General features: G+C 61.8%; 172 protein-coding genes, 1 tRNA gene and 9 pseudogenes. 85 read left to right on the top strand and 97 right to left on the bottom strand.

All coding sequences use genetic code 11. From position 1 onward, the window contains the following. The first annotated feature begins 49 nt into the window (after positions 1-49). A tRNA-Met gene (locus tag C5L14_RS24585) sits at positions 50-126 on the top strand. Between the two features lie 421 nt (positions 127-547). On the opposite strand, the pseudogene C5L14_RS24590 reads toward C5L14_RS24585, so the two are convergent. The 3 genes and pseudogenes from C5L14_RS24590 to C5L14_RS24600 form a co-directional block, all read right to left on the bottom strand. Beyond that, a pseudogene (locus C5L14_RS24590) lies at positions 548-1,073 on the bottom strand (crotonase/enoyl-CoA hydratase family protein); the annotation flags it as partial. Positions 1,074-1,124: 51 nt separating this feature from the next. Further along, a complete protein-coding gene (locus C5L14_RS24595; RefSeq protein WP_181161317.1) occupies positions 1,125-1,823 on the bottom strand; it encodes a class II aldolase/adducin family protein in 699 nt (232 codons plus the stop codon). Between the two features lie 49 nt (positions 1,824-1,872). Then, complete coding sequence (locus C5L14_RS24600) at positions 1,873-3,258, bottom strand: MFS transporter (protein ID WP_210203289.1); 1,386 nt, start codon at positions 3,256-3,258, stop codon at positions 1,873-1,875. A gap of 260 nt (positions 3,259-3,518) precedes the next feature. Between C5L14_RS24600 and C5L14_RS24605 the strand changes: the two genes are divergently transcribed. Then, positions 3,519-4,403 carry a LysR family transcriptional regulator gene (locus C5L14_RS24605; RefSeq protein WP_105864724.1) on the top strand — a complete coding sequence of 295 codons (885 nt, stop codon included), beginning with the start codon at positions 3,519-3,521 and terminating at the stop codon, positions 4,401-4,403. Positions 4,404-4,690: 287 nt separating this feature from the next. Here the strand turns inward: C5L14_RS24605 and C5L14_RS24610 are convergent, their stop codons facing one another. Then, a complete protein-coding gene (locus tag C5L14_RS24610; protein WP_245443560.1) occupies positions 4,691-5,461 on the bottom strand; it encodes a FadR/GntR family transcriptional regulator in 771 nt (256 codons plus the stop codon). Positions 5,462-5,730: 269 nt separating this feature from the next. Here C5L14_RS24610 and C5L14_RS24615 point away from each other — a divergent pair, with 269 nt between their 5' ends. From C5L14_RS24615 to C5L14_RS24645, 7 genes are all read left to right on the top strand, one after another. Beyond that, positions 5,731-6,711: a substrate-binding domain-containing protein gene (locus C5L14_RS24615; protein ID WP_105864725.1), complete on the top strand. Its 981-nt coding sequence runs from the start codon at positions 5,731-5,733 to the stop codon at positions 6,709-6,711. Between the two features lie 44 nt (positions 6,712-6,755). Next, positions 6,756-8,285, top strand: coding sequence for a sugar ABC transporter ATP-binding protein (locus tag C5L14_RS24620; protein ID WP_105864726.1), 1,530 nt, complete (start codon positions 6,756-6,758; stop codon positions 8,283-8,285). 12 nt (positions 8,286-8,297) lie between these two features. Continuing rightward, positions 8,298-9,305: an ABC transporter permease gene (locus C5L14_RS24625; RefSeq protein WP_105864727.1), complete on the top strand. Its 1,008-nt coding sequence runs from the start codon at positions 8,298-8,300 to the stop codon at positions 9,303-9,305. A gap of 3 nt (positions 9,306-9,308) precedes the next feature. After that, positions 9,309-10,244 carry an aldose 1-epimerase gene (locus C5L14_RS24630; RefSeq protein WP_105864728.1) on the top strand — a complete coding sequence of 312 codons (936 nt, stop codon included), beginning with the start codon at positions 9,309-9,311 and terminating at the stop codon, positions 10,242-10,244. Positions 10,245-10,259: 15 nt separating this feature from the next. Continuing rightward, positions 10,260-11,891 (top strand): GMC family oxidoreductase, encoded by a 1,632-nt coding sequence (locus tag C5L14_RS24635; RefSeq protein WP_105864729.1) that lies wholly within the window; start codon positions 10,260-10,262, stop codon positions 11,889-11,891. A 62-nt stretch (positions 11,892-11,953) separates the two neighbouring features. Next, positions 11,954-13,102, top strand: coding sequence for a galactonate dehydratase (dgoD, locus tag C5L14_RS24640; protein WP_105864730.1), 1,149 nt, complete (start codon positions 11,954-11,956; stop codon positions 13,100-13,102). Positions 13,103-13,115: 13 nt separating this feature from the next. Further along, positions 13,116-13,892: an SDR family oxidoreductase gene (locus C5L14_RS24645; RefSeq protein WP_105864731.1), complete on the top strand. Its 777-nt coding sequence runs from the start codon at positions 13,116-13,118 to the stop codon at positions 13,890-13,892. 85 nt (positions 13,893-13,977) lie between these two features. Here C5L14_RS24645 and C5L14_RS24650 read toward each other — a convergent pair. Next, positions 13,978-14,196 (bottom strand): annotated as a pseudogene (locus C5L14_RS24650) (IS630 family transposase); the annotation flags it as partial. Between the two features lie 490 nt (positions 14,197-14,686). Here C5L14_RS24650 and C5L14_RS24655 point away from each other — a divergent pair. From C5L14_RS24655 to C5L14_RS24695, 9 genes are all read left to right on the top strand, one after another. Next, entirely contained in the window at positions 14,687-15,703 is a 1,017-nt protein-coding gene (locus tag C5L14_RS24655; protein WP_428832658.1) for a substrate-binding domain-containing protein, read from the top strand. A gap of 279 nt (positions 15,704-15,982) precedes the next feature. After that, a complete protein-coding gene (locus C5L14_RS24660; RefSeq protein WP_105864733.1) occupies positions 15,983-17,503 on the top strand; it encodes a sugar ABC transporter ATP-binding protein in 1,521 nt (506 codons plus the stop codon). Positions 17,504-17,589: 86 nt separating this feature from the next. Further along, positions 17,590-18,531 (top strand): ABC transporter permease, encoded by a 942-nt coding sequence (locus tag C5L14_RS24665; RefSeq protein WP_210203292.1) that lies wholly within the window; start codon positions 17,590-17,592, stop codon positions 18,529-18,531. Between the two features lie 10 nt (positions 18,532-18,541). Next, the gene (locus C5L14_RS24670) at positions 18,542-19,513 is read left to right on the top strand and encodes a sugar-binding transcriptional regulator (RefSeq protein ID WP_245443572.1); all 972 of its coding nucleotides are present in this window, start codon (positions 18,542-18,544) and stop codon (positions 19,511-19,513) included. Then, entirely contained in the window at positions 19,510-20,505 is a 996-nt protein-coding gene (locus C5L14_RS24675) for an aldo/keto reductase (RefSeq protein WP_105864734.1), read from the top strand. Before C5L14_RS24670 ends, C5L14_RS24675 begins: the two co-directional genes overlap by 4 nt. Positions 20,506-20,523: 18 nt before the next feature. Next, entirely contained in the window at positions 20,524-22,296 is a 1,773-nt protein-coding gene (locus C5L14_RS24680) for a glycerol-3-phosphate dehydrogenase/oxidase (RefSeq protein WP_105864735.1), read from the top strand. A 117-nt stretch (positions 22,297-22,413) separates the two neighbouring features. Further along, entirely contained in the window at positions 22,414-23,259 is an 846-nt protein-coding gene (locus C5L14_RS24685) for a class I fructose-bisphosphate aldolase (protein WP_105864736.1), read from the top strand. After that, positions 23,256-24,752, top strand: a complete 1,497-nt coding sequence (locus C5L14_RS24690) for an FGGY-family carbohydrate kinase (RefSeq protein ID WP_105864737.1) — start codon at positions 23,256-23,258, stop codon at positions 24,750-24,752. The genes C5L14_RS24685 and C5L14_RS24690 overlap by 4 nt, the downstream gene beginning before the upstream one ends. Next, the gene (locus C5L14_RS24695) at positions 24,749-26,380 is read left to right on the top strand and encodes a GMC family oxidoreductase (protein ID WP_105864738.1); all 1,632 of its coding nucleotides are present in this window, start codon (positions 24,749-24,751) and stop codon (positions 26,378-26,380) included. Before C5L14_RS24690 ends, C5L14_RS24695 begins: the two co-directional genes overlap by 4 nt. A gap of 106 nt (positions 26,381-26,486) precedes the next feature. On the opposite strand, the gene C5L14_RS24700 is transcribed toward C5L14_RS24695, so the two are convergent. From C5L14_RS24700 to C5L14_RS24725, 6 genes are all read right to left on the bottom strand, one after another. Next, complete coding sequence (locus tag C5L14_RS24700) at positions 26,487-27,722, bottom strand: CapA family protein (RefSeq protein ID WP_105864739.1); 1,236 nt, start codon at positions 27,720-27,722, stop codon at positions 26,487-26,489. A 63-nt stretch (positions 27,723-27,785) separates the two neighbouring features. Then, positions 27,786-28,631, bottom strand: a complete 846-nt coding sequence (locus C5L14_RS24705; protein WP_105864874.1) for a transporter substrate-binding domain-containing protein — start codon at positions 28,629-28,631, stop codon at positions 27,786-27,788. Between the two features lie 32 nt (positions 28,632-28,663). Next, positions 28,664-29,800 (bottom strand): alanine racemase, encoded by a 1,137-nt coding sequence (gene alr, locus C5L14_RS24710; RefSeq protein ID WP_181161318.1) that lies wholly within the window; start codon positions 29,798-29,800, stop codon positions 28,664-28,666. Next, positions 29,790-30,521 (bottom strand): ABC transporter permease, encoded by a 732-nt coding sequence (locus C5L14_RS24715; protein ID WP_105864741.1) that lies wholly within the window; start codon positions 30,519-30,521, stop codon positions 29,790-29,792. Before C5L14_RS24715 ends, alr begins: the two co-directional genes overlap by 11 nt. Before the next feature lie 11 nt (positions 30,522-30,532). After that, a complete protein-coding gene (locus C5L14_RS24720) occupies positions 30,533-31,192 on the bottom strand; it encodes an ABC transporter permease (protein WP_105864742.1) in 660 nt (219 codons plus the stop codon). 13 nt (positions 31,193-31,205) lie between these two features. Then, positions 31,206-31,991: an amino acid ABC transporter ATP-binding protein gene (locus tag C5L14_RS24725; RefSeq protein ID WP_105864875.1), complete on the bottom strand. Its 786-nt coding sequence runs from the start codon at positions 31,989-31,991 to the stop codon at positions 31,206-31,208. Between the two features lie 398 nt (positions 31,992-32,389). Here C5L14_RS24725 and C5L14_RS24730 point away from each other — a divergent pair, with 398 nt between their 5' ends. Beyond that, positions 32,390-33,340: a LysR family transcriptional regulator gene (locus tag C5L14_RS24730; protein WP_105864743.1), complete on the top strand. Its 951-nt coding sequence runs from the start codon at positions 32,390-32,392 to the stop codon at positions 33,338-33,340. A 200-nt stretch (positions 33,341-33,540) separates the two neighbouring features. On the opposite strand, the gene C5L14_RS24735 is transcribed toward C5L14_RS24730, so the two are convergent. The 7 genes from C5L14_RS24735 to C5L14_RS24765 all read right to left on the bottom strand — a co-directional run bounded on the left by C5L14_RS24735 (position 33,541) and on the right by C5L14_RS24765 (position 41,109). Further along, positions 33,541-33,921 carry a hypothetical protein gene (locus tag C5L14_RS24735; protein ID WP_105864744.1) on the bottom strand — a complete coding sequence of 127 codons (381 nt, stop codon included), beginning with the start codon at positions 33,919-33,921 and terminating at the stop codon, positions 33,541-33,543. Positions 33,922-34,166: 245 nt separating this feature from the next. After that, positions 34,167-34,928, bottom strand: coding sequence for an ABC transporter ATP-binding protein (locus C5L14_RS24740; protein WP_105864745.1), 762 nt, complete (start codon positions 34,926-34,928; stop codon positions 34,167-34,169). Further along, positions 34,925-35,932 (bottom strand): FecCD family ABC transporter permease, encoded by a 1,008-nt coding sequence (locus tag C5L14_RS24745; protein ID WP_428832655.1) that lies wholly within the window; start codon positions 35,930-35,932, stop codon positions 34,925-34,927. The genes C5L14_RS24740 and C5L14_RS24745 overlap by 4 nt, the downstream gene beginning before the upstream one ends. 29 nt (positions 35,933-35,961) lie before the next feature. Beyond that, complete coding sequence (locus tag C5L14_RS24750) at positions 35,962-36,984, bottom strand: ABC transporter substrate-binding protein (protein ID WP_105864747.1); 1,023 nt, start codon at positions 36,982-36,984, stop codon at positions 35,962-35,964. 567 nt (positions 36,985-37,551) lie between these two features. Further along, entirely contained in the window at positions 37,552-38,379 is an 828-nt protein-coding gene (locus tag C5L14_RS24755) for an alpha/beta hydrolase (protein ID WP_105864748.1), read from the bottom strand. After that, positions 38,376-39,863, bottom strand: a complete 1,488-nt coding sequence (locus C5L14_RS24760; RefSeq protein WP_105864749.1) for an NAD-dependent succinate-semialdehyde dehydrogenase — start codon at positions 39,861-39,863, stop codon at positions 38,376-38,378. Before C5L14_RS24760 ends, C5L14_RS24755 begins: the two co-directional genes overlap by 4 nt. 19 nt (positions 39,864-39,882) lie before the next feature. Beyond that, on the bottom strand, positions 39,883-41,109 hold the full coding sequence (locus tag C5L14_RS24765; RefSeq protein WP_105864750.1) for an iron-containing alcohol dehydrogenase: 1,227 nt from the start codon (positions 41,107-41,109) through the stop codon (positions 39,883-39,885). 325 nt (positions 41,110-41,434) lie between these two features. Between C5L14_RS24765 and C5L14_RS24770 the strand changes: the two genes are divergently transcribed. The 5 genes from C5L14_RS24770 to C5L14_RS24790 all read left to right on the top strand — a co-directional run bounded on the left by C5L14_RS24770 (position 41,435) and on the right by C5L14_RS24790 (position 46,383). Then, the gene (locus C5L14_RS24770; RefSeq protein ID WP_105864876.1) at positions 41,435-42,136 is read left to right on the top strand and encodes a GntR family transcriptional regulator; all 702 of its coding nucleotides are present in this window, start codon (positions 41,435-41,437) and stop codon (positions 42,134-42,136) included. Positions 42,137-42,144: 8 nt separating this feature from the next. After that, positions 42,145-43,707 (top strand): sugar ABC transporter ATP-binding protein, encoded by a 1,563-nt coding sequence (locus C5L14_RS24775; RefSeq protein WP_105864877.1) that lies wholly within the window; start codon positions 42,145-42,147, stop codon positions 43,705-43,707. An 18-nt stretch (positions 43,708-43,725) separates the two neighbouring features. Next, complete coding sequence (locus tag C5L14_RS24780) at positions 43,726-44,718, top strand: ABC transporter permease (protein ID WP_105864751.1); 993 nt, start codon at positions 43,726-43,728, stop codon at positions 44,716-44,718. A gap of 58 nt (positions 44,719-44,776) precedes the next feature. After that, entirely contained in the window at positions 44,777-45,727 is a 951-nt protein-coding gene (locus C5L14_RS24785) for a substrate-binding domain-containing protein (protein WP_105864752.1), read from the top strand. Positions 45,728-45,789: 62 nt separating this feature from the next. Continuing rightward, a complete protein-coding gene (locus C5L14_RS24790; protein WP_105864753.1) occupies positions 45,790-46,383 on the top strand; it encodes a DJ-1/PfpI family protein in 594 nt (197 codons plus the stop codon). Positions 46,384-46,684: 301 nt separating this feature from the next. Here the strand turns inward: C5L14_RS24790 and C5L14_RS24795 are convergent. From C5L14_RS24795 to ispH, 4 genes and pseudogenes are all read right to left on the bottom strand, one after another. Next, positions 46,685-46,870 (bottom strand): annotated as a pseudogene (locus C5L14_RS24795) (IS481 family transposase); the annotation flags it as partial. Between the two features lie 176 nt (positions 46,871-47,046). Continuing rightward, positions 47,047-48,093 (bottom strand): terpene synthase family protein, encoded by a 1,047-nt coding sequence (locus C5L14_RS24800; RefSeq protein WP_105864754.1) that lies wholly within the window; start codon positions 48,091-48,093, stop codon positions 47,047-47,049. Positions 48,094-48,144: 51 nt separating this feature from the next. Then, complete coding sequence (uppS, locus tag C5L14_RS24805) at positions 48,145-48,912, bottom strand: polyprenyl diphosphate synthase (protein ID WP_105864755.1); 768 nt, start codon at positions 48,910-48,912, stop codon at positions 48,145-48,147. A gap of 177 nt (positions 48,913-49,089) precedes the next feature. Beyond that, complete coding sequence (ispH, locus tag C5L14_RS24810; RefSeq protein WP_105864756.1) at positions 49,090-50,013, bottom strand: 4-hydroxy-3-methylbut-2-enyl diphosphate reductase; 924 nt, start codon at positions 50,011-50,013, stop codon at positions 49,090-49,092. A 664-nt stretch (positions 50,014-50,677) separates the two neighbouring features. On the opposite strand from ispH, the pseudogene C5L14_RS24815 reads away from it, so the two are divergent. The 4 genes and pseudogenes from C5L14_RS24815 to C5L14_RS24830 all read left to right on the top strand — a co-directional run. Then, positions 50,678-51,568 (top strand): annotated as a pseudogene (locus tag C5L14_RS24815) (flavodoxin-dependent (E)-4-hydroxy-3-methylbut-2-enyl-diphosphate synthase); the annotation flags it as partial. A gap of 123 nt (positions 51,569-51,691) precedes the next feature. After that, complete coding sequence (gene ispC, locus C5L14_RS24820; RefSeq protein WP_105864758.1) at positions 51,692-52,879, top strand: 1-deoxy-D-xylulose-5-phosphate reductoisomerase; 1,188 nt, start codon at positions 51,692-51,694, stop codon at positions 52,877-52,879. Between the two features lie 560 nt (positions 52,880-53,439). Further along, positions 53,440-54,201, top strand: coding sequence for a helix-turn-helix transcriptional regulator (locus C5L14_RS24825; RefSeq protein WP_105864759.1), 762 nt, complete (start codon positions 53,440-53,442; stop codon positions 54,199-54,201). A gap of 256 nt (positions 54,202-54,457) precedes the next feature. Next, complete coding sequence (locus C5L14_RS24830) at positions 54,458-54,673, top strand: hypothetical protein (protein WP_105864760.1); 216 nt, start codon at positions 54,458-54,460, stop codon at positions 54,671-54,673. Positions 54,674-54,694: 21 nt separating this feature from the next. Here the strand turns inward: C5L14_RS24830 and C5L14_RS24835 are convergent, their stop codons facing one another. From C5L14_RS24835 to C5L14_RS24880, 10 genes are all read right to left on the bottom strand, one after another. Further along, positions 54,695-56,413 (bottom strand): nitrilase-related carbon-nitrogen hydrolase, encoded by a 1,719-nt coding sequence (locus C5L14_RS24835; protein WP_105864761.1) that lies wholly within the window; start codon positions 56,411-56,413, stop codon positions 54,695-54,697. An 84-nt stretch (positions 56,414-56,497) separates the two neighbouring features. Next, on the bottom strand, positions 56,498-57,502 hold the full coding sequence (locus tag C5L14_RS24840) for an acetamidase/formamidase family protein (RefSeq protein ID WP_105864762.1): 1,005 nt from the start codon (positions 57,500-57,502) through the stop codon (positions 56,498-56,500). Between the two features lie 24 nt (positions 57,503-57,526). After that, positions 57,527-58,234 carry an ABC transporter ATP-binding protein gene (locus C5L14_RS24845; RefSeq protein WP_105864763.1) on the bottom strand — a complete coding sequence of 236 codons (708 nt, stop codon included), beginning with the start codon at positions 58,232-58,234 and terminating at the stop codon, positions 57,527-57,529. Continuing rightward, positions 58,227-58,943, bottom strand: coding sequence for an ABC transporter ATP-binding protein (locus tag C5L14_RS24850; RefSeq protein WP_105864878.1), 717 nt, complete (start codon positions 58,941-58,943; stop codon positions 58,227-58,229). The genes C5L14_RS24845 and C5L14_RS24850 overlap by 8 nt, the downstream gene beginning before the upstream one ends. Beyond that, a complete protein-coding gene (locus tag C5L14_RS24855) occupies positions 58,943-60,007 on the bottom strand; it encodes a branched-chain amino acid ABC transporter permease (protein WP_105864764.1) in 1,065 nt (354 codons plus the stop codon). The genes C5L14_RS24850 and C5L14_RS24855 overlap by 1 nt, the downstream gene beginning before the upstream one ends. 18 nt (positions 60,008-60,025) lie before the next feature. Next, entirely contained in the window at positions 60,026-60,898 is an 873-nt protein-coding gene (locus C5L14_RS24860) for an ABC transporter permease subunit (protein WP_105864765.1), read from the bottom strand. Positions 60,899-61,015: 117 nt separating this feature from the next. Beyond that, positions 61,016-62,257, bottom strand: coding sequence for an urea ABC transporter substrate-binding protein (locus C5L14_RS24865; RefSeq protein WP_105864766.1), 1,242 nt, complete (start codon positions 62,255-62,257; stop codon positions 61,016-61,018). A 21-nt stretch (positions 62,258-62,278) separates the two neighbouring features. After that, complete coding sequence (locus tag C5L14_RS24870; RefSeq protein WP_105864767.1) at positions 62,279-62,935, bottom strand: ANTAR domain-containing response regulator; 657 nt, start codon at positions 62,933-62,935, stop codon at positions 62,279-62,281. After that, positions 62,935-64,092 (bottom strand): transporter substrate-binding domain-containing protein, encoded by a 1,158-nt coding sequence (locus tag C5L14_RS24875; RefSeq protein ID WP_245443574.1) that lies wholly within the window; start codon positions 64,090-64,092, stop codon positions 62,935-62,937. The genes C5L14_RS24870 and C5L14_RS24875 overlap by 1 nt, the downstream gene beginning before the upstream one ends. 632 nt (positions 64,093-64,724) lie before the next feature. Further along, entirely contained in the window at positions 64,725-65,642 is a 918-nt protein-coding gene (locus C5L14_RS24880; RefSeq protein ID WP_245443576.1) for an AraC family transcriptional regulator, read from the bottom strand. 167 nt (positions 65,643-65,809) lie between these two features. Here C5L14_RS24880 and C5L14_RS24885 point away from each other — a divergent pair, with 167 nt between their 5' ends. From C5L14_RS24885 to C5L14_RS24900, 4 genes are all read left to right on the top strand, one after another. Further along, a complete protein-coding gene (locus C5L14_RS24885) occupies positions 65,810-67,303 on the top strand; it encodes an alpha-glucosidase/alpha-galactosidase (RefSeq protein WP_105864769.1) in 1,494 nt (497 codons plus the stop codon). Positions 67,304-67,368: 65 nt separating this feature from the next. Further along, on the top strand, positions 67,369-68,628 hold the full coding sequence (locus C5L14_RS24890) for an ABC transporter substrate-binding protein (protein WP_105864770.1): 1,260 nt from the start codon (positions 67,369-67,371) through the stop codon (positions 68,626-68,628). Positions 68,629-68,728: 100 nt separating this feature from the next. Continuing rightward, positions 68,729-69,667 carry a carbohydrate ABC transporter permease gene (locus tag C5L14_RS24895; RefSeq protein WP_210203290.1) on the top strand — a complete coding sequence of 313 codons (939 nt, stop codon included), beginning with the start codon at positions 68,729-68,731 and terminating at the stop codon, positions 69,665-69,667. 3 nt (positions 69,668-69,670) lie between these two features. Next, positions 69,671-70,516, top strand: coding sequence for a carbohydrate ABC transporter permease (locus tag C5L14_RS24900; protein ID WP_105864771.1), 846 nt, complete (start codon positions 69,671-69,673; stop codon positions 70,514-70,516). Positions 70,517-70,698: 182 nt separating this feature from the next. Here C5L14_RS24900 and C5L14_RS24905 read toward each other — a convergent pair whose 3' ends face one another. The 6 genes from C5L14_RS24905 to C5L14_RS24930 all read right to left on the bottom strand — a co-directional run bounded on the left by C5L14_RS24905 (position 70,699) and on the right by C5L14_RS24930 (position 76,826). Then, positions 70,699-71,766 (bottom strand): ABC transporter ATP-binding protein, encoded by a 1,068-nt coding sequence (locus C5L14_RS24905; protein ID WP_105864772.1) that lies wholly within the window; start codon positions 71,764-71,766, stop codon positions 70,699-70,701. Beyond that, positions 71,763-72,590, bottom strand: a complete 828-nt coding sequence (locus C5L14_RS24910) for a carbohydrate ABC transporter permease (protein ID WP_105864773.1) — start codon at positions 72,588-72,590, stop codon at positions 71,763-71,765. The genes C5L14_RS24905 and C5L14_RS24910 overlap by 4 nt, the downstream gene beginning before the upstream one ends. Further along, on the bottom strand, positions 72,587-73,489 hold the full coding sequence (locus C5L14_RS24915; protein WP_105864774.1) for a carbohydrate ABC transporter permease: 903 nt from the start codon (positions 73,487-73,489) through the stop codon (positions 72,587-72,589). The genes C5L14_RS24910 and C5L14_RS24915 overlap by 4 nt, the downstream gene beginning before the upstream one ends. A 92-nt stretch (positions 73,490-73,581) precedes the next feature. After that, positions 73,582-74,814, bottom strand: coding sequence for an ABC transporter substrate-binding protein (locus C5L14_RS24920; RefSeq protein WP_105864775.1), 1,233 nt, complete (start codon positions 74,812-74,814; stop codon positions 73,582-73,584). A gap of 65 nt (positions 74,815-74,879) precedes the next feature. Then, positions 74,880-75,782, bottom strand: a complete 903-nt coding sequence (locus tag C5L14_RS24925; RefSeq protein ID WP_105864776.1) for a sugar phosphate isomerase/epimerase family protein — start codon at positions 75,780-75,782, stop codon at positions 74,880-74,882. Between the two features lie 9 nt (positions 75,783-75,791). Further along, positions 75,792-76,826, bottom strand: coding sequence for a Gfo/Idh/MocA family protein (locus C5L14_RS24930; RefSeq protein WP_105864777.1), 1,035 nt, complete (start codon positions 76,824-76,826; stop codon positions 75,792-75,794). Positions 76,827-76,961: 135 nt separating this feature from the next. Here C5L14_RS24930 and C5L14_RS24935 point away from each other — a divergent pair, with 135 nt between their 5' ends. Then, positions 76,962-78,005 carry a LacI family DNA-binding transcriptional regulator gene (locus C5L14_RS24935; protein ID WP_105864778.1) on the top strand — a complete coding sequence of 348 codons (1,044 nt, stop codon included), beginning with the start codon at positions 76,962-76,964 and terminating at the stop codon, positions 78,003-78,005. Positions 78,006-78,106: 101 nt separating this feature from the next. Here the strand turns inward: C5L14_RS24935 and C5L14_RS24940 are convergent, their stop codons facing one another. The 5 genes and pseudogenes from C5L14_RS24940 to C5L14_RS30720 all read right to left on the bottom strand — a co-directional run. Continuing rightward, positions 78,107-78,403, bottom strand: a complete 297-nt coding sequence (locus C5L14_RS24940; RefSeq protein WP_146127017.1) for a hypothetical protein — start codon at positions 78,401-78,403, stop codon at positions 78,107-78,109. A gap of 125 nt (positions 78,404-78,528) precedes the next feature. Beyond that, positions 78,529-79,074, bottom strand: coding sequence for a carboxymuconolactone decarboxylase family protein (locus C5L14_RS24945; protein WP_105864780.1), 546 nt, complete (start codon positions 79,072-79,074; stop codon positions 78,529-78,531). An 82-nt stretch (positions 79,075-79,156) separates the two neighbouring features. Beyond that, positions 79,157-79,714 carry a hypothetical protein gene (locus tag C5L14_RS24950; RefSeq protein WP_245197466.1) on the bottom strand — a complete coding sequence of 186 codons (558 nt, stop codon included), beginning with the start codon at positions 79,712-79,714 and terminating at the stop codon, positions 79,157-79,159. Between the two features lie 177 nt (positions 79,715-79,891). Continuing rightward, on the bottom strand, positions 79,892-80,566 hold the full coding sequence (locus tag C5L14_RS31000) for a MarR family winged helix-turn-helix transcriptional regulator (RefSeq protein WP_105864782.1): 675 nt from the start codon (positions 80,564-80,566) through the stop codon (positions 79,892-79,894). A 243-nt stretch (positions 80,567-80,809) separates the two neighbouring features. After that, positions 80,810-81,063, bottom strand: a pseudogene (locus tag C5L14_RS30720) (IS630 family transposase); the annotation flags it as partial. 519 nt (positions 81,064-81,582) lie between these two features. On the opposite strand from C5L14_RS30720, the gene C5L14_RS31005 reads away from it, so the two are divergent. Together C5L14_RS31005 and C5L14_RS24965 are read left to right on the top strand one after the other, a co-directional pair. Continuing rightward, positions 81,583-81,822: a helix-turn-helix domain-containing protein gene (locus C5L14_RS31005; protein ID WP_428832656.1), complete on the top strand. Its 240-nt coding sequence runs from the start codon at positions 81,583-81,585 to the stop codon at positions 81,820-81,822. A gap of 359 nt (positions 81,823-82,181) precedes the next feature. Further along, a complete protein-coding gene (locus tag C5L14_RS24965; RefSeq protein ID WP_105864783.1) occupies positions 82,182-83,525 on the top strand; it encodes a porin in 1,344 nt (447 codons plus the stop codon). A gap of 939 nt (positions 83,526-84,464) precedes the next feature. Here the strand turns inward: C5L14_RS24965 and C5L14_RS30110 are convergent. Further along, positions 84,465-85,922, bottom strand: a complete 1,458-nt coding sequence (locus C5L14_RS30110) for a hypothetical protein (RefSeq protein WP_146127018.1) — start codon at positions 85,920-85,922, stop codon at positions 84,465-84,467. Positions 85,923-86,228: 306 nt separating this feature from the next. Between C5L14_RS30110 and C5L14_RS30725 the strand changes: the two are divergent. Further along, positions 86,229-86,433, top strand: a pseudogene (locus C5L14_RS30725) (transposase); the annotation flags it as partial. After that, positions 86,430-86,591 (top strand): annotated as a pseudogene (locus C5L14_RS30730) (IS5/IS1182 family transposase); the annotation flags it as partial. The pseudogenes C5L14_RS30725 and C5L14_RS30730, both read left to right, overlap by 4 nt. 207 nt (positions 86,592-86,798) lie before the next feature. On the opposite strand, the gene C5L14_RS24975 reads toward C5L14_RS30730, so the two are convergent. Then, on the bottom strand, positions 86,799-87,638 hold the full coding sequence (locus C5L14_RS24975; protein ID WP_181161319.1) for a universal stress protein: 840 nt from the start codon (positions 87,636-87,638) through the stop codon (positions 86,799-86,801). A 99-nt stretch (positions 87,639-87,737) separates the two neighbouring features. On the opposite strand from C5L14_RS24975, the gene C5L14_RS24980 reads away from it, so the two are divergent. After that, positions 87,738-88,223, top strand: coding sequence for an NUDIX domain-containing protein (locus C5L14_RS24980; protein ID WP_105864785.1), 486 nt, complete (start codon positions 87,738-87,740; stop codon positions 88,221-88,223). Positions 88,224-88,289: 66 nt separating this feature from the next. Here the strand turns inward: C5L14_RS24980 and C5L14_RS24985 are convergent, their stop codons facing one another. After that, the gene (locus C5L14_RS24985; protein ID WP_210203291.1) at positions 88,290-90,203 is read right to left on the bottom strand and encodes a heavy metal translocating P-type ATPase; all 1,914 of its coding nucleotides are present in this window, start codon (positions 90,201-90,203) and stop codon (positions 88,290-88,292) included. Between the two features lie 108 nt (positions 90,204-90,311). Continuing rightward, entirely contained in the window at positions 90,312-91,208 is an 897-nt protein-coding gene (locus C5L14_RS24990; RefSeq protein WP_105864786.1) for a universal stress protein, read from the bottom strand. 438 nt (positions 91,209-91,646) lie between these two features. On the opposite strand from C5L14_RS24990, the gene C5L14_RS24995 reads away from it, so the two are divergent. The 3 genes from C5L14_RS24995 to C5L14_RS25005 all read left to right on the top strand — a co-directional run bounded on the left by C5L14_RS24995 (position 91,647) and on the right by C5L14_RS25005 (position 94,430). Next, on the top strand, positions 91,647-92,582 hold the full coding sequence (locus tag C5L14_RS24995) for an IS110 family transposase (RefSeq protein ID WP_146126830.1): 936 nt from the start codon (positions 91,647-91,649) through the stop codon (positions 92,580-92,582). A gap of 56 nt (positions 92,583-92,638) precedes the next feature. Continuing rightward, positions 92,639-93,415: an ABC transporter ATP-binding protein gene (locus C5L14_RS25000; RefSeq protein WP_105864787.1), complete on the top strand. Its 777-nt coding sequence runs from the start codon at positions 92,639-92,641 to the stop codon at positions 93,413-93,415. 73 nt (positions 93,416-93,488) lie between these two features. After that, positions 93,489-94,430 (top strand): ABC transporter ATP-binding protein, encoded by a 942-nt coding sequence (locus C5L14_RS25005; protein WP_105864788.1) that lies wholly within the window; start codon positions 93,489-93,491, stop codon positions 94,428-94,430. A gap of 183 nt (positions 94,431-94,613) precedes the next feature. Here C5L14_RS25005 and C5L14_RS25010 read toward each other — a convergent pair whose 3' ends face one another. The 6 genes from C5L14_RS25010 to C5L14_RS25035 all read right to left on the bottom strand — a co-directional run bounded on the left by C5L14_RS25010 (position 94,614) and on the right by C5L14_RS25035 (position 101,288). Further along, the gene (locus tag C5L14_RS25010) at positions 94,614-95,732 is read right to left on the bottom strand and encodes an ABC transporter permease (RefSeq protein WP_105864789.1); all 1,119 of its coding nucleotides are present in this window, start codon (positions 95,730-95,732) and stop codon (positions 94,614-94,616) included. Between the two features lies 1 nt (position 95,733). After that, on the bottom strand, positions 95,734-98,451 hold the full coding sequence (gene rbbA / locus C5L14_RS25015) for a ribosome-associated ATPase/putative transporter RbbA (protein ID WP_105864790.1): 2,718 nt from the start codon (positions 98,449-98,451) through the stop codon (positions 95,734-95,736). Then, positions 98,448-99,416 carry an HlyD family secretion protein gene (locus tag C5L14_RS25020; RefSeq protein WP_105864791.1) on the bottom strand — a complete coding sequence of 323 codons (969 nt, stop codon included), beginning with the start codon at positions 99,414-99,416 and terminating at the stop codon, positions 98,448-98,450. Before C5L14_RS25020 ends, rbbA begins: the two co-directional genes overlap by 4 nt. 235 nt (positions 99,417-99,651) lie before the next feature. Further along, entirely contained in the window at positions 99,652-100,635 is a 984-nt protein-coding gene (locus C5L14_RS25025) for a zinc-dependent alcohol dehydrogenase family protein (protein WP_105864882.1), read from the bottom strand. Between the two features lie 141 nt (positions 100,636-100,776). Continuing rightward, on the bottom strand, positions 100,777-101,016 hold the full coding sequence (locus C5L14_RS25030; RefSeq protein WP_105864792.1) for a hypothetical protein: 240 nt from the start codon (positions 101,014-101,016) through the stop codon (positions 100,777-100,779). Between the two features lie 44 nt (positions 101,017-101,060). Further along, on the bottom strand, positions 101,061-101,288 hold the full coding sequence (locus C5L14_RS25035) for a hypothetical protein (RefSeq protein WP_105864793.1): 228 nt from the start codon (positions 101,286-101,288) through the stop codon (positions 101,061-101,063). Positions 101,289-101,551: 263 nt separating this feature from the next. On the opposite strand from C5L14_RS25035, the gene C5L14_RS25040 reads away from it, so the two are divergent. Next, complete coding sequence (locus tag C5L14_RS25040; RefSeq protein ID WP_105864794.1) at positions 101,552-103,180, top strand: MBL fold metallo-hydrolase; 1,629 nt, start codon at positions 101,552-101,554, stop codon at positions 103,178-103,180. A gap of 30 nt (positions 103,181-103,210) precedes the next feature. Here the strand turns inward: C5L14_RS25040 and C5L14_RS25045 are convergent, their stop codons facing one another. The 3 genes from C5L14_RS25045 to C5L14_RS25055 all read right to left on the bottom strand — a co-directional run bounded on the left by C5L14_RS25045 (position 103,211) and on the right by C5L14_RS25055 (position 107,852). After that, positions 103,211-103,729, bottom strand: coding sequence for a GNAT family N-acetyltransferase (locus tag C5L14_RS25045; protein ID WP_105864795.1), 519 nt, complete (start codon positions 103,727-103,729; stop codon positions 103,211-103,213). A gap of 116 nt (positions 103,730-103,845) precedes the next feature. Continuing rightward, positions 103,846-106,455 (bottom strand): magnesium-translocating P-type ATPase, encoded by a 2,610-nt coding sequence (gene mgtA / locus C5L14_RS25050; protein WP_105864796.1) that lies wholly within the window; start codon positions 106,453-106,455, stop codon positions 103,846-103,848. Then, positions 106,452-107,852: a bifunctional enoyl-CoA hydratase/phosphate acetyltransferase gene (locus C5L14_RS25055; protein ID WP_105864883.1), complete on the bottom strand. Its 1,401-nt coding sequence runs from the start codon at positions 107,850-107,852 to the stop codon at positions 106,452-106,454. The genes mgtA and C5L14_RS25055 overlap by 4 nt, the downstream gene beginning before the upstream one ends. 262 nt (positions 107,853-108,114) lie before the next feature. Here C5L14_RS25055 and C5L14_RS25060 point away from each other — a divergent pair, with 262 nt between their 5' ends. The 3 genes from C5L14_RS25060 to C5L14_RS25070 all read left to right on the top strand — a co-directional run bounded on the left by C5L14_RS25060 (position 108,115) and on the right by C5L14_RS25070 (position 109,963). Continuing rightward, positions 108,115-108,972: a universal stress protein gene (locus C5L14_RS25060; protein ID WP_105864797.1), complete on the top strand. Its 858-nt coding sequence runs from the start codon at positions 108,115-108,117 to the stop codon at positions 108,970-108,972. Between the two features lie 146 nt (positions 108,973-109,118). Then, positions 109,119-109,526, top strand: a complete 408-nt coding sequence (locus C5L14_RS25065) for a YeeE/YedE family protein (RefSeq protein WP_105864798.1) — start codon at positions 109,119-109,121, stop codon at positions 109,524-109,526. Further along, positions 109,523-109,963, top strand: a complete 441-nt coding sequence (locus tag C5L14_RS25070; protein ID WP_105864799.1) for a YeeE/YedE family protein — start codon at positions 109,523-109,525, stop codon at positions 109,961-109,963. Before C5L14_RS25065 ends, C5L14_RS25070 begins: the two co-directional genes overlap by 4 nt. Before the next feature lie 82 nt (positions 109,964-110,045). Here C5L14_RS25070 and C5L14_RS25075 read toward each other — a convergent pair whose 3' ends face one another. From C5L14_RS25075 to C5L14_RS25110, 8 genes are all read right to left on the bottom strand, one after another. Further along, the gene (locus C5L14_RS25075) at positions 110,046-110,261 is read right to left on the bottom strand and encodes a ChaB family protein (protein ID WP_105864800.1); all 216 of its coding nucleotides are present in this window, start codon (positions 110,259-110,261) and stop codon (positions 110,046-110,048) included. A 347-nt stretch (positions 110,262-110,608) separates the two neighbouring features. Next, on the bottom strand, positions 110,609-112,387 hold the full coding sequence (locus C5L14_RS25080) for an ABC transporter ATP-binding protein/permease (protein ID WP_105864801.1): 1,779 nt from the start codon (positions 112,385-112,387) through the stop codon (positions 110,609-110,611). 362 nt (positions 112,388-112,749) lie between these two features. After that, the gene (locus C5L14_RS25085; RefSeq protein ID WP_105864802.1) at positions 112,750-113,100 is read right to left on the bottom strand and encodes a slr1659 superfamily regulator; all 351 of its coding nucleotides are present in this window, start codon (positions 113,098-113,100) and stop codon (positions 112,750-112,752) included. 3 nt (positions 113,101-113,103) lie between these two features. Further along, a complete protein-coding gene (locus tag C5L14_RS25090; protein ID WP_105864803.1) occupies positions 113,104-113,664 on the bottom strand; it encodes a slr1658 superfamily regulator in 561 nt (186 codons plus the stop codon). 4 nt (positions 113,665-113,668) lie between these two features. Further along, entirely contained in the window at positions 113,669-116,017 is a 2,349-nt protein-coding gene (locus C5L14_RS25095) for a SpoIIE family protein phosphatase (RefSeq protein WP_105864804.1), read from the bottom strand. Further along, positions 116,014-117,189, bottom strand: a complete 1,176-nt coding sequence (locus tag C5L14_RS25100) for a methyltransferase domain-containing protein (RefSeq protein WP_428832659.1) — start codon at positions 117,187-117,189, stop codon at positions 116,014-116,016. Before C5L14_RS25100 ends, C5L14_RS25095 begins: the two co-directional genes overlap by 4 nt. A 5-nt stretch (positions 117,190-117,194) precedes the next feature. After that, positions 117,195-117,719, bottom strand: a complete 525-nt coding sequence (locus tag C5L14_RS25105; protein ID WP_105864806.1) for a ubiquinone biosynthesis methyltransferase UbiE — start codon at positions 117,717-117,719, stop codon at positions 117,195-117,197. 41 nt (positions 117,720-117,760) lie between these two features. Then, the gene (locus C5L14_RS25110) at positions 117,761-119,419 is read right to left on the bottom strand and encodes a putative bifunctional diguanylate cyclase/phosphodiesterase (RefSeq protein WP_105864884.1); all 1,659 of its coding nucleotides are present in this window, start codon (positions 119,417-119,419) and stop codon (positions 117,761-117,763) included. Positions 119,420-119,905: 486 nt separating this feature from the next. Between C5L14_RS25110 and C5L14_RS25115 the strand changes: the two genes are divergently transcribed. From C5L14_RS25115 to C5L14_RS25135, 5 genes are all read left to right on the top strand, one after another. Continuing rightward, positions 119,906-120,118 (top strand): hypothetical protein, encoded by a 213-nt coding sequence (locus C5L14_RS25115; RefSeq protein ID WP_105864807.1) that lies wholly within the window; start codon positions 119,906-119,908, stop codon positions 120,116-120,118. Positions 120,119-120,494: 376 nt separating this feature from the next. Continuing rightward, the gene (locus tag C5L14_RS25120) at positions 120,495-121,526 is read left to right on the top strand and encodes a sugar ABC transporter substrate-binding protein (RefSeq protein WP_105864808.1); all 1,032 of its coding nucleotides are present in this window, start codon (positions 120,495-120,497) and stop codon (positions 121,524-121,526) included. A gap of 175 nt (positions 121,527-121,701) precedes the next feature. Then, a complete protein-coding gene (locus C5L14_RS25125) occupies positions 121,702-123,231 on the top strand; it encodes a sugar ABC transporter ATP-binding protein (RefSeq protein WP_105864809.1) in 1,530 nt (509 codons plus the stop codon). After that, positions 123,221-124,279, top strand: a complete 1,059-nt coding sequence (locus C5L14_RS25130; RefSeq protein ID WP_105864810.1) for an ABC transporter permease — start codon at positions 123,221-123,223, stop codon at positions 124,277-124,279. The genes C5L14_RS25125 and C5L14_RS25130 overlap by 11 nt, the downstream gene beginning before the upstream one ends. Further along, complete coding sequence (locus C5L14_RS25135) at positions 124,276-125,256, top strand: ABC transporter permease (RefSeq protein WP_105864811.1); 981 nt, start codon at positions 124,276-124,278, stop codon at positions 125,254-125,256. The genes C5L14_RS25130 and C5L14_RS25135 overlap by 4 nt, the downstream gene beginning before the upstream one ends. 71 nt (positions 125,257-125,327) lie before the next feature. Here the strand turns inward: C5L14_RS25135 and C5L14_RS25140 are convergent, their stop codons facing one another. The 5 genes and pseudogenes from C5L14_RS25140 to C5L14_RS25160 form a co-directional block, all read right to left on the bottom strand. Then, positions 125,328-125,567, bottom strand: coding sequence for a hypothetical protein (locus C5L14_RS25140; RefSeq protein WP_105864812.1), 240 nt, complete (start codon positions 125,565-125,567; stop codon positions 125,328-125,330). Positions 125,568-125,658: 91 nt separating this feature from the next. After that, a complete protein-coding gene (locus tag C5L14_RS25145) occupies positions 125,659-126,009 on the bottom strand; it encodes a DUF3088 domain-containing protein (RefSeq protein ID WP_105864813.1) in 351 nt (116 codons plus the stop codon). 14 nt (positions 126,010-126,023) lie between these two features. Beyond that, positions 126,024-127,628 (bottom strand): ABC transporter substrate-binding protein, encoded by a 1,605-nt coding sequence (locus C5L14_RS25150; protein ID WP_105864814.1) that lies wholly within the window; start codon positions 127,626-127,628, stop codon positions 126,024-126,026. Positions 127,629-127,663: 35 nt separating this feature from the next. Further along, positions 127,664-128,149, bottom strand: a pseudogene (locus tag C5L14_RS25155) (hypothetical protein); the annotation flags it as partial. Between the two features lie 164 nt (positions 128,150-128,313). Further along, positions 128,314-128,718 (bottom strand): hypothetical protein, encoded by a 405-nt coding sequence (locus tag C5L14_RS25160; protein WP_105864815.1) that lies wholly within the window; start codon positions 128,716-128,718, stop codon positions 128,314-128,316. Between the two features lie 266 nt (positions 128,719-128,984). Between C5L14_RS25160 and epsC the strand changes: the two genes are divergently transcribed. After that, positions 128,985-129,947, top strand: a complete 963-nt coding sequence (gene epsC / locus C5L14_RS25165) for a serine O-acetyltransferase EpsC (RefSeq protein WP_105864816.1) — start codon at positions 128,985-128,987, stop codon at positions 129,945-129,947. Positions 129,948-130,061: 114 nt separating this feature from the next. On the opposite strand, the gene C5L14_RS25170 is transcribed toward epsC, so the two are convergent. The 8 genes from C5L14_RS25170 to C5L14_RS25205 form a co-directional block, all read right to left on the bottom strand. Continuing rightward, a complete protein-coding gene (locus tag C5L14_RS25170; protein ID WP_105864817.1) occupies positions 130,062-131,093 on the bottom strand; it encodes a PLP-dependent cysteine synthase family protein in 1,032 nt (343 codons plus the stop codon). Positions 131,094-131,153: 60 nt separating this feature from the next. Further along, complete coding sequence (locus tag C5L14_RS25175; protein WP_105864818.1) at positions 131,154-132,233, bottom strand: LLM class flavin-dependent oxidoreductase; 1,080 nt, start codon at positions 132,231-132,233, stop codon at positions 131,154-131,156. Between the two features lie 392 nt (positions 132,234-132,625). Continuing rightward, a complete protein-coding gene (locus tag C5L14_RS25180; protein ID WP_105864819.1) occupies positions 132,626-133,561 on the bottom strand; it encodes an ABC transporter substrate-binding protein in 936 nt (311 codons plus the stop codon). A gap of 96 nt (positions 133,562-133,657) precedes the next feature. Further along, positions 133,658-135,457 (bottom strand): amino acid ABC transporter permease/ATP-binding protein, encoded by a 1,800-nt coding sequence (locus C5L14_RS30870; RefSeq protein ID WP_105864820.1) that lies wholly within the window; start codon positions 135,455-135,457, stop codon positions 133,658-133,660. A gap of 83 nt (positions 135,458-135,540) precedes the next feature. Then, a complete protein-coding gene (locus C5L14_RS25190; RefSeq protein WP_105864821.1) occupies positions 135,541-136,149 on the bottom strand; it encodes a GNAT family N-acetyltransferase in 609 nt (202 codons plus the stop codon). After that, positions 136,146-137,345 carry a M20 aminoacylase family protein gene (locus tag C5L14_RS25195; RefSeq protein ID WP_105864822.1) on the bottom strand — a complete coding sequence of 400 codons (1,200 nt, stop codon included), beginning with the start codon at positions 137,343-137,345 and terminating at the stop codon, positions 136,146-136,148. The genes C5L14_RS25190 and C5L14_RS25195 overlap by 4 nt, the downstream gene beginning before the upstream one ends. Then, positions 137,345-138,658, bottom strand: coding sequence for an LLM class flavin-dependent oxidoreductase (locus tag C5L14_RS25200; protein ID WP_428832660.1), 1,314 nt, complete (start codon positions 138,656-138,658; stop codon positions 137,345-137,347). The genes C5L14_RS25195 and C5L14_RS25200 overlap by 1 nt, the downstream gene beginning before the upstream one ends. A gap of 56 nt (positions 138,659-138,714) precedes the next feature. Continuing rightward, entirely contained in the window at positions 138,715-139,761 is a 1,047-nt protein-coding gene (locus C5L14_RS25205) for an MsnO8 family LLM class oxidoreductase (protein ID WP_105864824.1), read from the bottom strand. A gap of 153 nt (positions 139,762-139,914) precedes the next feature. Here C5L14_RS25205 and C5L14_RS30115 point away from each other — a divergent pair, with 153 nt between their 5' ends. The 5 genes from C5L14_RS30115 to C5L14_RS25225 all read left to right on the top strand — a co-directional run bounded on the left by C5L14_RS30115 (position 139,915) and on the right by C5L14_RS25225 (position 143,719). After that, positions 139,915-140,097 (top strand): hypothetical protein, encoded by a 183-nt coding sequence (locus tag C5L14_RS30115; protein WP_146127020.1) that lies wholly within the window; start codon positions 139,915-139,917, stop codon positions 140,095-140,097. A gap of 139 nt (positions 140,098-140,236) precedes the next feature. Further along, positions 140,237-141,676: an ATPase domain-containing protein gene (locus C5L14_RS25210; RefSeq protein WP_105864825.1), complete on the top strand. Its 1,440-nt coding sequence runs from the start codon at positions 140,237-140,239 to the stop codon at positions 141,674-141,676. 7 nt (positions 141,677-141,683) lie between these two features. Beyond that, entirely contained in the window at positions 141,684-142,712 is a 1,029-nt protein-coding gene (locus C5L14_RS25215; RefSeq protein ID WP_105864826.1) for a sensor histidine kinase, read from the top strand. Between the two features lie 30 nt (positions 142,713-142,742). Then, a complete protein-coding gene (locus C5L14_RS25220; protein WP_105864827.1) occupies positions 142,743-143,120 on the top strand; it encodes a response regulator in 378 nt (125 codons plus the stop codon). A 389-nt stretch (positions 143,121-143,509) separates the two neighbouring features. After that, the gene (locus C5L14_RS25225) at positions 143,510-143,719 is read left to right on the top strand and encodes a cold-shock protein (protein WP_105864885.1); all 210 of its coding nucleotides are present in this window, start codon (positions 143,510-143,512) and stop codon (positions 143,717-143,719) included. Between the two features lie 161 nt (positions 143,720-143,880). Here C5L14_RS25225 and C5L14_RS31010 read toward each other — a convergent pair whose 3' ends face one another. Together C5L14_RS31010 and C5L14_RS25240 are read right to left on the bottom strand one after the other, a co-directional pair. Then, the gene (locus C5L14_RS31010) at positions 143,881-144,384 is read right to left on the bottom strand and encodes a hypothetical protein (protein WP_181161320.1); all 504 of its coding nucleotides are present in this window, start codon (positions 144,382-144,384) and stop codon (positions 143,881-143,883) included. 269 nt (positions 144,385-144,653) lie between these two features. Further along, entirely contained in the window at positions 144,654-145,544 is an 891-nt protein-coding gene (locus tag C5L14_RS25240) for a LysR family transcriptional regulator (protein ID WP_105864886.1), read from the bottom strand. A gap of 187 nt (positions 145,545-145,731) precedes the next feature. Between C5L14_RS25240 and C5L14_RS25245 the strand changes: the two genes are divergently transcribed. Beyond that, a complete protein-coding gene (locus C5L14_RS25245) occupies positions 145,732-146,466 on the top strand; it encodes an SDR family NAD(P)-dependent oxidoreductase (RefSeq protein ID WP_105864828.1) in 735 nt (244 codons plus the stop codon). A gap of 16 nt (positions 146,467-146,482) precedes the next feature. Continuing rightward, positions 146,483-147,091: pseudogene (locus tag C5L14_RS25250) on the top strand (NADPH-dependent F420 reductase); the annotation flags it as partial. A 214-nt stretch (positions 147,092-147,305) separates the two neighbouring features. On the opposite strand, the gene C5L14_RS25255 reads toward C5L14_RS25250, so the two are convergent. Further along, entirely contained in the window at positions 147,306-147,506 is a 201-nt protein-coding gene (locus tag C5L14_RS25255) for a hypothetical protein (RefSeq protein WP_105864830.1), read from the bottom strand. Between the two features lie 433 nt (positions 147,507-147,939). On the opposite strand from C5L14_RS25255, the gene C5L14_RS25260 reads away from it, so the two are divergent. Further along, positions 147,940-148,368 carry a hypothetical protein gene (locus C5L14_RS25260; RefSeq protein WP_105864831.1) on the top strand — a complete coding sequence of 143 codons (429 nt, stop codon included), beginning with the start codon at positions 147,940-147,942 and terminating at the stop codon, positions 148,366-148,368. 236 nt (positions 148,369-148,604) lie between these two features. On the opposite strand, the gene dhaL (C5L14_RS25265) is transcribed toward C5L14_RS25260, so the two are convergent. From dhaL (C5L14_RS25265) to C5L14_RS25300, 8 genes are all read right to left on the bottom strand, one after another. Next, positions 148,605-149,252 carry a dihydroxyacetone kinase subunit DhaL gene (gene dhaL / locus C5L14_RS25265; RefSeq protein WP_105864832.1) on the bottom strand — a complete coding sequence of 216 codons (648 nt, stop codon included), beginning with the start codon at positions 149,250-149,252 and terminating at the stop codon, positions 148,605-148,607. A 30-nt stretch (positions 149,253-149,282) separates the two neighbouring features. Continuing rightward, positions 149,283-151,385, bottom strand: a complete 2,103-nt coding sequence (locus tag C5L14_RS25270) for a bifunctional sugar-binding transcriptional regulator/dihydroxyacetone kinase subunit DhaK (protein WP_245443582.1) — start codon at positions 151,383-151,385, stop codon at positions 149,283-149,285. Between the two features lie 166 nt (positions 151,386-151,551). Beyond that, positions 151,552-152,193, bottom strand: a complete 642-nt coding sequence (gene dhaL, locus C5L14_RS25275; RefSeq protein WP_105864834.1) for a dihydroxyacetone kinase subunit DhaL — start codon at positions 152,191-152,193, stop codon at positions 151,552-151,554. A 12-nt stretch (positions 152,194-152,205) separates the two neighbouring features. Further along, positions 152,206-153,198: a dihydroxyacetone kinase subunit DhaK gene (locus C5L14_RS25280; protein ID WP_105864835.1), complete on the bottom strand. Its 993-nt coding sequence runs from the start codon at positions 153,196-153,198 to the stop codon at positions 152,206-152,208. Between the two features lie 33 nt (positions 153,199-153,231). Beyond that, positions 153,232-154,005 carry a GolD/DthD family dehydrogenase gene (locus C5L14_RS25285; protein WP_105864836.1) on the bottom strand — a complete coding sequence of 258 codons (774 nt, stop codon included), beginning with the start codon at positions 154,003-154,005 and terminating at the stop codon, positions 153,232-153,234. Positions 154,006-154,062: 57 nt separating this feature from the next. After that, positions 154,063-155,055 carry a substrate-binding domain-containing protein gene (locus tag C5L14_RS25290; protein ID WP_105864837.1) on the bottom strand — a complete coding sequence of 331 codons (993 nt, stop codon included), beginning with the start codon at positions 155,053-155,055 and terminating at the stop codon, positions 154,063-154,065. Between the two features lie 84 nt (positions 155,056-155,139). Further along, complete coding sequence (locus C5L14_RS25295; RefSeq protein ID WP_105864838.1) at positions 155,140-156,144, bottom strand: ABC transporter permease; 1,005 nt, start codon at positions 156,142-156,144, stop codon at positions 155,140-155,142. 44 nt (positions 156,145-156,188) lie between these two features. Further along, complete coding sequence (locus tag C5L14_RS25300) at positions 156,189-157,667, bottom strand: sugar ABC transporter ATP-binding protein (RefSeq protein ID WP_105864839.1); 1,479 nt, start codon at positions 157,665-157,667, stop codon at positions 156,189-156,191. A gap of 179 nt (positions 157,668-157,846) precedes the next feature. Between C5L14_RS25300 and C5L14_RS25305 the strand changes: the two genes are divergently transcribed. From C5L14_RS25305 to dhaL (C5L14_RS25350), 10 genes are all read left to right on the top strand, one after another. Continuing rightward, a complete protein-coding gene (locus tag C5L14_RS25305) occupies positions 157,847-158,062 on the top strand; it encodes a hypothetical protein (protein ID WP_105864840.1) in 216 nt (71 codons plus the stop codon). Beyond that, a complete protein-coding gene (locus tag C5L14_RS25310; RefSeq protein WP_105864841.1) occupies positions 158,049-159,038 on the top strand; it encodes an ABC transporter permease in 990 nt (329 codons plus the stop codon). The genes C5L14_RS25305 and C5L14_RS25310 overlap by 14 nt, the downstream gene beginning before the upstream one ends. Before the next feature lie 91 nt (positions 159,039-159,129). Beyond that, positions 159,130-160,128, top strand: a complete 999-nt coding sequence (locus C5L14_RS25315) for an autoinducer 2 ABC transporter substrate-binding protein (RefSeq protein WP_105864842.1) — start codon at positions 159,130-159,132, stop codon at positions 160,126-160,128. A gap of 184 nt (positions 160,129-160,312) precedes the next feature. Then, complete coding sequence (locus C5L14_RS25320) at positions 160,313-161,881, top strand: sugar ABC transporter ATP-binding protein (protein WP_105864843.1); 1,569 nt, start codon at positions 160,313-160,315, stop codon at positions 161,879-161,881. Further along, positions 161,878-162,909 carry an ABC transporter permease gene (locus C5L14_RS25325; RefSeq protein WP_105864844.1) on the top strand — a complete coding sequence of 344 codons (1,032 nt, stop codon included), beginning with the start codon at positions 161,878-161,880 and terminating at the stop codon, positions 162,907-162,909. The genes C5L14_RS25320 and C5L14_RS25325 overlap by 4 nt, the downstream gene beginning before the upstream one ends. Before the next feature lie 50 nt (positions 162,910-162,959). Then, on the top strand, positions 162,960-163,904 hold the full coding sequence (locus C5L14_RS25330; protein WP_105864845.1) for a carbohydrate kinase family protein: 945 nt from the start codon (positions 162,960-162,962) through the stop codon (positions 163,902-163,904). A 434-nt stretch (positions 163,905-164,338) separates the two neighbouring features. Further along, positions 164,339-165,283 (top strand): substrate-binding domain-containing protein, encoded by a 945-nt coding sequence (locus tag C5L14_RS25335; RefSeq protein WP_105864846.1) that lies wholly within the window; start codon positions 164,339-164,341, stop codon positions 165,281-165,283. A 75-nt stretch (positions 165,284-165,358) separates the two neighbouring features. Then, positions 165,359-166,858: a sugar ABC transporter ATP-binding protein gene (locus tag C5L14_RS25340; protein WP_105864847.1), complete on the top strand. Its 1,500-nt coding sequence runs from the start codon at positions 165,359-165,361 to the stop codon at positions 166,856-166,858. Further along, complete coding sequence (locus tag C5L14_RS25345) at positions 166,848-167,813, top strand: ABC transporter permease (RefSeq protein WP_105864848.1); 966 nt, start codon at positions 166,848-166,850, stop codon at positions 167,811-167,813. Before C5L14_RS25340 ends, C5L14_RS25345 begins: the two co-directional genes overlap by 11 nt. A gap of 36 nt (positions 167,814-167,849) precedes the next feature. After that, positions 167,850-169,616 carry a dihydroxyacetone kinase subunit DhaL gene (dhaL, locus tag C5L14_RS25350; protein ID WP_105864887.1) on the top strand — a complete coding sequence of 589 codons (1,767 nt, stop codon included), beginning with the start codon at positions 167,850-167,852 and terminating at the stop codon, positions 169,614-169,616. Between the two features lie 226 nt (positions 169,617-169,842). Here dhaL (C5L14_RS25350) and C5L14_RS25355 read toward each other — a convergent pair whose 3' ends face one another. After that, a complete protein-coding gene (locus C5L14_RS25355) occupies positions 169,843-170,823 on the bottom strand; it encodes a sugar-binding transcriptional regulator (protein WP_245443584.1) in 981 nt (326 codons plus the stop codon). A 629-nt stretch (positions 170,824-171,452) separates the two neighbouring features. Between C5L14_RS25355 and C5L14_RS25360 the strand changes: the two genes are divergently transcribed. From C5L14_RS25360 to C5L14_RS25395, 8 genes are all read left to right on the top strand, one after another. Next, the gene (locus C5L14_RS25360) at positions 171,453-172,160 is read left to right on the top strand and encodes a transporter substrate-binding domain-containing protein (protein ID WP_181161321.1); all 708 of its coding nucleotides are present in this window, start codon (positions 171,453-171,455) and stop codon (positions 172,158-172,160) included. A 205-nt stretch (positions 172,161-172,365) separates the two neighbouring features. Continuing rightward, a complete protein-coding gene (locus tag C5L14_RS25365; protein ID WP_181161322.1) occupies positions 172,366-173,049 on the top strand; it encodes an ABC transporter permease subunit in 684 nt (227 codons plus the stop codon). Then, positions 173,049-173,741: an ABC transporter permease subunit gene (locus C5L14_RS25370; RefSeq protein WP_105864851.1), complete on the top strand. Its 693-nt coding sequence runs from the start codon at positions 173,049-173,051 to the stop codon at positions 173,739-173,741. Before C5L14_RS25365 ends, C5L14_RS25370 begins: the two co-directional genes overlap by 1 nt. A gap of 41 nt (positions 173,742-173,782) precedes the next feature. Further along, positions 173,783-174,532: an amino acid ABC transporter ATP-binding protein gene (locus C5L14_RS25375; protein WP_245443589.1), complete on the top strand. Its 750-nt coding sequence runs from the start codon at positions 173,783-173,785 to the stop codon at positions 174,530-174,532. A 66-nt stretch (positions 174,533-174,598) separates the two neighbouring features. Next, positions 174,599-175,846, top strand: a complete 1,248-nt coding sequence (locus C5L14_RS25380) for a threonine synthase (RefSeq protein ID WP_105864853.1) — start codon at positions 174,599-174,601, stop codon at positions 175,844-175,846. Positions 175,847-175,913: 67 nt separating this feature from the next. Beyond that, entirely contained in the window at positions 175,914-177,302 is a 1,389-nt protein-coding gene (locus C5L14_RS25385) for a M20/M25/M40 family metallo-hydrolase (RefSeq protein ID WP_105864854.1), read from the top strand. A gap of 77 nt (positions 177,303-177,379) precedes the next feature. After that, a complete protein-coding gene (locus C5L14_RS25390; protein ID WP_105864855.1) occupies positions 177,380-178,585 on the top strand; it encodes an MFS transporter in 1,206 nt (401 codons plus the stop codon). A gap of 56 nt (positions 178,586-178,641) precedes the next feature. Next, complete coding sequence (locus C5L14_RS25395) at positions 178,642-179,646, top strand: succinylglutamate desuccinylase/aspartoacylase family protein (RefSeq protein WP_105864856.1); 1,005 nt, start codon at positions 178,642-178,644, stop codon at positions 179,644-179,646. Between the two features lie 7 nt (positions 179,647-179,653). On the opposite strand, the gene C5L14_RS25400 is transcribed toward C5L14_RS25395, so the two are convergent. Next, positions 179,654-180,841: a M24 family metallopeptidase gene (locus C5L14_RS25400; protein ID WP_181161323.1), complete on the bottom strand. Its 1,188-nt coding sequence runs from the start codon at positions 180,839-180,841 to the stop codon at positions 179,654-179,656. A gap of 28 nt (positions 180,842-180,869) precedes the next feature. Continuing rightward, positions 180,870-181,643 carry a GntR family transcriptional regulator gene (locus C5L14_RS25405; protein WP_105864858.1) on the bottom strand — a complete coding sequence of 258 codons (774 nt, stop codon included), beginning with the start codon at positions 181,641-181,643 and terminating at the stop codon, positions 180,870-180,872. Positions 181,644-181,768: 125 nt separating this feature from the next. Here C5L14_RS25405 and C5L14_RS31015 point away from each other — a divergent pair, with 125 nt between their 5' ends. Beyond that, positions 181,769-181,978 carry a hypothetical protein gene (locus C5L14_RS31015; protein ID WP_428832657.1) on the top strand — a complete coding sequence of 70 codons (210 nt, stop codon included), beginning with the start codon at positions 181,769-181,771 and terminating at the stop codon, positions 181,976-181,978. Here C5L14_RS31015 and C5L14_RS25410 read toward each other — a convergent pair. Both C5L14_RS25410 and C5L14_RS25415 read right to left on the bottom strand, forming a co-directional pair. Then, the gene (locus tag C5L14_RS25410; protein WP_105864859.1) at positions 181,936-182,823 is read right to left on the bottom strand and encodes a PfkB family carbohydrate kinase; all 888 of its coding nucleotides are present in this window, start codon (positions 182,821-182,823) and stop codon (positions 181,936-181,938) included. The genes C5L14_RS31015 and C5L14_RS25410 overlap by 43 nt on opposite strands. A 212-nt stretch (positions 182,824-183,035) precedes the next feature. Next, positions 183,036-184,172: a LacI family DNA-binding transcriptional regulator gene (locus C5L14_RS25415; protein WP_245443586.1), complete on the bottom strand. Its 1,137-nt coding sequence runs from the start codon at positions 184,170-184,172 to the stop codon at positions 183,036-183,038. A gap of 310 nt (positions 184,173-184,482) precedes the next feature. Between C5L14_RS25415 and C5L14_RS25420 the strand changes: the two genes are divergently transcribed. From C5L14_RS25420 to C5L14_RS25430, 3 genes are all read left to right on the top strand, one after another. Continuing rightward, entirely contained in the window at positions 184,483-185,280 is a 798-nt protein-coding gene (locus C5L14_RS25420) for a transporter substrate-binding domain-containing protein (protein ID WP_245443587.1), read from the top strand. Between the two features lie 65 nt (positions 185,281-185,345). Next, on the top strand, positions 185,346-186,269 hold the full coding sequence (locus C5L14_RS25425; protein ID WP_105864862.1) for an amino acid ABC transporter permease: 924 nt from the start codon (positions 185,346-185,348) through the stop codon (positions 186,267-186,269). Further along, on the top strand, positions 186,269-187,057 hold the full coding sequence (locus C5L14_RS25430; protein ID WP_181161324.1) for an amino acid ABC transporter ATP-binding protein: 789 nt from the start codon (positions 186,269-186,271) through the stop codon (positions 187,055-187,057). Before C5L14_RS25425 ends, C5L14_RS25430 begins: the two co-directional genes overlap by 1 nt. Positions 187,058-187,061: 4 nt before the next feature. Here C5L14_RS25430 and C5L14_RS25435 read toward each other — a convergent pair whose 3' ends face one another. From C5L14_RS25435 to C5L14_RS25445, 3 genes are read right to left on the bottom strand one after another with little or no spacing between them, the layout of a single operon-like run. Further along, complete coding sequence (locus C5L14_RS25435) at positions 187,062-188,000, bottom strand: ornithine cyclodeaminase (RefSeq protein WP_105864864.1); 939 nt, start codon at positions 187,998-188,000, stop codon at positions 187,062-187,064. Between the two features lie 10 nt (positions 188,001-188,010). Beyond that, the gene (locus tag C5L14_RS25440) at positions 188,011-188,718 is read right to left on the bottom strand and encodes a GntR family transcriptional regulator (RefSeq protein ID WP_105864865.1); all 708 of its coding nucleotides are present in this window, start codon (positions 188,716-188,718) and stop codon (positions 188,011-188,013) included. An 18-nt stretch (positions 188,719-188,736) separates the two neighbouring features. After that, entirely contained in the window at positions 188,737-189,738 is a 1,002-nt protein-coding gene (locus C5L14_RS25445) for an SIS domain-containing protein (RefSeq protein ID WP_105864866.1), read from the bottom strand. A gap of 151 nt (positions 189,739-189,889) precedes the next feature. Here C5L14_RS25445 and C5L14_RS25450 point away from each other — a divergent pair, with 151 nt between their 5' ends. From C5L14_RS25450 to C5L14_RS25470, 4 genes are all read left to right on the top strand, one after another. Next, the gene (locus C5L14_RS25450; RefSeq protein ID WP_105864889.1) at positions 189,890-191,380 is read left to right on the top strand and encodes an FAD-dependent oxidoreductase; all 1,491 of its coding nucleotides are present in this window, start codon (positions 189,890-189,892) and stop codon (positions 191,378-191,380) included. Positions 191,381-191,498: 118 nt separating this feature from the next. Beyond that, a complete protein-coding gene (locus C5L14_RS25455) occupies positions 191,499-192,338 on the top strand; it encodes a sugar phosphate isomerase/epimerase family protein (RefSeq protein ID WP_105864867.1) in 840 nt (279 codons plus the stop codon). A gap of 339 nt (positions 192,339-192,677) precedes the next feature. Continuing rightward, positions 192,678-193,151: a hypothetical protein gene (locus tag C5L14_RS25465; protein WP_105864869.1), complete on the top strand. Its 474-nt coding sequence runs from the start codon at positions 192,678-192,680 to the stop codon at positions 193,149-193,151. Positions 193,152-193,323: 172 nt separating this feature from the next. Continuing rightward, the gene (locus tag C5L14_RS25470) at positions 193,324-195,381 is read left to right on the top strand and encodes a sigma-54-dependent Fis family transcriptional regulator (RefSeq protein WP_105864870.1); all 2,058 of its coding nucleotides are present in this window, start codon (positions 193,324-193,326) and stop codon (positions 195,379-195,381) included. 130 nt (positions 195,382-195,511) lie between these two features. Here C5L14_RS25470 and katG read toward each other — a convergent pair. Next, a partial coding sequence (gene katG, locus C5L14_RS25475; RefSeq protein WP_105864890.1) for a catalase/peroxidase HPI occupies positions 195,512-197,689 on the bottom strand: 2,178 nt, incomplete at its 5' end.

Here is a 197,689-nt window from a genome sequence, read left to right on the forward strand (position 1 = left end):
TGCAAAGCAAACTTCTCAATAAACCATGACAAACAACTCTAATACCTGCCGCGGGGTGGAGCAGCCCGGTAGCTCGTCAGGCTCATAACCTGAAGGCCGCAGGTTCAAATCCTGCCCCCGCAACCAACGTTCAATACAAAAACCCCGCTCGAGTTCATGACTCAGCGGGGTTTTTGTTTGGGCAACACATCGCCCCAGCAGACGAAACAGGAGGCCCTGCCTGGTGTCCGGGCTGTGAGCGAGGGCAAGCGTCCAGCGACAATCTTGGAGGGGGATGACGCTCCTGGACTTGAAATCAGGCTCGCCCCTCCAGTATGGACTGCTCTGGAGCTGAATTGGGGGTGCCATGAGTCTTGGCCTGATCGCCCTTCTCGACGATGTCGCCGCTCTGGCGCGCGGGCTCCGGCCATAGGCCTGGTATCAGCGCACGCAAAATAGAATCACCGAGCGGCGAAATGGTGGCCCTTGAACATGAAATGCACTCCATCGATGGGTGGCGCCCTCATGCCGCGGCACTGTTTGCTGGAAAGTTTGCAACACAACCATCTCAATGGTTGGCCCGCACACGTGCCGCGCTTTTGTCGGCGAGGGCGGCGAGTCGAGCACGCGCCTCCGGCCGGGTGTTCACCACACCCGTGACGACAGCCTCGGCGTAAGCGGCATCCAAAGCAGACATATTTGCATGTGGCTCACGGCTGAGCAGATTGCGAAGTCAGACGGCGGCAGGTTCTGCGCTGCCTTGTGAGCGAGTTCCAGCGCCTTCTTGAAGCTTGACCCTTCCGACAATGTACTGCGCAAGCGCTAGATCGACCACTTCCTGGCCTTGATACACCCGGCCCGTCGGCATCATGTCGAGCATGCGCGACTTGCCCACCAGATCGGCGACGGGGATAGTCGGGCCGCGGCCGGTGAAGAGTCCACGTTGGCCCTCAGGCAGCGCAAAATAAGTCGTCTTATGCATGACCCAGATATGGGGGCGGGCTGGCCAACTCCAGTCCACCGCCCACAACCGCGCAGGTAAGGGCCGCTATAATCGGCACGCCACCATATTCCACCTTGTTGAATGCCACGTGCCCGGAAGCTCAGGATAGCGACGCGAGAGTCGTTCGCAGCAACAGAACCGATTATCCTGCCACTTTGCGCTTGTAAAAGCTCCAGAAAGTGTCGATCAGCATGGGATCGAAGATTTGGTCTTTCTTTGCCTTCAGCTCCGATGCAGGCGTTGTTTTGTAAGGCAACCGGGTGGCGAGCAGTTGCATCTGCGCGCGGCAAGCTCCTTCGAGAAAAATGCCCATCAACGCTGCCTCCGCAATCGAGCCGCCCACGAACAGGACGCCATGGTTGCGCATGAGCACTGTCGATTGTGAGCCGAGTGAGCGTGCCAGACTCTCACCAAGCGCCGGCGTGTCGATCAAGCCGGTTGTCTCCTCGAAACGTCCAACCGGCAGGCCAAGATTGGCCGCCTCATTCGTGACTGCCTGCAGTTCGACATCGAGTGCGGAGAAAGACGTCGCAAAGAACGGGTGGCTGTGCCCAACGCAGCGAACATCCGACCGTGCGCGTAAGACTTCGGTGTGGATCGGCCATTCCTTGTGGATACGCCCCTCTCCTGCGAGCCTGTGTCCCTCGAAATCAATCAGCACGAAATCCTCCGGCCCCACGACCTCACCGAGCCCGATGCCGGAGCGTTTGATCCAGACGCCGCGCCCGGAAGGGTCACGGAGCGACAGGTGGCCGAGTGTCATGTCGGCATGCCCTTCCATGTGCAGAATACGGCAAGCGGTCGCGACCTCCAGCAGGTCGTCATGGGGAATGTCGGTCATTGGTGTTCTCCGGGGTTTGTAATAGTGAAGCTGAGGGCGAGGCTGCTGCCTATCTGGACGCATGATCCGTGATGCGGCGCCTGAAACCGACCAGGGCAAGGATCAGGGCGCACCCTGCCATCGCGGCCGCGACCCGGAACGTGCTCTCCATGCCTCGTGCAATTGCGGCTTGTGTGGCTGCGGCAGTGCCGCCGCTCGCTGGACCGGTCTGGCCGGCGGCGGCGCCGAAGATGGCTCCCATCAAGGATGCGCCGGTGATCAGGCCAAGGTTGCGGCCAAGGGCGAGGAGTGCCGACACCAGGCCGCGCTGCTCAGATCGGGCAGCGCTCATCACGGCCGTATTATTGGGCGTCTGGAAGAAGGCCAGGCCCAGGCTGATGAGAATGATCGAGGTGACATACTCCTGAACCCCGTGCTCTATCGTGATCAACGACATGAGGGCTGAGCCGATGGTCATCAAGGTGAGCCCGCCTAGCAGTGTGAGCCTTGGCCCGATACGGTCGGACATCCAACCGGCTGGAATGCTCATCATGGCGGAAGTCAACGGGCCAACCGTCATGACGAGGCCGGTTGCACGGGTATCGAGGTCGACGCCCCGTGTCAGGAAGATCGGTCCCAGAACCAGCGTCGCCATCATGACTGCGTAGGCGAGGACGCTGATCATCATGCTTGTCGAGAGCAATCGGTCTCGGAACAGGCCCAGCGATAGCAGCGGCTGCCGGGCCTTGGTCTCGATTGCGAGAAAAAGGACCAGTCCGAGAACTGCACCGGCCAAGTACTGAAGGACCAGGGAGTGATTGATGCCATGACTTCCCGACAGGGTCATGGCGACGCAATAGGCAAGAAGAGTAAGGCTCAGGACGATCGTACCCGACCAGTCGAAATTGCTCAGCGATCGCACGCTGTGCGACGTGTCGATGGTCCGAGGCAAGTAGCGGCTCAACAGAACATAAGCGAGCAACCCCAACGGCAAATTTACCCAGAACATCGCCCTCCAACCGAAGGTGACGAGCGCGAGGGAACCGAGCGAAGGGCCAAGTGCAATGCCGAGCGCGACCATCATCGAGAGGACGCCCATGGCCAGGCCGATGCGATCCTTTGGCATGATCTCGCCGACAAGGGCGAAGCTCAAAGCCATGATGATAGCGCCGCCCAGGCCCTGGAGCCCTCGGCCGGCGATCAGCACGATCAAGTTCGGCGCCAAGGCACAGATCACGGATGCCGCCAGGAAGCTGATGAGCCCAGCAAGGTAAAGCTTCTTCTTGCCGAGTTGATCGGCGAAGCGACCGACACCGACGATCAAGGCGGTGACGGTCAGAAGATAGGCGACGACTACCCATTGGACTTCAGCAAAGGTCGCGCCGAACTCCCGCATGAATGTCGGCAGGCCGATGCCGACGACGTTCGTGCCCAACTGTGACAGCAGGATGCCCACAGACAACCCCGTCAACGCGTATCCGAAATGAGCGGGCCGATGATGCAGCGCAGGATGACTGTGCTGATGAACTGTCTGAGCCATTGCTATGCCGAAGTTGTCATCCTGCTACGCGGTCAGGTGGGGCCGGCCGCCACACATTCCGCATGGGGCCCGAAGGAAGTAGCAGCACGGCATTGATGTGAAAATTGCATGCTTGTAACTCTATTGATGCGTCAAACGCACTTCAGGAAGCATGCTTATCCCGGAAAGCGCAGCCGATGATTTTGCCCGATCTGAACCTGCTGATCGCGCTCGATGTCCTACTGACAGAAGGGAGTGTCGCCGCCGCAGCGAAGAAGATGAATCTGTCTCCCCCCGCCATGAGCCGGACACTCGGCCGTATTCGGGATCTGCTCGGCGATCCGGTGCTTGTTCGCTCGGGACGTGGTCTCACACCAACAGTGCGGGTCGAGGCTCTGCGTGAGCGTTTGCGCGCGGTCGCGGAAGATGCGCAGGCCATCATCCGCACCGAAAGGCGGCTCGATCTGGCGCGATTGGAGAGAACGTTCACCATTCATGCCAATGATGGCTTTGTGGAAACCTTTGGCGCAGCCCTGATCGCAAGGGTCATGGAGGTGGCGCCGGGGGTGCGGCTACGCTTCGCCCAGAAGCCGGAAGGCGATGATATGGCATTGCGCGCGGGGCGCGCAGACCTGGAAACCGGCGCGACAAGCCGACCTTTGCCCGAGTTACGGGTTCAAGCTCTCTTCAAGGATCGTTTCGTGGGTGCTGTTCGCGTAGGGCACCCCTTGCTCGAAGGCAGGATGACGCCGAAACGCTTTGCGGCTTTCGGGCATATTTCCGCGTCAAGACGTGGCCTCGACCATGGACCGATCGACGATGAACTGGCAGCCAAGGGGCTTCGGCGCCGGGTCGCCGCAGTCGTTCCGGGCTTTTCTGCAGCACTGGCGCTTGCTCGGGATTCGGATCTCGTCGCGAGCGTACCGGAAAAGGAGACGAGCCGTGACCGCTACGGTTTGGCGATGTTCCCATTGCCTGTTAGCACGGCGACCATCACCGTCTCTCAATTCTGGCACCCGCGCCTCGACGCTGATCCGGCTCATCGATGGCTGCGATCATGCGTGAAGGATATCTGCAGATGAGGTGTCACCCACCGAACCGCACCAGCGACCTCTCGGAAGGGTTCTGTCGCGAATGTAATGACAATCTCTGTCCTGCAATGAAGCCCTCCGATTTCGGGGGGAGTTCGTGTCTCAACAACCGGATCGAACAGGATCACCGACGCATCAAGCGCCGCGCTGGACCCATGCCCGGCTTCATGTCGATGGCATGTGCCGAGGTCATCTTCACCGCATCGAATTGGTCCATGTGATGCGCAAACACCAATCCCGCCGCAGTTTCAGCGGAGAGCGTCAGGACCTAAACCTTCTTATGTAGGTGTCTTGGACTTACGTAGCGCTTCGGTGATCTCGTCACGGGCAACGTCGATCAGCCGCATCATCGCCTGCCGGGCCGTCTCGGGTTCGCGCAACCGGATGGCATCGAACACGGCCCGGTGCTTCGTGATGGCATTTTCGTGGGACTGGCTCGCCCGGTTCGTCAGGCGGAAGCTCGCCAGCAGGGCGGCGCGAATGGCAGTAGCGAACTGGCGGTAGACCCAGTTGCCGCTGGCGTTGATGATGGCGGTGTGGAAATCGAGATCGGCCCGGCTCCAGGCTTCGTTGTCGCGGGAATTGGCCTCGACCATCTCCTCCAGGGCGTTGGAAATATGCAGCAGTTCCCGGGCGCCCGCATGAGCGGCGGCGAGCGCTGCGGCCGCCGGCTCCAGCAATTGCCGCGCCTCGATCAGGGAGACGTAGAACCGCTCGTCCGTGCCGAATTTCAGCACGGCATCCAGCACGAGCGGATCGAGATAGTTCCAGTTCTCGCGCGGCAGCACCGTGGTGCCGGCCCGGGTCCGCGAACGGATCATGCCCAGGGCGGACAGATACTGCATGGTCTCGCGTAAGCTCGTGCGGCTCACGCCCAGCTGCTGTGTCAATTCGGCTTCGTTGGGCAGGGTCGCGTTCTCGGGAAACTCGCCTGAAACGATCTTCTCGACAAATTGCCGCAGCAGGGCTTCCCGGACGCTGCGCTTGCCGTGGGCGGCGATCGGGTTGCCATTCTCGGTCAGTGCCGAGCCGATCCTGATGTCAGTCACTTCCAGTTCCCCCACGCCGCGACTTCGGCACCGGCAAGGCTATGCGAGGCGAGCTGGAAACCAAAATCACGCCAGACGCAACGCGGTTCGCCTCATCAAGGCCATCCAGCCACACATTTCTACGCGTCCGGATGCGAGTCGAAAATAAATAGTATTTATCTTGACAATAATATGATTATTTTTATGGTGCCGCAACCAGGCGCGCCATAACTCGCAGGCTCGATCCAGCGCGCAGGGCTGGTCAACGATCAAAAGACGGGGAGGAACCGATGAAGCTCTCGAAATTCGCCGCGATGACGACCATTGCCGCCTCCATCTGCGCTGCGGCGGGAAGCGCGATGGCTGAGGGCAAGGATCTGAAGGTCGGCGCCATCTACATGGATGCACAGGGTTTTTACGCCGGCGTGCGCAAGGGTATTCAGACTGGTGGCGCCGACGCCGGGCGCAAGCTCGACATCATCGAGACCAATGCCCAGGGGGACGTGACCAAGGAAGCCTCCTTCATCGACTCGCTGATTTCGGCTGGCGTCCAGGCCATCATCGTCTCCCCGGTGTCGGCCGATGGTTCCTATCGCGCGATCCGCCGGGCGCATGACGCCGGCGTTCCCGTGGTCTGCTACAACACCTGTCTGAACGAGGCCGACATGAAGGAGTATGTTTCGGCCTATGCCGTTGGCGACCCCTATGATTTCGGTCACAAGCTGGGCGAGGTCGCGGGCGACTATTTCGTGGCGCAGAAGAAGGATGCCCCCAAGATAGCTGTGCTCAACTGCGAATTCGTCGAGGTCTGCGTCACCCGCCGCAAAGGCTTTGAGGAAGCCCTCAAGGCCAAGGTGCCCGGTGCCCAGATCGTCGCCAACCAGGAAGGCGCGATCCTCGACAAGGCCGTCTCGGTCGCGAGCACCATGCTGTCCTCCCATCCGGACCTCGACGCCTTCTTCGGCGAGGCAGGTGGGGCTACGCTCGGGGCCGCGCGCGCGGTCAAGAGCCAGGGGCGTGTCGGCAAGACCGTGGTCTTCGGGGGCGACATGACCACCGAGATCGCCCAGGAATTGGCCGACAACTCCGTCATCAAGGGTGTCGTCGACATTTCCGGCCAAGGGCTGGGCAAACTTGCCTTGGCCCAGGCGATCAAGTCGATCGACGGCCAGCCGCCGGCAGGCATCAAGGTCGCCTACGATATCGATGTCTACAAGAGCGCAGCGGACGGGCAGGCCTGGCTCAAGGCGCATGCCGACGGCATCCCCTGAGGGTTGCCGGAGGTTCCCCATTGCGGCCAGGCAAGGATATCGACATGACGCCAGCCATTTCCCCAGGCCGGGCGGCGGAGACCGAACGGGTCGCCTCCATCAGCAATTGCACCAAGCGCTATCCCGGCGTGCTGGCGCTCGACGACGTCACCTTCGAGGTGGCTGCCGGTGAGGTGAGGGCTCTGCTGGGCAAGAATGGTGCGGGCAAGTCGACCCTGATCCGCCTGCTCACCGGTGCCGAACTGCCTGATAGCGGTACGGTGGAGATCGCCGGCCAGGCCCTCGGCCAGACCGGCTCTGCCCGCGCACAGGCCGCCTTCGCCAGCGGCGTGCGCGTGGTCTATCAGGAGCTCAGCCTGGTGCCCGGCATGTCGCTGGCCGAGAATTTGTTCCTCGGCCACTGGCCGCGCCAAGGCGGCGTCATCCAATCGGCGCGGATGGAGGCCGAGGCTGCCGAGGCCATGGCGAGGCTGGGGCTGGACCTGTCGCCCAGGCGACTCGTCGCCAGCCTTTCGCCGGCCGAAAGGCAATTGCTGGAAATCGCACGCGTGCTGATCGGCAAGCCCCGGCTGGTGATCCTGGACGAACCGACCAGCTCGCTTGCGGCCGCCGAGGCTGAGCGGGTGATGGCAGCGGTGACACGCATCGCGGCGGAAGGCATCGCCGTGATCTATGTCAGCCACCGCATGAACGAAATCCGCCGGGTCGCGCACAGCGCCACCGTGATGCGCGATGGACGGGTGATCGATACCGTCGACGTGAAGGGGGCGGACACGCGCCTGATCGTCCGCCTCATGCTCGGCTCGGAAAGCGGGCCGGCCGCACAGCTGGAGAACCGGGTCGCCGACACCACCCTGCTCGAGGTGAGGGATCTCGCTTTGGCGCCGAAACTGTCATCCGTGTCCTTTCGCCTGCGGCAGGGCGAGGTCCTCGGCATTGCCGGGCTCCTGGGATCGGGGCGTACTGAATTGCTGCAGGCCATCATGGGCGTGCGCGCGGCCGACCGTGGCGAGATCCATGTGGATGGCAAGCCGGTGACGGGCGCATGCTATCGTCACATGGTCGAGCGCGGTTTCGGCTACACCCCCGAGAGCCGCAAGGAAGAAGGCATCGTTCCTCTGCTCGGTGTCGATGAAAATACGCTGGTGACGGATCTTGCCGCTGTCAGCCGCCGCGGCGTGCTCTCCGCCAGCCTGATGGCCGCCGCTACGCGCCGGATCGTCGAGCATCTCCACGTCAAGACCTCCCGCACCGACACGCCGATCGGCACTCTGTCGGGCGGAAACCAGCAGAAGGTGGTGATCGGCCGCTGGGTCCATGCGCGGAGCCGGGTGCTGCTGCTCGACGAACCCACCCGCGGTGTCGACGTGGAAGCCAAGTCCCAGATCTACGCCATCATAAGGCAGCTCGCCGCCGAGGGGCGCGGCATCGTCTTCGTCTCCAGCGAGATCGAGGAATTGCCGCTGGTCTGCGATCGCGTACTCGTGCTGCGCGAGGGCCGGTTCGCCGGAGAATTCACTGCGCCCGACATTGATCAGGATGCCGTCATGGCCGCCTGCATCGCCGGACACTGACGAGGATACCCGATGTCACAGGACAGAACCGCAGGGGGGGCCGTTTCGGATCGAGGCGCCCGTGCAGGCTTCGATTTCTCTCGCCACATGAACGAATTGAGCCTGTTCGCAGCAATCATCGTGCTCTACGTGGTGTTCACGGCCAGCGCCACCGGCTTCCTTTCGTTCAACAACCAGATCAACATCCTGCGCGATGCCGCCACGATCGGCATCGCCGCCTGGGCGGCGACACTGATCATCATCGCCGGCGAGATCGACGTGAGCGTCGGCCCGATGGTGGCCTTCGTCTCGGTGGCGCTGGCCTATTTCCTGCAGTGGGGCGTGCCGACAGTGCCGGCCTTCGCCCTGGCTGTCGTGGTCGGCGGCCTCTTGGGCTCGATCGCCGGCGTGTTGAGGGCGTTTTTCGACGTGCCCTCCTTCGTGGCCACGCTCGGCCTGTGGAGCGCGCTGCGCGGCATTGCCCTGTTCATCACCGATGCCCTGCCGGTGTCGATCGGGCGCAATGATATCGTTGACGCGCTCGACCGGCCGGTCCTGGGGGTTCCGCCTGCTGCGATCATCATGCTGGTGCTCTTCGGCGTCTTTGCCTTCGTCAGCCGCAAGACCGCCTTCGGCCGCAGCGTCTTCGCCATTGGCGGCAATGCGCAGGCCGCCTTCCTGAGCGGTATCAATGTCGGCCGCATCCGGGTCATGCTGTTCGCCATCGGCGGTGCCATGGCCGCTGTCACCGGTATCCTTCTGGTCTCGCGGCTCGGCTCGGGCAATGCCACCGCCGCGAGCGGCCTGGAGTTCGACGTCATCGCCGCCGTCGTCGTCGGCGGTACCTCGCTCTCGGGTGGGCGAGGCTCGATGCTCGGCACGCTGCTCGGCGTTCTCGTCATCACCCTGATCGGCAACGGCCTGGTGTTGCTGGGCATCAACCCCTTCTTCCAGCAGGTCGTGCGCGGCTTGATCATCGTCATCGCCGTGCTGGCCAACATCCAGGCCATCAAGCGCTCCATGGCGCGAAACAAGGGCTAGGACATGCCGGTTGTCGATCTCCAGCACGGCTGCCTGCGGGCGCAATTGTCGACGGCAGGGGGGCTCGTCCTCGGCCTATGGTGGGAGGACGAGGGCGTAGCCGTTCCTCTCCTGCGGCCGGCGCCCTCGTCGGACGCCGACGCCCTATCCTCGGCCTGCTACCCGCTGGTGCCGTTCGGCAATCGCGTCAGGGATAACCGGTTCCGTTTCGAGGGGCGGGACCATGTCCTGGAACCGAACACGGATTGGGACAGGCACTATCTGCACGGGGAGGGCTGGCAGGCTGGTTGGCGCATCACCGCACAGGACCCGGCGGGCCTTGCGATGGTGTTCTCGCATACAGGAGGCGGCACACCCTACGTCTACGAGGCCGAGCAGCGTTTCGCCCTCGCCGGCGGGGCCTTTGAAATGCAATTGTCCGTGACCAACCGCGGCAGCGCGCCGCTGCCGTACGGATTGGGATGGCATCCCTATTTCCCGCTGACGCCGGCCACGACGCTGATGGCGAGGACGACCGCGCTGTGGACGGAAGTGGAGGAATGGCTCCCCGGCGAGCCCATCGCCATTCCCGAGGAGCTCGACTTTTCCGCCCCTCGTTCCATTCCGGATCGATGGATCAATAATGGTTTGCAGGATTGGGATGGCCTTGCTGTGATCACCTGGCCGGAACGGAACATGCAGCTTCGCTTCGAGGCCGATCCCGTATTCAGGCATGCCTTCCTCTTTGTTTCCACTACCGAATTCGATCCTTCCTTCCGGCGGAACTATTTCTGCTTCGAGCCGATGTCGCACTTGGCCAATGGCCATAACCTGCCGGACCTGGGAGATCTCACGATTCTCAAGCCTGGGGAGACATTGGCCGGCAGCGTTCGGTTTCGACCGCAACATCTTTCCGGCCGGCCGCTTCAGGGCGGTGACCATCTCCGCCAAAGCGCCTGAGCCCTGGAGGCCGCGATGTCCGACAGGGGGCAGTTCGATTTCATCATCGTCGGAGGTGGCAGCGCGGCCTGTGTCGTCGCCTCCCATCTCGTCGGGCGGGCCAAGGCGCGGGTGCTGCTGATCGAGCGCGGGCCGGCGAAGGCCAGCCCGATCATCGACATTCCGGCCGGCTATATGAAGTTCCTGGCCAAGGATACCTATCTGGCCATGCACAAGACCGCGCCACAGCCCCAGCTCGACGGGCGCGGGCCGATCGTGCCGCAGGGGCGCGTGCTCGGCGGCGGCAGCACCGTCAATGCCATGGTGTATATGCGCGGCCAGCCCGGCGACTATGCGCGCTGGAATGCAGCCGTGACCGCGCCCGGCGCCGCCAATGACGGCGCCTGGTCCTATGAGGACATGCTGACTTATTTCAGGGCGCAGGAGGACAATGATCACCTGGCCGACACCTTCCATGGCGTCGGCGGTCCGCTCAAGGTCTCGCATCTCGGCCATACCAGCCCGATGACGCGGACCTATGTGAAGACGCTGCAAGGCATGGGTATCCCTTATAATCCCGATTTCAACGGCGCTTCCCAATTCGGCGCCGGCTTCATGCAGCACACCATCGACTGGGCCACCCGCCGGCGCTGCAGCGCCGTCACGGCCTTTCTCGCCCCGGTGATGCGTGATCCCCGCCTGACCATCGTGACCGATGCGACGGTGACGGGGATCCGCATCGAGCAGGGCCGTGCGGTCGGCGTCGGCTATCTGCAGGGCGGGAGCCGCCATAAAGCGGAGGCCGGCACTGAAGTGATCCTGGCAGCCGGGGCCTACCAGACGCCGAAGCTTCTGATGCTGTCGGGCGTCGGCCCCGAGGACGAGCTCTCCCGTCACGGTATCGCCGCCAAGGTTGTACTGCCCGGCGTCGGGCGCAACCTCCAGGACCACTACGAGTGTCCCGTCGTCGCCACGACGCGGGGAAGCTTCGGCTACTATCGCCAGGACCGCGGTTGGCCGATGATCAAGGCCGGCCTGCAATATCTGCTGTTCGGCACGGGGCCGGCCTCGACCACCGGCGTGGAAACCTGCGCCTTCTTCGATCCGACCGGGAGCAGTGCCGAACCGACCATCCAGATGTTCTGCGTGCCGACAGTCTATCTCGACAGGGACGTGATGGGCACCGACCCTGGCGATGGCGTCACCATCAATTCGCTGCTGCTGCGGCCCAAGGCGCGCGGCCGCGTGACGCTCGCCAGCACTGATCCTCTCGCCGACCCCATCATCGACACCCAGATCTTCGGCCATCCCGACGACCTTGCCACGACGATGGCCGGATTCCGCTTTGCGCGGCAGGTGCTGGCTGCCGCGCCCCTGCGCGACCTGATCGACAAGGAGATCTTCCCAGGTCCCGCCGTGACGAACGACCAGGCGATCGCCGCCCATTGCCGGCGTACGGTCAAGACGGGATATCATCCCGTCGGGACCTGCAGGATGGGCCACGATGCCGATCCCGAGGCGGTTCTCACGCCCGATCTGCGGGTGCGTGGGATCGAGGGCCTCAGGGTCGTTGACGCCTCGATCATGCCGGCCATCGTCAGCGGCAACACCAATGCCGCCGTGCTCGCTGCGGCGGGGAAGGCCGCGGACCTCATCCTTCATTCATGAATTGCGGCGGGCGGCCGGGCCAGGGCCCGGGGCCGATCCCATAGAAACCATTGGATAGTGCCATGAAGATCACCAAGCTGACCACCTTCATCGTCCCGCCGCGCTGGATGTTCGTGAAGGTCGAGACCGATGAGGGCCTGTCCGGCTGGGGGGAGGCCGTCGTGGAGGGGCGTGCCCTGACGGTCGAGGCGGCCGTGCACGAATTGGCCGACTATATCGTCGGCAAGGATCCCATGCTGATCGAAGACCACTGGAACGTACTTTACCGCGGCGGTTTCTATCGCGGCGGCGCAGTGCACATGAGCGCGCTCGCCGGCATCGACCAGGCCTTGTGGGACATCAAGGGCAGGGCGCTGGGACAGCCGATCCACGCCTTGTTGGGCGGCCAGTGCCGCGACAAGATCAAGGTCTATTCCTGGATCGGCGGCGACCGCCCGGCCGACATCGCCAGCAATGCCAAGGAAGCGGTGGCGCGCGGCTTCAAGGCGATCAAGCTCAACGGTTCGGAGGAGATGCAGATCGTCGACACGCACGACAAGATCGACAGGGCGGTCGCGACCATTGCCACCGTGCGCGAGGCGATCGGACCCCATGTCGGCATCGGCGTGGATTTCCACGGCCGGGTCCACCGCCCGATGGCCAAGGTGCTGGCCAAGGAGCTTGATCCCTACAAGCTCCTGTTCATCGAGGAGCCCGTCCTTTCCGAACACAAGGAGGCGCTCAAGGAGATCGCCAATCATTGTTCCACGCCGATCGCGCTCGGCGAACGGCTCTATTCGCGCTGGGACTTCAAGGGCGTGCTGGCGGATGGCTATGTCGACATCCTCCAGCCCGATCTGTCGCATGCCGGGGGCATCAGTGAGTGCCGCAAGATCGCCACCATGGCCGAGGCCTATGACGTGGCGCTTGCGCCGCATTGCCCGCTGGGTCCGATCGCGCTCGCGGCCTGCCTTCAGGTCGATGCTGTCAGCTACAATGCCTTCATCCAGGAGCAGAGCCTCGGCATCCATTACAACGAGGGCAACGACATTCTCGACTACATCTCCAACAAGGGGGTGTTCCACTATGAGGATGGCTTCGTCTCCATCCCGCAGGGGCCCGGCCTGGGGGTCGAGGTCAACGAGGACTATGTGACGGAGCGCGCCCGGCAGGGCCATCGCTGGCGCAATCCGGTCTGGCGCCACGAGGATGGCAGCGTGGCTGAATGGTAGGGGTGAAACGGCGATGGCGGGTCGACTGACAGGCAAGCGTATTCTGGTGACGGGTGCCGCCCAGGGCATCGGATTGGCGATGGTGCGGGCGTTCCTGGACGAAGGGGCAGCCGTTTTCCTGATCGATCGGGACGAAGCGCTTCTTGCCGATGTGAGCAACGAATTGGCGGGTCAGGGCGCGCCGATCGCTCACCGGGCCGTTGATATCACCGACGAGCAGGGCATTGCGCGTGCCGTTTCACAGGCTGCCTCGACGATCGGTGAGATCAACGCCCTCGTCAACAATGCCGGCATCAATGTTTTCGCCGAGCCGTTGCAAACGACGGACGAAGAGTGGCAGCGATGCTTCGACGTCAATCTCAAGGGGGCCTGGAACTGCTGCAAGGCGGTCCTGCCGGGGATGATTGCGGGCGATGGCGGCGTCATTCTGAACATCGCTTCGACGCATGCCTTCACCATTATCCCCCACACCTTCCCCTATCCCCTGGCCAAGCACGCCTTGCTCGGCATGACCAAGTCGCTGGCGCTGGAATATGCCGGCCGCAACGTGCGGGTGAACGCGCTTGCGCCTGGCTATGTCTCGACACAGAAGGTGGTCGATTACTGGAACAGCTTCCCTGATCCCGAGGCCGCCAGGGCGCAGACGTTGAAGCTGCATCCGGGGGGCCGCATCGCCACGCCCAGGGAAATCGCGCTTGCCGCGGTGTTCATGATCTCGGACGAATGTCCCTTCATGAACGCAGCCTGCCTGACTGTCGATGGCGGCCTCAGCGTCCAGCAGCATCCCTGACCGTCGAGCTTCCCGCCATCGCCATAGCGAGCGCTGGCCAGCTGAACCTGAGAAGTGGCGGGAAATTATATATCGGCCTTATCAAACCTCTGGCGACGTTGAGGGCGATCTCGTCGACATGACGCTGCATGGTGTCGGTATTGGCGAAGGGCAACGCCAGCGCGGCTCCTGTTCCGAGCGCGGGGCAGATGGCGCCGAACAGGGAGGCGCTCTCATAGCGCTGATCGGCGGGTTGGATCGGTCGCGTGCCCCGCCGCGCCCACTGCCGGACGAGGCCGTTCTTCTGCCCGATACGGGCTTCGTCTTGATCCGAAGGACGCGCAGCGAAACCAGATCTCGGTCTTCTTCTTGCGGATCAAGTCCGCGAGGTGGGCCGCGAGCGTACGCAGGAGGTTTTTTGAACGCCTGGATGACCTTGCTGTTTTGCTTGGGATGTCGTGGCCTGGCTTTCCACGAGCTGGACCGGTTCCACCTGCTGCGCAGCCGAAGATGATCGTCGCGGATCTGACACTGGACGAGACGATTCTGGCAGCGGTCGTCATGGGGCTCAAAGGACTGCGTCAGCAAACCTTTTAAGTCCGCACGCGGTGGTGCCTGTGTCGAGCATGTGAAATCGGAACCTGGGCTGTCCCTCCCAAATGCCAGCACACATCGGCGACAAAAGGCCATTGCGTCCCGCCCCGATCTCCTTTATATCCGTATTGAAATGAATATCACATAGTGAAATTTATTTCAATTTTAAAAACAACACCGGGAGACAGCCCGGCGAACACCATCGGGAGGTGAGGATGGCCATCAGGAATTGGCTCATCGGAGTGGCCGCGAGCGCGGCTTTCGTGTCTGGCGCGAGCGCGCAGGCAGACAGCAAGTTCCGTTGCAAGGAAGGCGAGACCTATGTGATGAACGTCATGGTCTCGGGGGTGGAATATTGGTTCCCGGTCTATGAAGCCTTCAAGCAGGCCGCCCAGTCGATGGGCTGCAAGACCGCCTATACCGGCACGCCGGAATATGACGTCACCAAGCAGATCGCGAGCTTCGACCAGGCTCTGGCCAAGAACCCGGCCGGCATCCTGGTGCATCCGATGAATTCGGATCCTTTCATCGAGCCGATCAACCGCGCGGTGGATTCCGGCGTCTCCGTGGTGACCTTCGCGGCCGACTCACCCAACTCCAAGCGCGCTTCCTATGTCACCTCCGACAACAACCGGGAGGGCAGCGCCGCCGCCGACATGGTCGCCAAGGCGCTGGACGGCAAGGGCGACTATGCCGTCCTGGAAAACCCGGGGCAGGACAATCATGACAAGCGCGTCGCCGCCTTCATCGCCCGCATGGGCGAGAAATATCCCGGCATGAAGCTGGTCGGCCGCGCAGCCACCAACCAGGACCCGACCAAGGCCTATCAGGCGGTGCAGTCCCTGGCCCAGGCCAATCCCAATCTCGCCGCCTTGTTCATGCCCGAGGCCAATTCGGCCCTGGGAGCAGCCCAGGCCTCCCAGGAGCTCGGCGGCAAGATCAAGGTGATGACCGCCGACGTGAACGCCAAGATCCTCGACATGATCAAGGCCGGCCAGGTCTTCGGCTCGGTCAACCCCAACCAGGGCATCCAGGGCTATATGGGCTTCATGCTGCTGTTCATGGCCAAGCACCCTGACCTGATCGACCCGATGAACGACTGGAAGCGTGCCGGCTACAACCCGATGGGCGTGCCCTTCGTCGACAACGGCTTTGCCATCGTGTCCAAGGACAATGCCGACGACTTCTACTGGGACGCTTATCTCAAGCGCCGCGGCACCAAGGGCATCGAGGAATAATCGGGGCGCTCTTCGGACCCGCCTGTAAGCGCAACGTTCTCAGGCGGCGCTGAAGTCCGGAAAGCGCAGTGCGACCCCTCATTCGGCGCTTCGCGCCACCTCTAGTCAACTCAAGAGAGTTGACGACACCCGCAAGGGGAGAAGGTGATTGGCGAGCGTTGCGCCATCCAAAAGATTGCCTTCTCCCCTTGCGGGAGAAGGTGCCGGCAGGCGGATGAGGGGTTGCGTTGCCCTATCCGGACATCAGCCCCCACCCCTCTTCCAAGACGAAGACCGGCCATGACCCATGATTTCGCCCTCGAAGTGACAGGCATCAGCAAGGCCTATGGAGCGATCCAGGCCCTGCGCGATGTCAGCCTCGGCGTCCGCAAGGGCGAGATCCATGCCCTCGCTGGCGAGAACGGCGCCGGCAAGTCCACCCTGATGAACATCATCGACGGCATCGTCAGGCCCGATGCCGGCGAGATCCGCATCCGCGGCGAAAAGGTCGAGATCGGCTCGCCGGCGCGGGCGCAGGAACTCGGCATCGGGCTGGTGCACCAGGAGATCGCCCTGTGCGGCGGCATCTCGGTGGCCGAGAACATCTTCATGGCCGCAACAAACCGCCGCCGCAGCTTCTTCATGAATTACGGCGAGCTGCGTGAAAAGGCCCGCGCCATCCTGGCCGAACTCGGCAGCATCGACCCCGACAGCCTGGTCGGCGAGCTCACCATTTCCGAGCAGCAGATCGTCGAGATCGCCAAGGCGCTCACCCTCGACTGCTCGATCCTCATTCTCGACGAGCCGACCGCCGCGCTGACCGAGCGTGAAGCCGGCAAGCTCTTCGCCATCATGGCCGGCCTCAAGGCGCGCGGCATCTCCATCATCTATATCAGCCACCGCATGGCGGAGATCTTCGCCCATTGCGACCGCATCACCGTGCTGCGCGACGGCCAGCACGTCTCCACCGACGATATCGCCGCCATGACGCCCGAAAGCGTCGTCGGCAAGATGGTCGGCCGGGCGCTGGGCACGCTCTATCCGCCGAAGAACCCGCAAAGCGCCCAAGCGCCCGCCTTGATGGCGGTGGAGGGCCTCAGCGATGGTGTGCGCTTCAAGGACATTTCCTTCGAACTCCGGCGTGGCGAGGTGCTGGGCGTCGCCGGGCTGATCGGCGCCGGGCGCACGGAAATGGCGCTCGGCATTTGCGGCCTGATGCCTCGCAGCGGCGGCAGGATCCGGCTCGAGGGACGCGAGGTGACGCCCGCGACCTATGCCGACAGCATCGCCAACGGCATCGTCTATCTCTCGGAAGATCGCAAGGGATCGGGCGTTTTCCTCGACCTGCCGATCGCCGCGAATGTCTCGGCCCTCGATCTCGGCCGCGTCTCCACCCGCCTGGGCTTCGTCGACCGCGCGGCCGAGCGGGAGCAGGCCCGGTGCCTCGGCGATCTCCTGCGCCTGCGCCGCGGCTCGCTCAACGATGCGGTCGCCACGCTGTCGGGCGGCAACCAGCAGAAGGTCGCCATCGCCAAGATGCTGTCGGTGTCCCCCAAGGTCATCCTGCTCGACGAGCCGACCCGCGGCGTCGATGTCGGCGCCAAGGCGGAGATCCATCGCATCCTGCGCGAGCTGGCGGATCAGGGCACCGGCATAGTGGTGATCTCCTCCGAACTGCCCGAACTGATCGGCCTCGCCGACCGCGTCATCGTCATCCACGAGGGCGGGATCGCCGGCGAGGTCACGGGAACCGACATGACCGAGGACAGGCTGATCCGCCTCGCCTCCGGATTGAGCAAAGACGCCGGGAGGGCGGCATGAGCGTGATGGGTGAGACCTCAGTGAACCAGAAGCATCCTGAAGCGCCGTCGCATGCGCGTCTGAACTGGCTGCGCGGCCTCGGCAATATGCGCGAGCTCGGCCTTGTGCTGATCATCCTGGCGCTGTGCGTGGTGATGTCCTTCGCCACGCCCTATTTCCTGACCTGGACCAATCTGCGCGCCATGACGATGTCCTTTGCCGTCGAAGGCATCGTGGTGGTCGGCATGACCGTGCTGCTGATCGTCGGCGCCATCGATCTTTCTGTCGGTTCCGTCGTCTGCTTCGCCATGGTGATCGGCGGCTGGCTCTTCCTGGCCGGCATCGATCCCTGGCTCGCCAGCGCCATGGCCATCCTCGCCTGCTCGGCCATCGGCGCCTCCATGGCGCTGGCGGTCACGCGCATCGGCCTGCATTCCTTCATCGTCTCGCTCGCCTTCATGGTGATCGTGCGGGGGCTCTGCCTGGCGATCACCGGCGGCACGCCGCTGTCGCTGTTTTCCCTGCCGCCGAGCTTCAAATTCATCGGGCAGGGCTCGGTCTACGGCGTACCGGTCGTCATCCTGATCTTCCTCGCCGTGGTCGTCACTTTCGACATCCTGCTGCGCAAGGCCACTTTGTTCCGCCGCGTGTTCTATACCGGCTCCAACGAACGGGCCGCCGCCTATTCGGGCATCCGCACCGCCCGGGTGAAGTTCTTCTGCATCGTGCTGTGCTCGAGCCTGGCCGGTGTCGCCGGCATCATCTACATGGCCCGCTTCGGGGCGGCGACGCCGACCTTCGGTGTCGGCATGGAGCTCAACATCATCGCCGCCGCCGTGATCGGCGGGGCCAGCCTCAATGGCGGCTCGGGCACCATCCTCGGCGCCATCCTCGGCATGGCGCTGCTGTCGGTGGTGTCGAGCTCGCTGATCCTGCTCGATGTCTCGCCCTACTGGCAAGACACCATCCGCGGCCTGATCCTGTTTGCCGCCGTCGCCTTCGATCACCTGCTACATAAGCGCAAGCAGGCTCTGACTCGGAAGGCATAGGACAAGCACCGTGGCAAAAGACAACGAAGGCGACCAGCGGCTCCGCCGCATCCATCGGGTATTGGTCATGCATTACATCGAAGGCCTTTCGCAGGCCGAGATAGCCAAGCGCACCGGCCTGTCCCATCCGATGGTCAACCGTCTCGTCAAGGAGGGGCATGAGCGCGGCTATGTCAGGATCGAGGTGAAGTCGCCGCGCCAGGACCTGTTCGAGCTCGAACAAGCCCTGGCTGAGGCGAGCGGCCTCACGGAGGCAATGGTGGTGCCCACCGCCTCCGACCAGGACAGCGTCAACCTCCAGGCTGCCGGGCGGTCGGTCGCCGACCATATCCTCACCGTGCTCCGGGACGGCGACACCATCTGCGTCTCGGGCGGGGTCGGCGTCAGCGCGGTCATCCAGGCCATGGAGCCCACCCGCGCCTATGACGTAACCGTGGTGCCGGCGACCGGCGGTGTGCAGGGCAAGCATTTCGTCGACGTCAACCATCTTGCCGCCCAGCTCGCTTCCAAGCTGCAGGGACGCGCCTTCCAGATCCATGCGCCGATCTTCGCCGCCTCGCGCGCCGAACGGGACGTGCTGATGTCGCTGCAATCGGTCGGCGAGGTGCTGGACCGCGCACGCGCTGCCCGCATCGCTTTGGTCGGCATCGGCTCGGTGCTGTCGGAGAGCTCGACCTATTTCAGCCTGCACGCTCCGGGCGCCGGCGGGCTTGACGGGCTCCGGCAGAGCCGGGCGGCCGGGGAGCTGATCGCCCATCTGATCGACGCCGACGGGCATCTCTGCGACTACCCGCTCAATGAACGCGTCGTCGCGCTCAGCCCCGAGGAGCTCCGGACCATCCCAATGACCATCGGCATCGCCGCCGGCGCCCACAAGGCAGAGCCGATCGCCGGCATCCTGCGCGGCGGCTATCTCGACATTCTTGCCACCGACGAGGCGACCGGTACCCACGTTCTCGACATTCTCAAGAGGCCGACATGACCCCTCCAATTCCCTTGCGCAAACTGGGCCATTCCGACATCGCGGCGACCGCCATCGCGCTCGGCACCTGGGCCATGGGCGGCTGGATGTGGGGCGGCCATGACGACGAGGCCTCGATCGCCGCGATCCGCGCCTCCATCGACCAGGGCGTCACGCTGATCGACACCGCCCCCGCCTATGGCCTCGGACGCGCCGAGGCGCTGGTGGGGCAAGCCGTCAAGGGCCGCCGCCAGGAGGTGGTGATCGCCACCAAATGCGGGCTCAACTGGCATCACGGCAAGGGCAATCACTTCTTCGACGAGATGGACCAGAAGGTGCATCGCTATCTCGGGCGCGATGGCATCCTGCACGAGCTCGAGCAGAGCCTCGAACGCCTGCAGACCGATTATGTCGACCTCTACATCACCCATTGGCAGGACCCGACCACATCGGTGGCCGAGACCATGGAGACGCTGTTGGAGCTCAAGCAAGCCGGCCGGATCCGGGCCATCGGCGTCAGCAACGTCACCGCCGATGACCTCGACGCCTATCTTGCCGTCGGGCAGGTGGATGCCATCCAAGAGCGCTATTCCATGCTCGACCGCGCGATCGAGACCAGCCTCCTGCCGATCTGCGCCGCTAACGGCGTCTCCACGCTCAGCTATTCCTCGCTGGCGCTGGGTCTGCTCACCGGCAAGATCGGGCCGGAGCGTGATTTCGCCGGCGACGACCTGCGCAAGGACAACCCCCGCTTCTTGCGCGACAACCGCACTCGCGTCGCCGATTTCGCTGCGGCGGTGAGCCCGCTCGCCTCCGCCCATGGCGCGACGATCGCCCAACTCGTGATCGCCTGGACCATCGCGCAGCCAGGGATCACTTATGCCCTGTGCGGCGCGCGCGACGACAAGCAGGCCAGCGAGAATGCCGCCGCCGGGCGCCTCGTTCTGTCGGCCGACGACCTCGCCGCCATCGACCGCGCCATCGCGGACCATCTTGCCGCCATCACGGCCTGACAGCGTGGAGTTGCAGGCATGACGCTCACCCGGGCGGAACGGCTCGACAGGTTGCGCGCGAAGGACCGTGCCACGGTCCTCGTCGTCGGCGGCGGCATCAACGGCATCAGCACCTTTCGCGAGCTCGCTTTGCAGGGGATCGACGTCGTGCTCGTTGAGCGCGGGGATTTCATGAGCGGGGCCAGCGCGGCGCCATCCCGCATGATCCATGGCGGGCTGCGCTATCTGGAGAATGGCGAATTCGGGCTGGTGAAGGAGTCCCTGCTGGAGCGCAACCGCCTGCTGCGCAACGCGCCGCATTATGTCAGCGCCCTGCCGACCCTTGTCCCGCTGGGCGATCGTTTCTCCGGCATGGTGTCGGCGGCGCGCCGGTTTTTCGGCGGGCGGCCGAAGCCGGGACCGCGCGGCGCCCTGATCGTGAGGCTGGGACTCGCCCTCTATGATTTCTATGCGCGCCGCGAGCGCCAATTGCCGCAGAGCCGTTTTTTCGGCCGCCGTGCCACCCGCCTGAACTGGCCCGACTTCCATCCCGACATCAACTATGCCGCGCTTTATCACGACGCCAAGATCAGCCGGCCGGAGCAGCTCGGCCTCGAACTGATCGCTGATGCCGAGGCGGCCTCATCCGAGGCGTTCGCGCTCAACCATCTCGGCCTCACCAGCCTGGATGGCACGATCGCAGAGCTCACCGACAGCCTGACCGGCGAGCGCATCCCCTTGGCCGCCGATGTCGTCGTCAATGCCAGCGGAGCCTGGATCGACCAGACCAACGCCCTGCTCTCGGGGCGGCAGACCACGCTGATCGGCGGCACTAAGGGGTCGCATCTCGTCCTCGACAGCCCCGCCCTCCTCGAGGCCATCGGCGAGCGCATGGTCTATTTCGCCAACCGCGAAGGTCGCGTGTGCATCCTGTTCGCCCATTTCGGCCATATCCTCGCCGGATCGACCGACATCCGTGTCGACACACCCGACGGCGTACGCTGCGAGGCGAGCGAAACCGCCTATATCCTGGACTCGATCCGCGAGGTCTTTCCCGGCATCGCCCTGTCGGAAGCCGATATCCTGTTCCGCTTCGCGGGCGTGCGTCCTCTGCCCCGGGCCGATGCGAATGTGAATGCCGAGATCTCGCGCGACCACAGCTGCGAATGGTCGACGCCTCCGGGGGCAGTCCCCGTCCTCAACCTCGTCGGCGGCAAGTGGACGACATTCCGTGCCTTCGGTGCCCAGGCCGCCGATACGGTGCTGGCCCGCCTCGGGATCGATCGCACACGCTCGAGCGAGGCACTGGCGATCGGCGGCGGCAAGGACTTTCCGCGAGGCGAAGCCGAACGCCGGGACTGGATGCGCCGCGCCGCCGCCTCGACGGGGGTGTCGGAAGAGCGCTGTGCCACGCTGCTCGAACGCTACGGCACGCGGATGCTCGATTTCACGCCGGACGTCGACGATATCAGCCTCGCCGGCTTGCCTGAATACAGCCGCGACGAGGTCCGCTGGCTTCTCTCGAACAGCCAGGTCGCCACTTTGGCCGACCTGGTGCTCCGGCGCATGACCATCGCCTTCAGCGGCGGGCTCTCGCTCGACGCCATCCACGAACTCGCCGCGCTGGCGGCATCAGCCCTCGGCTGGAGCGAGGCCCGCACACAAGACGAGATCGACCGGCTCCTCGCTCATCTCGATCACATTCACGGCCTCACGGCGGCAACGCTGGCGGCCCGCAACCTCTCGTCTCCGGTCTCTCTATTACCCTCCCCTGGAGGGGGAGGGTCGACGCAAAGCGTCGGGGTGGGGTGACTTCTTGGCGAGAAAGTTTCGTTCTCCCCGCCAACCCTGCCTATTCCCACCCCACCCCGGCCCTATGGGCCGACCCTCCCCCTCCAGGGGAGGGTAAAAAAGCCACAGGGAAGACTCATGTATCTAACCAAGAAAGTTCGGATGAACCGCCTGTTCGGCGCCGGCAAATGTCTTGACGTCGCCATCGATCATGGCGTGTGCAACGAGCCTTCCTTCCTCGAGGGGCTGGAGGACATGGGCAAGGTCGTGCGCATGCTGGCCGATGCCGGCCCCGATGCCATCCAGATGAATTACGGCCAGGCCGACCTGCTGCAGGAGATGCCGGGCAAGCACAAGCCGGCCCTAGTGATGCGCATCGACATGGGCAATCCCTACAACCGCCAGCGTCATCGCGAGATGTGGGCCCTCTTACAGAACGCGCAGGATCCCATTGCTCCGGCGCTGCGCATGGATGCGGCCTGCGTAGTGGTCAATCTCTTCATGCTGCCGGACGAGCCGGGCCTGTTCCGCCAATGCATCGAGAACATCTCGCGGGTGGCGCAGGACTGCGAAAAATACGGCATGCCGCTGATGATCGAGCCGCTGGTGATGCAACCGGCCAGCGAGCGCGGCGGTTATCTCGTCGATGGCGACGCGGAAAAGATCGTGACGCTGGTGCGCCTTGCCCGCGAGCTCGGCGCCGATATCGTCAAGGCCGACCCGACCAGCGACCCAGCCGATTTCCATCGCGTGGTCGAGGCCGCCCGCTGCCCCGTGCTGGTGCGCGGCGGCGGCAAGGCGGATCTGCGCCAGGTCTTCGCCAATTCTCATGCTTTGATGTGCCAGGGCGCCCATGGCATGGTCTATGGCCGCAACATCTACCAGCACGACAACCCCGCCCGCGTGGTCAAGGCACTGATGGCGATGATCCATCAGGGTGCCGACGACGGCGAGGCCTGGGCCATCTACGAGGCCGCAGCGTGAGCCGCTATCTCCTCGGCATCGATGCCGGCAATACCGTGGTCAAAGCCGTCCTGTTCGATCTCGACGGACGTGTCCTGGCGCGGGCCGCGCTAGACGGCCAGTCGCGCCAGCCCCAGCCCGGCTATGTCGAGCGCGACATAGCCGAACTCTGGGCCAATGCCGCCGCGGTGATCCGGCGCTGCCTGGACGGGGCCGGCGTCGAAGGCAGGCACGTCATCGGCATCGGCACGGCCGGTCACGGCAACGGCCTCTATATGCTCGACCGGCACGACCAGCCGCTGATCGGCATCCAGTCGATCGACAACCGGGCGGCCGAGCTCGCTGCCGGGCTGCGCGCCTCGCCGGTCGCCGACGCCCTCTATCCGCTCTGCCTGCAGCGGCCCTGGCCAGCCCAAACGGCGACGCTGCTGCTCTGGCTCAAGCAGAACCGGCCCGACCTCTATGCCCAGGCCGGCACCGCCTTCCTGTGCAAGGACGCGATGACGCTGCTGCTCACCGGCAGGCGCGTCTCCGATTTTTCGGACATGAGCGGCGCGGGCCTGCTGCGCCTGCCCGAGCGGCGCTATGACGAAGCCCTGCTCGCGGCCTATGGCCTCGGCGATGCCGCCGAGCTGCTGCCGGAGCTTGTTGAATCCGAAGCCTCGGCCGGCGGCGTCACCGCCAGCGCCGCGGCGGCCACTGGCCTCACCGAGGGAACGCCGGTCGCCGCCGGCTTCTTCGACATCATCGCCTCGATGATCGGCTCGGGCGTCAACACGCCCGGCGAAGCGGCCATCGTGGCGGGCACCTGGAGCATCAACCAGGTGGTGCGCGAGATGCCGCTGGCGGACGATACGGTGTTCCATGCCTCGACTTGGCGCCCGGATCGTTATGTCGCCGTCGAGTCGAGCGCCACCTCGGCGGTCAATCTCGAATGGTTCGTGCGCGAATTCGGGGGCGGGCATGGCGCCGCCGGCTTCGAGGCCTGCAATGCCCTGGTGGCCTCGGTTGCGCCCCACCCGGAGCTGCCGCTGTTCCTGCCCTTTCTGTTCGGCGCGTCCACCCATCCCGACGCGCGGGGCGCCTTCATCGGCCTCGCCGGCTGGCACGGCAAGGCGGAGATGCTGCGCGCGCTCTACGAAGGCGTGGTGTTCGAACATCGCCGCCATATCGAGCGCCTCCGCCGCGCCGGCGCCGAGATCACCCGCGCCTCGTTATCGGGCGGCGGCTCGCGCAGCCCGGTCTGGTGCCAGATGTTCGCCGACATCCTCGATCTGCCCGTCACCGTGGCCGAGTGCCAGGAAACCGGTGCGCTGGGCGCGGCGATCGCGGCGGGCGTCGCGGCCGCCGCCTTTGCGACGCTCGATGACGGCATCGCCGCCATGGTGCGCCAGGCTGCGCAATACCAGCCCAGTACTCCGGACAGGGCGCTTTTGGAGGCGCGCTATCGCCTCTATTGCGGCCTGGCTGAGGCCATGCCCGATCACTGGAAACGCTATCGCGAGGGCGCATGAACGAACGTCACGATAGCGAACGCACCGATCTCGGGGCCTACGACTACGTCGTCGTCGGCGCCGGATCCGGCGGCTGCGTGCTGGCCAACCGGCTCAGTGCGGATCCCAACGCCAGGGTGCTGCTGCTCGAAGCCGGCGGCTCAGACCGCTATCACTGGATCCATATCCCGGTCGGCTATCTCTATTGCATGGGCAATCCCCGTACCGACTGGGGCTACCGGACCGTGGCCGAGCCGGGCCTGAACGGGCGCTCGCTCGCCTATCCGCGCGGACGGGTGATGGGCGGCTGCTCCTCGATCAACGGCATGATCTATATGCGCGGCCAGGCCGCCGACTATGACCATTGGCAGCAGCTCGGCAATGCCGGCTGGGGCTGGGACGACGTGCTGCCGCTGTTCCGGCGCTCGGAAGACCACCATGCCGGGAGCACGCCCCTCCATGGCGCGGAGGGCGAACTGCGTGTCGAGCGCCAGCGCCTGTCCTGGCCCGTTCTCGACGCGGTGCGCGAGGCGGCCGAGGAACTCGGCGTGCCCCAGATCGACGACTTTAATGCCGGCGACAACACCGGCTCGGCCTATTTCGAGGTCAACCAGAAGGCCGGCTTTCGCTTCAACGCCGTGCGTGCCTTCATCAATCCCGTCAGGCAGCGCAAGAACCTCACCATTCTCACCCATGCCATGGCAGAGCGCATCCGCGTCGCCGATGGACGGGCCGAAGGCGTCGAATTGAGCCTGCACGGCAAGCCCTCTTGTGTCGCGGTCAAGCGTGAGGTGGTGCTGACGGCCGGCGCCATCGGCACGCCCCAGCTCCTCCAGCTGTCAGGCATCGGCCCGACGGCGCTCCTGGCCAGGTACGGCATCCCGCTCGTGCTGGACGCGCCAGGGGTCGGCGAGAACTTGCAGGACCATTTGCAGATCCGCACCATCTTCAAGATCAGCGGCGCGCGCACCCTCAACGAGTGGCAGGCTTCACTACTCGGCAAGGCTCAGATCGCCCTCACTTATGCCCTCAAGCGTTCGGGACCGATGGCAATGGCGCCGAGTCAGCTCGGCATCTTCATGAAATCGGATCCGCGCTTTGCCGATGCCAATATCGAGTTCCACGTTCAGCCCCTGTCGCTCGACGCCTTCGGGTCGCCGCTGCATCCCTTTCCGGCCATCACCGTCTCCGACTGCAATCTCCGGCCGGAGGCGCGCGGCCATGTCCGCATCGTCTCGCCGGACATCCAAACCCATCCGGAAATCGCGCCGAACTATCTCTCGACGGAAGGCGACCGTGCGGTCGCGGCCGATTCGATCCGTGCGGCCCGCCGCCTGATGGCGACCAGGCGCATGCAGGCCTTCCGACCGGAGGAGCTGAAGCCCGGGCCGGCGATCCAGTCAGCCGACGATCTCGCCAAGGCTGCCGGCGACATCGCCACCACGATCTTCCACCCCGTCGGCACGGCCCGGATGGGCAGCGACGCGGCAGCCGTGGTCGACCCCCAGCTGCGCCTGCGCGGCATTTCAGGCCTGCGCATCGCCGACGCCTCTGTTATGCCGACCATCGTCTCCGGCAACACCCATGCGCCCGTGGTGATGATCGCCGAAAAGGCCTCGGACATGATCGCCATGGCTTGGCGGGGGTGAGCTGCAGCAATAGCCTACCACCAGAACCGGCCAGCTTGACAGCGACATGGGCGACGCAAGGAGGAGAGAGGACGGCGCGGCGGACGTTCCCAGCCCATAAGGAGGGTCAGCACTGATTAATGATCCCATGATTGTCGTCGAGCGAAATCGAGACCCCGTATTTGCATGAGCGCGCCGCCAGATCCTCGATCATATCGCATGCCAGAGTCGCAGGTGCGGGAACAGGCACGATGCGCTCGTGATAATTCAGGGCCTCCAGCCTCTCGCCGCCGATCACGATGGGATGGAGATCGATCGACTGGAGACGGGCGTCGGCATCGAAGCGGCATGTCGCGACGAGGCTCTTCCAGACCTCCGGCGCACTCCAGACCGCCTCGCCCTCATCGAGGTGGAACAGAAAATTGCCGAGCCCGTAGAAGATCGGCGCACCCCGATGAATTTCGACGGGCTGCAGGACGGGAGCGCCGTGACTGACGAACACGCCCGCACCTGCGTCGATGCAGGCACGCGCAAATGCCTGGACCCATTCCGGGACGTCGCGCCAGCTCGGTTCCCAATGATGATGATGAAGGTAGGCGATGACGAAGGCTCCTTCAGTGGCTGCCTTACGGATCGCCGACAGATGGATCTCTGAGCTGACCTCGTCCACCAGGATCCTGCGCTTGTTCCCGTTCGCCCTGCGAAAGATCGTGCCATAGAAATCGATGTCGTCGACGGAGTGCAGCTGAGGCGGATCGTGGGGCTGGGCATAGTTGCTCCTTTCCATGCGACTGCTTTGAAACGCCTCCTGAATGCCACTCAAAGCATCAAAGTTCGATGGTTCCACCTCGAATACCCTTGAAACCTCGAGTCCGTTGACGCCGGGGCGTGCCGGTCGCCGGTCCGTTGCGTCGGCGGCATACATCGTCGCGGGCCCAGGCCCGGCATCCACTGCCACGAGCGCCACGGACCTCTTGCCGAAGGTCTTGATACCCGGCCGCTGTGCTTTGGATAAATCAGTGCCGATACCGGCATGAAGGAAGTCCCTGGCCGCAACCTCCTCGAGCGTCGACAGGATGCCCGGCGGGCCCAGGTCGAAAGCATGGTTGTTGGAGAGTGCCAGGGCATTGAAGCCGATGTCCTTCAACGCATCCAGAACCACGGGCGCCGAGCAACCAAAATAACTCCCCTTCAGCGGCCAGCCACCGTGTCGGCCGAACACCGTGGTCTCGAAGTTCGTGAAAGCGATATCGGCCTTCTGGATCAACGATTTGATCGTGGCAAACCTCTCGTCGGAAACCTGGCGAACATCATGATGAATCAGGGATTGCCCGGTCAGGACAAGCGTGAACGGCGAAGGCATGGCTGAGGCTCTTGGAGATGAATTCAGAAAATGGGACAGGCGGGTCGGGGACGGGGGGAGCAATCACTTCTCGGTCTGCGGAGAAATATCGACACCGAACCATTTCAGGCTGATCCTGCCGAGCGACCCGTCCTTGGCGCTCGCCTCAATGGCTTTGTTGAAGGCTTGTGCGAGATCGGCGTCCTCCTTGCGAAGGCCGATCCCGACACCGGGACCCCATGTGCCCCCGGAAAGCTGGGGGCCGAAGAAATCGACGGCCTTTCCCTCCGGCGTTTCGAGAAACTGCTTCCAGACGAGATAGTCTCCCAATCCGCCGTCGATGCGCTCGGATGTAAGATCGAGCTTCAGATTTTCCTGGCTGTCATAGCTGCGCACCTGGGCAATATCGCCGAAGAGCTCCCGGACGACAGCCTCCGAATTCGAGGACCGCAGCACGCCGAGCGTCTTGCCCGTCAGGCTCTCCCTCAGCTTGTCGATGAGCGCCTTCTTCTCCGCGTCGATGTCCGTCAGGTTCAGCTTGGCCTTGGTATCACCGGGCGGCAGGCCGAGGTTGCGGCGCATGACGATCTGGTTCGGCCCCACGGCATAGGGCACTGAGAATGCGATCGATTTCTTGCGCTTTTCCGTGATCGACATGCCGGCGATGATCGCGTCGTACTTCTTGACCAGAAGGCCGGGGATGATGCCGTCCCAGTCCTGGGCGACGAAGGTGCATTGCAGCTTCATCCGGGCGCAGAGTTCATTGCCCACATCGATGTCGAACCCGACAAGCGCACCGTTCGCGTCAATGTAGTCCCAGGGCGGCGAAGCCCCTTCCGATGCGATGGTGATCGCCTTGCGCTCCTCGGCACGGGTAACGCTGCTGGCGAGCAGGGTTGCCAGAACGGCCAAAGCCAGATGTCGTTTCATGGTATTCCCCTTCTTCTTGGTTCGGTTCCTGATCATTCGCCGAGATGTATCCGCCGCAGGTTCTCGCGGAGGCCGCAGGCAACGCCCGTTTCGTCCGTGTCCCAGGCATCTGCGAGATCCTGCAACGTGATGCGCTCAGCGCCTGAAGCGCCGAGCAGGATCGCTTCATCCCCGAGCTTTGCTTCGGGAATATCGCTGACATCGACGCGAAGATGTTCGAGATGGACGGGGGGTACGATGGCAGCGCGCCGCCCCCTGATCAGCACGGCGGTCTTGGACCGGGGATATCGCGGCATCCCCTGTCCCCAGCCGATTCCGAGAACAGCCAGGCGCATGGCCGCACGATATCCCGGAAGGTCCGGTGGCGCGCCCATACTGTCGTCGCTCGCCTTGAGTGCGACGATGCGGGCTTTGATTGCTGACAGGGCAGGGCGGACGATCAACCCCCGGCGATCCGCATGGGCACCCGTCAATCCAAAAAGGAGCGCGCCGGGATCCACCGCATCCATGTCGAACTCCGGATGGCGAAGCAGGCTTTCACTGCTCGACACCATGATCGTTGCGGGACGGTGGCCTGTCGCCTCGAGTTCCTTGAGAAGAGGCAGCAGGCGTGTAACCTGCTCTGGCGCCGAAGCGCCAGCCTGGCCGAATTCGCTGAGATGGGCATAGAGGCCGTCGACCACGATATTAGCCTGCGACGCGCATAGATCGATCAGATGCCGAAGACCCGAGGGAGCCACGCCGGCGCGCCAAAAACCGAGATCCACCTTTACGAAGATCTTCAGCGGAATGCCGGTCGATAGCCAGCTCCGCAGATCCTCTTCACCGGAAATCGTGATCGTCAGATCGAGCTTCCGGACAAGCTCGACGGCGTTCGGACCAATGCCCGGATACATCAGGATAGGCTTTCGCGGCGCCGCCTTTCGCACCGCCAGGGCGTCGGCGATCGAGACCACACCGAAGGCATCGACATCGGCCGCGCACAGGAGGGCGGCTACCTGTTCTGCTCCGCATCCATAGGCGTCCTGCTTGAGGCAGGCGATGAACTTCGTGGTCGAGCCGATCGCCATTCGAATGGCGCGGTAGTTGGAGGCGATCGCCGACAGATCGATCTCGCGCCAGGCGGCTTCGCCGAGCTGAAGCGGACCGTGATGGTGATTACTGTTCATGGGCCACCTGCGAGAGGGCGACCCGGCCGGGTTTGGATTTGGCGCGCGGTGCGCCATTCAACTGCGCCTCCAGCATGTGAAAGGCGCCGGTCAACAGGAATGTCAGGCCGAGATAGAGCAAGCCGGCCGCAATGAAGATCTCGTAGGGGGCGAAGGTCTCCGAAACCAGCTTGCGCGATAGGCCGGTGATTTCGAGCAGCGTCACGGTGCTGGCGAGGGACGTCGCCTTGACGAGGCTGATGACTTCATTGGCATAGGAGGGAAGCACGCTTCGGAAGGCGATCGGGAAGATGATCCGGCGCTTGATCTGCAAGGGCGACATGCCCACGGCCTGCGCCGCCTCGATCATGCCAGGGGCGACGCTCTGGATCCCGCCGCGAAAGATCTCCGTCGTGTAGGCGGCGCCATTGAGCGAGAAGGCAATGAGGCAGCACCAGAATGGTTCGCGTAGCGCAACCCATAGGACGCTCGACCGAATGAAGCCGATCTGACCGAGGCCGTAATAGATGATGAAGAGCTGCACGAGCAGCGGGGTACCGCGCAAAACATAAGTGTAGGCCAGCACGGGCAGGGACAGCCAGCGCCGCGACGATGCGCGCATGAAGGCCAGGGGAACCGAGATCACGAGGCCTGCCAGGAGCGACGCGAAAGTCAGCAGCAGCGTCAGTGGAATGCCGCCGGCAAGCGTTACGGTGCTGGTAAGAAGGAGTGCGATATCCATGGCGGAACGCCTCACCGCCCGCGAACGGCGAAACGCCGTTCGAGCAGGTTGAAGATCACCAGCGCCAGGCTGGTTAGCGCGAGATAGAGGGCCGACGCGGCCAGATAGAAGGTCAGCGGAGCCCGCAACGAACCTGCGCCGATGGCGGCGATCCGCATGATGTCGGTCAGCCCGACGATCGAGATCAGCGAGGTCTCCTTAACCAGGGAGATCCACTGGTTCGCGAGCGCGGGCAGGGCAATGCGCAACATTTGCGGAAGGGTGACCAGCAGCCAGGTCTGCCAGGGATGCAGCCCGAGCGAGCGGGCCGCCTCGATCTGCCCCGTGGGTATGCTGAGCACGGCGCCTCGAAAGATCTCAGCGGTGTAGGCGCCGAAGACGACGGTGAGGGAAACGACGCCCGCCAGAAATGCATTGACCTCGACATAGCGCCCGAAGAAGGCGCTGATGGCGACCGTGCCCCCGAAATAGATCAACAGGATGATGATCAGTTCGGGCACGCCGCGAATAATGGTGGTGTAGAAGCCGACGGCCACACTCATGGCCTTCCACCGGGACAAGCGCCCGGCTGCGGCGAGCAAACCGAGGGCCATGCCGAGCACGCCGCTGACAAGCGCCAGCATCACCGTCGTCTTCAGCCCGTTGGCGAATTGCACGGCAAAGCCGTCCATGCAGGAAACCCTTCTATCGATGTGAGGCAAGAAAGCTGCGAAGCCAGCTGGAGGTCGGCGCGGAGAAGAACTTCGAGGGAACGCCTTCTTCCTCGATCAGCCCTTGGTGCATGAAGGCAGCTCGTGTCGACACCTGTCTTGCGAAGGCAAGTTCGTGAGTGACGATCACCATCGTGCGCCCTTCCTCCGCCAGCGCCGCCATGACACGAAGCACCTCGCCTACCAGCTCCGGATCGAGCGCGGAGGTCGGTTCGTCGAAGAGCAGCGTGCGTGGTTCCATGGCGAGCGCGCGGGCGATCGCCACGCGTTGCTGCTGTCCGCCGGAGAGATGGCGAGGATAGGCATCCGTCTTGTCGGAAAGCCCGACCTTGGTCAGGTAGTGACGGCCGCGATCGGCGGCCTCATCGCGCCGGATCCCTTTGACGAGGACCGGACCCTCCGTAACGTTTTCAAGCACGGTCTTGTGCGGCCAGAGATTGAAGTTCTGGAACACCATGCCCATCGAGGCCCGAATGCGCCGGGCCTGCCGATGGTCGATGACGTTGGCTTGCCCGCCCTGCTGCGATGCAGCTCGTATGGCCAGCTTCTCGCCGTCGACCCAGATATCGCCCCGGTCGGGAATCGTCAGGAGGTTGAGGCAGCGCAGAAGCGTGCTCTTGCCCGAACCGCTGCTGCCAAGGATCGAGAGAATTTCGCCTGGCCGGATATCGAGATTGACACCACACAGGACGGCATTGCCGCCCAGCCTTTTCTCGATCCGCTCAGCGCGTATGCCGTGCTGGACGGCCTGTCGGAACATCGGACCGCTCTTCATCAGCCCCTCCGCGCCGGTGAACGCTGCTTGGCGCCGATACGGGCAATGGGAACTATTGGACACGGCAAGGCCTTTGCTGCGCGCATGGGAGCGGCACCACTTTTTGATGTGTGTTGTCGTTGCGAAGGACGCTGCTTTGGTCCGATGGCGCCGAGTGGCGTTCTGACCTGTCCCCGACCCCAGAATTGCCCGCGCGCTCGCCGAGATCAATTTATAAGCGAGATTATTTTTCGATAAGTTCAGCTAATAAGGTTTGCTACCACTTCAATTCGAACGACCAATTATGGCCTTCGGCAGGCGATTGGCCTGGCGCGATCTGTGCGACGGTATAAGTTGAGCTTTGTCCTGAAAGGCGGCAATCGGCAGCTGCACGGAAGCCCATCATGGTGGAAATCTCAAAGACGGGCATCACGCTCCGCCAGCTTCAGATCCTGCGCGAGGTCGTCAGATCGGGCTCGGAGCGCAGTGCCGCCAAGGCACTCGGAATCACCCAGCCTGCCGTCAGCCAGCAAGTTCGGATCTTGGAAGGCTTGCTTGGCGTGCAATTATTCGTGCGGGACAAGGGGCGGCTGGTTCCGACGGCCCATACGATGACCCTTTTTCGCGACACCGACGCCACCTTCCTCCAGATCGAAAGGGTTGCCAAAACGGTTGCATCCCTGAAGGGCGTCGATAGCGACACGATCAGCATCGCGGCACCGCATATCTTCTCGCTCCGGCTTCTTCCCGAGGCTTTTTGCAAATTGCGTTCGCGCCAGTCGTTTGCGGGAATGGTGCTCAAATCGGGCACCTATCCTGAGGTGGCCGAGCATGTCCTGGAGGGACGTGCCGATCTTGGAATTGCTCGGTTACCTTTGGACGGGAATGTTTTCGACTGGTGCCCGGCAACGACTGCGACCAATGTCTATGTCTGCCCCCGCGGTCACCGCTTCACCCAAAAGGACATCATCAGGCCGGAGGACCTTGTGGGAGAGGCGCTGGCGGATGTCGAACCGGGAATGCAATCCCATCTCATGAACGAGAATGCCATGAGGTATATGGGAGCAGAACCTCATCTGGCGATACAGGTCGATGTCATCGGCCAGGAGGTGAGTTTCGTTGCTGCGGGTCTCGGCATCTCCAGCAGCAACACCTTCGCCGCGAGCCAGTTCGCGTCCTTCCCGGTTGAAGTCCGTCCTTTCGAGCCGAGTGCCCTCTACCATTATGTCATATTCTGGCAAAAGGGACGGAAACTTGGAGCCTTACTCCAAGAAACGATTAAAGTTTTGGTTGAATGCGCGCAGGTCGATGCGGGAGTTCCAGAGGGGGGCAACAGAGCGCAAGGCGTCCAATGATTACTGGATCTGTCATGGTCAGTGCCTGTCCCGCCTTCGCGGCAAGCTTATCTCTCGGCTCTACGCCGCAGCGTCACTATTCAGCCACAGGAGCTTGCTGCTTTTACTGCGCCAACCTTACCGCCTGGCTGCGCATCAACCCACCGGGCGAGGCCTTGCCGGAGACTGGCGCATGTCGGTCAGCGATGTAACCGCTGGTATTACGGATTGTCGACGCAGGCGTCGGCCAAGCACTCCTCGATCTTCCTGAGAAATCTGATGCCCGGTGTGTCATCCTCGGTGATTCTCTTCATCGTGAGCCCGTCGGCGTGGCAGGCCGTGGCCTTGTGTAAGCTCGCCAGGGCTCGAGACAATGTTTGGGCGTCGGTTGCGTTGAGTGTCAGCACGCCCGAGGGCTCGGAAAAAAGCGCGGCGACAGGCGAGCCGTTCAGCAGTTCTTGCACATTGATGGCCTCCCCCAGCGATATCAAGACCGCCTGGTCTTTCGGGTCGAGTTTCACATTTGCCTGAGGACCGATACCGCAAGCGAGCGCCGAAGTGATCGAGAGCACGATCGTTGCAAAAACCACAAGGGAACGCATCCGATCTCCCCCGCAAAGATCACCGCCTGCTGCGCTACTTTGCTGTAAGCGGTCCCAGAATTCAACTTGGGCGCAAGGCAGGGCGCGGTGGTACTTTGAGTGCAAATTGCCATGATGGTGTGCACGGTTCCTTGCGAAGGCTTCAACCCGTCGCGAGCTCGAAAATACCCCGGACAAGCACCCAGGGGGACAATCCGGGCTCGAAGTCCATTTCGCAAGAGAATGGATCGCAGACCGCGCGACGTTCAACGCAAGTAATGGATATGTGGTCTTCGATGGTGGGGAGATGTCTCGACACGTGCCTCGACTGCAAAGACCTCTCGCATAAGCTCTTCCGTGATGACGGCTTCTGGAGGTCCAGAAGTTACGATCTTCCCCTTTTGCAAGACGATGAGCCGATCGCAGAACATGGCGGCATGATTGAGATCGTGCAAGGCGACCACACTGGTGATTGGCAGGCTGGCGACGAGCTTCAACACACCGATCTGGTGCTGAATATCGAGATGGTTGGTGGGCTCATCGAGAATGAGTTCCGTCGGAGCTTGCGCGAGGGCTCTGGCGATCTGCGTGCGCTGCTTCTCGCCGCCTGACAGGCTTTGCCACCGGTCGTTCCGCCGACCTTCCATGCCGGTGCGCTCAAGCGCTTCGTTCACAGTCCTGTCGTCGGCATGCGTCCAGCGTGATAGCCATGACCGATGCGGGAACCGCCCGAGCCTGACCACATCTACAACGCTGAGGTTGGCACCGGTCGTGGCATGCTGCTCGACGAAGGCGACCCGGCGCGCGACCGCCCGAGCGCCGAGCGTTTTCAATTCGTTTCCTTCTAGCAGGACACGGCCGGATTGCGGGCTTTTTAGCCCAGCCAGCAGTCGTAGAAGCGAGGTCTTGCCGGAGCCGTTGGGGCCGAGCAGCCCGAGCATTCGTCCAGGCTCGGCTTCAAAGGACACACCGTCGACGATCGTCTTGCTTCCAATCCGCCAGATCAAATTCTCTGCAGTGATGCTCATGTCGCACGCTGCAGCCGGTATAGAATAACTGAGAAGCAGGGCACGCCAACGAGCGCTGTCACAACGCCGATTGGCAGAACCTGTTGGGGGATCAAGGCGCGCGAAGCGACATCCGCCAATACCATGAAGATGGCGCCGATAAGTGCGCAGGCCGGCAATAGTCGGATGTGGAGCGGACCGATCAAGGATCGGGCCGCATGTGGCACGACCAGGCCCACGAAACCGATCGATCCGACCATGCTGACGATCGCAGCCGTCATTAAAGCAGTAAGGGCAAAGAGGACGATCCGGGCCCGGTCGACATTGACTCCGAGCGAGGCTGCAGTCTCGTCGCCGAAGGCGAAGGTATCGAGCGTCCTCGCATAGGAGAGGCAAGCCACGAACCCAAGGCTGACGACCCCGGAAACCAGCATGAATTCCGGCCAGCGCACACCCCCAAAGCTGCCGAGAAGCCAGAACATGACGTCGCGCGCCTGTTGGGCGTTTCCGGCGGTGGTTACGATATAAGAGGTCGCGGCATTAAAGAGCTGCGAGGCTGCCACGCCCGCCAGAATGGTGCGATCGGCACCGCCGCGCGTGCCGTTGGACAGGAGTGCCACGAAGCAGAAGGCGGCAAAGGCGCCGAGGAAGGCCCCGGCTGACAGAGACACGGCGCCGGCACCGATTCCCAAAATAATGATGGCGACGGCCCCCGTCGACGCACCGGCGGAAATACCGAGCACATAAGGCTCCGCGAGCGGGTTGCGCAGCAAGGATTGCATGATGGCGCCGGACAGGGCAAGACCCGCTCCGCAGAAGGCTGCCACCAGGGCGCGGCTCAAGCGGTAATCCCAGATCACCGTCTCGTAGACGCGGTCGATCTCTCCGACCGACCAGCCGAGACGGTTAGCGACGGCCGCGAAGGTGATGTCGAGCGGAATTGGCAGGTCACCGATGCCGACGCTGAGACCGACAACCAAGCAGATCACCACCAGCGATCCCAGCAGCAGGCCGGGAAAGATCACCTTGCCTCGAACGGCGCCGTATTCCGTGTTCACTTCAGCAGGCCGAGTGTTTTCAATTGCTGGGCCACCTGCTCGGCGCCGTAAATCGTACGGACGGTCGGATTCATCGCTTGACCGTCCATCACCACGATGGCCTTGTTCTTGACGGCTGGAAGCTGGCTCACCGCCGTATCGGTGGTGAGGAAGCGCATCTTGGCTTCCGGCTTGTCGAGCTCCCAGCGGTTCCGATCGAGGCTGGCTATGACGATGACATCCGGCTTGGCAGCAATGATGCCTTCCCAGCCCAGCGTCGGCCATTCGGCGTCGGCCTCAATGGCGTTGCGTCCGCCAAGAACGTTGGCAATGAAGCCCGAGGCGCCGTTCTTGCCGCCGAGATAGGCATCGGCGGTAGGAGAGGGGCTGGAGAACCAGAAGAGGTAGGCGAGTTCCTTATCACTTGGCCTGATGCTGGCGCGCAAAGCCTTCTCACGCGCTTTGAAGTCGGCGATCAGGCCCTGCCCGCGATCGGAGACGTCAAAGATCTGTGAAAGCTCATCGATCTCTCGATAGAGCGCCTCCATGCTCCAGAGCTCGGCCCGCCTGCCATAGGCGTCCTTGCTGCCTGTGGTTTCGAGGCAGGTGCCGGGCGAGAGATAGCTCGGAACACCGACGCGCTCGAAATCCTCCCGTTTTGCAACCTTGCAGTTGGGCCCGAGCAGGGTCGGGAGCGCGGCAGCGACGAAGTCCGGTCTTTCAGCGAGGATTGTCTCGAATGTCGGAAACTCGACGGTTAGAAGCTTCACCTTCGCATTGGCTTCGGCAAGCTGCGGCATGACCTTGCTGGGCCAGAAGGCGGTGCCCGCCATCCTGTCCTGAAGCCCAAGCAGCAACAGAATCTCCGCGCTGTTCTGGCCGAGCCCAATGGCACGCTCCGGAGCCTTCGGAAAAGTGACTTTCACGCCGCAGTTGTCGAGTGTCAGGGGGTAACGGGTGGGAGCCGCGGCAAGCGGGCTCACAAGACTTCCGGCGATGCAAAAGCCGAGTGCAATCAGAAGTGATTTGAGGCTGCCCACAAAACTATTCCCAAGGAACACCGTCATCGGGCGGGGTCTTAGCGGGCTGGCATAGAAAAAGCTAGTTAGCGTTACAAAATTATAGGTATTCTAAATTATAGAGATTCTAATAACGCTCATGAGATTTTAGGCCTGCTGTTGCCATAATCAGTGTTTGAGGCGGGATACATGAAAGAGGCGGCAAATGTATCAAACTGTTCGAGGGGCAGCTGCCGTCCGCTCGACCATTGCATTCGGCGGAATTCGGTATGACAACGCCACGAGTCGTCCCGTCTCCTTGATTTGCTTTTATCCTCAGCGGAAGAATGAGAAACGCTTAGGTGATCGGGGAAGAAGCTGTCTTTTCTTTTGTCGCCGCTTTCCCCCCAAGCTCTTACGTCGCAAGAACTTGTCGACGCTCTCGCGCCCCATCGAGCCCGGCGCCTGAGCACCAGCGAAATCATGCGAAAGGCATCTGTTTCACCGGTCAGTTGAAGCAAATGGCTCTGGCACCCGTTTGTGCAGCCTCGATAGGGAACACTGTTCTTCAGGTTACCGTGGAGCGTGTGGCAGCAATCCATTATCGGATCAGCGCCGCCGGGTCTCGATCAAGCTGCGCAGGCGTTCGTACGCTGCGCTGCCTGCTGTGCCGAGATCGCTGACGCTGCTCATGTGATTGCGCTTCGGCAACTGGCATCTCGATACGGACAGCCCTTGATGTCTCAACTCCATGGCGAAATTGTCAGCCTGCCCATGGAAAGGTGGTGTCTCCTCCTCTCCCACCAAGATATCGACGCAAGTATCCGGGTCGTGGCGATGTCCGAGTGGCGAGAACTCCGCAACTTCGGTGTCGGTAAGTCCGATCTCGGCCTGCAGGAACGAGGACTGCAGGGGTTTCAGATCGTAGATACCGCCAAGAAGCAAGGCAGCGGAAATCTCGGACGATACCTGAGCCTGGTTGAACAGGAACGTAGATAGATGAGCTCCGGCCGAATGGCCACTGACGGTCAGTTGCGACGGATCTCCGCCGCAGCCTGCAATGTTCTCGATCACCCAGCGCTTTGCCCGACCTATCTGATCGACGATGACCGCCATTCCGACAGCCGGCATGAGAGCATAATCGACGATGACGGCGATGGCACCGGCCTTCGTGACGGTATCGGCGACATAGGAATAGTCTCGCTTCGAGAACATCCGCCAATAGCCGCCGTGGACGAACATATGCACTGGCAATCCATGCCGGCGACCGGGTGGAAAGAAAAGGTCGATTGTCTCATTCGGCCCATGCCCATAGGCGATATCGGGCAACAGTGGAATTGCGGCCCGTGTCGCTTCGCTGCGACTGACCATATCGGAGACGATGTCGTCGAAATCGGCTACGTGGTCGCGAATGCGGAAGGGATCGCCCGCCTTCATAGGGCAACGGCGATATATTTCGCCTCCATGAACTCCGCTATTCCGTGGTGCTGGCCGCCTTCACGGCCGAGGCCGCTTTGCTTGACGCCACCGAAGGGAGCGGCGGGATCCGAGACCAGCCCACGGTTGAGGCCGATCATGCCTGCCTCGATCTTCGAGGCGACCCGCATGCCGCGCGCGAGGTCCCTGGTAAAGATGTAGGCAGCCAGCCCATATTCTGTTTCATTGGCCCGGGCGATTACCTCGTTTTCATCCTCGAAGCACATGATCGGTGCCACCGGGCCAAAGATTTCCTCTTGAAGCATGGCGGCGCCCGTGGGGACATCGCAGAGGACGGTCGGCGGATAAAAGAAGCCCTTCCCGAGCGGGAGCGAGCCGCCGCATAGCAGCTTCGCACCGCCTTTGACAGCGTCGTCGACCAAGCGTGCGATGTTCCTGACGGCCTTGCTGGTGATCATCGGCCCGCATTCGGTCGAAGCATCGGCACCGGCACCTGTCTTGAGGGCCTCCATCCGCTTGCAAAGGCCCTCGGCAAACGCGTGATATAGGCCCGATTGTACATAAATCCGGTTCGCCGCGGTGCAGGCTTCTCCGGCGTTGCGCATCTTGGCGATCATGGCACCATCGAGCGCCGCTTCGAGATCGGCGTCATCGAAGACGATGAAGGGAGCATTGCCTCCGAGTTCCATCGAACTCGAGATCACATGCTTGGCTGCTTCCGCGAGCAATGAGCGCCCTACATTCGTCGAACCGGTGAAGGACAGCTTCCTCACCCGCGCATCAGCCAGCATCGCCGAGGTGATTTCACCAGGCCTGGCGGTCGTCAGCACGTTCACGACACCAGGGGGAACCCCGGCCTCTTCATAGATCGCCGCAAGCGCATAGGCCGTCAGCGGCGTCTCGCTTGCAGGCTTGAGGATCACAGTGCAGCCGGCGGCAAGGGCAGGGGCGATCTTTCGGGTCGCCATGGCAGCCGGAAAGTTCCAGGGCGTGATGAGGACGCAGATGCCGATTGGCTGATAATCCACCACGATGCGATTGGCGCCGGCTGGCGCCGTGCCGAATTCGCCAGTGATACGGACGGCTTCTTCGGCGTTCCAGCGGAAGAATTCGGCGGCGTAGGCGACCTCGCCCCGTGCATCGCGCAAAGCCTTGCCGTTCTCCGCCGAAATCAGTGTTGCAAGCATTTCGGAGCGCTCGATCATCAGTTCGAAGCAACGGCGCAGAATCTCCGAGCGCTGGCGCGGTTGGGTTTCCCGCCAGTCCCGGGCCGCGGCAGCGGCGGCTTGGACGGCCAAGGCTGCATCCTCCAAACCTGCATCGGGCACGGCCGCCAATACGTCCTCCGTCGAAGGGTCGACGACATCGATCAGCTTGCTGCTCGAGGCTTGTCGCCAGGTGCCATTGATATAGAGGCCTTGTGAGAAGGCTCGAAAATCAAGTGTGCGATAATCGGGCCGAGTGGCCTGGTCGACGGCATTCATGGTGCTACTTCCTGAATCTTCAAAGGGCGGAGGCCGCGAGATCGCCGTCATAGGCTGCCTGGAGAAGGCGGCGCATGGCGGCAAGGTCGAGGGGTCTGGGATTGTTCTTGATCAGCCGTTCTATGCTCACCGCCTGCTCGGCGGTCCAGTCGAGCTTGTCGGCAGCAAGGCCGAGCGCAGCCAGCGTCGGCGTGATGCCGATGGCCGCAAACAATCGCCTGATTTCCAGAATGGCGGCATCGGCTCTCTGCTCGATGCTCAGGCCGGCACTCGGCAGGCCGAGCGCAAGGCCGATCTCGGCCATCTCGCACCCGGCAGCCGAGCGATTATAGCTCATGACATATGGCAGCATCGTCGCCACCCCAAGGCCATGGGCGGTGTGTGTCAAGGCGCCGGCTGGATATTGGATTGCATGGGCAGCAGCCGTTCCGGCGGTGCCGAAGGCACAACCGGCGGCGAGCGCGCCCATCATCACGTCGGCGCGTGCGTCCTCGTTGAAGCCGTCGAAGCAGGCCTTCTCCAAGCTGCGGCCCAGCAACCCGATAGCCAGCAGGGCGAAATGATCGGTCAGGGCACTCTTGCCGATGAAGACGTGCTGTTGAGGAAGATCTGGATTTCCGCCGCGTTTGACTGCCGTGAAGGCCTCGATGGCGTGGGTCAATGCATCGGCGCCTGCGATGGCGGTCAGCCCTGGCGGACAGGTCATCGTCAGCTCAGGATCGCAGATCGCGGCCGTGGCGATGAGGTAGGGACTGGAGATGCCGACCTTCAAAGTTCGGTCCGGATCGGAGATGACGGCGACCGGGGTCACTTCGGAGCCGGTGCCGGCAGTGGTCGGCACTGCGATCAGCGGCAGCATGGGGCCGGGTACTTTGAACTCCCCGTAATAGTCCTGGAGCCTGCCGCCGTGGCTGAGCAGCAGCGCCGCGCATTTTGCCATGTCCAGGCAACTGCCGCCGCCGATGCCGATGACGAAGTCGGGCCCGAACGTCCCGGCTTGCGCGACACAAGCCGCTACGCTTTCCCGCGGTACGTCGGGCAATACACGATCATGGATGACCATATCGATCGAGGCAGTCCTGAGCGCCGCTACGATTTCGGCGAAAAGGCTCGTCGCGGCGAAACGCTCATCCGTGCAGATCAGCGCCCTCCGGCCAAGTCTCGCCGCAACGACGGGCAAAGCATGGCGCTGCCCTCTACCGAACAGGATTTCTCGCGGCAGCCTGATGGCGGCGAACTGCATCATGCATTCTGTCCCCTGATGACGGATGGGTCCGGTTCGCCGGCAGTAGAGAGGAGGGCGTGCCGGAGACCGAGCAAAAGGCGTCGAGCCGCTGGCGGAGCCTCGGCTTCTTCAAAGTCGCTACCGGTATCGTCAGGCGCCACTTCGATGTGAGGCGAAGCAAAATCCTGCAATATCAATGGTTTAGATTTTGCCATGCGTCTTCTTCTTGCTTTTCAAGGCTGCCTCCATAAATGCTCAAGCTGCTTTCTATATAAAATCCTATAGGATATAGGATTGAATTGCAGGGAGCATCATGGTAGCGATGGGGCGTGTCAAGAGGCAAAGCATGCAGAATACGAGTTTGACCAAACCGGGCGAAACGGGCACCGCGGGCAACCAGATTCAGCGCGCCAACAGTCTGGTGGAGGATGTCTACGAGGCGATCTATGCGCAGTTGATGGCGCTGAAGATTGCTCCCGGATCCCGGATAACCGTGGATAGCCTGGTCAAGGAATTCAACGTCTCGCAGACCCCCATTCGCGAAGCGCTCGGCCGGCTCGAGGGCGAAGGACTGGTGGTGAAGACCCATCTCATCGGCTATCGCGCCGCGCCTCAGATCACGCGTCGCCGCTTCGACGAACTCTACGAACTCCGTCTGCTACTCGAACCGCCCGGGGCGGCCAGGGCCGCCGCCTCGATGGACGCCGGCAGGTTGAAGATTCTGCAAGAGGCCGCTGGCGTCATGGCACGCCGCGAGGGCAAGGATGAGCGCCTGCGCTATTCCAATTTCGCGCGGCAAGACGCTGTCTTTCACGACAAGATCCTGGAATTCGCCGGCAATGAGCTGATCCGCCAGACTCTCGGTTTCCAGCACACCCATTTCCACATCTTCCGCCTGATGTTCCACTCGCGCGTCACCGAGGAGGCACTCGACGAGCACGAGGCGATCCTTGCGGCCTTCGCGGATCAGGATCCGGTGGCTGCCGAAGAGGCGATGCGCATGCACATCGAACATTCGCGCGATCGCCTGTTGCCTGCATTCGAATGAGCCGCGCCATGGCCGTCGCAGTCGGCATCGACAGGGAGAGGGAAGATCCGTTGCGTCAGGAGGATGAGCCGGTCGCTCGCGAGCCGGTGCTGCGTGCGGAAGGCCTTCGCAAGCAATATGGCCCTGTGACCGTGCTGTCGGACGTCACGCTCGACATCATGCCTGGCGAGGTCCACGCAATCATTGGCGAGAATGGTGCGGGCAAGTCCACCTTCATGAGGCTGCTCTCCGGCTATGCCGAGCCGACTGCCGGGACATTGTCGATGGGCGGCAATACTGTAAGGTTTGTTACGCCGGATCGGGCACAGGACGCGGGAATCGTACTTGTGCATCAGGAGATCCTGCTGGCCGATGGCTTGACGGTCACCGAAAATCTCTTCCTTGGCCGCGAACGTATCCGCCGCGGAATCCTGGACGACCGGACAATGCGGCGGCTTGCGGCAGAGAAGCTTGCCGAGATCGGCTGCATGGTCTCGCCTAATGCTCTCATAGGCAAGATCTCTCTCGCCGATCGGCAACTCGTACAGATCGCCCGGGCGCTGCTCGATCACCACAAGCTCGTGATCTTCGACGAGCCGACGGCCGTCCTGACAGGCGAGGAAGTCGAGCGGCTGCTTGGCATCGTCGCCAGGCTCAAATCGCAGGGCACTGCGGTGCTCTATATCAGCCATAGGCTGGATGAGGTGCAGCGACTGGCTGACAAGGTCACGATCCTGCGCGACGGCAAGATGGTCGGCACTTTTCCCGGCCGGACACTGAGCCAGATGGACATGGCACGACTGATGGTGGGCCGGGAATTGGCGTCTCTCTATCCGGAGAGGACCCGCGCCGCCACAGCCGAGCCAATGCTGAGCGTGGCGAATGCATGCGTGCCGGGCTTTGCGCGTGAGGTTTCCTTCACCCTGCACAAAGGCGAGATCCTCGGTTTTGCCGGCATGATCGGGGCGGGGCGTACCGAACTTTTCGAAGGCATTGTCGGGCTCAGGCCCGCGGCGGCGAGCGTCGAACTCGCTGGCAAGCCGATCCATATCCGTTCGCCACGCGAGGCGATCGATGCCGGCATCGGCTATCTGACCGAAGATCGCAAGGGCAAGGGCTTGTTGCTACAGGAGCGGCTGGCGCCGAACCTCACTCTCTCGGCCCTGGCTCGGTTCCATCCCGGTCTCCTCATGCGCAGCCGGCGCGAGACCGGTGCCCTCGACGAGGCGGTCCAGGATTATGACATCAGGCTGAAAAGCCTGAGGGTCGCAGCTGGCCAGCTTTCGGGTGGCAACCAGCAGAAGCTGCTGCTCGCCAAGGTGCTTCTCAGCGATCCGTCCGTCGTCATCATCGATGAGCCGACACGCGGTATCGACATCGCCAACAAGGCGCAGATCTACGTCTTCATCCAGCAACTCGCGGCTGCCGGCAAAGCTTGCATCGTCATCTCGTCGGAAATGCAGGAACTGATCGGTATTTGCGACCGCATCCTGGTGATGAAGGAGGGACGCATCAACGGCGAGGTCTCGGGCGAGGCGATGACGGAAAGCAATATCGCGCTCCTGGCGACCACCAACTTGGGCGCCCAATAAAAGCGAGGGGGAAACACAATGACCGCGACCATGACGTCAGCCTCGATCCGGCGCGAAGGGAGTTTCGACTTCAACTGGACGGATGTCGGGCCGTTCCTGGCTCTGGCCGCTCTGATGATCATCGGTTTCGCCGTCAATCCGGACTTCCTGTCCGCGACCAATCTCAGCAATGTCATCACCCGCAGCGCTTTCATCGCCATTATCGCCGTGGGAGCAACCTTCGTGATCTCCTCGGGCGGGCTCGACCTCTCCGTTGGATCGATGGCGGCTTTCATCACCGGCATCACCATCATGGCGATGAACATGATGGCGCCTCATCTCGGGGGCTGGGCCATACCAGCGGGCATGGCGATGGCCTTGGCCGTCGGCCTGTTCTGCGGCCTGGTCAACGGCCTGGTCGTCACTGTCGGCAAGATCGAACCCTTCATCGCTACCCTCGGGACCATGGGCATCTTCCGTGCGCTGATCACCTATATGTCGGATGGCGGCACGATCCCGATCGATCGCTCTTTGCGGGACCTTTATCGTCCCGTCTATTTCGGTTCGGTCGCCGGCATATCCGTTCCGATCCTGGTCTCCGTCGTAGTCGCCGCGGTTGCCTCCTTCGTTCTTTACAAGATGAAGTTTGGCCGCAAATGCGCGGCAGTCGGTGCCAATGAGGATGTCGCCCGCTATTCCGGCATTTCCATCGTCCAGACGCGCACGATCGCCTATGTCATCCAGGGCGGATGCGTCGCCATCGCAGCGCTCTGCTACGTACCTCGCCTCGGTGCCGCAACGCCCACGACCGGCCTGCTCTGGGAGTTGCAGGTCATCACCGCGGTCGTCATCGGCGGCACGGCCTTGCGCGGTGGCAAGGGGCATATCTGGGGTACCGTTGCCGGCGCCGTCATTCTCGAGCTCATCGCCAATCTGATGGTGCTGTCGGATTTCGTCTCTGAATATCTCGTGGCGGGTGTCCAGGGTGTCATCATCATCATCGCCATGCTCGTCCAAAGATTCTCGAAATAGTCCCGCGCCCGGACCACGCGGGACATACGAAACAGGTCCAAACTCCGGGGAGGAAGCCATGTTCAACAAAAAATGGATTGTAGCCGCCGCGGTGGGCTCGCTGCTGATTGCGGGCCCTGCGCTGGGGGCGGACAAGAAGGTGATTGCGGTATCGATCCCGGCTGCCGATCACGGCTGGACCGCGGGGGTCGTCTACCACGCTCAGGCTGCTGCCAAGGAGATCAACGCGGCATTCCCTGATGTCGAAGTTATCGTCAAGACTTCGCCGTCCGCGGCGGCCCAGGTAAGTGCGCTCGAAGATCTCCAGGCAACCCGCAAACTCGATGCGTTGGTGATCCTGCCCTATTCTTCCGAGGAACTGACGACGCCCGTCAAGGCGGTCAAGGATACTGGTTCCTTCATCACCGTGGTTGACCGCGGGCTCAACGATCCCACTATTCAGGATCTCTATGTCGCCGGCGACAACATCGCGGTCGGAAAGACCACGGCCAAGTTCTTGGTCGACAAGCTTGGCGGCAAGGGGAACCTCGTTGTGTTGCGTGGCATTCCAACCGTGATCGATGACGAGCGCATCCAGGGCTTCAAGGACGGCATCAAGGATAGCCAGCTCAAGATCCTCGACATCCAATACGCCAATTGGAACAGCGACGATGCCTTCAAGCTGATGCAGGACTACCTGTCCAAATATCCTCAGATCGATGCCGTCTGGGCCAATGACGACGACATGTTGCTCGGCGTGCTCGAGGCCGTGAAACAGGCTGGCCGCAAGGACATCAAATATGCGCTCGGCGGTAACGGCATGAAGGACATCGTCAAGAAGGTTATCGATGGCGATGCCATGACGCCGATCGAGACCCCTTATCCACCTTCCATGATCAAGACCGCGATCTACATGTCCGTGGCCCAGTTCGTTGGCCAGGCCCCGGTCCGCGGTTCGGTCAAGCTCGACGCCCCGCTGATCACGCAGGCCAATGCCAAGGAATATTATTTCCCCGATTCACCGTTCTAGCCGCGATCTGACCAAGGGGCTGCAGAAGTCGCCCCACATCCCGTACGCGAAGAGGAAGAGCCATGCCAGGCAAGAAGATATTGATGCTCACCGGTGAATTCACCGAGGAGTATGAGATTTATGTCTACCAACAGGCGATGGAAGCGATGGGGCACACCGTTCATGTCATCTGCCCTGACAAGAAAGCCGGCGAACTGATCAAGACCTCGCTCCATGATTTCGAGGGCGACCAGACTTATACTGAGAAGCTTGGTCATTTCTTCACGATCAACAAGACATTCTCGGAGGCCGAAAAGCAGCTCGACGAGTATCACGCAGTCTATTGCGCGGGCGGTCGCGGCCCGGAATATATCCGCACGGACAAACGTGTGCAGGCAATCGTTCGCCATTTCCACGAGACGAAGAAGCCGATCTTTACCATCTGCCACGGCGTCCAGATCCTGGTGGCCGTCGACGGCGTGGTGCGTGGCAAGAAAGTCGGTGCGCTCGGTGCGTGCGAGCCGGAAGTGACCCTGGCAGGCGGTACCTATGTCGACTTGTCGCCAACCGAAGCTTACGTCGACGGCACCATGGTTTCCGCAAAGGGGTGGACGGCGCTTGCGGCTTTCATTCGCGAATGCCTCAAGGTGCTGGGCACCGAAATTCGCCATAGCTGAAAGAAAGGAGCCAGCGCAAGGCTTGGCGTTGGCTCCTCCTGGTCCCGGTATCCTTGCCGACCAGGAGGCCGCTGGCGGGATCGTCTTCGATTGGGAGCGGGACGAGGTGTTTTTCTGCCAGGAGCGGTGTCAACATTTTCGGCCGCGGCTTCGGCAATCACAACCGGGACATCAAGTTGCGGCTACACTTGCAAGGCAAGAACACTGTGCCACATGTCGCGCCCCTGAGCTTTGCCTCGAGCGAGATGTTTCGTCCCGGCAGTTGCTGGATCGGATTGAGACTGAAGCGTTCAGGTTGCACTGTCGATCGCGGCTCCTTCGGGCCGGTCGGCAGATCAGCGACCGAGGTCCGATTCTTCCATTTGCTGGCGGACTTCTGATTGATGCCGTAGCGCTTGGCCAGCGTCCTCAGGCTCTCTTGACTATGCTGTATCGCTCGACGGACCGCCTTTGTCGTCGTGGTGCCCCCAAGCAGAACCTGGCCCATAGCGCATCCCTTGATTCGGAAAACAAGGTTGCTCCGTCAAAGCGTGGGATCAACCATCCAGTCGTAACGATCGCGCATTTGGGTTCCGCGATATGGTTTTCGCGGACGAGGAAGGTTGGGAGGATGCGTGACGCGCAGATGGCCGCGAGCGGGATCGCTTCTACGAGCCTGGCTGCTCAGCTTCGGGCGCTGTCCACCGCAATAGCCCGATTGGAGGCCAGCGGGAGAACTTGTTCAAGATAGTTTAAGCCTTCAAAGTCATTGCCGCAGTAACGCTCGCGCAATTCGAACATGAAGAGGTGCCAGTCGTAATTGCCGCGCATGATATCGTGCCACATGCCGATGTAGTGCTCCAATTGCTCCCATTCTTTCTCGCCGCAATATCCGGGCATGACGGCGATCTGCCGCAAACTCGACCGAAGCCGGTGGAATTCTCGATATGCTTCCCGAACCAAGCGCTGGCATTCTCCAACAGCCTGATCGAGAGACCAATTTCTCTCTCGCTCCAGCACCATGAGGAAGTTGTTGGCCTCCTGGAAATGTTTTTCGCGCTCGTAGGAGAAGGTGTCGTTGACCAAGAAAACGACGTCAACGCTGAGATCGCATAGCCGCCGAATGGTGAGGTGGTTGATGACACGAGGATCGATTTCGTAGCCACAGGCTGCTTCCAGATAGTCGAGCATGACACGCACGCCCAGTACTTGCCTGCGCGCTTCCCAGAAGGTGTAGAGGTTCGGTCGGGTCCCCGACTCGCGCCAATCCGCTTGAATGATCCAGCCGTTCAAAAACTCACGCCAATGGCCTTGGGCGCGCCGGCGCCAATGGTCCGATCTACCTGACGATGCTCGGGACCAGAGATCAACGAAGGTACGAGCCAGCGGATTCTCGTGATCCGCGGTTGAATCGTCCGGATCCCATGTCAATGCGAAAACGGGAGCGAGATAATCGCGAATTTGTTGGGGGCCGATGATCACCTGATCGCAGATGTCATCGAAGATACCCATGCTGGTCAGTAGGTCGACGCCGATGCGTGAGGCACGCTCCGGCAAATTCGACCAGGTCAGTGAGACATATGTCGAGCCGCCGATGAGCCAACCTGATCCGCGCGGATCACTCGTCTGCAGCCCCATTCTTTTCAGCCAGGCCTCGTCGGTCGCGCTCACGGCTTTCGGATCAAAGGGCGTGTTCGACAGGCGAGGGATGGCAAACTCTGCGTAGGGCATGATGGTATGGCTCTCAGCGGTTCCGTCCGAAGGTGAATTGCTTCAGAGGGATCAAATGCCATAGCGCCGGTGCCGCCGTTGGAACGCGGCGATGGCGCTTTCGAAATCGCCGCGACCGAAAGCAGGCCAGTACACCGGCGTGAAGTAGAACTCGGAATAGGCGGTCTGCCAAAGCATGAAGTTCGACAAGCGTTGTTCACCGGACGTCCGGATAATCAGATCCGGATCGGGCTGTCCGGCCGTGTATAGTCTTCTCGCGATAAGTTCTGGGCTCAAATTTACCAGCAATTCCTGCAAGGAGCCTCTTGCAACGTGCTCTTCGATCAAAGCTCTGATCGCCTGCAGCAATTCGTGTCGCCCGCTATAGGCAATGGCGATATTGACGTCGATTCCCTCGACCTGCGCCGTGCTCTGCTCGGCAGTGCGGATGCGCGCCGCGAGTGGCCTTGGAAGCTTGTTCAATTCACCAATGATATGGAGGCGCCAAAGCCCGCTCGCGGCCAGCTCGTCGACTATGTCGACGATGACAGCCAGCAAGCCGCTCAGTTCGTGAGCATCTCGATTAAGATTGTCCAGGGACAGCGGCCACAACGTCACCATCGGGATTCCCGCGTCCACGCACCACGGCAACAGGGCATGCACGTTTCTCCCACCTGCCCGATAACCCTCGGTCGTCGGCAAGCCTAGACGGCGGGCCCATCGCCTATTGCCGTCCAGGATGACGGCCAGATGTCGGATCGAGCGGCCCTGATCGGAGCGCGGTGGATCAAGCCCGGGGAAGGTATTAATTGCAGTGGTGTCGAGGACCTGCAATGCCATGGCTATCTCTCGCCGTCAGATTTGGAAGTAGGGCACCGAAAAGCGCGATCACGCCGTAATGGCCGAATGAAATCGCCGGCCACATCGATGCGTCGACGGGGCGCCATGCACAATGGTCACTTGTTACCATACCCGAGCGACGGATCCCGTGCTGTTCGTGGCCTTCACTCTACGGTGTCAAACGAGTTCCTGCGGTAGACGAAACGAAACCCGCTCCTGTTTGCCGGGCAGAACGTCGATCGAGACGTTCCCGGTCAGGCGTTTGAGCGTCGCAATCACGTCCTGCACCATCGCTTCGGGAGTCGATGCGCCGGCGGTGATGCCGATCGTTTCTGCGCCGTTCACCCATTCGGTACGGAACTCGCTCCCGTCTTCGAGCTGATGGCTGCGGACGCCGACTTCTGTCGCAATTTCCCACAGGCGCCGCGTGTTCGAGCTGTTTTTGGAGCCGACGATCAGCATCACGTCGACGTGCCGGCAAAGCTCACGCACGGCGGTCTGACGGTTCTGTGTTGCGTAGCAGATGTCGCGGGTGTCTGGACCGACGATTTGTGGATAGCGTTGCTTCAGCGCCTCGATGATGCCGCGCGTGTCGTCCACGCCCAGGGTGGTCTGGGTGATATAGGCGAGCGGGGCATCCCCCGCAAATGGCAGCTTCGCGACGTCGGCCAGGGTCTGTACGAGTGTCACGGGTGCTGGAACCTGACCAAGCGTTCCGATGACCTCCGGGTGTCCCGCGTGACCGATCAGGATGACCGAGTAGCCTTTCGCGGCATAGCGGCGGCCCTGCTCGTGAACTTTGGCGACGAGAGGACAGGTCGCGTCGAGTATCTGCAAGCCGCGCTCGCGCGCTTCGTTTTCGACCGCACGGCTGACGCCATGTGCACTAAATACTGTGACGGCACCCTCTGGGACATCATCGAGTTCGTCGACGAAGATGGCTCCTCGGGCGCCAAGGTCTTCGACCACATGCCTGTTGTGAACGATCTCATGTCGAACGTAGACTGGCGCGCGATGAAATTCGAGTGCGCGCTCGACCGTGTCGATTGCGCGCACGACACCCGCGCAGAAACTTCGGGGTTGAGCAAGGATGACGCGCATGATGAGCCCCTTCGAGGAAAAAGAGGTCGGACAAGCTGGCCGGACGCGCTACGCAATGTTGAACATCGCCCTGAGCGGTTGGAACGGTTAGGTGGCTGCAGGAGCGCGGGTAGGGGCGCGGATCAGCACAAAAGCTCTCGATTCCTGCGCAACCTCAGGCAATCGTCGGCACTTCAATCCACATAATTGATCGATCTATCAAAAATGTTCGCTTGTTGCTCCGACGGATTCACCCATGTCTCGGGGGGATCCGGTCCTCGCGCGTCGCGTGAGGGCCATGTGTCGTCTTCAAGGGCGATAAACGGTGTTTCGTGCACCGATATGTCGACCTCTTGGTGATGTGAGCGGTTGATGTCAACGCCACGTCGTCTCGATGAAGGGTTGCGATAGAACAACCATGGGCGACCTTGGGATGTCTATGTGCGCAAATATAACGGAAATCACTCGCGCGAATATGGGTACAAATGACCATTGTAAATGTGCGGCAAGGAACGAAATTCCGATTTTGGCTCTTGTTTGGCTTGCCGGGAGTATGGCTGAGCGTTTCGAATCGCAGATAAAGATAACGCTCGATATCAATGGGTATTTGTTCCCATACCACGCCTGGCTACAACATGGATTACTCGCCCTGGCATGAAGATCAGGGAGTTTTCCATGCTTATGGTCGTCATATCGTATCAATCCAGGCAATGTCGGCCGAGGTGCCAAGCGCGACGAGCAGTTCTGCCGGATGATCGAGGTCGCTTGCCGTTTCGACAAGCCTGTGCGCATCGGAGTCAATTGGGGCAGCCTCGACCCGGCGCTGCTTTCACGCATGATGGATGCCAATGGCCGCAGTGTTCAGCCGCGCGAGGCGGGTGCGGTGATGCGCGAGGCTCTCATTGTCTCGGCCCTGGAAAACGCTGCACGCGCGGAGGAGGTCGGCCTGCCGGCGAACCGCATCGTGCTGTCTGCCAAAGTCAGCCAGGTGCAGGATCTCGTCGACGTATATGGCGAGCTTGCGGCGCGCTGCGACTATCCGCTGCATCTGGGCTTGACGGAAGCCGGCATGGGCCACAAGGGCATCGTCGCCTCCTCGGTCGCGCTCGGCATTTTGCTGCAGCAGGGTATCGGTGACACCATCCGGGTCTCGCTCACGCCCGAGCCCAAGGGAGACCGGGCGGTCGAAGTCCGCATAGCCCAACAGATCTTGCAGACCATGGGTTTGCGCTCCTTCACCCCCATGGTGACCTCCTGTCCCGGCTGCGGGCGCACCACCAGCACATACTTCCAGGAACTGGCCGGCCAGATCGAAGCCTGGCTGCGGTTGCAGGCGCCGGCTTGGCGCTCGCGCTTCCCGGGCGTCGAGGACATGCATGTCGCGGTGATGGGCTGCGTCGTCAACGGGCCAGGCGAGAGCCGGATGGCGGAAATCGGCATTTCGCTCCCCGGCTCGGATGAACGGCCCGCCGCGCCGGTCTATATGGATGGCGAGCGTGTTCTGACGCTCAAGGGGGACACCATCGCCAGCGAATTTACGCAACTGGTGGAAATCTACGTTGCCGCCCGTTACGGCCGCGATGGCAACGCCCAGGCCCGCCTGGCCGGCCTTCGCCAACGGCGTGATCAGGTCGAAGCCCCGGCGTCTTCTGGCGCGGGTCGGCTCATGCCGATTTCAGCCCCGTAGCGGAGACCTGCCGTGCCTGCGCAGCGTATCGCCATCCTGGGTGCAACCGGCTCTATCGGCGCCAGCACACTCGACATCGTCGCGCGCCATCCCGAGCGCTTTTCGGTTTTCGCGCTCACGGCTCACAACAACCTCGAGCGGTTATTCGCCCAATGCGTGGCATTTCGCCCCGAGGTCGTGGTTGTCGCGGACGGCCAGCGCGCCAGCCGGATGCAAGCCCGTTTGCGTGATGCTGGGCTGCCGATCCGAGTAAGCCATGGCCCGACAGCCCTGTGCGAGGTGGCGCGCGACGCGGCCTGCGATACCGTGGTCGCCGCCATCGTCGGAGCCGCCGGATTGAAGCCGACCCTGGCGGCTGCTCGCGCCGGCAAGAAAATCTTGTTCGCCAACAAGGAGGCGCTGGTGATGTCCGGCGCACTCTTGATGCAGACGGCGGCGAGGGCGGGCGCGCGGCTGCTGCCGGTCGATAGCGAGCACAATGCGATCTTCCAATGCTATCCGGAACAGGCCAGGTTGCGCGGTGGCGCCATTCGGCTGATCCTCACCGCCTCCGGCGGCCCCTTCCTCAACCGGCCCCTGGAAACCTTCGATACCATCACGCCAGACGAGGCCTGCGCCCATCCGCGCTGGTCAATGGGACGAAAAATCTCTGTTGACTCGGCGACAATGATGAACAAGGGGCTGGAGGTCATCGAAGCGCATTGGCTATTCGCCATGCCGGCGGAACGTATCGATGTGGTGATGCATCCGCAGAGCATCGTCCATTCGATGGTCGCCTATGCCGACCAGTCCGTCCTGGCGCAGATGGGTAACCCCGATATGCGCATCCCGATCGCTCACGCCCTGGCTTATCCCGAGCGCATCGATTCCGGCGTCGCCCCGTTGGACCTGACGATAAGCGGCGGCTTGACGTTCATGCCACCCGACCTTGCACGCTTCCCTTGCCTGAAGCTAGTGCTCGAGGTGGTGCGGGGAGGCCGCGGCGCGGTCGCCCTCAATGCTGCCAACGAGGTGGCGGTTGCCGCCTTTCTCAATGGCCGTCTCGGCTTTCGCGGGATCCCTGAGGTGGTGGAGGCCGTGTTGGAGCGCCTGCCCGAGCCAGAGTTCTCGGACCTGGACCATATTCTGGAGGCGGATCGGCGCGCGCGCAAAGCCGCGGAAGAGGCAGTTGAAGGGCACCCGCCGCGGCGTGCTGCCTGAGGGAGGACGCGCTGGTTGATCATGGAGCATTGGTCGACACACCACACAAATTCTTCATGGCTTCATTTGCGGATTTTGGAAGCGGCTCCTACGCCGACGCCGTTGGACTGCTTTCGGCAATCTGCCTCGACCTGGCGGCCGATCAGATGGGGCGAGCGCAAGCGGCCTAGGGCCACCTTTCTGAAACTTCGGACGCAGGTGGAGGCACTCTGTATAATATACGAGGTATATAGATACTTGGACGGCCAGAATACAACACTATGGCTCGTCAGTGAAGTTCATCATGAAAGTCTTCAATTCCGCGTTCGTTGTCTAGATAGGGAAGTGATAAAGCGATTTATCTGTAGGAGATATGCATATATATCAGAATGGAATAATGAGGGCACACGTTTGCGCATGTCTACATCGAGGATCCCGATTTGAATTGGAGAAATGAGTTTTAATTCGAACCCAACCCAATTCTGTGCTATGTTACTACTAAATCGTTTATTTGCTATGGGCTCGTGCGCTTTCAATCGGACTGGCCCTGTCGACGTCGCTATTTTGCGAGGTGCGGCCGTATGCGTGTACTCAACACACCCGAGACTTGGCGTTTTGTGGAAGCAATCGAGCGGGCCGACGACAGCAACGCCGTTCTGGCTGTGCTCCTTGAGTTTGCGTTCCGGTTCGGTATCAGTTCGGTTTTTGGAGGCTTCGTGCCGCCGCCGGAACCCGTGCTGCCGCAGAGCGATATCGCCGAAAGGACACTGCTCTTTAAGTTTCCGCAAGCTTGGGCCATGCGTTATGCCGAGCGGCGGTACTTATTCCGCGACCCCATCGTTCGCGGCCTGCGCACTGTCACCGGGGCATTTACATGGGCGCAGGCCTATGAGCGCTATGCGGCCGAACCGGCGTCGAAGCGCGTGAGGGATGAAGCCGCGGAGTTTCGGCTCCGTGAAGGTTATGTGATCCCCGTGACCACGCTCGAGGGGCAGCTATGTGGCGTTTCGCTCGGTGGGGAACGCTTCGAGGCCAATGAGAGAGAAAGAGCGGCTTTGAACTTTCTGGTGAGCTTTGCCGTTGGCCATCTCATTGGGCTGAGACGCGGATGTGAGCCGATTGAACGGAAACACGATCCCGATTTCGACTTTCATCTCACACATCGCGAGCATGACTGCATCCTATGGGCAGGGGAGGGGAAGACGGACTGGGAAATCGCCCGGATCATGGGCATCTCACGCTCGACCGTGATCAAGCACATTTTATCCGCCCGCGAGAAGCTAGGAGCCATCAACCGGTCGCAACTGCTCGTTCTGGCAATGCGTGCCAGGTTGTTGCAATAGTTTTACGGACGATGAGCGTAGCGTGCCAGATCTTGGAAATATTTTGCACCGGAGCATAGGAAGCCGAATTACGGTGCTGCATCAAATAACCTGCCTCTGCACTCTGCAGAAATCTGTTCCAACAAGCAGCGATAATTTGAGAAAGAGCGTAATTTAAGAACAACCCTGCCTCGCAACCAAGTCCAGCATAAATCAATTGCCGTTCTGATCTGATCATCAGGGTGGTTATTATGTTTGAAGCCTTGAGCACAGAAGAATGCCTGACAAGATCTGCGTCGCCGCCGTCCACGCGGAAGCCGCTGCTCGTGAGAAGTTGGCATCGCAATTCTTCGTGCCGGGCACCTATCTCTCCGATCCCCTGAGGTTCAACATTTGGTTGTCGCTGCGCAATGGCTGGACGCGATCGGCGTTTGCCGGCAATGTCCGCCGCACCGGCGCCGGTGGTAGGCAATGTTTTTACCGCCGCGGGTGAGCCAAGCGAGTGGTCGCGGCGCTATATGAGGTCGAGATAGTGATGTGGAAGGCGCATTGCCATCATATCCTTGCGCCGTACGACATTGGTCGGGTAACGGGTGTCGAGATTGCTGGTGTCGATATTCACAGAGGCGAGCGAGGTGCCGGGACCCGCATGCGCTTCGCGTCGGGGAAACTCGAATGTGTCAGGACCAAATATGCCGCTTCTGCCGGGGAAGCCGTTGAGTTCGTCGGCAATGTTGGCAAAGGCGAAGAAGACATTGTTCTCGCCGGCCCGCACCCGGAAATGGTGCCAATGGTCGGGAGTTGCTCCGGTCGGGATCGGATAGTTCTGATGTATCGCCGAGCCTGGGTGACTGGCGTAGAAGCGCTCTCGCATGGCCGCTGGACATGCGATCAGGTCGCAGCCGCGCAGTGACAGAATGCGGGCTGCCTCGGGGAACATCGCGTCGTGGCCGATCAAGAGGCCCAGGCGTCCAAGCGGGGTATCAAAGACCCGCCAGTCCTCCCCTGGCGTTGCCCAATTGCGATCTTCGGAAGTCGGATGGATCTGGCGATAGCTGCCGATGAGCCCTTCGGGACCGGCGAGCACTGCCGTATTGTGGACGCGCCCGTCCGCGCTCTCCGCCATGCCCGCTACGATATAGATGTTCTCCCGCGCGGCTATCGAGAGCAGCCGCTCCACAGCAGGCCCGGAAAGGCTTTCGGCCAGACCTTGCCCCAGCCCGGTGATCGAGCGCTCCGGAAAAACGATGAGGTCTGCATCCCTGTCGCGCGTGGCGGCGACAACCATTTCCTCGATGCGTGCCAGATTTTCTCCCACGTCGTCGGTGGGAGAGAATTGCGCAACCGCGACGCGGGATTTGCGTCCCGGCGGCAGAGGGCGGTGTGCATAGAGACCGAAGAAATCCAGCGGATTCCAGGCATAGGTTGTGGTCGGCAGTTCCTTGTAGAGGTCAGGCCGGCGCTGTTCGAGCACTCTGCGCCCCAGCACGCTGGGATCGCGCGCCAGTTCGAGGTCGATCGTCGCATAGGCGATACCGTCGCCCGCATCGATGACGGCAGCTATCGAGCCGTCTGGCTCGATCACGCAACTCCCTCCGCTGAACTGGACGGTACGCTCCAGTCCCCAACGGTTCGACTCGATCAGATAGCATCCGTTCTCGAAGGCGCGGCTGATCCAATAAGGTGCAGGCGTGCGTTCGGCCAGCCAGTTGGAGACATGACAGATGACGTCGGCACCCTTCAGTGCGACGATGCGCGCGGTCTCGATGAAATGGATATCCATGCAGATCAGAAGCGCAATGCGCCCGATCGGCGTTTCGAAGACCTGATGCCCGAGATTGCCGGGCGCGGACCATTTGGGCTCCGCGATGTAAGGATGCGTCTTACGATGCTTGCCGATCACACCTTCTGGTCCGATCAGTACTGCAGTGTTGTAATAGAGCCCGCTCGATGGTTCGACTTCCGGCATGCCGATCACGATGTAGCAGTCATGCGTCCGGGCAACGGTCTCGAAGCACGCGGTGGTGGCGCCGGGAACGGTTTCGACGAAGGGGGCGACCTCGGCCCGGTCGAACCAGCAATATCCTGTGGTGCCCATCTCGGGCGTGACGATCAGGCGGGCCCCCGCCTTGGCCGCCTCCGTTACCAAGCCGATCAGGCCGGTGATATTGCGGTCCTTCTCGAACATCGTCGGCTCGAACTGGACGGCGGCAACCTTGTGGAGGATCGGCATCTGGCACCTTCAGGCAAGACTATGGCATCCGGCGCGCCGGTGCGCGCCGTTTAGCCGGTTGGATCGGGCATGGTGGGAGGGGCGTCAGCCCAGGAAGGATTTCTTGATGGAAGCACCCAGCGTATATTTGGGATCGACCATGTTGCCGAGACGGACGCGCCCAGCCTGGGTCAGCAGCATATAGGCATCGATATCTTCGAAGCCGTAGTCGGCCGCCATCCAGCGAACCAACTCGCGGTAGGCGATGCGCGCGGCATCTTCCATGGGCCGGGAAGAGCCGATGGTCATGATGAAGTCCCGGGTTTCGAGGCGCGGCCACTTGATCGTCCAGTTCTTGATCAGGTCGACCTGCACGGTGGTGACGGTCGGATGCTCGATCGCAACGCCGCAGAGCTCGCCGTCGCCCTGCGCCGCATGGCAGTCGCCGAGATAAAGAAGGGCACCCTTTGTGTTGACCGGCAGGTAGATCACCGCATCCACGCCGACATCGGGCAGATCCATGTTGCCGCCGTAATAGTCGGGTTGCAGGGCCGATATCGCTTCAATCTCCGGCGATGTACCAATCGTGCCGATGAAAGGCTCATAGGGCAGGGTGATCTTGTCGTTCCACCTCGTGCCCATATCGGCATCGACATGGAGCTTCTTGACCCGCTCGGGTAGAGGGGGGTTGAGCAGCGCGGTGTCACCCGTCCCCACCAGCCCGCCGAATTCGGGCATGATCAGCGTCGTGCCGCGCGGCTGGGGGCCTCGGGGGACGATGCTCTTGATGTAGACTGCGAGCGTATCGCCCTTTTCTGCGCCGTTCACGAAAATCGGCCCATTCTGCGGATTGAGATAGGGGAAATTGAGGATCTGCGTCGGCTTGTCGGTCTCATGCCGGATGCGTCCCTCGAAAGCGTCATGTGTCTCGGCGGAAATGACGGCGCCGGGATCAACCGAAAGGACGGGTTCGACATAGGGCCCGTAGACGTAATGGTACTTGCCCTGTTCGGCTTCGGTGATGGTGTGGGACGTTCCCGCCTTGCCTCTGGCGACGCCCTTGCGCGCCATGATGGATTGGTCGAGCCACGGCGTCTGGGTCGATGACATAGTCTTCTCCTTTTGAAGGTGGGATCACACGGCAAGATGGCGGCGCATGGCCTCGCCGTCCGCGAGGTCTTCCCGATCGAGCGCCGCGACGATGCGGCCTTTGTCCATGACGTAGCAGCGCTGTGCCATGGCTCGGATCATGTCGATGTTCTGTTCGACCAGGACGATGGTGACGCCGGTCGCCCGGTTGAGTTCGACCATGATGCCGGCAATGTCCTGAACGATGTTGGGCTGGATGCCCTCGGAGGGTTCGTCCAGGAGGACCAGGGAAGGCTCCGCTACCAGCACGCGGCCGATGGCCAGTTGCTGTTGCTGTCCTCCCGACATGGTACCTGCACGCTGGCTCCAGCGCTCGCGCAGGATCGGGAAATGGCCTAGCACGCGCTCGCTGCCGGCGCCGACAGGATTGCGCATGGCGCCCACCGCCATGTTCTCGGCGACCGTCAGGCGCGGAAAGACGTCTCGCCCTTGAGGAACATAGCCGATGCCCAGTCGCGCCCGTTTGTGGGCGGGCAGGTCGTTGATGGGCGTACTGCGATAGACGATCGAGCCGTCCATGACGGGGATCAAGCCGATCAGGCTTTTCATCAACGTGGATTTGCCCACGCCGTTGCGGCCGATGACGGCAACGATCTCGCCCTCGCGCACTTCCAGGTCGAGGCCCTGGAGGACAGGCTTGCCGCCATAGCCGGCACGAAGTCCGAGAGTGGAGAGCAGGACTTCCTTACGCATGAGCTTGTCCCAGATAGATGGCCGCCACGCGTTCGTCCGCGACGATCGCGTCGATCGAGCCCTGGGCGAAGACCTGCCCCAAATGGAGAACGGTGACCTTGTGGGCGACCTGGCGGACGAAGGCCATGTCATGTTCGACCGCCAGGACGGTCATGCCGTCGGCATTGAGGCGCTTGACCATCTCGCCGGTGGCGCGGGTCTCCTCGGGCGACATGCCTGCGGTCGGCTCGTCCAGAAGCAGAAGCCGAGGCTTGAGGCTGATCGCCATGCCGATCTCGAGCCATTGCTTCTGCCCGTGGCTGAGATTGCCGGCGGCCTGGCTCGCTTCCGGGCCGAGATTGAGGAAATCAAGGAGGCGATCGATCTCGGCGGACAGTGCGGATGGATCGAAATGATGCTGCATGGCGATCTGGAGGTTCTGGCGAACGCTCAGTGCCTTGAAGATGCCGGGTACCTGAAATTTCACGCTCATGCCGCGACGGATCCGCTGAAACGGCTTGAGGGTCGTGACATCCTCTCCCGCCAGCAGGATCTGCCCGTCGCTGGGGACATGCTCGCCGAGAATGAGGCGGAACAGCGTGCTCTTGCCGGCGCCGTTAGGGCCGATCAGGCAATGCACTTCCCCGGCTTCCAGGCGAAGGTCGACATTGTTGGTGACATGCAGGCCGCCGAAATGCTTGTTCAGAGCGCGCGTTTCGAGCATCGGCATCATACCCCTCCTTCCTTGCGTCCGCGCAGGAGCCGCCCCACCAGATCGGCGCCGGACAGGACGAGGCCTCGTGGTGCGATCAGGACGGTGAGAACGAGCAGCAAGCCCATGACGACCAGGGCATATTGGCTGCCGTAGATCGTGAGGGTCTGGAATGCCGACAGCACGACCAGCGTCCCCACGAGAGTGGAGGTCAGGTCGGAGCGGCCGCCGACGGCCACCCAGATCACCGGCAGGGCGGCGGCGGTCATGCCCATGCTGGATGGTGTGATGTATTGGCCCCAGCTGGTGTAGAGGACGCCGGAGAGCCCTGCGAGACCGGCCCCGATCACAAAGGCGCCGAGCTGATATTTGCGGATGTCGTAGCCGAGCATTTCCGCTCGCTCGGGATTCTCCCGAATCGCGACGAGCACATTGCCGAAGCGCGAATTCACCAGAATGCGCAGGCCCAGATAGGTCACCACGAGCAGGCCGAGCACGACATAATAGAGGCCGATGTCGGGAAACAGCACGATACTGCCGCCCGGCCAGGGAATGGTCAGGGGAGGCATGTTGCTCATGCCGTTGAAGCCGTTGAGACGGGCCTTGCCGATGTGCCATTCCGGGCCGGCCGTCTGCGCCATGAAGCGCTCAAGCACCAACGTCACGGAAAGCGTGACGATGCCCAGGAAGACCCCCGTGATGCGGCCGAAGTAGAGGAAGTAGCCGAGCAAGGCGGCAAAGGCGGCCGTGAACGCGACTGCCAGCACGACGGCAGCCAGGGTGAAGCCGAAGTTCGCCCCGAAATTGATGGTGAGAATGCCGTAGCTGTAGCCGGCTATACCGAAGAAGGCCGTCTGTCCGAAGCTCAGTGCCCCGCCATAACCCCAGATGAGGCTGAGGCCGAGGGCCATGAAGACCCAGGTGAAGAAATAGACCGTATTGCCGACCGTGTAGCCGTCGCTGAAGGCAGGGTAGGCGCATGCCGCGCCCAGTACCGCCAGGAAGCCGATCCAGAATGCTGGCCCTTTTCCCATTGTCTGCGGACCTTCGAGACGGTCCAGGAAACGCAGGAGACTTTTCATGATGCCCCTCTCCCCGTCTCAGGCCCGTTCGCGCAGGATGAAGCCGGAAATGCCCTTGGGCAGAACCCGGATCACGATGATGACGGCGATCAGCAGTCCGATCTGCCCGAAGAGCTGCCCCTGCCAGGAGGTCATGCCCGACTTGACGACGGCAAGTATGGCCGCGGCCGGGGCCGTTCCAAGGAAGACGTCTGCCCCGCCGGCGACCACCGTGACAAAGGCTTCCATGATGAAGGTCGTGCCCATGGTCGGCACCAGCGTCATCGTCGGTGCATAGAGCCCGCCGGCCAGCCCGGCCAGGCCTGCTCCCAGAGCGAATGTCAGACCGTAGACGAGACGCGTATCGATACCGAGTGCCGCGGCCATATGCGGTACCTGGATCGTGGCTCGGGCCATCACCCCGAAGCGGGTCCAGTTAAAGAGGGCATAGAGGCCGGCAAGCACCGCGATCGCCATGCAGAAGAGCACGACGCGATAGAGCGAATAGGAATAGTCGGCGACCTGAAAGCTGCCGAAAGGCGTCCCGACCCCCGCCATCGTCGAGCCGAGCACGATCAATGTGCCTTGCGTGGCGATCAGGCTTAGCCCCCATGTCGCGACGATGGTGTCGAGCGGCCGGTGGTAGAGATGGCGGATGATGACGACTTCCACCAGCGCTCCCACGGCTGCCGACGCCAGGGCGCCCACGCAGATGGCCAAGGGGAGGGGAAGCCCCGCATGGGTCGCGGAAACCGTGACATAGGCACCGCACATGATGAATTCGCCATGGGCGAGATTGATCACGCCCATCATGCCGAAGATGACGGCGAGGCCGCAGGCGGAGAGAACCAGGAAGGCGAAGGCATCGCCGAACTGGTAGAACGAGGAAAAGATGAATGTGCCGACGTCCATCGGGGGGAACAATCCTGATTTCGAGGTTCAGGCCGCCTGCAAGGCGGGCGAGAGGCCCGGAAGGGGCGCGGCCATAGTGGCGGTGCCCGGTCCGGACCAGACTGTCGATGCCCTGCTTCAGGATTTCGGAGGAGGATTGGACGGGGTGTACTGCGCCTGCGGATCGTTCTTGGTGAGATCGCAGCCGGCATCGCCCAACCAGTAGGGCTTGATGTCCTGCCACACCTTGGGGAAGGTGATGGAATGGTCCGCCCCGACCTTCGCCAGATAGATCGTGTGGGACATGTGCTGGCTCTTGGGATCGAGGCACACCTTGCCCTCAGGCGCATCCATGCACACGTCGCCCTGTGCGATGATCTTGCGTAGATCGTCACGCTTGGTGGAGCCGTTGGCCCGCTCGACCATCTGCTTGTAGAGATAGACGGCCAGGTAGGAGTTCTCCGCCTCTTGGTTCACATAGGGCTCGCTCGGGAATTTCGCCTTGAACTTGGCGAGGAAATCCTTGCTCGATGGCGAGTCGATTTCTTCGATGTAGTTGGTGGTGACATACATGTCCTTCAGGCTCGGCGGCTTGAAGCGTTTGTGCTCATAGCCCTGGCCCACATTCACCGACGAAGCCATCGGCAGGCCGACATTCGCTGCCGCGGCCTGCTCGTAGTAGGAGGCCTGTGCCGTGCCGACCAGGAGCGTCACCACGAAATCAGGCTTGGCCTTCTGGATATTCTGGATGGACTGGGAGAACTGCGAGACGCCGAGCGGGATGAACTCTTCGCCAACCATTTCGCCGCCATTTTCCTTGACGATGTTACGCACCCATTCGGCGGAGATCTGACCGAAATTGTAGTCGGCGGCGAGGGTGTAGACCTTCTTGCCGTATTTCTCCATCATCCAGGGAATGAGAGTGGAGAATTGCTGCTCGGGGACTGCCCCGGTGACGATCATATGGGAGTCGCAGACCCCGCCTTCATACTGGTTGTTGTAGAAGGCCAATCCGTCCAGTTGGTCGACGATCGGCCGATAGGCTTCGCGGGAGGCTGACGAGAAGCCGGCGAAGACAGCGTCGACCTTGTCGCGCTGCAGCACGCGGCGCATGAATTCCTGGTAGCGCGTGTTGTCCGACTGCGTATCGTAGACGACCAGTTCCAGCGGACGCCCCGCGATGCCGCCCTTGGCGTTGATTTCGTCGGCGGCCAGCTGGATCGCATGGACCTTGCCGATGGTGGCGACGGCGAAGTCGCCGGATTGATCCTCCAGTACGCCGAGCTTTATCGGGTCGGCGGCGAGCGCTTGGGACACGCCGAGCAAAAGTGTCCCCGTGAGGGCTGCGGCTCGCAGCCCCCTTTTGGCCTTCCCAGTCATGTGAGTTCTCCTCTGTCGACCTTATTTTGTCTCGGCACGCCGGCCGGAAGGCCCTTCGCGTACCGTTATTTTGGGCGTTGCCGCCCACCTGCCGAGGAACTCCTCGCAGTATTCTTCCAGGCTGACACGCAAACGCATGCTTTCACGCCGCAGCCGGTTGTAGGCTTCGTCGTCATCGATGCCGGTCTGTGCGGTCAGCGTCAGCACGGCTTTGATCACCGACCGGCGGCCACGCCGCCGTCTCTCCATGTCGTCAAGGCGGTTCTGCATGTCATTGCGCAGCAGGAACTGGTTCACGCCCAGGAACAGGGCCGTGTAGATGGCCGAGCTGTGCACCGGCTTGCGCAGGAAGGCCGTCGCGCCGAGATTGACAAGACGCTTGAGCCGGCTCGGCGCCTCCACGCCCACCAGCCCGATCACTGGCGCAGGCGGCAGGCGTGAATCGCTTTCGGTCTCCAAGGGAAGAGTGCCTTCCAGATCACCGTCTACGAAGAGGATGTCCCGCTCCGCCTTCAAACTCGCCATGTCGAAGTCGACGCGGCCATCGGCGGAGGCGAGGAACTCGCTGGTCACCCCCAATTTCGCAAGTGTCATCTCGAGAGCCTCGACGGCAGTGCGGTTGGTGGTAGCGATCAGGGCCCTGCTGCCGTTGAAGTTCTGGAGGAGACGAGCAACCATCACTTTGCGACCCTTAAATTTGGCGTATGGGAGACAACGGCATATCGTGGAGAAGACTGAACGAGGTAGGGATCGGGCTGAATGGGGCCGGCCTCCTCGACGATCACGTCAAAGCGCGCCTTCTGGTTCGAGCGGCCAATGCGCGGTGTGAGCCAGGCATGGAATGTCTGAGGATCGATCCAGACCTCGCCCTGCGGTGCTGAGAGCCTCTGGCGGGCGACGGCGTTCTTGACAGCGGACACCTCGTCCGTGCCTGCCGCCGACAGCGCGCGCGCCAGCAACTGCACCGCGATGTAGGAGGCCTCGGCATCTGCCGATGCGGCCGGACCGTTAGGGAAAGACTGCTCGTAGGCCTTGGTGAATGCCTTGTTCGCCGGGGTCTTCAGCGAGGAGAAATAGACAGACGAACTCAAATGGCCATCGACCATTTCATGACCGATCTCCTCCAGCTCCGGTTCGGAGAGCGTGCAACTGGCGATCGGGATCTGCGCGGCTTGGTCGATGCCGCGCTCCCGGCAGGCCGATCGAAACGCACGGAAGAAGGCATAGGCACTCTCGCCGATGAGGTTGTTGAACACGAAATCGGGGCGGGCCGAGAGGATAGCGTCGACGACCTGCCCGAATTCCGTATCGCCGATCGCGATATAGCGCTCGGCCAGAACCCTGCCGCCCTGTGCCGTCATGGCCTCGCGAAAGATGCGATTGTTTTCCCAGGCCCAGATGTAGTTCGACCCGACGCAGAAGGCATTCGAGCCGAAATTGGCCAGCATGTAGCGTACGAGCGGAAGCACGTGCTGGTTGGGCGAAGCGCCCGTGTAGATGACGTTGTTCGAGGTCTCGAACCCCTCATAGTGCGAGGGATACCATAGCAGGGCGTCGTATTTCTCGAAGCAGGGGATCACTTCCTTGCGGCTCGATGACGTATAGCACCCGACCACATGGCGTATGCCGTTGCTGATCATTTGCCGGCTGTGCTCGGCATAGCGTGCCAGGTCGCCGCCAGGGTTCACCACGACAGGCTCGAGCCGGAGATCCGGAAACGACCGAGATATCTCCTCGAAGGCCAGCAAAGCGCCGTTCAGCATGGAGCGCGCGACCACGCTGTAAGAGCCGGTCGTCGAGAACATCACGCCGATGCGATGCCTTCTTGCCAACATAAGCCCATTCCAAAACAAAAAACGCCCAGCGGCTGGTCTGCCGTGGGCGTCCGTGCCACCAACCGCACGTGTGCAGAACGCACTCGTCTGTTGGAAATGTAATCAGATATGACGCATAAATAGGCAGCTCTGCCTTGCGCTCTAAAATTAGGCTCTTCCAGATTTATGTATTTGTCAAGCTGTTAAATGTGGGCCCGAATTCTTTCGGGCTTCGCGAGCTCCTCAGGCCGGTTGGTATGCCGTCCTGGGCTGCTGACGGCGTGACCGCGGAAAAGGGTTTCGATGGGTGGGTTGACGCGCTACCGGCGGGATGCCGGCGGTCGAGACGATCAAGCCGGATGGCGACCCGCTGGTTTATGGACACGACACGACCGACAGGGTCACCGGCATCGAAACCCTCGCTCCCTGAGCGAAGCCCGGGGATGACAAGAGTGCAAGTGCTCCCGAGGACGTGACCCGCTTCTGGTATGACGGGTGCGGCCTGGTGATCAAGGTCGAGAACGGAGCGGCGCTGATCGATCATGAGCGAGACAAGAATTGCGCGATCATCGCCGAGATGGTGAATGGGCGCTGGGTCGGGGCGAGGCTCGATGCGATGGAGCGGCGGATCCCCGGTCCACCGGCGAGATCAATCACCGCGGCCATTGGCCGTCTGCAGAATTTTCTCCTGTTGAGTGCCGGTGCTGGGCTGCATACATTCCCGTGGTGCGAAACTCCGACGGGCTGATGGCAAAGGTACGCCGGAACGCCTTGGCGAAGTAGTTCGGATCGACAAAGCCACATGCGCTGGCAATAGCCTTGATGCTGAGCTGAGCGTTGATCAGCAGTCGCGCGGCCCGTTGCATGCGCTCGCGCATGACGAATTCGGATGGGGCCACTCCTTCGATCAGGTGAAAGGTCCGACTAAAATGAGCACGGCTCATTCCTGCAATGTCAGCAAGCACGCACACGTCGAGATCTCGGTCGAGATGCTGACGGATGTGAGCCGTCACACGCTCAATGGCCAGATTTCGGCCCGTGCCCGGGCTGGGTTCGTGGCGGGCCATGACATCATCGTGCAGCGTCATCGTGGCGTTGTAAGCAAGGCCCGAGGCCCTTCCAGCGGTCAGCTCACTATCGGTGAGGTCCAAAGCCACCCCGGCGAGGGCATCGATCGTCTCCGAGCGCAGACGTAGCACGGGACCGGCTGCCGCGAGGATCGCCCGATGCAGACGCAATGCCTCCTGCCCGCACATGGCAATCCAGAAGAAGGACCAACTGTCGTTTCTTTCCACCCAGTAGCGGTGAGCGTGCGGAATGGCTACCAGCATCGTCTCCCCCGGGCCGATCCTGTAGCGCCTCTTTTCATATTGCAACTGTCCGGCTCCGGCGATGGTGTGCTGCAATATCGAAAAAGGCGTCGTGCCTCGCTTGCGACCATCCCAATCGTAGGCTGGCCCGTCCGCAATTTCATATCCTGTGCTGGTCGGCATCACATGAAGGCGGTCGCGCCGGCGCGGTAGCGAAATCGTATGGCGGAACGGGCTGTTGGCAGTGAGAAGGCTAAGCACAAAATTACCCTAAAGAGCACCATCGTCCTCTGGTCCGCATTACCCGCGCTGCGCATAAATGCGTTCGGTTGAAGATATGCCACTGCTTGGGCAGATCCAATCGGTATATCCAGCCAAGTTTGCTGCCCGGGCAGGCGGCAAATTGCGTTGCAGGGAGGGTGCAGGCCATGGGTGCCATGAAGATTGCGATTATCGGGGCCGGTAGCGTTGGCTTCACCCGAACGCTGGTGCGCGACATCCTCTGCGTGCCAGAATTGCGGGAAGTCGAATTCGCGCTGACGGACATCAACCAGCACAATCTGGAGATGATCGGACAGATCCTGCGGCGAATGATCGAAACCAACGGTTTTCCGGCCCGCATCACAACCACGGCCAATCGTCGGGAGGCCGTCGCCGGTGCTCGCTATATCATCAACTGCGCGCGGGTCGGCGGCCTCGAAGCCTTCGCCGACGACATTCGCATTCCGCTACAATATGGTGTCGACCAATGCGTCGGTGACACCATCTGCGCCGGAGGCATCATGTACGGCCAGCGCTCCATCGCGGCCATACTCGACTTCTGCAAGGATATCCGAGAGGTGGCCGAGCCCGGCGCACGCCTGCTCAACTACGCCAATCCGATGGCGATGAACACCTGGGCGGCACTCGACCATGGCGGCGTCGACACCATCGGTCTGTGTCACGGCGTGCAGCATGGCTGGCGCCAGATCGCCGAAGTACTGGGTGCGCAGGACCCCAAGGACGTCGACTATATTTGCACCGGCATCAACCATCAGACCTGGTACGTCGACATACGCCACAAGGGCCGGCGCATCGGCAAGCAGGAACTGCTGGAAGCCTATGAGCGCCATCCGGTCTACTCCAAGCAAGAGAGGGTGCGCATCGACGTGCTCAGGCGCTTTGGCCTCTACTCGACCGAGAGTAACGGGCATCTGTCGGAATATCTGCCCTGGTACCGCAAACGGCCGGAGGAGATCGAACGCTGGATCGACCTTTCGGAATGGATCCACGGCGAAACCGGCGGTTATCTGCGAGTATGTACCGAAGGGCGCAACTGGTTCGAGGAAGAGTTTCCCCGCCTCCTGGCCGATGCCGGCAAGCCGATCGATCCGGGCCGGCGAACGAGCGAACATGCCAGCTACATCATCGAGGCTTTGGAAACGGGACGTGTCTACCGCGGGCATTTCAACGTTCGCAATCGCGGCTTGATCACCAATCTGCCCGCGGATGCCATCGTGGAGAGCACCGGCTTCGTCGACCGTTTCGGTCTGAACATGGTGGCAGGCCTGACCCTTCCCGACGCCTGCGCGGCTCCGTGCATTGCATCCATAAACGTGCAGCGCCTGTCGGTGAAGGCAGCCGTGACGGGGGATGTCGACCTGCTCAAGCTCGCCATGTTGCATGACCCCCTGGTCGGTGCCGTCTGCACGCCCGAGGAAGTTTGGCAGATGACCGACGAGATGCTGGTCGCCCAGGCCAAATGGCTTCCTCAGTTTGCCCATGCCATCGAGGATGCCAAGGCTCGCCTCGCCAAGAGCCGCATTCCCAAGCGCGAGTGGCAGGGTGCTGCCAGACTGCCCGTTCGCTCTGTCGAGGAGCTTCGGACAGAGCGTGCACGCAAGGAGGGGGGGCTCTCGCCCGACCAACAGGTCGTCGCTTGAGCCGCCGCTACTGACTACACTGCAAGACAGCAGCAAGCTGTCGCAACAAGCGGGAGGAAGACATCATGAAAATCCTGAAGATAGGATTGCTGCTCGGCGCCCTGCTTTCGCCACTGATGCCGGGCTTGGCAAAGGCAGAACCGGTAACCCTCAATTTCTGGACTGCCTGGGATCCGTCCCAGGCCGATGGCAAAGCGGCCATCGCCAAGATCGCCGAGTTCGAGCGCAGCCACCCCAACATCAAGATCAAGACGCAGGTCATCGCCTTTCAGGCCCTGCACGACAAGCTTGTCACGTCGATCGCCAGTAACGACGCACCGGATCTGAGCTGGGGGCTGATCGAGTGGCTTGGTGAGTTCGACCGCATGAAAGCGCTCGCCGACCTGACACCCTATGCCAGTAAATGGAACGACCGCGAGGCGATCTATCCCAATGCCCTCGAGGGGCTCACGATCGATGGCAAGCTGGTCGCCCTGCCGAACTATCTCGGATTGCGCGGGCTGCTCTACCACACCGACATGCTCAAGCAGGCGGGTATCGCCGCCCCGCCCAAGACCTGGGACGAACTGGTCGATGCCAGCCTCAAGATCAAGCAAACCACCGGCAAGCCCGGCTTCGGCATTGCCGGGCGCGGTGTGCGTTCGCCACAGGAACTGATCATGTATCTGGCCCAGAACGATGTTCAGATCGCCAAGCGCCAATCTGACGGCAAGTTCAGGAACGATTGGGCCGATGATCCCGAAGCGATGAAACGGGCCACGCAGGTCTTCGCCCTCTATCGCAGTTTTCGCGACAAGGGAGTGATCGCACCACAAGCATCGGGTTGGGGGTGGGAAGAGGAGGACACCAATTTCGCGCTTGGCCGATATGCCATGGTGATCAATGGACCCTGGATGCGCAACCGCGCCGACCAGAACCCCGAACAGATGAAAGATGTTCGTGTCGCGCCACCGCCCGCGAGCCTCAAGAGCGCCACCTTCTTCGAAATCAACCCTCTTTTCATCTACAAGGGTAAACACCCCGACGAGACCTGGGAGTTCGCGTCCTTCATGCTCAGCAAGGACTATCAGACCGCCGTCTTTCCCGATCGATCCCCCCGCACGGATGTACAGGGCGATGCGATCTGGGGCACGCCTTTCACCTCGTTGACGCCAACCGGCGTGTCTTTCCCCCAGATAGCCCTCGGTTCGATCACGCGTGACATGGAGGAAGCGATCGGGCGGGTGCTTCTCAAGAATGAGGAACCGGCGGCGGTCGCCGCCTGGCTTGGCAAGCAAATCAACAAGAGCCTGCGCCAGACCGGGCAGATGTCGGCCCAGAATTGAGGCTTGCACGCTTCGTCTGCCTCAAAGCCTCGGACATGGCCGGCAGTGCGGGAAGGTGCGGGCGCGGTGACTGGCGTGCGCTTGCGATGGGAGTTGGGCAATGGCGAATGCGGATCTCATGGCTATCCGGAACAGGGTCGCCTCGATCCGGCGCGCGACCCCGCGCCACACACATCTGGGCAGGATGGCGGCACTTTTCCTGCTGCCCTCGGCCGCCTTCATCCTGGCGCTCATTGCCTATCCGCTCTGCAATGTGCTCTGGCAGAGTTTCCATTACGGCAATCTCGTCGACCCGGCAACGCGAGGTTACGCTGGCCTCGATAACTTCCGCACGGTTTTGGAGGACGAGGACTTCCTGCCCGCGCTTTGGCACACGCTGAGCTGGACGACGCTCTCGGTCGGCGGCGAATATCTGCTCGGCCTGACCGCAGCGGTGGTCCTCGCCCAGCCGATCAAGGGCAGAGCATTCTTCCGCGGCGTTGTCGTGGTACCCTGGGTCATCCCGATCGCCATCGCCGGCCTGAACTGGATGTGGTTGCTCAATCCCGATTATGGCGTCCTCAATGCATGGATGGTGCGACTGGGTCTCCTCGACAATCCGCACGATTGGCTCGGTCAGATCAATACCGCCCTGCCAACGGTGACCTTCGTCAACATCTGGCGCAGCTTTCCCTTTTACACGATCAGCCTGCTGGCAGCGCTGCAGGCCGTGCCAGCCGATCTGCATGAGGCTGCTGCCATCGACGGCGCCGGCCCGATCCGCCGCTTTTGGGTGATCACCATGCCGCATCTGAAGGCTGTATCCCTCACTCTGATCGTCATTCATATCATCTGGACTGCCATCAACTTCGACTTCATCTGGGTGATGACCGAGGGTGGCCCGCTCAATGCTTCACAGACCCTGCCGGTGATGATCTATAAATATGCCATGCAGGACTATGATGTCGGCGCCGCCTGCGCCCTTGCATCGATGTCGATGGCTTTCATGGCGAGCCTGTTCTTCGTGTATTTCTACGGCAACCGTCGCATGAGATCCTGAGCCATGGTGATATCACGCAGCCAGCGCCTGATTGCCGCCAGCCTTACCTACGGCATACTCGCCCTCCTGTGCCTGTTCTGCCTGTTCCCGTTCGTGTGGATGGTGGATACCGCACTCAAGCCAGCGTCGGAGGTAATGAGTAACGAGCCCTCTTTGCTGATTGCAGCTCCGACATTGGACAATTTCGCCCGCGTCCTGTTCGAGAGCGACTTTCTCACCTACTTCCGAAACAGTCTGATCGTAGGGGTCTGCGCGACGCTGTTGACCCTGATCGTATCGGTGTTTGCCAGCTACGCCTTGAGCCGCTGGGGATACTATCCGGTGAGCAGGGTCGTGGGCGGTGCCCTGCTGGTTTCGCAAATGATCCCCGGTGTCCTGCTGCTGGTACCGCTTTACGGGCTGATGCAGCATCTGGGGCTGTTAAGCACCTATCGCGCGCTCATCATCGTCTACTGCACCTTCATGATTCCACTCGTCACCTTCATGCTGAAGAGCTTTTTCGATGACGTCCCGCGGGAATTGGAAGAGGCGGCGGAAATTGACGGTTGCTCGCGCCTTGGCTTCATTTGGCGCGTTCTGCTGCCGTTGACGGCGCCCGGGATCCTCGCCACGAGCGTTTTCGCCTTCGTTGCGGCGTGGAACGAATTCATGTTTGGCTATGTGCTGATCAATGACGACGCGCGCCGGACACTGACCCCTGGCATCATGATTTTCCGAGGTTCCCATCAGACCGATTGGGGCCTGCTGATGGCAGCCTCCGTACTGGCCGTGGTCCCTGTCGCTCTCGGTTTCGTCTATCTGCAGCGTTTTCTGGTCGAAGGCCTGGCAGCTGGGGCCGTGAAGGGCTGATCCAGAGGATCGCTCGTCCCGCTCGATAAGCATCGCATGTGCCGCTGCAATCGATGGATCTGGACGGGGACAATCAACTTCAAGGGGACGGATGGCTTGCCGTTGGTACTGCATCTGCGTCTGCTTCCCCCCGACCGTGAATGGGGACGATCACGCATGATCGTCCCGCGGGCTCGGTGGAGTTAGATCCGCAGGTCCGTCTGTGCGTCGAAAAGGTGGAGCTGTGCAGGTGAAAAGTTGAGACCGACCATTTCGCCGGCGAAGTGTCCCGCCCGACCATTGACGACCACTGCGAGTTCCGGTGCGGTTGCTGTGGTTAGATGGGTCGCCGCACCCGTGGACTCGACGACGGCGACCGGCACTTTGAGCATGGCACCGTCCGGTGGGGCGATGGCGATATGCTCTGGGCGCAGACCCGCGATCAGCTTGCGACCAGCCTGGACGGCATAGCCGAGGTCCACGGATTGGCGCTGACCGAGGTCGAGCACGAGCGAACGGCCGTCCTCTCCCCCGACCGCTGGAATGAAATTCATGGCGGGCGAACCAATGAAACCCGCCACGAATTTGTTGAGCGGCTTATCGTAGAGATCCAGAGGACGCCCCTGCTGCTCGATGACTCCGGCCCGCATGACGACGACATGGTCGGCCATCGTCATCGCCTCGATCTGGTCGTGGGTGACGTAAACCGAGGTTGCGCCGAGGCGGTCGTGGAGCGCGCGGATTTCCTTTCGCATGTGCACGCGCAGGGCCGCATCGAGATTGGATAGCGGCTCGTCGAACAAGAAGGCCTTCGGGTGGCGGATGATGGCGCGGCTCATCGCGACACGCTGGCGCTGGCCGCCGGAAAGTTCGCGTGGATAGCGCCCCAGCAGGTGCGAGAGGCCGGTAGTCACGGCGACCTCCGCCGCTGCCTTCTTCGCTTGCGCCTTTGGCGTGCCGCGAATACGCAGGCTGTAGGTGAGGTTCTCCTCGACCGTCATATGCGGGTAGAGTGCATAGGATTGGAAGACCATGGCCACGTCGCGCTTGCGCGGCGGTACCCTGGTCATCACCTCGCCGGCGATCTTGAGCGTGCCCGTCGAGATGCTCTCGAGTCCGGCCAGCGAGCGCAGCAGAGTTGACTTCCCACAGCCCGAGGGGCCGATAAGCGCCGTGAAACTCCCCTTGTGGATCGACAGATCTATGTCTTTCAGGGCATGATAGGCACCATAGTGCTTGTTGACGCCGGACAATTCGATCTGAGCGGTCATTTCAACGCTCCCGAAGTAAGACCCGAGACGATCCGGCGCTGCAAGAGGACGAAGACAGCGAGAATTGGGGTTACATAGATGGTCGCATAGGCCATGATGTTGTTCCATTCATTGGTGTTCGGCCCCATGAAGGAGTAGAGGCCGACACTCGCCGGCTGAAGCTCTGCTGCCTGGATCATCGACTTCGAATAGACGAACTCGCCGAAGGCCTGCATGAAGATCAGGATGGCGCTGACGAGGATGCCGTTGCGTGCGAGTGGAAGCACGATGTTGAAGAAGGCACCGATGCGACTATTGCCATCCACAAGCGCTGCCTCTTCGAGTTCCTGCGGCACCGTCATGAAGGTTGCGCGTACAAGAACCACGAAGAAGGGCATGCTCTTGGCGGCGATGGCGATCACCACGGCCAGGCGCGGATAGTTCAACAGTCCGAGTTGAGAGAAGCCGACGAATATCGGCGTGATCATGAGCGAGGCGGGCAGCACCTGCAGCATCAGGATCAGGAAGAGACCGATATCCACCCAGAGGTTGCGATAGCGCGCCAATACATAGGCGCAGCCCACGCCAAGAACGGTGATGAGTGCCACGGCGCCGGCGGCAATGACCAGCGAGTTCCACAAATAGCGGCCCATCTGGCGGCTTTGCCAGACATAAGCGTAAGTACTCCACTGCGATGACGACGGCCAGAACTTCGGCGGCGTCGCAAACATCTCCGAACCGCTCTTGAGCGCCGTGATGTACATCCAATAGAGCGGGAAAAGGTAGATTCCCGCGAGGATGACGGCGATTGCGAGCATGAGGCGGTTGCTGACACTTCTGCTCATCCGCGCACCTCATGTCGTGTCGAGCGCACATAGACGATCGAGGCAAGCATCACGAAACCGATCATGATGACCGAAATAGTCGCTCCCTTGGCGAAGTCATATTGGCGAAAGGAAAGATCCCAGGCCCAGTATTGGGTGACGTTGGACGAATTATTCGGTCCACCTGACGTTATGGCCGCGAAAAGGTCGAACTGCTGGAGCGTGAAGATCAGGCCCAGCGCAACGATGGCACCGATCGATGAGCGCATCATGGGCAAGGTGATCGTCCAGAAGCGCTGCCAGACATTCGCGCCATCCAATTCAGCAGCCTCGTAGAGATCGCTTGGAATGGCGGATAGGCCGACCGAGAGCAGGATCATGTTGAAAGCGGTTCCCAGCCAGATATTGGCGATCATGACGGCGTAGAGAGAATAATGCGGATCGGAACGCCAGAAGATGTTGCCTGAGATGAAGCCGCCTTCCTTCAGGATGAAGTTGAGAACGCCGAAATCACCCGAAAGGATCCAGTTCCAGATCGCGCCGACGACAAGGCCGGGCATGACCCAGGATACCAGGAAGAGACCCCGCAGCCAGGAGGCACCGGGAAAGTTGATCCAGAAGAGCAGCGCCAGGCCAAAGCCGATCAGGAATTGGCCTGCGATCGAACCGGCAACGAAGATCAGCGTGTTGTAAAGAATAGGCAGCGTTTCCGGCTGTGAGAACAGGGCGCGATAGTTGCGTAAGCCGACGAAGGGCCGGGAGATGGTGCCGAGGCTGAACATGTCAACCTCTTGAAAGCTCATCACGACATTATAGAGGAGTGGCAGGCCTGCCATCAGGAGCAGAAAACACAGAGGAAGAGCGACGAGCACGACGTCGAAGCCGCGACCATCCCTGAGGCTTGAGAAGATCCGTTTCATAGGTCGCCAAATGCTCCAGCGTAACCCGTGATCTTGCAGGGAAGGGGCGCGGCCGGGTTCGACGGCCAGAGACCTCCCGACCATCGCGAAAGCTAGCCAAGCACGGCCCGGATCTTGTCGGCAGCTTGGTCGAGCGCCTCCTTCGGACTCATCTGTCCGGTGAGCGCCGCCTGGATGGCATCCTGGATTGCCCTGGAAATCTTTGGCCATTGCGGGTGCGGGCCGCGAGGTCTCGCGTATTTGAGCTGCTCGAGAAAGACCTTGAGGGCGGCATCCTTTAGCGGCTGCCCGGTTTGGGGAATGGCGATGTCGGAACGCGCGGGGAGCTGGCCGAAATTCTTGAACATCTTGTCGTCTTGCGACACGAAATATTCGAGAGCCTTGAAGGCTTCGGCGGGATGTTTGCTGGTGGAGAAGATCGCCCAATTGAAGTCGCCCATCGCAGATGAACGCTCGGAATCGATCTTGGGGACCGGCAGCAGAGCCACGCCCCAGTCGAATTTGGCTTCCTGGGACATACGGTCGAGCTCCCAGGGACCCGAGATCGCCATGGCCGCATTGCCGGAATTGAAGGTGCCGGTGGAATCCCACTGTCCGCGCGTCAGCGTGTCGGGCGAAGCGAGCTTCTCGTCGATGATCGTCTTCCAGATTTGAAGCGCCTTGACCGCACCGTCGGCATTGATGTTCTCGTAGCTGCCGCCACCCATCTGGACCCAGGGCAGGAATTGGAAGGTGCCTTCCTCATTGGCCTTGGCGGAGAAGGCCAAACCATAGACGTTTCGAGCCGGGTCGGTCAGCTTGCGTGCGTCTTCGACGAGTTCGTCCCAGGTCTGCGGCGGCTTGTTCGGATCAAGTCCCTTCGCCTTGAACATATCCTTGTTGTAGTAGAGCGCGATCGTGTTCGTCGCCTTCGGCACGCCATAATACTTGCCCTGCCACTCGACGGATTTCAGGGGGCCTGGGAAATAATTTTCGGGCTTGATGATCTTGGATGCCTTGATCATGTCGGTGAGATCGAGAAAGGCACCGCGTGAGGAGAAAAGCGCGTGCTCCGGATTGTCGACGGCAATAAGGTCCGGGGCTTGGCCGGTTGCATAGGCGCGCATGGCTTCGGTCACCACGTCATCGAACTGAATCAGCCGGTATTCGATCTTGATGCCGTTGTTTTGCTCGTTGAACGCCTTGACAAGATTGGGCGCCGGCTGAATGTCCTTGTCGAGAGACCAGAGGGTGAGCGTAACGTCCTCCGCTCTCGCCGAAAGGCAGAAGAGGGAAGCGCCTGCCAGCGCCATGGCGCCGATCATTGCAAATTTGCGGATGGCCATAGTTTTCCTCCTTTGTGGTTATCCCTCAAGCACCGGCAATTCTTCTTGTTTACCGGCTCGGCGTCTCAGGTCGGCTCGAAGACGAAATCGCCGCCCCGGCATTTCTTGAGATAGTTCAGGGCATGGACCTGGCCGGTCATTTCCAACTCGCCGCGGTAGACCGGATCGTGCCAGCCTTCGATGTCGATGGAGCCGGTCCAACCAGCCAGGCGTAGTTCGGAAATGATGTCCGTCCAGTTGGTGTCGCCGAACCCCGGCGTGCGCATGAAGACGAACGGTTCCTTTCCGAAGATGCCGTGCTCGCGGATGACGTCCCAACGGATCGTCGCGTCCTTCCCGTGCACGTGGAAGATCTTGGGCGCCCATTTGCGGATCTGCGGAAGGGGCTCGATGAGATAGACCATCTGGTGGCAGGGCTCCCACTCCAGGCCGATATTCTCATCCGGCGTTTCGTTGAAGATGAGTTCCCAAGCATCGGGATTGTGCGCGATGTTCCAGTCACCGGTCTGCCAGTTGCCGTCCATGGCGCAGTTTTCAAAAGCGATCTTCACCCCCTTGTCGGCGGCGCGCTTGGCGAGTTCGCTCCATACCTCCTTGTAGCGGGGCAGGCTGTCGACAAGGGGCCTGCCCCGCAGGCGGCCGGTAAAGCCGGCAACGCAAGTGGCGCCGAAGTGATGAGCATTGTCGATGCAGTCCTGCCAGCCCTGCAGCGTCTGCTGGTCGAGGTCGCTCCCCTCGAGCGGATTGCCGAACATGCCGAGCGTGGAAATGGTGATGTCCCGCTCTCCGATGGCTTCTCTGCAGCGTCTGCCGAGCTCGGCGAGATCCTGGCCATTGGTCGTCTGCCAGAAGAAAGGTTCGAAGCTTTCGAAGCCCATATCGGCGATTTGCCCGATACGCCTGGCCGCGCTGCCGTCCGAGGCGCGCACCATGGTGCCGATACGGATGGATCTTGCCGGGTTGGTCATGAAAATATCCTATGCTGCAATGGTGACGCGCTTGCCGTGGCGGGCGCTGTCGATCGCACCGAAAACCATGGCAAGGCTCTTGATGTTGTCGCTGCCATCCGTTTCCGGCCGGTCGCCGGTGCGGATCGCAGCGAGGAAACGCCCGATCACGCTGGCGTGGCCGTGGATGTCGGCCTCGTTTGCCGGGATCGGGACGCCGATCGGCGTAACCTCGCGAAAGAAACCGTCCGTTCCCGTGACGATGTTCGCCTCGAATCTGTCGAATCCGTCCCAAAGGAGCGTGCCGATGGTACCGGTGATGCGCCAGGCGCTCTCCCAGCTCGTGGGACTACCTTCGGCGCACCACGATCCTCGATAGGTGAAGACGACATCGTCGGAGAGTTCGAAGATGGCGTTGGCTGCCGCCCCGTGCCGGTACCAGGAACCGGGCGGATTGTGCTCCTGACAATAGACGGCGAGCGGATCCTTGCCTGAGATGAAGCGTGCGGCATCGAAGGTATGGATCGCCATGTCGAGCAGCAGGACATGGTCCATCTGTTCCCTGAAGCCGCCGAAATGGGGGCCGAGGAAGAAGTCACAATGCAGGCCGGTGAGGCGACCGAGTGCGCCGTCCTCGATCATGCGGCGAATGCGGCGTATGCCCGCGATGTAGCGACGGTTCTGCACGACCGCATGAAATTTTCCGGCAATCTCGGCAAGCCCGAGCAGTTCCCGCGCTTCGGCCAGGGAGACTGCCATCGGTTTTTCGCTGAGGACGTGGCATCCATGGGCCAGGCCGGTCGCGACAACGGTTCGGCGCGCTTCGGGAACCACGATGTCGAACAGGATATCCGGCTTCGCCTCCGACAGCACGGCGTCGATATCCGTGCCGATTGCAACGCCGCCGAGATCGAACTCATGAGAGAGCGTCTCAGCGACGGTGCGGTCAAGATCGACCAGGCCGACGACCGTCAGACAATCCTTGAGAGCTGGCGTGTCTGCGACTGCCTTGAGCCAGCCTTTGGCCATAGCTCCGCACCCGCACAAAACGACCTTGTACGTCACGACTTTCCTCCCCGAACGGCGGCCAGAAACTCCTCGACTGGCGTCCGTAAACGTTTACGATCCTATGGGTGGAAGCTATTTTATGTCAATAGGCGCTTATGCGGGCAGTCGACGGAGTCGGGGAGACGAGGAAACATGAAAGGCATTCGCCAACTTGCCGAGCATCTCGACATTTCCATCGGCACCGTCTCGCGCGCCCTCAATGGCAAGCCCGATGTCAACGAGGAAACTCGCAAACGTGTGCTGGAGGCCGCGAAATCCCTTGGCTATGTCGCCAACCAATCGGGCCGGGCACTCCGTAAAGGCTCTACCGGCATCATCGGCTTCATGATGCAGACCGGGCCCGAAATCACGGGCCATGGCGATACCTTCTTCATGAGCGTCTTCGATGGTGTGCAAGCGGTGTTCGCCCGGCATAAGCTCGACCTGGTCGCTCTGTTGTGTTCTTCCGAAGAAGACCCGCTTGATTATTTAAAGCGCGTTGTTGCGCGCGGTTTCGCCGATGGCATCATCTTGTCGTCTACCCGACGCCACGATCCACGGCTGGAACTACTTGCCAGGCGCAAGATACCGTTCATCACGTTGGGGCGCAGTCTGACGGATGTCGGCCAGCCATGGATCGATCTCGATTTCGAGGGCATAGCGCAGGCCTCGATCGAGCGCCTGGTGGAGCGCGGTCATCGACACATTGCTGTCACGCGGCCTCATGACGACACGAATCTTGGTTATATCTTTGTCGATCGGTGCCGCGACGTGCTTACCAGGCACGGTTTGACGCTCGCCAACGAGCATATATTCCGTTCCCTGCCAAATGAGAGGGGTGGCTATCAGATCGCTCGTGAACTGCTTGCCTGCGAAGAACGCCCCACGGCGATCCTGCTGGTCAACGAGATGCTCGCGACAGGACTCTATCGCGGGTTGAGTGAGGCTGGCATGGTGCCTGGTCGTGATATTGCAGTCATCGGTCGGCAGAGCCCACACTCACATTTCCTTTCGCCGCGGCTGACCGCCTATGGCCTTAAGCATCGCGACCTCGGCGTCGCCCTCGCCGAGACCTTGCTCGCCACAATGCCGGGCTATGCGGCCGCCTATGCCCAGCGTCCAGCACGCGTGCTTTGGCCCATGACGCTTGAGCCAGGAGAAAGTGATGGTAACGGGCCGGCGGATCGCAGGAATTAGACATCAAGAGCATCAAGTAAAACCCGCAGCTGCCCGCGATGATGCGAAAAACGTTGTCCGATCGAGGTGCTGTCCGCCTATGGCGTGCCAACGGCTTAGGGCTAGGCTGCACGCCTTCCCAGCCGACGTTCAATCGCTGCGGGGTTTTTCGTGTTCGTCGCAAGCGTCGGGATTCCTGCCAGATCCCCGCGTACGTCGATGTGGAGTTCATCGTTCTCGGGCGTCAAGACGATGGCTTTCACCAGAGAGCGCATGATGTCGCCGGCATTCAGGCGCTTCTTCTCCGTTTCCTCCCGCAATGCCGTGTAAAGCCCTTCGACCTTGGGGGCGATAATGCTCGCCATATTGGGATGGCGTAGGGGAGGCGGCTCTTCGGCGTCCGCGAGGAAGCTGGTCAATTCGTTCTTGCGGCACTCGGCTAACCGCGGGTTTGAGGTGATGAAGCGAGGAGCGAAGCAATGGCGGTGCGTCTCCTTGCGAGATCAAAGGCCGGGCCCTTGGATGAAGAGCCCGGCCAGTTGAATCACGCCACACGCTTCAACTGGACGGCAGGGAAATCGACCGGAACGTTCAGCGCGACGTTGACGTAGTTGGTGAAGAGATTGAGCGCGACATGGGCGATGATCTCGACCACCCCTTCGTCGTCGAAGCCGGCCGCCTTGAGTGCGGCGATGTCGGTATCGCTGACCCCAGCACGGTCCCGGACGACCTTCAACGCGAAGGTGAGAGCCGCCTGGGTGCGCGGATCGGAGGACTTGCCCACCTGCGCAGCCGCGATCTCGTCGATCGAGGCGCCCGCCTTGCGGCCGAGAGCGGTATGGGCCGCGAGGCAATATTCGCACTGATTAACGTTGGCGATCGCGACGGCGATCTCCTCGCCGAGCCGCGAGCCGAGCTTGCCGCCCGAGAGGGCGCCGAACGAACCCCACATGCTGTTCAGCGCGGCGGACGAATTGGCGACGGCCTTGAACATGTTGGGAATGACGCCGAAGGCGCCGTTGATCTTGTCCAACGTCGGCTTGACCGCTGCTGAAGACGAGGCTGGATCAACCAGATTAACGTGTGTCATAATAGATTTCCTTCTCTTATGCTTGGAGGGGGTTATCCAGCGGTCCGGCGATGGCAGTCGTCGGGCCGCTTTCTGTTCCGGCTTACTTGGCGGGAACGACTTTGCCCGGCAGCGAGAGATCGCCGGATGCTATTTTGAAGACGTCCGCCACGCACAGCAGCGGGGCGTGAAGATTGCCGTTGACCTTCAGACCGGCAGTGACCCCGTCGAAGGAAGCGCCGCTGATCCCGCTGATGAGCGAAAGCGGGATCTCGACATCGACCGTATCGCCCTTGAAGGTGGTGGGATATTCCGGACTGTCGATGAGCAGCGGCACATTCGGCCACGTCGGTGGGACCTTGGGCTTGGAGCCCTCGGGGATGTCGACCACCTTCAGGCCGGCGCCGCACGCCTTGTCCTTAGCCAGCACGACCCAATGGGGATGCCAGATGTGCCGGTTTTTGCCGCCATAGGCGGCATCGTCGAAATCGGGATGGAACGTCACGGCGAGGGCCACGATGCCCTGAGCCTTGTCGAACCCTATATCGCCGCTATCGAGGCTGGTCGGCCAGACATAGGCATAAACTTGGGAACCTTCGAACTTGCCCGTGGCGTCGGGCTTGTCCTTACCGGCTTCACCCCGCACGCGGGTCGTGAACACGGCCGTGTCCCCTTTGGTCACAATCGTGGTCTTGACGATATCGAACGACGCCAGAGTGCCGTTAGCGGGCTCGGCTTTGATGGAGTGGGCTGAGGCACCCGCCGAAAGGCAACAATACGCAATTGCCGCGAGACTGGCGCCTCGCAGGTTGGTGACGTTCACGATGATATCTCCTTCTCAGGTTGACGGTTGGGCTTGGAGGGGCGGCGATCCGCTGATGAATGTCGCCCAGGTGGCAGCCTGAACGGCGGGGTCCGCCTCTTCGTGCTCGCCGCAATCGAGGCGGAGGTCACGGCCTCCGATCGCGGCGTTCACAAAGGCACAGTGATGCGATGAGGCCTTGCCCGGATGGGCATGCGGCCGAAAGTGGCGACAGGATACGCACATCCTCTGGACGGGGATGGCGCCTGCCAGCTGGAGCTGCCGGATCAATGTTATCTGTGTAAGCAGCAGATTTGCCTGAGCCTCGGGAGATAGCTTGCCAAGCGCAGCGGCCACCCGGTGCGAAGCGCGAGAGATGGAGGTGCCGAGGCTGAGTCCTTCGGGGCTGGTGCGAATTATTACGGCGCGAGCGTCTCGCGGGTCTGGGTCTCGAAACAGAAGCCCCTTGCGAACAAGAGCGCTCAGCGTATCCGCCGTGCTTGCTGGGGATACGCCGATGTGCGAGGCGATCTCCTTCGGGCGAAGCCCGGCCGGCCGTGTCGCTAACAAACTCAACACTTGTGCTTGGCTCGGGTTCAAACCAGCTTCAGTCGCAGCTACCCACATCTCGGTGCGAAGAACGAGGGCAATCCTCTCAAAGCCTTCGCGAAGGCGAACGACGATCGGGTCTGAGTCGGAAGCATGATCCATGCCTCAACTATTTAGGATTCCTAATTATTCGTCAAGTGAAATCGACGAGCAACAGCCAGGTTGCGACGATCGGAGTCAGGCCGCCTCCTACCGTGCCCGAAACCTGGACGGCGAGCGAGATGCCGCTATAGCGCACAGCCGGTGGAAACTGGCTGGAGAACCGCGACCCCTCCGGTCCGTAGAGCAGGCGTAGACCCCCCAAGGGGGGGCGACAGCGGAGCGCCTTTGCTTCGCGAAAGCCGAATTGAGTTCGGGCGAGCGCGAGGGCAGCAGGATCGGCGTGATGTTCTTCGGCCAGGCGAGATTGGCGGTGGTTTGCCATCCGGCGCGGTCCAGCAGCAAGACAGCGTGTGCGCCTCTGGCGACGTTGAGCGCGATCTCGTCGATATGACGCTGCATGGTGTCGGTATTGGCGAAGGGCAACGCCAATGCGGCCCCTGCTCCGCGCGGGGGCAGATGGTGCCGAACAGGGAGGCGCTCGCATAGCGCTGATCGGCCCATCCACTCTCGGGATGGAAGAGTTTCGTATAAGCGATCCGCAGCCGCTCCCATCATCTTCCGCGTAATTCATAATTTCTTCGAATTGCAAGCTTCGTCCGTAGATGGAGCGTCACAACTTTTGACTGCATATAACGGATATATCACGCAAAACGCGTGAATGAATGCTCAAGCGGGCCGAGGAGGCGGTGGAGCAGGCAGCCGGAAATGGCCAATTCTCAAATAGAAAGCCCGGCTGGGAGGTCAATCTCAACCGAGCTTTCATTTTTAATGCGGTGTCTCGCAAACCACGCTTAATCAGCATAGTAACTTGACAGGTGATATGTCAATAGAAATCGTATATAATCATTCAAGTTGGATTCGTGCAGGCCTGAATACAAAAAGATACAAAGTGATTTCATGAAATTTGGACATTTTGGAATTCAATCACCCTATTTATACCAATAAAGATATCACTTTATCAGTTTTATGAAATTTTTATTTAATCAAATTAAAGGAGAGGAATAGAGAGAGGTAATATGAGGAACGTATCGACGGTTATTGAGGTGGATTGGGATAGATTTTGTGAGGACCTAAAAGAGGCTAGAGCCAAAATGAATATATCTGTGCGGGAGATGGCGAAAATAGCCGGAGTGAACTTCAATATTATTTCTAGATTAGAGCACAAGAAGATACACTGCGGAACAGAAGCATTCTTTCGCCTGTCTCTTTTGATAGGAAAACCTCCTATGGAATATATAGTTGAAGATAAAAAATAGAGATTTGTATATTATAAAACTATTTTGGAGCTATATTGTTTATTCTTTGTATATAAAAAGATACGTTTTCCTAAATTATGTATAAATAATACTTATTTCCTATATTTTTGTGTATAAAAAGATACATAAATGGCAAATATGTGGCTGTTTTATCACACTTTGTTTTGAAGTTGGCGATTTGTGGCTTTTCTCGCCAAGTAGGTGTTGCGGAATACGTTTGAGTCGGCGCATTTAGATTGTGGCTCTCGCGTATAACGAGTGGGCGGTGCGGCACTCACGTGTGGTTGGGGGTGTTGCGTGTCAATTGCGGGAACGGAGCAACGTTCCTTTCTGTAGAACAAAGTCTTGGAGGTTATCTCATGACCGTGAAGTCCCTACTCCTAGGTGCCGCCGCAGGCGTTGCTGTTATAGGCGCCGCGCAGGCAGCTGACCTGCCCATGACTAAGGGCGAAGCCGTGGAATACGTTAAGGTCTGCTCTGCCTTTGGTACCGGCTTCTTTTACATCCCCGGCAGCGACACCTGCCTCAAGATCGGCGGCGATGTCCGCGCGGATTACCGCGTCTTCGGTGGCTCCGGCTTTTCACGCAATGATGATCGCTCGGCCTTCAACGCTCAGGCCCGCATCTGGTTCGATGCCCGCACGGACACTGATTGGGGTCTGCTGCGTTCCTACTTCCAGATCAACGCCGACTCGCATCCGATCAGCGTCCAGGGCCGCGGCGGCGTGTATAATGACAACACCTTCTCGATCGACAAGGCTTTCATTCAATTCGGCGGTCTGACGGCTGGTTACGCTCATTCGTTCTTCGGCTTCTATGACGCCGACTGGGGCAGCACCATCTGGGCGCCTTATTACGCCGAGGGAAGCACCGTCAACCTGATCGCCTACACCGCCCAGTTTGGCGGCGGCTTCAGCGCTACGTTGTCGGTCGAAGACGGCCGCGACCATCGGTATGGCAACTTCGGACGGAATTATATCCCTGCCCTGGCCGGTTCTACCGTGTCGTTCTCATCGCTTCAGGGAGGGCAGCAGATTCCCGACGTCGTCGGCCAATTGCGCCTCGACCAAAGCTGGGGTGCGATTGCCGTTTCGGCTGCCGTTCACCAGTCGCGTTCGGCTGAAGAGCTTCAAGTCTCGAATAATGGTATTCCCCAGGGTGATCCCGTTGCTCTTCCACACAAGCAGAAGTGGGGCTATGCCGCGGGCGCGAGCTTGCTGTTGAACATCCCTGTGATTGAGAAGGGCCACTTCGTGGTCGAAGGGCAGTATGCCAATGGAGCGCTGCATTATCTTGGTGCAACCAACGACTCCTTGAGCCTCGGCGTTCCCGGTGACCTCTACCTCGCCAGCACCGATACCCTTCGCTACAAGACGGCTAAGGGGTGGTCCATTGTCGCCGAACTTGGTGGCAATATCACGCCTGTCCTTAATGCCAACCTGGTTGGCAGCTACATCGACACAAAGGCCAAGGACTTCCTCGACCCAACGTTGGATCCCTCCTTCAAGGCCTTCACGATCGCGGGCAACCTGACCTATACGATTGTAAAGGACCTGACCATCAGCGCTGAAGTTGCCTATACTCGCAACAAGTTCGGCAACGTCCTCGATACGGTCGGAACCGGTGAAGAAGCAACGACTGTCATCAAGGATGTGAAGCAGAACATCTGGCAGGGCGGCATCCGTTTGAAGCGAGTCTTCTAATTTAGACCGATGAAGGAGAGGGCGTGAAAGCGGAAAACCCTCGCCTTATTCATGATAAAGAACCCCGTCGAACAATCGGCGGGGTTTTCATTTTCATGCCCCCGAAATAAATCGTCCCTTCTAACAAAAGATTGTTATTCACGCGTTCTCCCAACCACCTTGGCCTCGTCGGGAGTAAGAAACTCAAATCTGGTGGCAGTGGCCAGAATCGGTCCTTCATCTCCGCACTCGTGAAGACACGCATACCAAAGTGCCGTTGACCTGCGGTCCTACTTCGCCGGCGTCATCGCCCGCCTCGTCCCACACGACTCCCGAGGCAGGATCGCCGCTTTCGGCCGACTCCTTCCCAGTCGCTTATGGCTGTGGTGTGTGAACAGTGATCTGTCAGGTCAAGACAAGCTGCAGTGTGCGAGACCTTTAGATACGAAGTTGCATAGCTCAATAGATCTCGTCAAATCGCGATCGCCAATAAAATGAAGGTTTCGGCGCTGAACGAGATATGAGGATTCTAAACATGCCAGAGTGCTGAAGGCCACTCAGGTCAAGGCGCAGAACTCCCTATGGTCAAACCCTGAGCAGTACAGGCCCGCCGTAGATCGTCGCCAGAATGTTTCCAATCAATCTCATCGATTTGGTCAGTGGCTGAGCGGACGTCGATTTCTTCTTGAAGTTCGTCATTCACCGCATTACACCGAACCAACCCAACAATGTTCAGCCAATATCTCGGACAGAGTTCTGTAAACGAAGTTATACAGAACGATGCTATCAAGATTTTTCAGATGTGATAGCATATATATATGGGTACGTGGAGATTTTGTCTTCACATACTCAAGTCCTAGAAATTCCCATCTAGGCCTGGACTGCATGAACAGTATATATAAATTATAAGTTGGTCAACATGAATATAAGTATACATTTATACACAAAATCCGATTTACATTACCTCTCGTTAGGGGGCGTGTCAGAGGTGACGATAGCGCAATGATGAGCTCTGGCCGCCATGATGATTGCCTGCCGTAGGATGCCTGGTGCCGCAATCTGTTGAAGCCGTCGGATTTCCGTTTTGGCTTTCGTGTCGTCGATGTCTCTCAGGCTTTGGTCCAAACATTGTCTCGATGGCACATCGCCAACAATGATAGTCCCATATCTATGGACAAGCTCATGTGCTGCTTTGCGGTAATGATCAAGACGGGCTCGCTGCAGACGCAGGCGAAGGCCTGTAATCTCGCGCCAGTTTCGTAGATCTCGCCGAAATCGTTCTTCAAACTTTACGCGCCTGTCATCTTGCCAGTCATTTTTAGGCCAAGCCTGTATAAGTCTTTGAAGCCACCGAGATGAGACAGGCGCGTCCCTGATCTGCGCCCAGAGCGATTGAAGATGTTCCGGGGCGTTGTTCCATTCGAGATTTGCGAGTGCAGTTCGTAAGTCTGATCGGGCGCCGCATTGTGCGACAATAAGTTCGCCAACATAATCGAAACGAGTAAGTTCCCGCCTTGGCAACGTGATCCATTCGCTGTCCCCGGTGGAACTGGTAACCTGCCCGACTCGCAAGCAATCGCCGAAATAGTGAGGCTCGAAAGTGACGGTTGCGGTTGCGTTTGGAGAAGTGACGAGTACTGGTTCGGGATCACAGTAGCAGGTGAATGTCGCTTTCCACTCAGTTCTAGGCCCCACCTTCTTGCGAGTCACGGTAACATATTTAATGGTGCAATTGTCAGGGATAGGCCGGTGCATTTGCATGGGCCAAGTTACCAGTCGCGGCTGACGCCTCCTCGAGTACACGCAAAGTGTCAATTGTGTGCGTTGCAATCGTCGCCGTTCGCCCTTGCTTTTATGTGTAAAAGCATTCGGGGGGAGGGGAGTTAACGAGAATTCACCCTTTCCTTCAAATATTTCGTCGAGGCTCAGATCTCTGCGGTTTCGATTGACGATTTGAATATTGTCCGCGTCCAGCGATCGGAATCGCAATTCTGTCCCGCCTTTCATAGCGCGTTGACGGTTATCCAGATATCTCAAGTAGGCGACCTCAGCCGTTTGCCACCATACTCCGCTGTCCTTTCGGATTAACCTCACTGCTTCTTTTCGATTTATTTCATTAATTTCTATATTATTTTTGTTATTCTTTTTTTCGAGAATGCGCATTGATTTTATTTCTATCGATAGAATATTTATCCTCTCTGCTACTCCTTGAATTTGCTCTTTTGCGACAGCCACGGTGTGGATATCGTGCGCTGATTTTGTTTCTGTTTCTAATTTTTTCCTAAATTTTATGAGAGCATCAATTTGGTTCTGTGCAGCTAATATTTTAGGATTTTCGTTTATTAAAGAACGATACGTTTCAATATATTTGTGTTCGATCTCTACGAGCCTATTCCAGAACTGATTGGCTCTGCGCATTTCTTCATTGCAGTCATCCCCCCAGTCCAGAGGAGAGAGCAGTCCATACTGGCGTATAACAATTTGTCTCTGATTAGATACGTAGGCGGCGCGAGGCAAAATTGTAGATCTCAAGAGGTCCAAAGCGGTAGGCCTTAGAAAGGCTAAGAGAAATGTGTAGAATTTTCCAGCAAAATATCACGGGCGCGCCATTTATTGGCAATGATGTATAATAAAGGATACTTATCTGAAAATGTCACATTCTCATAAACAAGCTTCCCTGAGAGGTGGCGTTGTGATTCATTGATCTTAATCTTGGAGGTTGAGATGGCGCGGTTTGGCTTGGCGAATTTCGAGTGGTCGGTGATCGAGCCGCTTCTGCCGACGAAAGTGCGTGGGGTGCACGCGTGGATGATCGGCGCGTTCTGAACGGCATCTTCTGGCGCCTACGCACCGGAGTCCCTTTGGGCGGACATCACCTCGCGCTATCGGCCCCTGCGTCAACCGCTCCAATCGGTGCCGCAAGGCCGGCTCTGCCGCCAGCGCAACGCTGTCGAGCGCTTCCTCAATAAACTCAAACACGTCAGGGCCGTCGCCACACGCTACGACAAGCGTGACGACAACTTCCTCGCCTCCGTCCAGCTCGCTTCAATCCGCATTTGCGTGAGAAGTTATGGGTCGATCACCTAGCCATCGAATTATCTGTGTTGCAGTGAGGGTGCCGCCAGTACAGCATAGCCGCAGACGGTTTCTTCGCCCTGCAGCGTTGCGGCGAGCCGAATTGGGGAACAGCCGCGCAAGGTCCGCGCGCCTCGTGACTTTTGCATGTCGCACGGGAATGCGCTCGAAGGTAACCCGGCGCCCCGGCTTACCTGAACACGAAGGTTCGGCGGCCTCCTAATGGCTCAGCAGGCAGCATTTGGTCGAATAATGCAGGAGATCGCGCGTAACGCCGCCGAACATCCATTCCCTCGCCCGAGCGTGGCCATAGCCCCCGGCGACGATCAGGTCGGCATGTTGCTGCTCGGCATGGACGAGAATGGTCTCGCAAACCGTGCCGTCGATCGTTTCGAGAACCTGCGCATGGGTTTCAACGTCGTGCAGCCTAAGAAACTCCGCGACGGCGTCAACGCGTCGCGCAGCGTTGTCCCGGCCGCTCTCTTCAACGATTTCGACGATGCTGACCCGCGAGGCCTCCCGAAGAAATGGAAGAGCGTCAATGACGGCTCTGCGGGCCTCGCGTGTGTTGCTCCAGGCCACGAGAACATGGTCCGCCGCCAATTGCGAGAGGCTGGGTGGCACGACCAGAACAGGGCGGCCGCAGCGCAGCACGATCTCGGCCGGATCCAGTGCCAGGTGCGGCAGGTTGGGCGGGCTATGGCGGCGCTGTCCGACAATAACCAGATCCGCTCTGGCACTTTCGTGATACAGCGCATCGGCCGGAAATTGCATGCTGGTCTGCCATTCCAAGTCCTCGCGATTGGAAACCGCGGCATCCCTGAACCGCGGCTCCAGGTCGTCGTCGCCATACCAGGGCAGGACCGGCCGGCTATCGGCGCCGTCGTGGCTGAGAGAAACCGGTTTTATTCGTTCCCGCGCGGTAATATCGATCGCGGGTACGCAGCCGATACCAATGAGTTTGGCGCCGAAGCGTGAAGCCAGCAATGCCGCGAGCCTGATCCTTTCATCGCTTTCCTTGTTGTCCTGCACATGGACCAGCATGCTGGTATAGGTCATGTTTTCGCTCCGCCCGCGGGATGAAAAGGTGGTCATTCCCAAAGGTGTAGCGGATCTCCGCCGGATGGCGTTGATCTTGCGCAAAAGGCCCGTGAACCGATGGCGAAGAAGAGTGCCGGGATCCTGCTCTATCGGCTGAAAAGCTCCGACATCGAAATTCTCCTCGTTCACCCCGGAGGACCTTTCTGGGCAAAGCGAGATCCGCAGGCCTGGTCGATCCCCAAAGGAGAATATGATGCCGGCGAGGATGCCTACAGCGCTGCCCTGCGTGAGTTCGAGGAAGAACTCGGGGCGCCGTGCCCCCGTGCCGTGCCGATTGACCTGGGTGAAATCCACTATTCCAGCGGTAAGCGCCTGGTTGCCTGGGCGATGGCAGGCGATTTCGATCCCCATGAGCTGCGCAGCAATATGTTCGAGATGGAGTGGCCGCCTCGCAGCCGGCGCATCCAGGAATTTCCCGAAGTGGACAAGGCACAGTGGTTCGCGATGGCGGAGGCGCGTGGCAAGATCCTGCCCGCTCAGCGGCCTTTCCTGGACCGATTGGCAGAGCAGCTCAGGCGTGGCGGCCATTCTGCGCCGAGATAATCCCGTTTTCAGATCGATATCTCGGAAGAATGGATCGCCGATCTGCTCCATGCGGAGATGGGTTGGTCATGCCGGCTGGTTCGCGGGTGGCGACGCCGGGCGCAAGGCCCGTAGGGCGTTGAGAACGACGGCAAGATCGATCGCCTCCTGGAGAAAGGCGCCGGCCACAGGGTCAAGATAGCCCAACGCGGCACTCACCATGCCGATCAGCGAGAGCCCCATGCCGATCAATACGCTCTGCAGGGCAATCCGGCGGGTGCGGTGTGCGATAGCGAGCGCTTCTGCGATACGTTCGATCCTGTCGACGAGCACCACCACGTCGGCCGCCTCGGACGCAGCGACGGCGCCCCGTGCCCCGAGCGCGGCGCCCACGTCGGCGGCCGCGAGCGCGGGGGCGTCGTTGATGCCGTCTCCGACCATCATGGTGGGCCTACGACGCTTTTCCGCTGTTACGGCAGCCACCTTGTCCTCCGGCGTTGCGTCGGAGATGACGTCGTCCAGCCCGAGCGACGTCGCGATGGGCCGGGCGACGTCGGCGCGGTCGCCGGTCAGCAGGACAATGCGCTCGATCCCGTTGGTGCGAAATGCCTCGAGGGTCGAATGCGCATCCGGGCGCAGCTCGTCCTTGAACAGAACGCGGCCGGCATAATGGCCGTTCGAGGAAACGTGGAGTGCAGCGTGGCCCGCCGGCACCGAGGAAGCCTTTTCGATCCCGGCACCAGGCAGGACGAAGTCGAGACGCCCGATCCTGACGCGGGCCTCCCCGACAAATCCTGCCACGCCGTCTCCCGGGCTCTCATGGGCGTCGGCCGGTGGAATGAGATCGACATGGCGCCGGTGTGCTTCTTCGACGAGAGCCTGCGACATGACGTGATGGGACGCCTGACCGACAGAGCAGGCCATGCGCAGGAGCTGCTCGACCGTCACGGATCGCTCGGGTTCGATCCGCGCGATCGAGGGATAGCCGCGCGTCAATGTTCCTGTCTTGTCGAGCAGGACGGTACGGATCCGAGCCATTGTCTCGAGCGTGCCCGCGGTCTTGACCATCACGCCGTGCTTGGCGCAGCGCGACATGCCGGCGACGAGCGCGACAGGCACGGCGAGGATGAGCGGACAGGGGGTCGCCACCACGAGGACGGCGAGCGCGCGGTGAGGAGAGTCTGATATCCACCAGGCCAGCCCGGCCAACCCCAGGGTCAGCACGAGGAAGCAGATGGCATAGCGATCCGCCATGCGCGCCATGGGAGCCTTGGATTGACGGGCACCTTCCACGAGGCGGAGGATTGCTGCGTATGTGCTCTCTCGCGCAGCTTTGGCAACCCGCAGATCGAAGGCGGCTCCCGCGTTCACGATGCCACTCGCAAGGGTATCGCCGGCGAGCCTTCTCACCGGCAGGGCTTCCCCCGTCAGGGCTGACTCGTCCAAGGTCGCATCCGGCCCGATCAACTGCCCGTCGGCGGGCAGGACATCGCCGGGACGCACCAGGATGCGATCGCCAGGCAATAGGGATTCGATCGGCACCGTCAGGAGCCGGTCGCCTTGATAGAGCTGGGCGGTGCGGGCGACCCGGCTGAGCAAGGCCGTCATGGCTGAACTCGCGCGACCCTGCGCGAATTGCTCCAGGGTCTGGCCTCCCGCAAACATCAAGGCGATGACGACACCGGCAAGGGCTTCGCCGCTCCAAATGGCCCCCGCCATTGCCAAAGCCGCAATGATGTCCAAGCCGACATTTCCATGCGCCAAGCCGCGCAGGATGGTGATCGCCAGGGCGACCAGCACTGGTACGGTACCGGCCAGCCATAGGATGTGCGCGACTTCCAAATGCCCCAGCAGGAAAGCAACCAATCCTGCCAGCAGCGCAGCTGCCGGAATCGCGGCGAGCACTGCGAAAGCCATCCGAGGCAGGCCAGCCTGCGGATGGTCGGATGCATCCTTGGAATCCGCGCCGCGTCGTGCCGGAAAGGAGAGGTCGTGAACCATGGAATGGCCTAAAGGCGAAGCCGGATCGGCATCGAAAAACGACACCCTCGGGCTGCGCGAGAATGTCCAGGTCGCCGCCGCGCGAAGGCAGGCTCTCGGTTGTCGCTGTCAATGAGCCATCAGGAGCGGAATATCGGCCTTCTCGACCAGTTCAACGGTCGTGCCGCCCATGATCCATTCCCTCACGCGAGAATGCCCGTAGGCGCCGGCAACGATCAGATCCGCCGAAATGCGATGCGCTTCCTGCAGAAGTGTGCTCGTTACATCCTGCGTGAGGGGAAGAACTTCCACCACCGTCTCCACGCCGTGCCGCGCCAGATAGGTCGCGATATCCGCCTGGCCGATGTTCTCGTCGGGCTCGGCGCCTCGTTCGCCCTCCTCGACGGTTACAACTTTGACGAGCGATGACAATCTGAGGAGCGGCAGGGCTTCCGCGACAGCCCTGCTGGCTTCCTTGGTATCGGTCCAGCAGACCAGCACGGTCCGAATCGGCTGCCTCGGGGGTTGTCCGGGCGGCACCAGGTAGACGCTCCGGCCGCTTTCGAACATGACCGCTTCGATCAATTGCCTCCAATCGGTGCCTGTCTCGTCCTCACGGGGACAACTGCCGATGAACAGGTCGGTGGTTCGGACTTCCGTCGCCAGAAGAGAGGATAGCCATCCCGCAGAATCCTCGATGCGCCGGAGTTCGTTGGCGACGGAAAGGCGTTCACAGCGCTGTTGCAGCCGTTCGATTGCAGCTGTGGCGCGTTGCTGGATTTCATCCACCCTGTCCATGCTGACGCCCGTGCCCATCTCACCGGCATAAATTGAAATATCGGGCAAGAGGCTGGTGAAAAGGCCGGTGAGATGGGCGCCAAAAGTCGCCGCCAGCATCTCGGCGTGGGAGAGGCGAACTTCGTCTTCCTTGCTGCCATCGAGATGGACGGCAATGGTCTTGTAGTCATCCGGGTGAATGGGGGCCCTGGCTTCCAATAGCTGGGTCGAGGAAATATCGGCTTTCATTGAACCCTCCTGATTGCGGGAATCCACGCCCTTGGCGTGCCTCGATCGGAATGATGCCAACCTTGCGTCTTCGAGACTCCATTGCGTTGATCTGGCTCAAGAGGAAGCAGCCGGAGGTCAAATTATCGCAATCCATGGTGCCCGATCCCGAGGTTTCGGAACCCGCAGAGCTTGCGCTGAATCAAAGCCGAGTTCGCGTTCCCACTCTAGACAGGTCGATACGCCGCAGTGGTCGGGGGTCTTTGCGGGCCGCCAGGTCAACGGGGTCGTGCACCCTGTGTAGTTGGAATGTGTCAGGATGGGTGCGGGCGAGAGACCGTGTGCACCCCGGCCCGTTAAGGCCGTTTTCCGGCTTGGTCCTCGCCCGCGTTCGAGTACCCAACCTGAACAGTTGATCGAGGCCGCACCACCGGACCTCGTAGCACAGGGATAGGCGCGATGATCATACACCCTGGCTTCATCGGGATCGATGTCTCCAAACACCATCTCGACATTTTCAATGCCACCACCCAGCATGTCGAGCGCATCGACAACACCCCACAGGCGATCACCTCGACTTTCGAGCGCTTGCGAGCCGATCCAATCAAGCTCGTCGCCTTCGAAGCGACCGGGCCTTATGATGGGCCGTTGCGTACGGCTCTGGCCAGCCTGCAACTGTCCCTTGTCCGCATCAATCCGGCCCGTGCCCGCGACTTTGCCAAGTCCATCGGCCTGCTGGCCAAGACCGACGCCATCGACGCCCGCATGCTCGCCGCCATGGCCCAGTGCCTCAACCTGCAAGCCGACCCTGCCGATGATCCCCACCGCCAGCAACTGGCCTTGCTGCACAAGCGCCGCGACCAGTTCGTCGCCACCCGCAAGCAGGAACTGACGCGCCTGGCTCAAGCCGACATGGCCCAGATCCGCGACAGCCTCCTGGACCATCTCGCCTGGCTGGAGGCCGCCATTGCCAGCCTCGACCAGCATATCACTCGCCTCATTGCCCGCCATGACAGCCTTGAGCAAAGGCGCCAACTCATGTGCTCCACTCCAGGCATCGGCAAGGTCATTTCCACGACCCTGCTGGCTCTCCTGCCCGAACTTGGCCAACGCTCGCCCAAGACCATCGCCGCCTTGGCAGGCCTGGCTCCCTTCAATCGCGATAGCGGCCTCATGCGCGGCACACGCAAAGTCATCGGCGGCAGACGACGCGTGCGCCAGGCCCTCTACATGGCTGCTGTTTCAGCCAGCCGATCCAAATCCAACTTCGCCCAAACTTATCGCGCACTGCGACAAGCCGGAAAGCCGCCCAAACTGGCTCTCATCGCCTTGGCCCGAAAGATCCTCATCACTCTCAATGCAATCTTGCGCGATCAGGCCCCGTTCAAGGCCTGACACTCGCTCAACTACAGTTGCCGGAGGGCTGTGGCTCGCGGTCGTTGAGGAAAACCATGATCCAGTCCGAGCCGCAGGCCAAGGTCGCCATCAGGGTGCGCGATCTCGTCGTTGGTTTTGGAGACAGGATCGTTCTCGATCACGTCGATCTCGACATTCGTGAAGGCGAGATCATCGGTTTGATCGGGGCCTCCGGCTCGGGCAAATCCGTTCTGTTGCGCAGCATCGTGGGGCTGGTGCCCAAGCGCGCCGGCAGCATCGAGATATTGGGACTCAATCTCGACGCGCCCGGTGCCGAGGGGCGGCGAGATCTGGGTCTTCGATGCGGTATCATGTTTCAGCAGGGGGCCCTGTTCTCTTCCCTGACGGTGAGGGAGAACATCCAATTGCCGATGCGCGAGTTTCTCGATCTTTCCGACCATCTGATGGATGAACTCGCCATGTACAAACTGAAGACCGTAGGGCTGCCGGCGGATGCGGCCGACAAATATCCCGCCCAACTCTCCGGCGGGATGGCAAAGCGCGTCGCGCTGGCCCGCGCATTGGCTCTCGATCTGGAGATCCTTTTTCTGGACGAGCCTACCTCGGGTCTCGATCCGATCGGCGCCGGTGATTTCGACGCGCTGGTCTCCGTTCTCCATCACACCATGAAGCTGACGACCTTCATGGTAACGCACGATTTGGACAGCTTGCGCAATGTGTGCAGTCGGATTGTCGCGATCGCCAAGGGCAGGATTGTCGCCAGCGGTGGTTTGGAGGCGATGCTGGTCTCCCAAGATCCCTGGGTCAAAGCTTATTTTCATGGTGCCCGTGGCCAGGCGGCTTTTGGCTGAGCCCTTGGCGTATTCCGGTTTCAGTTGCTCATGCCGTTGAGCCGGCTGAGGTAACGTCGATGGGGATGGGCGCATGCCTCGCAGTCTGTATCGCTTCATCTGGCAGGTGAGTGGCGCCCATCAGTTATGGATCACGGTCCTGTCGATCCTTTTGTTCGGGATCGGCACCTCCTCTCTCGAAGTGCAAAGACGGATCGTTAACGATGCGCTTCGCGGTGGTATCTATGGCCCCATCTTCACGCTGGCCGGCCTTTATTTGAGCATCAGCCTAGCCGAGGGCCTGGTGAAGCTCTGCCTCAACATCTACAGGAACTGGATCGGGGAGAGGGCCGTCCGGACATTGCGCCAATCTGTGTTCGTGGCTGGGCAGGGCGGTGCGATCGTGCCGGTTCCGGACCTGACCGAAGGCATTCAGCTTTCGATCGTTCTGGAGGAGGCAGATCCGCTTGGAGGATTTGTGGGCGAGGCTTTTTCAGAGCCGGTTTTGCAGGCAGGAGTGCTGATTTCCGTCGTCGGATATCTTCTCTATCTGCAGCCCTTGATGGCGCTCGTCGTAGTGTTCGTCTTCTTTCCTCAGATCGGTTTCGTGCCCCTCATGCAGAACGCCATCAACAGACGGGTGCAGATGAGGGTAGGCCTTCTGCGCGAAATGAGCGGCGCCATCGTGGGTGCAGGAGGAGCGGTTGACGGCGATGGCCGTCAGCACACGCGCATCCACACGATATTCCTGCAGAACATGGCCATCTACAAGCTCAAGTTCTCCATGAATTTCCTGATGAACCTGATGACCCAGCTCGGCGTAACGGCGATCCTGGCATTGGGGGGCTATTTCGTCGTCCTCGGGCAAATCGAGATCGGCACGGTGGTTGCCTTCCTCTCGGGACTGAGCAGAATCAACGATCCGTGGGGCGATCTGGTCACCTGGTATCGGGATCTGCAGGCGACGCGCGTGAAATATCGCCTCTTGTGCGAAGCCCAGAAGCTGGGAGCGATCGCGGGAGGGGCCGGGGAATGAAGGCTGCGGAAGGCTTCGCTGACCGGAACAATCGATCGTTTTCGCGGGCCTGATGCGGCCTTCGGCTTTCTGGCGGTGAGGAGCGTGGATCTTCGGGAGGGCAAAATCTCCTGGAGATGGACGCTCTCCGGCAGTCGCATCCTAGCGATAAGGGTTAAGGGCTGAATCGGGGGTTGTCGCGTCCTACTGAGCCGCCAGGAGTGCCTTGCGAAAACGTATGCTCGCGATCAGAAAGAAAACACCGCCGATCGCCGTCAACGCCGCAAGCTGGGGCCAGATGATGGAAAGGTCGGCGCCTCGGTAGAGGATGGCCTGGGATAGGCTGACGAAATGAGGCGAGGGGGTGAATTGCATGACCGTCTGGAGCCATTCGGGCATGCTCTCCATCGGCGTGGTACTCCCCGACAGCAGATTCATGACGATGAGGATCGGCATCACCAGCAACCCGAATTGCGCCATCGAGGTGGAGACGGTGGAAATCAGGATACCGAGCGCGGTGACCGAGAACAGGTAGACGATGCTTGCCCCGACGAACAGAAAGAGGGAACCTGCGACCGGAACACCCAGAAGGTGCTCGACGACGATCAGGAGAGAGAGGCTGGCCGCGACGACGATAACCAGCCCGTTCGCCCAGATCTTGGCCAGCATGATCTCGAAGGGGGTGACGGGCATCACGAGCAGATGCTCGATCGTGCCATGCTCCCTTTCGCGGATCAGCGCGGCGCCCGTGAGGATGACCGCCAGCATCGTGACATTGTTGATCACCTGCATCACGGCGGTGAACCAGGCCGATTGCAGATTGGGATTGAACTTGGCCCGGACTACCAGGTCGATCGGGGTCGGACTGCCCGCACCGGGAAGGGCCTTCCGCGCTTCCTCGTAGATGATGCTCTGGATGTAAGAGGCACCATTTCCGGCCTGGGACATGGCCGTCGCGTCGATATTGAGCTGAACCGACGGATGGCGCCCGGCCAGGGCATCCTGTTCGAAATTGGCGGGCATTTCGACCACGAACACGAAACGTCCAGCGTTCATCGCGCGATCGACCTCGTCGGCGTCGATGAGAACCGGCTCTTCGAAGAAGGGCTTCAGCAGGGCGTCGCGCAGACGAAAGGACAGGGAGGAGCGGTCTTCGTCGACGACGGCGACCGAGGCATTCTTCACCTCGAAGGTCGCGCCGGTGGCAACCGTGTAGACGGCAAAGGTGAAAGTGTAGAGGATCAAGGCCACCAGAACGGGGTCAGCCTTCAGGCTGAAGAGTTCCTTGATGCCGAGCCGCCATATCGCGGTGAGACGGCCCATGTCAGGCTCCCCTTTTGCGTAGCGCGAGCACGGAAGCTGCGATGAAGACCAGGCCGAACAGCAGGAGGACGGCGAGATTGGGCCAGAGGTCCCCGAAGCCCAGTCCCTTGGCGAACACGCCGACGCTGACGGGCTGGTACCACGCGGCCGGAAAGGCAAGACCCATCAGGCGGCCCCCGCCCGACAGGGAAGACACAGGCACGAGCAGGCCGGAGAAGTTGACGGCGGGAATGATCGCAATGATGGCGGTGGCGAAGATGGCCGCAACCTGGCTGCGCACGAAACTGGATACGAACAGGCCGAAGCCGGTGGTGGCCAGCACATAGGCGAAAGACGCCGCCAACAGGGTGGGGAAAGACCCGCGCAGCGGGACCTGAAAGAGATAGACAGCCTGCATGATCAAGGTCAGGCAGCTGATGAAGGCGATTGCGGCATAGGGCAATTGCTTGCCCAGAAGGAATTCGATCTTGGTGACGGGGGTCGACTGGAAATTGGCGATCGATCCGGTTTCTTTCTCCTTCACGATGCCCAGGGCCGTCATCACCGCGGGGATGAGCACCAGGATCAGCACGATCACGCTGGGAACGATGGCATTGGCGCTCCGGAACGCCTGATTGTAGCGGAAACGCGGCTCAATCCCGATCGGGTAGGTGGGTGCTGCCCGCCCTTTCTGCCGCATTGCGGCATCGGTGAGGTAGGCCGTTGCGAGGCCCGTGACATAGCCGCGGGTGGTCTCTGCGCGAAAGGGCATGGCCCCGTCCAGCCAGATACCGATTTGCGGGGCGAGCTGGCGCGTCAGGTCCTTGCCGAATCCGGATGGGAGCTCGATAGCCAGCTTCAGCTCTCCGCTCTGCAGCCGGGTCTCGAGCTCCTCGGCCGATTGGATGGCGGGCTGCTGGGCGAAGTAGCGGGAGCCCTCGAAACTCTCGAGCAGTTGCCGGCTCTGCGCGGACTGATCCTGGTCGAAAGCGGCGTAGGGAATTTTCTCCACGTCGAAGGAGATGCCATATCCGAAAGTGAGCAGGAGCAGGACCGGGCCGATCAGAGCGAAGGCGAGGCGTAGAGGGTCGCGCATGATCTCCAGCGTCTCGCGCCGGGCATAGGCCCATAGTCTGCGCCCATCCAGCCGCCTTGGCCTGGTGGATGCCGCCTCGGCCGGAGCCACTGTCCGGGCCTTGCCGATCGAACTCGCCATGCCGGCCTGCTCGAGCACCTCGACGAAGGCGTCTTCCAGATTCGACTTGCCTCTTTGTGCCTTCAACTCCGACGGCGTTCCGACAGCAAGCACTCTGCCCTGATGCATGAAGGAGATGCGGTCGCACCGCTCGGCCTCGTTCATGAAATGCGTGGACAGGAAGATGGTGACGCCTTCCTCGCGCGAAAGCGCCAGCAGGAAGCGCCAAAATCCGTCGCGCGCCACCGGATCCACGCCCGACGTGGGTTCGTCGAGGATCAGGATTTCGGGGCGGTGGATCACCGCCACGGCGAGTTGCAGACGTTGGCGGATGCCGAGGGGCAGGCTTTCCGGCCAGGTGTCGGCGACGGACTGCAGATCGAAACGGCTCAGCATTTCTGCCACGCGTGGTTCGATCTCGGTCCGCGCCAGGCCGAAGAGCTGGGCGTGCAAGACGAGGTTCTGGCGAACCGTGAGTTCGCCATAGAGGGAGAAGGCCTGGGACATGTAGCCGACCCGGCGTCTCGTTTGCATGTCGCCGGCATCCAGCGGGCGGCCGAACAGGCGGGCTTCGCCTTCGCTCGCGGGCAGAAGCCCGGTGAGCATCTTCATGGTGGTGCTCTTGCCACTTCCGTTCGAGCCCAGAAATCCGAAGATTTCGCCCTTTTCGATACGGAAGCTGACATGATCGACGGCCGTGAAATTCCCAAAACGGCGTGTGAGGCCGGAAGCCTCGATTGCCGCCGGGCCATCTGCCGGAGCGGCGGGGCGCGGGGGGATCGTCAGCTCGCCCTTGCTACCGGCATCGGGCAACAAAGCGACGAAGGCGGCCTCCAGGCTCGGGGCATTGGCCTGTCGCTTGATGTCGTTCGGCGAGCCCTGCGCGATCACGCGCCCTGCATCCAGGGCCGCAAGCCAATCGAAATGCTCGGCCTCGTCCATATAGGCGGTTGCCACCAGGACACTCAGCCGGGGACTGTCCTCGCGAAGGCGCTCGATCAGACGCCAGAACTGGCGCCGCGACAAGGGATCGATCCCCGTCGTCGGTTCGTCCAGGATGATCAGTTCGGGATCGTGGATCAGGGCCGAGCAGATACCGAGCTTCTGCTTCATGCCGCCGGATAATTTGGCCGCCGGCCGGTCTCGAAATGCCGACAGGCCCGTCACCTCCAGCAATTGTGCAATACGCGCGCTGCGTTCGCTGGAGTCCTGGCCGAAAAGCCGGCCGAAGAAGTCCAGGTTCTCCGCCACGCTCAAGGTCGGGTAGAGATTGCGGCCGAGGCCCTGGGGCATATAGGCGATGCGCGAACGATTGAGGCGCAATTGTTCGGTGGAACGAATATCGCCTCCCAGTACCTGGATCTGGCCTTGCTGGGGGCGTGTGACCCCCGCCACGAGGCCAAGCAGGGTCGATTTGCCGACACCGTCAGGGCCTATCAGGCCGGCCATGCAGCCGGCGGGTATGACCAGGGAAACCTGGCTCAAGGCGTCATGCCGCCCGTAGCGATGGACGACGTCCCGCAGCTCGATGACAGGCTCGGTCATTGCGGCAGCTTCACCACAAGCCGATCCGGCCAGGCTGCGGTCTGGCTGGTCCGTACATAGGCGACGCCGCGCACGCCCGTCTTAACCCGGGCTTCGTATTGTCTTAGGAGTGTCGGTGCGATCCTCAGCTTGACGCGGAACATCAGCTTTTCCCGTTCATCGGCCGTCTCGACCGCCTTGGGCGTGAACTGGGCATCCGTGGCCACGAAACTCACGGTGGCCGGTACGACATAATCGGGGGCAGCGTCGAGGATGATGCGGGCTTCGTCGCCCAGAGCCAGGCGGCCCGCGGCCCGCGACGGCAGGAAGATCGTCATGTAGACGTCTGACAGGTCGAGGAGAGTGACGACCGGAGCACCGGCTGCGACGACCTCTCCCGACTGGACGAGCTTGTATTCGATACGGCCCCGTCGCGGTGCCGTCAGAACGGCATCGTCGACCAGCGAGCTGACGCGGGCAACCTCTGCCCGGGCGGCATCTGCCGCCGCATTGGCTTCGTCGAGATTGGCGATGCCGGCCTTCTTTGCTGCTTCCGCGACATTGAGCTGGCTGCGCCTCAGGTCCAGTTGCTGTGTCGTGCCGTAGCCCCGCGTGGCGAGGGTGGAGGCGCGGTCGAGCTCCTGATGCGCGAGGACGAGTTCGCTTTCGCGCTGTGCCAGCGCTGCCTCGGCCTCGGCGATGGTTTTTTCGGCCCGCCGGACCTGCGCCCGCGTGCCGGCGAGCTGTGCCTGCAGGTCGGTCACATCCATGCGGGCGACGACGGAACCTGCCTCGACGGTTTGTCCTTCCTCGACAAGGACCTCCGCCACGCGCCCGGCGAATTTCGCTGCGACCAATACGTGTTCGGCTTCGATGCGCCCGTTCGAGGAAGCGATATCGGCGGGCAAGGCGGCCCTGCCACTGCCATTCCATAGGCTGCGCAGTCGATCGCTGATGCCGGAGTTCCGGTCGGCGGCCAAGGACATGCCGCTTATCGTGCATGCGGCGGCCACGAGAGCGGCGAGAACGCAAAGGCGAAGGGGCTGTCGCAACGAAGGTGCTCCTGAATGAATTGTGCGCCGGCGGGCGCCTATCCATCCTCGTTACCGTCAGTTGGGGGGCAGCCGGTTGATGCAGATCAAACGCTTGCCGTTTGCAGGCGAACTGGCCTGACGATGCCCTGGGAGCGGGAGGATAGGGCGGAACGGCGCTCGAATGGAATCAGGGCACCAGGACCGCTGCGCCTTGAAAGCGGCCCGCTCGCAGATCCGCGAGGGCTTCGTTCGCCTGTTCCAAGGCGTAGGTAGTGACCGTTGTCCGGATGCCAGCCTTGGGCACGATTTCCAGGAACGTCTCGGCATCGGCCCGTGTCAGGTTGGCGACTGAAAGGAGCTGCCGTTCTTCCCACAGGATGCGGTAGGGAAACTGCGGTATGTCGCTCATATGGATACCGCCGCAGACCACCTTGCCGCCCTTGCGGACGGCGCGCAGGGCCTGGGGCACGAGGGCGCCGACAGGGGCGAAAATGATGGCGGCATCCAGCGGTTGAGCCGGGAGCTCGTCGGATCCCCCGGCCCAGGCCGCGCCGAGCGACAGCGCAAGCTTCTGGGCGTTGACGTCGCCCGGTCGCGTAAAGGCGAAAATGTCCCGTCCCTGCCAGCGAGCCACCTGGGCGAGAATATGGGCAGCGGCTCCGAAGCCATAGAGACCGAGGCGCTGTGCGTCGCCAGCCATACGCAGGCAGCGCCAGCCGATCAGGCCGGCGCACATCAAGGGAGCCGTGGCTGCGGGATCCTCGCATCGTGGCAGGGGAAAGACGAAGGCCGCATCCGCCAGGACATGGGTGGCAAATCCCCCGTCGCGCGAATAGCCGGTAAAGGCGGGCTCATCACACAGATTCTCATGGCCGGAGGTGCAATAAGAACAGTGGCCGCATGTGTGTCCGAGCCAGGCAATGCCAACGCGTGTCCCGATGCCCAGTCCTGTTACGCCCTTGCCGATTCGGTCGATGATCCCGACGATCTCGTGTCCGGGGACGATCGGCGTTCTCGGGTCGGGCAGTTCACCGTCGACCACATGCAGATCCGTCCTGCAGACGGCACACGCCTCGACCTTCACTCTCACTTCGCCCGGCGAAGGCATCGGATCGGGACGGACCTCCAGACGGAGCGGCTGTCCTGTCTGGTGAAGCACCATGGCCTTCATTGCATCGTCCATGATCGGGTTACCGGAAGTGTATCCGGGCGTAGACTTTGGTCGGAGCCACCGAGCGCGAGCGACCAGGTGGAGATCGCAGGTGGGTGTCGACCGGCGCACCACAATCGTTGCTGCCTGGCTTTCCGAGCTTTATTCCAGGTCATATTTTCCCTGCAGCGGCAGGACGGCGTTGAACGCTTTCTGCCAGGTCGACACCCCTCCTGGATCAGGCTCGATGTCTGCGACGGTCCATGGGTGTCTTCCGGGATGTTCGCCAGGGCGCATCGGTTTGACGACCACCGATTGTGTCGCATGCAGACCGGCCACCTTGCGAATCTCTTGCAGACACAACTGTTCCAACCGCACCGCGGGCAATTTTTGCCGTGCCATGCTCGTCTCCATTCTTTCGGCTGGCCGCCGTGCAATCGCGCGGCTCACTCGGCCGCCGACAAGCCGATCGGCGTGATGTCGGGTTCTCGCCGCATCCAGTCATTCAATCGCATGACCAGTTCGGCATAGGGGATGCTGAGCGTCAGGCCGTGCCGTTCTCCAAACGACACATAGGACGTTCCCCCGCTGTCGAGGCTGACATATTTCACCTGGTCGGGGTTGAGGGCGTATCGCTCCCCGTTGGACGTCACTTCGATCAAACCGCTGCTCACCGCGCGCTCTCCGGAAATGCCTTGATCAAGCCGCTATTGCTAGATGCCTTCGACGGAACCGGCGTTGATCTGCGTCAAGCCGGCGCTCCGTTCCAAGCCAACCCGGCATGGAGCCCCCCGGCCGGTCTGCACGGGAGGGGCCCGGCGAGGCGAATGCGCACCGCCCGGCTGGCCGGTCCGGGGCTGCTTTGATCTGCCGCAAGAAACGCCGTGCGATGGAGGTCTAGATTCTCCTGGCATTTGAAAAACAGGGTAACAGCGACATGCCGGAGTCCTCCTCCCCGGATCCGAAGAGTTTTCCCCGCCTCAGCTTCTTCGGCGCCACACAGACCGTCACCGGATCTTGCTTCCTGATCGAGACGCCCAAGGCCAGGGTTTTGGTCGATTGCGGTCTGTTCCAGGGGTCCAAGACCGAGAAGGAACTCAATTATCGTCCGTTTCCCTTCGATGCACGCGGCATCGGTGCCGTTCTTCTGACCCATGCGCACATCGATCATAGCGGCCTATTGCCCAAGCTCATGCGAGAGGGCTTCACCGGCCCGATCTTCGCGACGGCGGCCACATTCGACCTATGCTCGGTCATGCTGCCGGACTCGGGCCATATCCAGGAGGCCGAGGTCCAGCAACTCAATATACGCAACCGGCGCCGCGGCCTGCCGACCGTTACGCCGATCTATACCGTCGAGGATGCCACCGCTACGCTGGCTCTCTTCAGGCCCGCTGCCTTCAAGACCTGGCTACGCGTCGCCATCGGGATCAGGGCTCGCTTCTGGAACGCAGGCCATCTGCTGGGCTCGGCTTCGATCGAGGTCGAGATCACGGATGAGGTCGGCAAGATTACGAGACTGCTGTTTTCCGGGGACCTCGGCCCCGGCCACAAATTGTTGCAGGCCGATGCCGAAGCGCCGGCAGGTTTCGACTATGTCGTCTGCGAGTCGACCTATGGTGATACGGACCGGGCCGATGCTTCGACTGAAAAACGGCGGCACCTGCTGCGCCGCGAGGTCAAGGAGGCCGCACGCTCCAACGGGGCCTTGCTGATCCCGTCCTTTGCCGTCGAACGAACGCAGGAACTGCTGGTCGATCTGGTCAGCCTGATGAATGCGAATGAACTGCCGAGGACGCCGATCTTCATCGATTCACCCCTTGCGACCGCCGCCAGTGGCGTATTCGCGAAATATGCCAGCCAGATGCCGGATGGCGAGGCCCTGACATCGGCCTTGCAAGCACCGAATGTGCATTTCACCGAGAGCGTGGAGCAGAGCAAGGCGATTTCCCGCTTCCGTAACTTCCACATCGTCATTGCCGCCAGTGGCATGTGCGAGGCGGGGCGCATCCGTCACCATCTGCGCAACTGGCTATGGCGGGAGGAAGCGACGGTCCTGCTCGTGGGCTACCAGGCCCAGGGCACGCTCGGCCGCCTCCTTCTCGATGGCACCTCCCGCGTGCGGCTGATGGGCGAGGAGGTGGAGGTCCGCGCCCGCATCCGATCCATCGATCTGTATTCCGGTCACGCCGATGCAGGAGATCTGCTGTCGTGGCTGCTGGCGCGGCTGCCTGTCGAGGGCAATGTCTTTCTGACCCATGGCGAGCGCGAGGCCATCGCCGCGTTCAAGAACAGCCTGGCAGGTGCCCGGCCCGGGTTGCCCGTATTGGTGCCATCGATCGACGAGGTCTTCTCGCTGAATGGCGGAATTGGGCAACGCCTCGACCGTCCGCATCCGCCACGCATCGCGCCGGAAAATGCCGGGCGGCTCGACTGGAACAACGAATTGTCCGAGCTCTTGTTGGACATCAGCCAGACGACGGCACAGGCTGCGGACGAGCGCGCCAGGCGCGTGATCATCCGACGCTTGCGCCGGGCATTGGCAAATGAGGACGCCCCGTCATAGCGCATCCTCGACCGTTTCTGATCCGGCGGATCAAGGCGTTGCAAGGTCCTTGGAGACCAGGGCCAGCGTGGCATCGCCCGGCACCGGCGAGACGCTGAAGCCCATATTGCGCTCCAGTTCAATGGCGTCGTAATTGGCCCGGCTCTCGAGGGATTCGATCCGGCGCATGCCGCGCCGGCGCGCCTGCTCGGCCACGAAGCTCAGCAATTCCCAACCAATCCCCCGATTTCGGTACTCGCCGTGGACGCTGATGGCGACTTCGCCGCGCTGCCCATCGTCGCTGCGAACCAGCATGGCGGTGGCAACGGCCATATTGTTGGCCTGATCGAAGGCAAGAAAGGTCTCGACGTGGTCGTGATCGGCATTCGCCATCCTGCTTATCCATTCCGGGCCGACCTCACTGATGGCCGACAGGAAGCGGAACCGTAGATCTTCCCTGCGCAGGTGATGAAACAAGTCGCTCAGGACGGGAGCGTCGTCAGGCGTGACAGGCCTGACCCGGATTACCAGTCCCGTCCGTGTTTTCAGTTCCTCGACCGGTTCGTTCATGTCGGATCTCCTTGGCGACAACTGCGCTGTCCGTCATTCTTTTCTCAATTCTCGCTGGGTCTGTCGTTGAGGCCGATCAAATCGCGTGGTGGATTCGAGCCTGAAATCCGGCTCGGTCATCGAGGAAAGGAACGCTGCACCTTGCGTGCCGCGGCTGGCACGGGATCCCTGTGAATGCCGGGTTTCGGTGGCCTGCCGATGGCCAGGGGCTTCAGCAGTTCGACACAGACGAGATAGAGGATAACGATGCCCGCCATGGCCAGGAGCAAACCAGGAGGTGGTGCGACGAAGCCAAACCAGGGGCCGAGTGGTGTGAAGGGCACGACGAGCGCGACCAGCAGGGCAAACAGGGACGAAGCCACCAGCATCGGACTTGGCCGGTTGCGCCAGGGGCGACCAGCGGTGCGGATCAGGAAGATCACCGAGATCTGCGTGGCCATCGATTCCAGGAACCAGGTGGTCCGGAACTCGTCGGGGGCGACGTGGAAGATGGCCAGCAGGACTGCAAAGGTCAGAAAATCAAAGAGCGAGGATACAGGGCCCATAATGGCTGCAAAACGTAGCAATCCTCCCATGTCCCAGACCTGAGGCTCGGCGATCGCCTCGCGGCGGACCTGGTCAAAGGGAATGCCGATTTCCGACAGGTCATAGAGCAGGTTGTTCAATAGAATTTGGGTCGGCAGCATGGGCAGGAAAGGCAGCAAAATGGATGCCAGCGCCATGGAGAGCATATTGCCGAAATTCGAACTGGCACCCATGCGGACATATTTGAGGATATTCGCAAAAGTTCGTCGTCCTTCTTCCACGCCGGCGGCGACGACCTCGAGATCGGAAGCCAGCAGGATCATGTCCGCGGCAGCCTGGGCGACCCCGGTGGCGCCTTCGACCGACAGGCCGATATCGGCAACTTTCAGCGCGGGCGCATCGTTTATGCCGTCGCCGAGATAGCCGACGACCGCCTGTGATTTTTGCAACGCCTTGATGATGCGAGACTTCTGATCAGGCGTCAGCCTTGAAAAGGCATCGACCGACCGGACGTGTACCGCCAGAGCGTCTTCGTCGAGTTTGGCAATGTCGCTTCCCGATAGAACCGTCCGTCCATCGAGGCCGACCAGTCCGGCCAATCTTCGCACGACGAGCGGATCGTCCCCGGAGAGAATCTTGAGCTTTACGCCGATCTTGGCAAGGTGGGCGATGGCAGGGCCGGCCGTCGGCTTGGGCGGATCGGCGAACGCACAAAATCCCTCCAAGGTCAGAGATTGTTCGTCCTTTTCGGTGATTTCCTGCCCTTGCTCCGGCCAGGGCCGTGTGGCCACGGCGATGCTGCGCAGCCCCTCCTGAGCCATGCCGTGCAGGATTTCCAGCGCCTTCGTCCGCTCTTCCGCCGTCAAAGGCAGGATCTGTGCCCCGTCTTTCATATGCGAGCACAAACCAAGGACAGCCTCCGGTGCACCTTTGACGATGAGCATCGGGCCATCCGGCCCCTTGGCGAGGACGGAACCCAGCCTGCGCGTATAGTCGAAGGGGCGACGCCCCAGGAGGGCCCAGGAATGGGAGGGCTCTTGTTCGGCAGCGATCAAGGCGGCATCGAGCGATCCCCGGTCGCCGCCCAGATCTGCCGCGACCGCCGCCAGGCCGGCTGGACGCCCCGTCTGCAAGCCGTGGACGTCGATGCTCTTGGCGAGCGTGATCTGGGCCGAGGTCAATGTGCCCGTCTTGTCGGTGCAAAGGACAGTCATGGCCCCGAGATCGTGAATGGCCGCAAGTCGCTTGACGATGACCCTGCGACGCGCCAGGCGGATCGCTCCGCGCGAAAGCGTCACCGTGGTGATCATTGGCAGCAATTCGGGGGTCAGCCCGACGGCGAGCGCGACGGCAAACAGAAGAGAATCGAGGGGCGGCCGGCCGAACATCACGCGTGCGGCCAGAACCAGCACGACAAGGGCCAAGGTCAAGCGAGCAATCACCAGGCCGAATTCACGCAGGTCACGCTGGAACGGGGAGGGAGCGCTCGCCTCCCCGAGCATGCTGGCGGCGGTGCCGAAGATGGTCGCTCGCCCGGTTGCGATCACCAACGCAATCGCCTCGCCCGTCTGTGCGACGGCACCCCGAAACACCGCATTCGAGGCATCCGCCGGATTGGCTGAACGCACCGTGCCCGGGGATTTCGCAACCGGATAGGGCTCTCCCGTCAGGGCTGCCTCGGCCGCGGTGAAGGCCGTGCTTTCCACGATGAGAGCATCGGCCGGAATGACGTCACCGGCGCGTATGCGGACGAGGTCGCCGGGCACGACATTCTCGACGGCAACCTGCTTGAAGCTGCCATCGCGCTTGACCTCGGCCTTGAGGGCGACCGAGCGGCGGAGTGCCTCGGCTGCCCGTGTCGCGTGCCCTTCCTGAAAAGTATCCAGCCCGATGGAGAGGACTAGGATTGCGACGATGATTGCGCCGCCGATAGCATCGCCGGTTGCGATGGAGACGAGCCCGGCACCAAAGAGAATGAGCGAAAGCGGTTCCAGCAGCCGGCGCAGGATCGCATGCAGCGCTGTCTCGTGCTGGCCTTTCCTATCGGCGTTGAGGCCGAACCTCGCCAGCCTTTTTTCTGCCTCGCCCGAAGTCAGGCCCTGGTTGCCGCAGTCCAACGTGTCGAGCCAATCTTTCGGCGAGTGCGTCCAGAACGCAGCCGCTTCGCCTTGCGAAAGCTGGGATGGTGCCGTCGATGTCATGGCGCCGCACCTGTTCGAGAGGATTTTCCCTTGGCCGCTAGTTTGGCGAGCGCGATCGAGGCGAGGCGGACGTCGACCGGGTCCGATCTGCTGGTGAGGATGATGGGAACGCGGGCGCCGAGAACGAGGCCTGCGGCGTCCGCTCCTCCAAGATAGATGAGCTGCTTGGCCAGCATGTTTCCCGCTTCGAGGTCGGGCGCGACCAGAATGTCCGCCTGTCCCGCGACCGGCGAGACAATGCCCTTCATGCGGGCGGCAGCGAGATCGACGGCGTTGTCGAAGGCAAGCGGGCCGTCGACCTTGGCACCCGTGATCTGTCCCCGCGCCGCCATGACGCTGAGTGCCGCTGCGTCCAGGGTCGCGGGCATGGCGGCATTCACCGTTTCAACCGCCGCGAGAACGGCGACCTTCGGTTCGTCGATGCCGAGCACATGCAACAGATCGATGGCATTCTGACAGATATCGCGTTTGTGCTCGAGGGTGGGGGCGATGTTGATGGCCGCGTCGGTGACCACCACCAGCCTGGCATAGGCCGGTATGTCCAGGACATAGACGTGGCTTATGCGCCTCTGCGTGCGCAGGTCGGATTGCGGCGCGACCACGGCGGCCAGCAACTCGTCCGTATGGAGGCTACCCTTCATCAAGGCGGCGGCATGGCCAGTGGCGGCCAGGGCGACTGCTCGCTCCGCGGCGGCGTGGCTGTGTTCAGTGGCCTCGATGCGTATGCCCTCCAGGCTCAGGCCAGCCTGTTCGGCCACGGCGCGGATCTTGGCGTCCGGGCCAACCAGAATGGGTTCGATCAGCCCTTCGGCGCGGGCTTCGAGTGCGGCCTGGATGGCCTCGGGCTGGCATGGATGGACCACCGCCGTGGTGAGCGGCGGCAAGGCGCGGGCTTCGCGCAAGAAGGGGGCGAACCGATGCTGGTGCTGGCGCGACGCCTCCTGCGGCGGCGCAGGTCGACATGCCAGTTCCTCCGATGGTGCGATGACGACGGCGATGCCGGCGAGCACATCTCGGCCTGCCTGATCGACGCAGCGGGTCTCGAAGGTGACGGTGCTGTCCGCGGGGTCTTTCGCCTGAACGGTCACGGTGGCCGTTATCGTGTCTCCCACCGACACGGGATGGTGGAATTCGAGCGTCTGGCTGCGGTAGATCGTGCCGGGCCCGGGCAATTGTGTGACCAGCACTGCCGAGATCAGGTTAGCCGCCCACATGCTGTGAATGACGGCGGGTCGAACGGCATCGCCCATCGCGTGGTTGGGATCACCCGAATTGAGGTCGCCCGATGCCATTGCGAGGAGCTTGATATCGTCGTCGCGGACAGTCCGCTTAAGGCTGGCGGAGTTCCCGATTGCCAATGCGTCGAAGGAGCGATTGACCGGCAGGGTCGTGGACATGATTTCGTTCATGGTTGCTGCACATGGGTTCCAGGCACATCGTCGAGGAGCCGGATCCAGCCGATGAACCCGGGCCGGATGGGCGCGCGCGAATTGAAATGCCCGTGACCGGTGGGCCGACTCTAATCGGGGCCCCTCGATCGGCCTTGACGCGGATCAAGGAGTGGACGCCGCGCATGCCGGGGCACCGGGACTTGATTCAGCTCAATGCCGCAGGCCGTGCCGAGCCTAGAACGGGAAGCGTCACTTGAGGAGATCCGCCGTGCCACTTCGCTGCATTCTGGTTCCCACTGGCCCGGGCGTGCGGCCCGAGCGTCGCCTGGCGGCCGCATTGGGGCTCGCCAAGCATACGCATGCCCATATCAACACGCTCTATGTCAGGCCCGACCTGGCGATCGTCGCGCCACCCGTTCTTCTGGTCGGCGCAGGCGCCGTGCCACCCCAGTGCAATGTCTCCTGCGAGGCCAAGGCCCTGGCTGCGGCCGGAAAGCAGGCATTCGAACGCTGGTGTGCCGGGAGCCGGGTCGCGCTGCAGCCCGATCGCAGGCTCGATGCCACCTTCGCTTCCTGGACCGAAAGAAGCGGTGACGTCGAGACCCTCGTGGCGCTCAACGGACGCGTCAACGATCTCATCATCGTCGACAATCCCACCAAAGGCAGCCCCTTCGACGCGGCGGCGTTCGATGCGGCGGTCTTCTCTTCGGGGCGGCCGACGCTGATGCTGGGGGAACGCCTGCCGGACAATCTGCTCCGCCATGTGGTGATCGCCTGGAACGGCAGCCTGGAAGGGGCACGTGCCGTCGGTCAGTCCATTTCATTGCTGCATGAGGCGGAGCAGATCTCGATCATCACCATTCCCTCCGAGATGGACCGGCAAAACGGTGTCGCGGATCTGGCCGATTATCTGCACTGGCACGGGGTGGTCGTGGAGAGAGCGGGACTGGTGCCGGATATCGCCGGCGGCGACGGCGAGAAGGTCCTGGCAGCCTGCGAACGGGCTGGCGCGACGCTGCTGGTCATGGGAGCCTATACCCATAGCCGCCTGCGCCAGGCCTTCCTCGGTGGGCTCACCCGGCATGTGCTCGACAAGGCGGACCTGCCCATTCTGATGGCGCATTGACCAGGCCCGCCGGCCATGGCGCTGTTTCTGGCCCGAAGGCGAATATTGGGGTCTGCCGGCCTATGCTGGCGGGTCAGATGAGGAGCGGGATGAGGCGGGCCTAGGCTTGAAGGTTGCGTCATGCCTGATCAGGCCGAGAGGATGCCATGGTGGTTTACTGGAACCCGTTGTTCGGCGGAATGCTGATCGGAGCTGCTGCCGTGCTGCTTCTGCTTGCCAATGGCAGAGTAGCAGGCATAAGCGGCATCGTCGGTCGCCTTCTGGGAGGCCAACGCGTTGTCGACAATGGCGCCTTTATCGTCGGGCTGGTGCTCGGTCCGCTCGTCTTTGCCGTCTTCAAAGGATCTCTGCCGGCCATGACCGTATCCACGCCATGGCCGCTGGTCGCGCTGGCAGGCCTGCTGGTCGGCTTCGGCACGCGGATGGGATCGGGTTGCACGTCCGGGCACGGCATCATCGGCGTCGCCCGCTTCTCGCGACGCTCGATCGTGGCAACCGTCACGTTCCTGGGCAGCGGTCTGCTCACGGCATCCGTGCTGGAGTTGGTGCGATGAATGGCGGCAGTCTGTTCCGGCCCGCCATCTCGCTGCTGGCCGGTGTGATTTTTGGGCTGGGGCTTGCAATATCAGGCATGATCGATCCGGCCCGGGTGCTCGGTTTCCTGAATGTTGCGAGTGGCCATTGGGATCCGAGCCTGATCTTCGTCCTCGCGGGCGCGGTACTGGTCGCCATTCCCGGCGTTTTCCTGCAGCGCCACCTGTCTCGTCCCTGGCTCGACGAGCGCTTCCATCTTCCTGCCAAGACGAGGATCGACCGGCCGCTTCTCCTCGGCGCCTTGCTCTTCGGCGTGGGCTGGGGCCTTGCCGGATTTTGCCCGGGACCTGCGATCGCGGCCCTGTCGACGGCCAGGCCGGTCGTGTTGCTCTTTGTCGCCGCCACGGTCCTGGGAATGCTGGCCTGGGACCGCCTTTTCGCCAGAGAGGGCGAGTGACGAAGCTAGAGAAAAGGGACGGTCCCGGCTTGCATCGGGCAGCATCGCAGCCAGCCAATGGCGTAACCGGGAGCTGGGGCGGTTAGGGCAGTGCAACCCAGTGGTCGCCTTCCTTGTGATATCTGGTTTTCACGGCCGTCCAGGCGACACGGTGAGCTATTTCCTCGCGCCGGCGCGAGTTGCACCGAACATTGTCCTCCCAGGCATGGTTGAAGGCCGCGCGGTAGATTTCCTGGGCGTGATGGGGCAGCCTTGCCCGTAGCATCAGCGGCAGATCTTCGATCGTCGGATAGGGCATTGTTCTTCCTGTCAATCAGGGGACACTTCAGCGCCGTCGCAAAGCCCTGTAGGCCACGAAGATACTGAGGCACACCCCGAGGAGGAGTGCCGCCAGCCACGCCAGTGTTTTGAGATCGTTGGTAAATTGGTCAACGAGGACCTCGATCATATCGTCACGTCTCTCTGCTTGAAGATTCCTTCTGCACTTTGGGCACATCGGGAGGCATGACGTTGATCTATCGCAAACACCGGATCTCCGACCGGGGAGCTCGCATCCGGGCGATTGTGCTTGTTTGGTCCTCGCCGCAGGAGCGGGAAATCCTACGTTGGATCATGGCATACGCCGCAAGCGCCTGACTGCGCCATTCAGGCCCGCACCGAATGCCGCTCTCCGGCGCGTTCGGATGCCCTCCTGGCCGGCACGAGATGGAGGACTCTCGCGAACAGATGGTCGTGCCCTTCGCTACGGCCGATGTGGATGACGCCGCTCCGCTTCAGGTCTTCGTGAAGGATTTGCAGGAAGCGCCGATGCGTTTCTCCCGTGACGGAGTCCAGCACTTCGTCCATGACGATCCAGGCCGGCTTGTGCAGGATGAGGCGGGCGAAGGCGAGTGCCTGCTGTTCGTCTTCATTGAGCTGGCGATCCCAGCGTCCTGGTTCGTCTAGCGCGGTCGCCAGCCCTTTCAGACCGACCCTGTCGAGGGCCGTTTCATAAGACCTCGTCTCGAAAGACTGGGCCGGAGCGGGGTAGGCGAGGGCGTCGCGCAAATTCCCCGGCGGCAGGTAGGGGGTACGAGGCATGTACATGATCGCCTCCCCCTTCGGGCGCACAATGCTGCCCGATCCCCATGACCAAAGTCCCGCCAGGGCGCGGAAGAGCAGGGTCTTGCCGCTCCGCCGCTCTCCGATAATCGCCACCTTCTCGCCAGCTTCGACGGTGGTGCTTTCCTCCCGCAGCCGCGTGCTTCCGCCGGGGACGAAGACGCAGAGGCGATCCAGCCGGTAATGTCCCGGTTCGCCTTCGGCCCACTGTATCTGATCGGCGCCATCTCCCTCCGTGTCGTCTTGCGCCGCCGCCCGGCGAAAGTTCGAGACCCGCAGCAGCGTTGCACGCCAATCCGCGATCACACTGAAATTGTCGACAAACCAGCGCAGGGAGGATTGGACCTGGTTGAACGCGCCGACTGTCACCATCAAACCGCCGAGTGACAGGGAGCCGGAAAAATAGGCGGGCACCGCTACTCCGATCGGCACGACCAGAGCGGTCCAGCCATAGCCTGCCGTGATCCAGGTGAGCCTCGTCTGGCCCCATGCGAGGTTTCTCATGGCGGCAAGGACCTTGGCCAGATCGATGGTGATCCGGCGTCTCTCATCGGGCTCGCCATTCGCAAGGGTGATCGCATCGATGTGCTCGCTGACTCGCATCAGTCCATAGCGCAAATCCGCCTCGCGGCTATAACGTTCGGCATTCAGGCCGACCAGCGGCCGGCCCACCAGATAGCTCAGCAGAGAGGCCGTGCCCGCATAGAAAACGGCAGCCCATACCAGGTAACCGGGCACGGCCAGGGTGGCCGTTCCCAGGTGGAAGACGAAGCCGCTCGACAATGCCCACAGGACGCTGACGAAGCTGGAAAGCAGCACCGAGGCCTGCAGCAAACCTATGCCCAGGTCTGCCGAGAGTTCCGTCAGGTGGCGCGCATCTTCATGCATGCGCTGGTCCGGGTTGATCCCGATCGGGCGCGTCGAGAGCCGAAAAGCTCTTCCCGGCTTCAGCCATTGCTCGATGAGGTCGTCAACAAGGCCTTGGCGCAGTTTGATTTTTATCGATTGATTTAACCAGACTTGCGCAACGTTCATCACAAGGAGAGCGATGGCAATTTGAGCAAAGCGAAAGAGCTGATGGACGAATTCCTGCCAATCCTTTCGCGCCAGCGCATCATAGAAGGGCTGGTTCCATTCGTTGAGCTTGATCTGGCCATAGGCGGTGAGGGCAATGACGATCACAATCGCGAAAGCCAATGCGACAAAGTTCATTCGGATCGGAGACACCCAGAATGCGCGTAGCATCATGCCAAGCTCGGGCATCAAAGCTGCCTGGGCATCATCGACAGGCTTGAGGGTGGCTTCGCCGCTTGCGACAGCCATGTGCAACACCTCCAGGACAGCCAGGAAATCGTCCGTTCACACCGGTGCCGGTCATGGGAACACGATTTTGGCGAGGCGCCCCTTGATCTTGCTCAAGGAAACGGCTGTCGCGAAGGCGATGTTGCAAACTCTTCGGATAGCGGTTTTCGGTCTGGAGCAGTCTCCATTTCTGGGAAGTGCACCATGTCGAAGGCCGTCACTCCGAGCGCTCTGCGCTGCCCCTAGAGCGTTTTTCGACCTTTATGAAGCGCTATGGGATCCCGGTACCCGATAATTTCTGATTCAGAATCCATGCTGGCGAACGAGGCCAGCATGGACGCTTTTTCACGTGCGCGGTCGCGTATTGATGCGTGACAAATTGCTCAATCGATTTGCAGGGAGATCGCCTGATGCAGCTTCTTGAGGTTGGGTAGCGACTTGCTTTGCCACGGGATCTCGGAGCTGCCACGCACGACGAGTGCTACATTCGGGTGCTTGCGCACCTCGATTGTGAATTTTGCCAATAAGTTGATCCCCGAAGAATTGAGAAATTCGAGATCGGTCAGGTCGAGAACGATCGTCGCCGGTGAGGCTGTCAGGACGTCGGTCATGAGCGTCATGATCGGAGCATATGCATCCGTTCCTGACAGCCGCATCGTGCCGTAGAAACGGATGACGTTGTCTTCGGTCCAGACTCGATATTCGTCGGTCGTGATTTCTGTATTTGGCTTCATGATTCACTGTTGCAACAGAGTGACGGGAAGGGTGGCGAATGTTCCGACCTGCACGCGGCTGCCGTCTTCGACGGGGTTGAAAATCCATGCCAGGCGAGCGCCGTAATCATTCATCAGAGTCAGCAACCCGAGGCCCGATCCGGAAGTCTCCGGATCTGCCGCATTGGCCTCGATGCGTTCAATGAGCAGGTCACCGGGGTCACCGACCGTGATCTCGGCCAGCAGTGCCTGGAACGAGGCGGCTGTGTCGGAACTGATCACATTGGAGACCTTGACCTTGAAGGCATCGGTACCCATGGCCACCTCGACTCTGATCTCGCCGGGCTCGTGGAATTTGACCGCATTCTCGATCAATTCGTTCACGAGATAACCGATATTGTGCCGGACCGCGCGATAGTCGTTTCGGGATGTCCGGAAGGGCAGGGCGAATATGTCGGCGATGAAGTCCGATGTCGTCGCGCAATGATGCCATCTCAGGTCGAGAGGCCCGTCGAATAGGCTTACGCGGCTGACACGTTCGTCCATACCGATCACAATATCTTTTGATCCGTACAAAGTGGTCATGATGTTACCTGTGCCTGATAACGACGAGTGTTATGTCGTCGTGAATCTTACTAGTTCCAATGTAGTCCATCAGATCCTGGACAATTCCATTCTTTATTTCCTCGGCGCTCGAGCCATGACGCTGGCGTACGCTCTCTACGAGACGATCCAAGCCGAACAGTTCGCCCTTTCCGCCCTCCGCCTCGGTCACGCCATCGGTATGCAGCACCACCACGTCGCCGCTTGAGAAGGCTATGTTGCGGGTGGCGACGAAAGGCGAAATGTCCTTTTCGAGGCCGATCGGAAATCCCAGATCGATCGTATCGATGCGCTCGACGCCGCCACCTGCACGCACCACTACAACTTCCTCGTGTTGGCCTGAAAGCGTCAGCTTGCCGTTCTCATAATCCAGAAAGGAGAGAGACAGATGCTTGTCTGAATTGGTTCGCTCAAGGTTCTTGAATATTGCTCGATTGAGTCGATCAAGGAATTGCGTGGGATTATTCTCGCCTGTTTCTTGCAGCGCCCGTGCGACCGACTGTACCATCAGCATCAGAACACCGCTTTCGAGGCCATGGCCGGTTACGTCGCCAATTCCGACCTTGAGCTTCTGACCGTCGCGCAACACGTCGTAATAGTCGCCCCCAACCTCGTCTGCAGGCCGCATATAGGCCGCAATCTCTACCCCCGGCACATCATTCAGTTCACCTTCTTTGGGGAGCACCATTCTCTGGATCTGACGGGCCACGTCGAGCTCGGCGCCGAGCCGCAGATTTTCGCTGCGCAGCTGTTCGTTGAGCGAGGAGATTTCCAGATTGGCATTTTCGAGATCGCGTGTGCGATCCTCGACGAGCTTCTCGAGGTTCTCAGTATGGTAACTTATCTCCTCGGCCATTCGATTGAAGGCGACGCCGACCTCGCCGACCTCGTCTCTTGTCGGAATGTGGACGCGGACGGAATAATCCTTGGCCTGCAGCTTGCGTGCCGCCCCGGCCAGGGCGCTGAGGCCGGCCGTGATACGCTTCGACAGCCCGAATACCGCAGCGAATACGATACAGAGCGCAACGAAGATCGCCGCCAGCTGGTAGAGAAGGATGCGGTTGGTCGCTTTGGAAATGCTATCCTGAGCCGCAATCAGCGTGGCATATATCTCGTGTTCGGGAACGACGATGCCGACCGTCATCGTTTCCTTAGTTATGGGACCTGCGCTCCACATGTTCGTCGGCCTGAGTTTCTTGAGGACGACGATGTAGTTGACCTTTTCACCATTGCGATCGAGCGGGATTGTCTGAATGACACCATCGTTGTTCTGATCGAGGGGAAGCGCCGCCACGGCCGCATCGGCACTTTTTCGCAGAGACCGGTCGAAGACCGTCGGGCTTGAATTGCCGATACCGAGCGTCTTTTCACCTTCGGGCGTTACGGCGAGTACATTGCCATTCGACATGGCGAGAAATGCAAAGCCGGTATCCGCGATTTTCACGCTTTGCACGATGTCCGCCATCTGGTCCAGCGTGAGGTCGGCACCGACGACGCCGGCGACGTCTTTCCGGTCCTTGGTCCAGACGGGCTCGAAGAAACTGACGATCAGCTTGCCGGTAACGCCATCTTTATACGGGGAAAGCGTGGTGATCTTCTCATTGACCGGCTTGCTTGCCGGATCCTTGATCCAGCGCTGCCAGTCCTCGTAAAGTTCGGGAAAAAAGAAGTCCCACCAGTTCGTCGCATTGTGGCCCGGGTAGACCCGGTCGAACGTTGCGCCTTGATCGGTGTAGGGCGTCGAACGCAGAATTGGAGCACTCTTTGGACCGATGAAGTAGACCTGCAGCTTTCGGGTGCCATTCGCCTGGACAGCAGGACCGAAGATGTTGAAGGCCGTGCTGTCGCGTACAATTTTCGCAACGTCGGGCGGGAGATTTTTGGTCGCGTTGAGAAGATAGCCCCAAACTGTCACAGCCGACGGATCACCAGCTCCGTTCTGCCACCAATTGCTGGACGGGTTATAGACAAGAGGGGTGGAGAAGGTCGGGTCACCTTCGATCGCTTCACCCACCTTCGCCGCGATCTGAGGATGATCGATCAGGGCCTGCGTCGAGGCGGCAAGAATGTTGACCTCCGTATGGACCTGGTCGAGCAGCAGATCGGTCCGTTCGGCTGTGGTATCGATGTAATTGTGCAGGTATTCGCCGGTTGCCTTGGTCAGGCCGAGGCCGATCTGCTGGGTGGCATCCACCGAAAGCCGGTTCACGTTCCAAAGAGCAAGTCCACCGCTGATCAACAGGTCGAACAGGACTGCGCCACCGACAACCAGCACGAATTTCGCTCGGAATGAGCGCAGGCCAAATCGCGACGAATTTCCTGGCTCCTTACTCATAGCGGCTTTCGCCCCGACGCAATCCAGATCGGCCAGCCTGCATATCCCTTCGGATGCAATGCCGCGAAGATATGGTCCTGGAAGCCCTTGCGAAACTGCTCGATGAACTCGGGATCGTCGCCGCGTTTTTGGGACATTTCTCCTGCGAAAGTATTCTCCCACGCATGAATCATATCGGCGAAGTCCTGGGGATCTCCGTCGAGATTGGTTACCATGATGGACTCGGCACGAATATCGTCGAAACCGGCATCCATCAGATAATGGCGGCTCTTGGGACCCAGCTCGAGATCCATGTTGAAATGAGTAAAGAGCTTGGACAGCTCATTATACGTCCATTGAATGGACTCACCGCGGGGCTCTCCCAAACATTGAGATATCTTTTCATTGGTAATATAGACGCGGCCGCCAGGCTTGCAGATTCTGTACATTTCCTTGAGAATTAGTGCCGGACGGTCAAATATCTGCAGGGAGTGACGGCAGGTCACGAGATCGAACTGATTGTCTTCCAGCAACATCTCCGAGGCGTCACCATAGACGTACTCAATCCCGCTGATCTTGAATTCCGACGCTACCCTGCGTGCATAGGCAAGGCTCGAGCGTGAGTGGTCGAGCGCGACAATTCGTGCGGGCGTGAATTCTCTCTGAACGAGCGCCGCGAAATCGCCGATACCGCAACAGATATCCGCCATGTAGATCCCGGGACGCATGCCGTGACGAGGCAAGATGTCGCGTTCGTGCCGCCATGTCATCTTGGTCTGGGTGCGCAGGACAGGGATGAAGCCGCCTTCCTCGAGAAAGCTCTGACCCGGGTAGAAATTAGCGTCATACTCTTGGACTTTGATGGCCGGCTGGATCCGGCTCAAACGCCCGAACTTCTCCGTCGTCCATCCGACCACGCTGGAGGTCACGATGACAAACTGCAGGTCCGGCCTGTCCCGGCTGGCATCCAGCAGTACACGCGCGAAGGCGTGGAATGCCAGGTTGTTCATCTGGGAGAGCCGCCGGACATTCACATAGAACACGCCTCTTACGCGATTAATCGAATCCCGCAATAACGCCAGGCACGAGGCCAACTCGTTCAAGGACTGGGGTCGCAGCGTCCCCGAAAGCGAGTACTCCTGATTGCTAAGGTCGAATTGCGCTTTGAAGCGCACATCATAGGCGAAGGGAATCGCGCTCAATGTGTGAGGCCTCCAAGTGGCAGATCGACAGTGAGCGTAATGGTGTCATCCCCAACGGTGGTCAGGGTCACAGCAGCGCTGTAGCTGACGGCAAGTTCGACCAGGAGCATATCGCGGCCCACCTCGGTGGCGTCCGCCAATGAATCCATATAGTCGGCTTCAGCGCGGCTGCTTCGAAGGCGAGCTACCGCTTGCTTGAAGAAATCGCGTTCATCTTGGCTGCAGGTGAAGGTGAGTTCGACCCTCTCGGTGTCACCTTGGCGCGAAATCTTGCAGACAAAAGTCCCTCCGACATGATTGCTTCGGAATGTGATCTCCAGCAATTCATTGAGTGCAGATGAAAACAAGTTCGTGAATAGCACGGAATCCGGCCGGTTGTGGCTTATCATCCGAGCTAGAAAGGTTGAAATATAATCGCAATGCGTCCAATTGGAGTTGAAAGCCTCCATTTCCATATCAATTTGCACCATGATGTGAAAATCATGATCCAATGTAGCGTTGTGATTGACGTTCGGCGCCATATGCTTCTCTGCTATTGAGATCCCAGTGGAATGTGTCGTCTTCAGTTGATGCGTTCGCGGCGCCTTCGTGGGGCTCTGGCCTTGGATGCGAATATTCGTGCCTTTTCCGCACTCATGGGCCGGCCGAGATGATAGCCTTGGAGGATGTCACACCCTTCGTTGATCAGCCATCGAGCTTGCATGGCCGTTTCGACCCCTTCGGCTGTTACCATCATGTCGAGACCGTGTGCCATGGCAATAATCGCTCGAGCGATCGTCTGACTTTTGTGTTCCTTCTCGATATCTTGAATGAAGTACTTGTCTATTTTCAACGAATCGAAGGGAAAATTCTTCAGATAGCTGAGGGAGGAATAGCGTGTGCCGAAGTCGTCCAGCGAGATGCGGATACCCAGCACGTTAAGTGTGTTCAGGGTATCCAAATTATCCACGGTCTCCTCCAGCAGCACCGATTCCGTGATTTCCAGTTCTATTCTGCCAGCGTTTATGCCGGTGCTGTCGATGACCTGAGCCACGACGTCGGTGATGGACCCGCCGAGGAACTGCGCGGGCGACAGATTGACGGCGACGTTCAGGGAGTCTGGCCAGGTCATTGCCTGCCGGCAGGCTTCTTCCAGCACCCAACGGCCGATTTCCTCCATCAGGCCATCCGACTCCGCGATAGGAATGAAAACGTTGGGTGTTATCCGCCCAATTTCCGGGTGATCCCAGCGCAACAGCGCCTCAAAGCCAACGATCTGGCCGGATGAGCGGAGCAGGGGCTGGTATTCGAGCAGAAGTTCTCGCCGTTCCAGAGCCAATCGAAGGCTACGCCTGAGGCTTTCGCGTTGCTCGATCAAAAGCATCATCGAGCGATTGAAAGTCCGCACGCAGCCGCGTCCTTCTCCCTTGGCAGCATAAAGCGCGATGTCAGCCGCCTTCATCAGTTCCTCGCCCTGTGTACCATGCTGAGGGCCGAAGGCGACGCCGACGCTGGCCCCGACGAAGAGCGGCATTCCATTGATGATGAAGGGTATCTTGAAAGCGTCGACGAGAGCCTGCGCCACACTCTCCGCTTCTTTCGGGTCCTTGCCATATTGGATGATCGCGAATTCGTCGCCGGCATAGCGGAAGGCAGAATCGCCCTCCTGCAGTACACCTCGAATCCGATCGGCGGCCAGTTTGAGGAGCGTGTCGCCCGTGCCGTGCCCCAGCGTGTCGTTGACCGATTTGAAATCATCAAGATCGATCTGCAGCAGGGCCGAACGCACGTGCAGGCCGTCATTCGGCGTCAAGATTTCCTTGAGGCGCTCACTCAGGCGCTGCCGGTTCTGGAGGCCCGTCAGCACGTCATGATTAGCCTGATACATCAGTTTGCTGTGTTCGGCCTCCGCGGCCCTCGCAGGAGAATTCGCCACTTCGATCAGGCCGATCCCGTCGGCGGCGGGAAATGCCCAGACCTGCACTTCGCGATTGGGCGCGGCGGTAATATTGAAGGTTGTGGGAGCCCTGGTAAGAAGTACCTTGTCTAGGGCTCTCTTTGCTTCGCCTGTAGCAGCGCCAGGATAGATATCGAACAGGCTCGCACCAAGGGGCAGGTTGCCACTGCGCACAGTCTCAAGCCGTGCGGAGAATTGAATAAGGCTTAAATCGCTATCGTAAAAAGAGGCTAATTCATGTGTATGTTTAAGAAATTCTGAAAGAGCCTGTTCGTCAGACGTAATTTTTCTAACTTTTACTGGGGTGCCTTTTGGTAACTTAGACTTTCTCCGAAAGCGGAACAATTCCTGGTCCTCTGATGATTGCTCAGACAGCCACACATTCGAGGTAAATTCCTACTCCAAATTTTACATCGAATACAATTCAGAATTTAGCTTTGTAAGCTGGAGCGGCGGGCGATCTCCAATCTGTCCGCACCACAGCCGATGAGTGCCGGCATTGACGAGGCCGCAGTCTGAGATGATTGGATCGATGGCCGCTGCGATCGGTTCCTCGACTGTTCCTCGATGTCATAACCATGGGCGTTACCACCGCCGGCTGCCCTGTTGATCCATCCTCGCCGTATGCAGCGCGTCTGCGGAAGGTGGACAGGGCGTCACAATCTGCTCAGCCCATTTGCATCATCGGGAACGGGTGCCGAGGCGATGTGGTTAGGTTAACAGCCGCATGTCCGGCTGGGCTGGGGGATGCCTGTGTAGGAGGAGCAAGCTATGGTCAGCCAAACCGACGGTGATCCCAGACATCACATCCGGCAGACGAAGGCTCGCTTGCGGGAGATTACCGATCATCTGCGCGAGGATATCGATAAGGTGGACGAGCCGCAGCTGAAGGCAATGTTCGAGACGTCTGCCGAAGTTCTTACTGGCCTCTCGAAAGCATTCAGCGATTACGAGCAGAAGAACGAAAGCGCTTGGCGAAAATAGCGGTGCCGTCGCGAGGGTTCCGATCCCCGCGCGCCATGCTTGGACATCGAAGTTCTGGTTCGACAGGAGCAGATGCCGGCCTGGCTCGACGATGTGACCGGAGAAGCGGCCGAGAAGCCAGCACCCCGGGACGAGCATCGATCAAAGAGCCCAACAAGTCGGCTCGTCCAGGATCAGGCGACAAGCGAGCGATGTTGCGCGACCCGCTGGCGACAGCCGGGTGAGTAGCCAGCGGGCATTTCTGCAGTGGGCACAGAGAGTGTTCGACGATCTAAATATATTAAATCTATAAATTTAGTTGACATATAATCGGCGAACGTGTGTGCTCAGGCGAAGCCCTCGACCGATGGGCCAAAGTCAAAGCTGGACCGACCCGATGACCACGATTTCCTCCGCGCCGCTGGCGCGCCGCGCCCTCCTGAAAATGGGTTCGGCCCTGGCTGCCGCCGCAGCCCTCGGCGGTGCCGCCCGCGCCGACGATGCCGCCAAGCCCGAAGCCTCCAAGGCCGAAGCGGGATTGCCTTCCCTCAAGGGCAAGACCATCGCGATCAGCGTCGCCGGCACCGACCACTTTTTCGACCTCAAGGCCTATCAGGCCCAGGTCGAGACCGTGAAGGAACTCGGCGGCACGCCGATCGGCCTCGATGCCGGGCGCAACGACAAGACGCTGGTCAGCCAGCTGCAGACCCTGGTGACGCAAAAGCCCGATGCGGTGATCCAGACGCTCGGCACGCTCTCGGTTGTCGATCCCTGGCTGAAGAAGCTGCGCCAGGCCGGCATCCCCGTTTTTTCCGTCGATCTGCCCTCGACCAATGTCATCAACACGGCGACCTCGGACAATTTCTCCCTGGGCGCCCAACTCGCCTTGCAGTTGGTCTCCGATATCGGCGGCAAGGGCAATGTCGTGGTCTTCAACGGCTTTTCGGGCGTCCCGGTCTGTGAGATCCGCTACACCCAGCTGCGCAATGTGCTGAAATACTATCCCGAGGTGAAGATCATCCAGCCCGAATTGCGCGATGTCATCCCCAACACGGTGCAGGATGCCTATGCGCAGATCACCGCGCTGCTCAGCAAGTACCCGGAGAAGGGATCGATCTCCGCCATCTGGTCGGCCTGGGACATTCCGCAGCTCGGCGCCACCCAGGCCCTGATCGCGGCGGGGCGCAGCGAGATCCTCACCTATGGCGTCGACGGCACGCCCGAGGTGCTGGCGCTGGTCAAGGATCCCAAGGCGCCGGCCGGCGCGGTGGCGGCCCAGCAGCCCTCGGTCATCGGCCGCCAGGCGGTGCTGAACCTCGCCCGCTATCTCAACGGCGATACCACGCTGCCCTCGCAGACCTTCCTGCCGGCGGTCATCGCCAACAAGAAGAATGCCGCCGAGGTGCAAAAGCAGCTGGGTCAGGCCTGATGGCCTGACACCTGACCGAACCCGCAGGGTGCCCTCGTTGACACCATCCTGCTCAGCCACCCCATCCGCAAGCCCGGATGGGGTGGCTCTTCCTCGTGGCCGGTCTCGTGCCGCATTCCTTGAGCTAGAGCCAAGCCCGCCGGTGTGCCGGCGACGTTGACCGACGATCGATGCCATGACCTCACCACCACCCCTTCTGGCCATGCGTGGCCTCGTCAAGAGCTTCGGGCCGACCCGGGCCCTCGACGACGCCTCGCTCGTGGTTGCGCCCGGTTCCGTCCATGGCCTGGTCGGGCAGAACGGTGCCGGCAAGTCGACCCTGATCAAGGCTTTGGCCGGTCTCGTCAGCCCGGAAGCCGGCAGCATCGAATTCGAGGGCCGGCCGCTCGACCATCTTTCGCCCCAGAAGGCCGAGCAGCTCGGCATCGCCTTCATCCATCAGGATCGGCTGCTGGTGCCGACCGCCACCGTCGGCGAGGCACTGTTCCTGGGGCGTGAAACCATGGCATCGCGCTTCGGCGTCTGGCAGGCGAGCCTGCAGCGCCGGGCCGACGAGGCTCTTCGGCATTTCTTCGGCATCACCCTGCCGCGCGGCGCGCTCATCCGCGACCTGTCGACGGCACAGCAGCAGATCGTCCAGATCACGCGGGCCCTGCTGGCCAAGCCCCGCCTGATCATCTTCGACGAACCCACGGCCGCGCTGGCCAAGCGCGAGGTCGAGAGCCTGTTCGCCGCTATCGCGCAATTGAAGGCGCGCGGCCTCACCAGCATCTACATCTCGCATTACCTGGCCGAGATCGAGCGCATCTGCGACGTCGTGACCATCATGCGCAACGGCCGGGACGTCGCCCATGTCGAGCCCTCGCACACGACGATCAGCGAGATCACCCGCCTGATGGTCGATCGCGACGTCAAGGACCTCTTCCCCCGGCATCGCGCCGGCCGCGGCAAGCCTGTGCTGTCCGTTGCGGGCCTCGGTGCGCCGCCGGCCTTTGCCAACGTATCCCTGGCCGTGCATCGCGGCGAGGTGGTCGGGCTGACCGGGCTGCTCGGCTCGGGGTCCAAGGAACTCGTCCAGGCCCTGTTCGGGCTGCGGCCGGCCCGGGCGGGCACGATCGAGGTCGACGGGCAGGCGCGACGCCTCGCCAGTCCCGTGGCGGCGGCGCAGGCGGGCCTCGCTCTGGTGCCGGAGGACCGCCGGGCCCAGGGCGTGGCGCTCGGCCTCTCCATCCGCGAGAACGCCACCCTCGCCAGTCTGGGCCGGATTACGCGTCTGGGCTGGCTCGACCGCTCAGGCGAACGTTCTAAAGTGTCCAGGCTGATCGAGGCGCTCAAGATCAAGGCCAGCGGCCAGGAGGCGCCCGTGCGCACCCTCAGCGGCGGCAACCAGCAGAAGGTGGTCATCGCCAAATGGCTGGCCCGCCGTTCCGACATCTATGTCCTCGACGAGCCGACGGTGGGAGTCGACGTCGCGGCCAAGGCCGAGATCTATCGCCTCATTGCCGAGCTGGCGGAGGAGGGGGCCGGCATCCTGCTGCTCTCGGCCGATCTCGACGAACTCCTGGGCGTATGCGACCGCGTCCTTGTCATGCATCGCGGCGGCGTGGTCGGCACCTATGAAACGTCGGTCACATCGTCCGACCAGCTGCTGGCCGCGGCCCTGACGGGCGCCGGCCCCGGGGAGGGAGCCAGCCATGCCGCATGAAACCCTGGAGGCAATCGCCGCAGCGACATCGCCCTCGATCCACTGCGACCCTGACAAGACCAGCACGCGCGCGGGCTGGCGGGATCTTGCCGGCGGTGCCGGCGCCCGCCTGGTCCGGGCCGGCGGGCTGCTGTTCTTCCTGGCCGTGATGGCCTTCTTCGCCATCAACACGCCCTCCTTCGTCTCGCCCGCCAATATCGGCCTCATCCTGTCGCAATCGGCGGTGCTGGGCATATTGGGGTTCGGCCTGACGCTGGTGCTGATCGCCGGCGGCTCGGACGTGATCGCCGGCGGCATCGATCTCTCCCTGGCCGGCACGCTCGGGCTTTCGGCCGCGATCTTCGCTGTGCTCAACCAGGCCGACTTCTCGGACATGGCCTGCGTGGCGGCCTCGCTCGGCGTCGGCCTCCTCGTCGGCCTGGTCAACGCCCTTGCCGTGGTCTGGCTCCGGATCCTGCCTCTGCTGGCCACCCTGGCCGCCATGAATGTCTGCGCCGGGCTCGAACTGGTGGTGACGGAGAACACCACCATTCCCGCCGCCTCGCCGCTGATCGACGGGCTCGGCCTGCCGGGACCGGTCGATATTCCCGTACTCGGCTGGCTGCTCCTGGCCCTGTGCGCGGTCCTCGCCGCACTGCTGCATCTCACGCCCGTCGGCCTGCGCGCCTATGCGGTGGGCGGACACCGCGAGGCGGCCAAGGCCGCCGGCATCGCCGTCGGCCGCTATGTCGCGCTGTCCTATGTCGCCAGCGGGCTGCTGGGCGGGCTGGCCGGTGTCGTCTCGGTCGCCTTCCTCAACGGGGCGACCGGCGGTTCGGGCGACATGCTGCTGCCGGTGGTGGCGACCGCCTTTCTCGGCTTCATGTTTTCGCGCCGGCTGGTGCCGACCATCCCCGGCACGCTGCTCGCCGCAGTCTTCCTGGGCGCGCTCACCAACGGATTCCAGCTCCTCCATGTCTCGACCTACTGGGTCAACGGCATCGAGGGTGTGCTGATCCTGGCCGTCGTCGCCGCTACCGCCAATCTCGCAGGCAGGAGGGCGTCATGAGCACCGTTGGGGCCGAAGGGCCGCGCACCCGGCCGGCAGCGGAGCTGCTGCGCTTCGGCATTCCGCTGGCGCTCGTGCTGGTGGTAGCCGTCTTCTCCGCATTGGCGCCGGGCTTTCTGACGCTCGCCAACATCACCGGCGTGCTGGTCAACAATGTCGCCTTGACGGCCATCGTCGCCATCGCCATGACCCTGACGGTGGCCTCGGGCGGCACGGATCTGTCGGTGGGTACGGCGGTGGATCTCGGCAGCCTCGCTTTCGTCTCGGCGGTGTCCGCGGGTCAGCCGGTAACGCTGGCCTGCCTCTATGGCGTGGGCGCGGGCATCGGCACCGGGCTCTTCAACGCCGTCCTGATCGCGCGCCTGTCGATCACGCCGTTCCTGGCGACCCTCGGCACGCTCTTCATCGGCCACAGCCTGCAGCAGCTCACCACCGATGGCGGCAATCCCGCCTATGTGCCGGCCGGCAGCATACCGCCCGCGCTGGCCTTCATCGGCCACGGCACCCTCCTCGGCGTGCCGGTCTCGCTGCTCCTCGTTGCGGTGCTGGCGCTCGGCGCCTGGCTCCTCCTGGAGAAATCGAGCTTCGGCCGCACGGTCCTCGCCGTCGGCACCCAGGAGGAGGTCGCGCGCTATTCCGGCTTGCCGGTCCGGCGGATCCTGGCGATCGTCTACATCCTGTCCGGGGCCGTCGCCGCCGTGACGGGCATCCTGCTCTCCTCCAACGTCAACGCCTATGTGCCCTATTCGGGCAATGCCTATCTGCTCAACGCCATCGGCGCGGCCTTCATCGGCACCTCGCTCAGCCGTACCCGGCGCGCCAGCATTGCCGGCACGATCCTCGGCGTGCTCCTGTTCGGCTTCGTCTCCAACGGCCTGCTCCTGATCGGCTGGAACTTCTACTGGCAGCAGGTCGGTGCGGGCGTCCTGATCTTCCTTGCTCTACTGCTGGCCTTTGCCGGGCGGCGCGAGAATTGAAAGGGCATGTGAGGGCCAGGCACGCTCCGGCAGGTGGATGTCGCCATGGCCTGGGCTAAACCCAATGGGCTTCAACCTTGCCGGAACGGTCCGGGTCCTGCTTGCCGCAAGTGCAGCCCGTTCAGCGCAAGCCAGCGCTCGACCTCGAGAGCCGTGACGTGCCCGATGCCGCGTTCGGCCAGTAATTCGTCCCAGGAATAGGCCGTTGCAATCGTCGTCAGGTTGCGGGCGCGCTGCGCCAGCGTGCGTCCGCCCTTATGGGCATGGCGTCCCTGCAGGAGCTGATCCAGAGCCCGGCGCTTCAAACGCATGGCCGTGTTCCCCTTGTGAAAACGTCATTTCTGGAGCCGGGTCCGCCCTGATGAAAACGCCCCCGCTCTCCCTCCTTGCTCCGGCTCGTCGTCAGCCATGCAGGCGCGGAAAGCCATGCCGCTCGGCCAGAAGTTCGAGAATGCGCCGGGTCGGCTTGACGAAGGCGACATCACCGAAGCGCTCCGCATCCTCGGGAATCGGCCCTTGCCCCAGCACCAGCGCCGGCAGCGACTGGTTGGCCTCGCCCAGTTCGGCAATCACCGCCCGGCGTGGCCGGGCGAAGGGCACGCGCTCGATGTCGAGACGACCGGCAAGTTCCGGAGAACTCACCAGCAGCCCTTCGATCTGGTTGCTGTGCGGGCAGACGAAATGCTGGCCCGGATGATTGGGTTCCTCGAATCCGGCTTCGAGCAGGAAGAGCTTGTCGCGGCTGCGGCTCATCTTCGGGTCTCCTGTCAGTTCGTATCGGCGCGCACGGCAGCCGGATGTTTCTCGACGCGATCGTAGAACACGTCCCCCTGGGTATTCTGGAAATAGCCGGTAACGCCCTTGGCGAGCACGACCTGGTCGCTGTCCTGCAGGATCACGACATAGGGCGAGCTCTTCTGGAGCTTGCGCTGCAGCGACTGGTAGAGGGCGATGCGCCTCGCCGGATCGCGTTCCCGGACGGCTGCGGACGTCTCGTCGCTGAGTTCAGGGATGATCCAGCCGGCCTGCTTGGCGATGGTGTTGCGCTTGTTGTCGCGGTTGACCGCGAAGGCGCTGGCGTTGGAATGCGGGTCGAAATAATCCGGCCCCCAATAGCGCAGCGTCACCTCATACTGGCCGGATCGTGCCTTGGCGAAGATCTCGCTGCTCACGCCCGGTTGGATGTCGAGCGTGAGCCCGGCCTGGCCGAATGTCTGCTGCAGGGACTGGGCGATGGTGAGGAAGAGCGGTTCATTGAAGACGGGGAAACGGATCCTCGTCGGGCCGATGCCGGCATCGGTCAGGATCTTCCGGGCCTTGGCGACATCGAGCTTGTAGGGGGTATCGCTCAGGGCCCCCGGGAATCCGGCGGGCAGGAAGGCCTGGTGCACGCGATATTGCCCGCGCAGCAGGTTCCGGGCGATGCCCTCATAGTCGACGAGATAGCGAGTGGCCTCCCAGAAGGCGGGATTGCCGAGGGTCGGATTGGCCTTGGTGTTAATCAGAAGATATTCGAGCCGTGCCGAGGGCGTCGCATAGAGGCTGACCTGGCTCTTGTCCCTGAGCGTCTCGATCTGGTCCGTGCCGAGACCCCGGGCGATATCGGCATCACCCTGTTCGACCAGCAGGCGGCGGGCTGCCGGATCGGGCACATTGCGGAAAATGAGCCCCTGCAGCTTGGGGGCGCCGCCGGGCGAGGTGGGGTTGGCGTCCAGCATCAGTGCCTCATGCGCCGTATAGGCGCTGATCTTGAAGGCGCCGCTGCCGGCCGAGTGCGACTTCAGCCAGCCATTGCCGAAATCGCCATTACTGGCTTGCGGTGCGAGCACGGTCTCGTCGAGGATCGAAGCGACGTTGGCTGTGAGGATGGCCAGCACGAAGGACGGGCCGACATCGGCCTGCCAGCTCAGCCTGACCCTGCCGTCGTCGATCTTGCCGATGGCGGCGTCGACATTGTCGGCGGTCCAGCCGAGTTCGTTCAGGATGAAGGCCGGCGCCTTGTTGAGCTTCACCGCGCGGGTGAGGGAAAAGATCACATCCTCCGGCCGGACGGGATTGCCCGAGGCGAATCTGGCGTCCTTGGCCAGTGTAAAGGTCAGGCTCTTGCCGTCGGCACCCGCTTCCCAGCTCGAGGCCAGCGCCGGCTTGATCGCGGCGCTCTCGTCGCGATCGGCCTGTACGAGGCGTTGATAAAGCGCGTTGGCCACCTGCCCCGTCGTCGACTCGAAGGCCTCCGCCGGATCGAAGCTGGCGACGTCGTCGATGGACTGCGCCACCACGGCAATTCCAGGCGGCGTTTCCGACCATGCCCCAGGCGCCTGCAGCGCGAAGATCAGTGCCGTAAAGCCGAGAAGTCCGATCTTGTGTCGCATGCGGCCTGCTCCGAATTTCAAGGAAAGAGGCGTTGCGCGCCGGTCCGGGTCTTGATGCGCTGGCTGGCATGCGCATTGGGCAAGAGGCCGTATTCCCTGTTGTTGACCAGCTCGTTCTCCTGCTTCTCCTTCACCTTCTCGATGAGGAGCCGCAGCTGTTCCTGGATCTGGTCGTAGGGGTGGGAGTAGAGGTCGGAGACGCGGGTCTGCACGTCGAGCACGGTGGTGACGGCATTGAGCGAATATTCGCGGGGCGCCTCCTCATAGTCGACGAAGGTCTCCGGCAGATCCGGATCCTGGTCGCGGCGGGGAGAGCACTCGACCTCGGCGCTGATGTCGCCCTGATCTTCCTTGACCCGGTTCAGGCGGTAGATGCCGGCCTCGACGGGCGTCCAGGGCAGGAAGGATACCAGCCAGCGCGGCGTGATGCCGGACCACTGGGCCCTTGTCTTGGTGGCATTGGCAAGCTGCCTTGCCGCCGCCTCGTTCAATGTCCGGCGGACGGCAGGTTCGTCGGCCATGCGGTGCTCCTCATCTGGTTCATGCTGCGGAAAGAAGTCTTGATTCGACGTATATCCAGCGCGGCGGAGCCCCGGACAAATGCCCTAACAACCGATATGCCGCGTGGCTTCGGCAAACATCGTGGGCAAGATGTGAAATAGGCTTCAACCCCGCCATTCCCTGCCTATTCTCCAGCCACGCTGGCGATGAGGGGATCTTTCTCCCTCGGCGCCATCCCAAAGGGCCGCTGGGCGTCCCGGTAGAAGTCGAGGGCCTTGTCGATGAGCCCGCTGGAACAATGGAAGCGGTCCGACAGGATGAGGATGGCCTGATCGCGGGTGAAACCATCTCCGCGCAAGGCGTCGAAGGCCTCGCCGATATCGAGCCATTGCGCCGGCGGCCGGCGGTTGCGGCGGCTGCGATCGGGCTTGGCCGGATCGAGCAGTTCGGCGACCAGGCTGAGGAATTGTGGCGAGGCATAGGCTTCGCGCAGCCATGTGCCTGCCTGCTGCTTGGCGGCGATGACGCGTCCCTGGTCGATCAACCTGCGCAGATAGGCCGTGCGCGGGCAATAACGCGCCTTAGCCACGGCCAGCCTCCGTCTCCGCCGCGGGGCCGGCTGACCCGCGATCGGGGCTGGAGCAGGTCGACGGCGGCGGAGCAAAGGCAGGCGTCATGGGGCTTTCCGTGAGATGGGTGCAATCTTGAGAATCCAGCTTTGATTGAAATTTACAATTTGTCTATAGAAATAGTAGACAATAAAACTAAGAGCGGTGAAGGTGATGAAGGGTGGCCTATCCGCCGCCTGTTCGCCCCTGCCGCCTCGTCGCAGAACGCTCCAGGAAAGGGCCTGCCATGACCGAGATCACGCAGCATGCCATCGCCTTGCAGGAAGAGGCACCGGCTGCCGCGCGGCCGCTTGCGCCGGGCTGGAAGCTCGATGCCCTGGTGGCGCAACTCAGGCTCTCGCGCGAGATCACCCACAATATCCGCCATCAGGGCCGCATCCGCCGCACGCCCTCGCGCGAGACGGTGACCTCGATCCTCGACGGCCTGCAGGCGGCGCTCTTCCCCAGCCATTACGGGCAGTCGGAGATCGGGGCCGGCAACATCGACTATTTCGTCGGCTCGACGCTCGACAATGCCCTGATCCTGCTGACCGAGCAGGTGCGGCGCAGCCTGGCCTTCACGCGGGACGATGTCCCGCCGGAGGCCAGCCTGCGCGAGCAGGCCCTGGCCATCACCGGCGATTTCGCCAGCCGGCTGCCTTCCATTCGGGGCGTGCTGGTCAGCGATCTCACCGCAGCCTTCCGCGGCGATCCCGCAGCCACGAATTTCCCCGAGATCCTGCTCGGCTATCCCGGCATGACGGCGATCATCTACCACCGTCTCGCCCATGCCCTGCACGGGCTGGGCGCCACCTTCCTGGCTCGGCTGATCTCCGACATCGCCCATTCGAAGACGGGCATCGACATCCATCCCGGTGCCGAAATCGGCGGCAGCTTCTTCATCGATCACGGCACCGGCGTGGTCATCGGCGAGACGGCCGTCATCGGCGAGCGCGTGCGCCTCTACCAGGCCGTGACGCTGGGCGCCCGCCATTTTCCCGCCGATGAGAGCGGCGCGCTCGTCAAGGGCAGTCCCCGGCATCCGATCGTCGAGGATGACGTCGTCATCTATGCCGGCGCCACCGTGCTCGGCCGCATCACCATCGGCCGGGGCTCGGCGATCGGCGGCAATGTCTGGCTGACCCGCAGCGTCCCGCCCGGCAGCCAGATCACCCAGGCCCACGCTCGCAGCAACGGTCAGGTCGACTGACGATGCTGCCGACGACCACTGAATGTTGGCCGATAATGGTTCTCGTCATTGCGAGCGCAGCGAAGCAATGACGCTGCGTGTCAATTCCATGGCCTTCTCATAATCTCAACTCAACTACGCCGCTGGTCCCGGCCCCTCAACCCCCGGCGCTGTCTCGAGCGGCCACCAGGTCGAGGCGAGATAGCGCTCGCCTGTGTCCGGCAGGATGGCGACGATGATCTTGCCGGCGTTCTCCGCCCGCGCCGCCAATTGGGTGGCGGCCCAGAGCACGGCGCCCGAGGAGGTGCCCGCGAAGACGCCTTCTTCCGCCACCAGTTCCAATGCCGTCCGCCGGGCCTGCGCCGTGCTCAGCGCGATGATCTCGTCGGCGATCCCCGTGTCGACATTCTTCGGAAGCTGCTCGGGCGGAACCTCGCTCACCTTGTGCACGCCATCGATCTCGTCGGGATAGGGGTTCTCCTCGGTCGGAATGGATCCCTCCGCCGGCTCGGCGATCACCACCTTCAGGCCCGGTTTCTTCGATTTGAGGAAGCGTCCGGCGCCGGCCGTGGTGCCGCCGGTGCCGACGCCGCCGACCAGAATGTCGACCGTGCCGGCAGTGTCGCGCCAGATCTCGGGGCCTGTCGTCTCGAAATGGGCCCGCGGATTGGCGGGATTGGCAAGCTGGTCGGCGAAGAAGGCCAAGGGATTTTCCTCGCGGATGCGCTGCGTGATCTTGTCGATCGCCTCCGGATCGAGAAAGAACGCATTCTTTACCGTGACGATCTCCGCCCCGTAGAGGCGCAGCAGCTTGACCTTGTCCTGGCTGATATTGTCGCTGACATAGAACTTGGCCCGGTACCCGCGCGAGGCGGCCACCGCGGCAAGGCCGATGCCGGTGTTGCCGCTGGTCACGTCGACGATGAGATCGCCCCGCTTCAGGCGGCCGGCCGCTTCGGCCTCGGCGATGATGGCCCAGGCCGCCCGGTCCTTGATGCTGCCGGCGGGATTGAAGAACTCGATCTTGGCGACGATCCGCCCGAACAAATTGCGGTTGCGGGCGTAGTTGTGCAGCTCGAGCAGCGGGGTATTGCCGATCAGGTCGGTGAGGTTGTCGTGGATGCGGCCGGGCTTGGCCGCGGCGGTGCGGAGAGTGCCGGAATTCATGTCAGGTCTCGACTGTCTTGGTAGGGGCCTTGGAGCGGACTTCCAGTCCGCATCGTCCTTTCACAAGTGCGGGCCGCGGGCTGAAGAGGAAGCGGATATCGCGACAGGCGAGCCTGTCGCTGAGAAGTCCGCGCTCCCAGTTCCCCAGCCAAGTTCGGGCGCGATATGACGGATGAAATCGGTGAGAATCTGCTCGTAATCGTGCTGGTCGAAGGCATAGGGCAGCTCCAGCCGGAACTCGCTTATGCCGGCGAGCACCGGATCGGCGGCGAGGCGCTCCAGGATCTGCTCGGAGGGGCCGACGAGATCGGCGGCATAGAGCGTGCGTCGGGGACCGTTGGGCGCCAGCGTGCGGGCCTGCCGGCTGGCGGCATAATCGGCATAGCGTTGCCGCGTCGCCCGATCGGCGCTGTCATAGGGCACGATGACGCGGCCGAGGGCAACGCGAGGCAGCGCCGAAGCCTTCCGATAGGTTTCGAGCTGGCGCGCCTGGGCTTCGAAGAAATCGTCGGTGCCCTCGCCCGTGGTGACATTGCCCATCAGCAGATTGAAGCCGCTGCGGCCGGCCCATTCAGCCGAGCGCAGCGAGCCGCCGCCATACCACAGGCGCTCCACCAGCCCCTTGGCGTAGGGCTGCAGGCGGGGCCGGATGCGCCCGCCGGGAATGTCGATCAGGCTGTCGGGCGCGCCGAGATAATGACCTCGCAGATTGTCCGCCAGCCGCTGCACCCTTGCATGGGAGAAGTCATGGCCGCGCCACTCGCCGTCGAAGACCAGGGGTGCCAGCAATTCGGCATGCGGCGGCGTACCGGCACTGAGGCCGACATTGAGGCGCCCGCGCGAGAGCACGTCCACGGTGGCAAGATCCTCGGCCAGGCGATAGGGGCTCTCATACCCCATCGGGATCACCGCGGTGCCGAGCTGGATATGGCGGGTGCGCTGGCTCGCCGCCGCCAGGAAGACCGCCGCGGCGGAGACGCCCGGTTCCAGGTGGCGCTGGCGCACCCAGGCGCTGTCATAGCCGAGGCTCTCGCCGAGCTCGAACAACTGCAGCGTACGCTCCAGCCCGCCCGCCGGATCATCGTCCGGGTAGCTCCCCGGTGACAGGAAGCCGACATGGCTGACGAGGGGAGAAGGCATGAATGTCCTTATGTCCTTTTTGGCTTGCTGGATAGGCGGCGTGGGAATCAAGGCGAGAGAACCCTATGCTGCCCCTCACCCTTACCCTCTCCCCGCAAGAGGCGGGGCGAGGGGGACGCAAGCGTTGTGGTCTCCCGTTTGGCCCTGCATCTCGCCCGACGGTTGGGCGAGATAGAATCGCTTTCGGTTTGAGCCGCTCCATCGAAGTCCCCCTCGCCCGCCTCATGCGGGGAGAGGCTATAGCGTTTTGCGATTAGACGGAGTCACCAAGAATCGCAAAGACGCGTCAGAACAATGAGTTAGAGAAAATAAGCGTTCACGCTTGAACGCGCTTTGCTCTAGGGGTGAGGGGCGGCGCGACGGTACTGACCTCATCCCATTGCGGCGACCCCTCAGCTCTTCGGCAGGCCTTGCGGATTGGTCTCGGACTTCTCGACCGCCTCGGCGCTCAGGTTCCAGCGAGCGAGCGTCTTGGCGTATTTGCCGTCCTTGATCAGGCCGTTGATGGCGATCGTCACGGCATCGGCAAGGCCGCCGCCCTTGCGGGTGGTGACGGCGATGTCGGCGGTGAGCGGCCAGCCGCCCGAAAGCGTGCCGACCAGCTTGGTCTTGCCGGTCTGCGCCGACTGGAAGGCCTGGGTGGCGTTGACGCTGAAGGTGATGTCGGCGCGGCCGGACTGCAGGGCGAGCGTCTTCACCGCATCGTCGTCGTAATACTGCACCTCGATCGGCTTGAGGCCGGCGGCCTGGTTCTGCTTGTCCCAGGCCAGCAGGATCTTCTCCTGGTTGGTGCCGGCATCGGTGATCACCTTCAGGCCGGCAATGTCCTTGGGCTCCTTCACCGCCGTGATCGGGCTGTCCGCCTTGACATAGAGGCCGAGCACGTCGCGCCGATAGGTGGAGAAATCGAACTTCTCCTTGCGCTCCTCGGTCACGGTAACGTTGGTGATCACGGCATCATATTTGCCCGAGGACAGGCCGAGCGGCCAATCCGCCCATGCCACGGTTTCCAGCACCAGTTCCTTGCCGAGGCTGTCGGCCACAAGCTGGGAAAGATCGGGATCGAAGCCGACCGGCGTCTTGGAATCGGTGGCATAGGTCGCGATCGGCGGCAGGCCGGGATCGACCGCCACCACGAACTTGCCGTCCCGAGCGAATTTGGCGTCCTTCGAGATCGCCTTGATCGCCTCTTCGTTCTTCTCGGCGCGCAGGCGGCCGGGTTGCTCAGGGCTGAGGTCGAACTCGCCGGCGAAGGCGGCAAAGCTGAGGCCGAGGGCCAGCGTAGCCGCGAGGGCTCCGGGGGCGATGGAAGCAAAGCGGGTCGTCATGGGGGCTCCTGATCGGGCTTGGGGGGAGGAAGGGCAACGGCGGCCGCCGCGCCGGCACGGACGTCGATGAAATTTGGCGTCACAGAACCTTGGGCGTCACAGAACCTTGGCGAGGAATTCACCGAGGCGGGAATGGGCGGGCGCATTGAAAAGCTGTGCCGGCGGCCCGACTTCGAGGATGCGGCCGTTCTCCATGAACACCGCTGTGTCGGCGACCTCGCGGGCGAAACCGACCTCATGGGTGACGATCACCATGGTGGTGCCGGAGCTGGCGAGCTCCTTGATCACTGCCAGCACTTCGCCGACCAGTTCCGGATCGAGGGCCGAGGTCGGCTCGTCGAACAAGATGACCTTGGGCTTGAGCGCCAAGGCTCGGGCGATGGCGACGCGCTGCTGCTGCCCGCCCGAGAGCTGGCGGGGATAGGCGTCCGCCTTGTCGGCGAGGCCGACACGGGCCAGAAGGTCGCGGGCCTGCTCGACGGCCTCGGCGCGCGGCACCTTCCGCACCGAGACAGGGGCTTCGATGATGTTCTCCACCACCGTCAGATGCGGGAACAGGTTGAAGTTCTGGAACACCATGCCAATCGAGGACCGCCGCCGACGGATGGCGCTCTCCTTCAGCTCGTAGAGCACGGCGCCGCGGCGCTCATAGCCGATCAGTTCGCCGTCGATGGCGATGAAGCCTTCATTGGCGCGCTCCAGATGATTGATCGCGCGCAGCAGCGTCGACTTGCCCGCGCCTGAGGGGCCGAAAATGGCCGTGACTTCGCCGGGCCGGATGGTGAGGTTGACATCGTCCAGGACGGTGTGGCTGCCATAGCGCTTCGACAGGCCGTGGATCTCGATCAGTCCTTCCTGGCGGGCCGGACGCAACGCCGAAACCAGCGGCTTGCGAATGGCTGGCGCGGCCGGCCGGGGGATCGCGGTCGCCTTATTTTGGCGGCGATTGTCACGGCCGGTCAGGCGGCCCAGCAGGGACGCTGGGGCGGTGCGCAGGGCGCCCCTGGCATAATGCCGCTCGATCCTCAGCTGGATGAGCGAGAGCACGCTCATGATGATGAGGTACCAGACCGTGGCCACCATCAGCAGCGGGATGACCTCGAGATTGCGCCGGTAGATCACCTGCACGGTGTAGAACAGCTCCGGCAGCGCCAGGACATAGACCATGGAGGTCGACTTGGCCAAGCCGATGATCTCGTTGAAGCCACTCGGCAGGATGGCGCGCATCGCCTGGGGCAGCACGATGCCGAGGGCATGCCGGCGCCGCGACAGGCCGAGGGCAGCGGCCGCCTCGTGCTGGCCCTGGTCTACCGACAGGATGCCGCCCCGGATGATCTCGGCGGAAAAGGCCGCCTGGTTCAGGCTGAGGCCGATCAGCGCCACCGCGAACGGACTGAGGACCTCCACCAGATTATACTGGGCGAACCGGATGCCGGTGAAGGGAATGCCGATATCCAGCGTGGCGTAGAGATAGCCGAGATTGTTGAGGATCAGCAGCAGCACGATCAGCGGCACCGAGCGCAGGAGCCAGATATAGCCCCAGGAGATCCCAGCGAGCAGCGGCGATTTGGAGACGCGTGCAAAGGCCAGCGTACCCCCGAGCAGGAAGCCGAAAAAGGAAGCCAGCACGGTGAGAAGCACCGTACGGGCGAGCCCGACCAGGACGGGCTCGGAGACGAAATATTGCGCGAAGACGCCCCAGCCCCATTTCGGATTGGTCAGGATCGAATAGAGCGTGGCACCAAGGATGAGGACGGCCACCAACGTGCCGACGGCACGCCAGGGATGCCGGGCCGACACTACCCGGTAGCGCGAATAGTCGGACGCGCCGCTCGCCTGAGGGCCAGCGATCTGGGGCGCTGCAAGGACACCGTCGAAATCCGTGGTGGAGGCCATCTCGCCCTTCTCTTGTTTTGATTCACTTAGTCCATAGAAAAACTAGATTAAATGGCAAAAAGAGGCTGTACCGGTGATACCCGTCAGCCCGTCTTTCGCCCCTGCCCACGATCCGGCGTGGCCTGGCGCGCGGCTCGGACAGCGCTGAGTGCGACCAGCCTGTCGTCCGCCGGCGGCACATCGCCTGTCACCGGTTCGGCCGCGGTGGCGAGATGGGAGATGTCCTTCTCGAAGGGCAGCGAGCCATAGGTCTCCGGATCCTTGGTGACGTCGAACAGGGCGGTGTAGCCGGTGGAAAGGTAGAGGCCCGCGGCCTCCGGCTGGCGAAAGCCGGTGGTGAGATAGATGCGGCTATAGCCCTGGCGGGCGGCCTGCGCTTCGAGTTCGACCAGTACCTTGCGGGCGAGGCCCTGGCGGCGCAGGTCGACATGGGTCCACACGCGCTTGAATTCCGCCGTGCGCTCGTCATAGCGCTTGAAGGCGCCGCCGGCGATGGCGACGCCGTCGCGCAGCAGGAGCATGAAATTGCCATGGGGCGGGGCGAAGAGTTCAGCGGGATAGCGGCTCATTTCCGCCGAGCCCGGTTCGCCCCAATAATTGCCGTAGCGCGACTGATATTCGAAAGTCAGCGCCTCGATCAGGGGACGGGCCTTCTCGTCCAGCGGCGTGGTATAGAAGAAGACGTCTGTCATTTTGCCGGCTCACTGTTATCGGAGAGATAGTCCTGGACCAGCGCGACCCAATAGCGCGCCGCGTCGACCAGAATGGCATCGTTGAAGTCGTAGCGGGGGTTGTGCAGGTCGGCGCTGTCGCCATTGCCGATGAAGAGATAGCTGCCCGGCTTCTCCTGGAGCAGATAAGCGAAGTCCTCGCTCGCGGTGATCGGCCGGAAGCGCTGGCGGATGCGCTCTTCCCCGAAATGGCGGGCCGCGACCTGCCGGGCGAACTCGGTCTCGCCGGCATGGTTGACGAGCACGGGATAGCCGCGCGGATAATGGACCTCGGCGCGGGCGCCGAAGGCGGTGGCCTGGCTTTGCGCGAGCTCGATGATGCGTTGGCGCACGCTTTCGCGCACCTCGTCATTGAAGGTGCGGATGGTCAGCTGCAGCTCGACGCTGTCGGGGATGACATTCGGCGCGATGCCGCCATGGATCGAGCCGACGGTGACGACAACCGCCTCGAGCGGGTCGACATTGCGCGAAACCACCGTCTGCAGCGCCAACACCAGCGAAGCCGAGGCCACCACCGGATCGACCGCCTGCTGGGGCTTGGCGCCATGGCCACCCTGGCCGATGATGCGGATGACGGCAAGGTCCACCGAGGCCATGGCCGGCCCGGTGAGGAAGCCGAATTCGCCGGCGGGCACGCCGGGCCAATTGTGCAGCCCGAACACGGCGTCGACCGGGAAACGCTCGAACAGTCCATCCTTGATCATCGCGCGGGCGCCGCCGCCATTCTCCTCGGCCGGCTGGAAGATCACCCTGAGCGTGCCGGAAAAAGCGCGCGTCTCAGCCAGGTGCTTGGCCGCCGCCAGCAGGATCGCGGTGTGGCCGTCATGCCCGCAGGCATGCATCACCCCCGGCACCGTGCTGGCATAGGGCAGGCCCGTGGCCTCGGTGATCGGCAGGGCATCCATGTCGGCCCGGATGCCGACGGCTCGCCCACCCCTGCCGCTTCTGAGCGTGCCGACCACGCCGGTGCCACCGACATTGCGCGCCACCTCGTAGCCCCAGCCCTCCAGATAGCCGGCGACGAGGGCGCTGGTCTTTTCTTCCCTGTAGGCGAGTTCGGGCTGAGTGTGCAGCTTGCGGCGCAGGGCGATGAACTCGTCGCCCTGCAGCGCGATCTCGGCCGCGGCGGCCGAGGGCGGGGGAAACTGCGCCGTCATCAGGCCGCCTCCTCGCCGGTATCGGCCGTCGGCACCGCATAGCGGCTCTCGCGATAGGGCAGGCCGAGATGGTCCCGGAGCGTGGTGCCGAACTGGGCCGGGCGGTGATGGCCTCGCGCCTCCAGGATCGGCAGGACATGCGCCTCGAAATCATCGAGGCCGGCCGTCAGCACATGGAAGCCGAGCACGAAGCCATCGGCGGCGCCTCCCTCCACCCAACGGACCAGCTCGTCGGCGATCGCCTCCGGCGTGCCGATGAAACTGGTGCGCGGCGTCGCGACATCGAGCGCGATCTCGCGCAAAGTGAGCTTCTTTTCACGCGCCACGCGCTTGATGCGGTCGGTATGGGCGCGGAAATTGTTGGCGCCGATGTCGCCGAGATCCGGAAAGGGTTCGTCGAGGGGGTAGGCGGTGAAGTCGTGATGGTCGAAGAAGCGGCCGAGATAGAGCAGCGCCTCGTGATCCGTCACCAGGGCGCGGATTTCCTGATATTTGCGCTCGGCCTCCTCCTGCGTCGATCCCACGATCGGGGCAACCCCCGGAAACACCTTCAGGTGCTCGGCCGAACGGCCATGGGCCAGCGCGCTCTGCTTGAGCTTGCGCGACAATTCGCGATTGTCTTCGAAGGATTCGGAACCGGCGAACACCGCATCGGCATGGCGGCCGGCCAGCTTGATGCCGTTATCCGAAGCGCCGGCCTGGAACAGCACGGGCTGGCCCTGCGGCGAGCGGCCGAGGTTGAGCGGCCCCTCGGCGGCATGGAAGCGGCCCTTGAAGTCGAGCCGGTGCATCTTGGTGAAATCGGCATATTGGCCGGTCTCGCGATTGCGCGGGAAGGCGTCGTCGTCCCAGCTGTCCCACAGCCCCTTGACCACCTCGATGTGCTCGCCGGCGATTTCGTAGCGCAGGGCATGGTCGGGATGTTTGTCGCGATTGTAGTTGCGGGCCGAGCCTTCCAGCGGCGAGGTCACCGCATTCCAGCCGGCGCGGCCGCCGCTGATCACGTCGATCGAGCCGAACTGCCGGGCCACGGTGAAGGGATCGGAATAGGAGGTCGAGAGCGTGCCGACCAACCCGATGCTTGCGGTCGAGGCGGCCAGGGCCGAAAGCAGGGCGATCGGCTCGAACCGGTTGAGGAAATGCGGAATGGAGACCTCGTTGATGTAGAGGCCGTCGGCGATGAAGACGAAGGCGATGCCGGCCTTTTCGGCCTGGCGTGCGGTGCGGACATGATGCTCGAAATTGATGCTGGCGTCGGCCGGCACGCTCGGATGCTTCCAGGCGTTCATATGGCCGCCCGGGCCTTGCAGCATCACACCGAAGGGAATGCGTTTCCTGCTCAAATCTCTCTCCTCAAATGGATGAATGGTCAGGCGCGAATGACTTGGCGCAGCGCCGGCTGTTGCGTGACCGGAGGCCGCCGCACGGCGGCACCGTGTTCCCGTGCGAGCTGCTCGACCAAAGTGAGCCGTGCATCGCCCTTCACGGCCGGCTCGATGATAAATTCCTCGATACCGTGGCCCTCATGCAGGCGATCGAGCGCCGCCACCACGTCGCCCGCCGTGCCGGCGAGAACGCTCGGCGTCTTGCGCTCGACGCGGAATTCGCTGGCACCGGCTTGGCGCGCATAATCCTCCGCCTGCGCCTCGCTGCCGACTGTGACGCTCTGTGCGCCGGGGACGTGCACCTTGAAGAGCTGCAGGCCGGCGGCCTGGCGTGCGGCCTCTGCGGCGCTGTCGGCGACGATGGCGGCCACGGCCACCAGGGGTGGTCGCCCGGTCCCGCTGCGATAGGCGGCCACGGCATCGGCCAGCAGCGCATCGTCGCCATTGAGGTGGCGGGCGAACACGAACTGCCAACCCCGGGTGGCGGCGAGCCCAGCGCTTTCCACGCTGGCGCCCAGCAGGAAGCGTTCGGGCGCCACCGGCGGGTGCGGGGTCGCGCTCAATCCGGCCAGCGTGTCGCCGGCCGCGACCGGTCCCTCCAGGAAGCGGCCGAGATCCTCGAGCTGCTCGGCAAAGCCCGGCTTGCGGGCGGGATCGTAGGCGCCCTGCAGCGCGCGCGTCGCCAGCGGCAGCCCGCCCGGCGCCTTGCCGATGCCGAGATCGATCCGTCCGGGCGCCAGCGAGGCGAGGAGATTGAAGACCTCCGCGACCTTGTAGGCGCTGTAGTGCTGCAGCATCACGCCGCCCGAGCCGATGCGAATGCGTGCGGTGTTGGCCAGCAGGAAGGCGATCAGAACTTCGGGAGCGGAACTGGCAAGTTCAGGGGCATTGTGGTGCTCGGCGACCCAGAAGCGATGATAGCCGAGCCGCTCCGCTTCCCGGGCCAGGACCAGGGTTCGCCTGAGGGCGTCGGCGGCTTTGTCACCGGGAGAAAGGGGGCTTTTGTCGAGCAAACTCAGCCTGTAGCGCATCGTGCCTTATCTCGATTACAGTGCGGCGCCGAGGTGTCGCCGGAAGAATGAGTCACAATAGACTACTATTTCTATATATTAAATATAAATTTTCTGAGGCCGCGTCGCGGCGGCGCAGTGGATTTCTCGCAGACCGTTCGTTGAGGATCTTCCGTGGCGCATCTCAAAGCGGGCAAGAAAATCGCCATCGGCGGTTTTCCTGGTCTCGCGGTGCCACAAACGGAAATGGCCGCCGATCCTGCAAAACAGCGGTCAGGATCAAGCCGACCGGAAATTACATCCATGCGCGATCGTTCTCAGGTGGACGAACGGGCGGCACGCAGCAATGGCTGCTGAACAAGGGCGTAACGCTCACGAATGTCGGCCAGATGCCCACGTGATGCCGAAGCAGCTGCGGAACGATTCTTCCAACCAAACGTTCAAACTTGCACCAGGCTTAGGTTCATTGGGTTCATTGGGTTCATTGGGAAATGATATGGCTGAACGCAAGATGCAGGCCCTGGTGAGCACCGGCGCTGGCGGCCTTGACGAGGTTCTGCGCGGCGGCCTTCCAGCCTCCAATTTGTATATTCTTCAAGGCGCGCCAGGATCGGGAAAGACCACCCTGGCGCTTCAATTCTTGCGCGCCGGCGTGGCAGCAGGCGACCGCTGCATCTATGTCAGCTTGTCGCAGACGAAGGCCGAACTCGAAGCAATCGCCTTGTCGCACGGCTGGACGCTGGATGGGATTCGCGTCGAGGAGTTGTCGGCCTCCGATGCGGTCAACGGCGCCACCGACCAGACGATCTTTCAAACGGCCGAGCTTCGCCTCGACGAGACCCGCAAGGCGATCGAGACCGCCATCGAGGAACACAAGCCGAGCCGGCTCGTTTATGATTCCCTCCTCGAGATCCGGCTGATCACGGGGGACACGCCGCGTTTTCGTCGCGAGTTGATTGCCTTCAAGGCATTTCTCGCCAAGCGCAACGTGGTGGCGCTCCTGCTCGATACGCAGGTTCCCGATGCCCAACATTCGGGCGAAGAGGTTGAAGGTATCGCGCATGGCGTGATCTGCCTGAACAAGTCGCTGGAAGAATATGGCGCCATCCGCCGCCGCGTCGAAGTGAGCAAGATGCGCGGCGTGCCTGTTGCCGACGGGTATCACGACATGGCGATCCGCGAGGGCGAAGGCGTGGTCGTGTTCCCACGGATCCTACCGGGCGCAGCTGCCCAGACCGTCAAGCCGCAATTGATCAAGTCAGGCGTCGACGAACTTGATGCAATGTTCGGCGGAGGGCAGGAATCCGGCACGACGACCCTCGTCATCGGGCAGGCTGGCACTGGCAAGTCGACCATGGCGTCCCTTTACGCGACCGCTGCGCTCAAACGCGGGGAAAGCGTCGCCCTGTTTCTGTTCGAGGAGCGCATCGAGACTTTTTTCCGGCGCTCCGAAGGGCTGGGCATGGATCTGCGCCAGTTCCACGAAGACGGCCAACTCATCATCAGCGACTTCAATCCTAACGAGATCTCCCCGGGCGAATTCGGGCAGATCGTCCAACAAGCGGTGCGCGGTGAAAATGTGCGGGTCGTCGTGATCGACAGCTTCACTGGTTATCTCAACTCGCTCCCGCATCGCGACAAGGCGGTGCGCGATATCCAATCATTGCTCAAATACCTGGCCCGCGCTGGCGTGCTGACAATCCTGATCGTCGCCCAGCATGGCTTGCTGGGGCAGGGCGTCGGCATCGATGTCGATGTGAGCTTCCTGGGGGACACCGTGCTCCTGCTGCGGATCATGGAGCATGATGGGCGCCTGCGGCGCAGCATCACGGTCGTGAAGAAGCGGCACGGCCCGCACGATCTCGACGTGCGCGAGTTGTTCATCCAAAGCTCCGGCGTCATGGTGGTCCCCTATAACCCGCTTCCGGAGGCGTGAGGCCGCCGTGTTGGGCGCCGACTCCTCTCTCGATTGGGTGCTGATCCTTGCGCCATATCGGCGGGATGCCGAGTATCTTGAGACGCTACTCAAGCAGCACGATGTGATCGTCCGGCGGGCCGAAGGCCCGCGAGAGGTCGCCAAACAACTCGCTGAGGAACCGGGCGTCGTTGTCGTCACGCATGAAGCCTTAAGTCCGGCGGCACTCGGCATCATCGCGGCGCATGTCGCCGACCAGCCGAGTTGGTCCGAGATGCCGATCATCGTGCTTCTCGACAAGGCAGCCCCGCATGCGCGCATCCGCGCGGAACTTAACGCCAAATGGTCAGGTTCACGGCAGATCTTTTACCAACGCCCCGTGGCGACGCTGGAATTGCTGAGCGGCATACAATCGGCACTGCTGGCCAGGCTCCGGCAGCGCGAGGTCAGGGATCACATCGAGCGTGAGGTTGAGCTCCGCCGCGAACTTAATCACCGGGTGAAGAACATTCTCGCGAGCGTGACCGCGATCTTTGAAATGACGCGTCGCAGCGCGACGTCGTTCGACCAAATGACGAAGGATTTTTCCGGCAGGCTCGTTGCATTGTCGAAGGTTCATTCCGTCGTATTCGAGGCAGGCGGCGAAGCGGCCGACCTCACCGAGATTGTTGAACGGACCTGCTCGCCCTATCGCAATGACGGAGACGACCGCATTACATTCGCCGGGCCGCCCATCAAGATCAAGCGAGATGCAGGCATGACCCTTGCGTTGTGCTTTCACGAGCTTGCGACAAACGCGCTCAAATATGGCGCATTATCGCGTTCGGATGGCCGGGTCCGCCTGGAGTGGGCGTTATCGTCCGAAAGCAATTCGATCTTGACCTTAAGGTGGACCGAAAGCGGGGGGCCAACAGCCGCCGAGCCGTCAAAGCCCGGCTACGGGATGCGCTTCATCCGCTCGGCTTTGCGAGGCCTGTTCGGCTCTCCGCCTCAGATCATTTTTGATCCGCGAGGGCTGCGTTGCATCGCGGCCGGACCTTTTTCTCGCGTTTGCTGAAACGTCGAGGTCAGAAAACAGTTTAGGACGATGGGCGCGCAGTCACCACAACTTCGTATCTTCTATCTGGAAGACAATCCGTTGATTGTGTTCCATGTCGAAACCATGATCGAGGACCTCGGATTTGTCTTTGCCGGCTCGGTCGGCAGCTTCGCCGACTTGGTATCGAGCTTCGATGCGTTCGAGATGGACGCCGCCTTGGTCGATATCGATCTTGCCGACGGACGTACGGGCCCCAACGCTGCCGCCTGGCTGCACGAGCGCGGTATTCCCAGCATCTTCGTCACCGGCCAGGTCGGGCTCGCGGCCGAGTACCCGCTGCCCTCGCTCGGCGTGATCGCCAAACCGATTTCGGTCGAAGACCTCGCCGACAAGCTGGAGTTAATTCGCCGCCGCGCAAGCCGCTGATGCCTGCCGACGACCGTCTCTCTGGCCGTACAGTATTGTCCGCCCCTCTGTGGGCGGTAATGCGCGGTGAGATCGCCATTTGGTCGCGCAAGGGACGGCGCAGTAAAGCACCTATTGCTTCGAAATTATTTTTGCCCAAAGAGCGGCGTAACGTCAGTTTTATGCCTGCCAGCCAGGCGACTCACAATCCCTGTACCAAGTTCTGAAAATAAAAATTGACGGCACGATACAAAACCTATATCAAAGGCTATCGATCTTTTCTTGCTGAGCTTTGGTTACCGCGCGATTTGGCAACCGCGTTTTGAGCGAACCTCCCTTTAAAGCATCGTTATCATCATCTGCAGTGCTTGCGCGCTGCGGTCGTCTATCTTGCTAAGAAAGGGTTCTTCGTGACCACTGGCACAGTTAAATGGTTCAATTCCACCAAGGGCTTCGGTTTCATTCAGCCTGATGATGGTGGCCCGGACGCGTTCGTCCACATCTCGGCCGTCGAACGCGCCGGCATGCGCCAAATCGTCGAAGGCCAGAAGCTGGCCTATGACCTCGAGCGCGACAACAAGTCGGGCAAGATGTCGGCCTGCAACCTGCAGGCAGCCTGATAAATCCGGGATCTGCTTTCCCTTGACCACGGATGTACTGGCACTGCCGAAAGCATGAGACCGAGCGAGGTCAGGCAATTTGCCTGACCTTTTTTGTTGCAGCTCACCCGCTGAGCGCCCTTTACGAGGAAAGCCATGACCGAGAGCTACAGCAAACCGCGTCAGCAGGCCGAGATCGCTTTCGGAAAGACGCAGTCGCAGTCCGTCGCGCGTAAACGCGCCTTCGAAGAACTGAACTCGATCGTGGTCGCACGCGACGAAAAAACCTCAAGGCTGCGCGAGGCTCGTCTCGCCCGACTGGTGCAGGACGGCGTTACGCTGGCAGTCAAGCCCGCGTCGAGAAGGCGCTGCAAGGCCTTGCGGCTCTGGAGCCGGCCGATGCCGATGCCGGCGCCGTCGCGACCACGATCGCCGACATCGTCAACGCGCCCTTCGGCAAGCGTCCCTACCGCGTCTTCATCGATCCGTCGCAGGACGGCGCCGAGGAGGTGTTCCGCGTCGGCGACCGCATGCGCCGTGAGATGTTCCAGAACATCGGCCTCAAGGATCTGCTCAGTCCTCGCATCAACGCCTGAACGCCCGGGCGCATTCGCTGTTGCGCTCCGATGGGCGCGACGGCGAACCGATCGGCAATCTCCTAGCGAGCGAAGAACGATCTCAAGCAAAAAACCCGCGGGTGGGTGCGTGAGCGATTAGGATGCCATGGCTTGCAAAAGAGACATCGTCGCCACACCGGCAGAACACCGTTCCGCACAGACCATGGGCTTAGCTGGTTTGCTTTGCGTCCCGTTCCGGTCGTTCGGGCTCGACCGGCTTACCCCGCAAACCCGCCGTTCGTTCAGCGATAGGGCAACGGCTGCCGCTGGAGGCTCTCGTCCGACCGCTTTGCCCCAGGCCGCGGTCGCGAGCGGGCAGTTACTGCGTGCGCTGCGTCTCAAGACCGGGACACGCCCGCGAGAAGGGCTTGGTAATCAGCCAGCCTGCGGGACATGAATTCCGTGAACAGCCGGACGCGCTTCGTCTTGCGCGTCTCCCCCTGCGTGAGAAGCCAGATGGTCCCGTATTGATGCAGCGCCGTACCAGGTACTCTCACAAGCTGCGGATCGGCATCTCCGATGAAGCACGGCAGGGTCGTGATCCCCAGCCCCTGCCGGACTGCGGCAAGCTGCCCCTCGCCATCGGTGACCCTAAACAAAATCTCGGCAGTCTGAATGTCACCTGCGCTGGCCCAGCTCGGGATGCCGTGCATGCTGATTACGATCCACCGAAGCGAATCAAGCGTATCTTCACGCCATTCGGTTAGACGATCGCGGGAAATGTAGACGCCGCCGAAAATGTCCGGTCCCTTAAGGCCGTGGAGATTGGGCGGAAGCGTCTGGCGATCGTAGACGACGCGGATCGCGACATCGGCCTCCCGATTGGTGAGATTGGCCAGTTCGCCGGACGACAGGATCTCCATCTCGATATCCGGATGACGACGCGCGAATACGGCAAAGTCGGGCATCAGCAAGTGTGCGGCAAGGTTCGGAGCCAGAGTGACCCTCAGGCGCCCACGCACCGTTTGGTCACGCCCGAACACCCGCGTCTCCAGCAAATGGGATGACGCTTCCATCTGATCGGCCAGTTCGAGGACTTCTTCGCCGGCAGCCGTAAGCCGGTAGCCGGAGGGCAGCTTTTCGAACATCCGAGCGTCAAGCTGCCCCTCGAGCTGGGCAACGCGTCGCAACACGGTCGAATGATTCACGCCAAGCCGCGTCGCGGCGGCACGCACCGAACCGCTGCGGGCGACAGCAAGAAAGTAACGGACGTCGTCCCAATCGATCATGGTGCATTCTTGCGCCATGCAAGGCACCTTTCCAGCACCGATGTTCGTTTTTCGCGCTTACTCACTGGATCGATTTCGCACCACGGACGTGCGGATTTCCGCACTCAACGGCCGGCGCTTGCGGACCCATCTCCCAATCCTCCGGGGCATGCCCCGCACGATCAGACATCGTATTTGAGGAACAGTCATGAGAAAGCTCGACGGTAAGGTTGCAGTCATCACGGGGGGTGCGACCGGCATCGGCTACGCCGCGGCAAAGCGCTTCCTCGATGAGGGGGCCTTCGTCTTCATCTTCGGCCGGCGGCAGGATGCGCTCGACACGGCCCTTGCCAGCCTCGGCCCCAGTGCCCGCGCAATAAAGGGTTCGGTCTCCAACGAGGCTGATCTCGACCGGCTCTACGCGGTGGTGAAGGCCGAGCGCGGAACTCTCGATATCGTCTTCGCCAATGCCGGGGCTGGAAGTCCGCTTCCGCTCGGCGCGATCACCCCCGAGCATATTGACGAAACTTTCGACACCAATGTGAAGGGCACGATCTTCACGGTGCAGAAGGCGCTGCCGCTCATGGGGCCGGGCGGTTCGATCATCCTCACTGGTTCGAGCGCCGGCACAACCGGGGCGCCCGGTTTCACCGCCTACAGCGCGAGCAAAGCCGCGGTGCGCAATCTCGCCCGGACCTGGGCCGAGGACCTGAAGGGTACCGGCATCCGGGTGAACGTGCTCTCGCCCGGGGCGACGGCGACCGAACTCGCCAAGGAAGCACTGGGAGAGGAAGGTCAGGCGGTATTCGCCTCGATGACCCCGCTCCAGCGCATGGCCGACCCCGCCGAGATCGGTGCCGTGGCCGCTTTCCTCGCATCCTCGGACAGCAGCTTCATGACGGCGAGCGAAGTCGCGGTCGACGGCGGCCTGGCGCAACTCTGACCTTGATCGAAGGAGAACAGACATGACCTACGCGATCATCGGTTTCGGCGAAGTTGGCCAGGCACTGGCCAAGGCATTCGCCCGCAAGGGCATCGAAGTAGCCGTGGCTACCACCCGCGATCCGGAAAGCTTCGCATTCGCTGCGGCAGCGATCGGGCCCGGAGTCATTCCCAAGACGCTCGCCGAGGCTGTAAAGGCGGATGTCGTCTTCCTGGCGGTGCGCTTCCAGTCGCACCCGAATGTGGCGAAGGCGCTGCCCAGCTGGGAGGGCAAGATCATCGTCGATGTGACCAACGCCTATGGCGTGCCTGACGAGGAGCTGGGCGGACAGCCTTCCGCGAGGATCGTCGCCGACGCCTTCGCCGGCGCGAAGCTGGTCAAGGGCTTCAATCATCTGGCCGCCCCCATTCTGGCGGAGGCTCCAGCCTCGCATGGCGGTCGGCGAGTCGTGTTTCTGGCGAGCGACGATGACGGCGCGGCTGCCGAGATCGGCGGGCTGGCGGACAAGCTCGGCTTCGCACCCATTCAACTCGGCAGGCTTGCCGAAGGCGGATTGCTTGTGCAGGGCCATGGCAATATCTGGGGTCGGCTTATCTTCAAGGACCTCGTCAAGTTCGACCGTTGATTTTAAAGCGAAGGCGAATGGGGCGTGAGCGCCATTCGCCTCAATGCCGGGAGTTGGGGTAGAGGCCCTCGGCGTCACTCATGTGGAGCGGGTTCTCCCTGTGGACGAAGAACCGGAATCTAGTATTCGCCGGTACCCGTCAGATCCAGCGCGGCCGTGCTGCTAATCTTATGAGCGCCGGCCGCTGGTCCATTTCGTCACCATTCGGCTGGCTTCAGGGACCGCCTGCCATGGACCCCACGACCACCATGACGACCGCATCCACGTCGACTTCACCATCGACGATGGTCGTGTCGCCATCCCGCCGAACCTTCAGCTTCGACGGGTTTTCGGCAGCCTGCCTTTCGAGTTCCTCGATCACTGCCGTGACCGCCTTGGCCTCGAGTGGTCGCTCGTTCATGTTCTCCGCATTCATCTCCAGAGAACCTCGTTTCTTCGCTGGTCATGGGTCTGCATGCACGATTGGAGACCTTCCCTGCCCAGAGAGCCGAGCAGGAAAATACCCGCCGACTGAGCAACCGCCGGCGGGCAAGTCGGTCGGATGTATGGGTCCAACAAATGGCGTCAGCGCCTGTTCCCGCCACTGGCGTTTTCTCCTGGGTCTTGGCCCAGAAATTTCAATGCTGCTGAGCAGAGACGAGGAACAAAGGGTCTACATTGGTGTTCGGACGCCCGAAGCATTCCGAACTGAACGACGCCGGCGGGTCGAGTGGCGTCCCATGCCCGAGCCGTAACGGCGGGCATGGCAACAGGGTCGAGGAGTAGCGGAAGTCGCCGAGCGCTTCCCCTCGACGGTCCCGGCGCTCAGCATCGCTGCTTGCGCCATCACCAAGCCAATGGAGGTTTCCATGCTGCATCAAAGTCTGGACGAACTCCGGCTCAAGGCCGACATCGTACCGCTTCAGGCCGAGCGCAAAGCGCTGACGCGCGCCGAACGACGGGAGCGCTGGGCCTTGCTCCTGGACAGGCATGACGCTCCGCTTGTGCCCTTCCTGCGTATTGAAACCTATTCGAAAGTGGCGCGGGGCGCCTTGCGCGTTGACCAAGGTCCCGTCGCTCTCGCCTATGATGACGCGGTCCTGCGTGCCGACGGCCTGGCCGGCGACACATTCGGCGATGCTTGCAATTATTTCGAGCTCAGCCAGGGGCTGGCCCATCGTCTGCTGTGCGACTGCCATTATCGTGGTACGATGACGGGACCAAAGGTCGCTGCCAGGCTGCGCGCGGCTGAGAATGGGATCTTCCGACATGTCCTGAACTGGGTTTTCCGGCAGTAATCGGAAAACGCACGACATCGCGGCCGACACATATGCGGCTTGGAAGCAAGACGGCCTCCGAGATGTCCCGGCGGTCGTCCGCGGCCGCAGTCGATCATATTCCGGCGCAAGTGCTGCCGAGACCGATAATCGGAGCTTTCCCGAGGGCTCGCCGAAGGACCCCGAGGGTCCGCAGGGGCTCGTGGTCTTCTTGGCCTTTGTTGGCTTCGATGCCGTTTCCACGGCGCCTCAGGAGGCTAGCCCCTTTCAGCAAAGGCTTCCTGCATCGCCCGCAGAATGATCAGGGCGGACGCTGCGCCGGGATCCATATGGCCCAGGGACCGTTCTCCAAGCCGGGCGGCGCGGCCGCGGGTCGCGACCATGGACCTCGTTGATTGCGCGCCTTCTGCGCCGGCCTCCACGATATGGCGCCACATCTGCCCGATGGTCAGGCCGTTTGCCTTGGCGTGAACGGCGACCTCCATTGCCGGAACCCATGTGTCGAGCATCGTCTTGTCCCCGCGCTGCCCTTTGCCACGCAGCTGGATACCCTTGGTAATGGCTTCGACGATGGCGACCTGTTCCGGCAGGTCGAGGGACTGTTGGCTTTTCAAGGCCTTGGAAGCGTTTTGAAAACCCGTCGCGTAAAGGGGGCCGGTGGATGCACCGACGGCGTCGAGAAAGGCGGAGGCCGCTGCCGCGAAGACGTCGGAGGGCGTGGCCTGATCAAGATCGAGTCTCGCGAGCGCGCCGTTGACGGCCGAAAACCCCAAGGCCATGCTGATGCCGTGATCGGCGTCGCCGATCGCGCCGTCGAGGTCGGACAGATATTCCTTCTCCGCCTTTATCGACAGAGCAATCAGCTGGAACATCCAGCTGAGGCGGCGCGCTGCGGTTTCCGGCATTGCATTGATCTCCCGAACAGCGTGGAATTCTCATTGGACCGCAGGTAGCGGTCCTGCAGGAGGCGCCCCTTTTGCGGTGACCCGAAGAAAGGCGGTATCGCAAGGATGCGACAGGAGATCGGATAGTTCCTGATCCAGGTGCAGGATGGATATGGATGCACCGTTCATGTCGAGCGACGTGCAGTAATGGCCGACCCAGTTCGCCGCGATGCTGATCCGCTTGGCGCTGAGACGCTCTTCCACGCGCTTGAACAGGATGTAGAGTTCCATCAGGGGGGTCGAACCGAACGAATTGACCAGAACCGCCACCTGATCTCCCGGGCCGGCAGCCATTTCGGAAAAGACCCTGTCCATGATGCGGTCGACGATTTCGTCGGCTTGCATCATCTTCTCGCGAATGACGCCCCGCTCGCCATGAATGCCCATGCCGATTTCCATCTCGTCAGGACCGATCTCGAAGTTGTGCCGGCGGGTTTGCGGCAGGGAACATGGTTCCAGCGCGACCCCCATCGTATAGGTGCGCCTGTTGGCCTTGCGCGCGATGGCCTCGCATTCCTCGAGCGACAGTCCGCGATCGCAGGCGGCGCCGGCGATCTTGAAGACAAAGAAATTGCCCGCCACGCCGCGCCGTCCGTCGCGATCCTCGACCGGTGAGGAGGAGATATCGTCAGTCGTCAGCACCGTACGTGTGGGTATGTTCGCCTCCTGCGCCAGCTCGGCCGCCATTTCAAAGTTCATGACATCGCCGACATAGTTGCCGTAGACGAAAAGGACACCGGCTCCGCCCGAGGCAGCCTTTGCGCATTCGAGGATCGGAACAGGGGGAGGCGAGGAGAAGACGTTGCCGATCGCCACCGCGTCGGCCAACCCCTTGCCGACATAACCGAGAAAGCAGGGTTCGTGGCCGGAACCGCCGCCGATGACCAGGCCGACCTTGCCCGCACGCGGGCCATGGCGCGCAACCAGTGCACGCTTTGAGCCGTTGATCGGCGCGACATGAGCAGCATGCGCCTTGATGACCCCGTCAAGCATTTCATCGACAACGTCATCGGGGTTGTTGAGAAATTTCTTGATATGGGTGCGGTTATGGCTGGGCGGGACAGCCGAAGGTTCCTGCCGCAAGCGTTGGGCAGGCTTGCTGTGGATCTGCGCCACCCCGTCGGCATGGAGGATGCCGCGCCCGGTCGCCGCATCGGTGATCAACACGCTGACATAGCCGCCTCTCAGCGCCGCCAGAATGGCCGGCACCTTGTCGAAACCGCCGGCAACCGCAATGCGCATGTCGCTATCGCGCAGCCGATCGAGTGAAATGCCGATCGTCCTGTCGTCCAGAGGTCCGGAAACGGGGTGGCCATGGGCGTCGATGAAACGGCCAGCAATCACGCCGACGGCATTTCTGGCCAGATAGTCCTGGATCGACACGTCCTCGAAGAATCCGCTCGTGTGGATCGTCGAATTCGGCCGAAGGGACGAAATGCCGAAAAGTGCCTTGTTGGCTCGGGTCAGCGAGTGAAATTGCTCGGCAATGACCGGCTCGTCCAAGAAAGCCGATTTGACCTGCGCATTCGACACGATAGCCGGCGCGGTGATGTTGATGAGTTGGGCATTCGTGGCTTTGGCGAGCGCCGCCGCGCACAGCTCCGGCGTATAGGCGAAACCGGCTCGGGTGCCGCCGGTGGCCTGGACGACCGTCACGTCCTGCAGATTGGAGATATGCAGGTTTTCGGCGATGGACAGGACTGTGCGCCCCCATGCGACGGCCACCGTGTCGCCGGATTTCAGCAGCTTTGCAACGGCTTGCGCGCCGGCGGCTCCCAGGCGGTCGATCAAGGTTCGCGATCCGTCATCGTCGGGCACGACGAGGCAGTCGGTCAATCCGAAATGCTGTTTCAGCTCCTGCGCGACGACCAGGGAGCTCAGCCGCGCAGGCTCGATGGAAATGCTGACGATGCCGCGGCTGCGCGCTTCGGCAAGGTAGCTGTTGACCGTTGCGCGCGAGATTCCCATTATCTCGGCGATATCGCCCTGTGTGCGTCCGTCCTCGTAATAAAGCCAGCAGGCCCACACATAGGGATCGTCGCCATATCGCAGCGGTATGACATCGGCCAATTCCGCCTGACCAGGCTTGGCCATGGCGTTTTTTTTACTCAGCGCCATCTTGTTTGCCATTGCTCCTGCGTCGGTCGGGAAGGCTTGCAGGACAATGCCTTTGTCTCGTTTTGCGAAGATTCAAAACAAAAAGCGGCCCGACCCTCCAAGCATAAAGGGGGGCCGCCATGTTGCGCAAATCGGCCGTCTCTTATTGCAGTTGCTCGCGGGCGCCGAGTGACAATTCTTTGAGAATGATGGCGCAGGAGGTTGCCCCGGCGTCCAGGACGCCGCGGGACCGTTCGCCCAGACGGCTGGCGCGTCCGATCCTGGCCACCAAATCTATGGTGGAATCGCGCCCCTTTTCTGCTGCTTCGACAAGCGCATCCAGGGCTTCGGCAAAGGATCTGCCGGCAGCGTTTGCGTCATCGAACGCGGCAAGGGCCGGAACGAATGTGTCCAGAAGCGTCTTGTCGCCTACCTTGGCGGAGCCGATGGATTGAATGCCTTCGAGGCCCGCATGCAGCATGCGGCTGAAGGCGGCGGCGTCGATGGCGTCGACACCCTCGATCTTTTCGGCGAATTCCGTAAACATGACGCCATAGAGCGGTCCCATCGAACCGCCGATCTCGGTCATCAGGACGGTGCCCAGCGTGTCGAGCGAGCCTGAAAGGGAGGCGTTCTTGCCCTTGAGCCGCTCGGCAGCCAGGTTGAAGCCTTTCGCCATGTTGACGCCGTGATCGCCGTCGCCGATCTTGCCGTCGATTTCGCTGAGATAGGCCCGATTTTCGATAATGCGTTCTGCCATGGCCAGAACGATGTCGCCGGCTTCCGCATTGTTCAGGGTTTGCATGAGGCGTTCTCTTTACAAGATTGCAGCGCAGCGCACGTCCGTATCGAGCAGTTCCTTCAGTTCGTCGTCAAGAGCCATGACCGTCAGGGTTGCGCCGATCATTTCCAGCGAGGTGAAGTAATTGCCGATATAGGTGCGATGGATTTTCAGGCCGCGTTTGACGATCTCGGATTCGATCGTATCGTTCAGGATGTAGAGTTCATTGAGCGGTGTCGCACCGAGGCCGGAAACCAGCACGGCGACTTCGGTGCCCTCGGGAAGATCGTGGTCGTCGAGAACGATCGTGCACATGTCGCGAGCGATCTCGGCCGCGGATTTCAGCGGCTCCACGCGGACGCCCGGCTCGCCGTGATGGCCAATGCCGACCTCCATCGTGCCCGGTGCGATCTCGAAATTCGGATGGCCGACAGCCGGCAGGGTACAGGGACCGAGGCCCACGCCGATCGAACGGCAATTGTCGATCGCCCTTTGCGCAGTCGCGCGAACGGTCTCGAGCGAGGCGCCCTTTGCCGCCTTGGCGCCGCCAACCTTCCACATGAAGATCTCGCCAGCGACGCCCCGGCGTTTTTCGCGCTCGTCGCGGGACGCCGAGCAGACATCGTCGTTGGCAACCACAGTCGCCACTTCGATGCCGTCCTTTGCGGCGAGCTTGATCGCCATCTTCACGTTCATGTTGTCGCCGGCGTAATTGCCGTAAAGGCAGACTACGCCCTTTCCGCCATCGGCCTCACGGATGGCATCGTAGAAACTCTTGGCCGTGGGGGAGGAAAACAGTTCTCCGACAGCGACGGCATCGAGCATGTTCTCGCCGGTATAGCCAATGAAAGCCGGCTCATGGCCGGAGCCGCCGCCCGTGACGACGCCTACCTTGCCAGCACGAGGCGCATTCCTGGCGGCGATGACACGGGGATTGTCGGCGAGGCGAACAATATCGGAATGGGCCTTGACGAACCCTTTTACCGTGTCCTCGACGACTTCGTCGGGATTGTTGACGAACCGCTGCATGATTTCTCCTATGGGTTCCTGGAGCGCTTCGGCTCAAAGGATCGTGTAGCCGCCATCGATCAGCAAGTCGGCGCCATTGATCATATCCGCACCGGCGGAAGCGAGGAAAACGGCCGCAGCCGCGATTTCCTCGGGAAAGGCGAACCGACCGGTGGGAATGCGTTTTCGGGCGGCATCGCCCTTCTCTCCCGCCCAGGCCTTCTTGCCCAGTTCGGTGAGCACGATGGTGGGAGAAAGCGTGTTGACGGTGATGCCGTATTTGCCCCACTCGGCCGCAAAGGTCTTGGACATGCCGATCACGCCGAATTTCGAGGCGCAATAGGCCACATGCTCCTCGATGGCGACAGTGCCCGCCTGCGAAGCGAGATTGATGATCCTGCCGCCCTTGCCGGCACCGATCATTTCCCGGCCGACAGCCTGCGTGACCAGGAAGCTGCCTTTGAGATTGATGTCGATCGTCCTGGTCCAGTGGTCCAGCGGCAGATCTTCGGCCGGAGCCAGGAACACGACCCCGGCGCTGTTGACCGCGACGTCGATGCCACCAAACGCAGCCTTCGTACCCGTGATCGCGGCATTGACGGATTCAGGATCGGTGACATTGCACACGAATGCTCGTGCGCCATTCCCAAGCTTGGCCGCCTGCACGGCGGCGAGTTCGGCGTTGATGTCGAGAACGGCGACCCGGGCTCCCTTGGCGGCGAAAGCCGCTGCAATGGCCGCACCGATACCGGAGGCGGCTCCGGTGACGAGGGCGACCTTGCCGGAGAGCGGAAAGGTCAGGTCGATTTGAGGCGCGATATCGGTCATGTCGATGGGTCCTGTCGGCGGAAGGCGCGGGGCGAGGCGATGCCCCGCGCGTAAGAATCACTTGCTGCGAGCGGCGAGCAGCTTGTCGACATTGTCGGCGGTGACGGGCGTCCACGGCACGTTGTATTCCTTGGCGGTGCCATTGTTGAACGGCATGCTGGGATACTGGGCCCAGATATCGGATTGCGGCTTGTAGTTGCCCTTCCTGGCCTGGAAGATGGCAAGGTCCAGGGCTCCCTGCGCCTGGGCGCGGGCATCCTGCAGGATCGAGGTCATCGTGCCCTGCTTGACCGCATGGAGCGCGTCGGTGACGCCATCGATGCCGGCAATCGCGAAATCCTTGACGTTCAGCTTGGCCGCCTTGATGGCCTCGATCGCGCCGAGCGCCATCTCGTCATTCTGGCCGATGACGCCGTTGATCTGGCCGGGATGTGCCGTCAGCCAGTTTTCCATCAGGGTCTGCGCCTCGGCGCGTGACCAGTTGGCGGTCTGGTCTTCAATAACCTTTACATTCGGGCATTCCGCCAAGGCCTTCTTGTTGCCTTCGAGGCGGGAGATCTGTGCCGACTGCCCGATCGGGCCCTCGATGATGACGACATTGCCCTTGCAGCCGATCTTGTCGAGCACGCTCTTGGCCTCCAGATAGCCGGAGATCGTGTCGTCGGAGCCGATATAGGACGACAACAGGTCGGAGTGGACGCGCGTGTTCGAGCCGACCACGGGAATGCCGGCATCATGCGCGGCCTGGACGGCGGTGGCACCGGCCTCGATGTCGATGGGCACGAAGATGATCGCATCGAATTTCTGCGTGATCATCGTGTTGAACTGTTCCTGCTGCACGAGCGCATCGTAGCGCCCGTCGAAGACGGTCAGTTCCACCTCTCCGCTCTTGACGGCGGGATGCTCCTTCAGCGCCGCCGTCCAGATCTGCATGAACTCGGCGTTGAGGCCGTAAGGGGCCGCGCCGATCTTGATTTTCTTGTCCTGCGCCAGGGCCGGCGTCACTAGCAACGCCGTGGCCGCGGCCAGGGCGAAAAGCAGTTTCCTCATGGTCGTTCTCCTCCGAAAAAATGCCGCAGCCTTGACGGCACGCGGTTCTGGATCGCGGGCGCGAGCGTCCGGATGGCACGGGGCTTACTCGCCCTGGTTTCTCTTCTGGTCCAGCATCACGGCACCGACGATCAGGGCACCCTTGAGAACCTGCTGGTAGTAGGATTGGATGCCCATCAGATCGAGGCCGTTGTTCATCACGCCGATGATCAGGGCGCCGATCAGCGTGCCAGTGATACGACCGACGCCACCTGACAGGCTGGTGCCGCCGATCACCACGGCCGCGATGGCATCGAGCTCGTAGGCGATGCCGGCCTGGGGTAGGGCGGAGCCGGTGCGGGCCGCCAGCATCATGCCCGCCAGGCCCGAAAGTCCGCCGGAGATGACGTAGACGCTGAAACGGATGCGGGCAACGTTGATGCCCGAGGTCTTGGCGGCATGCGGGTTGCCGCCCACCGCATAGATATAGCGGCCGAAGCGCGTGCGGTTCAGGACCCACCAGGACAGGGCAAACGCAACGGCAAGCAGGATGACGGGTGCAGGAATGCCGAACAGGCTGCCGGTGCCGATCCAGCGGAATTCGGGCGTGAGAGCGGGCACGGGCCGGCCTCCGCCATAAATGAGTGTCAGGCCGCGCGCCGCCGAGAGCATGCCGAGCGTGGCCACGAAGGCCGGAACCGCGAAACGCGAGACGATGACACCGGAAACCGCGCCACAGGCAAGCCCGACCAGAAGACCCACCGCCAAGGCGAGGTAGAACGGGTAAGGCGCGCCCGACAGGCCAGCTGTTGCCGACGTGGTCGCGAAACTGGCGGCGACGATGCCGGTGAGTGCCGCTACCGAGCCGACCGACAGATCGATCCCCCGCGTCAGGATGACGAAAGTCATGCCAACAGCCAGGACGCCGTTTATGGCGGTCTGCAACAGCACGTTGGAAATGTTGCCCGCGGTCAGGAAGTACTGGTTGGAGAACGACAGGATCAAGGCCAGCAACAAGAAGGCAATGAAGATGCCATATTCCTGGACGATCAGCCGACGATGTTCCTTGCCGGGCCAGATGCTGGTCGAAGGATTCTGGTTAGCGGACACGTGGATTTCCTTCTTGTGCCGGCCGATACACCGGGACGTCGATCTCAGGTGGACAGATGCACGAGCGACTGCGCGTCGGTTTCTTCGCGCCGATGGATCCCGGCTGACCGACCCTGCCGCATCACCAGGATGCGGTCGGACATGCCGAGCACTTCGTCTATTTCGGATGAGATCATCACGACCGTGCCGCCCGCCGCCGCGAAATCGCAGATGATGCGGTAGATCTCGCGCTTGGCGCCGACATCGACGCCGCGCGTCGGCTCATCCAGCAGGAGAAGCCTGGGCTGGCGCAGGAACCACTTGCCGAGCACGACTTTTTGCTGGTTGCCACCGGACAGGCCGGAAACCGGCATGGTATCGCGCGCTGCCTTGATACCGAACCGCGCGATCATGTCGGCCGAGGCAGCCCGTTCCCGCCGGTGCTGCATGATGAAACCCGGGCTCAACTCCGGCAGGCTCGCCAAGCAGATGTTGTTGCGCACGCTATCGGAAAGATTGAGGCCGGTGAGCTTGCGGTCCTCGGTGACGAGCGCGATACCCGCGCGCATGGCGTCAGCGGGACGAGAAATGGCCAGCTTCTCGCCGTCCAGGGTAATACTGCCGGCTGTCGGCCTGTCCAGGCCAAACAGGCAGTCGAAGATCTGGGTACGACCCGATCCCATCAGGCCGTAGATGCCGAAGATCTCGCCCCGGCGCACCGAAAATGAAATGTCCTCGATCTTGCCGGGAGCGGTGAGACCGCTGACCTCGAAGCTGATCGTCTCGGCGGGACGGTTGGTCTTGACATATTCCTCCCCGAGTTCCCGGCCGACGATCATGCGGATCAGCTCGGGCCGGGTGATATCGGCCAAGGCCCCGCTGCCTACATAACTGCCGTCCCGGAAGACGGTATAGGAATCGGCGATCTGGAAGATTTCCGACAGCCGGTGGGAGACATAGACGACGCCCTTGCCGGCGGCCTTGAGCCGCTCGATGGCCGAGAACAGGTGCTGGGCTTCCTTCTCGCCGATGGCGGAGGTCGGCTCGTCCATGAAGATGACCTCGGCGTCGTGGCTCAGCGCCTTGGCGATCTCCACGAGCTGCATCTGCGCCACCGAGAGATTCATCATGTATTGGCTGGCACGGATATTGAAGCCGAGCTGATCGAACAGCGCCTGGGCTTCCCGGTTCATCTTTCGGAAATCGATGCCGCCGAAGCGGGCCGACGGTTCGCGCCCGAGGAAAATGTTCTCGGCCGCCGTCATGTGGGGAACCGGGCTGAGTTCCTGTTCGATGATGGCAATGCCGGAAGCCAGCGCTTCGGCCGGAGTGGAGAACTCCACGGCCTTGCCGCGGCGGCGGATCACGCCGGCGTCTCTGCGATGCAGCCCCATCAGGATCTTCAGGAAGGTGGACTTGCCCGCGCCGTTGCCGCCGCACAGGGCATGGACGGACCCCGCATGGAGCTTGAAGGCGCCATTTCGCAAGGCAGCAACGCCGCCGAAGGACTTTTTGAGCCCTTCCACCTCAAGCAAGAGATCCACGCTTCCTCTCCTCATATGCGCTCGCCGCCTGGCGGGCGGGGCACGTCGATGTCATCGGATCCAAATCCGAGCGTCGATATTGACAATTGTCAAAGAAGGATCGACAAATGTCAAGAACTGCAAAGCAGACACGAGCCGTGGCCATCGGGCACCCGGCTTGCCTCGGGAGGGAACCATCAATGACGATTGCGCTCGGCGCGGATGGCGCAGGCAGGCCCCTGCTCGATGCCATCGCGGATCATTGGGCGGGCAGGGGCGACATCACGGTCACGGATCTGAGCCGGCCGGGCCACTACGCCGACATCTCAAAGGTCCTCGCCGAAAGCGTGGTCAACGGAGAACACGATCGGGGGCTGTACTCTTCGCAAACCGGAGGAAAAAGTGTCGTCCTATAGCCTGAACCGGCAGGCGCCTTTTCTGCTGTTGATCAATGCCGCGGTTCTCGCGGCCGGAGCTCTATTGGCGGGCTCCAGTTTCATCGACAGCTACAATCTGCAATCCATGGCGTCGCAGGTTCCCGAACTCGGCCTTCTGGCGCTGGGCGTCATGCTGGCCATGATCTCGGGCAATGGCGGCATCGATCTGTCGGGCATCGCCCTGGCGAACCTTGCCGGCATCGCCGCCTTTCAGGTGACGAGCCATTTCATCGTGGCCGACGACGCGCCGACCCTGTTTTTCTGGGGTTTCACCGGCCTGGCGCTTCTCGTGGGCCTGATCGGTGGCCTGGTAAACGGAAGCGTGATCGCCTATGCGCGGCTGACGCCCCTGATCGCGACATTGGGAACACAGCTGCTGTTCACCGGCATTGCGGTGTTCCTGACGAACGGCTCCGCGATCACCATGGGCTTCATCGAGCCACTGGATGACTTCGGCAACATGCCGGTACTCGGCGTTCCCGTGTGCTTTGCGTTGTTTCTGGCAATAGCAGCCGGACTGGCTTTTCTTTTGAAATACACGCCGTTCGGCATGAAATTGATGTTGCTGGGAAGTAATTCCAAGGCGGCGCGTTATGGGGGTATCAATGAAAAGCGCATGCTGCTGGTTACCTATACCCTCTGCGGCGTGCTGTCTTCCGTCGCCGGGGTCATTATCGCGGCCCGCAATTCCTCGGTGAAATGGGACTATGGCGGCTCTTATGTGTTGATCGCCATTCTGATTGCCGTTCTGGCCGGCGTTAAGCCTGAAGGCGGATACGGCAAGGTGATCTGTGTGCTGCTGGCTGCGACGGCGCTGCAGATTCTCTCCAGCCTGTTCAACTTCATGAACATTTCGAATTTTTTCCGAGACCTTGCCTGGGGCGTCCTGCTGCTCGCCCTCCTGGCCTTCTCACGGGTGCATCTGGGCGTCTGGTTCACGCCGAAGCGACGATAGCCCGGTTCGCGATCCGCTCGGCACCGTGAAGATCCAACAGGACCGGCAGTGCCGATCTTAAAAGACGATTTTGCTTAAAATGGAGGAAACTATGAGCAAGATTACCAAGCTGGCGGCTTGTACGATGCTGGCAGGCATATTGATGGCCGGGGCTTCGTTCGCCCAGGACAAGCCATCCATCGTGACCGTGGTCAAGGTCACGGGCGAAAACTGGTTCATCCGCATGAACGAAGGCGTGGATGCGTTCGGCAAGGACAACCCCGGCTTGAGCGCCAGCCAGATCGGCCCCGCCAAAGCGGATGCGGCTCAGCAGGCCCGCATCATCGAAGATCTCGTCGCCAAGAAAGTGTCGGCGATCGCGGTCGTTCCGATGGACCCCTCCGCACTCGAAGGCGTCCTTCGCCGAGCCTCTCAGCGCGGGATCAAGGTCATCACCCATGAGGGTGACAGCCTGAAGAACACCGATGTCGACATCGAAGCTTTCGACAACAAGGCCTTCGGTGCGCGTATCAACGAAAAGCTCTCCGCCTGCATGGGCAAGTCGGGCAAATGGACGTCGTTCGTCGGCTCGCTGGGCAGCTTGACGCATAACCAGTGGGTCGATGCCGGCGCCGAAAACGCCAAGAAATATCCGGGCATGGAACTGGTTGCCGCCAAGAACGAATCCTTCAACGATGCCAATCGCGCCTACGAAAAGGCCAAGGAGATCCTGCGCAAATATCCGGACATCAAGGGGTTCCAGGGCTCCTCTGCCATTGACGTGATCGGTATCGGCCGGGCCGTGGAAGAAGCCGGCCTTCAGGGCAAGGTCTGCGTCTATGGCCTCGGCCTTCCCAAGGATACCGGACCTTATCTGGAAAGCGGCGCCGTCAATCAGATCTTCTTCTGGGATCCAAAGGATGCCGGCTACGTCATGAACAAGGTCTCCGAGATGGTCCTGAAGGGTGAGGAGATCAAGGACGGGATCAATCTCGGCGTGCCGGGCTACGAAAAGATGACCGTCATCAAGGGGCCCGGCAAGGGCATCATCATGCAGGGCCAAGCCTGGGTTGATGTCGACAAATCGAACTACAAGAAGTTCCCGTTCTGACAACGAGCATCGCTCGCCGACGCGTCTTCCGACGGGCATCGATGCCTCACCGGAGGACGCGCCGGGAGTTCTGGAACAGAGCAGTTTCAAGCGTGAACGCTTATTTGCTCTATCTCCTTGTTTCGACGCGTCTTTGCGATTCTTGGTGCCGCAACCCAATCGCAAAACGCTATGGGAATTTACCATGCATGCGACCGATCCTGCGCCGCCCCCTTTGCCGCCGTTTCTCGAGGTCAGAAACGTCAGGAAATCCTTTGGCGGCGTCATGGCGCTGAAGGATGTCAGCCTGACGATCGAGGCGGGGCAGATCTATCACCTGATGGGGGAGAATGGCTGCGGCAAGAGCACGCTGATCAAGATCCTTTCCGGCGCTCAGCTTGCCGATGAGGGGCAAATCCTGATCGATGGCCGGTCTACCGGAAGCAGGGCCGGCGATCTGGGCGCGATCGGGGCGCTGCGGGCCGGCATCGAGACGGTCTATCAGGACCTGTCGCTCCTCCCCAATCTCTCGGTTGCCGAAAACGTCGCGTTTACCGAGCAACTCGTCGAGGCGTCGGGGCGTCTGGCCCGCAGGCTGAACGTCACGGCGCTCCATGAAACCGCGCGTCGGGCCTTGGCGGAGGTGCATCTTCCGACCGCCGGTGATTTTCTCACGCGTCGCACGGATACGCTGCCGCTCGCGACGCGCCAGTTGATCGCCATCGCCCGCGCTGTCGCGTCCGAAGCACGCCTGGTCATCATGGATGAGCCAACGACATCGCTAACCCGGCAGGAAGTCGAAAACCTGCTTGGCGTCGTCGAGCGGCTGCGCACCAAAGGCGTCGCGGTCTTGTTCGTCACGCATAAGCTCGACGAGTGCAAACTGCTCGGGGGCCGCGCAATCATCATGCGCGACGGGATGAAGGTCGCCGAACTCGACGTCGCCGATCACAGCAAGGCTGAATTCAGCCGGTGGATGACGGGCCGCGAGATCGGCGAGACACGCTATCGAACCGACCCAAAGCTCGGCGATGTCCTGCTCGAGGTCGACACTCTCGATGATGGCCGGGCTTTTCGAAATATCTCGCTGAGCGTGAGAAAGGGCGAGATATTGGGCGTCACGGGGCTGCTGGATTCCGGCCGCAACGAGCTGGCTCTGGCGCTGGCCGGCGTAAAGCCGGCGTTGAGCGGCAAGATACGCCTCGCCGGCAAGACGGTCACGCCCCAATCGGCGCTACAGGCCATACAACACGGCATTGGCTATGTTCCCGAAGACCGGCTTACCGAGGGCCTGTTTCTTGAAAAGTCGATCCAGGACAACATAACGCTGCCGATCCTGGACCGTCTGCGCAATGCGCTCGGCATTATCAGTTCCCGTGGTGCTCGCCGCACCGCGCAAGCCAGCGTTGCCGACCTGCAGATCGTCGCGCCTGACGTGACGGTTCCGGTTCAGTCCCTTTCCGGCGGCAACCAGCAAAGGGTGCTCATCGGGCGGTGGCTTACCATCAACCCCAAGCTCCTCATCCTGCACGGGCCGACCGTCGGCGTGGATGTGGGATCGAAGGACACGATCTTCCGGATCATCCAGCGCCTGGCCGATGACGGCATGGGGGTCATCATCATCAGCGATGACTTGCCGGAGCTTCTGCAGAATTGTGATCGCATTCTCGTCATGCGCCAAGGCTGCATTGTGGCCGCGCACAAGGCCGAAGGGCTGACCGAAGACGCGATCTATCAATCCATGGCCGGCACGTCGGCGGAGATCGCGCAATGACCGAGATTGCATCCACGACCGCTGCCGATCCCCAGCGCCGCGGCTTCTTGCTCCGCTGGTGGGACTTGATGGGGCGCCGCCCCGAACTCTTCACCTTGCTGCTGACCATTGCGACCTGCCTGGTCGTGATCGCCGCCAATCCCGACTTCCTCCAGATGAGCAATATCGTCGACATCCTGCGCGCGTCGGTGGTGCGCGGGCTGTTCGCGATGGGGGTGCTGGTCGTGCTGGCGTCCGGGGGCATCGACGTATCGTTCACGGCGATTGCCGCCTTCGTGATGTATGTCCTGACCATGGTCGTCACGACCTGGTTCCCGGGCATGCCGATGACGCTCATCTTGATCCTTGCGGCCCTCGGCGGTGCAGCCTTCGGAATCGTAAACGGAGTGCTCGTTCAAAAACTCCAGGCGCCGTCGCTGATCGTCACGATCGGCACCCAATATGTCATCCGCAGTTTCCTGCTGACATTCATCGGGACCGCCCTGTTCATGAACATCCCGTCCGCCATGGATGCGTTCGGCAAGGCCTCGCTGTTCACCCATCGCGCCTCGAATGGCGTTGTGTCCGTGTTGCCGGCGACGGTCCTGGTTCTGGCCGTTGCCGCTATCGTCACTTGGTACATCCTGGAACGCACGCTGATGGGCCGCGCCATCTTCGCCATCGGGGGCAATTCTGCGATTGCCGAGCGCCTGGGTATCAATCTGTTTCGCGTGCGGGTGTTCGTGTTTGCCTATGCCGGGTTGCTCGCCGGCATTGCGGGTGTGATCCACGTCTCGAGCAACCGCCTCGCCAATCCGTTCGATCTTGCCGGCATGGAGCTTGAGATCATCGCGGCCGTCGTTCTGGGCGGCGCCCGCATCACGGGCGGCTCCGGATCGGTGATCGGGACGCTGCTCGGTGTGCTCCTGATAACGCTGGTCAGCAACGTTCTGATCTTCGTGGGTATTCCAAGCACGCTGCAGCTGGCCATCGTCGGCATTTTCATCCTGATCGCAGGAACCATTTTCGCCTTGCGCAATCGCGGCTAGCAGGCGCCTGCGGCGCCAGCCAATCTTGTGTCTTATTCCAAGAGGTTTCCATGTCTCATGATGTATCGGTCATCGGGCTTTATATCCTCGACGTGCTCGGGCGGCCGGTTGATGCCATTCCCGCTGGCGGCAATGTGGAGTTCATCGACGAAATCAGGCTGACCGTTGCGGGTACCGCCGGTGGCACGGTGGTGGACCTTGCAAAGCTTGGGCTGAATTGCCTCGCCGTCGGTGCCGTCGGCGATGACGAGAAAGCAGATTTCGTTCTTGCGACACTTCAGCGCTTCGGCGTCGATACGGCTCAGATGCAGCGCCTCACAGGCGTGCCGACATCGGCGACCATTTTGAATATTCGGCGCAATGGCGACCGACCGGCGCTCCATGCGCGAGGGGCCTCCGATCATTTCGAGGTTGCCGAGAGCGCTCTCGATACGGTGCTGGCTCCGCCGATCATTCACCTGGGTGGTACCGGATTGCTGGCCAAGCTCGACGGCGAGCCGAGCCGCAAATTGCTGGCCGAGGCAAAAGCGCGCGGGCGTACGACAACGTTCGACCTGCTCGGCGCCAATGACGGCACGCTCGATCTTATCGCGCCCCTGTTTCCCCATATCGACTACTTCATGCCCTCCATCGAGGAAGCGCGGCAGATTTCCGGCACGTCCGATATCGAGAGTGCGGGCCGGTTCTTCCTCGATCGCGGCGTGAAACACTGCGTATTCACGCTGGGCGGCGATGGCGTGTGTTTCATGGACGCTCACGGCGAGATCGTTCGCCAGCCGGCCTTCCAGATCGAGGTGGTGGACACGACCGGGTGCGGCGATGCGTTCGACGCTGGTTTCATCACCGGCCTGCATCGCAAGATGGATCTGAAGACAGCCTTGAACTTTGCCCAGGCATCGGCGGCACTGGTGGCGACGGGCCTTGGCTCCGATGCGGGCATTCGGTCGTTCGAGGACACGTTGGCCTTCATGAACACGACGCCGATCAGACATTGAACTGCAAAGGAAGCATGCCGGAAATCCGGCCCTTCACGACCCCAAGGCCGGCAGCCTTGGGCAATGATGCGCCTTGTTCGGAAGAGCAGGGGCGCTTGCCGCGGGACTGGCCGCCGGATTGGATCCGCGCCATCGAAGATCCGCAAACCGTTTGCCGCTTCGCGCTCGCCCCTATGCACATCAGCGCGTCTGGGGAGGCGAATGCCGCCGATGTGGGGCGATCCTTCCCCAGATCCTGCGCTCAAGAACCCTGGCTTTCCTGCCGTGAGGCAGCTGAGGCTCCGCGGGTAACCTCTGTCGACGCGCTTCCCACAACTCTTGTAAAAATGAAAATACATGTGTATCGAGTGGTGAAGGCGGCTGGAACTGACTGCAGTCAGACGGCACGCCGCGGGCGGATTTGTTCTGCCTGTCGACCATAGAGGGAGGACTTCATGAATAAGCTCGCGACGCTGATCGCATGTGCCGCTTTTGCGCTGCCTGCTGCAGCCCTGGCCCAAAGCGCGCCCGGTACCGTCAAGAAAGACAGCTACCGCTTTGTCATCGTGCCAAAGGTCGTCCATCCCTGGTTCGATAAGGTAAATCAGGGTGCCCAGCAGGCTGCGGCGGCACTGAAGGCCCAGACGGGCGCCAATGTCGAAATCGTCTATTCCGCTCCCCAGTCCGCGGATGTCGTGCAGCAGAACCAGATCCTGGACAGTGCGCTCGCCACCCATCCCGATGGCTTGGCGATCGATCTTCTGGATCCCTCGGGCAATCGCGCTTCGCTGGAAGAAGCCCAGAGCCAGAAGATCCCGCTCGTCCTGTTCGATTCCGTGCCGCCCGAGGGCATGTCGATCACCCATATCGGATCGGATTTCTGTGAGCAGGCCAAGATCGCTTCGCGCCGTCTCGTCGAACTTCTCGGCGGCAAGGGCGAAGTCGCCATCATGATGGGCGTGCCGACGGCGCCCAATCATGCGATCCGGGCCGACTGCCATCGCAAGGTGTTTGCCGAACATCCCGGTATCAAGGTTGTGGCCGAAGGGATCGACAACGACAGCATTCAGACGGCGCAGCAGCAGGCCGCTGCCATCATGCAGGCGCATCCCGATCTCAAGGGCTGGGTTGCCTCCGATGCCGCGGGGCCGATCGGCATCGGCCAGGCCATCGTCGAAGCTGGCAAACAGGGCAAGGTCACGCTTGTCGGGCTCGATAACCTGCCGGAAATGCTCGACATGATCCGCACCGGCGTCGCGGAGAGTTCTTCGGCGTCGCAGCCTGAACTGCAGGGTTACTGGTCGGTGATGATGCTGTGGGCCAAGGCGACCGGGGCGCCCGTTCCCGATTTCATCGACACCGGCAACGCCTTCCTGACCAAGCAGAACGTGGGCGGCTGAGTATCTCGCACAAAGAGTAGACAGGCGCGGGCTCCTTTGCCCGCGCCTTATCGTCCAAAGTGAAAGACTTGGTCCATGGCCTATCTTGAAACCACCGGACTAGGCAGGGACTTTCCCGGCGTGACTGCGCTCAATGCTGTCGATCTCAAGGTCGAGCTCGGGCGCACACATATCCTGGCCGGCGAAAACGGGGCCGGCAAATCGACCCTGGTCAAGATTCTCACCGGCGCGGAACACCCCTCGCGGGGGACCATCAGGATCGATGGCCGCGATCCCGCCGAAGAGCCCTCCCTCTATCGAAATATCGCCTATGTGCCTCAGGAGCTCACGCTGTTTCCCCAGATGAGCGTTGCTGAGAACCTCTTCATGCCCCTGAACCGCACGGGTCATGGCGGCATGCTGTTCAACCGTCGTGCCTTGATGACGGAGGCGCAGGCCTATCTCGACCGTTTTGGCATCGAGGCTCGCCCTCAGGACCTGGTGGCCAATATCTCGGTCTCGGATCAGCAACTGCTGCAGATCGCGCGCGCTTCCACGAACAAGGACATGAAGGTTCTCATCCTCGATGAGCCGACTTCCGCGCTGACCGGTGTGGAGGTCGAGCGGGTCTTCAAGGTCATGCGCGGCTTCCTCGATCGCAACCATGCGATCGTCTTCATCAGCCATAAGATGGACGAGGTTTTCGCCATCGGCGACGACTATACGGTGCTGCGCAACGGCGAGAAAATCGAAAGCGGACGGATCGCCGATATTTCGGAGCCGGATCTCATACGCGCCATGTCCGGCCGTCATTTGGCGCTGGATGAGCATTTTCGTCCCGAGGGCCATGCGACCGATACGATCATGGAAGTCAGGGGGCTGACCGGTCCGCGTTTCAGCGACATCTCATTCGATCTTCGCCGCGGCGAAATCCTCGGTTTCGCCGGCCTGGTCGGGGCAGGGCGCTCCGAAATCATGCAGACCATCTTTGGGTATCGCAAGGCGAGCGCCGGCAAGGTCACGGTCGCAGGCAAGGACTGGCGGCTCAACGATACGTCCCGTTCCGTCGCGGCCGGCATGCTCTACCTGTCCGAGGAGCGCAAGCTTCACGGCATATTCCCACAGCTTTCGTTGCACGAGAATATCGGTATCTCCATCCTGTCTCTCACCGTCGGCCCCTTGGGCATCAGCCAGAAACGCGAGCGCAGTGCGGTCCGGACCATCATCGACGATTACGGCATCCGCACCGCCGGCATGGGCAAGCGTATCTCGCATCTGTCGGGTGGCAATCAGCAAAAAGCGATCATCGGCCGCGCTTTGGCCACGCGGCCGCAGATCCTGATTTTCGATGAGCCGACCAAGGGCATCGACATCCGCACCAAGGCCGAAATCTACCGGATCATGAAGAGGCTGGCCGAGGACGGCGTCGGAGTCATCCTCATTTCGTCCGAGATCGCCGAACTGCGCAAATGTGCCAGCCGCATCATAACCATGCATAACGGGCGCCTGACCGGCCAATTCGTCACGGCCGACACGGCCACGGAAACGCTGGTGGGCGCCATATTTGGGACTGAGATGAACGCGGATGTCGTCTAAATCACTTGCCACGGTCCTGCGCGATCCACTCGCGGGAGTCCTTGCGGCCCTTGCGGTCATCTTTGCCTTGTCGGCGATCGTTTCACCTTATTTCCTCACTTCCTACAACATGTCCGTCGTGGCCCGCGGCATCGCCTTCGTCGGGCTCATCACCATCGCGCAATCCATGCTGATGGTGCTTGGCGAACTCGACCTGTCGCTGGGCGTGATAGGCGGCCTCTGCGGGATCGCCTCCGGTGTCCTGATGATGAAATTCGGCATCGAGCCCTATACGGCAATGGCGCTCGCCATCGCCCTGGGCGCGAGCCTTGGGTTTGCCAACGGGCTGCTCGTTACGGGCTTGCGGCTGCACTCGCTCGTGCTGACGATCGGCACGGCGGGCATTTACGGCGGTGCGAATCTGGTGCTGACGCGCGGCGTTGCCATCACCGGCATCCCGCAGCAGATCCAGTATCTGGGCCGCGGCGACCTGTTCGGCGTCCCCGTTCCCTTCGTGGCGATGATCGGTGCCCTCCTCGTCGCCACCTTCGTCATGATGAAAACGCCGTTCGGCCGCTACATGTATGCGATCGGCAACAACCGGGGCGCCGCCCGCATGCTCGGCATTCGTGTCGACCTCGTCCGGTTGATCGTTTTCGTGGCGGCCGGCGCTCTCGCAGCACTGGCGGGTGTCCTCATGGTGGCGCGCCTGGGAACGGCCCAGCCATCCATCGGCGACACCTGGGTACTGGCCCCCATCGCGGCTTGTGTGATCGGCGGCGTCGCCACCACGGGCGGCGTTGGCAGTCCCATCGGAGCCATTCTCGGCGCCGGCATCATTGCCATCATCGAAAATATTATCGTCCTGTTTGGCGTATCGCCCTACTGGCAGGGCATTGTCTCGGGTGCGATCGTCGTGCTGGCCATCTCCTTCGATGCCATCTCTCGTCGCTATCTGCGCGGCGAAGCAGCTTGAACGGACATGATTGAAGAATTCGCGGAACAAGAAACGATGAACGAACAGGTCTCTACCAAGAAGCTGATCAATGCGCCCGAACAGATCATCCAGGAAATGATCGAGGGCATGACGGGCGCACATCCCGACCTGCTGCGCGTGGAAGGAGAAACGGGCCGCGCCATCGTTGCCGTGGACGGACCGCGCGCCGGCAAGGTCGGCATCGTGATCGGCGGCGGATCCGGCCATGAGCCTGCTTTTGCGGGCTATGTGGGACGCGGCCTGGCGGATGCCGCGGCGGTGGGTAATGTCTTCGCCTCTCCGTCCCCCGCGCACATCGTCGAAGCGGCGCACGCTGCCGATAGAGGCGCCGGCGTGCTGCTGCTCTATGGCAACTATACCGGCGACGTGCTGAACTTCACCATGGCCGCGGAGGAACTGGCCGGCGAAGGCATGAACGTGCGCCAGGTCGCGGTGGCCGACGACGTGGCTTCCGCGCCTCACGAACGCAGGAACGAGCGGCGCGGCATTGCGGGCGATTTCTTCGTGTTCAAGATCGCCGGCGCCGCTGCCGATCTCGGCGAACCTCTCGCGCGCGTGGAAGCGCTTGCCCGCGCGGCGAATGACGCAACCTGCTCCATGGGCGTGGCGCTCAGTCCGTGCTCCCTGCCGCAGACGGCCAAGCCCAATTTCACCATCGGTGCCGAAGACATGGAAATCGGCATGGGCCTGCATGGCGAGCCGGGCATTCGGCGCCAGAAATTGGCGACGGCCGATGTCGTCACCGACGAATTGATGGACAATCTGACCAGGGAGCTTTCGCTCGCGCAGGGAGACCGCGTCAGCGTCCTGGTCAATGGTCTGGGCGCAACCTCGCAAATCGAACTCTATGTGATGTTCCGGCGCGTCAAGCAGCGTCTCGACGCCCTCGGTGTGAGGATCCACGCTTCCTGGGTGGGCGAGTATGCGACGTCGCTGGAAATGGCAGGCGCCTCGGTGACGCTGATGAAGCTCGACGACACGCTTCAGGCCCTGCTTGACCATCCCTGCCGCACTTTGGCCCTGACCGTCGGCGCAATGGACCCGGTCGTCGAGAAGGGCACGGTGCGTCGCCAGCCCGAACGGACAAGCGATCGTGGCGCGGCGACAACGGAAGCCGCTCGCGAACTCATCGCCGATGGCGACATCACGCCCGCCCTGTTCCGGGCCATGATGCAGAATGTCGGCAACCAGATCATCGCGGAAAAGGATTGGCTCTCCGAGCTCGACGGCGTCATTGGCGACGGAGACCACGGCGTCACCATGGAGGTCGGCTGGCGCGCCGTGCAGAAGGCTCTCGACGAGGGGCCTGACAATGAGGCGATCGAGGGCATATGCAAGCGCATGGCCAAGGCCTTTCTCGATGCCGTCGGCGCTTCTTCGGGGCCGCTTTATGCGACCGCTTTCCTGCGGGCCGGCACGGCGGTCGGCAATCGCCTCAATCTCGACTCCGAAGCCCTGGCGGCCTGGCTTTCCGCGGCCTGCCAGGGGATTCGAGACCGCGGACGCGCCGAGCCGGGCGACAAGACCATGATCGATGCCTGGGTGCCGGCCGTCTCCGCGGCGCTGGAGCGGGCACGAGAAAAAGGCTCGACACTCGATATCCTGATCGCCGCCAGGGACGGCGCCAAGGATGGCATGGAGGCGACGGCGGCAATGGAGGCGCGGCGCGGCCGTGCAGCCAAGCTCGGAAAGCGCTCGATGGGGCATATCGATCCGGGTGCGGCTTCGACCTATGTCATGCTGAGGGCCATGTCAGAGGCGCGCCAGCACGCCCTTGGCTGAGTCCCGGCGGGGCAGCGTATATGCCCGGATCGGTCTGGCCGAAGAGCTGAAAGACGCGGAACGTTTGCCGCTGCCGGGCTTATCCCTGCGGCGAGAAACGGATGCGATGTTTGACCCGCGCGTCCTTGCGAGCGTAGCGAAGCAATGACGATGCTTTGTCGGTCAAGCATCGATGCCGCTGGTATGATGCGAGGCGAAGATCTGCCGTCTTCGTGACGGCCGGGCGCTAGCGTGGCCCCTGCAGAAGGGCTCTGGCAACCGATTCACTGGTTACGAGGCGGTTGACATACCCTGCCCGCAGAATCGCCCGGATAATCGGGATTTTGTCCGTACCCCCTGAAACGAGCACCGAGATCGGCTTTATCTTGAGCTTGTCCGGCGGCAGGGCGATGATCGACTCGTTGAGAAAGTGGTCGATGGGGCGGCCCTGGTAATCCAGGAAGCATCCCATGAATTCGCCGACGGCGCCCAGATTGAGAATGGCGTCGAGATGATCCTTCACGACCCGTATCTGCGTGAGCGAGGTGTCATGCGATAGCGGGCCACAGGAAACGAGGCCTATGTCGGCGATTTCCGTGCGCGCCAGGACATCGGTCAACTCCTCGTTCAGAAGCACCGCATTGCGGCTTTCCGGATTGGCGCAATAGATCGGTGCCGTCAAATAGTGGCATTCCACGCCGAGGGAGCGGGCGAAGGCCGTCGCCACTTCGAAGGTATTTGTCGAGGAACCGCTGGTAACGCCGCCCGTCAGTCCGACCACCCAGCTCGTCGGCCGCAGTTTCGCCGTCAACGCACGCACCGCATAGCTCAGCGTGCGGCCCGAACCGATGCCCACACCCATGTCCTGACCATTGATCAGCGAACTGGCGAGCATGCCGGCCGCCTCGCCGATGACGCGCTTCTGCTCGAGATAGTCCGCCACGTCCGGCACCACGACCGACTCGACCAGGCCATATCGCGCCGAGACCCTTTCCGCGAGAGCGATGCAGTCGCTCAGCGGCAAGCTGACACGGATCTGCACCTTGCCTGTATCCCGAACCTGGCCGATGATCTTGTTCACCTTCAGCCGGGTGATGTTCATGCGCTCGGCTATTTCCTGCTGGGTCTGGCCTCCCACGAAATAGAGCCAGGCCACGCGGGCGCGCTCAAGTTCTTCGGCAAGATTCGCCCCTGCCGGCATACTGTCTTCGATCTCGCTGCTGGGCACGGATTGGTCCTGTAGAATGGGGCATTCGATATAGCCGCGTGGCATGAGCCGTTGCAAACCTTGTCACAAGTGATCCAGTGCCGAAACAGGCTCTGCCGCCAACCGGACGGCAGCCTGACTTTGAATTCAGTATTGATCGGAATCGAAACCCGTACTGCACCTGATATTCGATCCGAACGGCCTGCGTTCCTGCATCGCTGATCGGCTGACCGTAAGATCAAGGAATTGCTCGCAGCGCCGATGGCTTATCGGGATGCCGAGCGAGCTGGCTGCGCCCGGGACAACAAATGGCCAGGCCGTGCCTCCCGTCATCCTGCCCGGCCTCGCCAAGTATCGCGGGCTGCTCAACGATTTTCGCTGGTCACGATTATGGGGAAGCCTCTGGCGGTCGCGGCTCAGGAATGCCGCATCGGTGCATGCTCCGCGCCGACGGGCTTCGAACTTTTCCAATACCGAGCGGTAAATCTGGCATGGCTCTTACAGCCCAGGCCGCGGAGTTTCGCGCGGCTGCGATTTTGCCGGTTGACAATCCGCCGGCCTCTCAAGTACCGTTCATTTGTAATTACAAATGAAAATGAGGGGAATCAATGAGATCGCTCCCATCCCGGGTTCTCGCGGCTACGTTGCTGATGGCATCGCTGACCGGGGCGCAAGCCCAATCACAACGGCAGATCACGATTGCAAACGAGGGTGGATTCCCTCCTTTCAACATGACGGCTGCGGATGGAACGCTGCAGGGTTTCGACATCGATCTTGGCAATGCGATGTGCGAGATCATGAAGGCGAAGTGCAGCTTCGTGACGAACGAATGGAGCGGCATCATTCCCGCCCTGCTGGCCAAGAAATTCGACGTCATAATAGGCGGCATGGGCATCACTGAAGAACGCAAGAAGCGTGTCATCTTCAGCGCACCCTATGCTCGCACCTATTCATATTTCGGAGTGGTGGAAGGCAAGGAATTCAACATCACCCCCGAAGCCATGAAAGGCAAGGTGATCGGCGTCCAGCAAGGAACGACCAATGCCGCCTATGTCGAGAAAACATATCCGGGTGCGGAAATTCGGCGTTATCCATCCATGGATGCGCTGGTGTCCGATCTCAGGGCAGGGCGTGTCGACGTCGTGCTGGGTGACATCGAGCCATTCCTCGCAAAGGGCGACGAAACGCCGAAGATGGTCAATATCGGCGACCCGGTGCAGGTCTCCGAAGGGATCGGCATGGCATTTCGTCCCGAGGACACGGCGTTGCGCGATGAGTTCAATGGGGCGCTGCAGACGCTCCGCGACAACGGCAAGTGGGCCGAGCTTGCCAAGAAGTGGGGCCCGCCGATCAAGTAGGCGATGCCGGACGTCGTCACAACGACGTCGGACTTCAAGACGGCCACCTTTTGCCGGAAGCGAGGCAGGCGGTCGTCAATCTGTTCTCGCAAATATCGATCCGTCGCCGGCCGTATCCGGGACAGCGGCAATAGCGCCGCACGTCCCGTTTGCGGCGCCGCGCCCGTCCGATCGATTCCCAAGGTAGTGCTGGATGCTTGAGTATTTGGAAGCAGGTTGGGGCTGGCAATTCGCACGAGCCTTTGGCGTCAGCCTGACAGTCGCGGTTCTCAGCTTCGCATTCTGCATCCTTATCGGGATCGCGCTTACGATCGCCGCAAGATCCAGGCTGTGGGGCGCGGCTGCGATCATAAAACTCTACACCTACATTTTCAGAAGCCTGCCCGACATCCTCCTCCTCCTCCTGATCTTCTACACGGCGGATGGCATCATCAACGGCGCATTGGCAATGATCCCGGGCATGTCGCATCTTACCGTGAACCCGCTGGTTCCCGGCATCATGTCGACGTCCATTGTGCTCGGCGCCTATTCGACCGAACTCTTCAAGGCCAGCTGGGCAGACATACCATCCGGGCAAAATGAAGCGGGACGTGCGCTGGGCTTCTCGGTCTTTCAGTCGCTCGCCCTGATCATCCTCCCTCAGGTCTACCGGAAGATGATTCCGTATCTGAGTTCGCTTTGGCTGATCAGCATGAAGGAAACCGCCCTTCTGAGCATTATCGGCATTTCGGACATCGTTCGCACCGCCTCGATCGGGGCTCGCTCGACCGGAGCGCCATTCACCTTCTACGGCATCGCGATCGCCATTTTCATCGTCTTCGCCTTCGTGTCGGCCAAGCTGTTCCACAGGCTGGAAAAGCAGTCGCGCCGGTCCATGGGAGAAATCTGATGGACCTCATCATCACCTACAGCAAGGAAATACTGGGCGGACTATCGACGACCCTTGGGCTGTTCATCCTCTCGCTCGTCATTGGCTTTGTGCTCGCGGCCAGCTCTGCCTTCATCCAGATCTATTTCGGCGGGCTGCTGTCGCGGGCCGTGTGGAACCTCATGTTCTGCATTCGCGGCGTGCCCATGCTGCTCGTTCTCTATGTTATCTATTACGGCTTCCCTGTGCTCCCGATCATCAGGGAAACATTTCTCTGGAACGTGTTTTCAAGTCCGTTCTGGTGCGCTGTCTTGTGCCTGTCCATCGTCGAGATGGCCTACACGTCCGAGATCATGCGGGGGTCTTATTTTCAAACCCCGAGGGAACAGATCGAAGCTGCCAAATCGCTCGGCTTAGGCGGCTTCCAGACATTCCGCGTGGCTATTCTTCCAGCCATGCTGCGCAACGGCTTTGCCGCCTACACAACCGAAGTCATCATGCTTTGCAAGTCCACGGCGCTCGCCTTCACCGTTACGGTGATGGACGTCATGGGGTTCGCCAACGAGATTCGCTCGCGTACGCTCGACGTTTATGAGCCGCTGCTCAGCGCCGGCGCAATCTACATCTGCATCACCATCATAACCCGTGTCGCTCTGTCAGCGGTCTTTTCGCTCGTCGCCGTTTCCGGCCGCGATCGGGCGGGAGCGCTGTGATGGCGCGTTCAAACGATGCTCCCCATGAGAGGAAGCCCGCAATGCCCGGAAGTAGTTTTGGAAGGTCTGTCGAAATCGAAGGCATGAGCAAGTGGTTCGGCGACTTTCAGGTCCTGGCCGACATCAATCTAACCGTAAAGGAGGGCGAGAAGATTGTCGTCTGCGGGCCTTCCGGGTCGGGAAAATCGACGATGATCCGCTGCATCAACGGTCTTGAACCATTCCAGGGCGGGGCTGTCAGGGTGAACGGTATCACCTTGTCGCAAAAGTCGAGGGTGCTGGATGCGGTCCGCAGGAATGTCGGCATGGTCTTCCAGCAATTCAACCTGTTTCCACACCTAACGGTTCTTGAAAACTGCACTCTGGCGCTGAGGTGGGTCCACAAAATGCCGCGCAAGGAGTCCGAAGACCTTGCGAAGCATTATCTGGCACGGGTCAGAATTCCCGAGCAGGCAGGCAAGTATCCGCGCCAACTGTCAGGAGGCCAGCAGCAACGCGTGGCGATCGCACGATCGCTGTGCTCCAGGCCGAAGATCCTGCTGTGCGACGAGCCGACATCCTCCCTTGATCCCGAGATGGTGAAGGAGGTGCTGGAGACGCTCGCCGATCTCGCAAATGACGGAATCACCATCATCTGCGTCACCCATGAGATGGGGTTCGCTCGCAGGATCGCGGACCGCATCATCTTCATGGATCAAGGGAAAATTGTCGAAGAGGCGCCGCCCTCCGTGTTTTTCGGCAATCCGAGCGAAGCACGCACCAAGCATTTTCTGGAGCAGATTCTCCACTGAGTTTCAGCCTGGCGCCTGCCAGGCACAACGACCAAATAAAATCCAAGCAATTCATAGGCAATAGACATGAATCTAGTGGCTGACACACTGTCGCTGGCGACGGAGCAACGTTCGCTCGGGCCGACGAACCCCGTATTTCCCCTGCTGCCGGCGTTGCTTTCAGGGTGCCCCGTCTCCTCCAAGGAAGACATGCAATATCCGCTCGAGGTCGCCTATGATTACGCAGCGGTGACCCGCGCCTCCTTCAGGAAGGGCTCCGGCTGGAACGATTGGCAGGAGCTTCTGCCGCCGCTACACCCGAAAATGACCATGCCGGTCGGCGGTACGCCGCTGGTGGACGTTTCAGGTGTCGCGCCTCGACGGTTCCGCGGGCGTGGTGTGCTCGTGAAAGACGAGAGCCGGAACCCGACCTGGAGCCACAAGGACCGACTGAACCTTTTTACGGTCTCGGCCGCCCTCCATGAAGGAGCATCGACCATCATTGTTGCTTCGTCCGGAAATCACGGCGTATCGGCGGCGGCGATGGCCAGTCGCGAGGGATTGAATTGCGTCGTTCTCACCATGCCTGAAATCAGCCCGGCATTCCGGGACATGATCCTCGGCTATGGCGCGTTTCCGGTATTCCTGCCGGCGGAAGACCGCTGGCCCGCAATGCGGCTGCTTCAGCAGATTCCCGGAACCTACCCCGTCAGCAATCTCACGACGGTGCACACCGGGCACCCTTGGGGGCCGGAAGGTTACAAGACGATCGCTTATGAAATTCTCGCCGATCTGGATGGGCTGGTTCCAGCGGCCGTCGTGGTGCCTACGGGCTACGGCGAGATGCTGTACGGCATCTACAAAGGCTTCAACGAGGCCCGGCTGCTGGGGCATATTGATCGAATACCGCAGCTCGTATCGGTCGAGCCTGCGGCGCGCGGCCCCCTCTATCACGCCATCAAGGCTGGCCTGTCCGCCACGACGGTCCATGCAAATCCGACGATACAGTCCGGGACCGCCACCACGGTGAACGGCTACAGATCCGTCGTCGCCATGCGTGAAAGCAAGGGCATCCCGCTATTGGTCGACGACGAAGCGGCCCGTGCCGCTCACGCAGTCATGGCCCGCCAGGGGCTGTGGCAGGAAGTCTCTTCGAGCGCCGCCTTTGCCGCGCTCGAGGATATCCCTGACCTTGAGAGCGATGGACCGGTCGTGGTGATGGGCTGCTCGACCGGGCTGAAGGAAACCCCGTCGTCCATGCAGGTGTCCGTGGCGAAGGCGGATCTGGTGTCGCTGCGGGCCTACCTGAAAAACGAGTACGGCTTCGACCCCTGACCCGCAGGACAGCGCAGCTGACCAGACCACCACCACCGGAAGCCGGAAACAACATACAGGCGAGACCATGTCCAATGTCGAGAACGCCCTTCTGGAAGCAGATCGCAATCTGGAAACCGCGACCGCCAAGCTCTTTGATTTGATATCCATCCCGTCCGTTTCCAGCGATCCGGAAGGAAAGCCTGGCATCGAGCAGGCGGCGCGCTGGTTATGCGACGAGCTTTCCGGCTTGGGTTTCGAGGCGCGCGTGGTGGAGACCGAGGGGCACCCGCTCGTGCTGGCCCACTCGACGGACGAGCTCTCCGCCAGCCGGCCGAAATTGCTCTTCTACGGTCACTATGATGTCCAGCCGGTCGGCGCTTTGGAAGATTGGCGGCATGCGCCATTCGAGCCTGAGATAGTCGAGGAAGACGGGGTTCGCCGGTTCTACGGACGGGGTGCTTCGGACAGCAAGAGCCAGTTATGGACATTCATCGAAGGGCTCCGCGCGTGGAAGACTGCGTATGGCGGCTTCGCGGGCAAAGTGACGGTTCTGCTCGAAGGCGAGGAAGAGTCCGGCTCCCACAGTCTGCCGGCTTTCCTGACGGCGCATCGGGATGAACTGGCCTGCGATATCGCCTTCATCTGCGACAGCGACATGTGGTCTCCGACGCAGCCGGCGCTGAGCCTGCGCTTGAAAGGCCTGCTGCACGAAAAGGTCACGATCTTCGCGCCGAACCGCGACCTGCATTCGGGCTTTTTCGGAGCGGTGGCGGCAAATCCGATCCGCATTCTGAGCTCGATGCTTGCAGACCTCCACGACGAGGCAGGACGCGTGACCATCGAAGGCTTCTACGATGGCGTGGAGGAGATTTCGCAAACGCTTCGTGCCCAATGGCGCGCACTTTCAGATGAAACCGACCTCTTCGACAAGGTCGATCTGACGGGTGGGATTGTCGAGCACGGCTATTCGCCGCTTGAGGCCATCTGGGGCCGGCCCACGATCGATTTCAATGGTGTCACCAGCGGAAACCAGGGACCCGGGGAGCGATCCGTCATTCCTGGTTCTGCCACCGCGCGGCTGTCCTTCCGCCTGGTGGAGGGGCAGGATCCGGAGAACGTCCGCCGGATCTTCCAGCGTTATGTCCGGTCGCGCTTGCCGGAGGGATGCACGGTGGCGTTCGAGGGTTTTCCGGGCAGCAGCGCCGTTACTCTGCCCGAGGACAATCCATTCGTGACGGCAACGGCCCGCGGATTGGCAAGGGAATGGGAAAGCCCGACGGTCTTGAAGGGCTCGGGCGGATCGATCCCACTCGCGCAGCAGTTCAAGGAGATGCTGGGCATAGATTGCATCGTGATCGGCTTCATCCTGCCCGATGACGCGATTCACGCGCCCGACGAACGCTACGACATCGAACGGTTTCACAAGGGCGTGCGCAGCTGGGTCCGCATTCTGGACGAGATCCAGAAAGCCTAGCGGTGGGCCGCACTTTTCAAGAGCACCCTCGATCCTTGCCGAAAGGCCTGTGCAAGCCGGTGTCCAGCGTCCGCTCAATGTCCTTCCTTCGGCTCTGGTCCGGCAATACCGCTTGCGGCATTGCCACCTGGGCGCTGCCTTTCGTGCTCGGCTTCGCCGTCTCGCAGGATATTCTGTCTGCGATCGACCTCGGCCTTTTCCTCGCGCTCCGCTCGCTCGGCTTTCTTGCCGCGGTGCCGATCGGCGGGGTCATGGCCGACCGGATCGGAAGCCGCAGGATCATACTGGCCTCGAGCCTGATCGCCGCCTGCGGAGCCCTGCTCATCTGCATCGGACTTGCCTGGGATGGCCAGGCGGCGTCGCTGCTGATAGGTGCGGGTGTGCTCCTGTCGGGTATCGGTCAGGGCGCCTCCAGACCTGTTTATCAGTCGATCGTGCCGCGCGTCGTGCCTGTCGCGGACCTCCAAACCGCCAATGCGGCGCTCAGCCTCTCGGTTCGGGGGACGATACTGGTCGGGCCTGCCGCCGCCACGCTGATCGCCACCGCATTTGGCGTAACGGCTGCGTTCCTCGCGATCGGGGTTCTCTGGACCATCAGCGCCCTGCTGCCACCATGGCCGGCCGAACCTCGCAAGCAAGCCGGCCCGTCAACGCCGCATGCCGCCTATATGAGGCTCTTCGCCGAAGACTTCATCGAAGGCTATCGCGAGGCGCGGCGCCATCCCTGGTTTTTCGCCGCGCTCGCAGCGCTCTGTGCGGTCGTGGCGACAGGCTATTCCGTCACCAATGTACTTGTGCCCGTGATCAGCGCCGACCTGTTCGACGACGCAACTTTGCTGGCGTGCAGCGTGACGGCATATATGTCTGGCGCACTGGTCGGGGCCGTTGTGGTTTCCAGCTGGAATCCGGCCAAGAGGGGCTGGTGGGCGCTCGCCGGCTTGGGCAGCTACGCACTGGTGCCGCTCAGCCTCCTGGCGGCAGAGACGTTCTGGATTCCGATGGCCGCCTATGCCCTTGCCGGCTTCGGGATGGAATTGTTCAACGTCATCTGGTTCACCGCCATCCAGGACGGGATTGCCCGCGAAAAGCTCGCGCGCGTTTCCTCGCTCGATTTCATCGTATCTTATGGGCTTGCGCCGCTGGGACTGTCGGCGATCGCCCCCTTGTCGGCGTTCATCGGCATCACGCCGATTCTCGTTGCGACGGCGGTCATCTGCATGCTCGCCGCGATCCTTGCCAGCGTGGCACCAACGGCGGCGGAGTTCCGCCTGAAACGAACATGAGCGAAACGGAACAGGGGGCCACCGCGGCTTCGCCCGGCGAACGATAGGGAGGTTGTATGGCTAGTCAGGTCTGGTCCACCATCGATTTTGAAAGGCATGGCGTTCAATCCGACTATGCCCGCGTTCCCTATTCATCCGACACATCCGCCTATGGCTGGCTTCCGGTTCCGATGATCTGCGTGAACGGGGGTGAAGGCCCGACCGTCCTTTTGACGTCCGGAACGCATGGCGACGAATACGAAGGGCAGGTCGCCTTGCGCCGGATCGCCCACGCCCTTACGCAGACGAAGGTCAAAGGCCGGGTTATCATTCTGCCGGAATTGAACCGGCCGGCGGTCATTGCGGGGCGCAGAAACTCTCCCCTGGATGGCGGAAACCTCAACCGGCTGTTTCCTGGCGACGCCATGGGCGGTCCCACCGCCATGATCGCGCATTACGTGACCGAAGTTCTCTTTCCGTTGGCCGATTACGCGCTCGACCTTCATTCGGGCGGAAGTTCGCTCGATTACATGCCCGTGGCGTTCGCGCATCGCGGCCGCACGCCGCAACAGGAGCGGCGGATCGAGGAGTTGCTCGACAGCTTTCGTGCGCCGAACACCATCCTCACCGATGGCAAGGGTGGGGGCGGAGCCACGACGCTGTACGCTTCGGCGGTCGCACACGGGCTGGCGGCGCTGACAACGGAGCTTGGCGGCGGACCCGGGCTGTCGCCGGCCGGCGCCGATCTGGCGGAGGCCGGCATCCGCCGTGTCCTGCGCCAGCTGGGGATCGCGCCTGAGATTTCGGCTCCGGAAGCCCAGCCTGCCCGCAGGCTGAAAATGCTGCCGCCCGCCTCCTCGATCTACGCGCCTTCAGACGGTCTTTTCGAACCGATCGCAAAGGTCGGTGACCCGGTCAGAAGCGGGGACCCGGCAGGATATCTGCATCCGCTTGGCCTGCCCCTGGCCAGACCGCTCGAACTCCGCTTTGGCGCCGATGGTATCGTGATCTTCCGGAGATTCCCCACTCTCACCGCAACTGGCGATGCGCTTTATGGCCTGTGTGCCGAGATCGACGGTTGAACCTCATTCACGGCAGGATGAAAAGTTCACGGGGCATGGTCATCAGTGATTCATGTCCCGTCGCCGTAACGCAGACCGTATCCTCGACCATCATGCCGTCCACGCCGAGTTCGTAATAGGGTGTCTCCAGGCAGAGGCACATCCCTTCGACGAGCGGGGTGGCGTCGGTAGGATTGATAAGTGGCGAGTCATAAGACCGCAGCCCGATGCCATGGCCGCAATGCTGCCGCCTGTATTCGGGCAGGCCGTTGGTGCGCACGGCTTCTACCGCCACCCCGAAGAGCTCATTGGCTGCGATCCCCGCGCGCACCGCCGCAAGCTCCTCATCCAGTCCCACACGCAGCGCCTCGTAAATCCTGCGCTGTCGGGCATCCGGCTCGCCGAAAACGAAAGTCCTGGCGATATCGGACCAATAGCCGTCGACGGTGCACCCGGCATCGATACGGATCATCTCGCCCTTGGCGATCGTTCGCCGGGTGGGATAGGCATCCGCCAGCGCCGATCTCGACCCCGTTGTCACGGAAACGAAGCGCGGAATTCCTCCGCCGGCGACGATATTGCCCGTGATTCCTGCAGTCAGGTCGAATTCGGTCATGCCGGCGCGAGCGTTCTCGATCACCCACCGGAAGCCATTCTCGATCAATCGCGCGGCGGTCCGAAGACGCGCCACCTCACCGGTTGTCTTCGTGGCGCGCGCCCTTGCGATGTCCAGCGTGACGTCGATGACGGCCCGGTCACCGAACATCTCGCGGCACAAGTTCCAGACCAGATCGTCATTCGTGCGGTCCACGCCGACGATACCGCTCGCTGGCCTTAATGTCCTCAGGGCTTCGACAAAAGCGTCCTCAAAACCCGTGCTTGCCGGCCGGCCAAAGCCCGCCGGTCCCAAGGCCGCCGTCGCGAAATGGAAAACACCGTAGCGATAGAGGAGATCGGGATCGCCCAGCAGGTCGAGCGCTGGGCCTGCATCGGCAGCGCTTACAACCAGCGATGCCCCGTCACGAGAGGCAAGCACCGCGGATCGATAAGTCGGCGCCAGATCGTGCGCCATGCTCACATAGCCGGACAGATAGCTTTTGTTGATCGTGTCGGAGGACACGATCATCGCAACCTCGCACGGCACTTCCGCAAAGACCTTGGTCCTCAGCTCCGTCGCCAGAACCCTCATGTCGGTGCCACTGTCTGCGTCGTTCACTATGGTAATCCCCGAAGCCGCGAGCCGGTCAGCCCAGACTCGCCAGTGGTTGGAGCGGGCTGAATTCTCCGATGAACTCATTGCGATAGCCGGGAAAAGACAACTTGACCCAGGTCAATGCATCGGTGTGCGCCCATGTCCGCCGCTCCGACACGAGCAGCGGTTCGTTGGGCGCGAGCCCGAGCGCCTTGGCGATACGGCGGTCCGCATTGGTTGCCCGGATTGTATTGATCAGCCGCGTGCACGGTAGCCGCGCCAGCAGCCATTCGTTCGGCAGCACTTCATCGAAGGTTTCGAATTCAACTTCGGGGATGACCGAAATGCGGATAAATCGTTGCTCGAACACCTCGTTCGTGCCGTTGGCCTGGTGGACGAGTTCAAGCCGCAGCAGTCGTTCGTTCTCGACCGCCTCCTGCCATCCATAGGCCTGTGCAGCGTCGACCACCTCGCGTTCGAGAAGTTCGAAGCTGTAGGTCTTGTTTGCGCTCTCGATCTTGTGGCGAATATCGATAACGCCGATGACGGCGTGATTGTCCGTGCGTTCACTGACGAAAGTCCCCAAACGCCGTCGCCGTACAATGATCTTGGCGTTCGCCAGATTGTTCAGCACTTTATTCAGCGGTGCTCGGGAGACGCCAAGCGTGAACGCCAGGTCTTCTTCCGGCGGAATTCGATATCCCGGCGGCCAGGCGCCGGTCTGGATTTTGCTGCGGATCGCACGCTCGATCTGCTGGTGCGGGGCACCGACGCCATCCAGCGTAAGATCAGGAGATATCTCGCTTTTTCTGCGACGCATCTTCATGGAAACAACATAAACCACAGTGCTCGATTCAGAAAAGAGACGATTATCATCGCCCTTGTCTGTGCGTCTGGCCGCTATGGGTATCCCCCGGATCGCGGCCCTGCGGGCACGACCGCCTGAGGCAGTTGCACGTCAATCTGATCGAAAATGCGCTGCAGCATGCGCCAGGCGGGTCGAAGGTGATCGTCACCACGCAGACGATGGCGGGTGAGGGCGGAAGCCGATGGATCGACTATTGTGTTACCGATTCACGCCTCGGACTTGCGGCGGAGGATTTGCCGCATTTGTTTCGTCAAGCCTCTGCGGGCGCTCTTGCAGGGCGTGTGGTGCGGTAAATCTCCTCCAAGCTCATCATGTTCGAAAGGTCGACCCTCATTGGGGCGGCATGCCCGAAGGCCCCGCTCATCATGCAAGTCTTGGCTGCGGCTTCTGCAGCTTCCATCAAAATTGTTTCGGGGTGACGACCGTCAAGCAGGCCGACGAGGACATTGGCTATGTAGGTGTCGCCGGCGCCCAATGTGTCGATGGCGTCGACGCGTTTGGCCGGCGCTTCGCATATGCCCTTTTCCCCGACAAGGAGGGCGCCTTCGATCCCGCGTGTGACCAGGCTCCACTGCGCGCCCGCTATGCGCCCGCGCTGCGCCAGCGCCAGTGCCTCCTTGTAAGTGGCGCCCCCGGCGGAGAAGGCTAGGAGAAAGCAATGGGGAGCGACCTGGTCGATGCGCTTTGGAGTGTGAACGGTCGCGAGGTCGTAGGAGACTTTCGTCGACTCGGCAAAACGCGGCAGCCATGCGTCGACATGGCTCGAGCGGCCAGTATGAACGGCGTCGAAATCCGAAAGGCGGGCTAGATCTGCCCTCGAGGGTGCAATTATGGACACGCCAAGATTGGAACCGACGAAAATCCGGTCGCCATCTTGCGTCTCGATCACGCAATAGGCGGTCTGACCCTGCTCGATGCGCAACGAGGAAATATCGACCTCCTCCTCGATCAATGCCTGGCGGATCAGGCGGCCGGCGTCGTCGTTGCAGACCGCGCCGATATAAGCCGTAACAGCCCCTGCACGGCGGGCAAAAACTGCATGATTCACACAATTCCCGCCGGGGAACATCAGGTTCTGGTCGCGATAGCAGTCGACCACATTGTCACCGAAGGCGAGGATTCTGACGGGCCGTGACATAAGTGCCTACGCTCCTGAGAAGGATATGAGAGCGTTCTCAATTAGCCGACCGTGCGGTAAAATGCAAACGCCTTCCACGTCGCCTCGATGCGGGTGGTGGCGTCAGCGGGATCGGGCCGAGAGAGCGTGACCGGAAAAAGCCAGGCAATCCTGACGAGCGACCGCGGGATGGCGGCTGGGAAGCCGATTGAAACGAGAGAAGGCGGGAAGTTTCAACGCTTCAAGCCACTGCGCCGGTGTTCCGGGACCGCCTTCGGCTGGTCAAGTTGAGCGACGGAGCCACGTTCGATCATTTCGGCGGGCATCAGCACAGTTCGGGGTGGATAGTCCTCACCGCGAATACGTTCCAGAAGCATTCGTGCCGCAGCTTCTCCCATGGCCAGTCGGGGCTGGGCGACGACCGTAATGCCGGGGCGATGGAAGCTCATCCAGTCGATGTCATCGAAGCAGATGAGCGAGAGGTCTTGCGGGATGGACATTTTCAGTTCTGTGAGCGCCCGCATGACGCCTTCCGACATGGTGCCGTCCGTGGTGAACAGGGCGGTCAGCGGGTCAGGCATCGTCAACAGGCGTGGGACCGCCGCCTGGGCGGCCAGGGCGGAATAGCTTCCGGCTCGCTGAACCAGGCGCGGATCAACGGGCAGTCCCTCGATCCGGTGCGCCCGGATATAGCCCAGAAGGCGCTGCCAGCTTGGATAGAGCAACTCGCTTTCAATCGGATCGCCGGCGATGGCGCGCGCCAAAAAAGCATCCAATCCGCCGTTTGTCTCATCGACGAGTTCTGCCACGATGCCGATACGGCGATGTCCAGCCGCTATCAAATAGCGGACGGCCTGTTCAGCCGCGGCGATATTGTCCGTCGCCACACGGTCGACCATCAAACCGGCAACGGCGCGGTCTATCAGCACAAGGGGCATACCCATGCCCTTGAGATTATGCAGATGCCGCGCTTTGCGCGTGTCGCTCGGGGTGACGATGAGGCCGTCCACCTGCTTTTGCGCCAGAAGCTCGACCGAATGGACCTCTTTCGCCTGGGCCTCGTCGCTGTTTGTGATCAGAAGGCCAAATCCGTTCGCCTCGGCGACGTTGGAGATGCCACGCAGGACCGAGGCATAGAAAGGGTTCTGGATATCGCCGGCGACCACGCCGAGCGTGCGGGTCTGGCCTGTGATGAGGCCTCGAGCGAGCGCATTGGGCCGATAGCCAAGCTCTTGTGCCGCCTTGAGAACCTGCTCTTTTTTTTCCTCGCTCGTATAGCCATAGCCGCCGAGCACGCGTCCTGCAGTCGCGGTGGAGACACCTGCCGCACGTGCGACATCTGCGATCGTCGCTTTGCTTTTCGCAGCCAAATCGGGCTTTCCTCTCATATATCCAGCCGGTCAAGTGAGAATCCTATCATGCGCATTTCGAAAAGAAGCGACAGCATTATTTAAAGCGCCTTCTTGAACTCGCGCTAATAGCGCGACTGCTCCGAGATTCTTCCGGATTCGCCGCTTGACGGATGCGCTGACTCCGTGTCTCATATGTGAGAACGTTCTCTAAAAACAACTTCAAGGGGAACCAGAGAACGCATCGCGGACCCGGCGGGTTCGCTACGAGAAGGAGGCTTTCATGATTAGATCCATTCTGGCCGGCTGCATTCTGGGCGCGATGCTGGCAATGCCGGCGCTCGCCGGTGTCATCCCCGCCCTCCATGACAAGTTGCCGCAAGAATACAAGGACAAGGGTGTGAAGGCCGCGGTCTTCAATGATTGGGCGCCCGATGAATTCCTCGACTCCGACGGTCAGCTCAAGGGGTGGAGCGTCGATATCGCCAAGGAAATGGAAACGCGGCTGGGCGTGCCTTTCACCTTTGAGGGCACCAGCTTCGACGCCATCATCCCGGGCATTCAGTCCAAGCGTTTCGACGCGGGCTTTGCGTCCTTCGGGACCACCGCAGAGCGATTGAAGGCGCTCGACTTCGTTTCTCAGCGCCGGATCGGCACCTCCTTTGCCTATCCGGCCGACAGCAAGCTGGACATCAAGTCCGTATCCGAGGCCTGCGGCCTGACGGTCGCCGTGCTCAACGGTTCGTGGGATATCGGTCTTCTGGAGAGGCTGAACGCCAACGAATGCAAGGACAAGCCGGTCGTCATGCAAACGCATGGCACGCAGGCGCAGGCGGAACTCGCCGTTCGCTCCAATCGTGCCCAGGCCACGGTGGGCGGCTCGGTCAAGCTGGCTTATATGGCCAAGCAGACCGCTGACCTAAAAGTTTCACCGCTCGTCCTGTCGCCCGTCAACAGCTGCATTGGCGTCCGCAAGAACGATCCGCTCGGACAGGTCCTGGCGGACACGATCCAGTCGATGATCGATGACGGCACCTATGAAAAGATCATGGCAAAATGGGGCCTTAACGATGCCGGGATGCTGAGCAAGGCCCTTCTCATCACCGAAGAACATCCCGCGGATCTTTAAGACCGCGCCTGGTTCGAAGTTTATTCGGACGAGGACACCTATCGGACCGGCAGCAAGGAATGACGATGTCTGATCAACTGCGACACCGCCCCTCCATTCATGATCTCAAGCCCATCGCTGTGCCGAAAATAGGCCATTGGATCGGAGGCGCGATTCTGGCGGTTTTTGCGGTCATCTTCCTGCAGGTCCTTGTCACCAACAAGAACATGCGGTGGGACGTCGTCGCCGAATATATGCTGAACCCGGCGATCTTGTCGGGCCTGGGCATGACGCTCTTGCTGACGTTCCTCGCCATGGTGCTCGGTCTTGCCATCGGTGTCCTGCTGGCGATCATGCGCTTGTCGGGCAGCTATGTCTTTCAATGGGTGAGCTGGGGCTGGATCTGGTTCTTCCGCGGCGTGCCGCCATTGGTCCAGATGATTTTCTGGTACAATTTGGCGCTGCTGCTGCCCGAGGTCTCAGTCGGCATTCCGTTCGGCGGGCCGAAACTCTTCGCCTGGAACACCAACGAACTCATCACCCCCTTCAGCGCCGCAATCATGGGCCTTGCTTTTACCGAAAGCGCCTATGCCGCCGAAATGATCCGGGCCGGCATTCAGGCCGTCAATGCCGGCCAGACCGAAGCAGCCGCCACGCTCGGAATGACACGCGGCCAGACCTTGCGTCGCATCGTGCTGCCTCAGGCACTGCGCATCGTCATTCCGCCGATCGGCAACGACACGATCTCGATGTTGAAATTCACCTCGCTCGTGTCCGTGCTGGCGCTACCCGATCTGCTCTATTCGGCCCAGATGGTCTACGCGCGCACCTATCAGACGGTGCCGCTGCTGCTGGTTGCAACGATCTGGTACTTGGTGCTCACAACAGTGCTGACGGTCGCGGAACATGCCGTCGAGCAGCGATTGAAATCCGAACGCGGCGCCGGCTCGAAAAAAGCGAGAGGCTCTTTCGCCTTCCGTCTGTTCGCGCGCCAGCAGGAGGCCCTGTGATGAACGAGCATGCGAATGTCCAGCCGCTTCTGAAGGTCGAGCGGCTCCGCAAGAGTTTTGCCATGCACGAAGTGCTGCAGGGCATCGACCTTGCGGTGACCCGCGGCGAAGTGACGTGCATCGTCGGTCCGTCAGGCTCGGGCAAGAGCACGCTGCTGCGCTGCCTCAACTATCTGGAAAAGCCCACGGGCGGCGCGATCTTCCTCAATGGCGAGCCTGTCGGCGTGCGCTGGAAGGGCGACAAACTCTATGAGATGAGCTTCAACGAACTCGCCCGCCAGCGCCAGCGCATGGGCATGGTCTTCCAGGGGTTTCACCTCTTCCCGCACAAGACGGTGCTGGAAAACGTCGTCGAGGCGCCGGTCCTGGTCAAGCGCGTGCCGCGTGCCACGGCGATCGAAGAGGCGATGGTGCTTTTGGAGCGCGTCGGCATGAAGGAGCGCGCGAGCTATTATCCCACCCAGCTTTCCGGCGGCCAGCAACAGCGCGCGGCCATCGCCCGTTCGCTGGCGATGAAGCCGGACGTGATGCTGTTCGATGAGCCAACGTCCGCGCTCGACCCCGAACTTGTCGGCGAGGTCCTCGCCGTGATGCGTCAGTTGGCGGATGACGGCATGACAATGGTGGTCGTTACGCATGAAATGGGCTTTGCCCGGGACGTCGCCGACCACCTGATCTTCATGGATGGCGGGGCGATTGTAGAGCAAGGGCTCCCAGCCGACGTCCTGACGCGCCCGCAGCACGAGCGCACCCGGGCCTTCCTGGCACGTGTTCTCGCTGACGCCTGAAGCGTCAGCCAAGCGTGCGCGAAAGAGCCGATGCGGTGAAAAGATCCAGATGTGCGCCGCCGTTGTTCTTGAACACGGTGATCTGGTTGGCGCTGGTGCGGCCTTGTGTTTTCCCCTGGACAAGTTCGAAGAGGTCGGCCTTCACGGCTTCCCAGGTGATGGCGCCGGACGTGACGGCCTGAGCAAGGTCACCGCCGCCTTTCATATTGATGCGAGTATCGACGAAGATCGTGCCTCGCGACAGCGCGGTATCGTCTGCTTCCCGCAGCGTCGGCAGATAGGCGCCCACGAGGTCGAGATGGGTGCCTGGCCGCAGGAGTTCGCCCCTGACCAGGGCCTTGTCGGACATGGTAACGCAGGACACGACATCGGCGCGGGCGATCGCACCGTCGAGATCTTTACCGACCGTGGCGTCACGGCCCTTGGCGCGCAGTTGAGCGACGACTGCCTCGGCCCGCGCTGCGGTGCGGTTCCAGACCGTGACACGACGCAGCGAGGGCCGGGCCGCCAGATGCGCCTCGGCGAAATGCGGTGCCAGCGCTCCGGCTCCGACGATCAACAAATCCTCGACGTCCTCCCGCGCGAGGAGAAGCGAGCCGAGGGCGGAATCAGCCGCTGTCTTACGCGCCGTCATCGCCGCGCCATCCGCAGCGAGAAGCGGAGCACCCGTTGTGCCGTCGAACAGAACCACCAAACCTTGAACGGCGGGCTGCGGCGGCTGGAGAGCCGCGTTCTTCGCGAAGACACCGACCATCTTTACCACGATCGGCCCACCGGGTGCCCAGCCGGGCAGAGTGACGAACTGCGCTTCACCACCAGCGGGATCGGACTGGACCACAACCTCCGAACTCGGCACCGGGCCAAGATGAGCCTCGCGCAGCGCCTCGATCAAAAAAGGCCAGGGAAGGGCCGCGTGAACCGCGGCCATATCGAAAACCCGCATGTCGAACCCTTCAGATCTTGATCGTGTAGGTGACCAGATGGCTTGGCGTGACCAACTGCGACAATGCTAGAGGGCGATGCTGCGCATCGGTGACGACCTTTTCGATCCGGTAAACTGGCTGGACAGCACTAATCGCGAGGGTGGTACGCTCGGCTGGCGAGGCGAGACCAACATCGATCTGCCGTTCGGCATGAGCCGGCTCGATGCCGTTGTCGCGCAATGCCGCGAAAAAAGACCCACCGGCGGCGACCGGCTCGATCACCTCGGGAAAACGCTTTGCATCAAACCAGAGCGTTTCCAGGGTCATTGGCCTGCCGCCGTCTTCCAACAGGCGGTCGAAGCGGATGAGAGCCTCGGCCTGCAGGCGGTCGCGAATGGCCGGGGCCTTTGGATTGTCCTCGCGCGCGAGAATGCGGTGGCCGCTCTTCCGGCCGAGGCCATCCATGGTTTCGGAAAAGCCGGAAAGAGAAACCAATGTTTGTTGCACCTTGCGCGGCTTGATCACGGTGCCGCGGCCCTGCTGCCTCTGCAGGCGACCGTCGGCGCACAGATCACCGATCGCGCGCCTGAGGGTGATCCGGCTGACGCCGTAGAGAGCCATCAGCTCGAGCTCCGAGGGCAGGAAGCTGCCCTCGGCGAACTGGCCGGATTCGATCCCGGCCAGAATCGAACGCCGGACTTGTTCGTAGAGCGGCAAGAGGTGTGATTGCTTGTCCATCCGCCCTATCCAGCTCGATCAATAGCTGATCTTCTTCATATAGCGCCGGCCTTCGAGCATCGCATGTTTGCGCAGGTCGGCGATCTTATAGGCAAAACGCCAGAGCGTGTCGAAGAAGATCAGTGGCACCAAATTGCCGCGGAACTGCGGGTCTATGCCGGAAAGATCGAGCTTTTCGGCGTCCAGGACCAGGATGTTCTCCGCGCTGCCGAAACGATGCAGGAACTCGTCGGCGCGTTCTTCGAGACGTCGCGTGCTGTCGAGGCCTTTCATGAGGATGAAGGCGCGATCCTTGTCCAGAACCTCGAAGGGGCCGTGGAAGAATTCATTGGCGTGGATCGCCTGGCTATTGATCCACTGCATTTCCATGAGCACGCAGATGGCGAAGGAATAGGCCGCGCCGTAGCTCGCGCCACTGGCAACCGTATAGACGACATCCTGCTTGGCAAAGCGCGGCGCATAATCTTCGAACATCGGTGCAAGAGCGACCTGCGCCCGATCAATGGCGGGCTGCAGGGCGAGAACGCTCGTGATCAGGGTCTCGATGAGGTTCTCGCCGCCAGTGAGGGCGACCAGGCCCATGACGATCTGGTAGATCCGCGAGTAGTTGCTGTTTTTGGCGTCGATCGGCACCCCGGTGGTGTAGGGCGCCTCGAAGCCGACGACATGGTCCACCGTCCTGGCGAGCGGAGAGGCCGGATCGACCGTCAGGCCGATGGTTGTCGCCCCCCTGGTGCGAGCGAATTCGGCGGCGGCCGTCGTTTCCTTGGTCGTGCCGGTCATCGAGCACAGAACCACCAAAGAGTTCTTGTCGAGAGAGCGCGGCCCGCGGGCAACGAACTCGGCGGCGTTGTAGACATCCGACGGCAGCGGCGAATGCTGATCGAGCAGGAACTTGGCTGGATACATGATCGACAGCGAGCCGCCGCAGGCCACGAAGAACACGTGCTTGACCGATTTTGCCTCGAAGGCACCGAGCGCCGAAACAACGCCGCCATCAAAGGCTGAGGGGAGGGACATGGCCGTACCTTTCTATATGACGTCCTAATACGTATTATGTTCAGACCGGCTGGGTCAAGCGAACTTGACATCCTTCGCCAAATTTTGCGAACGTTCTCACATTCGAGTGTGAAAATGTCATTATGCAGTGGACGACAGGGTGGGATTGGACGTGACGGACACCTACGACGCCTTGATCGTGGGCGGCGGCATCATCGCCGCAGCGGCAGGTCAGCACCTGACGGCGGCAGGCTATCGCACCTTGCTCGTCGAGCGCGACGATTACGGTTCGGGCACCTCCAGCAAGACCTCGAGGTTGCAACATTGCGGGCTTGGATATTTTTCCGGCGCCACCGGCTCGATCGCCGCGTTTCTGGCCCGGCCGCGCACTGTGATCGAGTGCTTCGACCTCATGCGCCGCGCGATGCAGGCGCGGGCTGAATTCGTCCAAGCGGCACCCGAGCGGGTAAAGCCCGTCACCTTCATCGTTCCGCTGACACGGGAAAACGCCATTCCGCCTTGGAAGGCCCGGCTCGCCTTCCGGCTGATGGCGGCAGCTGATCGTGGCAAGGTGGCGCTGGATCTTCGCCTTCTTCCCGCCCAGGAGGCACGGGCGCATCCCGCTCTCGAGGGCATGGCGGGACTTCAAGATATTCGCGGCGCGATAAGTTTCACCGAGTACCAGTATCATTGGCCCGAGCGCATCGTGGTCGACACCGTGATGAAGGCCCGGGCTATCGGTATGGAGGCGCTGAACCATACGGCAGTGGCGGCTCTCATGCGTGAGGGCGAGCTTTGGGGGGTGAGATTGACGGGGGCGGAGGGCGCGCGCGAGGTGTCTTCGCGTGCGGTGATCAACTGTGCGGGCGTATGGGTGGATGAGATCATCGCGCTTGCCGGGGCGCCGCATATTCGCAAAAATACCGGCGAAAAGGGCACGAACATCGTCGTCCGGTTGCCGCAGAGGCTGCGCGGCATCGGCTTCGAGACTGTCACCGTGGCCGGCGCGCCCTTCTACTTGATTCCCTGGGGTGAGCTTCACTACGCCGGTCCATGGGACTCTCCCTCCGGCGGCGGACCCGACGGGTTCCGCGCAACCGAAGCAGAGATTGCCGCCATCCTTGCTCAAATCGGGCGGCTGTTTCCCGGTTTTGGGCTGAGGCGCGAGGACGTGCTTTACGCCTGGGCCGGCGTTCGGCCTCGCAGTCTCGCCAGCGACGGCAAAAGTTCTTCAGCTGCAGTCCGCGCGCATGACCTTACTGATGAGGGCTTGCCGAACTTCTTCACGTTCACGGGCGGGCTGCTGATGACTCACCAAGACGCCGGACGGAGGCTTACGCGTGCGGTAGCTCGCCGGCTGAAACCGTCCGGCCCTCCGCGTCCGCTCGACAAAGGGGCGTTTCGCATCGCGGATATAGACCATGTTACGGAGACCTCCGTCGCCCAGGCCGTGCTGCACGAGCAGGCTCGCTCGCTCTCCGATATTCTGCGCCGCCGTCTTCGCGTGGGATGGGAGTCGGATCTTGGCTTGTCCCATGCGGAGACGGCGGCAAAATTGGCTGCCCCGCATCTCGGCTGGACGCCGGAAGAGGTGGCAGCCCAGATAGCCCGCTTTACCGAGGAAACCGTCGCGGACTTCACCCTGCGAGCGCCATTGCCTTGATCCGGAAGGAAGAGGGCGCGCGACTCGAAGTCATCAATCGTTTTGAGAACATTCTCATATTATTGTGGAAACAGGCTTGAAATCACCACCTCTCGGGCCATCGAGGAGAGGAAATCCAATGGCGCTCGACGAACGCAATATCAGTGCGATGAACTTCCACTACGTCAGGCATACGATGGATCGGTTTCTGGCCGATGTTTGTGATGCCGGGGTTTCTCGCATCGAACTCTGGGCGGCCGCCCCGCACTTCTACATTGGTGACAAGACGTTGGCGGATGCGCGGGCGCTGGGGCGCAAGGTGCGCGGCATGGGCCTCGATATCGTCGCTTTCACGCCGGAGCAGTGCATCTATCCCATCAACATCTCGGCGAAGGAGCCGGAACTTCGCGACCGTTCGGTACGCTATTTCCTGGAGTCGATGGAATTCGCCGTCGAATGTGGTGCACCGGCCCTGCTGGTCACGGCGGGTGGCGGCTATCGCGACGAGCCGGCTTCGCTGGCGCTAGAGCGCTGCATCGATTCCATGGGCATTCTCTGCGACCGCGCGCGCAGGCTCGGTGTCGATCTTTGGATGGAGTCTTTGCCGGATTCCTTTGCCAACATCATTCGTTCGGCCAAGGAAATCCGGACGTTGATGGATGCGCTCGCGAGCCCCGTGCTCCACGCCGTGTATGATGTCGCGGGCGCCGTGATGACGCATGAGCGAGCCGAGGACTATTTCACGCAACTCGCGGGACGGGTCGCGCATGTGCATTTCACCGACTCCGATGCTGAAGGCAGTCATCTCGCCTGGGGCGAGGGCATCGTCGATCTCGACGGACTGATTGCTTATCTTCGCAGTCAGCACTACGAGGGATCCCTAACCGTTGAGCTGACCAACTGGAAATACAACGTGGATCCCGCCCCACCGCTAAAGCAATGCGTCGAGGCGATGCGCGAGGCCCTGCGCCGGGCATAGGCAGATCAAAAGGTACTCGCCGTCAATTTGACGACCGGGAGCCTTGGAGAAATCGCCCCTCCTGTTCGCCATGCAACGGATCGTCCTCGGGATCGAGACCGAGAGCGATTTCTTCCGCGCACCGGCACGGATGGCATTTTGCGTTTTCCACCTGCAACTCGAGGGTAACCGACGGCCGAGGGGAGTGCGGGGGGAACTTCCGATGTCGTACTCCTCTACTACCCGCGCTGCGGAGAACGGGCCTATAAGGTGATGCTGGTGGGGTGGGTGGAAAAGGAATATGCTCGCGACAGAGCATGAAATGCCGCCGTTCTGGCCAATGAAATCTGGGAGGGATTCGTGGTCGAGATTATTTCCAAGCGGGATGGCCCGCGCCGGGAGGATGCCGCCTTTCGCAGGCTTCTGTCGGAAAACCGTTCGACCATCACGCGTCTTGCCGATCAGTTCAGCGCGGGCGCCTATTCCGCGAGCAAGGCGGCCAAGCCGAAACCCCAGCCCCAAGGCCTTATCTTCCACGACATGGGCACGGGCGCTCCCCCCCGGGAACCGCTCCCCCGGATACGCGTCAGCCTCAACGGCCGTGTCATCGTGGTGGATGAGAACACCAGCCGCCAGCTTCATCATCTCGGCCAGGTCACGGCTCGCGACGGAAGCGAGACCTTCGTGCTGGCGACGAGCGAGAATGGTTTCTTTGCCCCGCTCGACGAGCCGATCGCCACCCGGCTCGCCGATCTCGATAATCAAACATTGTCCGGCGACCGTATGGAAGAGTGGCTCGTCGCCGAGATCGGCCGCCGGCTGGAACTGGAATGAACGCCGGAGCCTCGTTCTCGCATGTCCACGGGCCTTGCGAGGGCGGTGCATTCCTCGTGGCCTTGCCACCTGCTGCATGGCGTCGGCATGTCGTGTCCTGCATTATCGCCGCCATCCGATTGGAACTCCCATGAACTAGAGGTGCCACTCGAGAGAGCAATGTGAAGCACGCATGACACGCGATATCGATCTGGACGACATCCGCACCAGCGTTGCCCAATCCGGTCGACAGGCCCGAAGCCTGTCGGTGGCGAATCTCGACTATGACGAACGACGGACCATGCGGGCCTGGGAGAATCTGCTCTCCGGTGCTTCGGACAAGGATCGCGCGCGTTCGCCGGTCCGCTCCCTCATTCGCGATTCCTGGCACCGCTGCGCCACCGGCGGTATCGACGCGCAGCAGAATGAGGCCCCCCTCAGGGGAGGGCGCGACGAGGTCGAGCATCTGGCCTATCTCAACCGTGAACTGCTGGAAGCGGCGCGCCGATCCTTCTTCACCATCGGCCGGTTGCTCGAGGGCACCGGCGCCATGCTGGTTCTCGCCGATGGCGAAGGCACCCTCATCGATACCGTCGGCGACGAACGCACTTTGCGCGACGGCATGGACATCCATTTGGCGGTCGGCGGCAAATGGACCGAGGATGTCGTGGGCACCAACGGCATCGGGACCGCACTCTGGGCCGGTGAACCCGTCTTCGTGCATGCGGCCGAGCATTTCTGCGCGGGCATCAAGGCCTGGACCTGCGCCGGTGCCCCGGTGCGCGATCCTTTCGATGGGCGCATCATCGGCGTGGTCGACCTTTCCGGCCATCCCGATATCTTCAGGCCCCACAACACTGCTCTGGTCGCGGCGGCTGCGCGGGAAATCGAGAAGGCCCTGGCCGACCAGCAGAGCGAGGAACGCACGCGTCTCCTCGAAGCCTTCATCACCTCGGCGCCGCGCTATCGCCGTTCCGACGGATTGATGATCGTCGACCGTCATGGCCGGGTGATCTACAAGGCCAACCTGCCCAGGCCGATCGAGGGCGGTTTCCTCGCCTCCTTCTCGGGCGCTCCGGCCCGAAGGCTGGTCGAACTGACGGCCGCCGACAGCCTGGATGGGCTGGTCAGCCAATTGCCGCAGGAATTTCAGAGTTGCCATGTCAACCGGCTGGAGCTGGACGGAGACCTGCGGGGAGCGGCGCTGGTGTTTCCGCCCGTTGCGTCGCCGAGCCTCGTACCGGCCGTCAATCCGGCCTCCACGCGTCTCAATCAGGCCAGGGCCGCCATTATCGGCGAAAGTCCCGCCTTGCGCGCAGCCGTCGACATTGCCTGCCGGGTGGCGCAGTCCAATGACGTCACCTCCGTGCTGATCGAAGGGGAGACGGGCGTCGGCAAGGAGCTGTTCGCCAGGCTCCTTCAGCAGGGCAGCCCGGCAGGGGCGAATGCTCCGTTCATTGCCCTCAATTGCGGGGCCATCACCCGGGAACTGTTCGGCAGCGAGTTGTTCGGCCATGCGCCCGGCGCCTTCACCGGCGCCAGCCGCGAGGGCAAGCCGGGTGTGTTCGAGCTTGCGAATGGCGGTGTGCTGAGCCTCGACGAGATCGGGGAAATGCCCCTGGATATCCAGCCCTTCCTGTTGCGCGTGCTCGAGGACCGGGTGGTGACCCGCATCGGCGACAGCCGGCGCCGGCCGGTCGACGTGCGGCTGGTGGCTTCGACCAATCGCGAACTGAGGCAGGAGGTGGAGGCAGGGCGCTTTCGCCGGGATCTCTTCTATCGCATCAGCACGGTATCGATCCGCGTGCCGCCCCTGCGCGAGCGCGGGGAGGACATCGTGCTGCTGCTCGATCACTTCAACCAGAAGATCGCTGCCCGCATGCAGATGGAGCCACTGGCGTTCACGCCGCAGGCGCTGGATCATCTCATGGCCTATCACTGGCCCGGCAATGTGCGCGAGCTGCGCAATCTGGTCGAGAAGCTGCATGTGCTCAGCAATGGCGGCAGCGTCGGCGTCGCCGACCTGCCGGCAGAGCTCACCCGCGCCGCCGCAAGCAATGATCGGCCTGTGCTCGCTTCGTCACCCCTGGCGGGGACGGGAACACTGGAGGAGGCCGAATGCCAGGCGATCCGTCAGGTTCTTGCTGCCGAGCACGGCAATCTGAGCCGGGCAGCCCGCCGGCTCGGCGTCTCTCGTCCCACGCTGTACCGCAAGCTGGACCAGTATGGCATTCGCCGCGGCTTCTTCTGAATTCTCGTGAGTTTGCTTGGCTTGCGGGCAGAAGCGGCGCGCTGGTTCTTGGCCCTCCCCCTCCAGGGGAGGGTATTGCCACCCATGGAGGGCTGCGCCGCAAGCCTTCACGCGCGGTTCTCCGATCGGGTCACGCCAGATCGAAGCGGTCGGCGTTCATGACCTTTGTCCAGGCTGCGACGAAGTCGGTGACGAACTTGGCGTTCGCATCGTCGCTGGCATAGACCTCGGCCAGCGCCCGCAGCTGGGAGTTGGAGCCGAACACCAGGTCGGCCCGGGTGCCGGTCCACTTCACCTCGCCCGTGGCGCGATCGCGGCCCTCGAACACGTCCTCGGCCGGCGAGGTCGCCTTCCAGGCCGTGCCCATGTCGGTGAGGTTGACGAAGAAGTCGGTGGTCAGCGCGCCCGGCCGGTCGGTCAGCACGCCATGCTGGGAGCCCCCGGCATTGGCCTCGAGCACGCGCAGGCCCCCGACCAGCACCGTCATCTCCGGCGCCGTCAGGCCCAGGAGCTGGGCCTTGTCGATCAGCAGTCCCTCGGCCGGCACGCTGTAGGTCGTCTTCAGATAGTTGCGGAAGCCGTCCGCCACCGGCTCGAGCACCGCAAAGGCGTCGACATCGGTCTGCTCCTGGCTCGCATCGGTGCGGCCGGGCGCGAAGGGCACCGCCACCTCCTGGCCCGCCTTGCGGGCCGCCTGCTCGACCGCGGCATTGCCGCCCAGCACGATCAGGTCGGCCAGCGAGATCTTCTTGCCGCCGGCCTGCGCCGCGTTGAAGCCCTGCTGGATCTCCTCCAGCACGCCGAGCACCTTGGCCAGCTGCGCCGGCTGGTTGACCTCCCAGTCCTTCTGCGGGGCCAGGCGGATGCGGGCGCCATTGGCCCCGCCCCTTTTGTCGGAGCCGCGGAAGGTCGAGGCCGAGGCCCAGGCGGTGGAAACCAGCTCGGCGGTCGACAGGCCCGAGGCCAGGATCCTGGCCTTGAGCTCGGCCGCGTCCTGCTCGTCGATCAGGGCATGGTCCACCGCCGGCAGCGGATCCTGCCAGATCAGCTCCTCGGCCGGAACCTCCGGGCCGAGATAGCGGGCGCGCGGGCCCATGTCGCGATGGGTCAGCTTGAACCAGGCCCGGGCGAAGGCGTCGGCGAAGGCATCCGGGTTCTCGAAGAAATGCCGGGAGATCTTCTCGTAGGCCGGGTCGAAGCGCAGCGCCAGGTCCGTGGTCAGCATCGCAGGGGCATGGCGCTTGGAGCGGTCATGCGCATCCGGCACCGAGCCGGCACCGGCGCCGTGCTTGGGCTGCCACTGATGGGCCCCCGCCGGGCTCTTGGTCAGCTCCCAGTCATAGCCGAACAGGTTCCAGAAGAAATTGTTGCTCCATTTGGTCGGCGTCGAGGTCCAGGTCACCTCCAGGCCCGAGCCGATGGTGTCGCCCCCCTTGCCGGTGCCGAACTGGTTGTGCCAGCCAAGGCCCTGCAGCTCGATGCCGGCCGCCTCCGGCTCCGGCCCGACATTGGCGGCGTCGCCCGCGCCATGGGTCTTGCCGAAAGTGTGGCCGCCGGCGATCAGCGCCACCGTCTCCTCGTCGTTCATCGCCATGCGGGCGAAAGTCTCGCGGATGTCGCGGGCCGCCGCCAGCGGGTCGGGATTGCCGTTGGGCCCTTCGGGATTGACATAGATCAGGCCCATCTGCACGGCGGCGAGCGGGGTCTCCAGATCGCGGTCGCCGCTGTAGCGCTTGTCGTCGAGCCAGACATTCTCGCTGCCCCAGTAGACGTCCTCTTCCGGCTCCCACACGTCCTCGCGGCCGCCGGCAAAGCCGAAGGTCTTGAAGCCCATCGATTCCAGGGCGCAATTGCCGGCCAGGATCATCAGGTCGGCCCAGGAGATCCGGTTGCCGTATTTGCGCTTGATCGGCCAGAGCAGGCGGCGGGCCTTGTCGAGATTGACGTTGTCCGGCCACGAGTTGAGCGGAGCGAAGCGCTGCTGGCCCGCACCCGCGCCACCGCGACCGTCGCCGGTGCGGTAGGTGCCGGCGCTGTGCCAGGCCATGCGGATGAAGAGCGGGCCGTAATGGCCGAAATCGGCCGGCCACCACTCCTGCGAATCCGTCATCAGCGCGAACAGATCCCGCTTCACCGCCGCAAGGTCGAGCTTCTTGAACTCCTCGGCATAGTTGAAGCCCCGGCCCATCGGATTGGACAGGCTCGAATGCTGGTGCAGGATCTTCAGGTTCAGCTGGTTCGGCCACCAGTCACGGTTCGAGCGAACCTCAAAACCGGGACGCGCTCCATGCGCTACCGGGCACTTGCC

Origin of the sequence: Labrys okinawensis, assembly GCF_002982075.1 — a bacterium.
Classification (GTDB): domain Bacteria; phylum Pseudomonadota; class Alphaproteobacteria; order Rhizobiales; family Labraceae; genus Labrys; species Labrys okinawensis_A.

Excerpts from the sequence above, each read along its gene's own strand:
- C5L14_RS24595 (WP_181161317.1), bottom strand. The coding sequence starts at position 1,823 with ATGACCGACATTCCCCATGACGACCTGCTGGAGGTCGCGACCGCTTGC.
- C5L14_RS24605 (WP_105864724.1), top strand. The coding sequence starts at position 3,519 with ATGATTTTGCCCGATCTGAACCTGCTGATCGCGCTCGATGTCCTACTG.
- C5L14_RS24615 (WP_105864725.1), top strand. The coding sequence starts at position 5,731 with ATGAAGCTCTCGAAATTCGCCGCGATGACGACCATTGCCGCCTCCATC.
- C5L14_RS24620 (WP_105864726.1), top strand. The coding sequence starts at position 6,756 with ATGACGCCAGCCATTTCCCCAGGCCGGGCGGCGGAGACCGAACGGGTC.
- C5L14_RS24625 (WP_105864727.1), top strand. The coding sequence starts at position 8,298 with ATGTCACAGGACAGAACCGCAGGGGGGGCCGTTTCGGATCGAGGCGCC.
- C5L14_RS24630 (WP_105864728.1), top strand. The coding sequence starts at position 9,309 with ATGCCGGTTGTCGATCTCCAGCACGGCTGCCTGCGGGCGCAATTGTCG.
- C5L14_RS24635 (WP_105864729.1), top strand. The coding sequence starts at position 10,260 with ATGTCCGACAGGGGGCAGTTCGATTTCATCATCGTCGGAGGTGGCAGC.
- dgoD (WP_105864730.1), top strand. The coding sequence starts at position 11,954 with ATGAAGATCACCAAGCTGACCACCTTCATCGTCCCGCCGCGCTGGATG.
- C5L14_RS24645 (WP_105864731.1), top strand. The coding sequence starts at position 13,116 with ATGGCGGGTCGACTGACAGGCAAGCGTATTCTGGTGACGGGTGCCGCC.
- C5L14_RS24660 (WP_105864733.1), top strand. The coding sequence starts at position 15,983 with ATGACCCATGATTTCGCCCTCGAAGTGACAGGCATCAGCAAGGCCTAT.
- C5L14_RS24665 (WP_210203292.1), top strand. The coding sequence starts at position 17,590 with ATGCGCGAGCTCGGCCTTGTGCTGATCATCCTGGCGCTGTGCGTGGTG.
- C5L14_RS24675 (WP_105864734.1), top strand. The coding sequence starts at position 19,510 with ATGACCCCTCCAATTCCCTTGCGCAAACTGGGCCATTCCGACATCGCG.
- C5L14_RS24680 (WP_105864735.1), top strand. The coding sequence starts at position 20,524 with ATGACGCTCACCCGGGCGGAACGGCTCGACAGGTTGCGCGCGAAGGAC.
- C5L14_RS24685 (WP_105864736.1), top strand. The coding sequence starts at position 22,414 with ATGTATCTAACCAAGAAAGTTCGGATGAACCGCCTGTTCGGCGCCGGC.
- C5L14_RS24695 (WP_105864738.1), top strand. The coding sequence starts at position 24,749 with ATGAACGAACGTCACGATAGCGAACGCACCGATCTCGGGGCCTACGAC.
- C5L14_RS24700 (WP_105864739.1), bottom strand. The coding sequence starts at position 27,722 with ATGCCTTCGCCGTTCACGCTTGTCCTGACCGGGCAATCCCTGATTCAT.
- C5L14_RS24705 (WP_105864874.1), bottom strand. The coding sequence starts at position 28,631 with ATGAAACGACATCTGGCTTTGGCCGTTCTGGCAACCCTGCTCGCCAGC.
- alr (WP_181161318.1), bottom strand. The coding sequence starts at position 29,800 with ATGAACAGTAATCACCATCACGGTCCGCTTCAGCTCGGCGAAGCCGCC.
- C5L14_RS24715 (WP_105864741.1), bottom strand. The coding sequence starts at position 30,521 with ATGGATATCGCACTCCTTCTTACCAGCACCGTAACGCTTGCCGGCGGC.
- C5L14_RS24720 (WP_105864742.1), bottom strand. The coding sequence starts at position 31,192 with ATGGACGGCTTTGCCGTGCAATTCGCCAACGGGCTGAAGACGACGGTG.
- C5L14_RS24725 (WP_105864875.1), bottom strand. The coding sequence starts at position 31,991 with ATGTTCCGACAGGCCGTCCAGCACGGCATACGCGCTGAGCGGATCGAG.
- C5L14_RS24730 (WP_105864743.1), top strand. The coding sequence starts at position 32,390 with ATGGTGGAAATCTCAAAGACGGGCATCACGCTCCGCCAGCTTCAGATC.
- C5L14_RS24735 (WP_105864744.1), bottom strand. The coding sequence starts at position 33,921 with ATGCGTTCCCTTGTGGTTTTTGCAACGATCGTGCTCTCGATCACTTCG.
- C5L14_RS24740 (WP_105864745.1), bottom strand. The coding sequence starts at position 34,928 with ATGAGCATCACTGCAGAGAATTTGATCTGGCGGATTGGAAGCAAGACG.
- C5L14_RS24755 (WP_105864748.1), bottom strand. The coding sequence starts at position 38,379 with ATGAAGGCGGGCGATCCCTTCCGCATTCGCGACCACGTAGCCGATTTC.
- C5L14_RS24760 (WP_105864749.1), bottom strand. The coding sequence starts at position 39,863 with ATGAATGCCGTCGACCAGGCCACTCGGCCCGATTATCGCACACTTGAT.
- C5L14_RS24765 (WP_105864750.1), bottom strand. The coding sequence starts at position 41,109 with ATGATGCAGTTCGCCGCCATCAGGCTGCCGCGAGAAATCCTGTTCGGT.
- C5L14_RS24770 (WP_105864876.1), top strand. The coding sequence starts at position 41,435 with ATGCAGAATACGAGTTTGACCAAACCGGGCGAAACGGGCACCGCGGGC.
- C5L14_RS24775 (WP_105864877.1), top strand. The coding sequence starts at position 42,145 with ATGGCCGTCGCAGTCGGCATCGACAGGGAGAGGGAAGATCCGTTGCGT.
- C5L14_RS24780 (WP_105864751.1), top strand. The coding sequence starts at position 43,726 with ATGACCGCGACCATGACGTCAGCCTCGATCCGGCGCGAAGGGAGTTTC.
- C5L14_RS24785 (WP_105864752.1), top strand. The coding sequence starts at position 44,777 with ATGTTCAACAAAAAATGGATTGTAGCCGCCGCGGTGGGCTCGCTGCTG.
- C5L14_RS24790 (WP_105864753.1), top strand. The coding sequence starts at position 45,790 with ATGCCAGGCAAGAAGATATTGATGCTCACCGGTGAATTCACCGAGGAG.
- C5L14_RS24800 (WP_105864754.1), bottom strand. The coding sequence starts at position 48,093 with ATGCCCTACGCAGAGTTTGCCATCCCTCGCCTGTCGAACACGCCCTTT.
- uppS (WP_105864755.1), bottom strand. The coding sequence starts at position 48,912 with ATGGCATTGCAGGTCCTCGACACCACTGCAATTAATACCTTCCCCGGG.
- ispH (WP_105864756.1), bottom strand. The coding sequence starts at position 50,013 with ATGCGCGTCATCCTTGCTCAACCCCGAAGTTTCTGCGCGGGTGTCGTG.
- C5L14_RS24825 (WP_105864759.1), top strand. The coding sequence starts at position 53,440 with ATGCGTGTACTCAACACACCCGAGACTTGGCGTTTTGTGGAAGCAATC.
- C5L14_RS24830 (WP_105864760.1), top strand. The coding sequence starts at position 54,458 with ATGCCTGACAAGATCTGCGTCGCCGCCGTCCACGCGGAAGCCGCTGCT.
- C5L14_RS24835 (WP_105864761.1), bottom strand. The coding sequence starts at position 56,413 with ATGCCGATCCTCCACAAGGTTGCCGCCGTCCAGTTCGAGCCGACGATG.
- C5L14_RS24840 (WP_105864762.1), bottom strand. The coding sequence starts at position 57,502 with ATGTCATCGACCCAGACGCCGTGGCTCGACCAATCCATCATGGCGCGC.
- C5L14_RS24845 (WP_105864763.1), bottom strand. The coding sequence starts at position 58,234 with ATGCGTAAGGAAGTCCTGCTCTCCACTCTCGGACTTCGTGCCGGCTAT.
- C5L14_RS24850 (WP_105864878.1), bottom strand. The coding sequence starts at position 58,943 with ATGCCGATGCTCGAAACGCGCGCTCTGAACAAGCATTTCGGCGGCCTG.
- C5L14_RS24855 (WP_105864764.1), bottom strand. The coding sequence starts at position 60,007 with ATGAAAAGTCTCCTGCGTTTCCTGGACCGTCTCGAAGGTCCGCAGACA.
- C5L14_RS24860 (WP_105864765.1), bottom strand. The coding sequence starts at position 60,898 with ATGGACGTCGGCACATTCATCTTTTCCTCGTTCTACCAGTTCGGCGAT.
- C5L14_RS24865 (WP_105864766.1), bottom strand. The coding sequence starts at position 62,257 with ATGACTGGGAAGGCCAAAAGGGGGCTGCGAGCCGCAGCCCTCACGGGG.
- C5L14_RS24870 (WP_105864767.1), bottom strand. The coding sequence starts at position 62,935 with ATGGTTGCTCGTCTCCTCCAGAACTTCAACGGCAGCAGGGCCCTGATC.
- C5L14_RS24875 (WP_245443574.1), bottom strand. The coding sequence starts at position 64,092 with ATGTTGGCAAGAAGGCATCGCATCGGCGTGATGTTCTCGACGACCGGC.
- C5L14_RS24885 (WP_105864769.1), top strand. The coding sequence starts at position 65,810 with ATGGGTGCCATGAAGATTGCGATTATCGGGGCCGGTAGCGTTGGCTTC.
- C5L14_RS24890 (WP_105864770.1), top strand. The coding sequence starts at position 67,369 with ATGAAAATCCTGAAGATAGGATTGCTGCTCGGCGCCCTGCTTTCGCCA.
- C5L14_RS24895 (WP_210203290.1), top strand. The coding sequence starts at position 68,729 with ATGGCGAATGCGGATCTCATGGCTATCCGGAACAGGGTCGCCTCGATC.
- C5L14_RS24900 (WP_105864771.1), top strand. The coding sequence starts at position 69,671 with ATGGTGATATCACGCAGCCAGCGCCTGATTGCCGCCAGCCTTACCTAC.
- C5L14_RS24905 (WP_105864772.1), bottom strand. The coding sequence starts at position 71,766 with ATGACCGCTCAGATCGAATTGTCCGGCGTCAACAAGCACTATGGTGCC.
- C5L14_RS24910 (WP_105864773.1), bottom strand. The coding sequence starts at position 72,590 with ATGAGCAGAAGTGTCAGCAACCGCCTCATGCTCGCAATCGCCGTCATC.
- C5L14_RS24915 (WP_105864774.1), bottom strand. The coding sequence starts at position 73,489 with ATGAAACGGATCTTCTCAAGCCTCAGGGATGGTCGCGGCTTCGACGTC.
- C5L14_RS24920 (WP_105864775.1), bottom strand. The coding sequence starts at position 74,814 with ATGGCCATCCGCAAATTTGCAATGATCGGCGCCATGGCGCTGGCAGGC.
- C5L14_RS24925 (WP_105864776.1), bottom strand. The coding sequence starts at position 75,782 with ATGACCAACCCGGCAAGATCCATCCGTATCGGCACCATGGTGCGCGCC.
- C5L14_RS24935 (WP_105864778.1), top strand. The coding sequence starts at position 76,962 with ATGAAAGGCATTCGCCAACTTGCCGAGCATCTCGACATTTCCATCGGC.
- C5L14_RS24945 (WP_105864780.1), bottom strand. The coding sequence starts at position 79,074 with ATGACACACGTTAATCTGGTTGATCCAGCCTCGTCTTCAGCAGCGGTC.
- C5L14_RS31000 (WP_105864782.1), bottom strand. The coding sequence starts at position 80,566 with ATGGATCATGCTTCCGACTCAGACCCGATCGTCGTTCGCCTTCGCGAA.
- C5L14_RS31005 (WP_428832656.1), top strand. The coding sequence starts at position 81,583 with ATGAGGAACGTATCGACGGTTATTGAGGTGGATTGGGATAGATTTTGT.
- C5L14_RS24965 (WP_105864783.1), top strand. The coding sequence starts at position 82,182 with ATGACCGTGAAGTCCCTACTCCTAGGTGCCGCCGCAGGCGTTGCTGTT.
- C5L14_RS30110 (WP_146127018.1), bottom strand. The coding sequence starts at position 85,922 with ATGCGCAGAGCCAATCAGTTCTGGAATAGGCTCGTAGAGATCGAACAC.
- C5L14_RS24975 (WP_181161319.1), bottom strand. The coding sequence starts at position 87,638 with ATGACCTATACCAGCATGCTGGTCCATGTGCAGGACAACAAGGAAAGC.
- C5L14_RS24980 (WP_105864785.1), top strand. The coding sequence starts at position 87,738 with ATGGCGAAGAAGAGTGCCGGGATCCTGCTCTATCGGCTGAAAAGCTCC.
- C5L14_RS24985 (WP_210203291.1), bottom strand. The coding sequence starts at position 90,203 with ATGGTTCACGACCTCTCCTTTCCGGCACGACGCGGCGCGGATTCCAAG.
- C5L14_RS24990 (WP_105864786.1), bottom strand. The coding sequence starts at position 91,208 with ATGAAAGCCGATATTTCCTCGACCCAGCTATTGGAAGCCAGGGCCCCC.
- C5L14_RS24995 (WP_146126830.1), top strand. The coding sequence starts at position 91,647 with ATGATCATACACCCTGGCTTCATCGGGATCGATGTCTCCAAACACCAT.
- C5L14_RS25000 (WP_105864787.1), top strand. The coding sequence starts at position 92,639 with ATGATCCAGTCCGAGCCGCAGGCCAAGGTCGCCATCAGGGTGCGCGAT.
- C5L14_RS25005 (WP_105864788.1), top strand. The coding sequence starts at position 93,489 with ATGCCTCGCAGTCTGTATCGCTTCATCTGGCAGGTGAGTGGCGCCCAT.
- C5L14_RS25010 (WP_105864789.1), bottom strand. The coding sequence starts at position 95,732 with ATGGGCCGTCTCACCGCGATATGGCGGCTCGGCATCAAGGAACTCTTC.
- rbbA (WP_105864790.1), bottom strand. The coding sequence starts at position 98,451 with ATGACCGAGCCTGTCATCGAGCTGCGGGACGTCGTCCATCGCTACGGG.
- C5L14_RS25020 (WP_105864791.1), bottom strand. The coding sequence starts at position 99,416 with ATGTCCTTGGCCGCCGACCGGAACTCCGGCATCAGCGATCGACTGCGC.
- C5L14_RS25025 (WP_105864882.1), bottom strand. The coding sequence starts at position 100,635 with ATGAAGGCCATGGTGCTTCACCAGACAGGACAGCCGCTCCGTCTGGAG.
- C5L14_RS25030 (WP_105864792.1), bottom strand. The coding sequence starts at position 101,016 with ATGGCACGGCAAAAATTGCCCGCGGTGCGGTTGGAACAGTTGTGTCTG.
- C5L14_RS25040 (WP_105864794.1), top strand. The coding sequence starts at position 101,552 with ATGCCGGAGTCCTCCTCCCCGGATCCGAAGAGTTTTCCCCGCCTCAGC.
- C5L14_RS25045 (WP_105864795.1), bottom strand. The coding sequence starts at position 103,729 with ATGAACGAACCGGTCGAGGAACTGAAAACACGGACGGGACTGGTAATC.
- mgtA (WP_105864796.1), bottom strand. The coding sequence starts at position 106,455 with ATGACATCGACGGCACCATCCCAGCTTTCGCAAGGCGAAGCGGCTGCG.
- C5L14_RS25055 (WP_105864883.1), bottom strand. The coding sequence starts at position 107,852 with ATGTCCACGACCCTGCCGGTCAATCGCTCCTTCGACGCATTGGCAATC.
- C5L14_RS25065 (WP_105864798.1), top strand. The coding sequence starts at position 109,119 with ATGGTGGTTTACTGGAACCCGTTGTTCGGCGGAATGCTGATCGGAGCT.
- C5L14_RS25070 (WP_105864799.1), top strand. The coding sequence starts at position 109,523 with ATGAATGGCGGCAGTCTGTTCCGGCCCGCCATCTCGCTGCTGGCCGGT.
- C5L14_RS25075 (WP_105864800.1), bottom strand. The coding sequence starts at position 110,261 with ATGCCCTATCCGACGATCGAAGATCTGCCGCTGATGCTACGGGCAAGG.
- C5L14_RS25080 (WP_105864801.1), bottom strand. The coding sequence starts at position 112,387 with ATGGCTGTCGCAAGCGGCGAAGCCACCCTCAAGCCTGTCGATGATGCC.
- C5L14_RS25085 (WP_105864802.1), bottom strand. The coding sequence starts at position 113,100 with ATGAAGCCAAATACAGAAATCACGACCGACGAATATCGAGTCTGGACC.
- C5L14_RS25090 (WP_105864803.1), bottom strand. The coding sequence starts at position 113,664 with ATGACCACTTTGTACGGATCAAAAGATATTGTGATCGGTATGGACGAA.
- C5L14_RS25095 (WP_105864804.1), bottom strand. The coding sequence starts at position 116,017 with ATGAGTAAGGAGCCAGGAAATTCGTCGCGATTTGGCCTGCGCTCATTC.
- C5L14_RS25105 (WP_105864806.1), bottom strand. The coding sequence starts at position 117,719 with ATGGCGCCGAACGTCAATCACAACGCTACATTGGATCATGATTTTCAC.
- C5L14_RS25115 (WP_105864807.1), top strand. The coding sequence starts at position 119,906 with ATGGTCAGCCAAACCGACGGTGATCCCAGACATCACATCCGGCAGACG.
- C5L14_RS25120 (WP_105864808.1), top strand. The coding sequence starts at position 120,495 with ATGACCACGATTTCCTCCGCGCCGCTGGCGCGCCGCGCCCTCCTGAAA.
- C5L14_RS25125 (WP_105864809.1), top strand. The coding sequence starts at position 121,702 with ATGACCTCACCACCACCCCTTCTGGCCATGCGTGGCCTCGTCAAGAGC.
- C5L14_RS25130 (WP_105864810.1), top strand. The coding sequence starts at position 123,221 with ATGCCGCATGAAACCCTGGAGGCAATCGCCGCAGCGACATCGCCCTCG.
- C5L14_RS25135 (WP_105864811.1), top strand. The coding sequence starts at position 124,276 with ATGAGCACCGTTGGGGCCGAAGGGCCGCGCACCCGGCCGGCAGCGGAG.
- C5L14_RS25140 (WP_105864812.1), bottom strand. The coding sequence starts at position 125,567 with ATGCGTTTGAAGCGCCGGGCTCTGGATCAGCTCCTGCAGGGACGCCAT.
- C5L14_RS25145 (WP_105864813.1), bottom strand. The coding sequence starts at position 126,009 with ATGAGCCGCAGCCGCGACAAGCTCTTCCTGCTCGAAGCCGGATTCGAG.
- C5L14_RS25150 (WP_105864814.1), bottom strand. The coding sequence starts at position 127,628 with ATGCGACACAAGATCGGACTTCTCGGCTTTACGGCACTGATCTTCGCG.
- epsC (WP_105864816.1), top strand. The coding sequence starts at position 128,985 with ATGACCGAGATCACGCAGCATGCCATCGCCTTGCAGGAAGAGGCACCG.
- C5L14_RS25170 (WP_105864817.1), bottom strand. The coding sequence starts at position 131,093 with ATGAATTCCGGCACTCTCCGCACCGCCGCGGCCAAGCCCGGCCGCATC.
- C5L14_RS25175 (WP_105864818.1), bottom strand. The coding sequence starts at position 132,233 with ATGCCTTCTCCCCTCGTCAGCCATGTCGGCTTCCTGTCACCGGGGAGC.
- C5L14_RS25180 (WP_105864819.1), bottom strand. The coding sequence starts at position 133,561 with ATGACGACCCGCTTTGCTTCCATCGCCCCCGGAGCCCTCGCGGCTACG.
- C5L14_RS30870 (WP_105864820.1), bottom strand. The coding sequence starts at position 135,457 with ATGGCCTCCACCACGGATTTCGACGGTGTCCTTGCAGCGCCCCAGATC.
- C5L14_RS25190 (WP_105864821.1), bottom strand. The coding sequence starts at position 136,149 with ATGACAGACGTCTTCTTCTATACCACGCCGCTGGACGAGAAGGCCCGT.
- C5L14_RS25195 (WP_105864822.1), bottom strand. The coding sequence starts at position 137,345 with ATGACGGCGCAGTTTCCCCCGCCCTCGGCCGCCGCGGCCGAGATCGCG.
- C5L14_RS25200 (WP_428832660.1), bottom strand. The coding sequence starts at position 138,658 with ATGCTGCAAGGCCCGGGCGGCCATATGAACGCCTGGAAGCATCCGAGC.
- C5L14_RS25205 (WP_105864824.1), bottom strand. The coding sequence starts at position 139,761 with ATGCGCTACAGGCTGAGTTTGCTCGACAAAAGCCCCCTTTCTCCCGGT.
- C5L14_RS25210 (WP_105864825.1), top strand. The coding sequence starts at position 140,237 with ATGGCTGAACGCAAGATGCAGGCCCTGGTGAGCACCGGCGCTGGCGGC.
- C5L14_RS25220 (WP_105864827.1), top strand. The coding sequence starts at position 142,743 with ATGGGCGCGCAGTCACCACAACTTCGTATCTTCTATCTGGAAGACAAT.
- C5L14_RS25240 (WP_105864886.1), bottom strand. The coding sequence starts at position 145,544 with ATGATCGATTGGGACGACGTCCGTTACTTTCTTGCTGTCGCCCGCAGC.
- C5L14_RS25245 (WP_105864828.1), top strand. The coding sequence starts at position 145,732 with ATGAGAAAGCTCGACGGTAAGGTTGCAGTCATCACGGGGGGTGCGACC.
- C5L14_RS25255 (WP_105864830.1), bottom strand. The coding sequence starts at position 147,506 with ATGAATGCGGAGAACATGAACGAGCGACCACTCGAGGCCAAGGCGGTC.
- C5L14_RS25260 (WP_105864831.1), top strand. The coding sequence starts at position 147,940 with ATGCTGCATCAAAGTCTGGACGAACTCCGGCTCAAGGCCGACATCGTA.
- dhaL (WP_105864832.1), bottom strand. The coding sequence starts at position 149,252 with ATGCCGGAAACCGCAGCGCGCCGCCTCAGCTGGATGTTCCAGCTGATT.
- C5L14_RS25270 (WP_245443582.1), bottom strand. The coding sequence starts at position 151,385 with ATGGCCAAGCCTGGTCAGGCGGAATTGGCCGATGTCATACCGCTGCGA.
- dhaL (WP_105864834.1), bottom strand. The coding sequence starts at position 152,193 with ATGCAAACCCTGAACAATGCGGAAGCCGGCGACATCGTTCTGGCCATG.
- C5L14_RS25280 (WP_105864835.1), bottom strand. The coding sequence starts at position 153,198 with ATGCAGCGGTTCGTCAACAATCCCGACGAAGTCGTCGAGGACACGGTA.
- C5L14_RS25285 (WP_105864836.1), bottom strand. The coding sequence starts at position 154,005 with ATGACCGATATCGCGCCTCAAATCGACCTGACCTTTCCGCTCTCCGGC.
- C5L14_RS25290 (WP_105864837.1), bottom strand. The coding sequence starts at position 155,055 with ATGAGGAAACTGCTTTTCGCCCTGGCCGCGGCCACGGCGTTGCTAGTG.
- C5L14_RS25305 (WP_105864840.1), top strand. The coding sequence starts at position 157,847 with ATGACGATTGCGCTCGGCGCGGATGGCGCAGGCAGGCCCCTGCTCGAT.
- C5L14_RS25315 (WP_105864842.1), top strand. The coding sequence starts at position 159,130 with ATGAGCAAGATTACCAAGCTGGCGGCTTGTACGATGCTGGCAGGCATA.
- C5L14_RS25320 (WP_105864843.1), top strand. The coding sequence starts at position 160,313 with ATGCATGCGACCGATCCTGCGCCGCCCCCTTTGCCGCCGTTTCTCGAG.
- C5L14_RS25325 (WP_105864844.1), top strand. The coding sequence starts at position 161,878 with ATGACCGAGATTGCATCCACGACCGCTGCCGATCCCCAGCGCCGCGGC.
- C5L14_RS25330 (WP_105864845.1), top strand. The coding sequence starts at position 162,960 with ATGTCTCATGATGTATCGGTCATCGGGCTTTATATCCTCGACGTGCTC.
- C5L14_RS25335 (WP_105864846.1), top strand. The coding sequence starts at position 164,339 with ATGAATAAGCTCGCGACGCTGATCGCATGTGCCGCTTTTGCGCTGCCT.
- C5L14_RS25340 (WP_105864847.1), top strand. The coding sequence starts at position 165,359 with ATGGCCTATCTTGAAACCACCGGACTAGGCAGGGACTTTCCCGGCGTG.
- C5L14_RS25345 (WP_105864848.1), top strand. The coding sequence starts at position 166,848 with ATGTCGTCTAAATCACTTGCCACGGTCCTGCGCGATCCACTCGCGGGA.
- dhaL (WP_105864887.1), top strand. The coding sequence starts at position 167,850 with ATGAACGAACAGGTCTCTACCAAGAAGCTGATCAATGCGCCCGAACAG.
- C5L14_RS25360 (WP_181161321.1), top strand. The coding sequence starts at position 171,453 with ATGGCATCGCTGACCGGGGCGCAAGCCCAATCACAACGGCAGATCACG.
- C5L14_RS25370 (WP_105864851.1), top strand. The coding sequence starts at position 173,049 with ATGGACCTCATCATCACCTACAGCAAGGAAATACTGGGCGGACTATCG.
- C5L14_RS25375 (WP_245443589.1), top strand. The coding sequence starts at position 173,783 with ATGCCCGGAAGTAGTTTTGGAAGGTCTGTCGAAATCGAAGGCATGAGC.
- C5L14_RS25380 (WP_105864853.1), top strand. The coding sequence starts at position 174,599 with ATGAATCTAGTGGCTGACACACTGTCGCTGGCGACGGAGCAACGTTCG.
- C5L14_RS25385 (WP_105864854.1), top strand. The coding sequence starts at position 175,914 with ATGTCCAATGTCGAGAACGCCCTTCTGGAAGCAGATCGCAATCTGGAA.
- C5L14_RS25390 (WP_105864855.1), top strand. The coding sequence starts at position 177,380 with ATGTCCTTCCTTCGGCTCTGGTCCGGCAATACCGCTTGCGGCATTGCC.
- C5L14_RS25395 (WP_105864856.1), top strand. The coding sequence starts at position 178,642 with ATGGCTAGTCAGGTCTGGTCCACCATCGATTTTGAAAGGCATGGCGTT.
- C5L14_RS25405 (WP_105864858.1), bottom strand. The coding sequence starts at position 181,643 with ATGAAGATGCGTCGCAGAAAAAGCGAGATATCTCCTGATCTTACGCTG.
- C5L14_RS25410 (WP_105864859.1), bottom strand. The coding sequence starts at position 182,823 with ATGTCACGGCCCGTCAGAATCCTCGCCTTCGGTGACAATGTGGTCGAC.
- C5L14_RS25420 (WP_245443587.1), top strand. The coding sequence starts at position 184,483 with ATGCCGGCGCTCGCCGGTGTCATCCCCGCCCTCCATGACAAGTTGCCG.
- C5L14_RS25425 (WP_105864862.1), top strand. The coding sequence starts at position 185,346 with ATGTCTGATCAACTGCGACACCGCCCCTCCATTCATGATCTCAAGCCC.
- C5L14_RS25430 (WP_181161324.1), top strand. The coding sequence starts at position 186,269 with ATGAACGAGCATGCGAATGTCCAGCCGCTTCTGAAGGTCGAGCGGCTC.
- C5L14_RS25435 (WP_105864864.1), bottom strand. The coding sequence starts at position 188,000 with ATGCGGGTTTTCGATATGGCCGCGGTTCACGCGGCCCTTCCCTGGCCT.
- C5L14_RS25440 (WP_105864865.1), bottom strand. The coding sequence starts at position 188,718 with ATGGACAAGCAATCACACCTCTTGCCGCTCTACGAACAAGTCCGGCGT.
- C5L14_RS25445 (WP_105864866.1), bottom strand. The coding sequence starts at position 189,738 with ATGTCCCTCCCCTCAGCCTTTGATGGCGGCGTTGTTTCGGCGCTCGGT.
- C5L14_RS25455 (WP_105864867.1), top strand. The coding sequence starts at position 191,499 with ATGGCGCTCGACGAACGCAATATCAGTGCGATGAACTTCCACTACGTC.
- C5L14_RS25470 (WP_105864870.1), top strand. The coding sequence starts at position 193,324 with ATGACACGCGATATCGATCTGGACGACATCCGCACCAGCGTTGCCCAA.